The sequence below is a fragment of the uncultured Umboniibacter sp. genome (assembly GCF_947497555.1).
Lineage (GTDB): Bacteria > Pseudomonadota > Gammaproteobacteria > Pseudomonadales > DSM-25080 > Umboniibacter.
The window spans coordinates 115,343-346,028 of the sequence record NZ_CANMGY010000001.1; the positions used below are offsets into that span (position 1 = coordinate 115,343).

Below are 230,686 nucleotides of genomic sequence, written 5' to 3' on the forward strand. Positions count from 1 at the left end.
CCTTGGCTCTGAGCAGATGCAAGGCCTCGGTATCAATACACCGCAAGACGTTGCTGCCTTCACGCCAAGCATGTCTTACCAGGAAGAAGCTGGTGGCGGTGAAGGTAATCGTATCTACCTTCGTGGTATTGGTCGTGAGACGAACTCCCTAGGCACAGAGCCTGGCGTTGGTATTTACAACAACGGCTTCTACACCACTGAATCATCAGTCCTTGCCTCTGCGCCAGATCGTGTAGAACGTATCGAGGTACTTCGCGGACCTCAAGGCACTTTATACGGCCGCAACACCACCGGTGGCGCAATCAATGTTGTTGCCAAGCGTCCTGGTGAAGAATTCGACGCGGCTGTTCGCTTAGAAGCCGGCAGTTATAACAAACAGAAGGCTTCCTTTACCGCTAGCGGCCCAATGACCGATGACTTCGGCTTCTTGGTTCACTATAGTAAGAATACTCAAGATTCCTTCTACACAAACGTTTCTGGTGCCGACCCAATTGGCGCAGACGAAGAGTACTATGAGGCTCAACTTCAGTGGAATATCAGCGATAGCATTGATTGGAATGTCCGCTACTTCGGCGGAAGCGTTGAAAACGAAACTTTGTCAATGCAGCTTCAGGACGAATATCGTAACCTAGCGAATGATCCGCTAGCCCCTCACCGCCTTGGTGCACTGATTGTAAACCCTGAGTTGTTTGCTCCCCTATCAAGCAACCCTTCGCAAGACGATCCGTTTACCATTAGCTCGGACTTCCAAGGTAAAGTCGCTATTGATGACCAGAACGCCTACCAGTCAACACTGACTATGGACTTTGAAGGCGTAACGGTAAAACTTCTAAACGGCTACCAAGAGTTCAGCTGGTACAGCGAGAAGGATGAGGACGGCACCGCCAGCCTAATCTCGACCGTTGAAAAGATTGGTCAAAATGACAAGACTCAGCAACACGAGATTCAGTTCATCTCTAACGGCGAAGGTAGTGTTGAATGGGCTACCGGATTGTTCTACTTTAATTCGGAAAACAGTCAGCCTTATGCTCTTGCTGATGCCAACAACCCATACCTTATTAATGCGTTAAACCCTGCTGCCGGTTATGCGCCAGTGGGCAACCCAGATGGGAACTTCTACTACCAGAACGGTGAGATTGAAACCACTTCGATGGCAGCCTACGGTCAATTAGACTGGCATGCGACTGACGCCTTAACCTTAACTGCTGGTCTTCGATACAGCAAAGATGAGAAAGTTGCCTCGGAACAGCAACAGGTGATCTACGATTCAGGACTGTGTCACGGTTTTGTGGACGCGTTAATTCCGTCATTTGTTTTCGGTGGTAACCCATACGCTGATCCGTGCGCAAACGGCGCTATCAGCCCAGCCATTCCTAACCGTATCGGCCTACTTGTAGGCGGCGGTTCTGCAGAACATGACGCAGAATGGGATGCTATTAACTGGCGCTTTAATGCAGCCTACGACCTAAGCGATAGCGCTATGGTCTACGGTTCGGTTTCAACAGGTTACAAGCCAGGCGGTTTCCGTCTTGGTGGTTTGCAAGACGACCCTACAACGCCAGAAAATGAAACCATTGTTGATAACGAAGAGCTTACTGCCTTCGAAGTTGGCTATAAGGCTCGCTGGGGAGAAAGCTTTGACATTAGCGCCGCCGCTTTCTATTACGACTACACGGACATGCAAGTTGAGCTATTCCAACTCAACCCTGCCACCGGTATCGTTGAAGATAAGTTAACCAACGCTTCTGATGCATCAATCATGGGCCTTGAATTAGAAACTACTTGGGCGGCAACGGACAATCTAACGCTTCTTGCTAACTACTCGTATCTTGAGAGTGAAGTGGGTGATGAGCTGTACATTGACGTGAAAACCAACACGCAACGTGACGTTGGTGGCAACGAACTTAACCGCACGCCAAATAACAAAGCAACAATTGCTGGTTTCTATGTTCAACCGCTCAGCGCTGGTGACATCGTATTGAGTGCTAACTACGCTTATACTGGCAGCCAGTACGTGAGCATCTTCAATGATCCTAGCGAACAGGTTGAATCATACTCAACCGTATCGGCTCGCGTTGCTTGGCAGCCAGCCAGCGACGCTTACGAAGTCAGCCTATTTGGCGCTAACCTAACGGATACCGTTAGTTTCGCCAACGGCTTGGCGGTAAGTGGTGTTGATGATGGCGTACGTACCTACGGCCGTTCAATCGCTCCGCGTACCTACGGCCTAGAGCTAGCCATCTTCTTCTAAGAAAACTCGCTCTAGTAGAACAAAAGGCCAATCAGAAATGATTGGCCTTTTTTGTATTGAGCTGTTTTAAGCTAACCCGACTTACGAAAGCGTAACATCCTACCTAAGGCGTAATCACCACTTTACCCATTGCTTGGCGATTCACTAAAAGATTAAAGGCATCCACCGTATCGGCAAGACTATAGGTATTGGTCACTAACGGCGTTAATTGACCCGCTTCAACCATCGCTAGGAGCTCGAGGTGATTTTGTTTTGCAGCGAGAGGATCTCTTCCTGCCCAAGCACCCCACCAAACACCCATTATTGACGAGCCTTTTACTAAGGTCAGGTTAGCCGCAAATTCAGGAATATCCCCCGATGCAAAACCAATAACTAGATACCGTCCTTCCCACCCCGTGGAACGCAATGCTTGCTGCGCTAAGTCTCCGCCTACCGGGTCGTAAACTACGTCCACACCCTTTCCAGCTGTAAGCGCTTTAACACTATCCTTGAGGTTCTCAGTAGCGTAATTAACAAGATGATCCGCACCAACCGATTTAGCAAAAGCGAGCTTCTCATCGGAGCTTGCGGCCGCAATGACAGTTGCGCCCATCGCCTTCGCTATTTCAATACAGGTCACGCCAACACCCCCAGCAGCTCCTAATACCAATACTGTCTCACCCGGTTGTAACTTGGCACGTTGCTTTAGCGCATAGTAGGACGTGGCGTAGGTGATGGTGAAGCCAGCAGCTTGCTCAAAGCTCATATTGCTAGCCATAGGTTGAACCTCAGTACTCGGCACCACGCAATATTCAGCGAATGCCCCACCAAGAGGCGTCACAATGACACGATCGCCCACTGTCCAGTCGGTTACGCCCTCGCCAATCCCCGCGACGATCCCACTCGCTTCGCCGCCTGGTATATAAGGTGTGGGCGGTTTAATTTGATATTTACCCTGAACCACTAGGGTGTCGGGATAATTGACTCCCGCCGCCTTAATCTCAACCAGAACTTCACCCTTGCCGACATGCGGTGTATCAACCTCTTCTAACTTCAGGTTTTCAATCGGGCCAAGTTCATTACATACAATCGCTTTCATCATTATTTACCTCGTTATTATTGTAATTCCTGGTAGCAAATACGAAAAAAGGCGCCTATCGGCGCCTTTTTCAAACCAAATAGATCGGTTTATAGTACTTCAAATAAGCCTGCTGCGCCCATACCACCACCAACACACATGGTGATGACAACGTATTTAGCTCCGCGACGCTTGCCTTCAATTAGCGAGTGACCCACCATACGAGCACCACTCATACCGTATGGGTGTCCGATTGAGATAGCGCCGCCGTTGACGTTCAGCTTCTCCATTGGAATACCTAGCTTGTCAGCACAGTACAGAACCTGTACAGCAAAAGCTTCGTTCAGTTCGAACAAGCCGATATCATCCACAGTCAGACCATGCTGCTTAAGTAGCTTAGGAACAGCAAATACTGGACCGATACCCATCTCGTCTGGCTCACAACCCGCTACCGTCATACCAACGTAACGGCCTAGCGGAGTTAGACCACGTTGCTCAACCAACTTAGCTTCCATCAATACTGACGCCGAAGCGCCGTCAGACAACTGACTGGCGTTACCCGCAGTGATCACACCACCATCAAGCACGGTACGAAGTGTTGAAAGGCCTTCTAGCGTGGTAGCGCGTAGACCTTCATCGGCTGCACAGGTGACTTCGTGGTAGCTAACTTCTTTAGTTTCGCGATCCATGACAGCTTTAGTGGTTGTCATTGCTGCGATTTCATCCGCATAGGCACCCGCTTCATAGGCCGCTGCAGTGCGCTGTTGGCTCAACAAACCGTATTCGTCTTGGCGCTCGCGTGAAATGCCGTAGCGCTGAGACACAATTTCAGCAGTCTGCAACATAGGCATGTAGATATCTTTATGCATCGCAACCAGATTCTTATCTACAGCCATATGCGTGTTAACGTGCTCGTTCTGAACCAAGGAGATTGACTCAAGGCCGGCACCAATGGTGACATCCATGCCGTCATGAATAATCTGCTTAGCTGCCGTAGCAATAGACATTAAACCAGAAGAACACTGACGGTCTAAAGACATACCACTTACCGAGGTAGGGAGTCCGCCAGCCAACGCAGCTAAGCGACCGATATTTAAACCAGTTGTACCCTGCTGCATTGCACAACCCATGATGACGTCTTCAACTTCAGCACCATCAATACCAGCTCGCTCTACCGCATGCTTAATTGCGTGGCCGCCTAGTGTTGGCGCAGTCGTCATGTTGAACGCACCGCGGTACGCTTTACCAATCGGCGTACGTGCCGTTGAAACAATTAGTGCATCTCTCATGATCGTCTCCTATTAACCTAGCTCAATGCCAAGGCTCTTTGCCGCTTTGGCAACGAATTTGTTAGTTTGCATCCAGCCCGCTTTCAGTTCTTGCTGATTGCTAGCATCGTCAATTTTTTCCCAGTTAGCCAAAACGTTTTCTGGTGTTTGCTCTTCTGGAGTCAGGTAGATACCGTCGGTTTCGTATACAACGGTACGTGCGTAGCCACCCGCTCCCGCGCAGAGAATACTGCGGTTAGGGCCATCTTCAGCGACTAGCGCAACCAAACCAGCGGTTACTGATTCAGGCGTCATGAGATCGAGTACACGCTGATCGGGAATAATATCTTCGGTCATACGTGTTGCAGCAGTTGGCGCCAGGCAGTTGGTCTTGATGCCGTACTTTTCACCTTCGATACAAAGCGTATTCATGAAACCAACGACGGCCATTTTAGCAGCACCGTAGTTAGTCTGGCCGAAGTTGCCGTAAAGGCCAGAAGACGACGAAGTCATGACGATTCGACCGTAGTTTTGCGCCTTCATGATGTCCCAAACAGCCTTGGTGCAGTTTGCAGCGCCCATCAGGTGTACGTCTACGACAAGGTCAAAGTCTTCAATCGGCATCTTGCCGAATGACTTATCGCGAAGGATACCGGCGTTGTTCACTAGGATATCAATTCGACCCCACTTCGCCATAACCTGTTCGACCATTGCTTGGACTTCATCAAACTTAGCAACGTTAGCGCCGTTAGCCATTGCTTCGCCACCAGCGGCTTCGATTTCAGCCACTACAGCAAGTGCTGCATCAGAAGAAGCACCACTTCCGTCGCGTGCGCCACCTAGGTCATTAATTACAACCTTTGCGCCACGAGCAGCTAATGCCAACGCGTGACAACGACCTAAACCGTTACCCGCACCCGTTACAATGGCCACTTGGCCGTCGAATCGAATTGTCATATTCATTATCCTTAAGTCAAAAATAGTGGAATTACTTGGCTGTCTCTACGATGGTCATCGTCAGCCATTCAGCTTTTAGCGCTGGGCGCTCTTCGCCTTCAATTTCTACAGTCACGTCCCAGGTATACAAAAATTGTCCCGGACGCTTCTCAACAACATTCGCCAACACCGTACGACCACGAACTCGGCTACCCACTTTAACGGGCGAGAGGAAACGTACCTTCTCGAAACCGTAATTCAAACCCATCACCATACCTTCAAGAAGAATCCCTGTTTGGTAAGAGATAGCTGAAAGTAGCGAGAGTGATAAAAAACCATGCGCAATCGTGCCCCCAAATGGGGTCTTGGCAGCAGCCTCTGGGTCAACATGAATGAATTGATGATCATGTGTCGCATCAGCAAATTGATCAATTTGCTCCTGAGTCACAGTTATCCATTCGGAAACGCCAGTTTCTTTACCTACGTACTCTGATAGTTTGCTGGGGTGGATTGTAATGGTCATACTGTTTCCTTGTTGTCGACGCAGTGATTCACTGAACCGATTTTAATAGCTTTGAGAGACTAACCCAAATTTCGCACTGCTTATATCGCCTAAGCGACACGAAAATTCACTGCTATCGAATTCCGCTTAACGCGTTGACCTAGGACTTTCGCTGGTACTTTTTCAACTCGGCACGACCTACTACTAAGCGATGAACTTCGTCGGGGCCATCGGCCAAGCGCAAAGTCCGCGCGTGGTGATACATCCCAGCTAAACGGAAGTCCTGGGATATTCCCGCCGCGCCATACATTTGAATCGCCTCGTCGATGATACGACAAGCAATGATCGGCGCGACGACCTTAATCTTATGAATCTCAATACGAGCATCCTTCATATCCATCGTATCCATAGCATGAGCAGCCTTTAGCGTTAACAGCCTAGCCTGATCGATATCCATACGCGCATTAGCAATAATATCGATATTACCGCCTAAGAATGCCAGTGGCTTGCCAAAAGCTTCTCGCGATAGCGCGCGAGTACACAGCATCTCTAATGCTTGCTCAGCCATACCAATAGCTCGCATACAGTGATGGATTCGTCCCGGCCCTAATCGACCCTGAGAGATTTCGAAGCCCCTGCCCTCACCAAGAATAATGTTCTGAGTGGGAACACGGACATTAGTAAAGCGAATATGCATATGTCCGTGCGGCGCATCGTCATCAGAGAACACCTTCATCGGGCGAACAACTTCCACTCCCGCTGCATCCATCGGCACGAGAATCTGCGATTGTTGGAGATGACGATTTGGATTATTAGGATCCGTCTTCACCATCACGATCATTACCTTACAGCGAGGATCACCGGCCCCCGAGATATAGAACTTCTCACCATTGATTACCCACTCATCGCCATCGCGCTCTGCAATGGTGGAAATATTGGTCGCATCAGAAGAAGCCACTTCTGGCTCGGTCATCGCAAACGCTGAGCGGATTGTGCCTGCCATAAGCGGCTCCAACCAAGTCTTCTGTTGGGCGGGCGTACCATATTTATGCAGCACTTCCATATTCCCGGTATCGGGTGCATTGCAATTAAACACTTCGGCCGCGAGGGTACATTTACCCATTTCCTCAGCTAAATAAGCATATTCGACATTGGTCAGACCAGGACCGTGCTCACTGTTAGTGAGGAAGAAATTCCACAAACCTTTACGACGCGCCTTGTCCTTGAGAGTTTCCAAGATTTCGGTCATTCGCGGGGTATGTTCCCAACGCGACGAAGCATTATCCAACTCCTGCCAAAATTCAGCATCAAGCGGCATGATTTCCTGCTGAATGAAGTCTCTAACTTCATCTAATATGGGCTGCAGCTTGCTAGTGATTCCTAGATCCATGGTGTATTCCTCTATGTTTTTTATAGTTAAATTGCGTCTCAGGGCACCAACTCGGCTTTGTTAGCATCAAAGGGTGAACACTGCAGCAAACTCGTTTCCAAGTAACAGATTATTCTTGCACAATTAACAGCCTTTGTTAGTTAGCTGTTCTACTAACGACGGATAAATAATATTTCCGCCATAATAGCGGCAATTTACTCGAAGCAGCACTGTGGTTTCTATCGATTGCAGCCATCACTGACCTAGCGAGGATTAGATTACCAGTCAACTATGATGTAGGCTTTCCTCTTGAAATCTATGTCCCGCAAGCGACATTCGCAGATACCTGAATACGCTAGCCTGTGCAGTAATAAAATCTCCGCTATAATGCTGTTCAATAACAAGGTGGAACCTATGCCAAATATCCAAGCTAATGGGATCTCAATGTATTATGAGACCCACGGAAACCCCAATAATCCTGCGCTTTTGCTCATTCAAGGCCTAAGTATGTCCAGCGCAGCCTGGCCACCAGAAATGATAGCCCAATGGGTAGCCAAGGGCTTTTACGTTATTAGCTTCGACAACCGAGATATTGGTAAATCTCAGCTTATGGACCAACTTGGTAAGCCTAACATTGCTTGGCAGGTGATCAAACTAAAGCTAGGCTTACGCCCCAAGTCAGGCTATTCGTTACTGGATATGGCCAATGACGCCGCAGGGTTACTGGATGCGCTGGAGGTGAACCAAGCGCATGTAGTTGGCGTATCAATGGGCGGCATGATTGGCCAACTATTAAGCGCAGAGCACCCTGACAAGGTACTTAGCTTTACTTCCATCATGTCAACGTCTGGTAAGAAGGGACTTTTGGGCACCAGATCTGATGTCGCAGCGCATTTACGTACCAAACCGGCATCAACAGAGCTCGCCGATATTATCGCATTTCAAAAGAAATCTGCGGCGTTACTAACAACTCCGGAGCACCCTTTAGATGGTGAGGCCTTGGACGCACACATCACTCGCGTACTTACCCACGGTATGACTTCAAGCGGAATCCTACGTCAGATGTGTGCCATTGTAGCAGGCCCAGCTCGGACATCTTGGTTGGAGCGAATTCAAGCACCTACTTTGGTGATTCATGGCGATGTGGACCCGCTGGTAAATGTCGAGGGTGGCATTGATGTGGCTAAGACCGTACCGGGTGCCAAATTGGAAATTATTAAGAACTGGGGGCATGACTTGCCACCAAGCATGTGGACACCGCTGGTTGAACTCACTTCCGAGCATGCGCTTAGCGCAGCGGAATAAAGCAGCTATGCCGCACACTAACAATTAGAGAGTCTAAATCATGAATAGTTTTGAAAACCGAGTATTTGCCATCACTGGCGCAGCGTCCGGTATCGGCCGAGCCCTATCGCTTCAACTTACTCAGCGTGGCGCGAAGATTGCCGCCGCCGATCTTAATGATGCAGGCCTAGCCGAACTACAAAAGGAAATCTCGGCTTTGGGCGGAGAATGTTTCTGCTTTAGCTTAGACGTTTCCCAACAAGCAGACTTCGTCGATTTCGCTAACGCCACGAAGGAACATTTCGGTCAAGTTGATGGCATTATCAATAACGCAGGCGTAACACTCGTCAGTGCAATTCGAGATATGAAACGAAGTGATTTCGAGTGGCTAATGAATATCAATTTCTGGGGCGTGGTGAATGGCGTTGATGCCTTTTTACCGCACCTAAGAGAGTCTGATGATGCGCATATCGTCAACATTTCCAGCTTATTTGGGCTGTTAGCGCTACCACTCCAAAGTGCTTACAATGCGTCGAAATTTGCTGTTCGCGGGTATACCGAGGCGCTTAAGATGGAAATGGCCGGTACGCCTGTCAACGTTTCCTCGGTTCACCCAGGCGGCATTAAGACGTCCATTGCAAAGAATTCTCGCGTAAACGAGGCCTCTGTGAAGAACGGCAAGGCTGGATTGCTCAAGGAATTCGAGAAAGCGGCAATTACTTCTGCCGAAGATGCCGCGAACATCATCATTACTGGCATGCTAAAGAACCAGCGTCGAATTATCGTGGGTAAAGATGCTCGGTGGATGGATCGTTTCGTCCGTTTATTCCCTGCAACGTACGAGAAGATCTTTGGCTTTGAAAAAGGCGTCCTAGCTAAACGCAAGCGTGAGGCCGCTGCCCAAGGTGGCGAATAGCTGAGCTAGCTAAACAAGGTAGCGAAGTGATGAGTAATCTCACCTAGTTAAGCAACTATGGCGACAATACAAAGGGCGATCATCGTAGTGATCGCCCTTTTTTGTTTTTCCGCGCTGAACTCATTGTACAAACGCACCTACGATTACCTAGACGCGCGACAGCTGGCTAACGCCCAAGTACGGAGCGAGCCACAATCTCTTTCATGATTTCAGAGCTGCCCGCATAGATGGTTTGGATGCGTGCATCACGGTAGAAGCGTGAAATCACATACTCATCCGTGTAACCGTAGCCGCCGTGAAGCTGCACACCGGCATCCACCACGCGTAGCTGCATTTCAGTGGCAGCTAGCTTAATCATTGCCGCCTCATCAACTGTCATCTCACCCGCGTAGAACTTGGCTTCGTACTTTTCGAGTAGTGCTCTACACAACTCAAGCTCAGTCTTTAGCTCCGCTAGTTTAAAACGCGTATTTTGGAACTTGGCAATGGGCTGCTTAAAGGCATGGCGTTCTTGAACATATTCGCTAGTGATCTGCAAAGCACCTTCAGCATGACTAATCGCCTGCGTAGCACAGCCAAGGCGCTCACGTGGAAGCTCATCCATAAGATGAACAAAGCCTTTGCCTTCCTCGCCGAGAAGCGCGGCTGCCGGAATTCGCATATCTTCGAAAAACAGCTCTGCGGTATCACTACAATGCTGACCCATCTTCTCAATCTTTTTGCCACGTGCAAAACCTGGTAGGGAAGCATCAACTAAGAACAGCGAAATGCCCTTGGCACCTGCCGCTGAGTCCGTTTTTGCACAGACAATCACAAGATCGGCATGAATACCGTTAGTGATAAAGATTTTCGAACCATTGAGAATGTACTCATCGCCATCGCGAACAGCGGTAGTGCGCATCGCTGCGACGTCACTGCCGGCGCCGGCCTCGGTCATCGCCAAAGCGCCAACGACTTCACCGGTAGTGAGCTTCGGCAGCCATTGATCGCGCTGAGCCTGATTGCCAATGTTGAAGATATACGGCGCCACAATATTGGTGTGAATCCCATAGGCGGTTCCCAGCCCATGATAGCCACGGCGACACATCTCCATCTGAATCAACTGACAGACGTCGAAGGACGCTCCGGCCGCGCCGTACTCCTCAGGCATATCAACACACAGAAGCCCAGCCTCACCCATGGTCATCCAGAACTCGCGCGGCATAATATGGGCGCTTTCCCAAGCCTCATAGTGAGGCTCAACCTCTTGTTCTAGGAAGCGACCAACCATTTCGCGGTATAAACCGAGTTCTTCTATATCTGCACGAAACATTATTACCTCTAGAATTCGCTAGGAGTGCTTAGCTATTCGCTTCGCGCTCTTTAATTTTGTCAGTAATCTCTCTATGCGTTTCCGCATCAAGCCCATACTGATTGGTGATCAATGTGGTACCAATGAAGAGCACCATAAGCACTGGGCCAGCAAACCAAGCTAGCGCCCAAACCGCTTCGATAGGTACTGCCGATGGATCCACTCCCTTTGGAAAACTGATGACTTCCAGAGCGATACCCGCAATAAATGCACCCAAGCCATAACTGGCTTTCGTTGCGAATGCACGCGCGGCGAAAAACAGCCCCTCTTCACGACGGCCTGATTCCAGGTAGTGCTCATCAATGGTGTCGGTCAGCATCGAATCCAACAGAATGACGAAACCGATGAACAACGCCTGAGACAAGCCATTCACCGTAAAGATAAACAGCAGCTTGGAGCCCTCACCCATTGTCTGCAAGACACCAAATAGGAACAGGATAGTTGGGCTAACCGCTAAGACCGCACCTGCGGAAACGCAGATTGCGGCAGCCATCTTTTTATCAAAGCGGCGCGAAAGTAGCTGGGCAACGTTAGATGCGAACAGAATCCCGATCACTAATGACAGCGCTAGGATACCCATGTACTCGGGGCTAAAGCCGAATATGTAGGTACCTAAATAGATGAGAAGTGTCTGAATGGTACCTACCAACGCATTAAAGTAGAGACTGGAGGTAAACAATACACGGAATGATTGCTGCTTGAGGGTTTTGAAAACATTAATCACAGCAAATAGTGCGCTGCTTGCCGTGTTCACTTGGTCATCACTTGGGCGTCGTAACTGGGGAATAAACTTGCGCGTTGACAATACCGACCATAACATCGCTATCGCCCCCAAAACTGCACAGAAAATTCCGAACGATGGGTAGCTCTCGGCATTTAAAAGGCCATTCGTGTATTCAGCCGTTGCCGGGAAGAAGACAGTAAAGCCAATCACTGAAACAACTAGAATACCCGCATAAGTAAACAGTACTCGATAGCCAATTAGCGACGTTCGCGCGTGGTAACCGTCAGTCAATTCCGCACCTAAGGAAAGGTGTGGCACGAAGAAAAGTGTTAGCGCAATGCGGACCCCGATGGCGAAACCACCCATCCATAGGAACAGACCCATTTGATCTAAGCCCGCTGGCGGCGCGAATAGCAGGGCGATGGCGATACCAAAGGGAATAATTGCTGCCACCATGAACGGATGGCGACGACCAAAGCGCGAGCGAATACGGTCAGACCACTGGCCCACCATTGGATCGGTGATCGCATCTATCAAGAGAGCAATGAGTGCTGCGGCACCAGCCAAACTAGCGCTTAAGCCAAGAACTTGGTTGTAGTAAAAGAATAAAAACGTATTAAACGCTGCTTGCTTTACACCGTCGGACAACTGTCCAACACCGTATCCCAGTTTGGTGGTTACTTTCATAATAGAACCTCGTGGCAATTCACTCAGTGATTGCTCTTTATTGTAATAGTGTGACCCGGCGGTTTTAGTCAATTCCGGCAGCCTGTCAATCTAGCAGCGCGGCTTCAGCAAGACTGTCGCCTTCGGGACAATTATCTAACGCTCCGACAGTTCTACTTCTTCGGATAAGCGCTCTAGGCTAGTGATAACATAATGGTCATCTAACATGACAACCAGTGACTGATTTTGCCATTCGCGCAAAATCTTATTTACACGCTGTCGTGAACCCATACACAGGCGAGCCAAATCACTTTGACTCATTTTCTGGGGAATCTGGACACCTTCCGCTACAACTCGACCCGTTTCATCTGCCATCGACAACAACCGCCCTGCCAAACGTGATTTGAGCGGATAAAGCACCATTCCCGCTAATAACTCATAGACCCCTCGCGCGCGATCTACCTGATACTCCGCAACATCGCGATACATCGACGGATACTGTTCGCCAATACGATTCACGACACTACGATGAATCTTTAATACCCAGGCATCTTTCTTAACATGTAAGTCGATCACTCTAGGCTTATCATTAAAGAGCGACGCTTCGCCGGCCCAGCTTTCCGTTTGTAAATCGGTGAGCGCGAACTCATCGCCATCGGCGGAATTCACGGAAACTCGAACCCAACCAGTAAGAATACAGAAAATGGAATCGGTACGCTGCCCCACACCAAATACGTAATCGTTGGTCTTCATCAATTCAAGTTTCGCGCCTTTGGCGAGCTCTTCATGGGCACTAGCGGGTAGGTTTTTAAACCAGGGCGCTCGAGAGATAATCTCGATAACATTAAAACTGTCTTTAGATACGCTCATAGCAGTGCTTGAAACCTTTCTTAGTTAAGCGATCAAATATCATACAGCGCTTAGACAAGAAGGGCGAGACCCAGGGGTCACGCCCTTCAATATTCATCTAAAAGCGCTTAGAACCAAGCTTCTTGCATTTCAAAGGTGGTTGCATTCAAACTCTTCAATAGTTTTGCACTCGCCGAATTTTTAATCAGCTGATACTCAAAGAAGAACTTCATTGCCTGCAGTTTACCTTGGTAGAAATTTTGCTCATCTTCATGAGTTTCAGCTGTCAGCGCAGCCTGTGAAATAACGCCTTGGCGTAGCCAGATCCAAGCAAGAACGACATTACCGAACATTTCAAGATACTCAACGGAATTAGCAAAGACTAAATCAATGGGGTGTTCACCCATCTGCTTTAGCAATGTCATCGTCACTTCATCAAGCTCTTCAATTGCCGCAAGTAAATCTGCTGACTCTTTCGGGAAAGTTGCTTCAACCTCTATTGCTAGTTCGCGCATCACCTGCAAGGTTGCTTGGTATCCCGCCATTTGATTCATTGGCACCTTTCGGCCCAATAAGTCCAATGATTGAATACCCGTAGTACCCTCGTGAATCGGATTCAATCGATTATCACGATAGAACATTTCCACCGGATGCTCGTTCATGTAGCCGTGGCCGCCCATCACCTGAATGGCCAAGTCATTGGCCTTCGGGCCGTACTCTGACGGCCAGGTTTTAATAATCGGCGTCAGGAAGTCCAACAGTAGCGACGCACGGTTACGTTCTTCTTCAGTTTGCGCAGTTTGCGAATCATCGTAGAGGGCGCTGCCGTAGAGGCACAGCGCAAACGCCCCTTCCGAATAGGCTTTTTGAGCTAACAACATGCGTCGTACATCCGGGTGCTGAATGATATTAACCGGCTTCGACAGCGGATCTTTATTCGAAAGTAGACGCCCCTGTGGTCGCTCTTTGGCGTAATCTAAAGAGTACTGGTAACCCGTTAGCGCGGTACATGCGGCGCCTGTGCCAACCAAGATACGTGCTTCGTTCATCATGTGGAACATGTAGCTAAGGCCCTTGTTTTCTTCGCCAACAAGGTAACCTACAGCACCGCCATCTTCACCAAACGCAAGTGTTGTGGAGGTATGACCACGACCACCCATCTTGTGCCACAGGCCGGCCAAGTTGACGTCGTTCTTTTCACCAACCGAACCATCTTCATTCACCATGTACTTCGGTACAATGAACAGCGAGATACCTTTCACACCTGCTGGCGCGCCTTTAACACGGGCAATCACAAGGTGCACAATATTTTCATTGAGCTCGTGGTCACCGCCGGAGATAAAGATTTTATTGCCGGTGATTCGGTACGTTCCGTCTTCATGACGAACGGCACTGGTAGTTAGATCGGCAAGACCTGAACCTGCACTCGGCTCGGTCAACGCCATGGTACCCGCAAAACGGCCCTCACGCATGGGCACTACCCACTTTTCAATCTGTTCGGCAGAGCCGTGCTCGGAGATAAGGTTCGCATTAGCATTCGTTAAGCCGATAAAGCCTAGAGCCGTTGAGCCTGCAGCAGAGAGATATGCATAGGCTGCTGAAGCCACCACGTTAGGCAGCTGCATGCCACCCAGTTCGAAATCCGCGGTAGAAGCGCCCAGACCACTTTCAATCACCGTATCAAGCGCGACCTTCAACTCGGGAATCATGTGAACGCGCTCGCCATCAAAGGTGGGCTGATTCGCGTCCAACTTCATTTGAATGGGTAAAAACTGATCCTCTGCGATGCGTCGAGCGATGTCGATGGTCGCATCGAAGGTTTCACGATTGTGCTCAGCGTAACGCTCGCGCTGGGTTAACTCTTCACACTTGAAGAACTCATACACCATAAACTCTACGTCACGCTGCGAAATAATTGGCGCCATTGGATTCACTCCTCGTTAAATACGGACAACTTTCAATATTGGGCAGTCTGCTCCGCTGTGATAACATAGTCCATGACCTCTGGGGTCAAGCCAGAGCCCTATGTCAATCCAGCACCTCCGTTCTAGCAACAGATTACTTCTGCGTCGAAAAAGGATCTAACGTGTCAAAAGATAGCAACAGTTTCGGTCGATTACTGAAATTCTGGCGCCAGCTACACGGATTCAGCCAAGAAGCTTTAGCGCTAGAATTAGACTCCTCCACGCGCCACATAAGCTGTCTAGAGAACGCGAAAGCTCATCCAAGCCTCCCCATGGTTGAACATCTTGCCCGTACCCTCTCTCTCACAGAGCGCGATCGTTGCTATTTAATGATGTCTGCCGGTTATACGCCTGAAGTCGCTAGCGTGGATTTTAATGATCCGAACTACAAATGGCTTCGCAACGCGATGCATCGCTCCGTGATGGCACTCGACCCACACCCAGCAGCCCTGATAAACCGCTACGGGGAATTATTGATGGTCAATCGGGCTTGGGTAGGTTTGTATCGACAGTTGTTCAATGAAGAGGATCTGAATAAGCAAGTTAACCATTACGACCTCCTCTTCGCCGGCCAAGCTAAAGCTGGGAAATCGACGCTCGGCGACAATGCCATGGCATTAGTTATTATGGCACTTCAACAGGAGGCGTTGATTAGTGACGATCCGCGCTATCAGCCGGTGCTAAAGCGCCTCTACGAGAATGAAAATACGCCGGCAAACTGGGCAGATGTCGCCGCGGGGTTAGAACCGATGGCAAGTTATCGTATTCAACTGCCCGTAGGCACCGAACTCGCTACGTTCTTTGCGGTAAACCAAACCGTAGGGGCCACAGGGCCAGCAAGTTATGTATCCGAACCTCGGCTCACTATCGTCACGCTATATCCAGAGAACATTGAAGTTGATTTATCAAGCTTTGTTCAGCATCAATATCAACACCCTCTTTTGACTTGAAACACTAACATTAATCCCTGCCCAGCCTACCAATCACGCCTACTAACTACGCCACACACGCTAAATTGTCGCCCCAGAGACAAGGTCACACAGTGGCTCTTGTTAAGGTTCGAAAATAAACAATAATAAGGATATCTGTAGGCATTTAGCGCAGCAAGAAATCGCTTCTTCGGCTACTTTCACAGTATCAAATTGGGATTAAGATTCGAATTATGAACAACATCATTCCTTCGTATAGTCAAACACAGCTCGATCTAATCAATACCGAGGGCTATCGCAGCCTGGCAGATGTCTTCGCCTTCGCCACCGCCACTTATCATGATCGCATCGCCTTTAACTGCCACGGTGACGAACTCAGCTTTGCTGAGATCAACACTAAAAGTGCCGCGCTAGGTGCCTACCTGATTAATGAGCTTGGTTTATCTCAGGGCGATCGTGTTGCTATTCAAATGCCAAACATTACGGCCTATCCTGTTGCCGCGTGGGCCGCCCTGAGAACAGGTCTTATTATTGTTAACACCAATCCGCTATACACGGCTCGTGAGCTAGTTCATCAGTTCAACGATTCGGGAGCTAAGGCACTAGTGATTGCGGATAAATTAGCGGAATCTACCGCTTCAATTCTGGATCAGACGAGCATCGAACACGTCGTGGTCGTGGGTGAGACCTCAAACCCTAATTTTCATTGTTTCGACCAAGCACTAGCCTTAGGTGCAGAGCAAGTGATGCCCGAGGCAGAGCTGAGCATGAACTCTACGGCCGTGCTGCAATATACGGGCGGCACCACAGGCCTATCTAAGGGGGCTCTCCTCACCCACGGCAATCTTTTTGCCGCGATGAACATCACTCGTGACATGTTCCCACTGGTTGACGACAAGCAAGAGATTGTCATCGCGCCAATGCCTATCTACCATATCTACGGCTATTTAATGTCGGTGATTGCTACCTTCTTGAACGGTGGTTTGAGCGCTCTGATCCCTAATCCCAGAGATATCGGCAGCATGATTGGTGAGATGAAACGCTATTCGGCCACTGGCCTTGCGGGGGTCAACACACTCTTCCAAGGATTAATGGCTCACCCGGAATTTCAAGAGGTTGATTTCTCTCGCTACAGCTCAATCATCGCCGGTGGTACCGCGCTAATCAAAGAGATCAGTGACGAGTGGACAGAGCGCACAGGCACGCAGATATTTGAGGGCTATGGTCTTTCCGAGACCGCTTCAGCACTTACCGTCAACGCCCCCGGAAAACAAAAGCTGGGGACTGTTGGACAAGCCGTCGACCATTCGGAGGTTAAGGTAATTAACGAGGCGGGTGGTACCCTCACGCAGGGCGAAGCGGGAGAAATCTGTGTTCGCGGCCCGCATGTGATGGTAGGTTATTGGAACCGACCAGAAGCTACCGCGGAAGTCCTCGATAGCGATGGCTGGTTTCGTACCGGTGACATCGGCTTTGTTGACGAGGAAGGTTTCATCAAGATTGTCGATCGCCTCAAAGATATGATTATTGTTTCGGGCTTTAATGTTTACCCGAACGAAGTTGAAGCGGTAGTTTACGGTCACCCAGAGGTAGTTGAGTGCGCTGCTGTAGGTGTCCCAGACGAGAACACGGGCGAAGCAATCCGCCTATACGTAGTGGCTAAAGACTCAACGCTTAACGCCAGCGCATTACAGACATTCTGTCGCGAGAGTTTAACTGCGTATAAGATCCCGAAGCAGATTTGTTTTGAAGATGACCTACCGAAATCTAACGTCGGCAAAATCTTACGTCGAGAATTAAGAGACCGAGCGAGAGCGGAGGTTTCAGGAGAAGCCTAAAATGAAGACAGTATTGAAAGCGCTAGTAGTCGTCATTGTTTTAATTACGGGATTACTCAGCACGCTCTTTGCTGTCTCCCCCGTTCGCCCAGAGGTATTTGAACCGACCCCCATTCCTTCGCTAACGGGTGTCTATGCACCAGAACTAAGCTTGGATGACTCTCAACTTATTAGCCTGAGCGCAGAGGGCCCTGAGGCCGTTGCGATTGATACCGCTGGCAACCTTTATACTGGGCTGGCTAACGGGGATATTGTTAAAGTTTCAGTCGAAGATAATAATCACTCTACCTTAGTCAACACTGGGGGGCGACCACTAGGTCTTAGTTTCGACCAACAGCAGCGGCTTGTGATTGCTGACGCTGTCACGGGCTTACTTCGGCTTGAGTCCAACGGCTCTCTGACTACCTTGATCGACTCACGACACAGCCCACAGTTCGGATTTTTAGATGATTTGGTAGTAACCAAAGACGGCGTCATTTGGGTTACCCAAGCGTCCCAACGCTATCCCTTCGGTGAGCATGTTAGGGACTTCTTTGAAGCCTCAATGACTGGCAGGCTATTGCGCTATGATCCCAATTCTAATGATGTATCCGTGGCGCTAGATGGATTATTCTTTGCCAATGGCGTCACGGCCTCGCTAAATGAAGACTTTCTTCTTATTAATGAAACCGGCAAAGCCCGTATCCTCCGCCACTGGCTTAACGGTGAGCAGGAAGGTGAAACCGATATTTTCATCGATCGCCTCCCCGCGCTACCCGATAACATTCGTGCTGACCCCCAATCCGGTTACTGGGTTGCGCTCGTCAGTCTCAGAACGCCCCAACTCAGTCAGCTTTATGAGAATCCCGTCCTACTGCGGATTCTTGGCGCTCTGCCGCCGAAGTGGGCAGAGCCGTCACAACATTATGGATTGATTGCCAAACTGAGTGAAAATGGCGAAGTGCTGGAAACCCGTCATTCTCAGAGCCGTATTACGCATATTACCAGTGTGATAAGACGCGATCAGCAGCTGATCATTGGCTCGCTAACGGGGAGTGATATTGCGGTAGTGCCTCTGATTGAATGAGAGTTCAGCTTGCTTTTTACTTCGCGGCGCAGCGATCAAGATGGAACAATTCGCTCTTTTTTGAACGTCCTAACGATAACCGTTTCGCCGCGCCCCACCATTTAAACTGCAGTCTTAATCTTTCGGTAAATCGCCTTCGCAGCTGACATCAAAACTACAGCAACCGCGCCAACTAATAGTCCAACTAAGCCCTGCATAAGCACCACACTAATCACTTCCAGCGGCAATGCTAAGCTGTGAATAGCATGTTCAATCATAGGTATGCCATGTGTGATTATTCCGCCACCCACAAGGAACATAGCAATCGTCCCTATTACCGATAAAGATTTCATCAGCCATGGACAGAAAGCCAAGATAGAGAGACCCATTTTCTTTTGTACCCGTCCCCAAATTGATTCACTTGCGTGGTTGACCATATAGAGTGCCATATCGTCTAACTTAACAATGAAGGCGACTAAACCATAAACACCTATCGTCATAGCAAACGCGATGAGCGATAAGACAAGAGCCTTATTTAAGAGTGTTGCACTCGCAACGGTTCCCAGAACAATTACGATGATTTCGGCAGAAAGAATAAAGTCCGTTCGGATCGCACCGCGAATTTTATCGCGTTCGAGTACTGCTAAGTCAATTTCGGGGTGCTGGAGCGCAGATAAGAGTACTGCCTTTTCTTCCACGCGCTCAGTGCGATGCGCGATGTGATGCCAGATTTTCTCCGAGCCTTCATAGCAGAGATAAAGCCCGCCCAGCATAAGAGCTGGGAGAATCAGCTGAGGCAGAATAGCACTGATAACAAGCGCGGCGGGCACAAGGATTAACTTGTTCAACATCGAACCCTTAGCAACTGCCCAGACTACTGGTAACTCACGCTCAGCTCTAACACCGCTAACCTGTTCTGCGTTTAGCGCTAGATCATCACCTAATACCCCAGCGGTTTTCTTCGCTGCTACTTTAGACATCACTGCTACGTCATCGAGAACCGCTGCGATATCGTCGAATAATGCGAATAGACTTGCACCCGCCATAGTTAAGATCTCAACTCAAGTATATGTATTAATTATTTAAGCACGGTCTGACGCCCTGAGCCACTTAAAATAATACTCGAGATTGACATTGGGGAGAGCAAGCTTCAAGACTTACCCGATGGACGAATTACCGCGAGGGAAGCGTTATCGAGGCATAATGAGAATATATTCGTAGACAGTAATAAATTGAAAAACTGTCCCTAGTACTACAAACACGTGGAAGAGTGCGTGATTCAGAGGAAGCCGCCTGATACTGTAAAGTAATGCGCCAACCGTATAGCTGATACCGCCGGCAACTAACCACTGAACTCCAGCTTCAGGCAGTCCTTCAGAGAGTGGCTTAATAGCGAGCACAATTAACCACCCCATGAGTACATAAATTGCCGTTGATACCTTGTGATAACGCCCCGTGAAGAAGATCTTCAGTACAACTCCACAAGCAGCCATTCCCCATACTATTCCGAAGAGCGTCCAACCCACCCAACCACTAAGCACAACGAGCGTGAAGGGTGTGTAACTACCGGCGATTAGTATATAAATGGCGGCATGATCAAAAACCTTTAAGTGTCGTCGAGCTATCGGATTCTTTGCTGAGTGATAGAGTGAAGAAGCGGCATACAGTATGATCATACTGGCGCCATAGACACCAAAACTAACAATGTGTACAACTTCCCCGATACTCACCGCTCTAATTAGCAGGAGCACCGAACCCAGGACGGCGAGCAGCAGACCAATGACATGTGAAAGCACATTTAGGCGCTCTTCAAAAATACTATATTCGCTTACGGAATGTGTGTTTTTGGTCGCCATCTTCATTATCTCCGCCCAGCGAATCAGTTAGATTAGCTAATAGTAGTGGAACATTCCGAATGAAACATGACTCAATGCGCCACGGAAGTCATAGTTAGATGGTGACGATACCCGCAATAATGTAGGCAATGAAGGCCGCTGCGCCACTTGTTAGTGCGTAGGGCATTTGTGTCTCCACGTGCTCAAGTAAGTCACAACCCGATGCCACCGAACTGACTGCCGTCGTGTCAGATATCGGCGACGCATGGTCACCAAAGATGCCGCCACCCAAGATGGCAGACAACACCAACGCAGCGTCAAGATCCAAGTTGATGACCAAGGGCATGCCAATAGGGACTAGAATGGCGAAGGTTCCCCATGAGGTACCTGTTGTGAAGGACATTACGGCGCCCGCGACAAACAACAAAGCCGGAATGATAAACAGTGGCAGGTTAGCCGATATAATACCCGCGATGAATTCCCCCGTTCCTAGCGCTCGAAGGCTAGTACCTAAAGCAAGAGATAGGAGCACAATGATCACCAAGGGCAGCAGATCGGACATACCATCGAAGGCAATCTTTAGTAGCCCCTGATGTCGATAACCGCCGCCGAAGCGCAACAAAGTGTATGCAACGAGTAGAGCTAACAGCGTTGCATAGAGCACTGATTGAGATCCAGAACCCTGGGTAATATCGCCGTTGCCAGTCATCAGCATAAAGCCAATCATACCAAAAACCATCGTTGCCAACGGCAAGAGCATGTAGCGTACTTTGGTGGCTTCAATCTGCTCGACCTGAGTTTCGATTTCAGTACTGAGTTTCCTCTCCGACTTTTTCATTGGGCCATGAACACGACCCGTGATGACGGTATAGAGTACTAGCAACAGTGTGAACCAGGCATAGAAATTGAGAGGGATAGTCCCAATCAGGATCGTTACCGAAGATTCGCCCAGTTCGTAGTTACTCACCAGCCCTAGAATATAGGCACCCCAAGCATTCAACAGAATAAGGATGCAAATTGGTGCGCTCGTACTGTCAATGATATATGCCAATCGCGCTCGGCTCATTTTAAACTTGTCGAACAGACCACGAGAGATAATCCCTGCGGTTAAAACACTGAGGTTAGATTCAATGAAAACAAAGACGCCCGTAAAGAATGTGAGTAATCCTGTTCTGCGCGGGGTAGAAGCAATCCCCTTATTCACCAGAAGACCGACAAAGGCGCTCACGCCACCGGACTGGCGCATAAAAGCTAACAGCGCCCCAACTAAAAGCGAAAATACTAGAATTCGAGCATTGCCAGCAGAACCTAACACTTCGATGGTACTTTCTATCGATCCTATTAGCCCGCCAAAGAGTGACATCAGAGGCGATGAACCAGCAAGTAACAGTGTAATAACTTCTGAACTGATCAACGCTGTGACGAGCGCTAGAATAACTTCACGGCGCCACAGCACAACCAGGATTGCTAACATTGGGGGTATGACACTAAACCAAGACATACTTATTCCACGGGCTCTGCAGCGCGTTAGTTATTACTATAGTTAAACGGCATCACTTAATTTACCATTACTGGATGCCAAGCGGACTTCAGCTTCTTCAGCCGATAGATTACTAAGTATCATCAATATGGCCACTTTAGCACGATAACCGCTTTTAATCAGCGCAGCCTTTGCGGTGTCGTATGGGCATTCTGTCGCCAGCATAACAATCCTGACTGCTCTGGCATACAGTTTTTCATTGGAGGCCGCTACATCCACCATTAGGTTTTGATATACCTTGCCAAGTTTCACCATCGTTGCCGTAGACAGCATGTTCAATGCCAGCTTCTGTGCGGTACCCGCTTTTAAACGGGTTGATCCGGTAAGCACCTCTGGCCCCACACTCAGAGCAATAGCAACCGCTGCATGAGAAAGGATAGCACCATCAGGATTACAACTCATCGCCACGGTTTTTGCGCCTAAGGAGTTAGCGTAGCTTAGGCCGCCGATCACATAGGGGGTCCGTCCGCTCGCAGCGATACCCACCACGCAGTCCTTGGAAGTTAAATCTATCGCCTTCAGATCGTTAGCACCTAATTCAACGCTGTCCTCTGCGCCTTCGACGGCTTTGAACATAGCTCCCTGGCCACCAGCTAATACGCCGACGACCAAACCATGAGGAACTGAAAAGGTGGGTGGGCACTCTACTGCGTCGAGTACACCCAGGCGACCGCTGGTACCCGCCCCAAGATAGATTAGCCTTCCGCCATCCTTAATTGCACTAACTGCTAGTTCAACCGCATCAGCTATCGCAGCCAGGGCCTGTGATACTGCCGACGCAACGGTAGCATCTTCACTATTAATTAACGTAACGAGATCTAAAGTGCTCAATTGGTCTAAGTCGAGAGAATTGGCGTTACGGCTCTCGGAGACCATACTCTCGAGCTGAATAATGAGTTCTTTTTCGCGTTGTTCACTCAATTGAATCATATCGCCTCGCTGACAAGATGGCACCGTTGTGTTGCGAACCCCAACTGCGCTATGGTAGTTCTCATCATAATAACTACTCGCGAGTACGACGCAACATGAAAACTTCGCTATCGCTCACCGCAGCATCATTTTTCATCGCTCTGATTGGTTGTCAATCCGATCAATCTGACACCGCAACAACCATCCCAACGAGTGAGAATTCGTTGGCTCTAGCCCAAGAAATGATTATCGCCGACACGCACGTCGACCTTCCTTATCGGCTTGAGGCGAACTATGAGAACGTGTTAGCACCAACTTCCACCGGTGATTTCGACGTCCCCCGTGCTCGCTCTGGTGGACTCAACGCACCCTTTATGTCGATCTACACCCCCGCCGGACTGGAGTTTGAAGAAGTAGATACCTCTAAGGGAAATGCTGATCAACTTATCGACATGATTGAAGCATTAGTCGCACAGGCACCGGATCAAATGGCAATTGTTCGCTCTTGGTCCGAGCTTGAAATCGCGGTGACTGAGGGTAAACTCGCCCTGCCACTCGGCATGGAAAACGGCTCCCCGATTGAGGGAAATCTTGATAATCTTCAGCACTTCTACGATCGGGGTATTCGCTACATCACACTAGCGCATTCTCGAAGCAACCATATTGCAGATTCCAGCTATGATACGGAGCGACCCGCAGGAGGGCTTACGGAATTTGGCGAGGCCGTGATCCGTGAAATGAATCGACTGGGCATCATGGTTGATATTTCACATGTCTCCGATGAGGCCTTTTACGATGTTCTTGAGGTCACTAGCAAACCCGTGATCGCTAGCCACAGCTCGGCTCGTCATTTCACACCTGGATTCGAACGTAATATGTCGGATGAGATGATCACCGCACTTGGCGAACAGGGTGGCGTTATCTTTATCAATTTCGGCAGTGCCTTCCTAACTGAAGCTGCAAACAACTACGGCCCTCGGCAACGAGAATTTCTTGCTAACGCTGGCGTCACTGACGCGGATTCGGAGGAGGCCATTGCCCTAGTTGAACAGTGGAAATTAGATAATCCCTACCCCTATGCAACGTTAGAGGACGTATTGGATCATATCGATCATGCCGTGGCGCTTGCTGGTATCAACGCGGTTGGTATCGGTTCCGACTACGACGGTGTTGATGACACACTGCCAGTAGGCCTGAAAGACGTTTCAAGCTATCCGAATCTAATCGAGGGTCTTTTAGCACGCGGGTATAGTATTAACGACGTCGAAAAAATCATGAGTGGTAACCTGAAACGGGTTTGGCTTGAGGTTGAACAAGAAGCTTAAGGGCAATGACCTGGTTTATTAGCTGCGCGTTATCGCGCGCTAATAAATTATGGTAATGCTGTATAGAGGGAGTGCAGCACTAAGTAATGGAGAGTGAAAATTACTCACAGCCGCCACTAGTCGCCTAGAACGGCAAATCAATCCCGAAGGTTAATGCCTTTACGCCGCTGCCACGGGTTATACCCAGATAAACTCGGTCGAACTCGGCTCCAAAAACCTCCCAAGGTTCCGCAACACCAAAGCTTAAACCCACTTGATAAAGGTTATCCACGTTAATACCGTTACGATAATCGTTGGTAAATATCAATTGTTTGGGGAAGTGCTGCCACATTACAAAGGTGCTTAAGCCAACCTTTCTATCCCATAACTCAAAGCCCAAGTTTCGACGAAAGTCGAACCCCAACTGAATCATCGATAGGCTCGATGATTCGCCAACGGACTTTTGACTCTCATGAGCATATACAAAGCGTTGGGCGCTGCGAATCTTCCAGTCGTCATTCGGCTGCCATTCATTTTGCAGCTTTACACCTACTTGCCAAAACCTAACTAGATCGTCGGAGCCGAAGTCATAGCCCACTCCAGCGTTGACAAAAGGTCGTATGCGAAAGGTGTCACTGATGGGGTAGACATATTCGATACCGGGAAGCAGACTGAAGGAAGCAAACTCCCGAGGTAACCACTCATTAACTAAGTCGTTACCCAGGCTTTCGTAGCCTACCTGTATGGGGAGAAGTAGACGCCAATGCGGTTGAGAACCTTCCGACTCAGTTAAATCCATCGATACCGGTATATTTAACACTACAACTCGCTCGTCTCGTATTGAGTAAATACCGGAACCTAGGACGGTTGCATAAATATACTTCGCATCAATCTCTACACCTTTGGCAGATTCAGGGTAATTAGCATCCGGAGTCTGAGCGAAAACCAGGGGCGTAGACACGACTAAAAGTAGTCCCGCAGCAAGACGATATAGAAGGTTGATATAATTTAACATATTAACTATTACAAACCATTCAAGTGCGCTTCGCTAGAATTTTTTATCATCGACACCTACCTAGCCTTCATGATAGCTTTGCATTCAAGTTTTTCTGGGAGTTTATACGCTGTGGATTGGCAAATTGCCCTGCTCTTTTTCCCCACCTTTTTCCTTGTTTCTATCACGCCCGGCTTATGTATGACGCTCGCCTTGACGTTGGGGATTCGATACGGGGTTAGGCGAACCCTTTGGATGATGTGGGGAGAGCTACTGGGCGTTGCTTTAGTTGCCATTTCCTCAGTAATGGGTGTTGCAGCACTGCTCTTGAGCGTTCCAATTGCTTTCACTATTCTAAAGATTCTGGGGGGCGGTTATCTCATTTACCTTGGCGTTAAAAGCTGGCGGCAAGCGGTGGGTGAGTTTCATCTAGCCAATACTTCCGTTAGTTCAGCGAAGGCGCTCTTTAGCCAGGGGTTTATTACTGCTATTGCCAACCCTAAGGGATGGGCCTTTATGGTCGCCTTACTTCCGCCGTTTATTAACGAATCCAAACCCTTGGCGCCGCAACTAACTACTCTCGTGTTAGTTATTTTCTGTACCGAATTCATTTCCCTTCTCGCCTACGCTTCAGGTGGTCGTAGTTTACGAAAATTATTGGAGAAGCCAGGCAATGCACAGCTGCTAGAACGAATTTCCGGTACAGTGATGATTGCTCTGGGGATTTGGCTCCTCGCCACCTAGCGATTCACCTTCTTGTTATTCGCTCTATAGTGATAATCGGGAGTTCACACCACGCTAAAAGATGCCTCACTAGGTACTTTTTAGTGCCGAAAACGCCTCGAATTGAGTAAGAAATGTCTGTCCTGATAGTTCATCAATCAGTCCACTTGCGGTGAGCGTATCTAGCACCGGACCTTTTACTTCAGCGAGATGAAGTTTGATTCCCTGATCCAGAAGCGAGTGGTTCAAACTCTCCAACATCTCAAGTCCGCTAAAATCAACTTCGTTCACCGCCGAACAAAATAGAATCACATGATGAATCTCATCGCGCTGATATACCGCATCATGAATCATCTCATCTAAGTAGCTAGCATTAGCAAAGAACAGGCTCTCATCCGGTCGAACTGAGTAAAGCGTAGGATCGGTCAGGACCCGATAACGATTTACATTACGAAAGTGCTCAGTACCCTCAACTAATCCGACTTCGGCCACATGTGGTTTTGAGGTCCGATAAAGATGCAACCCAATGGAGATAATGACGCCACTTGCAACGCCCACCTCAACACCCCATATCAGAGTAATTAAGACCGTACCCAATGCCGCCCAGAAATCACTTCTTGCACAACGCCAAGTCTTACGGAAGATACTAAAATCAATTAAGCCTAGCACTGCAACAATAATAGTCGCCGCGAGCGCAGCCTTAGGTAGGTAATAAAGCGCGGGTGTTAGCAGCAATGAGGCCACCGCAATTCCTGCTGCGGTGTACAGACTTGCTGCTTGAGTTCTTGCACCCGCATCAAAGTTTACTACTGATCGAGCAAATCCACCGGTGACCGGAAACCCAGATGACACAGAGCTGGCGACATTAGCCATCCCCAACCCAATTAGCTCCTGATTAGGAGTGATTTTTTCACGGCGTTTAGCCGCCAGAGTTCGCCCCACTGAGACGGATTCAACGTAGCCGATAATTGAAATGAGCAACGCTGGCAACCAGAGTTGTTGAACCAATTCAAAGGATGGCAGCGCAAAGTTGAGAGGCGGTAAACCACTGGGTATTGAACCGGTGATCGCAACACCCCGTTGATCTAGACCACCCCAGAATACGGCAATAATACTACCTACTACGGCAATAATTGGTGTCGCTCTGGCTATCGCTCCAGCGGTGGCGGAGGAAACGGGTAGATAACGCCGCACGATTGCTGCGGTATAAGCTTTATTCCAGTAGAGAAAGACAATCACACTAAGCCCCAAAGCAGCCGTTAGCCAATTGGTAGCCGGTAGAGAGGCCCATAGTGAGGGCAGAATAGCCGTTAAGCTAGCGCCACTGCCCTCAACCCCAAAGACATGACGCGCCTGACCGAAGGCGATAATCAGCCCCGACGCTGATATGAACCCCGAGATCACCGCATGGGAAAGAAAATGGGTCACCATGCCAAGGCGCATAAGCCCCATCACAAGCAGAAAGAGCCCACTTAGCAGTGCTAAGGTTGCGGCTGCAACGAGATAATGAGCAGAACCCGACACGGCCACTTCACCAAGCGTCGCCGCCGTCATCAAGCTTACTACGGCTACCGGACCTACGCTCAGTGTGCTACTAGTTCCCCAAAGTCCGTAGGCTATCAAAGGAAGTATACTAGCGTATAAACCCACCTCTGGCGGAACGCCAGCCAACATAGCATAGGCTAAGCTCTGAGGAATCAAGAGAATAGTGACAATGACCGCTGCGATCAGGTCACCACTAAAGTCTGCCTTGCTATAGGTGGCGATCCACTGTCTAGCGGGTAACCAATCCATCATTACTAACTACTTTTCCGGATTCGTTCGGGTGAGCCACTCGCGACCCTTGGCCATCAAATTCCAGTATACCCACGGCATGACTCGCTTCTTCAGCAACCAGCCAAAACGCGTCGCCGACGTCGCGCGATTTAACCAAGCTGGAAAGGAAGGAAGCAGTCTTCCACCATAACCAAACTCAGCTAACACCACTCTACCCTGTGCGACAGTTAACGGGCAGGCCCCGTAGCCATCATATAAGTGAGTGCTCGTGGTACCTGCGCGCTTTGCCATTATCTGATTCGCTACCACCACCACTTGTTTCCGAGCCGCGGCCATAGTTTTCGCATTCGCCGCGCTAATCACATCGCCGACACCCCAAATGTTTTCATCTACGGTAGACTGCAGTGTGCCAGCATCAACCGACAACCAACCACCTGGGTCACCCAAGCCGCTCTGCGCTACAAAACTCGGCGCCTTCTGTGGGGGGCAAACGTGAATCATATCGAAGCTTTGTTCACGTATTGATGTACCTTCTGCGCTAACATCTTCAAACCAGGCGATCTTCCTATCACCATCGACTTTAACTAAACGACTTTGTGTGTTCACCTGAGCGCCGTACTGATCACAAAATCCTTTCAATGTCGGGACGAAGTCTGCTACCCCGAACAGGCCGGGTGTGACCGTGTGAAACTGGACTTCCACCTGCGGTAATACGCCATTTCGGCGCCAATGATCCGCCGATAAGTACATCGCCTTTTGCGGCGCGCCGGCACACTTAATGGGCATTGCTGGCTGGGTAAACAGTGCTGTACCCGCTGTGAGCGACGACACCAGCTCCCAGGTATAGGGGGCTAAATCATAGCGGTAGTTTGAGGTAACTCCATTACGTCCCAGCGTTTCAGATAGCCCCTCAATACCATCCCAATCAAGGACTAATCCCGGACAGACAATTAACTGTTGATAGCCAACTCGACTGCCATCATCGAGTTCAACCACCTTTTCATTCACGCTAATGTTTACCGCCGCTTGCTTACGCCAGGTAACTCCCTTGGGAATCATTTTCTTGGTTTCGCGTCGAGTGGACTCAGCGGTCATTTCGCCTGCACCGACCAGCGTCCATCCGGGTTGATAGTAATGTTCGTTAGCAGGATCAATCATCGCAATTCGCAACATCGAGGAACGCTTCAATAGGCTTGCTGCCACTCCCACTCCAGCGGAGCCTGCACCAATAATGACCACATCGTAATGTGGCATCGCGGCGTGCGTTTGCGGCTGATTGGCAGTGCCAGCTTGGGCAATGACACCCAAGGTAGCTTGATACAAGTTTTGACAGCGATTTCCCGTTCGACAATACATATGTAGCGGTTGCTGGCTGGCTAGGATTGGGGCGAAGGCGTCCACATGCTCCTTAGCTAAGCCACTGCCAGAAAACGGGATATGATGAATCGTGATGCCATGGTCCTGAGCAACGGATTCGATTTCTGCAAACGGCGTTTGATCTGAGGATTCGCCATCTGGACGGTTACAGACGATCACTTTAACACCATTAGCCGCCAGCTCGGCAACGTCTGCCGTAGTTATCTGCCCCGATACCGTAATCGAGTCACTTAATTGCTTACCTAGCATATTGTTATTCCTATTCATTAAACGCGTTGATGGGTATCTTTAAGTACACCAAGCCATTGGTATCGGGCTTCGGTAGATCACCTGCTCTCATATTAACCTGCAACGAGGGTAAAATTAAACGTGGCATATCCAGGGTTGCATCGCGAGCTTCTCGCGCAGCCACAAAGTCAGCTTTCTGCTTTCCCTCACCCACGTGAATATTATGAATACGCTCTGCTGCAATGGTGGTTTCAAAACGCAGCTCTCGGCCGTTAGGTCCATAGTCGTGACACATGAATACTCGGTAGTTATCTGGCAGCGCTAGAATCTTTTGAATCGAATCGAATAATATCCCGGCGTCACCACCTGGGAAATCAGCTCTGGCGGTACCTGCATCGGGCATGAATAGCGTATCCCCCACAAACACTGCATCACCCATAACATGGGTAAAGCAGGCAGGAGTATGTCCTGGGGTGTGCATCGCGGTGGCGGTTAGATTACCCACCTGATAATGCTCGCCCTCTGAGAAAAGATGATCAAATTGAGTACCATCCCTCAGAAAGTCCTGCCCCTCATTGAAGATAACACCGAAGGTTTTCTGGACGGTGGTGATATGGGCTCCAATGGCTATTTTTCCACCCAAAGATTCCTTTAGGTAGGGTGCTGCCGACAGATGATCTGCATGAACATGCGTCTCGATGATCCATTCAACCGATAGATTCTTCTCGCGAACGAAGGCAATAATCTCATCCGCGCCTCGATGACTAATCGATCCTGAGGCGTAATCAAAATCAAGGGTTGAATCGATAATTGCACAACTCGAAGAGCTAGGGTCTTGAACAACATAGCTGTAGGTATTTGAGTCTGGCTCAAAGAAATGAGTGACCACTGGTTGTAGTATGTCGCTTGTGTTCATGGAGAATTCCTCTAATCACTACCATATATTAGTTAATTCTAATATAAATATACCGCTTTGCCAAGTTACCCTAAGTGGGAAGCCTGTAGACTAGATTCCCGCTCAGCATAACTAAGAGTATATACCGTAAATGGCTAGGAAATTGCATTAGCCGCCCTAGTTACCAAGTGCCTTTGCAAAGAACTGCTGATCCCGCCTAATCGCTTCATCAAAGAGGCCTCCCCTGAATAGATGGTCGCGATCATCATAGAGATAGAGCTGATAAGCTTTATTCGCCTGGTACAGCTGGGCAGCTAAAACAATACTATTTTCCGCCGCAGTGGTTTGATCGTCCCGTGCATGTTGAATCATCAAGGGGACCGCTATCTCTGAGACAACAGGCGCCACCGCTAAGTCACTGAAACTGTAATCTCCAGCGCGGAGCTCAATCAAAAGCGAATCAAGTACCGACTTAGTCTTGGTATTCGAATCAGTCACCGCTCCGGTTGATAATGCTTCGATCATCCAGTAGCGGAGGAAATCCTCTCCCGCCGTGGACCAGATGGATGCAGCCGCTAAGCGATCTCCTAACGCTATTACAGCTCGTTGCGTGATACCACCACCCATCGAGTGACCTGCCATTACTACTTGATCAGTATTCACATTCTCTAGTTTCATCGCTGCCCAATAGCTGGCAATCACATCGCGCGTATAGTAATGCGCCGCATAAGCTCTGCGGGTATATTCCAGCCCGTCGGAACGATTATGACCGCGATAGTCTGCAGCCACCACCAAATATCCCAACTGCGCATACGCCGTGACGAGTCCACGATAGTAATCACCCGGACGACTCACCGTACCATCCGCCGAAATACCATATTGGGGGGGGGTTAGGATGATAGCCATGATTAAAGATTAAGATTGGCCAACCGGCCTCCGGCGCGACACGATTTGGATGCACTATCAGCGCGAACTGATTCAGACCGTCGGACTGAAAAGCTACCGTCTGATGAACAAGTCCTCCCTGTTCAACTGCAGAATGAGGGAACTCGAACTGACTACCGGTTGATTCACCTACCCACTCCTGAAGTTCGCCGAGAGAGATACCTTCCTTTGCTTGAGCAGTGGCTACCAACATACTCAGCGACACCAGCCAAATTACAAACCATCGAACCATCATGTTATTACTTCTCTTCTATTATCTAGTTATTGGAATACCCGGTATTAATGTATATCCTAGGTCAAATGACTTCGAATGCAAAAGGTGAATTATGAACCGTGAACTTCTCAAAGTTGCCATCCAACCGCTCAGAGACGCTGGCTACAACGGCGGGGTAGCAGAATTACATGGCGCAATAGACGAAGTATTCCATCACTCCGCTCTACTGCAACTTGCTTTCCCATTTGAGACGTTGCCCGACATTGCTGCGTTAAAGCAAGTGTACACTGACCTTTATGCAGCTATTCCGGACCTCGAACGTCGTGACACGATTGTCATGGCTGGCGAGAATAGCGATGGCAGTCAATGGGTGGGTTGCTGCGGATACTATTGCGGCAGCTTTGAAGCGGACTGGTTAGACATCCCCGCCACCGGGCACATGGTGTCCATGCGCTTTCACGAATTCTATCGCATCAGTGAAGGGAAAGTTACCGAGCTTCAGGCGCTGTGGGATATTCCCGAAGTCATGATACAGGCTAACGCTTGGCCGATGTCTCCTAGTTTAGGTCGAGAGTGGCACGTACCTGGCCCAGCAACTCAGGATGGCCTCACTATTACTAACCATTCTGACACGCACGCCGATGAATCTGCCACCTCGGTGCTAAATATGTGCAACGCGCTGGGCAATTACGCTACAGGTGGCGTAGAGGCCATGCGCCTTAATGACTACTGGCATAAGCGCTGTAGCTGGTATGGCCCAGCTGGAATTGGCACCGCGCGGAACATCCAAAATTTCCGTAATTGGCACCAGATTCCCTTCCTTAATGGCTTACCCGATAGAGTTGGCGATGCTGCCAAGGGCTATCTGTTAGGTGATGGTGACTACGTGGGCTTTACGGCCTGGCCGGGGATGTTCATGAGCGTCAGCGGCGATGGCTGGCTTGGTATTGCACCGTCAGGACAAAAAATTACCATGAGAAGTCTGGATTTCTGGCGCTGTGAAGGCGAGCTAATCCGTGAAAATTGGGTCTTAGTGGACATCCTTCACGTTTACCACCAGCTTGGTGTGGACGTGTTCAAACGCCTACGTGAATTCAACAAGGCACGTCGCTAGTTAGACGAGGGGCGGCCTAGCGCTCTTCTCGAGCGCTGACTAGCCCCTTAGCTTAGGTGCCTTCAAGATGAGACACTCTAGCGGCTTCGATTGAGACCGTCCTTCCGGACGTGTCCTTGCTGCGAATCCCTCTATTAGCCACTAAGATCAGCTACTCGAGCTTGGCCTCAACGGCAGAAAGTATCTGATTAATTTGCTCCTCTGATAGCTCCGCTCGCTCAATTAAACGAACAATTAAATCCGCCTCACTACCGTGATTTTCCTCGTCAATCATTACGACCTTGTGCTCAAACACATTGTCGTCAGAGCCCTCTTCGAGCCACACCAATTCACGAACCTCATGGCGCTCGCCGTCGACTTCAATGTTGATATCTAGCTCCAACTTGCCCATCTCCGACGCTAATCTTCCAAGCTCTCTTCCCAGCACCGTTTGCAGCGATGGAGGTAAGTCTGCTATGAGCGCATCGCGTCCCTCTTGCGTCGCCACCATTTCTGGGTTGAAAACCAATTCCGCCGTCTCACCGTTTACCTCTAGATTGAGGTGAATTTCTCTCGTATCGGCCGAGGAGTCGGCACGCTCCTCAACTTCAATGGTTATCTCCTGCGATTGAGACACCTCAGCGTGGCTAGCTAGTGTCAGCGAGATCAATGTCGCCGATAATAATGCTGCTAATTTCATTTTTAACTCCTCTCGGTATTTTTTATTGTTATGGCCGTCAGATTAATCGTACTTGGCCGCTTCACCCTGTGCTGGCAGGGAGTTGATAATGAACTGCCTGAGGTCTTCATTAGATAACTCAAGGTCCTCGCGGCGCAGATACATCATATGGCCACTTTCATAGCCAGCGAAACTCATCCTGTCGCGCATACGACCACTTGGGTCTAATTGCCACATAGTATACTTAGCGTCGAAATAATTCGTTGCACCGTCGTAGTAGCCAGATTGAATTAACACATTAAGATATGGATTCTGCGCCATGGCCTGACGGAGGTCCTCGCCCGCTTGGTTGCCCTCTCGGTTCCAAGGGTGTACTGGGCCAAACATGTTGTATTTAACATCAGTCTTGTAGCCCAATTCCTCGCGGAGATAGTAATTAATTGCCGGCGTGAAAGAATGCAGCCAACTAGTTAGCTCGGCCCAATAGTCCGGTCTATCACCTGCCAAGCGTCGGTCTATACCCTTGTAGCGAGAGTCCAAACGACCAACTGTAAACCCTTCATCTCGAAGTAGTGACTTCCAAAATACGCTATTGGCGATATCTAGGTTATTCTGCTGTACCTCTAGCTCACTTAAACCTGAATAGGCCGCAACCTGAGCCGCGACTTCGTCGCGCTCATCGTCAGCTAAGAAGGCTCCCTTAGCTAGCGCAGGGAGATACTGATTCACGGCATAGGCTTCAACCTCTTCCAGGTAGTCCAGCAGTGCAAGGCTCTGATAACGCTCCTCAAGCTGTTGGTGATACCAAGCCGTGGCGGCAAAATATGGTAGTCGGTTGGCCACTTCAACAGGGCCATTTCGCTCAATACCAATATCCGTTGGTGAAACAAGAATTACGCCATTGAGATACATCCATTCGCTGTTTTGCAGCGCAAGCGCCAATCCGGAAACACGAGTTGTTCCGTAACTCTCTCCAATCAAGAACTTAGGGGAACGCCAACGATCTTTGCGAGTCACAAACGTTTCGACCCATCCCGCAAGATAATTAATGTCCTCATTGACACCAAAGAACATACCTTGCTGTTCTTCTCGACTTGGCATGGAGCCATCGGCTTTCGGCAATACGCGCGAAAATCCAGTGTTAACTGGATTAACAAAAACGATATCGGCCACATCGAGGACTGAGAACGGGTTTTCTTGCACTCCGTAAGGCTGAACTGGATAGCCTTCCTCGTCAATGTTAAGAACCTTCGGTCCGGTATAGGCGACATGCATCCAAACCGAAGCCGAACCAGGCCCACCGTTAAAAGAGATCAATAACGGGCGGTTTGGATCATCACCCACATCAGTGCGCCGGTAGTAAGTGTAAAAGAGTGTTGCCGTCGGATGTCCACTGTCGTCAAAGACTGGCTGAGTTCCAACTTCCGCAGTGTAGCGAATACGTTCGCCATTTATGCGAATTCGGTGCTCCGAGATTGATGAGCTCTCTGCATCGATTAAAGCCGCAGCGGCGACTTCAGCGTGACTCATTGAGACACTAAAAAGCAAAGTAATAACTAACGAAGGTAATAGCTTTAACACGTTTTTTACTCCAATCAACATACTCTAAGCGCCGCGATGGTAGACTCACGACACACCAGCACCGAATTAACCTTTGCTGAAATGAACATCCATCTGCGGAAATGGAATAGTAATATTATTATCATCCAACGCTCGCTTCACTTCCTCGATGACTTCAAAGCGGGCAATCCAATAGTCCGCAGTGTTAACCCATGGACGAACGACAAGATTAACCGAACTATCGGCGAGTTCTGAGACAGCGACTAACGGTTCCGGATCGTCCAGAACATGCTCGTTAGCTTGCAAAGTGTCCATGATAACCGATTTTGCCAGTCGCATATCTGAGTCATAACTAATTCCAATCACAATATCTACTCGTCGCGTTGGCAGCGCCGAATAATTAGTAATCTCACTCGCATAGACGGTCGAGTTAGGTAAGATAATCACTTTATTATCCGTCGTCACGAGTTTAGTGGAAAATAATTCGATGTTCTTGACTACTCCCTCAATACCCGCTGCGCCGATAAAGTCACCGGAACGAAAAGGTTTAAGAACAATAATCATGACACCCGATGAAAAGTTCGAAAGAGAGTCCTTTAGTGCAAGACCAACTGCTAAGCCGGCGGCACCTAGAACCGCTACTAGCGACGTTGTCTCTACACCAATTTTATTCAGGGTTGCGACCATTACCGCACCAATAATAGTAATTTGAATAATTTTAGCGACGAACCCGCTTACCGCAGCATCAACACCGGTCTTCTGCATACGCGTATCTATTTGGCGACGAACGAGGCCGGCAAGATAAATACCAACGCTAAAAATTATCAGCGCAAAGATCGTCTTAAGACTTACCTCCAGAATTAGATCATGATGATCTTGAAACCATGTTGTTACATCCGTTACAACTGCTTCGGCTTCGGTCGTTACTTCGGTTACAACTTCTTCAGCTTTGTCCGTTACTTCGGTGACAACGTCTTCAGCTTTGGTCGTTACTTCCGTCACAACTGCTTCAGCTTTGGTCGTTACTTTCGTCACAACTGCTGCAGCTTTGGTCATGTCCATTATCTCTTCCTCGTTAGTTTTGGTTAATAACGATTCTATCTAGGGATCTAGTATTATTTTAATACAAAAAAGGGGCGGCTCACGCCACCCCTTTAAACCTAGCACAATGTCTTAAAGATCAGCTATTAAAAATCTACCGCCAGAGTGTTGGAACAAACTGAATTACCCACTTGACATATTTGGTAGCTAAACGAGGTTCCGTTAACGCCAGTATCCGTATCTTTGTAGTTGCCGTCGTTGGCTGTTCTCGCCAGAAGATTGCCATCTCGATAGATCTCAACATTCGCTCCAATAGCACCAGACCAATTTAGCTGAACAGCCAATCGACCTCGACGAAGGCTTTGCGACCGGATACTTGCCGAGATTTCACCGCCTCCAGTAGCCTCTGAAACAGTAATCTGCTCAACCGAAGAAGCGGAAGCACCGTCGTTATCTTCGACCATCAAGCTTACGGTATAGTCACCCGCTGACGCATAGCTATGCGAAGGGTTCTGCTGCGAAGACGAGGTGCCATCGCCGAAGTCCCAACTCCAAGTCACAAGGCTACCGTCTGAATCAGAGCTCGTGTCGGTGAAGGACACGTTTAACTGATCAACCGATGAACTGAATCCTGCCACAGGCGAATTGTTACTTGGTGGATTACCCACCAAAGCCATGCGGACGTTATCCACTTCGATGGTTCCGGATTCGGCAATAATATAGCTATAGACCGTCCAAATACCTGCTGCCGAAGTTGAGTAATGGGTATAATCCGTCCATTCCGAAGTCAGCGCAAAGCTAGCTTCTTGGAATGTTGAAGGATCATCATCGTGAGTGTAAATTTCCTGACCCTGGAAATGTGTGGATATCTTGGCAATCGCCCCAGGTGTGACGGCTCTCATAGATAGCGTGAACGAGTAGGTTTCTCCGCCAACAGTCGCTCCAGGTAGTTGATCACCGGTTGCATCGATAGGTTGATGGACTTCCTCTCCCTGCTCTAAACGAAGATAGTAACTACCATCCGCAGCTTGCGATACATCTTGAATACGCTCTACACCGCCATCGAAATAGCGCCAGCCGAAGCCTCCAAAGGGCGCGATATGCTCAAAGCTGCCATTGGCAACATCCCCACCGCGGCCAAAACCATCAATAAAATCATTAGGCTGGATTCGACTCCAAGCGGGGTTGATGGTTTCTAAATGATCCACCAACATGTGAGCTTCGCCCGAGTGCTCCCATTGAGAGCCGTGAAACTGCTCCCAGAGCCAGGAGTATTTCAGCGCTGAAAGATTTCCTCCCACCTCAGCAACCACTTCGTCGACGTAGTTGGCGGGCTCATTTAAATCCCAACCATAGGCATTCATTAGAACAATATGGACAGCGTCACCATAGACTGAACGTAAATTGGAAATAACGGTTTTATAGCGACTTTTAATCTTATTAACCCGAGCACCAACATCATTAGCGCCCGCGTTCACCACAATAATGTGTGGATCAAAGCCGCTGCGATAGTTCGGATCTTGATTGTAGTAGTCTTCGGAGAAGATAAATGAGGTCACATCGTTGTCCTGACCACCATCAAGCTTAGCTCCACCCACCGCGGCTAGATGCATCTCAGCACCCAACATGCGGCTCACCATCGCTGGGAAGGCATAATAGGTACCTGAATCACCTGAATCTCGTTCACTGTAGTTCGAGGTGCCATCCATATTAGAGTCACCGAAGAACTCTATGCGCAGATCGGGACGTGCGGGTGGCGCTAGAATCGTGCCGTCTAAGTCGAAGCCGTAAACGGTTAGGTTAGTGTTGTAGAAGGTTTCCTTAAACAATTCTACCGTATGAATACCAGGGGACAACCCTTCAGCCAACACATACTCTGCGCGCTCTGGATCCATATACAAACGTTGATCTGACGGCACGCCATCAATAATCACACGAAATTGCTCTGTGCCATCTCCAGGGTCGAAGTCACCAGCCAGACGAGTACCGTCGAAGCGAATCTTGATACTAGAGCCTTGCCAACCTACCCATGGCTCAGAAGGATTATCGAAATTCCAGCGCCCGGTATATTGGATGTTGGGATTACTAGGATCAACGAACGCGGCAAGGCTCGGCATCGATAATGCAGCGAGCAATGAACAAGTCCCAATTGTTTTAAGCAGTTTCATATTATATTCCTTATGCGAAATGATGAGCCCGTGGTTATAGTTATTTATGAGGCTCGTGATCGCCAAAAGCTAATGCAAAATACGCCTAGACGATTGATTTATTCTGGGCTGATGTGATCACAATAGGCAAGGAGTTGATCAAAAAACAAACAAGATGGTTTTTCACCTCACCTTGAATTTATTTCAACGGCGAGGAAAATAAAGGGCTGTGCGGTATATTTTAAGTGATCAGCGGTTGCCGGCAAACTACTGTTTTAGCACCTTGCCGGCAATTTTCGGACAGTTAATTAGAAGACTTTTACCCCATTAATGTAAGTGGCGATGACTTCAGTTGTGCAGTAGCTGTCGTCATAATTCCTATCACAGGCATTATAGATTGGCTCTGCTGTTGATTCATCCTCGGCATCGAATGCCTCGGCAAGAGCTAATAGATCATTGTTCACAATAATGAAGTCAGCCTGCTTGCCCACTTCGAGAGAACCGGTTTCCTGCTGGTGCCGCATCGCTTTAGCGCCGTTAATGGTGTACGCATCTAAGATGTCCTTCATTGATAGACGCTCATCCGGATTCATGACCACCCACTGCCATTCGCTATCCTCATTAAGCGAGTTCTTGGCCACCCAATCCGCTCTCAGAAACGCCCCAACCATATTCGTGAACGGCCTAGGCCCCTGAAAGTCGACCGGTGCATCGCTTCCAAAGGACAGCGTGCCCCCTGCGCTGCGAATAGACTCTGCAGGGTAACTATCGCGCATATATTCACTCTCTTCGCGATAGAGATCATTTACATCATAGATATTTTCGACCTGAGAGATGTAGGGGATCACAGACTGATCATACGCCTGCCAAGGTGTGAACCAAGACGGTGTTGGCGTTGCGAAGACGCCAAGCTCTGCGAATCGATTAATATCCTTACTTTGTACAAGCTGCAAGTGGGAGATATTGTGCGGCAGCTGGCTATCGCGCTCTGAACGCGCTAATTCAACTGCATCGAGTGCAATGCTCACCGCTCGATCACCAATGGCATGGAAGTACATCACTAGACCTTCCTCATCCGCACGATTTACCAAACGATTTACTTCCGCAGGTTGGAGCTCAAGGTACCCACGAGCAATATCACTATGATCATCATATTGAGTGTCGCCGTTCGCAGTTATCTCTAGCGATTTATAGGGCTCGAATAGCGCAGCTGTCTGGGTGGGATACTCGATAACACCATCAACAAATAACTTAATCCCTTCAATCTTAAGCCGATCATCTGCGCCGAGTTCGTTCTGAGCGGCTCTGACATCTTGGATAAGCAGATCCAATTCGAGCTCTCCCGCTGCGTTAACATGGACATCTTTCTTGAGCCCGAAGAAAAGGCTAACTCGCGGTGCTAAATTGTGTGCTTCACTAAGTGCCGAATATACCGCAAAATCGCGCTCAGCTGACCAAGCCTCACTGATCGCAGTAATACCATTACTCAACAAGTAATGGTTGATATCGTCACCGCGCGCGATGAACTGTTCCGCTGTGGTAGTCTCATACCTAAAGAGATCCCAAGCCGCCTGGCTACGAAGCTGCCCCTTTGGCTGACCTTGTTCATTCAGTGGAATCAAGCCTTTGTATGCGGCAAGTTCGTTATTAAGGCTCGCCTCACTAATCACAACCGTTTCGCCGCGAAACGTGGCAGCATTGCTTAAGGCATAGTGATTTACCGCAAAGGCGTGGCCGTCATTACCAATAAGAATAATTTTATGCTTGTCGGACACATCATCTAGCCCCGTAGCAATATCTGGATAACCTCCCAAAAACATTGGGCTGTCCGCGCCATAACCATTAAATTGGCTCACCGTAATCCAGTCCCCCTCAGGAGGCACGCTAGGGTGTTCGGCTAAACATGATTGTAGCGTTGTCACCAATCCCGCTAAATCTAATTCATTCTGATCAGGTAGCGTACAAGTAGATTGTTCGAGGGCCAGAAGTGGATGAATATGACTGTCGTGAATACCTGGCATCAAAAATTGATGATTTAAATCAATACGCTCGGTTTGTTCTGAGACAAACGCGCTAACTTCTTCCTCGGTGCCTAACGCAAGAATCTTATCGCTCTTAATGGCCATTGCCGCCACAACGCGCTGGTCTGCATCAGCTGTGTAAATGGTGCCGTTGTAAACGTACTTATCCGCTATGGGTTGTTCTGGTGTGCATCCGGAAGTTAGAACAAGTATCGCTATGGATGACAGTAATCTAGACAGAGTCAGCATAAAATCCTCGCTAAGTCATTATTCTTTAAACAATTTACTATGATTTGAACCGTTTCGTTACTTACCCGCTTTCAGAAACACGAATAAATATCTCACCTACGATACATGTCACGACCACTCCCAAAAGCACCGCCCACTGTATGCCCTCACCGGGGACATACATAAAGAGGACTTTGGTGACTGCAAGCACTAACACACATGCGAGTCCGCAAAGTAACGCTACAGGGTATCCACCGGAGATTTTGAAGGGGCGTTCGCGTTCGCTGTCTACCCGTCGCAGCTTCAAAAATGCCATGAATAACCCCTGATAGGGCAACAAAAATATGACGGCACTAAACGCAAAAAGCGTCCAGAAAAGATCCTCATTATTCCCAGCCATGAAGCCGTAAAGTACCAGCAGGACGGTACTTACCAATCCCATGGCAATGGCTGCGCCAACCGGCGTTCCCTTCGATTTTGAACTAAAGGCAAAGAAGTTAGGCAACTCGCCACCTGCAGCCGCCTCCTGAGCGGCTCGGTTCGATCCCATGCCCCAGGTAACGCCGTTAGAAAAGAAGGTAAAGAGCGCCAGCACGCCTAGCAACATGACCAGTTCCTCGCCGAAAGCTAGGCCGCGGAAGAAGGCATTAAGCGTATCCACCAAGCCTTCTACTAGATTGATCTCACCACTTGGGATAGCGATGAGTACCGCGAGTGTGCCCAAAATATAAAAACCGATAATCAAGATCCCTGAAACGAAAATAGACCAGGGGACATCACGCTTTGGATTCTTCATCTCGGCGCTACTCGCGCTGATCAACTCAAATCCAAGCATGCCGTAGATGATAGCGGGTAAGTACTGCGAGCCTGAATCAATGCTAATTGCAAGACTATCCCAATTGATAGGATTCGCGATGGTGGTACCTTGAGCAAATTGCCAAGCTCCGAGAATCACCGCACTGAAGATCAGAATCTTAAAAATACCGCCGAGGTTTGGCACCCATTTACCGATATTCAGTGCGACACAATTACTCAACATGGCGATCCAGGTGAGCACAATGCCAATAGCTATTTGCCAGGTCAGCGAAAGGTCAGGCATGAAGAGTTGCGAAAATATCCCGGCAAACAGAATATAAATGGCGGGAATCCATACCGCGGTATTCACCCAGTAACACCAGGAGGCCCTTGAGGCCCAACGTTTTCCATACGCATCGCGAATCCAGGCGTAGATCCCACCCTGCTCGGGATAAGCACAGCCCATTTCGGCACAGATCAATGCAAAGGGAAGATAGAAGATTACGCCGAGTAGCACCCACCAAGTGAGACTAGACACCCCTACTGAAGCTGCCGCTGCAAGGGTATCAAGAAGTAGTATCGCAGAAACGGTGAATAGCACCATATCGCGTCGGCCAAGTGTTTTACGATAAACAATCGTTTCTGTCATTTGAGCTCCAAGCTGTATTAGACTAGTCATCAACTTGCTCATAGAGCATGAGTTATTAACTATCAATCTACACGGAGTGGACCATGAGTCATAGTGATAACAACGATTTTTTGACACAAGATTATTCCATGTACGCAAATCAATTCAGCTACCTCGGGTTTCCGATTAGCCGGAATTTAGCTTCTAGCGCAGATACCGTCATTATGGGCGTGCCCTATGACTTAGCCACATCCGGTCGAGCAGGAGCGCGAGGCGGACCTGCGGCAATCCGCCAAGCGAGTGGCAACCTAAAGTGGGAGGGGTTTCGCTGGCCTTGGCAGTTTGCCGTGGATGAGGTGCTCACGCCCATTGATTATGGTGACGTGGAATATTTCTTCGGTGACAGTGAGCACATGTTGGAACAGGTTGAAGCCACTGCCAGTAAGATTGTGAAGGCAGGCAAAACACTCATTTCCTTTGGCGGCGACCACTTTGTTACCCTACCCCTACTCCGTGCTCATGCGAAGCATCACGGCAAAGTCAGCCTCATTCACTTCGACGCCCACACCGACTCCTATAAGGAAGATGAGCGCTACTCGCATGGTTCGATGTTCTATCATGCGCCCAGAGAGGGACTAATCGATACCGAATCCTCTATCCAGATAGGCATTCGTACCAGCTATCATCGAGACGATCATGCCTTTGAAGTGATCGACGCCCATGCAGCGAATAACCTTTCGGTGGAAGAAATTGTCGCGAGAATTAAAGCGCGCGTTGGTGATAATAAGGTTTACCTCACCTTTGACATTGACTGTTTAGATCCCGCTTACGCACCAGGGACCGGCACGCCGGTAATTGGCGGTCTGACCACCAACAAAATCTTGCAGGTTTTGCAGGGATTGAAGGATATTAATCTGATTGGCTGCGACCTTGTTGAAGTATCACCCGCCTATGATCAGGCGGAAATTACCGCTTTAGCAGGGGCTACCATCGCCCTCCAATTCCTCTACATGATTGCCAGCAAGCGCGTTGATAGCCCACTTTGATAGCTTCGGTCTGGGGTATTTGCACTCCAGACTCTTGTCTTAGCCCTATCCCTAGTTCTACCCCTAGTCCAAGCCGACAAACTAGCAATGACGTTTAACGGTACCTGTCTTCACTTTTTCTAAGCACAAAAAAGGTAGCCCATCTCTGAGCTACCTTTCTCACGTTGTGAATACCTCAGCTAAGCTGAGGCGCCGGACAAGCTTAGTTGAACGACATGCCGAAGCTAACACCTATGGTACGTGGCTTTGATGGCCATACATACGCGTTAGGAAGGCCGTAACCGTACTCGTTGTTCGCGTCGGCGTTTTCCCAACCACGTTCGAAGTAAGTTTCGTCAGTAGCGTTCTCAACGAACAACGCAACGTTCCAGTCACTATTGCTATCGTAGCCTAGACGGAAGGCAACTTCTGTCCACGGCTGTACAGCAACTGATTCGAAGTTGTCAGGTCCACCAAACATTTCACTCTGGTAAATTACTTCGGTAGTGAAGAACATATCACCATCAGATAGCGGCTGCAGGTAAGTGACGATTGCCGAAGCACTTAGCTCTGGAGCGAATGGCAGCGAGTTGCCTTCACAACCAGCACAGGCGCCAACGTCTACCATGTCTTCGTCATCGGTAATCTCGGTACTCAAATAAGCACCCGATAGGAAGATATCCCAGTTTTCGCTAGGCAGATAACGTAAGTCCATTTCTAAACCGGCACCCGTCGCTTCACCGACGTTTGATACTTGAGTAGAACCATCGTCGAAGTAGGCGAGCTGAAGGTCATCATAGGTATAGGTAAACAACGCTACGTTGAACTGCATTGAGTTGTCTAGGAGACGAGTCTTCATACCCACTTCATAGCTCATCACTGTCTCAGGATCGAACTGCATTGGCACCGCTTCATCAGGGCGAAGTACGTACGGATTTTGAGTGTTATCAGAAATATCAAATCCGAATGTTGCGAAGCCACCAGACTTATAGCCCTTTGCAGCGTTTGCGTAGAGTGCTACGTCATCACTGATATCATAGTTCATTGCAACACGCGGGGTAAATTCACTCCACTCATCCTCATTGCTAAGCGCACCAAGTGTCATGAATTCGTAGTTGAAGTTGTTATATAAAGCACCGCCACTATCTAGCACCTGGTTACTCATCTTCTTTTTGTCTAGCGTATAGCGAGCACCGGCAGTTACATCAAGACGCTCGGACACTGAATAGGTCAAATCACCATAAACGGCGTAACCTGAGTTTTCGACATCGACATAACTTTGCTCAGCCTTGCCCATTACCTGATCCGCAGGGTCGATTTGCTCTCCCCAATAATCGGCGAAAGCTGGTGATGAACAATCAGTAACAGGACCTAGTGATGAATCAAAGTCACCAGAATCAGTCACCGCAATAGCACGACACAATGCATCTTCATCATAGATGTACTCGAAAAAGCCATCGATGTCTTCTTGGTATGCAGAAACACCCGCGAAACCAGACAGAGGACCATCACCGTCAAAGCTCAAGCGGAATTCTTGGCTGGTGTATTCTACGTCGTTCTTTTGACGGTAGTTGTTAACGAGCTCTGGACCTGCATCATAATCTTCTAGATAATCAAAATCGTAGGTCTTGTACGCAGTGATTGAGCTAAGCGTTAGCTCTTCGCTCAGGGCGAAATCTGCATGCAAGGTAATCAAATCAATTTCAGCTGTATCAAATCCTTCACCGCCTTTCAGGTCAACATTAACCTTGTCAGAAGGGAGACCGGCTTCTGGATCCCAGTATACTGATGGATCCTGGTCGCGACTTTCAGTCTGATACATGAGGGTAGCATCGACAAAGTCCCCTGCGTAACGCATTGCCAATCGAGCTGACTTGTTATCATGGAAACCTAGGTCATCACCGCCCTGCATGTTCTCAAGGTAGCCATCATTCTGCATTCCGTAAACACTGGCACGAAAAAAGAGATTGTCGGTTAACGGCTGGTTGATCGTGGCTGTACCTTCAAGGTGATTGTACTCAGCTAAAGTGAAGTCAACACTGGCTTCAAATTCATCGGTAGGCTTGTTGGTAATGATTTCGACCGCACCCGCGATTGCGTTACGACCGAATAGGGTTCCCTGAGGGCCTTTAACAACTTCGGCACGCGAGATATCGTAAAAAGACATCTGAACACCACCGGTACGACCGGCCCAGACACCATCTTGGAACACTGCAACCGATGGGTCACCACCAATACCGAAATCGTTAGTTACGACTCCACGCATTGCTAGCGCATCAGTAAAACTGTCCTCAGTACGACCGCTGAAACCTGGTGTAAAATCAACAAGACCACGAACATCCGTGATATTTGCCTTCTTCATGAAATCGCCACCAAAGGCTGACACTGCTACAGGAATATCCTGTAGGGTTTGCTCACGCTTTTGTGCCGTTACGAGTACTTCTTCAATTTCAGGCCCTTGTGTTTGCGATTGTGCGCCAGAGCTTAAGGCTACTGACCCAACAACAGCCAATACAGCAGCTGATAACTTATTATAATTAAACGTCATTTTACTTCCCTTCAACATTCAACAAACTAGTTTTCTTTTAATTTTGTGAGTTTGCGGACTCCATTTCACCTCTCCTAAAAGAGGCCTCTCTTTCCATGCCGCACTGTAATCAATGTGATCACAATAAACAGGTCAATCCTTTATAAAGTGCTATGATTTCCCTGTCAACTAGCAGCGCGACTTAGTGAGAAGTACCTACATGAGTAAAGGAACCGTCTTATGTGCGTTAGCAGCGATATTCTCCGCGAGAATTTTTTTTGCAGGCTGGACAAATTACAAACATTTGATCACTATCAGGTGATAATAAAAAGATAATCAACGAGGCCAGACACGATGTCCACAGAACGCCCCCGTTTTAAGACTCAGCAAGAAGCCGTCTATTTCGAACTGCGTGAAGCCATTCTTCGCGGTAAATTTCAGCCTGGAAATAGCGTAACACTTCGCGGTGTAGCCGAAATGCTTGACGTAAGTTTAATGCCCGTACGAGAATCGCTTCGCCGTTTAACCGCTGAACGAGCACTGCAATTATTAGACAATCGACGAATTGCTGTTCCTACAATGAGCGAATCCAGACTCGAAGAGATCTATATAACGCGCTTTACCCTAGAATCCTTCGCCGCGGAAAAAGCGATGGCAAATATTGACGCCGCCGCAATGGGCAGACTTGAAGAAATCAATAGACTTCATAACCGTGCGATCGCAGAGCGCGATGTTGAAAATTATATTTACCTGAACTTCGATTTCCATCGTCAAATATACAGCTATAGCGGGCTAGAAGTTATTTTGCCACTAATAGAAAGCCTATGGTTACAGATTGCCCCGTTCATGCGAATGATCAGCGATCGCTTTGCTCAAGAGGGTGACTTCGATGAATCAGAAGATAAGCACCTCGAGATCTTAGAAGCCATCGGTAAACAAAACGCCACGCGTCTCAAGCATTTAATTCAAGATGATATCCTCGATGGCGTCCGCATACAGCAGGAAATGATGGGCTGGCAAGTATCCAGCTAGCGTAGTTGTGATCACATTCATCGGAATAATCTTGACACTCGCTCCTAGAATGTGATCACATTAATGATTATTGAAATTCGACGCGAAGAATCCAAAGAGATTCTCCACTCAAACTGGGATTAAAAATTATGAACAAGCCGATGAATTCTGCGGAACTAAAAGCAATGGACGGTGAACATCACCTTCACCCATTCACTGACTTCAAGGAATTGAAGGAGCGCGGTACGCGTATTGTTACTAAGGCCGAGAATGTCTATATCTACACCGATGAAGGCCAGAAACTTCTCGACGGTATGTCAGGACTATGGTGCTGCAATCTTGGCTACTCGCAGCCATCTATTGTTGAAGCGGTTGCCAAGCAAATGGCTGAGCTACCGTACTACAACAACTTTTTTCAGTGTTCGCACCCACCTGCCATTCAGCTTTCTAAAGAATTGACTGATCTGGCACCGGCTCATATTAATAATGTGTTCTTCACCAACTCTGGATCGGAAGGCAATGACACCGTTATTCGTCTAGTAAACCGCTACTGGGATCTGAAGGGTCAGCCCGAGAAATGTAATATCATTGCCCGAAACAATGCGTACCACGGCTCAACCGTTGCCGCAGCAAGCCTTGGCGGCATGGGTTACATGCACAAGCAGTTTCATACATTAGGTAACATTCACCACGTAGACCAGCCATACTGGTTCGACGAAGGTGGCAACATGACGCCAGAAGAATTTGGCCTGAAAGCGGCACAATCACTAGAAGAAAAGATTTTAGAACTGGGTCCAGAGACTGTTGGCGCCTTCATTGCCGAGCCGATTCAGGGCGCGGGCGGTGTCATCATCCCGCCATCAACTTATTGGCCAGCGGTTCAAGCTATTCTAAACAAGTACGACATCCTATTCATCTCTGATGAGGTGATCTTCGGTTTCGGTCGTACCGGTAAAATGTTTGGCTGCGACTACTACGGTACAAAGCCTGACATGATCAACTTCGCAAAAGCTGTCACTAATGGCTACCAACCACTCGGTGGCGTACTAGTTGGCGATAAAGTGACTGACGTACTTAAAACACAAGGTGGTGATTTTAACCACGGTTTCACTTATTCAGGTCACCCTGCAGCCGCTGCTGCCGCTTTGGCAACGCTGAAAATCATGCGTGAAGAGAACATCGTCGAGAACGTTGCAAAGGAACTCGGCCCTTACTTAGCAGAGAAGCTAGTCGCCGTTGCTGAGCACCCACTCGTTGGCGAAGTTCGCTCTGTAGGGTTAGTTGGCGCCATTGAACTGGTTAAAGACAAGCGCACACGTGCTCGCTGGGGATCAGACGGAGAAGCTGGCGGTGCCTGTCGTCAAGCCTCACTAGACAATGATCTAGTCATGCGCGCAACGGGTGACATTATGCTGATTGCTCCGCCATTGGTGATTACCAAGGCTCAAATCGATGAACTTATCGAGAAAGCTATGAAGGCGCTCGATCAAGCTCATGAGCAGCTAAAGCGCGATTTCTCCTAAGCTTTTTCAGCTAACAAAAACACCGGCATTTAGCCGGTGTTTTTGTATCTAGCAGCAAAGATCTATCGAGCAATACCGACGATAAAAAGAAAACACTATCTCGTCGAAAACTAGAGGAAAAATAACCTATGACCGAGCACTTTGGCTTTCTTAGCCTCATCCCAACAGCCATTGTACTAATAGTTGCCATCATCACTCGAAGAACCATCGCAGCAGTCATCTGCGGTGTCATTGCAGCCTTTATTCTTATTGACGGTATCAACTTCCTACCCTCCATTTCCACTGCGGTATTGAATGTTATGCAGGCCGAAGACACCGGCTGGGTGCTCCTGGTTTGTGGGCTCTATGGTAGCTTCATTGCGCTACTTGTTCGTGCAGGCGGAGCGCAAGCTTTTGGTAACATGGTTACTAAGCGAGTCACTACGAAGCAGGGGTCGCTGCTGTGGACCTGGCTTTTAGGCCTCGTTATCTTCTTAGATGATTACCTCAACTCGCTAACGGTAAGCTCCTCCATGAAGAAGGTGACCGACAGTCACAGAACTTCACGAGAAATGTTAAGTTATGTGGTTGATTCTACGGCGGCGCCGATCTGTTTAATCATCCCTATCTCTACGTGGGCCGTATACTTCGCAAGCTTATTGGAAAGTAATGGCGTAGCCGCGGACGGCGAAGGAATTAACATCTTTATCCAATCCATCCCCTATATGTTCTACCCATTCGTAGCTGTGATTATGGTGCCCTTGGTCATTACCGGAGTCATTCCTCTTATTGGCAAGATGAAACTCGCCGAGGAACGTGCCGAGAGTACCGGGCAGGTCATTCCACCCGGCAGTGAGCATATTGAACTGGATGACCCCTATGAAGCGGGAGATAATGAGTCACCCAGTATTAGTCTCTTCTTCGTACCCATTCTGGTATTGATCGGCTTTACGATTTGGTTCGATATCGACCTTCTGATTGGCGTCATCGCGGGGATTCTAATCACCTTTATTCAATATTGGCTGATGGGCGTACTCAAGCCCAGCGAGATGTGTGACAGCGTGATGGCCGGACTTAAGACGATGCTACCGGTGCTCACCATTCTTATCTCGGTCTTCACCCTTATCGAGGCCAACAACTCTCTCGGCTTCACTGCCTTCATTATTGAAACCGTGTCCCCGCTAATGAGTGCCAAGATGCTACCCATCGTAACCTTCATTACCATGGCCTTCATCTCTTTCACGACGGGTTCAAACTGGGGCGTATTTGGCTTGGCGATACCGGTTGTCTTTCCGTTAGCAGAGGCCTTAGATGTAAACATTTATCTCATGGCAGGGGCACTGTTCTCTGCGAGTGGCTTCGGTAGTCAGGCTTGCTTCTATAGTGACTCGACTGTGCTAACAGCGCAGGGAGCCGGCTGTAGCAGTTACGACCACGCCATCACCCAGCTCCCCTACGCGCTCATTGCGGCAGGCATCTCTGCGATAGGTTTCCTGATTGTCAGCTAAGTGACGACTGCTCGGTGGCATTCTGAAAGCGACCGAGCAGCACCAACGCCAGCGTGTTTACGGCAAGATAACCCATGATAATGCTAAGGTCCAGGCTCAGCGGTAGTGTCAACACAACGACTGACGACAGACCAATGCGTAACCACTCCACCCTAAAGCTATTCGCTCTTTCCTCCAAAATCCCTGCACAACTCACAAGTGGAACACTAATCAACAACCAGGTCAGCCACAACGTAGGATTATCGTAGCTGAGTGAATTCAGTGCAAAGAAGGTTGAAAAGACACTGCAAGCCGCTAATTGAAACGCCGCATAGGCGATCATTGGCGAAGTTAGCATAGGCTTGTAGCGTGCTAAGGTTCCTCCACGCGCCATGGTCTTTGCTAACGGATAATCATCCTGCATGTGCTGGGCTCGCCAACCGGTTCGGCCAAAAACCAATCGTAAAGCCTCCAACCAATTCTTGGCTCGGGGTATATCTATCGCCATCTGCTTCCAGACCTGAAAGTTGGCCGTTAATGGCGAGAGGCTTCTTACCGGCACGGTTACACCATAATCAATTTTCAGTCCTGGAATTTCTTCTTGGAACGTACCGAAAAGTCTGTCCCAAATAACAAAGACTCCACCATGATTCCGATCGATGTAGACATCGTTTTGGCCGTGATGGACGCGGTGGTTTGATGGCGTTACGAATACCCTATCCAGCCACCCTAGACGATCAACATAGCGCGTATGAACCCAGAATTGATAGACCAAGTTGATGGCTCCCACCGTCGCGATTGTCGCGGGGCTAAAGCCGATTAAATAAAGGGGAAAGTAAAAGATGAAGCCGAAGAGTCCACTACTCGTTTGCCTGAGTGCGGTAGTAAGATTGTATTCTTCACTTTGGTGATGAACCACATGGCTCGCCCAGAAGAAGTTGCATTCATGGCTTATGCGGTGAAACCAGTAATAGCAGAAATCGTAGAGCACAAACGCCACTAGCCAAAGCACCGGCGTCATTTCAATGGCCTCAAATAACGTTACGCCATTTAACAGATCTAAGTACACCCAGCCGCCAATGCTAATCAGTATGACCTTGGTCGAAATGCTCCATACACCCAGAGCTAATGAGCCAAAGGCATCAGCAAACGGCATGTAATGCTTGCCGCTACGGTGGTCTAACCACCATTCAATACCAATCAAAAGAAAGAAGATTGGAATCGCGGCAAACACAATCATACTTGTCATCATTTAACTCCCTGCTGAAACTGACAACGTCATTCTAGTCACATTATCATAGCCATCAGAGCTTACTCAAGCTAACTGTCTTTCCGCTCAGTCGGCGGCATCCCCTAATCAAAGAACCCAGCTAGGCACCCAGCAAGGTGGAGGAAGACGCGTTAGCCAATCTTTTCTCGCGCTTCGTACTCACCCAGCTTGTGCTCTCCGAAGGAATCGAGCGCCCAATACTTGTCTTGAGTAATCACCGCAATTAACCGGTCTCGCCCCCAGCGCTTTGCCTCACCACAGGGAAGCATTTTCGCAAGACGATGTGAAATACGACGCCGTCGCGCTGCATCATCTAACTGCAGGAAGTCCGAACCTAATGGTTGGCGAATTTGGGTCTCAAATAACATTACCCCACGCTGCCACGCTGCTTGAGACGTGCTAAGACTGAGGCTCTCAGACCAGTATAGGTAGGGTTGGAAGGCTTTCGCAATGGGCTTTGCGTTAGTGCTTTGAGAAAAATTGTTGGCGGACATTTATACGCTCCTAAAGTAAATAAGAACGCATCAAGTAAAGTGAACTACAAGGAAACCTGTTTGGTTACGCTATTGCGTCACATCCTCCGGTTGGAGTAACCACCTTGCTCAGGTAAGCAGGTTGGCGAGGGATAACCCTCTCTTGATGCTCTGATCAGTATACGGAAATTCGTTGCTATGTAAATAAACTAGGGAGATTTAACGAAACACGATAATATCAATAGCGATTACTCAAAATAATAAACTTAGAGGGAATCTAATCATGAAGAGATTCGCAAAGTATGTCGGCCTACTACTGGTCGTAATCATTGCTGGCGGCGGTACCTTCGCGGCCTACGAATGGAATGCTGACAAACCATTCAGATTCAGGTCTTTGCTGGATAGAGAAGTCGTAAAGCTAGCATTTGAAGATCCTGAAATACTCACCTCGCTCGGCTTCCTAGAAAGCGTAGGAATTAAGGGCCATAACGCTCACCTGAGTGATGCGAGTTTGGCTAACGATGAAGTCATGATGACGAAAGCCATCGAGATTAAGGGGCTCATTGAAGCCTATCCCGATAGTGAGCTTTCAGAGAATGATTTGCTCTCCAAACGGATCTCCCTCTATTTATTGAATTACTTAGAGGCGGCAGCGCCCTACCAGTACCATAACTACCCTGCAAATCAACTATTTGGTATCCAAAGCGCTTTCCCGAGCTTCATGCAGGCCCAGCATCAGGTTCACGATATTGAAGACGCCGAGAACTATCTTCATCGTATGACGGAACTCCCACGCAAGTTTAATCAGTATATGGAAGGGTTAGTGCTGCGAGAGGAACGTGATATTCTTCCCCCGCGCTTCGTGGTTCAGCGCGTCTTAGACGAGATGAATGCCTTCGTCGCAACGCCGCCAATGGAAAATATTCTCTACACGGCGCTTGAGGAAAAGTTGTCCTCAGCGGCGGAAGTCACTGACGAGCAGAAGCGCGATATCCTCCAGCGAGCCATCGGCCATATTGAGAACGACGTTTACCCTGCGTACGATACGTTTATTGTTTACTTCAATCGCGTCATTGAGAAGACCAACTCAGAAGATGGAATTTGGCACCTCCCACAGGGCGACGAAGTCTACGCGCTCGCGTTGCAGTTCTTTACTACCACCGATTACACCGCCTATGAAATCCATGAGATTGGATTGGCTGAAGTTGATCGAATCCAGGCGGAAATCCTTGATATTTTAGCGGCGGAAGGTTACGACACCAGCGTTGGCTTCACCGCAGCAATGGAAACCCTCAGCGCAAATCCTGACTTCTACTATGAAGATAGTGATGCAGGACGCGCACAGATTTTAGAGGATTACCAAACCATCTTGGATGAGATTGACGCAGGGATAGATAGCGCCTTCAATATTCGCCCCATCGCGGGTATGGAAGTGGTAAGAATTCCTGAGTTTAAGGAAAAGACTTCTCCCGGTGCTTACTATCAGCAGCCAGCCATTGACGGCTCCAGACCTGGTCGCTTCTTCGCAAACCTTTATGACATCAAGGCGACGCCGAAGTTTGGCATGCGCACTTTGGCCTACCACGAAGGTATTCCTGGACACCACTTCCAGATTGCCATCGCGATGGAACTAGAAGGTATGCCACTTATTCGTCGCATGTCGCCATTCACCGCCTACACCGAAGGTTGGGCGCTCTACTCAGAGCAAGTAGCATGGGAGCAAGGCTTCCAGAACGACCCCTACGATAACATTGGCCGTCTGGTTGCAGAACTCTTCCGAGCAGTGCGCTTAGTCGTCGACACCGGTATACACCACCAGCGTTGGACTCGTGAGGAAGCGATCGAATATATGCTAGTTAACACTGGCATGGCTGAGAGCGATGTCATCTCAGAAATCGAGCGCTATATCGTCATGCCCGGTCAAGCAACAGCATACAAGATTGGTATGATGAAGATCCTCGAACTTCGCAGCAAAGCGCAAACAGCGTTGGGTGATCGTTTCGACATTCGTGATTTCCATGATGTCGTGCTGAAAAATGGCGCCGTTCCGTTAGCTATTCTCGAAGAACTCGTGGATCAGTATATTGCCGAGGTTGGCACTCAGTAGCGAATGATACTTGTCATGTTTGGGTTGTAGTTTTTAATCCATAAGACAAAAAAAGGCGACTCATTTGAGTCGCCTTTTTATTTTACTGCAGGCGAGTAGCGCGAGCTACTAACCCATCAACACTGCTTAGAGCGCGAGACTTAGACCCAAGGTGTACATGTCACCTTTACCTAAATTATCGACGTCTTGGTAGCGATACTGACCTGATACGGTAAAGCCATCAATCTTAAAGCCTAAGGTCGCATCAAGTTCGGTAGCAGAACCCGCTCGCTCAATAGAAGGTAGCCAGAAGCTATTTTCCTTGATAGTGCTGATTCCCATGCGGGTCTCTTCACGCCCTTCATTATCAGACTCAAGCTGGCTGGCACGCACATCAAAGAACCAATTTTGACCGCTATACCCTGCGAACAATCCATAACCTGCGGTCGCTTCACTCCAGTCTTGGCTAGCAACAAACATAGCATTAGCATTCATTTGCTTCTCTTCGAAGTTATCAACGCTAGCCTTCTTATAGCTGGTTACAACAAATGGACCCAATTCGAATCCTGAATCAGCAAACAGATTGTAGCCAGCTTCTAAGGTTACACCCGCTGTGGTGTAGTCAGCGCTCGCTGTCTGAATTCTGTCTAAAGAAAGAATGCGGAGGTGACGGGATGTATCCATCGAACCGTAGCTAAATTCCGGCGCAATTTCGCCGTACAGGCCACCAGAAACAAAGTTTAATGATAGCGCTAAGCCAAAGCTATCAGCATCCACTGAGCCACTCTCAACGCCACCACGCATCGTGGTACCCACTGACTGACCGAATGTAAGCTCTGAGCTTGACCCAGTGAAAGCAATACCAACACGCATTGATTCACTCATTGGCGCTTGGTAACCCACCTGAAGCTGCTCAGTGGTACGCTCACCGTTAGTCATAAAGTCTGCATTCCAATCTGTCGTATTGTTCGACATATTAAGCAGCACACTTGCGCCCTCGTCACCAAAACGGAAACGTGACATTTGCGTTCGGAAGCTCGCCATCTGATCACTTGAGCTCGCTAATGCTAATGCTGGCATTGATGAGAAGATATCAGGAGCTGTGAAGATTGACTCTAGGCCTGCACCGAAAATTGCGTGACCCGCGCCCGTTGGGTGAACAAAGTCATTGAACGCAAAGAAATCAGGATTGGCGTTCGGATTCACTGAGCCATCAGGAAGGATAGCTTCGAAGCCACTCCAATATCCCGATGCAGCAGAACAACTACCATCAAAACAGGTAACACCTAATGCGCTACCAGGTAGTGCAAAACCATATGCACCTGGATTTTCGAACAATTCGATCATCGCAGTATTGACGTCTGGCATGATGATATTTGCATCGCTACCACCAACCAATAAAGTTAGTGCGGTATTGAAGCCATCAACACCTGCCTTAGTAATCGCCTTGGTTCCTGGCGCGACCGCTTCCAAGAAATTAATCGCCGGAGATAGATCGAGTGCCACTAAATTGGGCACAACAATGTAGTTAGCGCCCATTGAGTCTAGCGCTGCCGCTGCAGTGAAAACGTTTCCAGCACCAATTGAGATATCACCTGCACCAAACGAACCGTCGCCGTCGTAGTCAGGCTGCTGCAGAAAATCATTACCGCCGGCGCTCACATAGTAAATAGCATTAGGATCAGCCTGACCCATTGAGTCTTGGGCGTACGAAGAAAGCGGCCCGAGAATAGGGTGTGTTTGTCCAACTGGAGATGCCACAGAGGCCAATACTTGAGCAGAGTTGAAACCGCCAACTGCGTAGTTAGTCCCCCCCATCAATTCTGGCTTTGGCGCATCCAGCTTGAGTGCCATAGCAAACAGCTCAACACCTAGGTATTCAAACTCTCCGGTAGTGTAATCTGGGCCGATACGATTAGTGGCTTTACCGCCAAACATTCCCGTGTCACTCAGACTGTCACCAAAGACATAGACTTTAGAGTAAGGAGAATCTGCAATGGCAGCACCGGACATTAGTCCTAGCGCAATACTAGTAGCGATTAGTGATTTTTTCATGACATCCCTTTTTTGTTTTTATGGTTTGTAATACCAGTTTACGCCAAAAAAACCTCACTAGACTAGTGAAAACTCTGCTTTTTTCTCGAATTTTGCTTGTTTTTCATTCATTATCGAGAATTTTAGCAACTAGAGGAAGGTGCTTCTGTGTCACCTAGGTGACTATGCTAACTAATCAGCAGTTGGCTTAGCCGCGCGCAGCTGGCTTAATAGCCGCACAAGTTCTAATTCACGAGGTTCACCACAATGACTATTCTCGCTTTCGGAGCAAGCACTAGCTCCACTTCAATTAACCAACAATTCGCACAATTCGCTGCCGGTGCCATTGCCGATGAATTTAACGCAATTTCACTGCGCGACTTTGAGAGTCCAATCTATAGCAGCGATGAAGAAGCCACTAATGGTATACCCGACAGCGCACTGCAATTACATGGCCTTATTAGCGAAGCGGATGTTCTGGTCATTAGCTTTGCTGAGCATAACGGCACTTATACCGCCGCCTTTAAGAATCTCTTTGACTGGATGTCTCGCCACCAGCAGAAGGTTTTTGCAGACAAACGAGTGATTTTGCTTGCCACCTCACCGGGCCCGGGCGGAGCTAAGAACGTACTAAATCAGGCGGAAACCTCGATGCCATTTTTCGGGGCAAGCGTATTAGGTTCTTTTTCACTCCCAAATTTTAATCAGACTTTCTCTACCGAGTCCCTAATGCTTATTGATAAAGATCAAGTACAACGCTTTGAAGCATTCAAAACCGAGATCATTAGTAAGCTGTAGCTAGCGCTCTGCCGTCAGTTAGACCTAGAGGCTTGAATTTAGGGTTACGGTCGCCGCATAATAAGACTATGTTAAACGCCGTGACCAACCTCATTCTTTGGGATCATTTCTGTAGTACCTCAGCCGCCTGGCAAGACATCAGCAGCGGCGACGATCCCGACCCTGCCCGCTCTTAATTTGTTGTAAATGCCTTACGGCCACGTTATCTAATCACAAATTATGAAGGTACATTTATGCTTCTTAGCTCCCCTAAAGACGTGCGCGAGCACACTGACAGTTACTATGCCGCATCCATCAACAATCAAAGCAACTACCCTAGTGTTGAGGGCGATCTCAACACTGATATCTGCGTCATTGGCGGCGGCTTTAGCGGCGTCAATACCGCGCTGGAGTTAGCGGAGCAAGGCTTTAAAGTGGTACTGCTTGAAGCCAATCGAATTGGCTGGGGTGCAACGGGACGAAATGGTGGACAGATTATTGGCGGCATTGGTCATAAGCTGGAGCAGTTTAAACGGAGTATCGGCGATGACGGCATCAAGACTATTCAACAGGCCGGCTGGGAGTGCTGCGAGATCATCCGCGAACGGGTTGCAAAGTATAATATCGACTGTGACCTTACGTGGGGTTACGCGGATGTTGCGATCAAACCCAGACACATTGACGAGCTAAAGGCCTTTCAGGCAGAGCAGCACGCCGCAGGGTACCCGTATCAATTGGAGTGGGTCGACGCTGAGCAGATGCGAGAGCATCACGTGAACTCCGATAGCTATCTGGGGGCGCTTGTAAACAAAGCGGGATATGGCCATGTCCATCCACTCAACCTCTGTCGTGGTGAGGCTGCCGCCGCTGCGTCACTCGGCGTACATATTTTCGAACAAACCAAGGTTACGCGCGTTATCGAGGGCGATAAACCCAAGGTCGTTACCGAGAAAGGTTCGGTAAGCGCCGATTTCGTGGTGCATTGTGGCAACGCCTACATGGGCGACTTGCAGCCAAAACTTGCGAAGAAAATACTGCCGTCTACCAGCTGTGTAATAGCCACCGAACCGCTAGGCGATCTCGCTGAAAAGATAATGCCCGGTAATTTAGCCGTGTGTGACCCTAATACTGCGCTGGATTACTTTCGTCTCTCAGCTGATGGGCGAATGCTCTTCGGAGGGCTATCGAACTACACCGGACTAGAGCCGAAAGACTTAGTTGGCACCATGCAAGCGAAGATGATTAAAGTGTTTCCTGAACTTACATCCGCCCAGGTAGACTTTGGCTGGTCTGGACAAATGGGTATTGGTATTAACCGGATGCCCCAGCTAGGTAGATTGAGCAAGAATGTGTTTTACATTCAAGCCTACTCTGGCCATGGCGTAGCACCCACTCATCTAACTGCGCGGGTCACTGCAGACATGATTGCTCAACAGGCTGATCGCTTTGATGTATTCGCTAAGATACAACACTGGAACTGGCCAGGCGGAAAATTATTCAGAAGGCCAGGGATGGCACTGGGCATGCTTTGGTTCAAACTGCTTGACGAACTTTAGTCCATAGTAGATTGCCGTCAATGGAGCTGCTGGAATATCAGCTCAGCAGCTCAATTTTCACTAATTATTTTATCAGCTACTTAGCTGACTTCGTTATGGTATTGCTGCACCCGAGGGTTCATAATCCGAAACCACAACGGTGGTACCAACGCAATTAGAATCATGGTGGCGTAGCCCGCTGGCAACTGGGGACTCTCGTCGTGGTGCCTCAAGACTTGATAACGTCGCTGCGGATAAGCGTGATGATCAGAGTGACGCTGCAACTGAAACAACAGGACGTTAGTGAGGAGAAAATTACTATTCCATGAATGCGTGACATTGGTCTTCTCGTAGCGTCCATTCTCTTGCAGACTGCGCGCTAATCCATAATGCTCAATGTAGTTGATTATTTCGAGAACGCCGAAAGCAATTACACTCTGAACTAAGAAGAATCCTAAACCCGGAATACCCCAAACTACCAGCATCACAAAACCCAAGAACGCACTCAGTGTATACCAGCCAATTAGTTCATTCCGCCACCATGGCAGCTGACGGAGACGGAGGCGTTGATTCTCCAGTCGCCAAGCATTCATCGTATTATGCCACACAGCACGAGGCCAAAAGTGATACAAGGACTGACCAAACTTAGAAGATGACGGGTCATTGGGGGTGGATACCCATACATGGTGACCGCGCACGTGCTCAACCTTAAAGCCCGCATAGCAGACCATTGCCAATAGGCAGCCACCGGCGAAGCGCTCGAGTATGGTATTCTTGTGGATCAGTTCATGACCTACGTTAATGGCAACCACCGCACCCGCTGTCCCCATTGAAAATAACCATCCTGACTGGGCCAACCAGCCTTCTAGCTGGAGACTAAACACCCAAGCTGCAAGCACTAATGTCAGACAATATAGCGGCGCGCAGAGAATAATTAGCCAACGGTAGTAGGCCTGACCAGTGAGATCCTCAAACTGAGTCTCCTCATTTATATTATCGCTATCTCGTCCAATAAAGCGCTCTAGAACTGGAACCACCCCAAACACAATAGCGGGAGTTAACCACAGCCAAAGGCTAGCTTGCGTAGCAGCCCACAGGCCATAACTTACCCACATCGAAAGCGGTGTCAGCAGTACCAATAAGTACGCATACTTCTTTACTGCTAAGAAACGATCCGCTTTATCCATTGCCATGCCATTCTCCCTAGAAGCGCCTTCCGATTGCCAAGTTGATGGGCGAGTCCCATCCATCATTAGTGCTTGACCAGCCCGCATTCGAAATATGTTGATAACTTAGTGAAATAATCCAGTCATTTGGCGTCACTACCCCCGCTGCGAGTCGCGCATTGAAAGCGAAATGTCTACTTTGCTGACGATAACCCAGCGAGTTCTCTGAGATCCAGCTGGGACCCAAAGCACGCACTTGAAAGAATGCCTGTCCTAGGGCGAATGATTCTGGGTAGTAGAGCGTCAACTGCGGGTAGATTGAAACCACATTGACGACTTGCGCTCCAGGGCCGGCGTTCGTTCGCCACTGAGCTACGGAGGTGCCAATTGACAAAGTTTGCCTCGGAGAACGCTCCCAAGCCCACCATTCAACATCGAGCGCCACCAAACTATTATCTTGAGAAGCATCAAACTGCTTTCCACCGCCGACGTTTAGCACCAATGAATGCAGCGCGAAGTTATCAGCGTGGACAGACGAAGACGCTATCAATCCAGATAACATCAGCAATGAAAGAATTCGCCTAGGCGTCTTCATAACGCTTAAATATTAGCGAGGTGTTAATACCACCGAAGGCGAAGTTATTGCTCATAATATAGCTGGTATTTACTTCACGAACATCATTGCGAATGTAGTCTAACGGCGCACACTTGGGATCGACTTCATTCAAGTTAACGGTGGGACAGAACCAACCGTCATTCATCATATTGATGGAAAAAATGGCCTCCAACGCGCCACAGGCTCCCAGAGTGTGCCCCATATAACTCTTCAGCGAAGAGATTGGTACCGAGTTACCAAATACATTGAAGGTTGCATGGCTTTCCGCGATGTCTCCTCGGTCGGTAGCCGTACCGTGGGCATTAATGTAGCCAATATCCTGGGGCTTTAACTGCGCGTCAGCTAACGCCATTTCCATAGCTATCTGCATCGTCTCTTGATTTGGCTGGGTTATATGAGAGCCGTCGGAATTGGTACCAAAGCCCACTATCTCAGCATAGATCTTTGCGCCACGGGCCTGTGCCGACTCCAAGGTCTCCAAGATAAGAGATCCTGCGCCTTCTCCAGTGACTAGTCCGTCGCGATTAGCGTCAAAAGGCTTAGGCGTTGTGGCTGGCTCTTCGTTTAAGGTACTGGCAGCGTAAAGCGTATCAAATACGGCCGCATAGCTTGGCGAAATCTCTTCAGCACCCCCTGCAACCATCCAGCGTTGTTTCCCTTCCCGAACCGCCTCGAAGGCATATCCGATACCCTGACTGCCCGAAGTACACGCCGAACTCGTCGTAATCACGCGTCCTTTTAGTTTGAAGAAAACCCCAATATTAACGGGAGCAGTATGCGCCATCATACGGATATATGAACTGGCATTGAGCGTGCCCGTAGACTTAGTCACTAACATATTGCCGAAGTCCATGAGCCCCTGCTCGGCGCCCGCAGAGGACCCAAAGGAAACGCCCATTGAACCATCTTGAATGGCTTCATCATCAGCTAGACCAGCATCCGCCAAGGCTCGTTGCGTCGCTGCAACCGACAGTAACGCCACGCGCCCCATGCCGCGCATTTGCTTTCGGTTGAAGCCGGGATCAGTGAAAATGGCTGGCGCACCCAACTGGGTGTACAACCCCTCGTATTCACTCCAGCCGGGAAAATGCTGAACTGCATTCTCCACCGCTTTCAGCTTAGCGCTGATATCAGCCCAGTCTTCACCTAAGGGTGAAACGCTAGACATACCCGTGATGACAACCCGATGAGCCATTAGCAAAGCCCTCCGTTTACCGAGATAACTTGGCGAGTAATATAACTCGCGTCTTCACTTAAGAGGAATTCAACTGCTGCTGCAACTTCATGTACCTGGCCCACACGCTGAGCTGGCACCATTTGCTTTACTATGTCCTTCGGAACATCCTCAACCATATCAGTCTCAATCATTCCAGGGGCGACACAATTGACGGTAATCTTTCGCTTTGCTAACTCAACCGCGAGTGCCTTGGTAGCACCAATAATTCCCGCCTTGGCGGCGGAATAATTAACTTGACCACGATTACCAATTAGACCTGAGACTGAAGACATGGTAATAATTCGTGCGGGTTTTCGGGTTCTAACCATCGGCATGATGCAAGGCTTCACCACGTTATAAAACCCATCTAGATTGGTATCTAAGACGGCATCCCAATCCTCATCACTCATCGCCGGAAAAGCGTTGTCTCGAGCAATTCCTGCATTAGCTACTACACCGTAGTATGCGCCATACTCTTCCATATCGGCTTCAAGAGCTGCCTGAGTGGCTGCACGATCCGACACATCAAAACAAAGCAGGCGCGCGGTTGATCCTAACTCGTGGATCGCTGCAACAACCGCCTTAGCGGCCGCTGCACTTGCTACATAATGCACAACTACTTCGTAGCCCGCGGTTGCCAATCTCAAGGCTATTCCTTTGCCAATTCCTCGGCTTGATCCTGTCACTAAAACCGTTTTCTTCATTTTATTCGTCGTCACCTGTTGGCTTAAATACATTAATCCGTGCACTACAGATTAGTTTATCAGCAGTGCGAAGTTCACAACAAAAGCTGGAAAGCCCATTCTGCCCAACTAAATCCTCTTGAACCCGAGCATACAACGGTTCATTCTTTGGTAGATAGGTTACTTCAGTGTGATATCGCCGAGTGCCTAATAGAAATCCGACTTTAGGCTTGTTGCCTGCTTGTTGATCCCGATAGCCTGCCCACATTGCAATGGTTTGCGCCATCATCTCCAAACCAATATAAGCTGGGACTCTGCCTTCTACTGCAGCGAGATGATCATCTTCGATTTCAGTACTACTCAGCGCATAGTCATCACCAAATTCAAGACCTCTATCGATAAAAACCATGGGACCTTCATGAGGTAATAGCTTAGCCGTCTCTTCTTTGCTCAACATTAACTCGGCTCGCTTTTCGTCAAGACCACAGAAACATTAGAGCCGCCAAACGCAAAGGAATTCGACATCACGGCTCGAATGTTAGGTTTTGAGGAAGTTTCTCGTAGTAAGCCAATATCTGCAAATTCCTCGGCGATTTCATCGGTTAGATTGACCGGTAACGTACCATGTTCTAGACAGCTGAAACACAGCGCGCATTCAAGGGCGCCGGCGGCACCCAAAGTGTGCCCAAAGATTCCCTTCGTGGAGCTACAATCAACTTGACCAAAGATACTCCGCACGGCCTGAGACTCCATGGCATCATTCTGCTCGGTCGCCGTACCGTGAAGGTTTAAATAATCAATATCTAGCGGCTCAAGTTGGGCGTATTCAAGTGCAAATTGCATTGCGCTTTTGGCACCCAACGCTTCAGGGTGCGGCGCAGAAAAATGATGTGCATCCGATGCTGATCCGACACCAGCAACCTGAACTCCACTGGAATCTCTACTCAATAGGAAGAGGGCACCGCCCTCACCTAGGTTAATACCGTCGCGTTGGGCGGAAAAAGGTAGGCATTGCTCATCACTCATCGCACCCAACGCTTGAAACCCTCTAATGGTTAGATCACATAGCGTGTCGACGCCGCCGGCGATAACGAGATCGCAAATATCGTTTTCTAGCCACCGTTTAGCAGTTCCTAGAGCGTTGGCGCCGGACGAACACGCGGTAGAAATAGAAAGGCAAGGTCCTAACAAGCCGAGATAATTTGCCAAGCTGATAGAGGGTGACGAAATATCCTGTTGATTCAGGTGAAATTGGGTATTCTGTGCGGAGCCATCGCCAGCGGCCAAGGCACGAAAGTAGGGCTCACTCTCAGCGATGCCTGATGTTGATGTACCGATTACAACGCCGATACGCTCAAAGGGTACCTCAGCCCTTAATTGATCAAAGGAAGTCGCTATTTGCTCGAATAGTTCCCAGAGCATTTGGTTGTTTCGAGAGAAATGAGTTACGGGCCAATCTGCTGGAAGTTCGGCATTGATATCTACCTCACCGAAGAAGCTGCTAACCCCCGCTCGAGTCTTAGGTACTAAACCGACATTCCCGACGAGAACGTTTTCGTAACACTGTTTCAAAGTACGACCAGCAGAGGATAGCGCTGCGACAGCCACTATTCGACATTCAGACATTTGATTCCTACTTCTAATTATTGGAGGTCTACAATCCGTTGTTATAATTTAGCTACAGCCTTCGAATTGTGAGCACAGTTTGTGTTGTGCCAATAGCGGCCTTAACCGTAACTAACTGCTCATTTTCATATTGAATGGCTATTGATTGCTCAGGGTGAGTAAACCTTATACCTCGAGAATTCTCAGTTTCTCGATAAGTGCCCCCTAATGCTGCAACTTGCGTTGCTACCTGAGCGCTGTCGCCTCGCGTCCAGCTTATTAAGTTAATAATAGCATGCATCGGTAAATTCTTTTCAGCAAAGCCAGTAAACAACCATCGTTCACCATACCAACTTGCCTCAGCAATGACTTTTCCAAGAGGATCCATAAAAACAACATGCTGCTCCGCTAACCGCCAAGAGGTCGCGACGAGTAAACTCGTGACCTCATCTTCAACATAGACGTCCACGAAGTCTATTCGCTCACCCGACCCCTGCAATAACATGCCTCCAGAAACCGGACCTAAGGAAACAGGCGTCCCGGTACAGGCATTCAACAGTATTGCTATGAACAGGAAATTAACGAGTCGCACGAACAATCTCTGCAGTGGTATTCAGCTTACGCTCCGAATTTTTCACGAAGGGATTATCTAAATCCCACGCATATCCAGCCAATATCGACGAAATCATCGTGGTGATCTTTTGGGCATGTATATGATCATTGCGATAGAAAATAACGTCTTGAAAGCGTCCGTCATACCAACCCATCACATAAGTTTTGAAGGCCTTTACGCCCTGCAGCAGTGATGCTTCAAAATCCTTTTCCCAATCCACGGTCGTTCCTGCTAGCTCGCGTTTGATGGCCGACGCCGCCAGGGATGCAGATTTCATTGCAATGGTAACCCCTGAAGAGAAGACAGGGTCAAGGAATTCACCGGCGTTACCGAGCACACAATAGCCATCGCCATATAACGAAGAAATGTTCGTAGAGTAAGATTCTAACGTTCGAGTGTCACTATCCCACTTAGCGTTCGCTAATAGTTGACTGAGATTTTCAACCTGCCCAACTTGACGGCGAAGAATTTCCGCTGGAGTACCCTCGCCCAGTAGGTGACTCTCGCCTACCACCCCAATGGAAGCGCGACCGTCAGCAAACGGAATTAGCCAAAACCAGACATCGCGGTTATCAGGATGAATGCTCACGAGAATCTTCTCACGATCGAAATGTCCAGCTGTAATATGGTCCTCGACGTGAGTGAAGCAGGCTTTTCGGCTAGGCAGATCGCTGGGCTCATCAAGCGATAGCAAACGCGGGAGCACGCGGCCATAGCCTGAGCCATCGACCACAAATTTGGCGCGCATCGAGCGCTCATTACCTTGGTTATCCGCTGCGCTCAGACGAGTAATCGAACCCGTGCGAGAATATCCAGTAACACGGTGCCCATAGTGAATAGCCACGCCACTTCGTTCTACCTCATCGGCAAGGCATTTATCAAAATCCCCTCTTCGAACTTGCCAAGTTTCCCCATCTCCGTTGCTAAATTTTTCTCTAAAATCGATCTCACTGTACTGACCAGCCCACTCAAAAGCAGCGCCGTTTTTACGCTGGAAACCCAGGGCGTCAGCATTTTTGGCAACTACGTCGTAGAGCCCTGCTTCGCGAAGGATCATATTGCACTGAGGCAGAAGTGACTCACCGATAACAAATCGCGGGAAAGTCGCTGCCTCGACTACCTCAACATTCAGGCCCTGGTCATGCAGTAGCTTGGCGGCCACAGTTCCCGACGGCCCTGCGCCAATCACTACAACATCTAAAAGATCAGTTTCCATTACTTGCTCCCCGTTCGCTCAACGCTAGCGCAGTCAAAAACGCTACCGAAATTCCAACTGCAATGATCAAACCAATACTTGCTAATACCGGCACTGCACTTAACGCCAATAAGCCAAAGGCCAAAATTGACGTGATTGCCGAGCAAACGACTGCATTGGTAGCATAAACTGCCTTCGACGCAACAAATAGGGCAAAATCTATACCCAGCCCTAATACTAATAGCAACGATAACACGCTAAATACGTTCAGCGCCAAGCCCACCGCATAGAGCGCGAACAGTCCCGCTAAAGCTCCCGCAGCAGCGGCGCCTAAGCGAAGTATTCCGGCCCGCAACCCCTGTCGCCAAATCAATAGTCCTGCCAAGACGGCCAAAGCCACCACAAAGAGATAGCTAGCATATTCTCGTCCAACCTTGAGTGAGGCAGAAATTGCATCCGCTCTATCCACCAGTACAACCTCTTTATCCCAATTCGCCGACAGCAGCCGCTTCCAGTCTGCAGCGTTTGACGACACTATTAAGGCTCCGTAATAGGATGGCACCGCCGAATCATCGCCTCTGTCTGGCGTTCCCTCAACAAAGCTGAGTGCCCAAGGCTCCATCAATGGATTAGCGGCTAAGTCACTTAGCGTCAACACACTCAGTTCTGAAATCCTCTGCTGCAGTAGGGCTCGGTCAAGGGTGATACCTAACGTCTGCTCCAAGGCGACCAGCTTTTCCTCTTGCTCAAACCAATGTCTGAGCATATCGATGCGCCGCTGTTGCTCATTCTGCGGAAGAACCACATCGGCAAGATTAGTGACAACGCTGAAATCTTCGCCTTCAGCTAGCGCTTCAGCGCGAATTTGAGTACGGCGCATCGACACCAACAACTCATCTTCAGTTCGCGCACTAACAATAATGGTACGCGGAGCCATATCAACGGCTAGCCACTCAGACAATGCCAACTGCTCCTGTTGAAGCTCGGCATTCAGAGGCTGTAGCTTTCTGACATCGTCGTCTGCCGGGGCTTGAATAACCATGACCACTAGTATCAGAATAGCAGTAATGGCAAACATCTGCGCCACATTAGGCCGAAGTGAAGGAAACTGCTCCCAGTCTAACGAAGGGAAATGTGAGGTGGTATTCGCTACCACACGCGGAAACATAAACACCACTACTAAGACGGCAACCAACAATCCGACGGCCGAAAACACCCCCATCTGTGCCAGCGCTTCATAGGGTGACAAGGCTTGAGCTAAAAACACTAGAATAGAACTTGCTGCGCTCAGTGCCAGCAACCCACGAATACGGCGCTCGCGCTGCTGTGACTTGGCAAATAACCAGTGGAAAGCGTAATCCACGCTCACTCCCATCAGGCAGGCACCAAAGACAGTGGTGAGGAGGTGAATCTGACCGAAAATGAGCTGTGTGATGAGCAGTGCGGCGCCAGTGCCCACTGCCAGCGGATAAAATACGACGACAATTAGGAAGGCGCGGCGAAACACCAGTAATAGTAAACTGATAATCGCGATGAGTGACGCAAGCCCGATGGTACTCACTTCGCCCTTAGCCTGTTCCATCGCCGCATAGGCGTAGCGAGCTGAGCCTACCACTAGGATTTGGTAGTCTTCAGTCTCTGCTCTAGCCTGCTCAGCTTCCAGCCAAAAATTAAAATCTTGCTGCCAAATTATGGAGCCCGCCAAGTTACCTGCATCGAACTGCAGTAAGGTTCCCCATTCGCCATCTCTCTCAAAGTAAGGCGCATCAGCGAAGAGTTGTGCACCACTCATTTGCTTGGCAAAAAATGTATTGATTCCAGCGTCGATTTGAAGCGGATCATGCTGCAACATTGCAGTGGGGGTATCGAAGCCAAACCACTTGGTCATAAGCCAACTACTGTAGTCGTCCTCGGCAAACTGATCCGGAGAAGAAAAATTAAGGGCGAACCGCTGAAGGCTCTCATATTGATCCGCCAACTCCTCAGGATCTCGCTGCCAAAGCGCTCCTGTAAATAAGTTTCGCTGTTGAGCTCGCTGGAATAATTCGCCTGCGGATTGATGAACTTGTTTGCGCTCATCTCCAGAAATGAACACGAAGATAGCTGATGAAAGCTTTCGACTAGGACCCGCCAATAGAGTCCGCACCGATTCGCTCATCGAACTGTCCGGAACCAGTGCCAGCACATCGGTATTAATTTTCGGGGGAAATAGCCACAGGGCTACGATGATAAGCAGCGGTAGAGAGCCCCATTTGAACAACTCTACCGGCGACTTCATGGACAGTTGGCCCAGTCTATATCAGGGCGAACATCCAAAGGCGTCAAGTTAATTTCCGTGGAATGCCCACCCGTTTCTTGGTAGCTAATTCGCTCTACATGTTGGCTACCTGACACCTCCACCGCGGTTAATATAGCTGCCACCGCTTCATTCAAAGGAACCAGCTTGACTCGCCATCCTTCCTGACTCCAGTTAGCGGTAATTTCAAAGAAGGCCGACAACTGCTCAAAGTCACCCGCAAAAATAGCCCTGACCCAATAACTGGCCGAGGCAGTAGCGACTGATTCAGAGGTCCAACATTGCTGCGATAAGAAGGGCGCTTGAGTTAACCATATCACTCCCCGATGCGGTTCAAACAGGAAGCTTCCGGATGATTTAAGAGGCTGTGATAACGAAGATATGATTTTAGTTTGTTGAAACAAACCAGAGCTTTGGGTGTTTTCGGAAAGTCGAGCTTTGACACGATCGAGCGCTTCATCGGCGGTAGCCAGCTGCAGGACAAATGACATCAACACAGCCAATGAAAAAATGACTTTAATAAGCCAGCTAATCAAGATTGCACCCCGCATCGATGAGTCTGTCACGCAACCCTAAAGGGCTGCCAAAGGCCATTTCACCGGTCTTGATATTCACCGGAACCTGAGTAGTAGAAGCCTTTGTCAGCTTTTCACCAGTCTCGGCATCACGAATGATATAACGAATAACTAATCGGCACTCCCATTCCAATATCTCCGCCATAATCGCTAATTTCGAACCGTACCGAGCTGGGCGCACATAGCGCAATTTCATATCCACGATGGGCCAACCAAAACCATCCGCCTCCATGGCATCAATATCGTAATTGATGCTGCGAATGAGCGCTGTACGGGCAATTTCGATGTATTTAACATAGTGACCATGCCAGGCAATGCGCATGATATCGACATCGTGAAACGGCACTTCTACCTGAGTTTCGTGCGCAATCAACGCCGCCTTAGCCATCAGTGAAACCTGTTCTCTCTGATGGCGTCAACCAAATTTCTCAGGTCGAACTCTAACGCACGGTCATCGCTCAACGGCGGAGCAATAGCAAACACTTGGTCCAGTGTTCGTGCAACGGCTATCGGGAGTTCCTTCGTACGATTTCGCAAGTAAACCCCCTGAGCAGCGCCAAAAAGGACTGCTGCAGAAACTTGATCAAGTAATTGCAACACTCGACGGCAGTCGCGTGCTGCAATGGTACCCATACTGACCTTATCCTGATTATGGCACTCAGTGGAACGGCTAAATACACTTGCTGGCATGGTTAGCTTAAGTGCCTCAGCCGTCCAACTTGAGACGCCTATCTGAACCGCTTTTAAACCGTGATTGATGACCGCGCGATCTCCCTCGGCGCCCGATAAATTACTCGGTAAGCCATGATTGAATTTCACATCAACCGCCTGTGCCAACTGCCTGTCTAAGAGGTCCGCTAAATTCGCCAAGTTAGCTTTTAATGAGTCCATCGCATGAGCGATATGCCCGCCATAGAAATGTCCACCATGGAGCACGGATTGAGTTTCAGGGTCAATAATTGGATTGTCGTTTGTGCTATTGAGCTCGGTTTCAATCAGCTGTTCGTAATGGCCCAATGCGTCGGCAAGAACACCAATGACATGAGGCGCACAACGCAGCGAGTAACGATCTTGGAGTCGGCTTGAGTGAGTGGGTGCTGATTGAGCTTCTAGATCCTCACGTAATTGAAGGGCTACGGAATTTTGCCCCGGGTGAGCCTTTACATTAAAGAGTCGCTCGTCATAGTGGAAGTCATTCCCGTCTAAGGCAATCGTATTAAGCGCCGTGATGCGCGTTGATAGAAACTGAGCGTAGCGAGCGCGCTCCAAATTTAAACAGGCCAAGGCGGTCATCACTGCAGTGCCATTCATTAGCGCTAAGCCCTCCTTAGGGCGAAGGCTAAGCGGCGCTAGATCGCATGCGATTAGAGCATCGCTTGCGGCCATAAGCTGCCCATCATAAAAGACCTCTCGCTCCCCACACAACGTAGCCGCCACATACGACAAAGGCGTTAGATCGCCCGATGCGCCCACCGAACCCTCTTCGGGAATACGTGGAGATATGCCGCTGTTGAGGAAGGCAACTAATTGCGTAAGTAAGCCCCAACTAACCCCAGAATATCCTCGTGCCAGCGACACTAGTCTAGCCGCCAGAATTGCTCGACTTTCGGTTATGGAGAAAACATCGCCCATACCACATCCGTGAAAGGTATAGATTTGCCTTGGAAGCTCGTAGGCAAGCGACTTACTCACCGTAACGGTACAGCTATCACCATAACCCGTCGTAACGCCGTAAATGACACCCTCTTTTTCCAGTAACCGATCTAAAAGCTCGGTACCGCTGTCAATCCACTCCCGATATTCGGCGGAGGTATCTAACGCAACCGTTACCCGATTCTGTGCAATGGCAACGATGTCAGCTGCTGTTAAAGCGATTCGACCGATTACTAGGGTCGACTTCTCAGCGGCGTGGTCAAGATACTGTGAATACATTTTAATCCTTACTCGAGCCCCAGAAGGGGTAAAAATTAAACCATTGTTCGGGTGCGCTACGCACATGTTGCTCCAAGCTTAGCGAGTAATGGGCGCAAGCTTCAAGTAAACCTTGCTCTCGATTACCTCGTTCGAGTACCAATCTCGAGTAAGCGTATTCGAAATTAATACGAAAATGATCGCCTTGACGATAGCAAAACATAAAGAAGACTGGACATTTGAGCAGTGCAGCCAGCATAAAAGGGCCTTGCGGAAATTCTGCAGGCTCACCTAAGAAGGGCACTGAAATGGTTCGCCCACCGTTAACCGGTACACGGTCAGCTGTAATGACAACCAAATAACCCTGAGCTATTTTTTCACTCAAAATAAAGGCCGTCTCTACACCTACACTCGTTACCTGAATAAGCTCTATCGAATCATTAGTATAGGCGGAAACCGCTTTATTGAATGTTTCTGCATGTTCGGTATGCACTAGTGCACAGACCTTGCGGTTAGCCTTTCCCGCCATTGCCTTACATGCTTCCACATTGCCATGATGAGAACCAATTAGAAGCGCTCCTTGCCCGCTATCAATGACAGAGCGAAACTCCTTCCTGCCGTGAATGTCTGTGGCAGATAAGTCGTACTGTCGGCTAAGGATAAGTAATCGATACAACATGCTGTTCGCAAACGCCCAGAATTGCTTAAACACACTGAGAGCAAGATGCGGACGGGAGATATTTGGATTTACCCGTAACCAGTAATCGACTGCACCGCGACGAGCCATCGGATTCAGCAGAATTGAAACTAAGACGACAGGGAATAATACGACCCTAAACGGCCAAACACCGAAACGCCGGTGAAGCCACAACATGAAGTGAATACCACGCACCCAGCCGAAGTCTTTGTTATCGGTCCAATGAGCTGCCATTACTTAAACCACCGATAGACAAGCTTTGGACTTCTAATCAGCATGCCGAGAAATAATTTCCAATGAGTGGATGCAATTTCTAGGTTGTCATGTAAGGCACGAAAGTGACTAACGCCGTCCTCAGGGTACGACACGTTGACTGGAACCCATTGCATTCGGACGCCTTGCCAATGTAGTCGTACTAAGATTTCAATATCAAACCCCATACGCCAATGCATCTCACCCTGATCAACCGCTTGAAGCGTTGAAACCAGTGGGTAAACTCGAAAGCCACACATTGAGTCCTTGATCGTAAATGACAGGCTATTCAGCCACACTAGGATATGAGTCACGTATCGACCGTAAAGTCGTCGCTTTGGTATCGAGGCATCAAATTGAGGTAGCCCAGCAATGAGGTCTTCTGGCGCCTCTGTGGCTGACCGCAAAAGTTGAGGAAGTGCTTCTAGGCCATGCTGGCCGTCCGCATCAACTTGTACCACATGACTAAAGCCTAATTGCTCCGCCCAACGCAAACCGGAAACGACGGCGGCTCCTTTGCCGCCATTTTCTTCTCGGTGAAAAACTTGGACGGAATCTAGGGAACCTAACCGCCCCAAGACTGCATCTGAGTCGCTGTTTGAACCATCATTGACTATTAATACGGGGAGGTCACTCGTCCGAAGTTTCGTCACGACAGATTCGATAGCGTTCGGGTGATTGTAATAGGGAATTAATACGGCTAATTTCACAGGGCTACTCATCCACTAACAGCTTTGCCTGAGCAAAAACGGTGTCATTGTTCAAAATTTTAAGGTGATATTGCGCTTTTTCGACGATATATTTTAACCGAATCTGCACATCCGCCCCCGGCTTAATCACGGATTGAAACTTCACCGTAGCGAGGACGCTAATAGACCGAGACTCCTCGAACCAAAGTTGAATATATTGCTCAGCCATCCATACCATCGCAACCCCCGGCAAAACGGGCTGTTCGGGGAAATGTCCCTCAAACCACGCTAGGTCCGCCGAAATTAACACCTCTAATGAAAGTTCATGTGCCGACAACCAGTCGACTGCAATGGGCGTAGGCAACCGTTTGTCTGAGCTGAGTAACTTTAGGCACGAATGGTCCGTCACTTTCGATCTCTCCGTGGTTGGCAAACTCCTCAGGAACCGCCATTTACGCGGTATGGTACTGGCTTCGAGAAACGACGCACAGAAGCGGCGCAGGGAATTCTTCAACTCGAGCACCTCGGAGTGAGTCAACGCCTGAGGGTCTGTAACCACGATAAAAGCCGCTAGCCTAGATTGGCTGTAAGGCACCACCCGAATTGACTTTACTGCGGGGTATTCCAGCAATTTTTGCTCAATGGCGGTTAAGGATATTCGCTTCTCATTGATCTTGGCAATTCGATCCACTCTGCCAGAGAGTTCAAAGGCGCCGTCCATTCCGCTAGGACTTAAATTATCGTCCAGCTGGCACACGGGACACCAAGGCGAGGAGACTTCGTTACTTACGAAGTTAATTGACACACCTTCCAATGGCTTCCACTGATGCTGATCCGCTGACTGCGATCGGGTTGCGATACCTCCGGTCTCAGTACTTCCATAAAGCTCCAAAATAGGAGTTTTAAACCATTCCTTCGCCGTCAACGCTTCAGCAAAAGATAACGGTCCGCCTGAGCTGACTACTAGCCTGGGCGATTTCGTGGGGGCAGAGGTTGAGGACAACCTCGCTAACTGCGATGGTGACGAAATCACCGCTAAATCAATGTCTGTATTAAGGGCATGAGCAACTTCGCTGGGATACACCCAAGTTTCCGGAACTAACTCCAAAGCAAGACTTACTGGAACCACCAATCGAAATAGAAAGCCATAAATGTGTTGATGTGAGACGGTTCCGCCTACTTTTTTCACCCCACGGTAAAATTGCGACAGAATCCTTGCCTCCGCCTCCAGTTGGGAAAGCGTCTTGTAAACAACCTTGGCATCACCACTCGAGCCAGAGGTCAGAAAAGCAATCTCTCCCGAGGTTTCCTTAAGTCGACTGGAGCTTTTAGACTCATAAAAGACACCCTCAACATATGCATCCCTTCCGCTTGCCAAAAAGTGACCCAGTGCTGATTCGCTGACCTGATTCAACAGAATTGGAGTGCAGCCACTTTCCAACAGTCCAAGCAACGCACCGCAACACTCATCAAGGCGTTCACAGAACAACCCGACTTCAGCCGAGGTCACACGCCCTTGAATGGAATGATAGCTTGTTGCTGCGACGTCGTTTCGTTGGCCAACAAAATTCCGTAATCTTGTTAAGAATAAGCTCATAGATAGTTAGCTCCTGCGGTACCAACTACGGAAAATAAATTCCAAAATAAATGTGGCCGCTACGATTACGTAGCTAATCAAACCATTGAACAAAAGCCAGAGGTCGCGATCGCCAAGTGCCACGGTGTAAGCACTTGCAACGGCAGTCAAACCAAATACAAAGCACCACAACTTTGTTACTTGTCGAGTATAGTGAACACCTCTCGGTTCTAAATTAGGCTCCTGCCTCCTTGCTATTTGCTCCACCAAGGGAACTTGCTCTGGACGCAAACTCTGAGCAAACCAAACCAACATCATTAGGTTAATCGCTACCGGGTAGGACAGTGCTGCCATAGTAGGAAACAATACAAACACAGCAACTATTGCACACAGTAAGGCAACCGCGACGACCGCCCTAAATACCGTCAGTCCGAACCGAATAAAATCTAGATTCCTCAAAACTAATAGGACGATGACGGGTATTACAAAGATCGCCCTCGGTACTAAATCCCAAAACAACCAGAGACTGATCGGATAAAGTATGGAAAGTAAAAAAATTAACGCGTTCAAAGGCTTCGTAGAGTATTTATAGCCTCTACCACTTCACCGACCGTGCGAACCGACTTGAATTCGTCTGGCGCAATCTTCTTGCCAGTCATCTCGCGAATTCGAACAATTAAATCCACTGCATCAATCGAGTCAATATCCAAGTCATCGTAAAGTGCCGCGTCCAAAGTGACTTCATCGGGGTCAACATCAAACATCTCTTCAAAAATTGCTTTCAATTCGTTTAGTGTATTTTCATCTGTCATGATATTTTGCTCCACGCATCACCCTCTTGAGGCAGCAACGAATGTTGCCAGTGCAGTAACACTTGAGAAATGTTGTCGAGTTTCTTCTGGGTTCGCTTCAGGATCAATCTTCACGCCGTATTTTTTCTGCAGAGCCAAACCCAATTCCAGAGCGTCAATTGAATCTAAACCTAAACCTTCGACAAATAGCGGTTCATCGGCCTCGATTTCGTTGGCAGAAATATCCTCTAGATCAAGTGCTTCAATAATTAACTCTTTAATTTCCTGTTCTAATTCTTGTCCCATTTGTCACCTCGGTCCGTAAAAAAATTGAGCCAATCTTCAGTGAGTTGTCTAGCAGCCTTCGCTCGCGGTAAAGTTCGATATGGCTCGAGCTCCCACTTACCCTCATACGATAGCAAAAATCCGGGTGCTTCCGAAGGTAAACGATACCAATGCACTTCTTTTGTGAGAAAAGGGGTTGTTCGCTGAATCGTCAACAAAAGCACGGGCACATCAGCCATAATAGCTATATTAGCAGCGCCGCGGGACAACGTCATGGTTTTCGTATCGGAAGTCCGAGATCCTTCCGGATAAATGATGATCACCTCACCCTGAGCAACCGCCTGACGACATTCGTCCAACATTTCGGGGCGTCCGTCGTTCGGAATGAAACCGCACGCTCTGACCAACACGCCTACAAAGGGATTAGTCCAAAGGCTTTTTTTCACGATGCAATTAGCACGCGGCATACGCGCAATCATTATCACAACATCAATAAGACTGGGATGATTAGCAATTAATACACCACCATGCTCCATGTCCTTAGCCAGCGACTTCCAATTATTCCACTGGATATCAACTCTTCCGGCTAGTCGGATATAGGTCACCAGTAGCGCAAAGCCACGACTAACTAGATAGCGGTTCCAGCAAATCCGCGTCTCTCGCTGACGAATTAGCAAGCGCAACAGCAATACACAAACTGAGAGAACCATTGCTCCTAACGCGAAGCTAATAAAACCTATAGCGGTCACCAAGACGAACAGCAGCCGATATAAATAAGTGGATCCTTGATTCAACATTTATCTATATCCGCCCGAAAAAGTGTATTCACTAACAGCCGAAAGATTTCAGTGTAGCCAACACTGTCATCTAAGTGCTTTGCGTCTAGGAGGCTGAATGCCCGACCACTATCCGATATTCGAAGAACTAATGAAGTTGTCGCTACGTTTATCGCAGATACGGGAGCATAAATCTCGGGTACTGATTGATCTGTCATAACAAGCAGAACATCGGTAGCTTGTTCCCTGCGAAGAAGCTCTGCTTCCAAAAGCGCGTTATAGAATCGATGCTTTGCTGCGCTTATCGCCACTATATGCTTATGATTCTTCGTGGCCATAGAAAGAATACCTGGTTCAGCATTTTGTACCGATAGGGAGAAATCCGTCGGCGACATAGGCTCATCGGCGACAATAGATTCCATTAACCGTTGAGTTCTAGCGAGATCGCCATATTGTGAACACCAAACGATAGTCAGTCCTTCGCCATTGAGCAGCTCATTTGCAAGCGCCGCAGCTCGCTTACCAGTCGGACTTAAGCGCCGATTCAACATTGCCGGCAATTTTAGGCCGGCTGTGAAAACCGCTTCAGGTATTCCCGCAGCGATAAGCCGTTCTTGCTCTTCAACCTCAACATCAATGGCAATAGCCTTAATCATTAGTTTATCAATAGTCATTGTGCTACTTTCTCAGCTACTTAATTTCATTATGGGCGAACTAGCCTCGCTACTAAATATGATAAACACGCTGTTCGACTTTCACCGCCTTGACGAAAAACTCTCGGGATCCCGGACAGAGCGACGTCAGGCAATGCGCGCTTGCTCTCGGCTAAGGCTAGCTGGTTTACTATCCCAAGCTGGCGCTAGCAGTATTGCAGTTACTCGCGACCACAAAGGCCTTCATCCCACGGATGATCAATTCTACTGTTCCGTATCGTATACTCAAACTTTAGTTGCTTCGGCAATCTCTCGCCACCCTATTGGTATTGATATCGAAACTATTTCTGCTCGTCGTGACTGGCGTAAGATCGGTAAGTTTCTTTGGCGTGAGACCCCTGAAAGCATCGAAGACTTCTATTTTCGCTTCGGGATCATGGAAGCGTGGGGCAAGCTACAGGGAATTGGAATTCATTCTCATAGCCGAAGAATTCAGGTTTTAGGTTCCACAATTTTATCACCCGACACCCCTAACGAAAGTTGGCGCTTTATCAGTCAACAACACCATGGCTTAAACTTCTGTATCGTTGCACGCGCAGACCATATGCCGTCTGAGCGGGAAACAGCGCTTACTGACCAAATTAACACCAACCTCAACATGCTAGGCCCACCCTCGGTTTAGCCCTCGCAGTCGCTCTGCATTGTCAGACACTAAATGACTAAGTGAATTCAAATCAAAGCCATCGCTAGGTAGCGAACAGCTGTCCTTCTACGTCCGCAAAACCTTTAAATTCAAGTGTGTTGCCACTGGGATCGCGAATAAATAGCGTCCCCTGTTCTCCAGCGGTGTTCGGGAATCGAATATGGGGTTCCACCACAAACTGAACGCCCTGTTGTTCAAGACTAGACCGCAATTCATTCCAAGCGTCCATAGTGAGTACTACACCAAAATGGGGCACAGGTATCCCATGGCCATCGACGATATTTGATACATCAGTTCGCTGCTTATGTTCATCTAAATGCACAACAAATTGATGTCCAAAGAAATTGAAGTCAACCCAACGATCACTACTTCGCCCTTCTGGGCACTCGAGTAGTTGACCATAAAACTCTCTAGCTTTAGCTAGCGAGTCTACCGATACGGCAAGGTGAAACGGTGACAGCATAATGAACTCCTTGATAATTAAGACGCTTCAATTAAAACAAAAGCCAGCTTAACCCATTGCGGATCAAATTGACTCAGCGCTATAACTCGAACATTATCTGAACTCTATAAGAATTAATCTATTAAAATCGTAATAGAAAACGGTGCTTGCTATGTCAAAGAAAAAAGCCGATTTAACACGTCGCTCCTTCCTCGGAGTGGCCTCAGGAACCTTTGCAGGCTTTGGTATCGTTCAAGTGGACATGGACTCGGCGGCGCACTGAATCCTATCAAAGACCCCCAAGACTAGTGCTTATCATAAAAAAGGCCGTTCAATTGTGAACGGCCTTTTCAGTTTATGGGGTATAGAAAATAGGCGAGCCCGGCCCCACCGGAATCCCTGCCACAAATACCCAAAGATAGAAGAATGAACTCCAGATCACTAGGAACACCATGGTGTACGGCAGCATGATTGAGATCAAGGTTCCGATACCAATATTCTTGTAATAGCGTGAGGCGATGGCAAGAATCAAACCAAAGTAGCTCATCATGGGCGTGATCAAATTAGTGGTTGAATCACCAATTCGATAGGCGGCTTGAATGGTCTCAGGAGAGTAACCTACTAGCATTAACATAGGCACGAAAATAGGCGCCGTCACGGCCCATTGAGCCGATGCCGACCCTAAGCTCAGATTAATGAGCCCACAAACTAGAATAAACAGGAAGAATAAACTTGGCCCGGTGAGGCCTGCTGATTCCAGAGCGGTTGCGCCCATTACCGCTAACACCGCACCGAAGTTAGTCCATTTGAAGTAGGCTACAAACTGAGCCGCAAAGAAGACTAGCACCATATAGCCACCCATTGAGCTCATGGCCTTCGACATAGCGTTAATAGCATCTACGTCATTGTTCATTGTCCCCACTACCTTGCCGTAGACAAATCCGGGTACCGCAAAGAAGATAAAGATAAAGGCGACAATACTCTTAAGGAATGGAGAGCCACCTAATTCGCCGGTCTCGGGATTTAATAGCACGCCGCCTAGCGAATCCATCGCGGTGGCAGCAATAACCAAACCCACCAGCACTGCAGCTAAGCCCGCAAAACGAAGGCCTCGACGCTCAATATCGGTCAGCGCAGCGCCACCTTCAACCTCGGTATTTGCTAACGCCTCAGGATCGCCCATTGCTGAATCATAGGTACCGAGTTTGGGTTCAACCACTTTTTCGGTTACCCAGGTTCCCATGACCGTAACCAGGAACGTTGACGCTGCCATAAACCACCAATTGGCCTCAGCACCAACGGTGTAACCACTATCGATCATCTGTGCTGCTTCTTGGGTGATACCGCTCAACAGCGGATCTACGGTTCCCAGCAGTAAGTTAGCTGAGTAGCCACCCGATACACCCGCAAATGCTGCAGCTAAACCCGCTAGGGGATGACGACCTAAGGAATGAAAGATCATTGCCGCTAGCGGAATTAAGACCACATAGCCTAGTTCGGACGCGGTATTAGAAATAATGCCGGCAAAGACGATCACAAAGGTTACTAGTCGAGCTGGTGCGCCATAAACCATCTTACGCATTACCGCAGAGATTAGTCCCGAGTGCTCGGCAATACCGACGCCTAGGATCGCTACCAGTACCGTTCCCAATGGCGTGAAACCAGTGAAATTGGTGACTAACCCAGTCAGAATGCGCTGCAAACCCTCAGCGTTCATCAGGCTCACGACCCGAATCATGCCATCCTCAGCCACATTAGGTGAGCCAGCCGGACGCGGGTCGATGACGGAAAACTCAAAGTAACCGGCTACACCACTTGCCACAATCACCGCGATACAGAAGAAGGCGAATAGCGTAACGGGATGCGGTAGTAAGTTACCGAGAAACTCTACCGAATCGAGAAAGCGGGTAAAGATTGTTTTTTTACTAGGATGGTCCATGAGAAGCCCTAAAAATTCTTATTAGAGCAGTAGTCTACCTTATTTTCCGAGTGAGTTCCCAGCCGCTGATCTGCGTGAGAAAAACCGTTGGTATTCAATGCCAGACCCTTTCACAAAACTTTCTGGACCGTCCCTACAGACCTCGCCCTCAACCCTTTATTTTGACTGCGAATTCAATTAGGCTCATTAGATAAAATGACTATCAGGAAACCGCCATGCCCACGCTGCTCTTAGCTCTTGTTCTTTCGTTGACAGCCACCTTTGTCCTTGCTGACCAAGAAGCGCCGTGTCACACGAATTCAGCGCTATGCTTCGACTCGATCACCGACCTATCCATAGGAGTCCTCCGTGAGCGGCAGTATCGAGCGAGCTATGAACTGCTCTCTTCGCGGAGTCTTGGCGAATTCTCAGGTGCCATGCTGGCCTTTGAAATTGATGAAATTCGTCAATATACCCGCCTTGCCCTTCCGCAGAGTCATCGTCCTAACGATGGTTATCCGGTGATAGTGTTCGCCCACGGCTGGGTTGGCATTAATGACGCACCTAACTTTGAATTTGCCGAGAGTGGCCTATACCGTGAGATGATGGAAGCCTACTTACAGGCCGGCTTTGCAGTGATGATTCCGGGCTTCCGAGGGCATGGAACCGTAGACAACCACCCTGCCCGAGGCATTGAATTCCTGGAGCATTTTGACAACAGTAGCTACCTTTCGCCCACCTTCTACGCCATTGATTTGCTCGGTAGCGTACAGGCCATTCCGTCCCTCAATCGCATCCACCAACTGGGTGCCTCCCACGACACGCCGCTAATAAACCCGAGCGAAGTTAATCTCGTTGCGCACTCACAGGGTGGAGATGTGGCGTTAACCGCATTAGCCATTGCGAACAATAATCGTCTCGTCCGGACTGCGTTTGATGCCTCATCCATTTGGTCCGGCTGCATTCCGGATCGATTCACTCAAGCGGAAACCTATGGGCCGATGTCTAACAGCCGCGAAGCATTCCTATCCGGTGATGGAACTTGGACTGGGAGCGCAATTGGCCGCAACGGCGAAATCAATCCTAATTTTGTTTTTGCCTGGCCGGCCGATTGGATCGGGACGCTGGATGTGACTAGCGCGGATTGGAGTTGGCAGGATGACACCTGGAAGCTCTCCATGCTGGCATCTTTCGATGATCGCTACCAAACCATGTATCAAACGCTCTCAGACCACTTCGGTGATCTAGATGGCGTCAGCTATCGCTTGACTACGTCACCAGCGAAAAAGGTTAGCGCAGAACATCATCCACGCGTTGCGGATCGCTTGCTTGAAATCGGCGGTTTCCATCAGGAGAAGCGCCTCTCAACGCCTATTATCTTTAATATCTCAGATCGAGATTATTATAGTTTAGCTGAGTGGAACTTAGAATTAGCGGAGCGCATCAATGACGCCGGCGGCGATGCCAAGGTAAATATCTACCCTGGCACCACGCATGGTCTGGGAGTTAGCGAACACCAATGGTTTTCGCCAGCTGGGACTGAATCAGCGGTAGCCAAAGCACTGGCAGCCGATATCGCGTTATTCAGAGACTAAAGGCGTGCCGCTGGCACCACTGAACTCAACACGAAAAAAGCGATTGGGGCGTTTGAGTTGATAGACAAATTGCTCGGCAGAGCTCTCGACGGTCCATACATTAACTAATGAAACGGTTAACCCCGTAGCATTAAACACGGCTTTAGTTTGCTCGTCTGCAGGAAAATCGAGCTGACCGTTTACGTCTGTGGGTTCGCCAAAACCGCCGTAGCCAGTCACTTCATCAAAGGAACCATCCGAGTGGCGATGCTCGTGGCGGAATTCAATGGTTTCCCCCTGACGAGTGAATACCCATGTTCGAGACTTATCGTCACCGACCCAAAATGGCACTCTAATTTCGCTAGCGGAACACTGCTCGAATCGAGCCAGCATGTTTGCCCTGGCGAAGTCAGCATCTACCTCATCATCCGATACCATTACGCCTTGATATTGCATACCACAATGTAGTGAGAGTTGCTGCCAAAAAGCCTCTGCCGGGCTAAGCGCTTCAGTAGGCTGATGTTGATTTGGGATTGAACAACCTAGCAAGCTAGTTGTTAGCAGTACGAGTAGAATTGTCTGTCGATTAAACATAGAAAAGGGCCTGTTGCTGTTATTCACCACAGCATAACAGACCCTTCATCAAAGCGAAGCGTTGAATAGCTTAGACTGGATTCACAATAGCGCGAGTTCGCTCAATGATGTCAACGCCCTGCTGAAGTAGCCAGTAGGGAATATCAATTAACACCCAGTTTTCCTTGAGCTTATCGCCTTCACGACGATAGACGTCCACAACTCGCATATCGGCACTGACGTTGCCACCAGGAAGCCCCATAAAGCCACCTGTAGGTTGATTAGAAAGGTTCGGCCAGCCAAAGAAGCAGGCGTAATTACCCTCCGCAAAACGGCTAACGTGGCCATTAAATACCTTACCAGTAAGTCCTTCGCGGAAGGGATATTGGTGCTGCTCTTGGTAGCGTTCAATGGTGTAGGTTGCGCCAATGCCTGCTGGGCCATACCACGTCATATCCTGATGCCAAGTTCGCGCTAGGACTTCAGGAGGACAACGGTCGTTACCCGACATATTCAATGAGGATAAATCGTCAATCATTTGATTAAGAACCGCTAGTGTCTTAACCGCCTCTTCCGGCTGCTGAGCTCCGGCGATAATACCGTCGTGCGCTTGTGGTCCAGGGTAGACGAATGAGGCACCAGTTTGCGGGGGTAGTGGATTGATTCCGCATTGATGCATCACGCCAATGATGTCTATCCAGAGTCCCGTCTGTGTAATTTTGCCATTTTCCACGCAGTTAAACTCGGCGTAGCGAATGTTGATCATCTTGCGGGTAGGTCGGATACCCATCCACTCGCCATCCAATAAACCGGTAAAGTGGCCCATGCTCATTACCCAATTATCGCCAGCGATTTCACTCTCACCCGCCATAAAGACATCTTCCCTACGTTGCATTGCGGTCAGCGCCTTGAACAGTGGCTGCCAAACAATCTCCGCTACCGTGTCGCGGCAGCTTTGCTGGTTGTAAGGGTGAACGCCATAAAAGGTATAATCATCCGCAATATAGTCCTTCATAACGGCTGCAACGGTATTCTCGTCGGCGGCTGACATAGCATTGAAGTAAGCTTTTACAACTTCTTTATTATCTTGATGAACGGACATGGGGCTGCCTTACTCTTAAATTTGATTACCTGAATAACCGCAGTTTATCACCTAAAACCGCAAAATGTACTTCGAAGTCAAAATATTTTTAGCAGAATGCTAATGCCCTCAGTCTAGCACTATTTGTCGCCGAACTTGCACCAATCTACAGAACTGATAGCCTTGATTGAAATAGGGAGATAGTTCTATGAGCAATGGAGACTTAGCTACAGACTCCACGGTGAGCGATAAGCACGCTCATCACCGACATGATGTCAATGAAATCAAGCCGGCCGATCGTGAAACACGAGAGATTATTACGCCGTTTGCCTTCACCATGGAACCATCATTGGTGGGCATCCCGCTCGCCAGTCCTTTTCGGCGCGCTATTGCCATCGCGATTGATGCCATTATCATTGGTTTTACAACTCAGTTAGGCAGCGTTTTCATTGCTCTAATTGCGGCGGTCGCGGCATTCTTCAGCGTCTCGAAAAAGTACTTTCCAACCCAACGGCGTTGGTTGAGGGTGTTGCTCAAAATACTCTCAGGTATCGCGATCTTAACGACCTTCATCGGAGTTTTACTGAATTTCAGTGATCAGTCATTTTTTGACGCGGCCGGAGTGGATAGTTCGAATGTCACGAACGAAGAGCGTATCGCCCTTGAAAGTTATGTCGCGGCAACGAATCCGAGCTCCTGTGACACCCGTTGTGTTCGCGAGCAATTAGTCACGCTTCAAGAGACTCTTCGCACACAGGATGACAGCAAGGACATCTCCGAACTCACTGATGATGAAGTAGCCTTGCTTAGTGGGGTGTACCATATCATGAATGCAGCGTTGGAATCGGACGACGATTCGGCCAGCATCGCCGATGTAGTAGTCGATGCCAGCGAGAATGTCATCCAGGATAACGCCAACGCTACCATCATAGAGGGTGAGTTACCTTCGCCGGAAGAACCCGAAGAGGGTAGCTACAGCCTGCTAAAGTGGGCACAGGGCCTCCTCGAAGACCTTGGCCTAGGCTTCGGTTGGGCTGCTGTTTACTTCACGCTGTTTCCGGTACTTTGGAAAGGTCAGACGCCAGGTAAACGTTTACTAGGAATCCGAGTGCTAGCGCTCAGTGGTAACTATCTCAACATCTGGGATTCATTCGGTCGCTACGGTGGTTATGGTGCTGGTTTTGCTACCGGTCTACTTGGATTTTTTCAGGTTTATTGGGATCCGAACAGGCAGGCTATCCATGACAAGATTAGTGGTACCGTGGTCATTCGTGGGCGCCCTATTCATGACAGCGATACGATTGATTGAATGTTTACTCACTATGAATTCGTCATATCACGATACACAGCCAACTCATGAGATCGCAAAACGTTCAATTTTCGCCTATATTTGAAGAATAAGAAATCATTCGGAGCTGAGCGAACTCATGAATCTAAAACAACCTATATCCACCCTTAAAACTCAATCCCAATTTTCGTCTGGAGCAACCCGACTAACCCCTATATCCAAACGATATTGGCAGGCGATGGTCGCCGTAGCGTTGGTGTTTAGTATTTTGACGGGCTCACATCTGAGAGCTGCTAGCGATAATGCAATAATCCGGATTGAAGTTCGCTTAAGCGAGTTGACCGTTCAGGAATTACGGCAACTGAGTGCCTTTTGTGAGAGTCAAATAGCAAGTTCCGATCAATGTGAAAACATTGACGAACTATTCCGTTATAGTACAACCTCAGAGCTCTCAGAAGACTCCTCCGAAGATGAGATTCGTAACTACCTAGGACAGTGGCTTAATAGCGCTGATTTACGCACCTTAGAGCCCTGTGACTTTAGGTTAGAGCGACTCGATGACGGCTCTATTTCACTAATCACCGTCAATCGAGAGTAGTGCTGCTACAGCGCAGCACTCAACGCTTTAATATCATAATTCAGCGTTTTATCGTTCAGGGTGTAATCCACAGGAACGTCAATGAGATGAACCCCAGGTTGAATTAAGCATTGCTGCAACTGCTCTTGCAGCTGATTAGCGCTGCTAATTCTCCAACCATGGGCGCCATAACTCTCAGCGTACTTTACGAAATCAGGGTTGCCGTAATCCAAGCCAAAGTTGTTGAACTCCATATTGGATTGTTTCCACTTAATCATCCCGTAAGCATCATCTCTAAGAATCAGCACCACAATGTGTAAATTCAGTCGAACCGCAGTTTCCAGCTCCTGACTATTCATCATGAAACCGCCGTCTCCACAGACGGTGATGACGGCACGGTCGGGATAGACCATCTTCGCAGCCATGGCCGACGGTAATCCTGCACCCATTGTAGCGAGTGCATTATCTAGTAATAGTGTATTTCGTGCGGCTGCATAATAATTTCGTGCAAACCAAATCTTATACACACCGTTATCGAGCGTTACGATGCCATCTTTCGGCATCACTGCTCGCACATCTTTCACAAAACGTTCGGGGAGAATTGGAAATCGATCATCGCTAGCTGATTCGGCAGAGTGTTCTCTGCAAGCTTGTTGAATTCGATGAAATTCACTGAATTCCCAGTGCGTGGATGGTGTAATGATTTCCTTAATCTGCCAAATGCTATTGGCGATGTCTCCTATGACTTCAACCTGGGGAAAGTACACTGGATCAATGCCCGCAGGATCGAAATTCACATGAATTACTTGAGCGCCGTCAGGCTTCATGAAGAATGGTGGTTTCTCAACTACGTCGTGGCCCACGTTAATAATTAAATCTGCATGCGCTATCACTCGGTGAACAAAATCGTTGGCTGATAGCGCGGTATTCCCCATAAACAACGGATGCGTTTCATCTAGAACACCCTTACCCATCTGTGTCGTAATGAAGGGTATGCCAGTTTTTTCAACAAACTCACCCAACATTTTTGAAGTAAGTTTACGGTTCGCACCCGCACCAATAAGAATGAGAGGTCGTTGCGATTTTTGAATCATTGAGGTCGCCATATCGATGGCTTTGTTTTCGGCAATAGGGCGTCGTTTAACACTTGCTGGAATCACTACCGCATCGGTTTTCTCTGCGGCGATATCTTCAGGCAGTTCAATATGGACAGCTCCTGGTCGCTCATCTGAAGCTAACCGAAAAGCTTCTCTAACTACCGAAGGGATCCTATCTCCACTAACAATTTGACTTGTGAACTTCGTAATGGGACGCATCATGCCGCACACATCAATAACCTGAAACCGCCCTTGCTTGCTCGTCTTGATCGGTTTTTGACCGGTAATCATTAGAATTGGCATTGCGCCTAGCTGAGCATAAGCCGCTGGAGTCACTAAGTTGGTCGCACCAGGGCCTAAGGTAGAGAGACATACACCTGTCTTACCCGTAAGTCGTCCGTAGGTAGCAGCCATGAATCCAGCACCTTGTTCGTGACGGGTTAGAATCAATTTAATTGAGGAGGTTCGTAGAGACTCTAACAAATCGAGATTTTCTTCTCCGGGAATGCCGAATATATACTCAACTCCTTCTGCCTCTAATGCCTTGACAAACAAATCGGATGCTTTCATAACCTAATCCTCAATTAGTGGTTATCTAAACCTTAAACCCTAGCAACGATGGTTGCTAATATCTATTTTTTAGGTGCTGAATAGTTTTTCGCTATGATCTAAGTGAATGCCGCGACATGCTTTTACAGCACCGATAGCTGCACTCTGTAATCCCAGTTATGACAGCTCAACGGTGCTTTAAATTCCGTTTTGTGTTCGTTAATCATACCGTAGCCGGATATAAGTACTATTTTTTATACAATTACGTTTCATTTTTGCAGCAAACACACGTATAATGCCGCCCCTTGAATACTATCCGAACTACACTTGTTGTTCGGAGAAATTAGCTCTCGATGCCATCCCCCGCAAAGGCGCACGGGTTTCGTAGGCTAGAGCACTTTAACTTGAAGCAGAGTAACGACATGGCAGATCTATCACATTACAGAAACATTGGTATTTTCGCGCACGTCGATGCGGGTAAGACCACAACGACTGAACGTATCCTTAAGCTCACTGGTAAGATCCACAAGACCGGTGAAGTACACGACGGCGCAGCTACAACCGATTTCATGGACCAGGAGCAAGAGCGTGGTATTACCATTCAGTCTGCTGCGACGACATGTTACTGGAAGGATCACCGCCTAAACATCATCGATACCCCTGGGCACGTTGACTTCACTGTTGAAGTATATCGCTCACTAAAGGTTCTTGATGGTGGTGTTGGTGTTTTCTGTGGATCAGGTGGTGTAGAGCCACAATCTGAAACTAACTGGCGTTACGCTAACGAGTCGGAAGTTGCACGAATCATTTTCGTCAACAAGCTTGACCGCGTTGGTGCTGACTTCCTTCGTGTTGTTGACCAGGTGCGCAACGTGTTGGGCGCTAACCCACTCGTTATGACACTGCCAATTGGTCGCGAAGACGACTTCGTTGGTATTGTTGACCTACTATCTCGCACTGCATACAAGTGGGATGATTCAGGTCTTCCTGAGAATTTCGAAATCATCGACATCCCAGCTGATATGGTTGATGACGTTGATATGTACCGCGAACAGCTTATCGAAACAGCTGTTGAGCAGGACGACGACCTAATGATGGCTTACATGGAAGGCGAAGAGCCATCTATGGAAGATATCAAGCGTTGTATCCGTGAAGGTACTCGCAAGCTAGACTTCTTCCCAACTTACTGTGGTTCTGCCTTTAAGAACAAAGGTGTTCAGTTGGTTCTTGATGCGGTAGTTGACTACCTCCCAAGCCCTACTGAAGTTGACGCACAGCCGTTAACTGACGAAGAAGGTAACGACACTGGCGAAAAAGCGTTGGTTTCTGTTGATGAGCCACTTCGCGCACTAGCGTTTAAGATTATGGATGACCGTTTCGGCGCCCTAACCTTCGTGCGTATCTACTCAGGTAAGCTTGAGAAGGGTATGACTATTCTCAACTCGTTCACGGGTAAGACTGAGCGTATCGGCCGTATGGTTGAGATGCACGCAGATGAGCGTAACGAGCTAGATTCAGCACAAGCTGGTGACATTATCGCAATCGTTGGCATGAAGAACGTACAGACTGGTCACACGCTATGTGATCCTAAGCACCCTTGTACGCTTGAGCCTATGATCTTCCCTGAGCCAGTAATCTCGATTGCTGTTTCTCCGAAGGACAAAGCCGGTACTGAAAAGCTAGGTGTTGCACTAGGTAAGATGATCGCAGAAGATCCATCATTCCGTGTTGAAACTGACGAAGACAGTGGCGAGACTATCCTTAAGGGAATGGGTGAGCTTCACCTAGACATTAAGGTTGATATCTTGAAGCGTACTTTCGGTGTTGAGCTTGAAGTAGGGCAGCCTCAGGTTGCTTACCGTGAGACTATCACCATCCCAACTGAAGATTCATACACGCACAAGAAGCAGTCTGGTGGTTCTGGCCAATACGGTAAGATTGACTACCGCATCAAGCCTGGTGAGCCAGGTTCAGGCTTCACGTTCTCGTCGTCGGTTGTTGGCGGTAACGTTCCTAAGGAATTCTGGCCAGCCGTTGAGAAAGGCTTCAAGTCTATGATGGACGAAGGTGTTCTTGCAGGGTTCCCAGTTCTTGACGTTGAAGTTGAGCTTTACGACGGTGCATTCCACGCGGTCGATTCATCGGCAATTGCTTTTGAAATCGCAGCGAAAGGCGCATTCCGTCAGTCAATTCCTAAGGCCGGCGCTCAGTTAATTGAGCCGATCATGAAGGTTGATGTATTCACACCTGAAGATCATGTTGGTGATGTAATTGGTGACTTGAACCGTCGTCGTGGCATGATCAAAGATCAGGAGCCAGGTGCAACAGGCGTTCGTATTAAAGCAGACGTTCCTCTTTCGGAAATGTTCGGCTATATCGGACACCTACGTACTATCACTTCAGGCCGTGGTCAGTTCTCTATGGAGTTCTCTCACTACCTACCTTGCCCTCAGCAGGTTGCTGACAAGGTAATCGCTGAAGTTAAAGAGCGTAAAGCTGCTAAGTAAGCTTTAAACGCCGCGTAGCAAAACGCTTGCTACGGAAAAAAGCCGCAACATCGTAAGGTGTTTGCGGCTTTTTTATTTGTGCCTGCCGACCTTCCCTATATCGATCTATTACGCTCGCCTCCAATACCCTAGTACTGATATCATAAACGAACGCCAGGACCAAACGAGCCGGAAGCTCAACACCTTACGCGAGGCATAGTATGGCCATCGACATAGCACCCACTGTTCTCTACTCCGCTCAGATTGGAGTAGTGATGCTTGCTATCGCTCAACTTCTCAGTAAACCAAAGGGTACACAAACCACCTTTCTTATTGGACTGTTGGGTCTTCTCTTAATTCATATATTTGGTGAGCTTTACATCTACTCTGGCGCCTATCGCTTCGCCCCCTCAATAGCTGGGTTTCAGTTGCCTATTAGAATGATGTTGGGACCTGCTCTCTACTTCTACGCGTATATTGCTATGTCGGAACGACCCGAGATATCCGTAAAAAAATATCTCGCCGCACTACTCGGACCCCTCGTAATCATTATCGCAATGCTGCCCTTTGTGATCCTCATTAGTCCCGAGGAAAAACTCGCGCTGGCGAATCCGGCTACCCGCGACCCTGAATTATGGAAGATTGCCGTCTTCACCTGCCTTTTTTCCGCCGTAGCCTTCGTAGGCTTCACCTTCATCTATTTAGGCGCGGCACTTAGGCTCCATGCGAGGCACCGTCGGAAGCTGATGGACCGGTACGCGGAAATCGAACAGCGCTCTATGGATTGGTTCAAGGTAATTTTGATTCTCTGGGGGCTAGCTTGGCTGATGTACGCCGCGAAGTTCGCGAGCACCTTTGTGGGGATCAACTTACATGTCGTTGGCGCTGTACTGCCAGTAGTTGAAAGCCTTATTTTATTGCTATTTACCCATCTGGCTATCAAACAGACTGAGGTGCAACCTCTTAGTGAGAAGGAAACCGAATTACAGACGGAGAGAGTGTCGGTCCTCACCTCCGATCAAATGCAACAGATTGCAAACAGACTTTCCTCTTCAATGACTAGCGATAAACTCTTCACAGATGAGGAGCTTTCGCTTAATCGCCTGGCAAAGCATGTCGAGGTTAGTGAAAATTATATTTCCGAGACGCTTTCACAATGGTTGAACACGAACTTCTATCACTTCGTGAATAGCTATCGAGTAGAAGCCGCTAAACAAATGCTGATCTCCAGCGACAAACTCGTTTCCACTATCGCCTACGAAGTGGGCTTTAAGTCAAAATCTACTTTTAACTCAGCCTTTAAAAAGCTTGCAGGCACCACCCCGACGGCCTTTAAAAGCGAAACATAACAAGGTAATGATCAACGAAGCAGACTAATAAGTCCGAATGTGCCCATTCGGACGACAGTATCACCTCTCCCTCCGATAATGTGTCCATATCTTTCACATTTTAGGGGACCTTGTTTTGGATAACACATCGACAGGCATTTCGCTTAGCAACGTAGACAACAGCACGAATAGTCAGCAACCCAAAGACTCTAGCAGGCTTGCCAATCTAGGCCTTAAGTATTCCGCTTTGTTTTGGTTCCTCGCCATCATGGCCGGTCAGTGGCTCTTCTTCTACTACCTCATTTCCTTTTACGGTCTATCCGTTATCAATGACAACATGGAAATCTGGAACCGCTGGGAAGCGATGGGAAGCTCACCCTACAAGGCAGGTGATAGCACTGGTAATGCGATGTTTGCCGCTCACACCCTAGGCGCAGGGATTGTTGCTTTCGGTGGCGCATTGCAACTTATTCCAAAACTTCGCAGCATTGTGCCAACTTTCCACAAAGTTAATGGTTATATTTATTTAACCACAGTGATGTGCCTAGCGCTGTCGGGCTTTTATCTATCGTGGATACGCGAGGCCAGCCCCAACGCCATCTCCGCCATTGGCACTAGCATTAATGGCTTTCTGATTATTGGCTTCGCCTACCTGACGGTAAAGACTGCACGAATCAGAAGAATTCAACAACATCGCCGTTGGGCCATCAGACTATTCCTAGTAAGTAATGCTCAATGGTTTCTGCGTGTGGGAGTTTTCAGCTATCTAATAACCGGTACAGTTATGGGCACTGAACCAGCGTTTGGCGACCCGTTCTTCTCGGTTTGGACCTTCGCCTGCTTCCTACTACCCTTGTTAACCGCGGAACTCTATTTCTTCGCTAGCAGGAGCAGCAGCGCTAGCTTAAAGCTTATCACTAGCCTGTTTTTGATTGTCTTAACGATCTTAATGTTGATTGGTGTGTTTGGCCTCACACCCTTTCTGCTTCAGGTGATGAGCGGAGAGCCAATTGCCTTCTAACCCGATTATAGATAGATAGATAGATAGATAGATAGATAGATAGATAGGTAGATAGAGGAAACGCTTCGGGGCCATCCCATTAAGGTGGGCTCGCAGCTTCCTTGAGCAAACGATGAAATGTAATTCTAAAGTCAGTCAGACAAAACTAGCAGACATAAAAAAAGCACGCTAATGCGTGCTCTTTTATCAACAAAGGTCGATTAAGCTGCTGTTACGTTCTCAGCCTGTGGACCTTTCTGACCAGTTGTAACATCAAAAGTTACCGCTTGGCCTTCAGCTAAGGTTTTGAAACCTGTGCCGTTGATTGCAGAGTGGTGAACGAAAACGTCAGGACCAGACTCTTGCTGAATGAAACCGAAACCTTTAGTTTCGTCGAACCACTTAACTACGCCAGTTGTAGACATAATAATATTTCCTAAATGTAAAAATGTTTTCCCCTTTGGGGACGAATCGCTGAGTGTTGCCGATTCATTCATATCTTCGGGGATTTCACATCTAGGCTTTCGCTAAGAGGGGTCTTCTCGGAGGTACAATGAAACTTACAATGTTCAACAGCGACCACTATACAGCAGAATGCGGCGAATGCCAATAAGTTATCGTTAATATTTTATTTCGCCATGAACGGATTTAGGATCAAGCCCTGCAACCCAGAGAAACGGATGGGGGCGTCGAGCACTGCAAAGCAGATACAATCTTCTTCCATTCCCGCCACCGGCTGGTGTTCGGTAGTCTCGTTAGCGACGATGAAGTCACCTTCGTTGTAGCGACCCATTTCATCGGAAAACGAACCTTTCAATACTAAGGTAATTTCATTTCCACGGTGAGAATGCTGGGGCAACTTTGAGCCGGCTAAGATCTTGTAGAAGCGACCAACGTAGCGAGGGTCCCCTGTTTCAACATCAAAGGTTTGTACTGACTTGAACATACCCTTCCAGTTCAACTGATCAAGCCCCTGTGGGACGAGTCGCCAGAGTGGCTTCGGTAAACCTGGCACGGTTGCGGGATCAGCTTCGACATCTCTAACTTGATCCAGAGACGCCATCATTCGATCAAAAAGCTCAGGGCTAACTTGTTCTCCCGAACTCTCCACTACCATTTCTGCCGCTAAAGACTCGTACTGTTTATACGTCTTACAGCAGCTCTCACACATATCGATGTGACACGCCACGATGAGACCCAGTGAATCGGTAAGGAGTCCACTTGCATGCTTTAGAAGCACTTCGTTCGACGGATGATGATTCATACTAATTTACACTCATAAAGTTCTCGAACTTCTTCATCGCCAATCGCAACCTACTTTTCACGGTGCCGAGAGGGACGTCAAGGTCGAGCGCAATCTCACTCTGTGATTTTGCTTCGAAAAACGTTTTGTATACCACCTGACGCTGTTCGATAGTTAGGTGGTCAAGAAGCTTACGTACCGTGGCTAAATTTAGATCACTATCTGGATCTATTTCAGCACTCTCGTCCGGGAGGTCCGGCCACAGCTCACTACTCGTCATGGGCTGCCGGCCTTGCTTGCGGAGCCAATCGATCTTTTTATTACGAGCAATCGTGTAAATCCAAGTCGTAGCAGAGGCTTTCGAGCTATTGAATTGCGAGGCTCTGTCCCACACGGTGAACAGTGATTCTTGAATAATTTCCTCGGCATTCTCGGAGGAAAGACCACCCTTTCGGAGAAACGCCTTGAGCTTTGGGGCGATATTGTTGAACAGCTGGGAAAAGGCCTGACGATCTCGATCGTTGGCAATACGTGTCATCAGCTCGTTTAGATTAGGTTCCATTGAACATACCACAGTTGTCAAGCCAATACAGTAATGGATTCATAAACGGTGGTAAAGCTCGACAATTACGTAAACGCAAAAGGTTGTAATGTGATCCACACTTGTGCAGCGCTCGTAATGCGTCTAAGTCAAATAAAGGATGGTCACGTTATGGATCAAATCATCGAACAGGAGTCCTCTTCAGCGGCCATGTCGCAGACTGGTGTCAACCTGCTTGAAAGAGATCTTTCAAGTTGTTCAGCCCCAGTTAAAGCGGTTTGCGAACTGTTTGCAAACTTGACTTCGCAACAGGTCACGAAAGCAAATTTTTCGCGGGCTTACCGCTCCGATATCGTGTTCACAGACCCGCTGCACGTCATCAACGGCTTAGATGAATTAGTTAATTACAGTGAAAGCCTCTACACCAACGTAGAAAGTTGCCGCTTCGAGTTTGAAAGGATCTTAGAACGCCAGGGTGAGGCTACACTGATCTGGAAGATGCATTTAGTCCACCCGAAGCTCAACGGTGGCAAGCTCGTTTTGGTACCGGGGGTCACCCACGTCCTATTCGAAGATAGAATTTACTACCATCGGGACTATTTTGATGCCGGCGCGATGCTTTATGAACAACTCCCGGTCCTGAAGCAGGTTATTGGTTGGCTAAAGGCTCGACTTAAATGAATCATCGTTATACTAGCGCTTGGGTTACGGGCGGTTCCAAGGGAATCGGCAGATCTCTGGTTGAAGCGCTAAGCAGTCAAAGCAATCAGGTCTTCGTGTCAGCTCGCCAGTCCCAAGAACTGCAAGATGCAACCGCCGAAGACCATGTTCACTCTGTCCCCTTCGACGCCACCGACCAGCAAACTATCGTTGCTGCACAGCGTAGAGTCGCTCAGCAAACCGACTCGCTAGACCTCTTGGTAGTTAATGCTGGAATCTGCGAGTACTTTGACTCTCACAGCCTATCTAGCGAAGTTGCGGAACGTGTGATGCAAGTCAACTACATCGCCTCCGTGCAACTTATCGAAGCAGCGTTGCCGCTTCTTCGAGCTGCCGTGCGAAGAGGAAGAAAACCGGTGATTAGCGTAATCTCCAGCAGCATCGTCTTCTTACCTCTGCCAAAATCCGCAGCCTATGCCGCCTCAAAAGCCGCACTCACTCAATTTTGTGAGGCGTTAAGATACGATCTGGCGAATGAGGGCATCGAACTACAGTTAGTTTTCCCAGGCTTTGTTGAAACGCCACTCACTGATAAAAATGATTTTGATATGCCTTTCAGAATTACCAGTCAGGACGCGGCACGACGAATACTGAGAGGGCTTGTGAAAGGTACCGCCAACCTCCAATTCCCGAAGCGTTTTACCTTTTGGCTAGTAATTATTGATAGTTTGCCCGCCGCACTAAAAAGCTGGCTACTACGCAAGATGTCACCGATAAAAAATTTAAAAAGAGACGACCATGACGAGCAAACTTAAAATCGCCGTAATCGGCGGTGGTATTTCCGGCCTAACCGCAGCACATCTATTATCAGAAAAACATACCGTCAGCCTCTTCGAAGCCGGCGATTATCTTGGCGGTCATACTAACACTGAAGATGTGACAATAGACGGCAAGCGCTATGCGGTGAACACCGGCTTCATTGTGTTTAATGACTGGACCTACCCCAATTTTATTAAGCTGATGGATAGCTTGGATGTTCAATCGGAAGACTCCGATATGAGCTTTTCGGTTCATTGCGAGAACTCCGGCCTCGAATATGCCGGAACCAACATCGCTACGCTGTTCGCCCAAAAGCGCAACCTGTTCAAGCCAAGCTATTGGAAGATGTTGTTGGATATCATTAAGTTCAATAAACAGGCAAAGCTCCTCCTCGAGGCGAATGAGGTCCCCAACGTTACGCTTGGCGAATATATCGACAGCGAAGGGTTTGGGAGGCTATTTCGAGACAAGTACATCATCCCCATGGGGGCGGCTATTTGGTCAGCCTCAGAAGAGGTGATGCTCTCGTTCCCGTTACCGTTCTTTTTAAAGTTTTTTAACAATCACGGTTTACTCAACGTTGAAAACAGGCCGCAGTGGCGGGTGATTAGTGGCGGTTCGCGAAGTTATGTGAAACCCTTAAGCCAGAGATTTTCAGAGCGTGCGGTCACCAACCGCCCCGTGGAATCTGTCACTAGATCAGCGAATGGTGTGCGGATAAATTTTGCCGATGGCGAGCTGGCTCAATTTGATGAAGTGGTCTTCGCCTGTCACAGCGATCAGGCTTTAGCGCTACTAACTGACAGCACGGAGCATGAGAAAGAGATCCTAGGCGCCATCCCCTACCAGCATAACGACGTGGTACTGCATACGGATAAGCGCTTAATGCCAAAACGTCGTGCCGCCTGGGCATCTTGGAATTATCACATTCCGCAGCGCCTGACCGACCAAGCTACGGTCACCTATCACATGAATCGACTCCAAAACTTCGATGATTGCCCTGAAGAGTTGCTAGTCACTTTGAACCGCAGCCAAGATATAGATCCAAGCAAGATCATTAAGTCGTTCAGCTACGCCCACCCTGTTTTCAGTGGTGACGGTGAAATCGCTCAGGGGCGATGGAAAGAAATCAGTGGCCACAACCGAAGTCACTTTTGTGGCGCCTATTGGCGCAATGGTTTCCACGAAGACGGCGTTTTCAGTGCAGTGCGTGTAGCGGAACATTTTGGAATCAGCCTTTGAGTATGCGTTCTGCCATTTATCGGGGAGTTGTGGTGCACACCCGTCACTCTCCCCGCTACCATAGCTTTAATTATCATACTCACATGCTCTACCTTGATCTGGACGAGCTCGAGCAGCTCTCCCGATCAATTACACTATTCAGCGTGAACCGCTTCAATCTGATCGGTTTCCATCGTAAGGATTATCTGCAATCCTACCATGATGATTTAAAAGCAGATGTTATTGAAACCATTCTTCAGGACGAACTAGGGCAGGGGTTGGTGACCGATAGGCCAATCACCCGGGTTAGCCTTTTAACGCAACCAAGATACTTTGGCCTAAGTTTTAATCCACTAAGTCTTTTCTATTGCTATGACGACGCTGAGGAATTAGTTTGTATCGTTGGCGAAGTCCACAATACTCCATGGAACCAACGCCATCGCTATATTATCCCGTGCCTTCCCGGTAAAGAGTGGCAGTACCAACACGCGAAGGACTTCCATGTCTCGCCATTCAACCCAATGAACCTTAATTATCATTGGACATTGTCGTTGGTAGACGAACACCTAAAGGTGGTGATTGACGCGCGAGTTCAACAGCAAGAGGAAGAGCGACACTTCGTTGCTGCGATGCGTTTAAGCCGTACTTCGGTAAACCGTATGCCCTCCCTACTAATCCGCTACCCACTAAGCGCCGTAACAACTGTTATTAGAATTTACGGCCAGGCTTTAAAGCTGTGGCTAAAGAAAGTCCCATTTTACAGTCACCCAGAATCGTGATAAGAATCAGGACTATACTGATCGAGAACGTTAGGCAAGGAATAAGAAATGAAAGCTGCTACTCGCAATGCTGACCAAGCAAACCCCCTAAAATTAACTTGGGCTCAGCGATTGATATTTAATAACCTCAGTTCACTTACCGGCGCTCACCTCACCATTCTCGATAATGGCAACACCCGCAACTTCGGCGACCCACACAGCAGCCTCAAAGCAGTGATTAAAGTGAATCACGCTCGCTTCTACTCGGATCTTGTCCTCGGCGGAACCATTGGTGCTGGCGAATCATTCATGGCCGGTGACTGGGAAACACCTGATCTCACCGCGGTGATTCAAATCATGGCGAAAAATATGGGAGTTACCTCGAAGTTCGATGCAGGTTTAGCTAAGCTCATCAAACCGCTAAATAAATTTTATCACTGGCGCAATCGAAATTCAGAGCGTCAGGCGAGAAACAATATCGCTCGACACTACGATCTAGGGAACGACTTCTTCAAAACCTTCCTCGATCCTACTATGTCCTACTCGGCAGCGCCGTTCGCAAAGGGCGAGAGCACCATGGAACAGGCTTCGCTAGCGAAATTCGCCGCCATGGCAGAGCAACTAGAGCTCAAAGCAGAAGACTCTCTGGTAGAAATCGGCACTGGGTGGGGAGGGTTTGCCATCTATGCCGCCGAAAAGATTGGCTGCCATGTGACGACGACCACCATTTCAGAAGAGCAGCATGCGTACACCAAAGCACTCATAGAAGAACGTGGTTTGGCTGAGAAAATTACCCTCTTGAAAGATGATTACCGAGCGTTACACGGTAGGTTCGATAAGCTAGCTTCCATTGAAATGATTGAGGCGGTTGGCTGGCAATATCTTGACACATACTTCGGCACGCTGAAGCGTCTGCTAAAGCCGGGCGGCAAGGCAGTCATTCAGGCAATCACTATTCCCGAGGATCGTTATGAATCGGCTAAGAATGATGTCGACTTCATCCAGAAATACATCTTTCCAGGTGGTTTTTTGCCTTCCGTCTCGGCTATTTCAACTCACGCGGGGAGTCAAGGTCTCTACTTAAGTAATTACTATGACTTCGGTTTAGGTTATGCCGAAACGCTCGCCTGCTGGCGAAAGCGCTTTGAGGAGAATCTATCACTAATTAAGTCCCAAGGGCTGTCCGATACGTTCATTAACATGTGGCGTTTCTACTTGAGTTACTGCGAGGGCGGATTCCGCGAACAGAAGATTGGCGTCGGCCACTTCACTTTTACTAATTAAACCTAAGGCGTCGATACCAATCACGGCTTAACACTCCTTTTTTAAGGCTCTATACCCTTGCCTCAAATCGCCTTGGCAGCAGCTCTCTACCCTTCAACGGGTTCTTAGCCAAGGCGAGCTTCTTTTAGTTTTGTACCCGTGTTACTTCGAAGCCTGCTTGCTCTAGGCCAATTAAAACTCCGTCTGGCCCCAGAAGATGAGCGACACCCACCAGTACAAGTTCCGTCTCAGGCGTTTTCCCCATTTCAATTAACGCCGGCATCCACGCACGGTTTCGATCAACTAATAACGTCTGATATAGTTCGGGAAATTCGTCCTTCATAGTCGTCACATACAGTGCCTCAAGATAGCTTATCTCACCCTGTCGCCACGCCGCACGCATTGAATCCATTTCATACTCAATCGATTTGAGCTCATCCAAGGCCATTTCCATCAGCTCACTTTCAACGCCCTCGCCATAGGTTTCGAAGAAGGCTAAATGATCGTCGATGCTTTCCAATTCACCTACCGATTTATCATCAACCGCAGCGCGGTTGAAATAATACTGATCAACACCTGGAGCGGAAATTCCTGCTCGCTGCAGCTCGATCATTAACATTTGAATGGTAACGAAGCCCGTCTTATAGCGGTCAAATGCTCGGCTAGGTAATTGCGCTTCACGGAGCCAGTTTTCCAGCGCTTGATACTGCACCGGGTCCAGATAATTTTGTAGCGTTTCCCCTGCCGGCAAACTAACGCGTTGAAGCAAATTCTGCTGCACAGCCACATCGTTAAGAGCGTGCATATCCGTCTCGAAAAATAGCACTTTGGACGCGTTATAGGCGACCTCAAAACTTTCTGGCAGCGGGTAATCCTGTTCGGATAGCACATGAATTGTTCCGCCCACGTAGAAGGTATTATCTCCTTGTGTCACTTGCCAAACTGGTGCGGCTAGTAGCGTTCTTGAAAACAGGACAGCTAGGAGGAGCACGGTTACTTTGAACATATTTTTATTCCTCTATGAGTGGGAAGCCTACTGCTTCACAATCTCTCCGCCTTGCATCACAAAATTAACGTCAAGCAACGCTTCAATATCCGCTAGCGGTGAGCGCTCTAACGCAATAATATCTGCCAACTTGCCAACCTCGAGCGTACCTAAATCATCGGACATGTTGATGAGATCCGCTGCATTGACAGTAGCTGACGTCAGGATATCCGTAGGCGTCATACCAGCTCGTTGCATCAGAACTGCCTCTTGAGCATTCAGCCCATGCTGAGAAACACCACTATCCGTTCCAAAGGCAATCTTCACACCCGCTTGGTAAGCCCCAGCAAAATTCGTCTGCATATCCGCGCCCACACGAATCGCTTTCTCTGCCTGAGCAGGCGTTAACACTGTGGTGTTTTCGGCCATCTGCACTACAGTGTCTCCAGCAAGAAGAGTGGGCACCAAGTAGGCGCCGGTAGATTTGAAGAGTTCATAGGATTCAGGGCCCGCATACGAACCGTGTTCAATACTGTCTACCCCCGCTTCTAATGCGGCGATGATTCCGTCTTCCTGATGGGCGTGCGAGGCAACTTTTCGCCCTAGACGATGTGCCGCTCGAACAATTTCCTGAAGTTCATCCATCTCCATCTGCTGGCCAGTACCCGTTGCTCGATCGGTGAGGACGCCGCCCGTTGAAGTGATTTTGATGAGATCCGCACCATACTTTACCGCATCACGCGTTGCCCTTCGGCAATCGTAGGGACCATCGCACAGCGTTCGCCGCCCCGCTGAAGCGTGCAACATATACTCAGGGCTTAAGCCACTGACGTCATTATGACCGCCGGTGGTAGCAACGCCAGCCGCTGCAATAACGCGCGGCCCCTCTACCCAACCACGAGCTACCGCATCGCGGTAGGCATACATCATTTGCTCATTCGATCCTACGTCGCGAACGGTCGTAAACCCTGCTTCCAGCGTTCGCCTTCCGTAGAGAATGGCTTTCATTCCCGCCAACGCCTCAGAGAGTCGCAATGCGTCACGATCATTGGCTGGCCCCAGTTCACTTTGTAAATGAACGTGCATATCCATCAATCCTGGCATAACGAAGAAGTTACGCAGATCAACCAGCTCAACCTCGGCCGTAAACCCCTCTAGCGATAGATAGCCTGCTTCAACCTGAGTGATTCGATTATCGGTCACCACTAAGGTTCGCGCGCGCAACGGTTCCTGACCGGGAATCAGCAGGAGTTCACCAGCATAGATGACCTTGGTATTAGCGAGTGCGGCAGTGGATAGGAGTGCTGCGAGGACGACGGCAGCGTAGCGAATTATTAACATTGTTATTCTCCACGGTTGACTGATAGACCGACTATAGCGCTTAATTTAAGGCAAATAAATCTACTAGCGCTCAGCCGCAATCAAGGATGTCATCAAATGGAGTTTAATAACGCCGCTATCTCGCCGGAGTCGCTGCCGCAAATCAGTCAGCTTTCATTCACCCCCGTCGAGGCGGATTATATAAAAGTTCGCCGTATTATTACTTCAACCGTCGTAGTAGTTTGCTTAGCCTTACTAGCCGTTGCCTGGCTGATCATTCCGGATTGGGTCTCCGCGGCAGAGATCCCCGCGAAGATTGTTAGCTCGGTATTACTTGGCATTAGTCTTATCATCGCCATTTACTGCTGGCTGGCGGATCCTAAAAAATGCTTTGCATTACGCGATCACGACCTCAGTTATCAGTCGGGGTTAATTGTCCGTAAGACCATTACCCAGCCTATTACGCGCGTACAGCATATTGAAGTTAAACAGGGGCCCATTGAACGCCGCTACAACCTAGCCTGCCTATTGGCTTATAGTGCTGGCGGGCATATGCACACCTTTGTAATTCCTGGCCTACGCTTTGAAGAAGCAAAGCAGATGCGCGCCTTTATCCTTGATCACAAAGAGGCCGTTCGCGATGAGCAATGATCCCATTGCGTATAACGATGGCGAGTGGCACCGAATTTCGCCCATTGCGGTAGTCTTCTTCTTAGCTAAAACCTTAAAGCAGCTGGGTGGTCAGTTTATCTACCTGGTGCCGGCTTTTCTGGTACTAGGGAACAGCATTAAAGAAAACCCTGGCGTGACTATCCCTGGACTGCTGGGGCTATTGCTGCTACTCATTGGCTTCGCGGTGGCGAGCTTTTTGGTTTATCGATATCGGCTCACTGACGACACCATTGAGATTCGTTCGGGTATCTTTAATAAAACACAGACCCATCTACCGTTTACGCGAATTCAGAATATTCGCTTCGAACAGCCTATCTACTACCGCATTTCCGATTACTGCTGTATGCAGCTAGACACTGCGGGTTCTGCCAAAAATGAAGCTAAGCTCATTGCCATTAAAATGGCCCATGCGGTTGCGCTCAAGGAGACGATTCTTGGAGCTCGAGCCGAAGAAGCGACCTTAAAGGATGGAGCTAGCTCAGAGGCCGAAGAGCCTCAGGCTTTAGCGGACGAAGTCGTTCTCAACCGTCGCTCGGTGATGGACCTCGTTATTCACGGCCTGACGAACAATCGTATCTGGATTTTCCTCGGCGCAGCGGCGCCGTTGTTCGATGAATTTGCGGATTCAATCGGCAGCGCGTTCAGCTACATTGGCATCGATTTGCAGCAACTCTTTGATGTGGACTCCCAGGGCTACGCCGTGGTCGCACTCGCTGCGCTGAGCTTCACTATGATAGCGATGATGATTCTTGCGCTGTTCTCCGTTGCCGGTTCCATTCTTACCTATTACGGCTATACGCTTTCACGTGCTGGTCATCGCTATATCCGCCGTTCTGGGCTACTCACTAAGCATGAGGTTGCGCTACCACTGCGCAGGCTTCAATCCATTGAGTTCAAGCAGGATTGGCTGGACTTGGTGTTAAAGCGCGTGAACCTAACGTTCAAGCAGAACCAAACGGGTAACCCCGGCCAACCTGGCGTAGAAAGTAATAGCAAACTCATTGTGCCGTCTGTTTACCCGGATGAGGCCTATGACTTAGCGAATGATGCCATGCCGGGGACGCAGCTAAATCGTGCTGCGTTTAAACCCATCCATAGTCGCTTCATGATTAGTAAAATGCTCTTCCTGTGGATACCAATTAGCCTGTTAGCTAGCGCCGTAGTTTGGCTTAACACCGACTGGCTAAAAGCCATTGAAGTCGGCGCAGCGATTGTTGCTTTCGGTGCGCTAGTGAGCTACTTGCGCTGGCGACGTTGGGGCTTTAGTGGCGATGAGCAATTTGTCTATGTTCGCAAGGGCTTCATTGGGGTGAGCTATAAATGTTTCGAGCGACACAAGCTGCAGCAAATCAGCCAGTCTCAGAGTTGGTTCATGCGCCGTCGTAATCTCTGCAAGATCCAGTTTGTGCTAGCCTCCGGCAGCATCAGCATACCCTATTTGCCGGTCGCTGATGCCGTAGACTTAGTGGATGGCTCGCTGTTCATCACCGAGAGTTCTGGTAAGTCTTGGATGTAAAATTAAAACTACATGGGGTCATGCGTCGGCAACAAAACCTTCCCATGACGCCATGTAATCAATAAACGCAGGGCCTAGTTTTTCGATAGCTAGATACTCCCTAGTCACCGGCAATGACTCACTCACAAAGTTCTTATCCTTGCAGCGTAGCGGGAAGTCATGGTGGAGAATTGCCGCTCTACCGGGGAGGATAAAATCAGCTCCTTTGTCCAAACACCACTGGGCATCTTCGGTACTGTAGATTTTACCTGCGACGCCCAACGGCACACCCGATAGATCTAATGAGGTGAAGCAATCAATAAGTAGTTGGCCTTCATACTCACCCGAAGAGACTACCGCCTTCACGTCCCAGAGCGACATATCTAGATAATCAATCCGGTGATCACGGCAGATCTGTTGAGCCACTTGCTGCATTTCCGTTAGCTCCACGCCGAAGCGCTCTGGGGACAACCGGACACCCACCACAAAATCCTCACCGCAACGCTCGCGTATGCCGTTGATCACCTCGTTAAGCATTTTGCTTCGTCCCTGCAAATCACCACCGAACTCATCGCTGCGTTGGTTGATACTGGCACTCAGGAATTGAGCAATCAAATAGCCGTGCGCGCCGTGTACCTCAACGCCGTCGAAACCGGCTCGCTGACAGCGCTCTGCCGCGCTGGTAAAACATTCAATTTCGTCCCAGACTTCCGCATTCGTCAGCGCACGTGCCTGATATTTTTCTAAGTCTGACGGTGCCACCGCCTGCCCTATAGCGAACTGCGGCGGAGTGCGCATTCCGGCATGGTGCAGCTGGGCAATCGACATCGCTCCGGCAGTGCGAAGCCCATCAGCTAAACGCGTTAGTCCCTCAAGATGCTGCTCATTGTAAAGTCCTAATTGACCATCGAAACCCTTACCTGTCTCGGAGACCTGGGCGGCGCAGGTATGCACCATGGCAAAGCCACCTTCAGCGCGGTATACCAACCAGTTGTACTCATCATCCGTAAGCGTTCCGTCCACGTTACTCTGCAAGTTGGTTAACGCCGCTAGCGAGAAACGATTTGATAAAACTTTTCCTGCTATGGTGAGCGGGGTATTTAGTTCAGCCATAAAAACCTCAACAGTGATTAACGGAAACAACCCAATGCTTCCTTTTTGTCATAATTCCTCAGAATTCATCCCACCACAATAGCTGACCTCCATGCTATATTTGATAGGACAATTACTTAGTGGGTGCCTACGCGATGAAAATCCTTCTCCATCTTAGCCTGTTGTGTTCAGTTTTTGCTTTATTTGGCTGCGACCGCAGCGATAACTCCGAAGCCAATTTCGGCGCTGAAAATTCGGATCAAACAGTGCTGACAGAGGCTGGTGCAGCCACTCGCGACGAACTGGCCAGCCTATTCGCTGACGTCCCGCTGCGCGTCATTGCCATGTCAGAGGTACAGCGTGGCAACGTCAACGTGATTGAGCTCAAGCTAAGTACCCCGCTAGCCGATCAGCGATTGCGCGAACACATTACCCTAACTCCGAACGCCGGCGAAGCCGTTTTAAGCGCCGACGGCATGCGCGTGCAGTTTCGTGATGTGGAACCCGAAACCGACTACCAATACCGTGTTTTAGCATCCTTAGCCGCGGAGAATGGGAGTACTCTGGGTGCGACGCAAAAGGGCGAATTTAGGTCACAACCCATGCCGGCATCGGTTCGTTTTGATGCCAGTGGTGCCATTGTAAACCTGCGCTCAGTAGACAACCTAATTCTTCATAGCACCAATCTTGAGTTTGCCGACATCAATGTATACCGCATTAAGGATGATCAGCTTGGCAGTTTTTTCTCCGATCTAAATGGTTTTTTGGATGGCTCAAGTCGATACCATAGGAATGCTGACAAGCAGGAAGCGATTGAACACCTAAACACCCAGCGAATTGAACTACCGCAGGGCCGGAATACGCGCCACGAAATTGGCCTCGCACTCAATACCTTAGCGGACTTTGATCGCTCTGGAATTTATTTGCTAACGGCGCGTGGTCCGGGCGATTTAGATTTCAGCAGCGCCATGTGGTTGAGCGTTTCTCACATTGGACTACAGCTTCGTAATTTCGCTGACACGGTCGAAATCTTCGCCCAGGAAATTGATGGCGGTAAAGCTATCGAAGGCGCAGAAATAAGTCGCCTCGACTACAACAATGAGCTTCAATCCTCAGCAGTGACTGACCAGTTTGGTCACGCTAGTTTCAGCCGCAGTGAGGGTCGCGGCGGCTTCTTTATCGCCCGCCACAATGGCGCTGTAAGTGTCATTCAGTTGTATCGCAATAGCTATGATCTCAGTGAGCAACTCCAGGGGCTGGACTACCATCAAGCTCAGCTTCAATATCCCTATTTCCCCAGAGATCTGTATCGCCCTGGTGAAACGGTTCAATTCTCCCTGCTCGCGAAGGATCATGACGGTCACTCGCTAACGGGCAAGCAGCTACTAGAAGTCTTCGACGCCCGAGGTAATGAGTTCGCTACCGTTGCCAAACGTCCTAATGAATTCGGCTACCTCGAACTGGATATTCAACTACCTGAGGACGCCTCCACCGGTTACTGGGGTATCCGCATTGATGGCGGCGCGAATACCGCTTACGTCAACTTCCAAGTGGAAGAGTTCCTCCCTGAGACGCTTGAGCTCAGTTGGAACAACGGTCAGGACGCGCCGGTTTGGCCGCTGCAGCAAACCATTGATAGTCCACTGCAAATACCCGTTTCGGGGCAGTTTTTGTATGGCGCCCCAGCTGCCGGTAACCGCCTAACTACTAACGCAATCATTAGGCCTAGCGTTAACCCTTTCCGCTCCCTTGACGACTTCTACTTTGGCAATAACGATGTTCGCTCCCTCTACCTAGATCTCCCCGAGCAAACGCTAAATGATGATGGCGAAGCGGTGACCGAGCTTGGCCTGGCCACATTGCATGCGGCCAATGTGGACCTTGACTCGCTAACGAGTCCAGCCGTGCTCAGCCTCAATTACAGCTTATTTGAAAACAGTGGTCGGAGTATCGATCGTCAACACGACTTAATCCTTTGGCCTAAGCCCTTTTTTGTTGGCGTAGACCCTCAGTTCGATGGCGGCCGTGTGAGCGAGAATAGCATCGCTGAATTCATCCTCGGCCGGTTTAATGCCGCCGGAGAGCAGACTTCAGAGGGCCGCGCAACGGTTCAATTGGTGCGCGAAGAACGCACCGGATTTTGGCGACACACGGCACAGCGAGGTTGGCAATACGTCCGTCAGGACAATGAGTACCTGATGTTTGATGGCCAGTACGACTTTGCCAATAGTGACACGCTGCAACTTCCCGTTGAATGGGGGACCTATCGCCTTGAAGTGACTGATGAAGCCGGCGGCTTAACGCGTATTCGTTTTCAAGCAGGCTCTGACTGGTATAACCGCTGGATGAATCAAGCCAGTATTCAGGATCCCGAATCCATCACGATCAACCTCAACGGTGAGGCCTTTCAAGCTGGCGCTGAGATAAGCGCTCAGATTAGCAGCCCCATTCGAGGCACTGGACTATGGGTACTGGAATCCGATGAGATTTTGGCAAAGGGCCACTTCGACATCACCGACTCACTCAGCGAAATTACGGTCACTATCCCTGAGGACGTAGACCGCCACGATATCTACTTAAGCGCTTTTGTGGTCTCTCCTGAAGGCGATGCAGAGCGCGTTCGCAAGCGTGCCTTCGGCCTCCAACACGTGCCACTAGACCGCAGTGAACAACAGTTAGATATCAGCGTTGAAACCGCCGCCAACTGGCTACCGGATCAACAAAACCGTCTCTCGGTTACCGTACTCAATGGTGACGGTCAGCCCTATAGCGGCGCTGCCCAAGTAACTGTCAGTGCGGTGGATGTGGGCGCGCTATCGCTCACGGATTATCGTATTACAGATCCCTTTACCGAGCTCTATGGACCCAGACGCTACGCGGCCAACGGCATTTCCGATATCTACGGCTGGGTACTTGAACCGAATACACTGGATAATGCCAAAATTCACTGGGGCGGAGATCTCATGTTGGCTACCGCAGCCCCTGCTGACATGCAGGATGACGAAAGTTTGCGCGGAGCAGAGCGAGCTAAATCTTCGCCGACCATTGCCACCTGGTTTAGCGGCCCGGTTGAAGTGGTTAACGGGAGTGCCGAAATCAACGTTGATGTACCGAATTTTAATGGTGCACTGCTCCTGACCGCTCATGGATTTGGCGAGCGTGCAGTGGGGTATGTGCAGCAGCGGGTCACCGTCTCCTCACCGGTCGTCATTGAGTTCGCACAACCGCGATTCCTTGCTCAGGGCGATCAGTTGGCTGGCATCCTCGATATTCGCAATTTGCGCCATGAGGGCGGTGATCTCGAACTGAGTATTCACTCAGAGGGTGCGTTGAACCTAGCGAACACCACGCAGAAAATTTCTCTAGCACAGGGTGAGGCCACGCAAATTCACCTACCTATTGAAGCTGCGGGCACGGGTTCTGACGGCGCTATCATCGTCTCCTTAACTGGCGACAATCTAGCTATTGAGCGACGCTGGCCAATCGCTCTGCGCGGCATTGACAACCCACGTGCTAATTTCGCGCATGCCCTCGTAGCAAGTGGCGAGTCCATTCAATTTCCTACGTCAGTACTCGATGACTTAGCGCCTGTTGGTTTAAGAACATGGTTGCAAATTGGCGCGCAGCCAGATTTTGGCCAGGCCGAGAACTGGTCTTACTTAGCAGACTACGACTACGCCTGTCTTGAGCAAACCACCAGCCGGTTGAGGCCTTGGCTAAATGCTTCCTCGACTCAACTGAGCGAGCTCAACGCTAGCGAAGCTGAGCGCAGTGAAATGATCGAAGCGAGTTTACAGCGCTACCGTGAACTGCAACACCCTAGCGGTGGATTCCAACTCTGGCCTTCGTCGGCCAACGAATCCCCATGGCTAACAGTTTATGTGGTGGACACTCTGCTAGCGTTGCGCGCATCGGGGGCCACTGTCCCAGATACGCTGATGAAACCGAGTATCGAACGACTCCGCAGCTACGTGTTGAATAGAAGTACGTTAGATGACTTGGGTTACAGCCAAAACCCCAATGCCTTAGACGCAAGCGTCAAGAGTTATGCAGCCTACGTGTTAGCCCGAGAGGGATTACTAGCGCTTGGCCCGATTCGTGATATTCGTGATCGGCTTGGGCTGTCACTTCGCACCCCAATGAGTGTCGTTCACCTCGCACTTGCGCTTAAGCTAAGCGGTGACTCAATGGCCGCGAACGAGTTACTGCAACAGAAACTTGTCAGCACCGTTCGACCCCAGAGCTATATGGGTGATTACGGTTCCACGCTGCGGGACAGTGCGGCGGTTTATCAACTGCTGCAGCAACACGATCTCTTAGCTTCGGTTGACGCCGAGGCACTATTCAACGAGGTCTTCGAATCCTTCCGCGATAAGCGATGGCTTAACACTCAGGAGCGAGCTCAATTACTAGCCCTAAGTTTAGGAAGTGACGCTGACAGCGCCTGGGAGGCGCAGATTAATGGTACCCATTTCGATGGCCTGCAGTTGAGTGACGACACTAGACGTTGGCCCCTGACAACGGAAGAGCAAAACCTGCACATCAATAACACCGGTTCGAAACCCATATTCGTGAGTTTCGCGGCCTCTGGCGTAGCCACTCCAGCTGCCATAGCAAAGGATCCCGTGCGAGTTCAGCTTAGCTACTACTTAATTGAAAACGGAGCATATCGCCTGCTCACCGATGAGGACCAAGTAGCCAGCGGTTCGTTGGTCTACGCTCAACTCAAGGCCTGGTCGGGGCAGCGAATTCACGATGCCATGTTGATTTCCCTGCTTCCCGCGGGCTTCGAACTGGTGAATCCTCGATTAGCCAATTCACCTTCACTAACAGAACTCAATGTGGAAGAGCTTGCGTCCGGTAACAATCTATATCCCGAGCACGAAGAGTATCGTGACGACCGCTTTGTTAGCACCTTCGACCTGCGTTCAGACCGAGAAATACAAACTGGGTACCTGTTACGCGCTACCACACCGGGTAACTTCCAAGTTCCGGTAACGCTAATAGAATCCATGTATCAACCGGGCGTGCGCGGCCAAACTAAGCCGCTAGATAGGCTTGTTATTCAGTGAGTAGCGGGAAGCGTCCACGAGTAAGGCGCAGTCTTGGCTCGCTGATCGTTTTAACCACGGGGCTGGTTTTACTCGCCCTACTGGCAGACCAACTGTTCCCTCTCGCTCTGCCCGAGCAGCGAAGCTCCTATAGTAGGGTGGTCCTCGATCGTAATAATCTGCCACTCAGGGCTTTCCCGGATGAAGCAGGAATCTGGCGCCACGAAGTTGAATTAGCTCAGGTGAGCCCGCGCTACGTTGAAGCATTACTCACCTACGAGGATCAATACTTTTACCAGCACCCCGGGGTCAATCCCTTTAGTTTGATTCGTGCGGCCCAACAGTGGTTAGAAGCCGGTGAAATTGTCTCCGGTGGTTCGACCATTACCATGCAGGTTGCCCGCTTACTTCATCCGCACCCTCGAAGTCTGCTAGGTAAAACACAGCAAATCCTTCGGGCGTTACAACTGGAATGGCACCTGAGCAAGGATGAAATTCTCACCCTCTATCTCAATCACGCACCCTTCGGCGGTAATTTCGAGGGCGTGGAGGCGGCAAGTCAACAATACCTCAGAAAATCCAGCGCTGAACTGCGCGATGCCGAGGCGGCATTGCTTGCGGTACTTCCGCAATCGCCCAGTCGCTTTCGACCGGACCGCCATCCCGAAGTGGCGCAGGCCGCTCGCGACAAGGTCATAGACCGTTTAGTGAAGTTTAATATTTGGCGTGTTGATGAGGGCGAAAGGGCTAAGCAGGAAGGTGTTATTAGCTGGCCTCCGGAGAGACAGACTATCGCGCCGCTGTTTAGCCGCAGGCTTAGTAATCGTTACTCGGAAACCGTCATCCCCAGCTTTATTGATGCGGAACTGCAACGCCGAGTGCAAACTTTGGCAGCACAACATGCGAGTCGCTGGGGCCGAGAAACTAATGCTGCAGTGCTGGTTATCAGTAATCAACATAGCGAAGTGATGAGTTACGTCGGCAGTGCTAAATATGCGAATCCCGACAGCGCCGGTTTCGTGGATATGGTGCCAGCCATTCGTTCGCCTGGCTCTACCCTGAAGCCGCTATTGTTTGCATTAGCCCTGGATCAGCAATTGATTCACAGTGAAAGTCTGTTCATTGATGCGCCGCGCCTCAACACCGACTATCAACCGGAGAACTTTAATACCGGTTATTCCGGCCCAGTTAGTGCAGCGAACGCGCTTCGATTATCTCTCAATATCCCCTTCGTCGAGCTCATCGAGGCCTACGGTTCGCAGCGTTTCGTCGATCAGCTGGCTCACGTGCAAGCGCCATTGCTATTAAGCTCTGCTGAGCCGAATCCAGCCATCATCCTCGGCGGCGCCGGGAGCTCACTGGAGTCGCTGGCCACACTGTACGGAGCCATCATGAACCAGGGCTTGGTCACACCGTTGCGTTTTTCTCAGCTTGATACGCCCGCGGCTGCTCGACGTCTACTTTCCCCCAGCGCAGCTTGGATTACCTTCAGCAGTCTCGCGACGCAACCCCTGCCAACGCTAAACGGTCAGCGATCGCAAGATCCCAATAATCCGATCGCCTGGAAATCTGGCACCAGTTGGGGGAATCGGGATGCTTGGGCTATTGGCGGCAATCACGACTTTACCGTCGCCGTGTGGATAGGGAGAGCTGACTCCAGCCCAATTGCCAACCTAATGGGCGCGCAGGCCGCTGGCCCACTAATGACTCAGGTATTCGACCAGTTAGCCAGTACAGAGCAAGCGCTAATAGCACCCAAAACCGTGATAACTCGGACCATCTGCTGGCCCGACGGCCGCGCGGCGGAACTGGCTGAGCACTGCCCGATTGGCCGAGAAGCGCTCACCATTGACGGCGTCACCCCACGCACGTTGGATAGCAATCATCCGGGCGAGTTTTTAATCGCGAATCGCCCCCTTTGGGTAGATGGGCAAGGCACTTCTCGCCTTCTGGCTCACTGCCTAACGAATGACGCACAACGCTTATCTATCCCCATATGGCCTGATAGCGCTGCAGGCTTAGTTCCGCGCGAATTCATCACCGCTATTCCTACCTTAAATGCGCACTGTATTACGCCGCTTCAAGCTGCCAGCAACGATACTTCAGCACTTCGAGTAGAGGGCTTACAGCCCAACGAAACCCTCCGCCTACTTAATGATGAACCCATTGAGATAGTCCTGAACGCTCCAAGTGCAATCGGCCCGGTAGACTGGATTCTGGACGGCGCGCTGTTGAACACTCGAGCCACGTCGCTTTCCCTCAACATCTCGCCTCAGCTCTCAGGTGACCATCGACTCCTCATTATCGATTCAGCAGGTCGATATCGATCAATTCACTTTTCAGTACGCTAGTTGGGGTATGAAACTTAGGTCGCGACTTCGTTTTGCGAACATTGTGATCCCGCGAAAAACGGTTACTATTGTTGGCACTGCTTAGTTAAGTATTTAATTTCTGCCCAAAGCACTATCGGTCAGCGCCTACTCTGCTGCGAAGCGAGTAGTTAACTGCCAACTGCTAGTGAATAACAACGGGCGACAACAAAGGGTTTTCAGTATGAAAAAGACCATTCTAAGTGCCGTGATTGCTGCCGCACTAGTAGGCTGTGGTAACGATGCCACGGTTCAACAAACTAATAGTGCCTCTGCGGATCAAGCGCAAGCCACCGAAACGATCAATACCCCTGACGCGGCATTTTTGCAGCTCGTCGATGACCAGTTCATGGCGATGGTCGCACTCAGCCCCGAGTTTCAAACCTCGCTAGGTATCAAAGACAACTATGGCAAGTGGGATGAAATTTCTGCGGAAGCTGACGCCCAAGCAATGGCGCTAACCCAGAGCAATCTGCAGCAGCTAGAAGCGCTAGACCCTAGTCTACTGAATGAACAGAATCAATTGAGTCTCCGCATGGCGATTGCCCAGTTAACGCAGCAAATTGAGCGAGACCGCTGGCGCAATCATGGTTACCCGGTTAACCAAATGTACGGTGTGCACAGTAAGGTTCCGTCATTCCTTATTAACCAGCACCGAGTCACTAGCGTCAGCGACGCTGAAGCCTACATCGAACGTCTAAACGGTGTACCAACGCTGTTCGAACAGCTAGAAGCTGATATGAAAACACGTCAGGACATGGGCGTGATGCCACCGGCGTTTGTTTACCCAATGGTACTGCAAGATTCACGTAACATTATTGTTGGCGCGCCCTTCGATGATGGCGAGGCTAGCACCTTACTGGCTGATTTCACGGGCAAGGTAAACGCCCTGGACATTGAAGACGATCAAAAAGCAGCGCTCATCGCTGATGCAACTGCCGCGCTGACCGAGCAAGTAGGTCCGGCCTACGAACAGTTGATCAGTGTGCTAGAAGTACAGGCGGCTGAAGCGACCACCGACGACGGCGCTTGGAAGCTCCCAGACGGCGACGAATACTACGCCTCGCAGCTTCAGTTGATGACCACTACGGACCTCACCGCGGATGAGATTCATAATATCGGTGTCGCGGACGTTGCGCGCATTCACGGTGAAATGCGTGACATCATGGCTCAGGTTGGTTTTGAGGGTGATCTGCAGGAGTTCTTCGAATTCATGCGCACCGATCCACAGTTCTATTACCCAACAACGCCAGAGGGAAAACAGCGCTACTTAGATGAAGCTACCGCACTGATCGATATCATGCGTGCTCAGCTTGATGATTATTTTGGCATCCAGCCAAAGGCAGCGCTGGAAGTGAAGGCCGTTGAAGCCTTCCGTGAACAGAGTGCCGGCAAGGCGTTCTATAGTCGTCCTGCTCCAGATGGCAGCCGTCCAGGCGTTTACTACGCGAACCTGTATGATATGAACAGCATGCCAACCTACCAGATGGAAGCACTGGCTTACCACGAAGGCGTACCGGGTCACCACATGCAGCTCGCTATTGCTCAGGAGCTTGACGAGTTGCCAAAGTTCCGTCGTTTCGGCGGTTACACCGCTTATATTGAAGGCTGGGGACTTTACAGTGAGCTGCTTCCAAAGGAGATGGGCTACTATCAGGACCCGTACTCTGACTTTGGCCGTCTGGCAATGGAATTGTGGCGCGCATGTCGTTTAGTTGTGGATACGGGTATGCACGAAAAGCGCTGGACTCGTGAAGAGGCCATTGAATATCTTCAGGTGAACACGCCTAACCCAGATGGCGATATCGTTAAAGCGATTGAGCGGTATATTGTCATGCCGGGTCAGGCTACTGCCTACAAGATTGGTATGATCAAGATTGTCGAGCTTCGTGAAGCTGCGAAAGCTAGCCTTGGCGATAAGTTCGACATCCGCGGCTTCCATGACACCGTGCTAGGCAGTGGAGCTGTACCGCTTGATATCCTAGAGGAGAATGTTGACGCTTGGGTCGCTTCGCAGCGTTAGAGATCAACTTAGTACCCAGAGCGACCTTTACGAATTGCTCGTAAAACGCTCAATAAAAGGCCGCGTTATTACGCGGCCTTTTTCTTTCCCGTGGAAAATACCCATAAACCAAATCTTAGCCAACAACGAAGTACCTGTAGTGGTATTAAATTTAGGCGTTAACCATGAAGCACGAACACACTATTCGTCTCCTCACTACCTTCGGCACGGTACCCTTCATTGCGGCAGCGATTGCCGAGTTTGTTGGTATCTCTCTCTTTGGCCATACCCCAGTGGAGATATTCAGTAGTTATGGAACGGTCATCATTAGTTTCTTAGCGGGGAGTATTTGGGGCGCAGCGCGCTATCAAAACACTACCGATAATCAGGCTGCTGACACCCCCTCTAAGGCGCCCTTTGTTGCCACTAACGTGCTGACTTTGGTGTGCTGGTTCGCGCTGTTGCAGTCGTCATTCGTGTTCGCACTAGGCGTTAACGGTCTGCTGTTTATTGCCCTCTACAGAGTAGAGGCAACACGTGAAAGGGACGGCAGCTATCGCCGTCTTCGCCGCGTGGTAACAACTTTGGTGGTGCTTCTGCACCTGATAATGGTGGTAATACTATGGCTCGTTTAACTGTGTTTTTTGATGGTTCCTGCCCGCTTTGTGCAAAGGAAATGGACACCCTCGCTAGATTTGATATCCATTCACGCATTCACTTCGTTGACCTCAATGACGAAATCTCGCTCCCTCTGGGCATCACCCACTCGGCTGCGGTGGATACGCTGCATGTGATTGATACCCAAGGACAAGTTCGCACTGCGGTAGACGCCAATGTATTGCTGTGGGAAACGGTAGACAGAAAGCCGTGGTTGCGAGTACTGCGCTGGCCCCTAATCCGTAACTTTGCCAATGTTGGCTACCGTGTGTTCTCGACGCATCGAGAATTCTTCAGCCTTCTTCTGACCGGCAAGAAACGTTGCGATAGCCACTGCGAGGTGAAGGTCTCAAAATCAGCGAGCAGCCATGAGTAGTCATCGAATTATCGTTGGCGCTAGCAGTGGTATCGCCCAGGCTTTTTATCATCATATAAGGCAACAGGAGCCCGACACCCTCATAACGCGTATTTCTTCGCGACACTTAGCGGGCGCTATACACTGTGATTACAGTGAGCGCAGCATAGCGGAGGTCTGCAAAAATATTGCTAGCGCTGATGAACTTAGCATTCACATTTTCAATGGCCAGCTGGTCAGCGAAGGAAAACTGCCCGAGAAAAGCTTGAGGGCTTTTGAAGGTGATTACTTCCAGCGCCTAATCCACAGCAATACCATAGTGCCAATGCTGTTTTTGCAGGCTCTCATGCCACTGTTTAAAACTCAAACCCGTGGGGTGATCAGTGTTCTCAGTGCAAGAGTGGGCAGTATTGATGATAATCACCTAGGGGGGTGGTATAGCTACCGCGCATCAAAAAGCGCCCTAAACCAGCTGCTACAGTGTTTTGCTGCAGAACTCCGTTACCGCAGTCCGAAAAGCACAGTGATTGCTTTTCACCCCGGAACCACTGACACTGAACTGTCAAAGCCATTTCAAAAAAACGTGAGCGCCGAGAAACTATTTTCTCCCGAATTTGTCGCATCACGCCTATATTCATTATGTAGCCGTCCAGAACCCACGGGCAGAGCCCTGTTTACGGATTGGCAGCATGAGACTATTGCTTGGTAAACGAGGAAAATTATGTATCGCGATTTCATTCCCAAAACAAAAATTAGACTCGGAATTAGTGCTTGTCTCTTGGGCGAACCGGTTCGCTTCGATGGTGGACATAAGCGTTCGGCTTTTTGCACTGATGCACTGAGCGATTTTGTTGAATACGTTCCCCTCTGTCCGGAAGCGGCAATTGGCTTGGGTGTTCCTCGTCCAACTATTCGGCTTGAGCAACACGATGACAAAATTATTGCGACGTCAGCCAAGGGCAACGACGTCACCGAGGCGCTTGAGGCTTATGGTAAGGAACAGGCGGTAGCGCTAGACCAAAAGATAAGTGGCTACATTTTTTGTGCGAAATCGCCAAGTTGCGGTATGGAGCGGGTCAAGCTCTATCAGGGCGAAAGTAAGATGAGTACCAGTGATGGCATTGGACTGTATGCAAAAGAGATCATGCAGCACAATCCTATTCTTCCCGTTGAAGAAAACGGCCGCATCAACGATGCCCTGTTACGCGAGAACTTCATCACCCGGGTGTATGCCTACAGCCACTGGCAGCACCTCATGGCCGAAGGATTAACCGCGGGCAAGCTGATTGAATTTCACAGTCAGTACAAGTACCTGCTAATGGCTCACAGCATTGCGGCCTACAAATCCTTGGGACAACTGCTAGCGGATGTGAGTGGTGACCTACAGAGCCTGAGCGAATGTTACATCGTGGAGTTCATGCGCTCTATTAGTTCGCCCGTAAGCAGGAAGGCACACACTAACGTTTTGCAGCACCTACAGGGTTATTTCAAAAATCACCTTTCATCGGCGCAACGACAGGAATTCGCTAAAGTGATCACCGATTATCGCGAGGGCCACCTGCCGTTACTGGCACCGCTGACGCTAATTCGTCATTTCCTAGCCGAGTATCCCGATGAATATGTGGCGAAGCAGCGTTACCTCCATCCGTATCCTGATGAGCTCAATCTGCGTTACGCCATTTAACTAGCAAGGTAAACGGTTCCATGTCACAGCTAGTTTGGTTTCGAAATGACCTGCGCACCCATGACAACCCTGCACTCAGCACCGCGCTGGAGACGAATACTCCCGTCTCCGCGGTGTACGTTGAGGTAAGTCAGCAACACGCGGCTTCGCCACATCAGCGAGCGCTGAAAATGCATGTACTCAGGGAGCTGAACCGTGAGCTCGCTGAATTAGGGGTTACTCTCCAAATCTGCTCAGTGGGTACCTTTCAGGAGGCGGCGCAGGCGGTTGTCAGGCTAGCGACCCATCACAACTGCGCTGGCATCTACGCCAACCGAGATTGTGGGGTACATGAATATCAACGCGACCAGTACGTAAGCGATCACTTTTCCGGCAATGTCAGCTTTTACGGTATTGATACCGTCCAGCCTCTGGGGTCCATCACTACAGGTCAGGGCACCATGTTTAAGGTCTTCACGCCGTTCAAGCGGGCTTGGCTTAGCCGTTGGAACGAGTCACTAGTTCAGCCTATTCGCCCCACCAGTCAGCTCCGGCCTATTGCGCCGTCCGCAGACGTTGAAGACTTTACGCTAAATCAGCTAACGCAGCTGCCGGAGGTTGATGTCTGGTTGAATCCTGAACAATCACTTCAGGACTTTGTGCAGTTGGGCGCTAGCCAATACGACAAGCTGCGCGACTTCCCTGCGATAGAAGGCACCAGCAAGCTTTCGCCTCACCTAGCCATTGGGGCTATTTCCATTCAGTCCTGTGTTCGATCCCTACTACAGGGGCGAAGCGTTGCGGACCTCAACGACGGAGAATCCGTGTGGCTGAGTGAACTTATTTGGCGAGATTTTTACCGCCACTTAATGTTTGCCTATCCCGACATTTCCAAAAACCGAGCCTTTCAACCTTATACGGACCTGATTCATTGGGATAATCACGAGGAACATTTTCAAGCCTGGTGCCAGGGCAAGACTGGCTTTCCCATTGTGGATGCCGCCATGCGCTGTCTGAATAGCACTGGTTGGATGCACAATCGTCTGCGAATGGTGGTGGCTAGCTTTCTCTGTAAGGATTTGATGATTGACTGGCGCTGGGGTGAACGTTACTTCATGTCAGTGCTGATAGATGGCGACTTCGCCAGCAATAACGGGGGCTGGCAATGGGCGGCCAGCGCAGGGGCTGATGCGGCCCCGTACTTCAGGATTTTCAATCCTATTAGACAGAGCCAGAGATTCGATGTGCATGGCGAGTTCATTCGCACTTGGATTCCCGAGCTGAGAGAGCTTCCGGATAAGGCTATCCATGAACCCCACGCTTGGTTCGAAAAAAATCAACTCACGGCAAACTATTGCCCGCCAATCATTGATCGCTCGAAGAGCAAAGACAAAGTACTTACTGCCTTTGCTCATGCGAAGGAAAAATCAGTCAGTTAAGACCCCCGAGCGGTAATCACTCATCGCTTGCTCTAGTTCTGCCCGAGTATTCATAACAAACGGGCCGTATTGCGCTATCGGCTCTTTGATGGGCTTACCACTTAACACCAGAAGTGTTGCGCCATTGTTGGTAGCGGATAACTTCAGTGATTCGCCCGCACTATAGAGCCCCATTTCCCACTGCTTTAGTCCCGTTGTTGCTCCTTCAAAGACGTATACAAAGGCTGGCTCCTCGCGATTAAAGCTCAATTCAACCGCCTCATCAGCAGCCAGCTCTATCTCAATCAAATGAGGCTTCGTGGTCATCGCGGGTAATGGTCCTTCTAACTGCTGTTGCGGCTCGGCCCCAAAGCTCACCGCTACGGACCCAGCAATCACTGCTATCTCAGAACCTCTAGCGGATTTTGCTCTAGCCAGTTCACCGGCATTGAAATCATGATAGGCAGCAGGCTTCATCTTCTCTGCGCCGGGTAGATTCAACCAGATCTGAAAACCCTGCATTAAGCCGTCCAACTGTTCGGGTGTCTCCGAGTGAATGACCCCCCGTGCCGCCGTCATCCATTGTACATCGCCTGGACCAATGACACCCTCGTTGCCCATATGATCGCGGTGACGCATCTTGCCCGCCTTCATATAGGTGATGGTTTCAAAACCTCGGTGTGGGTGACTGGGAAAGCCACCCATATAGTCCGCCGACTGGTCACTGTTAAACTCATCAAGCATGAGAAACGGATCCATTCGCTGTTGCATCGCTTGGCCGCCAATACGTCGGATTTTAACTCCATCGCCATCGGCGGTTTCCATGGAGCGTACCTTTTGCTCTAACTTTCGTTCAGTTGTCATTTTAATATCTCCTTATCCGCGCCCATGGGGAAGCGTGTAATCCACGGTTGGGCCCGCAGGGACAATACCCGTAGGGTTGATCATAAGGTGTGACTCATAGTAGTGACCTTTGATGTGCTCGAAGTCCACTGTCTGCGCCACACCACCCACTTGATATAGCTCTCTGAGGTAGCCTGATAAATTCGGGTAACTCTCAATGGTGCGAAGATTGCACTTAAAGTGGCCAACGTAGACGCTGTCAAAGCGAATAAGGGTGGTAAATAGGCGCCAATCCGCTTCAGTTATCTGCTCACCAACTAGATAGCGTTGTGTTCCCAAGCGCTCCTCAAGCTGATCTAAGACATTAAAGAGCTTCTTAACATGACGTTCATACACCGCTTGATGCGTTGCAAATCCGCTGAGGTATACGCCGTTGTTAACCGCGTGATAAACCAGTTCATTGATCTCGTCGATGTCGCCGCGCAACGACTCTGGGTAGTAGTCATCGGCATTGCCGGTCAAGTCATTGAAGGCTGAATTCATCATTCGAATGATTTCGGCAGACTCATTACTGACAATTTGCTCGGTCTGCTTGTCCCAGAGCACCGGAACGGTGACGCGCCCTTCGTACTCGGGCTTTGACTGTAAGTACAATTCATAGAGAAAGGACTTCTGATAAAGGGGATCTTTCAGCGTCCAGCCGTTTTCAAGCATTAGATAGTCAACCACCGCGACGTCAATATGCTCACTCAATGATTTCAGCTCTCTAAAGATTAAGGTGCGGTGCGCCCAAGGGCACGCCAAGCTTACATAGAGGTGATAGCGACCAGACTCAGCTTTGAATCCAGCCTTGCCAGTAGGTCCCGCTTCGCCGGTAGGCGTTATCCAATTTCTAAAGGCGCTGTCCTGACGCTGAAACTCACCATTTGAAGACTTCGTGTCGTACCACTTATCAACCCACTCGCCGTTCTGTAATAAACCCATTTTTAATGCTCCTTATTTTTGATGGGTTTACTATAGCGCTGGCTAATCATTAAAAAAATACTCATAATTTAACCAATTAGTTAAGTAGGGTTTAACAGTTTGAAAAAAGAACTCATTGATGTTCAGCTCTTAATCATTCTCGACGCTATCGATCGTCGAGGTAGCTTCGCCCGTGCTGCTGAAGAATTAGAACGCACAACTGCTGCGTTGTCCTACAGCATCACAAAAGCCGAGGATCAACTTGGGCTGACGTTATTCCAACGTGAGGGCCGTCGTTCGGTGCTCACTGCCGCAGGCGAGCTAATACTCACGGACGGACGAGAAATTTTGCAGCACTTAAGAGGGCTTCAAGATCGTGCCTTCGAGCGCGCTCAGGGTTGGGAACCCCGTATTCGTATTGGCCTGGAAGCCACGCTGGACGAGTCACCGTTCTACGAAGCGCTACGGGATTTTTGCCTGAACCACCCAAACATTGAGATTGAGTTGGTGGAGACCGTGTTGAATGGCGGTTGGGAAGCGCTCTCGGAGGGAACGATTGATCTGTTGGTTGGTGTTCCCGGTCCTATTCCACCGCAGCATAACTTTCGCTGTGTTGCTCTAGATGAACTAGATATGGCGCTTGTAGGAACTTCGGCGAGCCTGCGAAACCTCCCCGCTGAGCGGGGCAAGACGCTACATCCTTCCGCCAGTCTCGCTCAGCTAGATGACGTAAAACGGGTCATCCTTCGCGACACCGTCCAGCTAAATATTGCCCGACAGGCAGGCTTAGCGGACCGACGTTTTGACCTTCTTGTCCAAACCCGCTCACAGAAGAAGGCGGCCATAGTTAATGGCTTAGGTATCGGCCACTTGCCCCGGCATGAGATCACTCATGATCTAGCAAGCGGTAAGTTGGTTGAACTGTCCTCCGCAAATGGGGCGAAGCTAAGCAGCTATGTAGCCTGGCAGCTAAATCATGCCGGGAAAGCTACACAGGCATTGGCGAAGCTAATTACTAACAGTTACGAAGCACAAAAAACTAAATAATTTAAGCAAATTTGTTGCAACATTCGAGCTCTTGAGCTAATTTTGCATTCGAAGTCAAAATTATCTCAAGGATCCCTATGAGCCGACACATTGTCGAGTTATTCTACCAGACTCTTAAGCACTCTCCTGAGCAGCTATCATCACTCGTTAGTGACGATTTTAGCTGGGCTGCTGCACACCCTATTAATGATCTAGCTAGCCTTAGCGAGTGTGTGGAAAGGTTTTGGCAGCCAATTGCCGAAGCGATGCCAGATGTTGAGCGCAAGGTCCTCGTTGACGTTGCCGGCGATGACAATGGTCAACAGTGGGTTATGGCAACCGGATATTTTATTGGCAACTTAGTGTCGCCGTTATTCGGCATCCCTGCTACTGGACGCGCCCTTCATCTTCGTTTCACCGAGATCGTTGGCATTAAAGACGGACTTATCAATCGCGGTGAAGTGATTCTGGACTTCCTTGACGCTATGAATCAGGTGGGTGTAAACCCTATTCGCCCTTCACTGGGTTTTGATGGTTTGATCATGGCGCCAACACGCGCCTCTGACGCTCAGCAAAACAGCAGTTTAAGTACCGTTCAGCTCATCAAAAATATGCTCGCTGAACTCGGCCGTTACGATGGCAAGTCCTTGGAATCAATGAAGCTGGCGGACTACTGGCATGACGATTTCATGTGGTACGGCCCGGCGGGAATTGGTACTACGCGTGGCATTGATGGTTTCCGTAGATTACATCAAGGTCCATTCCTTCGCGGTTTTCCAGATCGAAGTGTGGATGTCTCCACCTGCTATGTGGGCGAAGGCGACTTCGCAGCTACCGGCGGCTGGCCGCACATGTCAGCAACCCATACCGGTCCGCACTGGTTGGGCCTCGCTGCAACAGGGCAGTCCATCACCCTGCGCGTAATGGATATCTGGCGACGCGACGGCGACAAGCTGAAAGAAAACTGGGTGGGGATCGATATTGTCCACATTCTTCTTCAACTTGGACTTAATGTGTTCGAGTTGATGGATGAGCGTTTCTGTCGCACCGCTTAGTCGTTGTAAAAACGACTAAAATGCCCAATGTTTAAGCCGAGATCGCGGACTAATTATCACTATGCAGGTTGTCATTAACTTGCTTTTTGCATTCGAAGTACATTATCATCATTTCAACTCAAACACCTTAAATCAGGGGTGTCATAATTGTTAGAGGCACATCATGTCCCAAGAAAATCTATCCATCGCTCAACGCGTTCTCCGTTATGACGAACTTGTTCCCTGCACCACTGCGTTTATTGACGCACGTACCCCTGGCAGCGACAAGAAGCAGAATTATTGCTTGATTGGTCAAGGCGTCGCTGAGAACCCAGGACAGGTTGTTCACATTAAATACCCGCACCCATTTGATATTGGTGCAGCAAAGCAGCCGAACGGTTGTAAGAACTCACACCATAGCCACGATACCGCCGAAGTCTTCGTTGTCCACAAGGGCAGCTGGAAGTTCACCTGGGGTGAACACGGCACAGACGGTGAAGCCGTCCTAGAGGAAGGTGACACTATCTCTATTCCAACTAACGTTTTCCGCGGTTTTGAAAATGTGGGTAATGACGAAGGCTTCCTGTTCTGTATCTTAGGTCTGAACAAAGATGGTTCGGCAGGACAGGTTCACTGGGCACCCTACGTGTATGAGCAGGCTACAAAGCATGGTCTAGTACTGTTAGATGACGGTCGCCTTCTAGACACCCTTGCCGGTGATGTTGTGCCGGAGGATGCAGTACTTTGCACCCCCACCACCGCAGCAGACGTCCCTAACTTTGATTCAATGACGGTCGAGCAGATGTTGCGTTGCGTAATTACTAATGATCAGTTGGCTGAGCAGCCAGTTGGCGGCCTTAACGGCAATGGCGTTAAAGAGATTGCTGTTGTTGGCGCGGCCAGCACTGACGAAGCACTTCCAGCAGCTAAAATGGCCTGGACCCACGGTTTCTCATCACGTCGTCTTCAGCTTGAGCCTAACGCAAGCACCGCCGCTCATACCCGTGCCGAAGAAGAAGTACTATTTGTTCACAATGGTTGCTTGTCAGTGACTGTTGATGGCGAAGAGTGGGTACTTAACGAAGGTGATCTGATCACCATTCCAGTAGGTTCAACTCGCAGCTTCCGCAACAGTGCTGACGTACTGTGTGATGTCATCGTCGCTCGCGGTGCGGACGTTCCTCAAGCTGCGAGCTTTAGCTAAAGCATTTTCTGGGCATGACTATTTCGCGCTAGTTTACGCCCTTTTCATTTTAACGAGAGTCAGCGCCAACTAGCCTGACCGGAGAAAAACTATGAATCGCCTAGAAAATCACTTCGACTCAGCGCCGTCTGAAACTTCTGAAACTGGCAGTATGGCGGGCTTTGATCCTGAATTTACCGACATCGTGGATTACATCCTCCGCATTACCTACCGTATTTGGGAAGGTAAGCAAGTTGGTCTTTGTTATGACTACTATTCGGACGATTGTCCGGTTTACACCATTGCTGGTGTCAGTGTCGGTGCCGAAGAAGTGACTCAGAATACCCTCAATACCATGGCAGCTTTCCCTGACAGAACGCTCCATGCGGAAGATATTATTTGGGGTGGTGATGCGGAAAACGGTTATCATTCTTCGCACCGTATTCGCACTCATATGACTAACACGGGCCCGAGTGACCTGGGTCCAGCAACCGGTAAACATGCGATCATTCCAGTCATTGCTCACTGCGTGTGCAAGGACAACAAGATTGTTGAGGAATGGCTAGTTCGCGATAACTTCAGCTTGGCCGAGCAGCTTGGCTTCGACCCTATCGAGGTTGCAAAAGATAAGGCAGCATTGCCGTTATCTGATCGCCTAAAAGACTACATTGGCAGCGAACTAGCTCGCCTTGATGCCATTAAACCACTCCGTATCGCCGCAACACCTAGCAGCGATGAAGAGCTTGCGGTCACTGCGCTCAACAATATCTGGAACGCCCGTATGGTTGGCGATGTACAAAAGTACTACGCTGAGAACGCCCGTTTCTACGGAGTGAACAAGCGCCAGCTCAATGGCCATCAGGAAATCATGCAGTTTTACTTGCAGCTTTTAGGCTCGCTAAGTGGCATTCGCTTTAGTGCCGATTATGTGTGTTCAAATGAACATAAAGATGGCGGTTCTGATGTTGCTGTTCGTTGGACACTCAAGGGTGACCATCTGGGCACCGTGCTTTACGGCAGTCCGACAGGCGCACCAATTTTCATTCTCGGCGAGAGCCATTTCCGCATCATCGATGGCCAGATCACCGAAGAGTGGAATATTTTTGATGAGTTATCAGTATGGGTTCAGGTATTCCGTGCTCAGAACGCGCTACTCGCTGCTGAATAATAGGACGTTTCATGACACCAGATCGCATTATTGATTCCCACCATCATTTGTGGGATCTCGCTAAGGTACACTATCCTTGGCTGATACAACGTGGTGTCACCCGTTTTTTCGGCGATCCTACTGCAATCCAACGCGATTACCTCAGCGCGGATTTTCAATCCGACCACGGTAAGCTAAATGTTGTGGACAGTGTTCATATTCAAGTTGGCGCAGAGAATGGCCTGAACGAGGCACAGTGGATTGATGTTCAAGCGAATGACAACCGCTTACCATCGGCGCAAGTTAGTTTTTGCGATCTGGCAGCCGATGACACGGAAGCGCAGATCCATCAGCTTGCGTCGCTAAACTCGCTCAGAGGCATACGCCAAATTGTAGGTCGATCTCCAGCGGAGGATGCCCAAACCGGCACCGACGGCCTTATTTCTTCGAAGGCTTTTAGTAAGGGTTTAGGGCTGCTTGAACAGCAGCAACTCAGCTTTGACCTGCAACTTATTCCTGAGCAGATGCTTCGCATGGCCACGCTATTAGAGGCGCACCCTTCACTGTCGGTATCGCTATGCCACATGGGCTCTCCGTGGTACCAAAGTGGTGCTGGCTTCGAAACCTGGAAGGCGGGAATCACGGAGTTAGCTAAGAATCCCAATATCCACTGTAAGCTATCGGGCTTAGTGATGTTTAATCATAGCTGGAGTCCAGCTGACTTCATGCCATTTATCGAACACGTCCTCAATAACTTCGGTGACAGGCGGATTATGTTCGGTTCGAACTTTCCAGTGGACGGGCTTCATGCAAACTATGAACAACTAGTTCAAGCTTACCTTCAGTGCTGCAATCAGATAGGAAACGTTAATTTAGACGCTATCTTTCATGATAATGCGGCAGCGTTCTACCGGTTAGCTCGCTAACAGTATTAAATAGCGCTGGCATTGAATTAACACAATAATAATGATGAGGTAAATCTATGTACGAATTTGGGGCGCTTAACTGGGGCGTTTTAGCAGTCTACCTGATTGCCAACATTGGTCTAGGCGTATTCTTAAGCACCAAAGTGCAATCTACCAATGATTTTTTCTTGGGCGATAAAAGTATTCCTTGGTGGGCCATTGGGATCTCAGTCGTCGCAACCTATGTGAGCGCCTTATCTTTCCTCGGTGGACCTGCATGGTCCTACAGCGAAGGCATGGCCGTCATTGCCATTCACCTCAACTATCCGCTGGTTATTGTCTTTGTTATCACCTTTTTACTACCGTTTTTCTATAACAGTGGCGTGGCCTCAATCCACGACTACCTTGAGAAGCGATTCGGTTTAAAAGCTCGTACTGTAATGAGCGCCATCTTCTTGACCTCGCAGGGTTTAACCACCGCTGCGGCGGTCTATGCTACCGCGTTAGTGATTAACTTCATCACCGGCTTCGGCGTCACTGAGGCGATTATCATTGTGACCATCATTGCCCTGCTCTACACCATGATGGGCGGTATTGCCGCGGTAATTTGGACCGACGTAGTCCAGGCGGGTATCCTACTCATTGGCGCGTTGATCATCTTCGCGGCATTGTTAGACGCTTTGCCAGATGGACTGATGACCACGTTGGAATCACTTAAGGATAAAGGCATGACAGATGCCTTAGTCACTAAGTTCTCTCTCGCCGAAGTCTCAACAGTCTGGAGTGGCGTAATTGCCATGACGCTTTTCCATATCACCGTATATGGTGCGAACCAAATGATGGTTCAGCGTACACTGACTTCGAAGAACATCGGTGACGCCAAGAAGTCCTACATGATGATGGGCTACGGCGCGATCTTCATTTACTTCCTATTCCTGCTGTTAGGCGTGCTATTCCATAACTACTATGACGGCAAAACCTTCGAGAACGGCAACACGATCATTCTGGACTTTGCCTCCACCTTAGCTATCCCCGGTTTGATGGGGCTAATTGCAGCAGCGGTGGTTGCAGCCTCAATGTCATCGTTGGATTCAGCATTGAACTCAATGTCGACGGTTACCACCATTGATATCTATCAAAAGTTCTTTAAGCCTGAGGCCTCCGATGAGCACTACCTCAAGGCCTCACGTTGGTTTACCGTGTTTTGGGCGGCAATGATCATCGGCCCAGCAATTCTTTATGCTAGCAGTGAAGGCTCAATCCTAGAGACACTATCGAAGGTAGGATCGTTCTTTGTGGGTGCTAAGCTGAGTCTCTTTGGCTTGGGTATCTTCTCCAAGCACACTACCGAGCGTGGCGTGTTAATTGGTGTACTCTTTGGCTTCGCGTCGGTGTGGTATGTAGCAAGCTACACGGACATAGCATGGCCTTGGTTCTGTGCTATCGGCGCCATCACCAATACAATTGTGGCACTCGCAGCCAGCCTCATTCTTGACGGTAAAGCGAAGGAACACTCGCAGTACACGATTGTTGGCCAGCGTAAATGGTTTGCAGAAACGGGCACCCCGACTACCGAGAACGGTTGGTCGTTGCTCCCCGGTAAACTAGACAGAGCTAGCCTCTATCTACTGGGCTTCTTCGTAGCGTCCATCATAGCACTGTGGGCATTTAACGCCTTCATCTAGGGATAGCAACGATATAGAAGGCTGGGCTTTGCCCGGCCTTTTTTTGTTCTATCACTAAAGAAAGCTCTGCGCTATTTCCTCTGTCGACAGAGAAATGGCTACTTTATTTTCAACTAATAAAAAGGCTTCATGCTCAGCTGCCGTCTCAGCAGGTTCGCACGAAGCCTTGTTAAATTTATCGACTGTTAGCCAACAAACAGTGCAACAGTATGTTAAGCGCTCTACCGTAACAAATCAGTTGGAATAATTTCCCCATTGACTAAGAGCTAGAAGTGTTTCGAGACACCTTCAACTAAGGCATTAGCGCCCTGCTTGATGAACGTGTGATCCGACGACATCAGGAATAGACTAATACCGCGCTCAACCCAAAAAGCGACGTCATCCGCTGACGGTACAAAAATCCCAACTGACTTTCCGGTCTTCTTTGCTGCAAGACAAACTCGCTCAGCCAATTCGACAACTGCCGGCGCACGAGGCGTGGTCTCGCCTAGCGCTACCGTCAAATCCATCATGCCAATAAATAGGCAATCAATGCCCTCTACTGCGGCAATGTCTTCAATCTCATCAAATGCAGCTAGGTCTTCTATCTGCGCAATCACGACGGTGTTGCTGGCAGCGTGCTCAAGATTCTGAGTCACGGTATTACCGGCATAGTTCGCGGCGCGCGTTGAGCCTGCATAACCTCTGCCACCGTCACCATACTGGCACGCTTTAGCAATATCCTGAGCCTTAGCCAAACTATCAACATGGGGAACAACTACACCCGTAGCGCCACAGTCTAAGGCATTCAACAACTGTTCGTGCCCAGCCGAGGGAACGCGCACTAGCACTGGCATACCGCCGGCGCGATAGGCAAAGATATTTGAATCAATGTCCTTGCGATCGAAGGGAGAGTGCTCCGCATCGAGACAGACTACATCCATCGTTGTTCGCGACAGAACTTCTGCCAGCATCATTGACGGTGTCTTGATAAACGTCCCTACTAAAGGCTCTTGGTTCGCTAATCGTTGCTTAAGCGTCTTAGTCATTGTTATCGATTCCATAGTTTTTCAAGATAATAATTAACAGCCTGAGGAGCTTCTAAAGTCACCAAATGACCTGCCGAAGGTATCTCCTCTAGGGTTGAATTGGGAATAGCAGCGGCCATTTCCGCATGAATTTCGGGGCTACAGAGTGCGTCTTCGGCACCGCACATCACCAGGGTAGGTACGCTAATCTGAGCAAGCGATGCCGAGCTTTCTGGCCGCGTGGCTAATGCTTGCCATTGCGCATCAAACGCCTCAACGCCAGCGTCCCGCGCCATATCGAGCACACAGCCTTTAATGGCCGTATTGCTCAGGTTCTCCCGCGCGACATACATCGGGAATAATTCGCCTAATAGTAGGTCTTTGATGAACACTTCGCCGCGTTGCGCTGCCAGTTGACGCTGTTGCGCTCGCACATCGAGGCGTTCCGGCCTTTCAGCCCTAGGATTACCGTCCAATATTGCCAACGACTTGACCCGCTCGGGTGCAACTCGAAGGATCTCAAAACTAATAATAGCGCCCATGGAGAGACCCACGAGATGAAACTCACCCGCAATACTGTTTAGCGCTCGTTGCGCCATCGCGCTAATCGAAATATCGCTAGGAGAGTGATTCGCTACCTCACAGTGATAGCGATCTTCAAAGGTGGCTAACTGCGGCGCAAAAAGGCGCTCATCGCACAGCGAGCCAGGAATAAAGAGGATCTTTTCACATTTCATAAATTCAGCCTTTAGGGCTGAACCTATGCGCTCAACCCGACTTTTAATTTTCCGCCAAACTGTCGTTTTTCTGCGGGAACGGACGAATCTTCAATTCGTTCCATCAACATACTAACGGTGGCTTCCACCATGCGTTCAAGCGGTTGAACAATCGTGGTCAGATCATAGGCCTGCCACTTAGATGCCGCAATACCGTCAAAGCCAACTACCGACAAATCCTCGGGGATTCGCAAGCCGTACTTCGCTCTAAGTGTATCAATACAGCCAATCGCCATAATGTCGTTCGCACAGATCACCGCATGGGGTAGCTCACGGTCAGATGACATCATTGCTACAGTACTTGCCGCTGCACTGTCATAGGTGTAGTCACCCTGATAGACATCGTAATGCGCGCCGGCGTATTTCAATTGGCTCATCGCTCCTTGAAGACGCTCCTGCGCGACGGCTGAGTCACTAGGACCACTGAATACAGCAAACCGCTTATGTCCGCGCTTTTGCAAATGATCGACTAAAAGCTTAGCACCTTCAAAATGATCGCAGCCCACCGAAGAGATACTCGAGTCGGAGAACACACGATTATAAAAAACGAGTGGAATCCCTCGCTTACGACACTGCTCAATCTGGTCGTCGGAAAACTGCGAGGCGGCAATAATACCATCCACCTGGTACTGCCAGATTTGGTCAAGCACAACCCGCATATCGCTCGCTGCTCCTACCGTAAACAGCAAGATGTGCACCCCGTGCTCAGACAACTGAGCATTGAGGTGCGACATCATCTCGGGATAATTCAAGTTGGTGAACTCGGTAGTAATCACCGCCACGATATTCGAGCGGCGAGTAATCAGCCCCCTTGCTATCGCATTAGGCTGATAACCGAGTTCATCCGAAGCCTTCATAACTTTCGCCCGTGTCTTAGCTGAGACACTTGCTCCAGGTTTAAAACAACGAGAGACAGCGGACTGAGAAACACCAGCCAAACGCGCCACGTCATAGGACGTCGCGCGATGGTTGGCAGGCTTCGCTACTTTTTGATTATTATTTACCGAGCTTTTTTCCATATCGTTCCACGCGGATATCGGCCTGTGCCTTGTGCCCCGCGAAGCCTTCTACTGCACAAAGACGTGAGCAGTATTCACCAATGTGGTGTGAGGCTTCTTCCGTAAGGCGCTGATAGGTACAGGTCTTGATGAATTTACCAACCCATAATCCACCAGTATAACGCGCTGCTTTATTGGTTGGTAGGGTATGATTTGTACCCACTACCTTATCACCATATGACACATTGGTCTCGGGTCCAACGAACATTGCACCAAAGTTAGTCATATTATCGAGGAAGTAATCAGGATCTTCAGTCATCACCTGAACGTGCTCATAGGCAAGTTCATCGGCAACTTGAAGCATTTCCTCGTAGGTGTCACACAGAACGATCTGACCGTAGTCCGCCCAAGCTTTGCCGGCGATGTCAGCAGTAGGAAGTACCTTCAGCTGACGCTCAATAGCCGCTAGCGTATCGTTAGCAAGCTTCTCTGAGTTGGTGAGTAGAACTGCTGGAGAGTTTGGTCCGTGCTCCGCCTGACCTAATAGATCCGTTGCACACAGTTCGCCATCTACGCTTTCGTCAGCGATAACCAAGGTCTCAGTAGGGCCAGCAAACAAGTCAATACCGACACGCCCGAATAACTGACGTTTGGCTTCGGCAACGAATGCGTTACCTGGACCAACTAGCATATCAACTGGGGCGATAGTTTCAGTACCAATAGCCATCGCACCCACTGCTTGAATACCACCGAAGCAGTAGATTTCGTCTGCGCCCGCCATATCCATTGCCACTACGATGGCTGGGTGTGGTACGCCGTTAAACGGTGGCGCACAGGCAATAACGCGCTTAACGCCCGCCACTTTGGCCGTCACAACGCTCATATGAGCGGAAGCAACGAGTGGGTATTTACCGCCTGGAATGTAACAACCAACACTGTTCATTGGAATGTTTTTGTGGCCAAGAATAACACCTGGCAAGGTCTCTTCTTCAACGTCCTTCATCGAGTTACGCTGGATCTGAGCGAAGTTACGAACCTGTTTTTGCGCAAAGCGAATATCTTCGATGACCTGTTCTGGCAGTTCGTCGTAGGCAGCTTGAATTTCTTCAGCAGACAATCGGAATGGTTTATCAGCCGGCCAACCATCAAATTTTTCAGCGTAGGCATGAACTGCCGCGTCGCCATTCTGTTCAATTTCAGCAAGTACGCCTTCAACCGTTTCGCGAACTACGCGATCATTGTTTTTAGCGACTTCTACGTCAATTCCGTCTTTCAATTTTTTAATCACGGGAGCACCTATATGTACGAATTTTATTGTTCAATATGAGGAGATTAGTTATTTTTGACTTCGAATGCAATATTTGTATTTTATTTTCTGCTAAGGTAAAAGATAATCTCTATCAATATACTAATTTCAGGACAGGCCCTCAGAATGACTTCGAATTCAAAAACTCCCTTCAGCAGCTCCCTTTTGACGGGTCGAACCGCTCTGGTAACTGGTGCAGGAAAAGGGATTGGCAAGGCGTGTGTCGAGTCGCTAGTGAGCGCTGGCGCGACGGTTATTGCGATAGCGCGGACCGCCGCAGATTTAGATCAGCTAGTTGCTGAGCATGGCGAGCAAGTGATTGGCTGGTGCCTGGATGCTACCAGTGACGAACTGCTGACAAAAATTAGTGCGCACCAAAGCATCGATATCCTTGTTAACAATTTGGGAACGAATACACCTCAGCTTATTAGCGAGCTGGATGACGACGTCCTCGACCGCATGCTAGATATGAATGTTCGCTCTTTATTTCGAATCACTCGCTCAGTGGTTCGTAAAATGATCGCTAATGGTCAGGGCGGTTCGATCATCAGTATTGGCTCACAGATGGGCCATGTGGGCTCACCAAAACGCTCTGTTTACTGCGCTACGAAACACGCTGTTGAAGGTTTGACAAAAGCACTCGCTGTGGAGCTTGCCGAGCACAATATCCGTGTGAATAGTGTGGCTCCAACCTTCATTGAAACACCGATGACCGCACCGATGTTCGCCGATCCGGCCTTCCAGGAGTTTGTCATGGAGCGAATCCCATTAGGACGGGTAGGCCAGGTCGACGAAGTCGCCAATGCCGTAACTTTCTTGGCCTCCTCTGCGTCTTCTCTCACTACTGGCTCGTGTATCAAAGTAGACGGTGGTTGGACGGCTCAGTGATCGTTGTTTAGGGCACTCCGTGCCCTTTTGACGCCACCCATATCCGATACCAATCCTCGCGACTAAGGATTATCTGGCTCTTAGCCATCGCACTGGCAAGTCGTTCAATCTTGCCGCTGCCATTAATAACAATGGGTCTACTCGGATGGCGCATGACCCAAGCGTAGATCACCCCTTCTAGTGAGGTGTCATACTTGGTCGCCAATTGGGACAAACACGCTATAACACGATGCGCCTGCTCCGTCTGCGGACGAAAGAATGCGCCGCCAGCTAAGCATGACCATGCCATAGGTCGGACACCAGCCATCTGTAGATGATCAACTGCCCCATTTTCAAACGCGTCAAAGCTAAGCGGATTGAGCTCTACTTGATTGGTCACGAGTTGGTGGTCGAAACCCCGATTCAATAACTCAAACTGACTCGCGCTAAAATTGGATACACCAAACGCGCCAACTTTCCCCTCACTGCGAAGTGCGTTGAAGCAGCTAACCACCTCATCAACATCCATAAGCAGATCGGGACGGTGCAGTAGTAGGGTGTCAATGTGGTCAGTCTGAAGGCGCGCCAACGAGCGTTCCACCGAGCTACGAATATGCTTAGCGCTGGTGTCGTAATGGTTCAGCGACACATCATTACTAGCAGAAATAAGTTGAATGTCGCACTTCGTTACAACATGCAGCTGCTGGCGGATTGCTGGTTGAATTGCCAGGGCGTTGCCAAAGAGCTGCTCACAGCGGTAATCACCGTAAATATCTGCGTGATCTACTAATGATACACCGAGGTCTAAATGCCCTTTGAGGAAACTCAGCGTTTCCTGCGCACTGAAATCCCAAGCCGCTAACCGCCAGTAGCCTTGTGCCCATCCTAGCTCACCAGTATGTTTAAATGGAGATCCTGTTGCTAAAGTCATAGTCCCTCACTCCGAAGCTCACTCTCAACCTTGGTTGTGAGAGTTTCGTCCAATGATAGTAGTTTTGAAACGTTGCTCACCGCGCTGATAGTTGCCTCGACCATTTCCGGGAATAGATGGTTAGCGCCGACCGCTATCAGTTCCTCGATCCCTGTTGCGTCAGGAAGTCTAATCATTAACGGCGTCGTAATGTCAGCGCTGCGAATATGCTCAATAACCTCAGTAGCATGTTCAATGGTATCGAAGCTCAACAGCGCGAGTTGGGCCGATTCAATACCGCAGGTGGATAAAATGCTCAGCTCAGTGCAGTCACCATAGGTGATACGAATCCCTTTTCTTCTAGCCGCGGCAACAACTTCTGGATCGCGCTCAATAACCAAATAAGGCACCTGCTGAACCTGGAGTAACCGCACTACTGCTTTACCTACGCGGCCATAACCACCCACCAGCACGAGTTTTTCTTCACTGCTGAATTCTGGCTCATCATTAGCCTCTAACTTGCTAGGCTTTAACCAGCGCGCAACAACATGATGACCATGGCGAATAAGGAATGGACTTAATGCCATACTCAACACCGCTACGATCATAATGAACGATGCTTGCTCATTGGGCAGTAATCCATAGCTAACGGCAATAGTTAGCAGTGCTAAACCAAACTCTCCGGCCTCGGAGAGAATCAGCCCAGATTGTGCGGCCGGCTTTGCAGGGTAACCTAGGAGACGAATTAAGCCACCTATGATCAGTGCCTTTAAGCCAATCAACGCCAAGGTAAAGAAGATAATACGTGGGGCATACTGCACCAGCAACGATGTATCAACGCTCATCCCTATGGTGACGAAAAATAATCCCAGTAGAATATCTCGAAAGCCACGGATATCACTCTCGATTTGATGTTTATAGTGGCATTCGCCCAGCATCATTCCCGTCACGAAGGCTCCTAATGCCATGGATAAGCCTGCCGCATGAGTAACCCAGGCCGCCACCATGACGATGACCAGCGTGCTGAGAACGAAGATTTCGCTAGACTGAGACTTAGCCACTTCACGGTAAACACTAGGCAGCAACCATCGCCCCACTGCCAGGAGCAGGGCCGCAAGCATTAAGCCTTTCGCCAGCGCTAAGCCTAGCGCTGAGGCTAGATCCTCTCCGCTTGATGCGCCGAGTACTGGCACAACAATTAACAGTACTACCGCTATGAGGTCCTGAAAGAGCAACACCCCGATTGAGAGCCGGCCGTGATCAGTATGCACTTCACCTAACGTAGACAGCTCTTTGGTAACAATCGCCGTTGAAGACAGGGCAAGTGCTCCAGCGATAACGAAGGCCGCCTCAAGTGACACCCCCCAGAAATATGCTGACGAGCCAAAAATCAGCATACATAGGAAGACCTGTGCGCTGCCGACACCAAAGACCGGCCCCTTTAAACGGAGCAACTTGGGAACCGAGAATTCCAATCCCAGGGCAAAGAGCAAAAACACCACGCCAAATTCAGCCAAAAAGCTAAATCTCTCCGGCTCACTAACCCAATCCAATACACTGGGACCAATCACCGCGCCGGCAACCAAAAAGGCGACAATACTCGGCACATAGAGTCGGCGAAAAATTACTGCCGAGGCTAACGCTGCTGCTAAAATTATAAGTAATTGGTCAAAAGATTGAGTGTCTAACATGCGGTTTAGCCTATTATCCCTGTGTGCTACCTCTGAGATTATCACAGTTGTCTTTAGCCGAGACAATCGCTACCTAAAAAAGCGAGTGATACGGACGCTATAGCTCCATTACTCTCCCCGTTTTGGCACCTATCGAAGCGAACACTTAGTTCCTTGTAGCTACTTTCGTCAGTTCGCACGATGCGATCTAAAACAACTGACAAAGCAACAACTCACTTCGTGTCTATACTGCAATTTATGGTGCGATTTTATAACACTCCCAGACGACATTTTGGCCTATCTTTCCTGCGGAAAAACAGGCGGCTTGCCCTCGTAACTACATTCCTAGTTACCTTGATGGCGGTACCGTTCTCGCATGCAGCAGTCCCTTTTAATCAAGGCATTCCCCTAGACCGCAATGAAAGTATGCTGGATTACTGGACAGAGCGCCTGTCACAACAAGCCGTTTTATCGGAGTACGAATTTCGTCAGTTCGACAATGATTTAAACAACAAGATTATTGAGTTTGAGCAACACTTAGCGAACCCGGAAACGACGCTTAAAGAAGTGACTGGGTTGCACCAAAATCTCCTTGCCCTACTCACACTTCGTCGGACGATCTTCGACCAAGCACCATCGGTACTTCGCAGAGAGATCTATGGCCTAGGTGAGTTAGGACTGTTATCGGCTCGAACAGAGATCGCCGTCATCAAACTTTTTACCCATACACAACGCTTCGAATTTCAACGATCTATTTATAATGCCGAATCAGGCTGGCAGCTATCCGCGATGGTTGAAGCGAGACTAGCTGGGCAACTACTGCTACTGATGTTCGTCTTCGGTATCTGGCGGCTGCGGCTCGTCCCAAAGCTAAAGATTGCAGCGCTCAATAGCGAAAAGCAGGTTTCCCGTTGGCGCTCAACCCTTAGCTGGCTATTACTCTCCTTGCGCAGACCTCTTGAACTGCTTTTTTTACTGTCGGCCGTTATGAAAATTGTGACACATGAATTACCTCGTATCGATTTCAGTATTTTACACAGTGCGCTCTTTTGGGCCTTTGGTTCTTTTCTTGCTGCGAGGCTCGTTTACACCATTGGAGCTAACGAGTATCGACGCAACAGCACCCTAGATCGTAACGCCCGAAAACGTTGGCGTGTCATATATAGTGTAGCGGTAATCGGCGCGCTAATTGCGTTCGGCTCCGATGCCGTGCACGTTGTGAATCTGGCCAAGATGACTCTAGAGTCGTGGTATCTGCTGGCCTTAGTTCCAGTATGCCTGCCAATCATCGTTTTTCACTGCGTTGCTTGGAAAGCGCATATCTTTGAAACACTTAGCCGGATTGATTACCAGTCAGTTAGCATCGCTCAGTGGTGTCTCCGCCACCAATCAGGCTTGAGTGTTTGGTACGTTGTCCCTATAGCCGCCAGTTATCTTAGCTGGCAATGGCTAAGCCGCTCCGTTCTGGCGGTCCTCGCCGAGAACCCGACATTCAGAATTCTCCTCTCCTACCTCTTTAAGGTGGAAGTTGCCAAACAGGTGGCTAAGTCTGAAGGAGACAATCCGAAACTCCTCGCTATCAGCCAATCAAAGAAGGATGAAATCCTTCGAGGCCCTGGGCAACACATCCCCGTTGACGCGCTGCTTAGTCAACGTATTCGTAAGCTCATTAATTTGAATAGATCCACAATAAGCCTTGTTCATGGGGCTAGAGCCTCGGGGAAAACAGCACTACTTAAGGGGCTGATGACGCACGATATAAGCCCTAATGGCGAGGCCGTTAATGTACGAGTAGTTGATTGTCCTCGAGGTGATTTTGAGCAATTTCTCGAAGCGATGAAGGCGCAGATATTTAGTCATGCACAAAGCGTTGGTGAAGTTATCTCGTTTCTGCGCGATAGCGAAGAACAGGTTATTTGTATTGATAACGCCCATCGTTTAGTAACGCCTACAATTGGCGGGTTAGCGGAATTTGAACGACTTATCCGTCTGATACGCCGCTCCTCAGGCGCGATTTCATGGGTGCTTACTATTGACACTGCGGCCTGGCGCTTTATTCAGCGAGCTCGAGGCGAGCGTTTCAAATTTGATCTCGAAGATCGGATGCCAATTTGGAGTGCCAAGGAGGTTCAAACACTGATTGACAGCACAAATTCATACCTTTCGCTCAAATTAAATTTTGATCGCCTCAATCTCCCAAGACAGTTTGACGAACTCGTTCAACCTAGCGATAAGGAGTTAGCGAACATTCGCTTTCGCAGGATTCTTAGCGACTACTGCGGTGGCAACCCTGGTATTGCTCTGCAGCTTTGGTCAGAGTCTCTCTTCATTTGCCCTTCCGAACCTTCAACGTTAGTCGTGCAGGTATTCGACATATCTCGAGACGGTAGCATTGATAACCTTTCGGTAAGTTTACATTTGGTATTGCGAGCCATACTTCAACTGGAGCTAGCCGTGCGTTCTGATATCGAAAACGCCACCAAGTGCAGCTCTGAAGAAGTCATCGATGCACTTCGTTTATTAGGTAATCTCAGTATCGTCGAGCGAACCGAACAGGGATTTTATCGAGTCAGTTGGCTCTGGTATCGGGAAATTTGCTCTTTGATGCAACGCAAACACTTACTGGTAATGGGAGAGCTAAAAAAATGAGTCGTCATTTGCAGCGATTGAGCACTCTCGCTATTTCGTCAGTCTTTACCTCAGGCCTTATGGCACAAGAACTCACGGAGGCACCTCAAATTGCATTGGGACAACTTAGCGAACTAATTCGCTGGTCGGGCGTTCTCAGCTCCGTGGTCATCGTGATAGGCGTTATCCTCGCCATGCGCTTTGTTCACAATATTATTCAGCAAATAAGCGAACAATTTGTCCAACGACGATTATTGCTTCACAAGCTCGAAACCATTTTGCAGTTCGCTGTCTACATCGCAACCACCATTGTAGTCTTTAATATTTCGCTCCGTGTCGACGAACGTGTGTTAGCGCTAATTGGCGGGACGTTAGCGGTTGCAGTTGGTTTTGGTTTAAAGGATCTAGTCGCATCCTTTGTTGCGGGGCTTATCATCATGATCGATCGTCCCTTCCAGGTAGGCGATCGATTAAGTTTCGACGAACAGTATGGGGACGTTCTAAGTATTGGACTGCGCTCCGTCCGCTTGAAGACATTGAATGACGACATCGTCACCATTCCTAACAATAAATTCCTATCGGACACCACAGTAAGTGGTAACTTCGGCGAACTAGACATGCACGTTGGGATGGATTTCTACATCGGCTACGATCAGAATGTCGCCGCCGCGCGCGCTGTTATCGAAGAAGCTGCAGCAAGTAGCCGCTATATCCATCTACCCCGTCCGATTGTAGTCTTGGTGGAGCAAACGGTACTCGATAATTATGTAGCGATAAAACTTCGCCTTAAAGCTTACGTTTTAGACACCCGCTACGAAAAACTATTCGAGACCGACGTGAACCTAAGAGTTATAGAGGCCTTTGGTCAAAAGGGTATAAAACCGGCTGCCGTCCTGCATCGCCATCTTAATGCTACAGAAGGTGAAGCTGCCCGTATCGCCGAACCCGTTGCGAGCGAGAGCAACCGCGAATGAAGTCGCTGCGGAGTTTTCTAGCTGTTTCACTGTTCGTCATCACTGCCGCCGTCGCTGCTGCGAATCATGTTTATAGCTGGCTAAAAATCAAAACCTCGATAGAGGACGCTGCTCAGCTTGAGGTTTTACGTGAAACTCAAGCAGCGAAGCTGCTGCTTGAAGAAGCAGTGAATCACTTCGACGATTCATTTGCTCAATACCTCATCGAGATCTTATTACTTGATAAGGAATATTCGTCTTTCTCGTTTCTGACTAACGATCCGCAGTCATTATCAAACTCGCCATTACTGACAGAACCGTCAACTGCTGACTTACGTCACCAACAACTCATTGCAAGCGCAGCGGATGATCAAAACGACTACGTTGACCGCCGACTTGACGCGTATCTCGTCAGTTCGCTTCCCGTGTGTCTAAACTACGAAGCCGAATGCTTTCGAATAAGCTATCAGATTAACCTGGATGAGCGGCTGGAACGAGCTTATGGGCCCGTCATCAAACAGTCACTCTTCAACCTATTATTTGGGGTTTTCGGCGCCAGCATATTATTGATTGCTATTCACAACCGCTTTACTCGTCGTCTAGAGCGGGTGCTTCAGGTTTTGACTCGATGGAAAATGGGCGATCTTGACCTTCGGATCACACTCGACGGGAATGACGAGCTAACAACTATTAGTGATGCCGTGGACGAGTTGGTGAATCAGCTTAATGATGAACAGGAAGCACTTCTTGAGAGCCAACAGCTCAATCAAGCAATCATCGCTAGCGCCGAGTATGCGATCATTACCTTAGATCTAGATGGTATTATTCGGACCATGAACAACGCTGCTGAGGATCTTCTTGAATACCAGCGAAAAGAATTAGTCGGCAGCCATTCACCGCTGGTTTTCGAACCTGTGAACCAAAAGGATCAACAATCTATCACAGCTTTTTTGATGCGCCGCCGGCACTCATCCTCACAGGGTGATACGCAGGCTGTCTTCACGCAATCTACCTTTATAAGCAAATCAGGGACACCGATTCCAGTCCGGCTAGCTCTGTCCTCTTTGTTTGATCAGGATGGCCGCCATAATGGCTTCGTTTGTATCGCTTACAATATCAGTGAGCAGGTAGAGCAAGAGCTCCAGCTTCGTCTCTCTTCGAGTGTATTCAGTCACTCGAGTCAGGCAATCCTCATTGTCAATCGTCAGCAACAAGTGGAAGATTGTAATGCACGATTTTTAGAGACTTTCCAAGCTAGTCGATCAGAGACAGTGGGTCACTCTGCCAGAAATTGGCTTAGTAAAAAACACTCCAGCGCCTTCTTTAATTATATCTGGCGACAAACTATAAAAAGCGGAGAATGGTCAGGTGAGGTAACCCAAGAAACTGCCAATGGGGACAGCTTTCCGAGCGAGTTAATTATGTACTGCGTTAACTCACCAAACGGAGAGATTGAGCACGTTATTATGCTGAGCCAAGACATTACCCAAAAGAAGAATTCAGAGGAGCGCCTAGAGCAAATGGCGTACCTTGATTCACTAACCAATCTACCGAATCGCTTCCTATTCAAGGATCGACTAGAGCGTGCAATGACGGAAGCGATCAGAGAGCATACTGTAGTAGCTTTGATGTTCATCGATCTAGACCGTTTCAAGATAATCAACGATAACTACGGACACGAGATTGGCGATGAACTACTGCAACTTGTCGCGGCTCGTCTGAAGCAGGCTCTCCGTCCGAGCGATACCATATGCCGCCTAGGAGGCGACGAGTTCACAGTTATTCTCAAGCAACTCCCAACTGATTCCGCTCGACAACTCGCTGCTAAAACGGCAGATAGATTGGTCAATGCATTAGAATTGGTGTTCGAGATTGGTGCCCGCAAGATCTATGTGAGTGCGAGCATTGGTATTACGCTGTTTCCCGACAATGGCACTGAGTTTACCGAACTGACTCGTAACGCTGATACCGCCATGTATATAGCGAAAGATTTAGATCAACGCCGCTATGCCTTCTTCGAAGATCAGATGTTGGATATTAACCGACGGCGTTTGAAGCTAGAGACCGCCCTGCGTCGTGATCTCTCCAACAATACACTGCGCGTAGCCTACCAGCCTTTAATCGACTTCGCTGATTCCACAATCATTGGGGTTGAGGCGCTCTGTCGTTGGGAGTGCCCTGAATTTGGTTCGATTTCACCCGATGAGTTTATTCCTATCGCGGAAGATATAGGTATGATCGACGAGCTTGGTAGGTGGGTGATGAATGAGGCAATGAGGGACTTTAAAGAATGGTCATCACTGCTGAAAGCTCCTGGCTACCTCTCAATCAATGCTTCTCCACAACAATTTCGCGCACAGACCTTTTTTACGGAGTTAAACACGGCTCGCTTGGAATTCGGTGTTGAGACCGAGCAAATTCAAATTGAGATAACCGAGTCAGTTCTGCTCGACCATGCTCCGTCTACCACTCGGCAGATTCGCGAGCTTCGGCAAGCAGGCATCCGTATTGCTATCGACGACTTTGGGACTGGATACTCCAGCCTAAGTTATCTCAAACGGTTTCCGATCAATGCACTCAAAATCGATAAAAGTTTTGTTCAACACGCCGTTGATGACCCGACAGATCTTGCCATTATTCGGGCCATTATGGCTATCGCTCTCCAGATGAACGTAACCGTAATCGCTGAGGGTGTGGAGACGAAGTCCGAGCTAAATCTACTTGTTCGCGAAGGTGTTCACTGCGGACAGGGGTTTTTCTATGCCAAACCGCTTTATAAAGACGAGTTAATCGAGTTTATCCGCAAATTTGATCGTCATTAATGACTGCACGGCGCAAGCAGGTACAATAGCGCACAAAATCTTAGAGCGAGTTTTAAAATGTTCATGAAATCCCCAATAAACAATTTAGAATTGGCCCGATTCCCTACTAATCATGACTCATCGCTGCGAGCCTGGGATGCTGCGGATGAACTTGTCTTAACCTGGCTTAACGACCACTTCGCCGAACATGCTCCCGCATTAATAATCAATGATAGCTTCGGTGCAATTTCGCTGGGGTGTCACGGCACGACGAGCGTGTCAGATTCTAAATTGAGTATTATCGCAACTGAACTGAATGCGAAAAAGAATAACCTCCCCGGCCCAAAACTCATTGATGCTGTCAGTCCTCTCGTCGCCGCCACTGGTCCCGTCGTGGTCAAGATCCCCAAGTCCATGGACTTACTTGCCTACCAACTACGGCTCTTGCGAGCGATACTGACCGAAGGACAAATCGTAGTCGGCACCGCAATGGTAAAGCATTTACCCCAGCGCGCCATTGAACTGTTCGAACAGATTATTGGCCCGACTACCCGGTCGCTAGCAAAGAAAAAAGCGCGGTTAGTTTTCAGTCATTTCGACAGTTCACTCGAAGTACCGCCGCTACCGAACAATCAATTCAGCTATGAAGGGCGTGAATATCGATCTCATGCCAACGTTTTTTCGAGTAAAAGTATTGATATCGGCACCCGCTTCTTACTTCAACATCTTCCTCCTTTACCTGAACGAGCTCAGATTGCCGATCTAGGCTGTGGCAACGGTATTATCGGCATCGAGTGCGCTCTGCGTTCGCCGTCTAGCGAGATTCATTTTTTTGACGAGTCATCGATGGCTATCGATAGCGCTCGTAGTAATTGGAGTCGTTTGATTGGCGAGCCGAATGCAGCGAACTTTAATTGGGTAGATACCCTAGGTGAGAGCATGGCTAATCGCTTCGACCTAGTGATTAACAACCCTCCGTTTCACCAAGGACAAGTCATCGGCGACTTCCTTGCGTGGAATATGTTCACCGCTTCACTACGTTGTTTGAAAGTTCGAGGCCAACTGGTTATTGTTGGCAATAGGCACCTTAACTATCATGGAAAACTAAAAAAACTATTTGGCCATTGCGAAACTATCGCCAGTAATGCCAAATTCGTTGTATTGAGGGCCACCAAACTCCGTTAATCGCGCGGTTGAGATATGATTCTCAGAAGCGCCTGACTTCCAAGGATACCTATATGTCATCAACTGCGTTCGACTTTATTATCGTAGGAGCCGGTTCAGCCGGTTGTGTATTAGCCTCGCGACTCAGTGAAGACCCTAACGTCTCCGTGTTACTTATCGAAGCAGGAAAAAAAGACACCAACCCATTCATTCATGCGCCGGCAGGCGTTGCGGGCCTAGCCGTATTGGGGCAGTCGAACTGGAAATATAATACGACACCACAAAGCGAGCTCAATACCCGGAGAGGATACCAGCCTCGAGGTAAGGTGTTAGGCGGCTCGTCTTCCATTAACGCGATGCTTTACGTTCGTGGCCAAGCTGAGGACTATGACCAGTGGGCGGCATTGGGTAACGATGGTTGGGATTATCAAAGTGTATTGCCCTTCTTTATTAAAGCCGAACGCAATGACACCTTCCACAATGAACTCCACGGAACTGAGGGTCCGCTAGGCGTTAGTAGTCCATCTCATGCAAGCGAACTCAATGATCGCTTTATTGCGGCCTGTGAGGCCAATGGTATCGCTAGGAATGATGACTATAACGGCGCAACGCAGCGTGGCGCTCATATTCTACAACGGACTATTTGGGACGGGGAGCGATGCAGCGCCGCCAAAGCCTACCTAAGCCCCGTCCTGCAGCGAGATAACCTTACAGTACTCACCAACACCCTGACTCATCGAGTCACCCTGGTAGACGGAGTAGCGACAGGAGTCGTGGTAAGCACTCAGGGAAAGGAACGGGTTATTAAAGCCACTCGCGAGGTGTTACTCGCTGCGGGTGCTTTCGGATCGCCACAAATACTTCAACTCTCTGGCATAGGTGAGTTTGATGAGTTAGCCGCACATGGTATTAGCCCTCAAATTGAGTTGCCTGGTGTGGGCAAAAATCTTCAAGATCATATTGATTATGTTGTGGATTATCGCTGCAATGAAACCCACTCAAGTTTTGGTATTTCCTTCAAAGGTGCTCTCCAGCTAATAGGAGATAGCATTCAATGGGTACGTAAACGAGAGGGGCGAATCACAAGCTCAATCGCAGAGTCCGGCGCCTTTTTCTCAACGACTACCAGTACTGATCGACCCGACATCCAGTTAATTTTTGTAACCGGCATGGTGGACGATCATGGGCGAAAGCTCCATCTAGGGCATGGATTTAGTTGTCACGCTACGGTACTAAGACCTTATAGCCGAGGAACTGTCTCTCTCGCCAGCCCCGACCCAAAGGATTCGCCGCTTATTGACCCCCAGTTCTTAGCCGATCCGCGAGATCGTCAGACGATGCTGGATGGCGCTCGAAAAATGCATGAAATTCTCACCTCTGAAGCACTGCTTCCAGTGAGAGAACAGCTTTTATACCCGGTGGATTATCGAAACGACACTGAGCTTATGGCAGATATCCGTGCCCGCGCGGATACGCAATACCATCCTGTTGGTAGTTGCAAAATGGGTCCAAGCACTGACTCGATGGCAGTCGTCGACAACCAATGCCGCGTTTATGGCGTATCAGGATTGCGAGTTGTTGATGCCTCGATAATGCCCACCCTAGTGAGCGGCAATACCAACGCCCCAACTATCATGATTGCTGAGAAAATCGCTCATGAAATGAAACTCGCTTAGATCGCGTAACGGAATAGAGCTATGTACTATCATGTAAGTATCGGCAGTAACATCCGCCCGGAGAAGAATATCGGTTCTGCCGTTGCCGAATTAACCCTGCGCATGGGTAGCATTACACTATTCCCAAGAGTCGTTACTGCTGCGGTGGATATGATAGAAGTCAATGACTTCATCAATACCGCCGCGATTTTTGAGAGCTCTCTGAGCCCTTCACAAGTCAAAGCTATTTTGAACGAGATAGAACGCGACCTTGGCAGAGATCGTGACGACCCACTCTGCAGTGTGAAAAATAGGTGCTGCGATATCGACATCTTTCAAGTCTTGGATACTCCTCAGCCGAAGAGTTTCCTGGCAAGCGACGAAAGCTACGTTAAGGCGGTCTTCACCTCAAATCGGTACGCCGCCATTCACTGCGACCACTTTGATCTAAGCGATGGATCTTCCACCGTCAACCTTCAAACTACAACCGGTAACAAACTGGTTATCAACTAAGTAGTCTAAAGCCTTCAGCAGTGGTTCAAATCCTGCCTCATAACCAAGGGGCGTTTCAGCAAGCACTCGAGCTTTATCTGCTTCAGAATGCGATGGCAGAAACTTAACCGGCCCGGGTTGAATGCTATTCACTCGTATACCGGGAGCCCACTTTAAAGCCAACGACTTAGTTAGGTTTTCTAATGCCGCCTTACTGGAGCAGTAACGAGCATGAGCCGCTCGAGGACGATCAGCGAAGATGTCGCTTAGATGAACAATCAACCCAGGTTGATCGAGGTTGGTAAGTAGTGGTTGGAGCTGATAGTTCATTAGCGCGGGAGCCTGCACATGCACACGATTAAAACGTTCAAGTTGATCCCAAGCATCAAAATCTGTGGAGTCTACTGCAAAATACGACGCATTATGTACCAATAGCTGAATGGACTTGACTCGCTGCTCAATCTGCCCCAGAGCCTTCAAAACCGAGCCCTTATCTTCGTAGTCGCACGCTATCCATAGCACTCCTTGTGCTACCAACGTATCCAACTCCGCGCTCGACTGCCTCGATAGTGCGATGACCTGCCAGCCAAGTTTTAAGTAGCGCTCGGCGACCATTAATCCGAAACGCCTACTTGCACCTGAAACCACTATTGTATTCATTTGTATCTCCGCCAGCCGCTCTATACAAGAGATCTTATCCTAAAATGCTAAAGCTGTGAAAAACATCCGTAATTCACTCAGGTCAGCATAGGATATAAGTCCTGGCTCCTATTGTGGATAAGTTATTTTTACAAAAACTGTACGGCCATCTAGCGCAAACCTTTATAGTTTCTGGGCTAGCGGAAAATCAAGCTTTTTTTTAAGAAAAATACGAATAAATTTGAATTTAACTTTTAGCAAAGACAATGACGAGTTATCTACCTCTATACTCTAGATTAATAATCTAAAAACTCTATATTTATCAATAGCTTAAGCGAATATCGAATTGAGCATGACGGCCACTAATAGATTACATAAAAACAGCTAAAGACCACTATTTACAAGGCCTAGAACGTACTTTACTCATAATTGGCCACAGCACATACTGTACAAAAATACATAATCAAAATGTAACCAAAACCCATAAAGTTATTCTATGAAAGCTGTGCATAAGAGTGTGGATAGACTTAACAGGCGGGGCGCAAAAACCCTTAACTAAGGGTTTTTACACATCTGTACGTTTTTTGTACAATTTAACTTATTTCGGAGAGCTGTTCCGGCTTACCTTTACATGCGGAAATAACAATATCTGCATGCTGAGCCAACAATAAGCCAATCTTTTCGGCATCTTTTTCATTTAAGCTTTTTGCCTGTGCTTCAAAGAGATCCGTAAAGCCGGCAGCAAGTTCCAACATTTTGTCATGCTTTTCTGCTTCTTTTTTGTCGTCAAACATCTTCCCATCCCTATCGCACTTCCACATCGCTATTACGGCCATGAATTTCTCCTAGTTGTCACTGCCCATCAAAGCTAGGAGTGTACCAGTATTTACTAGATAATGGTGAAGCGGTTCGATTGCGCTATTTCGCAAAAAATACGACAATAGAGAAAACAGAGTGAGTAAGTAAAATGCCCAAACCAACCGATGCCTTCGAACAAAAACTCGCTGAGCTAGAAACGTTAGTGAATGAACTCGAAGCGGGTGAACTGTCGCTGGAAGATGCTATGACTAAGTTTGAACGAGGTATCGTTCTAACTCGCGAATGCCAACAATCGCTTAGCGCAGCCGAACAGAAGGTTTCACAGTTGATAGCACAGAACTCTGCTGACGAAACTCTTCCCTTTAATCCGGAGCAATAAGCGTCGTGACATTCAAGTCTTTCGCCGCTGCTAGCCAAGCGCGAATAGAGTCTTACCTCGATCAGCAACTCGCCAACGAAACCTTACTTGACGAGGCTATCCGCTACAGTGTCTTTAATGGCGGCAAACGAGTTCGCCCCGCACTCGTTTATGCCACAGCCAAGGCTGTTGGTCTAAATCAAGATTTCGCTGACCCTATTGCAGCAGCCATTGAGTTAATTCACGCCTATTCACTCGTTCACGATGATCTTCCTGCTATGGACGACGATGACCTCCGGCGTGGTCTACCTACCTGTCACAAAAAGTATGATGAGGCCACAGCGATTTTAGTGGGCGACGGACTCCAAAGCCTAGGATTCCAGCAGCTAAGCCTTATGCCGCCTCAAACTATCAGCGCATCATTAACAGCGCTTTGCGAAGCGGCAGGCCCGCAGGGCATGGTACTCGGCCAGGCAATCGATGTTTCTTCGGCCGGCTCGGCGTTGTGCTATGAAGAACTTCAGGCAATGCATCGCGCCAAAACGGGCGCAATGATTGTTGCCAGCTGTGTGCTTCCAGGTTTGGCATCAGAGGCTAATGCATCTGAACTGTCTGCGCTTAGGCGTTATGCCGATGCGATTGGTCTCGCCTTCCAGATCCAAGACGACATTCTTGACGTGACCGCCGACACCACTACGCTTGGCAAGCCTCAAGGGTCTGACGCTCGCAACGAAAAACCTACTTACGTCAGCCTCCTAGGCCTTGATGGCGCAAGGTCAGAATTAGCGAAGATGCATGCCGAAGCCGTCGCTGCATTAGGTGAGCTAAAAGGCGACATCAACGCGTTGCGCGGAATGGCTGACTATATTGTCAGTCGAGCGCTCTAGCCCATTCAAACGCAGTAACCTGACGTTCGCACTCAAGGGCAGTTTCATTGCTAGGAAAGCAAGGCAAATGGCCTTACAATAGCTGATTACACCCCCGAGAAAAGTAGTTTTTAATGTACGAAGAGATCCCCCAAAATAGACCTTCCACCCCGCTACTCGACTCAATAGAGTCAACGAGTGACTTGCGGGCGCTGGATGAACGTCAGTTGATTATTTTAGCGGATGAGCTTCGTCATTATCTTTTGTACAGCGTTGGACAAACTGGCGGCCATTTCGGGGCTGGCCTGGGTGTTGTTGAACTAACGATCGCTTTACACTTTCTTTACGATACACCCTACGATCGTTTAGTTTGGGATGTTGGTCATCAAGCCTATCCACACAAAATTCTTACTGGTCGCCGCGAGGCAATGCTGAGTATGCGTCAAGAGGGGGGATTGTCAGGCTTCCCTAAGCGCTCAGAGAGTGAGTACGACACCTTCGGTGTAGGTCACTCCTCCACCTCGATAGGCGCTGCTCAGGGAATGGCCATGGCGGCAAGACTCAAGGGCGAATGTCGCCGTGCTGTAGCGGTAATCGGCGACGGGGCAATGACGGCTGGTATGGCTTTTGAGGCGCTAGCCCATGCTGCTCATACCAAAGAAAATATGATGGTTGTCCTCAATGACAATAATATGTCGATCTCCAAGAACGTAGGAGGTCTCGCGAACTATTTCGCCAAGGTGTGGAGTTCAAAGACCTATATTGCTCTTCGAGCAGGTTCTCGCAAGGTTCTATCTAAGATACCACAGGCGTGGGAGCTTGCGCGTAAAACTGAGGAACACGTGAAGGGGATGATTAGTCCCGGAACTTTATTTGAGGAACTCGGTTTCAATTACGTAGGCCCGCTTGACGGACACGACCTACCAAGTCTTATTTCTACTATCCGCAATATGCGTGACTTAGAAGGTCCACAGCTTCTTCATATTATCACTCGCAAAGGTAAGGGTTTTGGCCCAGCAGAACGGGATCCTATTGGCTATCATGCGCTAACAAAAATCGAACCAAAGCGAACGAGCACTGAACTTAAAGTTAAGAAATTAAAATTCCAAGACATTTTTGGGCAGTGGCTCTGTGACAGTGCCGCGCAAAACGAGAAGCTCGTCGCCATTACCCCTGCGATGTCGGAAGGCTCAGGTATGCTAAAGTATGCTGAGCAATTCCCAGACCGTTTTTTTGATGTGGCGATTGCCGAACAACATTCGGTGACCCTAGCGGCCGGTTTAGCCTGCGAGTCTCTAAAACCTGTCGTCGCCATTTATTCAACATTCCTGCAACGCGGCTACGACCAACTCATTCATGATGTAGCGATCCAAAATCTAGATGTCACCTTTGCCATCGATCGCGCCGGCTTAGTCGGTGAGGATGGCGCAACTCACGCCGGGGCATACGATCTTAGTTACCTGCGCTGCATACCCAACATGGTTATCGCCGTGCCCAGTGACGAAGCGGAAACACGACTATTGCTCGAGACCGCATTCCAATATCAGGGGCCCGCGGCGGTTCGCTATCCTCGTGGCTCGGGCACCGGCATGACGCCAGCGGACAAGCTTGATGTCATTCCTATAGGTAAGTCGAATCGAGTACGAACAGGTAGTGATGTCGCGATTCTCTGCTTCGGTACGCTGCTGAGTGAATGTCTCATCGTCGCCGAATCACTGAATGCAACACTGATCGATATGCGCTGGGTTAAGCCTCTAGATACCGAAGCCATTGATGCGCTCGTAGGCTCTCATGAGCTACTCGTTACGGTTGAGGTCAATGCTATCGCGGGTGGTGCGGGTAGTGCGGTGAGTGAGTACCTGAATCACCAACGCCTCGCTATGGAGGTATTGCAGTTAGGGCTTCCAGACCGCTGTGAAGATCATGCTCCGCAGAATATTCAGCTACAGAAGGTTGGTTTGGATAGCTCGGGTATTCTTGCAGCCATCGAAAATCGTCTACAAAGATAATTTGCTTGTCGACTTGTTTGTAGTCTTTCAATAGCGGGTTTTAAACTTGTGATGACAGCAGCCGCTATCGATCACAGGCACCCCGACAAAAACATCCTAGTTAACTGACACTACGCATCGTCACTAAACATATGACCGAGTTTTGTACCCTTCGTGGCAATATAGCCCTCGTTGTGGACGTTGTGCCCTACTTTAATCTCTTCTCGGCCTTCCACGTGGATACCATATTTCGCCAATGCATCAAGCTTGCGTGGGTTATTAGTCATCAACTTAAGCTTAGTCACTCCGAAGTGCTGTAGCATCTGTTCACACATGGAGTACTCGCGCTGGTCGGCACCAAAGCCTAACGCCTCGTTGGCCTCCACCGTGTCAGCTCCCTCGTCCTGTAGATGATAGGCGCGAATCTTATTCATCAAGCCAATACCTCTGCCTTCCTGACGAAGATACATGATCATACCACTGCCGTGCTCAGCGATACGTCGCATCGCTTCCTGCAGTTGTGGACCACAATCACAACGAGCGCTGAACAATGCATCGCCTGTCAGACACTCAGAATGAACGCGAGCCAATACAGCCTCGCTAGTATTTAGCTCTCCAAACGTCAACACCACATGCTCCTTCATGGTCTGCGGGTCCTGGAAACCGTGAATGAGGAACTCGCCAAATTGTGTTGGCAGCTTAGAAGAATCGACGTATTGGACGCTCAAGGGAAAATCTCCAAATAAACAGGCGACGATTTTTACAGAGGAATCGATCGCGATAAATAGGTAATTAAAGCAACGGCGAACAAAGATAGGCCAATTGTTGCAGTAATTTAGTAGCCAGACCCCGCTTACGCCAACGAGCTAAACTTAGCGCACGCGTATCGTTCTGATATTGATCAATGAGTTGATGTAGCTGATGAACGGTATCGGTATGGTAAATGGCCACCGTCAGCTCGAAGTTTAGCCAGAAGCTTCGCATATCAAGATTAACGGAGCCGTAGAGGGCTAGATCGTCATCGATAACCACCAGCTTGGCATGAAGCAAGCCGCCGTCAAACACTTCAATGCGTACGCCAGCAGCGAGTAACTCCTCATAGTAGGAACTGCTTGCTAGACCTACCAATCGTGAATCATTCCGCTTCGGTACAATTAATGTCACCTCAACACCACGGTGGACCGCGGCCTTCAAAGCGGTTACTAAGCCTTCACCGGGAACAAAATAGGGGGTGGTCATACGGACGCAGCTTTGGGCCGCGTAGATTGCCGTCAAAAGCACCTCTTCAATACTATCATCAGGACTGGCAGGGCCGCTTGGAGCAACTTGACACAACACGCTCCCTGAAGGGTTCGGAAGCTCGGCCTCTCGTAGCCTTGGAAGTAAATTACGCCCAGTCTCAAGCTGCCAATCGTTGACGACAACACTTTTGAGGAATAGCGCCGCGGGGCCTTCAATGCGGAGCATTGTATCCACCCACTCACCCACACCAGCACCTTCGTTGAACAGTATTGGATCAACTAAATTCATACTACCGGTCCAACCTAATCGACCATCAACCACAACAGCTTTGCGGTGGACTCGAAGGTCCTGTCGCTCTAACCAAAGACGCCAGGGGAGGACCGGAAGTAACTCCAACACCTTCACGCCATTGCGTTCCAGCTGCAGTTGACGCTCACTACCGATGAAGTCCGATGAGCCTGCAGAATCTACCGCAATAAATACCTGTACACCACGCCTTGCGGCCTGTTCGAGAGACTGCAAGACGGGCTCTACCCTACCGTGCTCCTCTAGAATATAAAACTCCATCCAGATGCTATGCTCGGCATGATCAAAATCGACAATCAAGCCATCGAAAACGGGGCCTGCCTCAGTGAAGAGTTCGGTCGCATTCCCCGGTAGCAGGGGCATTCCTTCGCGACTAAAAATAAGTTTGGCAACGCCCTGCTGCTTAAGATTAAGTATCTGTTCCGTCGGCGGGATAAGCTCAACCATTGAATCAAGCCAAGCTCGGTACTTTTTGTTAAGACGCCTAGCGCGTTTTGCTCTAAAACGGCCTAGTTCTAGCTCACCAAAAACTAGGTAGGCAACCACGCCTAAGATGGGCACGGCGAAGATTACGCCGATCCAAGCCAAGGTTACGCCAACCTTTCGGCGCTTAAGAATTAATCGAAACAGGATAAGAAGAACGGTAACAAAATACCCAAGCATGAGTGCCGAGGTTAACCACCCCGAAAAATCGTTCATAGCCAACCCAAGGCCACTGCGACGAGCAACAAACCGGCACTGAAGACACCAGCAACCACATCATCAATCATGATGCCGATGCCGCCGGAGACATGTCGGTCAATCCAGCCAATCGGCCACGGCTTAGCTATGTCAAATATACGAAACAGAATGAAGCCAATGACTAAATTGATTAAGGTTGGCTCTACGACTGCTAGCGTAATCCAAATACCTACCCATTCATCAATGACGATGCCGCCGTAATCGTGCACGCCCATTTTTATAGCACTGCGATGGGCACACCAAGTACCATACACCGATAAGACAACCATGATGGCGGCGGCCATTACTGGCGATAGAGATGAAACAAGCAGAATGAATACCAACAGCCCTGAAACGGTGCCCCAGGTGCCTGGAGCGGGACGAATCAAACCTGATCCCATACCAAAGGCTATGAAGTGATCGAGATCGGTAAAAACCTGCTTAGCATTAATTGGTTGTTCTTTAGCCATAATTAGAAGTGACCATAACCTAAATCAGTGCAAATGGTTGCATGACCATCGTCAACTAATAGAAGTATTTCTGAGTTGGAATTTAATCGCCCTATTCGCGTCACTGGCGTATTCGTTTCGCTTCCTAATGCAATAATTTGTTCGCGTTTTGCAACCGGTGCTGTGAACAGAAGTTCATAATCATCCCCGCCCTGAAAGGCCAGCTCGAAGGACGCTTCTCGGCCAAAACGCGCAATCGTAAGCGGATTTATCGGTAATAACTGAACATCGAGTTCGGCACCTAAGTCAGAGGACTTCAGAATGTGGCGAATATCACCAGCAACTCCGTCCGATAGATCGAGACAACTGGTTGCGATACCCTTTGCTAGGCCTTGGCCAAAGGCCAATCTACAGGGCGGCTGCCAATACACGGAATGTAGCTCAGAGAGTTCGCCCACTAGCGAAGATTCTATATCTTCTAATGCTGCTGCACTGCCACCCAAGCTACCCGTCACCCAAAGGTCATCATCGTCTTTCGCGCCACTTCGGCGAAGTGCACGACCCTTTTGTACCCGTCCCATAGCAGTCACCGAGAAACTTCGCGGACCCTGAACGGTGTCGCCACCGATAATAGGGGTCTGATAACGATCGATACCCGCTGCGACACCCTTGGCAAGCCTGCGAGCCACTTCCACATCGAGACTAGGCGTGGTGACGGAGAGCGTAAAACCTAGAGGCTGAGCACCCATAGCCGCTAGATCACTCACCGCGCAGCCAATGGCTCGGGAAACTACCAGCGCGTCATCGGCACCAACAGGAAAGTGTCTAGATTCCACTTGGGTATCCGTGGAGACAACAAGCTCTTCATTTGAATCCAAACAAAGAACCGCTGCGTCGTCACCGATGCCTAGCGTGATACGCTCATCAGTCCGACCCAGCGGCTTCATGAATTCCTCTATGAAAGAGAACTCTCTCATAGATTATTTAGCCCGAACCTCCGCCATTCGAAACTTGGCGGCAGCTTTATCGAGAACACCATTCACGTATTTAAACGAGTCCGTTGCTCCGAAGGTTTTGGCTAAGTTAACCGATTCATTGATAACAACCTTGTAGGGCACATCAATGCAGTGCTGCAATTCAAAGAAGCCCATGCGCAGCACCGAAATCGCAACGGGGTCGAGCTCTGAAAAAGCACGATCCAGATACGGTTCGATTGCAGCCTGTAAGGCGATCTTTTCGCGCGCCACACCATTAAGTACTTTCGAAAAGAACTCGGTGTCCACGGGAGTCATATCATTATCGACATGAAACTGAGCTTCAATTTCAGTTGAAGGTGTACCAGTAAGTTGCCACTGGTACAGTGCTTGAACTAAAAGTTTGCGCGCCTTGCGACGCGCTGAGGGAGTTGTTGCCATAATATTTTTACAACTGTTTAAGTAGAGAAACCATTTCAAGAGCCGTTACTGCCGCCTCTTCACCTTTATTACCAGCTTTGGTGCCAGCACGTTCGATTGCTTGTTCGATAGTGTCTACGGTGAGGACACCGAAAGTCACAGGCAACGTTGCATCCAAACTAACCGTAGATAAGCCCTTCACACATTCGCCGGAAACGTATTCAAAGTGTGGCGTACCGCCACGAATTACCGCACCCAATGCAATGATTGCATCGTACTTACCCGCTGCAGCAACCTTCTTAACGACCACCGGCAATTCAAAGGCACCCGGTACTCGGATAATAGTAATATCATCTTCGGTAACGCCGTGACGACGCAGACAACCCATAGCACCTTCAAGTAGCGATTCAACAACAAACTCATTCCAACGTGCTACCACGATGGCGAACTTTCCGCCGCTTACTAAATTACCTTCTATTGTTTTCATAGACTTGCTTCCCCTCAGTTTAGTCGGCTTGGCATGGAATGTACTCGGTGACTTCAAGCCCCCATCCCGACAATGCGTTAAATTTGATTGGCGCGCTCATTAAGCGCATCTGTGAAATCCCTAAATCCTTAAGGATTTGCGAGCCCGTGCCTACTTCGCGGTACCCTTTGATGTTATCAGCGGCCAGTGCTGAAGGCGCTTTGCCTTCGGCCACTAGGTCAATATCAAGATCCAGTTCATTGAAGGCTTCATCATGGCAAAGCACAACTAAGACACCCTGACCTTCCTTGGCGATACGGCGCATGGCTCGTTTCACGGTCCAATGGCGATAGGGATCGCTCTCATGCTGAATGCCGAACATATCGCGAACACGAGTAGTGACGTGTACACGAACTAAATTAGGTTCGTCTTCGTTGACTTCACCTTTGATGAACACCAAGTGGTTTTCGTCACGAGCGCTATCACGATACGTCTTCAGTTCGAAATCACCATACTGTGTCATTACTCGGCGTGACTGAACACACTCTACCGTCTGCTCCGTTGAAGCGCGGTAGTGAATGAGGTCAGCAATCGTACCCATTTTAATATTGTGTTCTTTGGCAAAGATCTCAAGATCATCACGGCGAGCCATAGTACCGTCTTCGTTCATGATTTCAACAATCACTGATGACGGCTCATAGCCTGCTAAACGCGCTAAGTCAGAACCCGCTTCAGTGTGACCTGCTCGGCTTAAAACACCACCTGGCTGCGCTCGCAGCGGAAAAATATGTCCCGGTTGGACAATGTCTTTGGCAATCGCATTACGCGCCACTGCAGCACGAACTGTGTGGGCGCGATCTGCAGCTGAAATACCCGTAGTAACGCCTTCAGCCGCCTCAATCGAGACGGTAAAGTTGGTGGTGTGCTGAGCGCGATTGTCCGAAACCATTAATGGCAAATTCAGTAACTCGCAGCGCTCATTGGTTAAGGTCATACAAATTAACCCACGCGCATGCGTTGCCATGAAGTTAATGTCCTCAGGACGAATTTGCTCACTCGCAATAATTAGATCGCCTTCATTTTCGCGATCTTCGTCATCCATAAGAATAACCATTTTCCCCTGACGAATATCTTCAATCAGTTCAGGTACAGTGCTCATTGGCATGTTAGTCACAACCTCAATTTTTAATAAAGCCAGCGTGGCGTAAGCTATCTAGCGTGACACCACTACTACGATTTTGTTCCTGCGGGCTTAATAATAGACGCTCTAAATAGCGTGCAATCATATCTACCTCAATATTTACCAGATCACCCACTTGATAGCTGGCGATCTGGGTTTTCTCAGCAGTGTGCGGCACGATGGTTAACCGACATTGATACTCGGAGACATCGTTAACCGTCAGGCTTACACCGTCTACACAAATGGAACCCTTGTGGGCAACGTATCGAACAAGCTCAGCCGGCAAACTCAAGTGATAATCCCAAGCCCGACCATCGCGATTGATATCGACGATCTTAGCCGTGCCATCGACGTGCCCAGATACGATGTGACCACCGAATCGAGTGGTGGGTAACATGGCTTTTTCTAGGTTCACTTTAGTTCCGATTGCCAACTTAGCTAGGGTACTTAGCGCCAGTGTTTCGTTCGACACATCCGCGCTAAAGTAGTCACTTCCGAAATCAACGACTGTCAGACAAACACCATTCGTTGCAATGCTGTCACCTAAGCTTACGTCAGAGAAATCTAGTGTACTCGAACGAATTCTTAGACGAGCATCACCGCCGCGACTTTGACGTTGTTCAATTACTCCATCTGCTTCTACTAGACCGGTAAACATACGGCTCCCTCGGCAAGTTGGATTCCAAAACGCAGATCATCCCCTATTGTGCGCACTTCCGCTATATCGAGATTTACTGACTCCGACATTTTTTCGAACGGCAAACGCAACAGCGGGTTGGCGCTGGAGCCCATTAACTTAGGGGCCATGTACAGATACCAATAGTCCACCAAACCGGCTGCAAGGAACGCCCCTGACAGAGTCGGACCTGCTTCCACCAGTACTTGATTACACTGACGGCCAGCTAATAGTTGCAATACCTCTACTAACGGCAAGCGACCATTTTCTAGCGGCAAACGAATATGTTCGATATTGGGGATAGTTCGGTCCACGTCTGCTCCGGTAACCCAAAGCGTGGGCGCTTCACTGCGGCAAATCGCTGCATCCGCCGACAAACGACCGTGTGAATCCAAAACAACACGCAATGGTGGGTTGGCCATTAACCAATCTAAGCTGCGGGCATCAACCGCTAATTCCTCTGCCCGTAAGGTGAGACGGGAATCATCCTGAAGAACCGAATCTACTCCGGTAATGATCGCGGAGCTTAAGGCGCGAATCTTTTGCACATCACCGCGGGCAGCGGGTCCAGTAATCCATTTTGATTCCCCTGAAGCCATGGCAGTACGACCATCAACCGAGGAAGCCGACTTCATGACCACATAGGGTAACTGACAGCGTGCACGCTTCAGAAAGCCTGGATTGATTGCCTCGGCTTGAGCTTGCATCAGCGGCCCATCCACTTGAACCCCCGCCGCTCGAAGCTTATCTAGCCCAGCTCCAGCCACCTTTGCATAGGGATCAACACCGGCAAATACCACTCGACTGACGCCAGCATCAATGAGCGCATCGGCGCAGGGCGAGGTTCTACCAGTATGACTACAGGGCTCAAGACTTACGTAGGCGGTAGCTCCGCGAGCTCGATAGCCGGCTTCAGCTAAGGCCATGCGTTCTGCATGGAATCCGCCTGCGGGTTGAGTGTGACCTTCAGCAACCACTTCGTCATCACGCACCAGCACACAACCCACGGAAGGGTTTGGTCGAGTAATGAAACGCCCTTGACGTGCCACCTGAATCGCACGCGACATAAAGTTATGATCTGCGGTATTCATCACTACTTGACCAGTTCTGCTCGTTTAAGCTCGTCGAGCTCAGCCTGGAACTCGTCAATATTCTGGAAGCTTAAATAAACCGATGCGTAGCGGATATAGGCCACCTTATCCAGCTTTTTGAGCTCATGCATCACACGCTCGCCAATACGGATAGATTGCAATTCACGCTCACCAGTAGCCTGAAGAAAGTGTTTGATATTATTGATGGCGGTTTCAATATCTTCGGTCGCGACGGGTCTTTTCTCTAGCGCCCGCATCATTCCAGCACGAAGTTTTAGCTCATCAAAGGGCTGACGAGAACCATCTTGTTTCACCACGCTAGGCATAAGCAGCTCAGCGGTTTCGTAGGAAGTAAATCGATCATGGCACGACATGCATTCGCGACGACGGCGAACTTGATCACCCTCGGCAACTAAGCGCGAATCAACAACTTTTGTTTCCTCTGCTTTGCAAAATGGACAACGCATGTGTGTACCCTAACGATTTATAAAGAACAGCGCGCATTGTAGCACAGATTTTAATCAGGCAAAGCCCCGTGAACACTGGCTCCAGAAACAACAAACCCCATCATTTATGACGGGGTTTGTTAGCAGCGCCAAGCACTCGAAGGCAGCGCAGTACTGCCTGAACCGAATCGTTAGTCAGCGTAAACTGGGAATCGCGCGCAAAGCGCCTTCACCTTTTCGCGAACTTCAGGAATAACGGATTCGGAGGTACCTTGCTCTAGTGAGTCCAGTACATCAACAATCCAGTTACTCAGCTCAGCCGTTTCCTGCTCCTTGAAACCACGCGTAGTAATTGCTGGCGTACCAAGACGAAGTCCCGAGGTCACAAACGGTGAACGCGGATCATTCGGTACCGAGTTCTTATTTACCGTGATGAAGGCTTCACCCAATGCAGCATCGGCATCTTTACCGGTGTACTCTTTGCCAATAAGGTCAACCAGCAGAAGATGGTTTTGGGTGCCACCCGACACAATCTTAATGCCGCGTTCTTGAATCGTCTCCGCCATCACTTTGGCATTGATCATCACTTGTTTTTGGTAAGCTTTGTAGTCGTCACCCATTGCCTCTTTAAAGCAAATAGCTTTGGCTGCAATCACGTGCATTAATGGGCCACCCTGTCCGCCTGGGAAAACCGCTGAGTTAAACTTCTTCTCAAGTTCAGCGTTAGCACGTGCGAGAATCAACCCACCACGAGGGCCCCGCAACGTTTTGTGGGTCGTTGTGGTAACAACATCGGCAAACGGAACTGGGTTAGGGTAAACGCCTGCGGCGATGAGACCAGCAACATGTGCCATATCAACGAAGAGGTACGCGCCAACTTTATCAGCGATTTCACGGAATTTCGCCCAGTCAACCACACCAGAGTAAGCTGAGAAACCAGCGATAATCATCTTCGGTTTGTGCTCTATTGCCAAAGCCTCAACCTCAGCGTAATCTATTTCTCCAGAGGTTGGACTTAGACCGTACTGAACGGCGTTGTAGATTTTGCCTGAAAAGTTAACGCTCGAACCGTGAGTCAGGTGGCCGCCATGAGCCAAACTCATTCCTAGAACAGTATCTCCGGCGTTGAGTAATGCTTGAAATACTGCCGAATTTGCCTGGGAACCCGAGTGCGGCTGCACGTTCGCGTAATCGGCGCCGAATAATTGCTTGGCACGTTCAATCGCGAGATCCTCAGCAATATCAACAAATTCACAACCGCCGTAGTAACGTTTATGCGGGTAACCTTCAGCATACTTGTTGGTAAGCACAGAACCCTGAGCTTCCATTACACGTGGACTGGTGTAGTTTTCCGACGCGATCAATTCAATGTGATGTTCTTGACGCTCACGCTCTGACTCCATTGAGGCAAAGAGATCAGGATCGAAGTCGGCGATAGACATGGACTTTTTAAACATAATGTTTCCTCGTGTTTCGTATCGTAAACAAACTATCACATAGTCTACGTATAGTGAAGGTTGGCGTTAGTCTAAACTGAAGAAATTAAATGAACAAAGTAGGAGTGAATATGACCACAAAAAAAATACCCTCCACCATTGTCAGCCCAGAGGGCACACTGGAACATCTCTCTGCTATGGAGGTCGACGAGCTAACTAAAACGAAATTCGACCATCCTATCTATACCCTGTTTCGCCAGTGCGCCCTTGCGGTGCTTAACGCCGGTGCGCAAACGGATTCCGTCGAGGATCTTATGGCAGAGTTTGCGGACTTTGAGATCCACTTCGTTCGCCAAGATCGAGGGATTCGCCTCCATCTCATCAATGCACCAGGGGATGCCTTCGTGGACGGCAAAATGATCCACGGCGTAAGGAAGTTGCTGTTTTCCGTGTTGCGGGATGTCCTCTATGTACGCCACCAATTTGATCTCGAAGAACGCGCAGACAATATGGGCGAACTATTGAGCGACGGCGTTTACCGAGTCGTTCGTAACGCTGGGGTGCTTCGCACTGGAATGCAAGATGGACTTGTTGTTTGCTGGGGCGGTCACTCGATTGGCACCGAGGAATATAAGTTCTGTAAGCGAGTAGGCTACCAACTGGGGCTGCGCGATCTTGGGATTATCACCGGCTGTGGGCCCGGCGCGATGAAAGCGCCCATGAAGGGAGCGGCAATTGGCCATGCCAAGCAGCAACATGAACCTCGACGCTATATTGGCTTAACTGAAAACTCAATTATTGCGGCAGAACCACCGAATGCGATCGTGAATGAACTCGTGATCATGCCGGACATCGAGAAGCGCCTCGAGGCTTTTGTTCGAGTAGGCCACGGTTTGATTGTTTTCCCGGGAGGACCGGGAACCGCAGAGGAAATTCTTTATGCGCTGGCACTCAAGCTACACCCGAAAAATAAAGCATTACACCTCCCACTGATCTTTGCCGCCGGTGAGTCAAGTCGTGGCTACTTTGATGCCATGGATATTTTTCTTCGCAAGGCGCTCGGAGAGGATATTGCCCAGCACTATCGGCTGATTGTGGGTGACCCTGAAGCCATCGCTCGCGAGATGCGTGAAGCAGTAACGCAGGTGATGGATTACCGGTGTGAGCAAAACGACAGCTTCTCCTACAATTGGGGCCTGCATATTCCAGAGGACTTGCAAACTCCATTCATTGCCACCCACGACTCCATGGCACAGTTAGATTTACACCTGAGTCGCGAGCCCTACGAACTCGCCGTTGAGCTACGCCGAGTATTTTCCGGCGTCGTCTCGGGTAATATCAAAGAGGCTGGAATTCGTGCGGTACGAGATCACGGCCCATTCCAACTCAGTGGCGACCAAGCGCTAATGGACACTATTGATGAATTGTTACAGAGTATGGTTTCCGAGGGCCGTATGAAGATAGCGGGCGACTATATTCCCTGCTATGAAATTCGTAGCTAGTGATCCTAGGCTTTACCTGAGTATTGAATGACTCGTACAATCAACAGTCACTAAATTCGAGGACAGGCACTTGCTTGAAGAACTCAGTCAGCAGTTTGGCATGATGCAGGGGGCGGAGATTGTCGCCCTTATTTTGGCGATAGCCTATGTGATATTGGCAGCGCGAAAGAATCAGTGGTGCTGGCCCGCCGCAGCGATCTCAACGGCCATTTACACGGCGCTATTTTGGCATGTATCGCTGGTCTCTGAGTCGCTGTTAAACGGCTATTATTTGGTGATGGCTGCTTGGGGATGGTGGAATTGGCGCAGTGAAGAGGACCTCAGCTTCGTCTCGGAGCAGCGCTCGCTCAACTGGCATGGGGTCGCCATCTTAGTTTGCACAATTATAGCGCTAGCATGGGGCTATACCGCTGAGCGCTGGCTTGGTGCCGACTTAGCTTACTTCGATTCGGCCACCACAACCTTTGCGGTATTTGCTACGTGGATGTTAACCCAGAAGATTCGCGCTAATTGGCTCTATTGGATAGTGATTAACCTTGCCAGTATTGCACTCTACCAGGCCAAGGGGCTCTATATCACTAGTATTCTTATGATGATCTATACCGTCATGGCGGTTGTGGGTTGGTATAGTTGGAAACAGGACGATGACCGACACATCTCTGCAGCAAACGCTTAGGGCACTGCACCCCTCGCTGGCGAACTGCATCGTAGCGTTCACTCTGAGTGGCACTGCCAATAACGTTGCTAAGGTTCGTTCGGGGCGTCAGTCTCTGGCCGTCCGACGGATGTCACCCGTGCGTGATGCGGCTACCCCGCGTTCGGTGGAGCGGGAAATTTGGTTAACCCTACACCAGCAGAGCATTGCCCCAGAATTATTGCATTGGGATAGTGTCCATCAATTCTGTATTTCCAAGTGGATTGATGCAGATGGGGCACCGTCGTCGGCACAACTCGTGCCGTTGCTGGTGACGCTTCATACTTCGCCCGCACCGGATAGCTGCCCGCAGATTGATATACTACAAGGCATCAGGTTTTATTTAGACGAGTTAGCAATCCCTGTCAGCGACTTCTTACCGCATTTCCAACAGCTCTTGGCCACGCTTGAACTAAGCCAATTAAACACGGGACTTTGTCATAACGACCTAGTTGCTGGCAACCTCATCAACGATGGAAGTCAGCTATGGCTTATCGACTTTGAATACAGCGGGATCAATCACCCCTACTTCGACGTCTGTAGCGCCTGGATGACTTTTGTTGACCCGAAGGAAAGCCTAAACGACTTCGCGAAAGCGTATTTAACGGCGATTGAGAGGGAATTTAATGAGACTGAACACCAGGCTTTAGCATCCGCGTACGAGCTCAGCTTATGGCTTGGTTTGCTATGGGCGGCAGCGAAGCAGCCCGATTGGCGCAGTCAGTATGAGCAGCGGTTGAACAAGATTGACCACCCCGTAACTCAGTGGCTACTTGTTCAACTCGGCCAATAATTATCTAGTCTTCTGACGAAGCAGCTCTACCGCTAAAATGGCGCACTATTCCTGAAAAATCATCCGACATGGCCGTTTCGTTTTCAGCAACAAACTCCGCATACACGTCTTGGGCTCTTTGCCCCATTGGCGTAGTGGAATTCGACTGCTCAGCCAAAGCCAATGCCAATCCTAGATCCTTTTGCATTAGCGCAGTACCAAAGCCCCCTTGATAACCGTTTGCTGCAGGCACACCATCCATGACTCCCGGCCACGGATTGTATTTCTCTAATACCCAGCTATTACCTGAACTAGCCTTCATAATTTCAGAAAGCACTGCCGGATCTAAGCCATTGTCCACGCCAAAACTTAGCGCCTCAGAGGTCCCTGTCATCAGGACTGCCAGTAACATGTTATTGGCGATCTTAGCAATTTGACCAGCGCCAGCGGCTCCAGCGTGAAACACGTTAGCTCCCATCACTTGAAGCAGAGGTGTTGCACGCTTAAGCGCATCCTCATTACCGCCACAAATAAAACTCAACGTACCCGCTTTCGCTCCTGCAGTGCCTCCAGAAACCGGCGCATCTACCACGCTGACACCGAGTGCATCGCCGGCACTATGAAGATTTTTCGCCGCCTCCGCGCTAATGGTTGAGCAATCGATGACAAGCGTGTCCTTGGCCAGCGACTCCAGCAAACCTGAATCTAGATAAACTGATTGTACAGCGGCGTCGCTGGGCAACATGGTAATAATGGCATCGCAACCATCCAACGCCGCAAGCGCCGACGACGCCGTCTCTAGCCCCTGATTAGCTGCGCTCTCCAGTAACTCCTTACTCATATCCACCGCTACGACCTGCTGCCCAGATTTGTGCAGGTTAATCGCCATGGGAAGGCCCATGTTACCAATACCAATAAACAATACTTTCATGCTTTGAATACCCTTGCGTTAACTATTGGTCCACTGAGGTGCGCGTTTTTCAAGGAATGCGTTAACCCCCTCCGTGGTATCGGCCGAATCAAAAAGCTCTACGAAGGCTTCGCGCTCTTGGTAGAGGGCATCGCGCATTGAAGTATGTCGCGTAGCCTGAATTAGGGCTTTACTTGCGGCAACTGAAGTGGGACTTTGATTCGCAACTTGATCCGCGAGGTTCAACGCGGTCTCTAGCGCCGCGCCCTGGGCGACAACCTCTTCAACCAAGCCGATTTCAAGTGCCTTGTCCGCCTTGAGCCGTTCACCACAGAGAATCATACGTTTGGCCCAAGCCTCGCCCACAATCCGGGTCAGTGTTTGCGTGCCTAGTCCGCAAGGTAAAAGGCCAACTTTAGCTTCAGGCAAAGCAAGCTGAGCCTGTGCTTCAGCAATACGAATATCGCAGGCCATCGCTGCCTCGAGACCACCGCCCATGGCGTAGCCATTGATTGCCGCAATGGATACACCGCGGAAATTTGCCAAGGCCGTGAAGGCTCTGCCGAAACACGTTGCGAGTGTTGCGGCGATCCCTTTATCCCCGGATGCGAACATATTAAGGTCGGCCCCGGCCGAGAAGAATTTTTCGCCCTCACCTGTTAGTACTAAGGCATAGATGTCGCGATCATTATTTAACCCCTCAACTAACTCAGCCAGCAAATTCAAACTGGTCTCGGTCCAGGTATTTGCCGGCGGATTAGTAATGGTAAGTAGTGCGGTTGAACCGCGCTTTTCTAGGGTGATTCCACTCATAGCTGAAGTCCCTCACAGACTTGATCCATAAATAGGCGACGCGAGACAATGACACGCATCACCTCGTTAGTGCCTTCTAAAATCTGATGCACCCGCGTATCACGAACCATGCGCTCTAACGGGTATTCTTTAATATAGCCATAACCGCCGTGAAGCTGAAGCGCCTGATTACACACTTCAAAGCCCACATCGGTTGCGAACCGCTTCGCCATGGCGCAGTGCATAGCGGCATTTGCGTCGCCTGCATCAAGCTTAGCCGCAGCGTAGCGTACCAGTTGTCTGGCGGCGAGTAACTCCGTGGCCATATCGGCTAGACGAAATTGTAACGCCTGATTGGCAGCAATCGGCTTGCCAAACTGTTCACGCTCCTGGAGATATTGCTGACTTATTTCCAATGCCGCCTGAGCGGTACCGAGTGAACAGGTCGCAATGTTAATTCGCCCGCCATCTAAGCCCTTCATAGCGAACTTAAAACCATCACCTTCGTTACCCAAAAGGTGATCGGCTGGCACAAACACCTGGTCAAAAGTAATCATTCGGGTGGGCTGGCAATTCCACCCCATTTTCTCTTCTTTTTTGCCGTAGCTGATTCCTTCGCTTCGAGCTGGCACTACAAAGGCGCTCACACCGCCCGCACCTTTATCGCCCGTTCGCGCCATGACAATTAACACGTCAGTACTGCCTGCCCCCGAGATAAATACCTTGGCGCCTGAGAGTTGGTAGCCACCGGCCACTTTTTCGGCTTTAGTACGAAGTGAAGCCGCATCACTCCCGGCCCCCGGTTCAGTCAAACAATAGGAACCCAATAGCTCACCTTGCGTCATCGCTTCCCCGTAGGTTGTCTTGACGAGATCCGTACCCCAGGTTCCCAACATCCAAGCAGCCATGTTGTGAATCGTTAGATAGGCCGTGGTGGCAGTACAACCCTTAGAAAGCTGTTCGAAGATAAGGTGCGAATCAAGGCGGGACAGTGCTAAGCCACCTATATCCTCCGGCGCGTACAGACCACAAAAGCCTAACGCCGCTGCTTTGCGAATAGTTTCTACCGGAAAGTGAGAATCGCGATCCCACTCTGCCGCGAAGGGCGCCAGTTCGTCATTAGCGAAGTTATTCGCCAACTCCATAAATGCGCGCTGGTCATCTGATAAGCTAAAATCCATGATTCCTCCTTACTTCAGTGCAATCGTCATATTTGCGTCAATATGTTCACCGGCCTCAAACCAGCGAGAGGTTACTGTCTTGGTTTCGGTATAGAATCTAACGGCCTGTTTGCCATAGGCGTGTTGATCACCATAGAACGAACCTCGCCAACCTGTAAACGAAAAGAATGGCAATGGCACCGGAATCGGCACGTTTACGCCCACTTGACCAACTTTAATACGATGCTGGAAGTCACGCGCTGCATAGCCGCTGGCAGTAAAGATAGAAGTACCATTACCAAACGGATTACCGTTGATCATCGCCACTGCCTCATTGAGATCTTTCGCCTCGACTAAGCAAAGGACTGGGCCAAAGATCTCCTGCTGATATACCGCCATATCCGGGGTCACATTGGCAAAGACAGTGGAACCCACCCAGTTACCCTCAGGATAGCCTGCTACTTCAACTTTCGTTCCGTCTACCAAGCAAGTAGCACCGTCAGCCTTAGCCTGGTCGATAATGCTGGCTACTCGGTCTCGTGCTTGCGGAGAAATGAGCGGGCCGAAATCGGCATTTTCATCGGTAAATGGACCCGGCTTTAATGTCGCCAGCTCCGCGGCAATATCATCCGCCCAGTTAGCCGCCTCGCCAACCAAAACCGCCACCGAAATTGCCATACAGCGCTGCCCTGCCGCGCCGCAAGCCGCTCCCTTGAGCGCGTTAATCACCTGTTGTTTATCCGCATCCGGCATCACGACCATATGATTCTTCGCGCCCGCAAAGGCTTGGCAGCGTTTCAGGTTATCAGTAGCAGTCCGATAGACATGCTGACCGACTGGTACCGAGCCGACGAAAGACACCCCAACAATATCAGGATGATGAAGCAGGAAATCTACCTGCTCCTTAGCACCGTGAACCACCTGAAGAACATCCTTGGGGAAGCCCGCCTCGAGGAATAATTCCGCCAGACGGTTAGGGGTTAGCGGATCCTGCTCGGACGGCTTCAAAATGAAGGTGTTACCACAGGCGATAGCCATCGGGAACATCCATAGCGGGATCATTGCCGGGAAGTTAAATGGCGTAATACCGGCAAACACACCCATAGGTTGAATCCAAGACGAGCAGTCAATGTTGCGGGCGACATTACCCACGGTCTCACCCATCATCAATGAGCTAATATTGCAGGCATGTTCCGCCACTTCAATGCCGCGCCAAACATCTCCCTTAGCATCCTCAAAGGTTTTACCGGTTTCCATCGCTAGTAAGGTAGCGAGCTCATCATGGTGTTCTTTTAATAGCGCTTGGTATTTCAACATCATACGGGCACGCTGTGGGACGGGTACATCCTTCCAGGATTCAAAAGCCTGCTGAGCTGAAGTTACCGCCGCCGTCATCTCGTCATGGGTTGCACAGGGGGTTGAGGTCAACACTTCCTGAGTGGCCGGATTCGTCACTGGAATCGAAACAAGTGCCGCTGACTTTGCCCAACTACCATCAATGAGCTGTGGAACTTGGTTTGGGATAAAGCCCGAAACCTGAGACACGCGTTCCTGTATAGATATCGCCATTAAAACTTCCTTTATTCTTATAGATTGGTTTATTTGGATATTAAATATAGAATAGCGCGAATTTATCGCATATTTATTTCTAATTCATTCAGTAAGTTTCATTATTAAACCATGTAAAATGATTTTTAGGGCCATTTTAGCTTGAGATATGCCATGAATTGAATAATCCTGTGAATAGTCTATTCAAACGCCCTCTGCGCAAGTTGCTCAGAGGTCTCGGTCGAGAGGTTTTTGCAGGAAGAAAAAAAGCCTGAGATTGGAGATGTGAGTTTAGGATCAGAAATTAAAGCTCTGCAAAGCGCAACTTAGCTCCCGCTGCTCGAGGACTTGGCGTCACGTTAGTGGCCACGATCCCCCGGCGAATATTAGGAGGGATAATTAGCGCTTTCGATTGGTAAGAAGTGTTGCTAACGAAGCTGAGACAGACTCAACGAAAGGAAACCGCTGCGCCTGCCAAAGTGGGAGATGTTGAGTTTTGCAGCGTTCTAAGCAGCTACGAGTCGATTTTTGCGCTGACTATAATCTGCGACTAGTTCATCAATACTCGTTTGTTCATAAGCTCTTAGACCGCTTAACACCATCTGTTTTTCGCCACGACCGACTACTCGTTGACCGTCAACAAATTCAAATTTCAAGCGCACATTGCCACGCTTGCCCATTACGTCTAATTCAGAGCCACTCATGCGAAGAGCGAGTGAATTAAAGTTCAGATCGTCAAAGCGAATCTTCATGTCAGTATACATCACGATGGGGCGATCAGGATTAATCATCACCTGATGCTCAGCCATAAGTGGCACGAGAATATGCGGAAAGCTCTCACCGGAAAAAGCGACATATGCTGCAGTAAGCTGGTCAATCAGCTTAGGGCTGGTCAAGCCGTCATTTGAGTGTTCTATATTCAAACAGGGTTTACCATTTTCATCTACTAAGGATGATTTTCGGACACACTCAGTCGCCACCGTTAGGCGTGTTTGATCAGTGACCATACCTGCGAAATTCACATCAAGCTCGCGACAAATACCCACTTGGGACAGCAATACCGAAAACAGTAGATCCCCAGGAATGCAAAAACGCTTAGCATCAACATCATGAATAGGATTGAAATCATTCGCTATGTCTTTAGCAAATTCACTTCCTTGCTCACGGGTGAAGCTTAATACGCCATTAGATGACTGGAAAAAAGGTGTAACCAACATAAAACGATTCTCGGAAAGTCATAATACAAAAAGATGCCCAGCAAAACTGGGCAGTCACATTCTACGTTTATAGCCGTGACTTGCAAGTCATATCCGTATAACTCACCAGTCACTAGGCACTACTACTATTAATCCGAGGCGTTTAGATTCCCTCTAGAAACGCGATATCGACGACTTAATTCCGTCGCTGTTGGCGTGGTAACGTGGGTACCCGAGATTACAACCTGCTCAAGGTTACCGTCAATTTCCACAATACCGGGTACGGGCGATGGTAGGAGTCCGCCACCTGGGACATACTCAAAACGGTCATTGCCGGGAATGAAGTCGTTATTGCTCACTCCGTTACCATCAGAGATGCGAACTGCGTAAGAACGTGCAGTACCAAGCGAATCACAGGAACCGGCTCCAGCTGGCTCATGGGTGTTAAAGTAAGTGACCCCTGACAGCGTAACAGCATTACTAATCACTTTTTCTCCGGCAGCCATATCGAAATACCAGCCCTCCATCGATTCATTCACGGTTGAGGCTGTCGAGGTAATATCTGATAAATCCGACTTAAAGATCGCCCCATCGAAGGACGTGTCGTCACCAGTTTGATTTGGAATCGCCCCTGAACCGCCTCCTGGGCTGGATGGAGACTCATCTGAATCTTCGAACATGTAGAACGAGTAAGTAGCGCTAGTGTCGAACGGGTCCTCTCGGTCCCCTGAGCCAATTAATACTGAATCGTAGCCCATCTGCAATGGATTCGCGGCATTAGGATCATCCACTGCATCCACAACATCTGGTGGATATAGAAACTTCTGATCGTGCCCTACCGTGCCTAATACACTGACTTCCCAAGGCGTAGTACTGCCTACACCTTGGCTAACTCCTCCATCAATTAAATCTGCTAGATTCACTCGCCAAACATGACCACCCGTATCGCCTACATAAATCCTATCAGCCGAGCCGTTGCGATCACGGTCAATGATCGTTAGATCCGATGGAATACTCCATTTCATATGGTTGTGTTGAATAAAGGTGGCCGAAGCAGGGAAATCAGCAGGCTCATTGCTGCCTATAAATGCCACGATTTCTCCTGTCAGAGCGTCTAATGCATAAATTCCCGCTCCCATGCTGTAGCCTGGGTTATCATCGTTGCGACTGACGCCACTGTCATCAACCGCAGATTCATAACCCGCTCCGAAGAAGATCAGGAGTTTTTCCTCTTCACGATAGCCGGCGGTAACACTCGCATCGGTAATACGATTAGTCACAACTGCTGGAATGGGTTTCGACCAGGTTTCGCCTAGCTCGCTAAAACCGTCATCCTTAGTTACGGAGCGGTCATCGTAAGAACGTTTCCAGAGTAGTCGAGGGGAGTCTGGGTTATTAACGTCAAGCGCGTACAAGAATCTTCCGCCTCGTCGCATGCCTAAATATAGGTTAACCGTATCGCCAATATTTCCCAATGAGCCGAAACCTGATTCACCGCTGACTTGGGCATCATTGGTATATACCCCAATGCCACCATCTACGAAATAGGGCTTATCGGCACCAATCTTTCCGAACGAAGACGTAACATGTCCTTCTTCTGCGGCAGCGTCACTCGCGTCGTATTTAAGCTGAGCAAGTTCACCTAAATGCTCAGGCAAGGTTAATCCCCAAAGTTCGTTGCCTCGATGATCCCCCGCATCGTTTCCAGGACCACCCTGAGCAGCTCTGAAAAGTCCATCATTTGAACCGTAAAACACCACGATAGTGTCATCATTGCCATAGCTGTTGAAGTTTACAATTGCCGGCTGCGAGTGGATTACATCACCGTGGACGTATGGGCGCATGTCAGAATTTGAGCCATTATCATTTTCATCATAAACATCGTTGCCCGACAGCCAACTATAGAGTGACGCATCAATTTCAGCACTGAGTGCGGTGCCTAGAGTACCGCTGGTATCACTCGTAAAGGTCACTAAATCTCTCACTGCAGCGGAAGCGCTACGGATACGTTGCGCCACTCCGCCCTTTTCAACAACCTCTCCATCCGGGGCATCAGAACCAGACGGTATAGTCCCGCGAGGATCATAATCCCAATAAGTTGAATCAACACTCCAAAAGCTATTAGCTGTGGCATTAATAAACCCAGATGCAGTATTCTCCGCTGCTAGGCCGTTCTTGTCCTCGAGTTGAACTTCGTTAGTGTTTGGATCAACGCCCAAGGTATACATCTTGAGATTACCCGGCCATAGAGGCCGGTTGTAGGTATCAGGACGAAAAACCCCAATGTAGACCTGATTCAAGTTTGTGCCACGAACGTTTACCGAAACCGGCAGCGCCGTCGCCGCAAAGGCCGTGTTAATCGCCAAGATCTCGTTGAGAATATCTTTAATGGCCTCAGTCAGCTCGTTGGCGTTTTCGGCTGTGTAATATCCAGCCTGCCCAACACTTTCAAGAAAACCTCGCTCATCGGCAGTTGTTGGGTCTTGACCCTTTGCGTCCGGGTTGTAGACATCGATAACAAAGGTTTCGACGTTCTGATTTCCGTCTTGCGTGGCATCCGTATCGATATTCGCCAAATATCTAGACCACTCATCAGCCCAGCTAGACTCATACTTATTGTTATCTAAATCAATGATAGAGGTATCACCGCCAGCGCTAGCCAAAGCGAGCTCGGCACTTGTGTTCTCCCCTGAATCGGGGGAGCCGTTGCCAATTAACACAACATAGCTGTTACCGCAGTCACCGGCGGCCACCGGTGAGATATAATTGCCGCTACCATCTACGGCAGCAGTATCATGATTACCATCCTCTAAACCCGAATACGCTGACAACCCCATGTAGTAGCGATAGGCTTCATGGAGAGCCATCCCGTAAGGGGCGTTATTGGTCTTATCCAACAGGTAGTCATTATCATTACCGCTCGAATTCAGATAAAATAAATCACTGATAGCCAGCTGACTACCGGTTTTACTGTCAGCCTCTTTACGAACCAAATAGTCCTGCCATTCTATTCTTTGTGACGCAGTAAATTCTTCGACCGCACGCATAACCTTACCGCCACGCGGTGAGTTAGAATCTGAATAGAGCATTAAGCCTAAATTCATCGCATAGGTAGAGTCATTAGAATCTGCGGGGCAGTTTGGATCAGTCACTGCTCCGGAAGCGACACCATCGTCAGGAACAGCTAAACACGTTACCATGTTAAACAACGCATCATGTATGAGCATGTTCTTCGTTGGTGTCCGGGTGGCCACTCCGTTGGATTCGTCTCCCATCGAGGCATTCCAGTTCGCCGAATTATCAATCACGAATAAGACATTGGGCACACCGGCTGCACCAGCACCTGCCAAGAAAATATCGGTATCATGGGCAGCAGAAGAGCCAGCTACGGCTAAACCAACCGCAGCGGTTAGTTGAGATATTGTGACTGATAGTCGCTTAATTTTCATGAAATACTCCTAGGTACAACTGCCCGCTGTGAAGTTAAATTTTACCACTTGGCGATAACCTGATACGGCCGATGTAATAGTATCTACCACCGATACATCCACTTCCCAATAAACCGTTTCTGGGACAATGCTCTGCGTCAATGAATAACCTGCGGCGGCTTGTGCATGAACGCATACCGGAGTACCAACCGTTACGGTATAACCCGCCGTTAACTCCGCCGGGATGGTTAACGTGGTCGACGCTGAATTGACCAAATTATCGACATCACTTAACACGTACTCAATCACATTACGCGCAACCTGCTCAGTACTGAGTCGATCCTGGTGAGCAGTAATTAGCTGTGCGGAAGTCGTTGTCCGATATAAGAGCGAAACGGAAAGAAACGCCAACAGCACTACAATTACGAGTGCAGTAATTAACACCGCGCCACGTTGATTATTCATTGTCGCCTCATTGCAATATTCGTTAATTTAACGTTACCAACCACTAAGCGGCGCTTAAACTGATCAGAATAGGGTCCGAAATAACCGGCCTTGCCCATGAAGTAGCGCCGGGTGTCCGTTTGCTTTGCAACAGCCTCCTCTGAACGCAGTAACACATAAGCCTGGATGGCGGTGACATCTTGCCAGTCGGCCACCGTTGCTAATATTGAGACATATGCATCATCCGCACCGACCGAGGTATCACTGGGGGCCCCGTCGTTAGAGCGATCTACCCCGTAGTCAACTTCGAAGGCCTCAATATTTTCTACTAGCGGCTCAAGGACAAAGTTTGCACCTTCAAGCCGTAAACGTTTAAGTATTGAGTCGCTGGCGTCAACAAGGTAGATATTCACCAAGAAGGCACCTAAAGCCAACGGAGAGCCCGTGGCATAATCGTTTAGGTCGAAGTTGCTAGCATTGGCCCCACTATCTAGCACATAGTTGATGGGACTAGCCTGAAGATAGAAGGTATTGGAATCCAAAGTCACAGCATCTTCGGTTGAGCGGCGTGCGACGACAACGACATCGGTACCAGCTAAAACAGTGACACCCTGACAGGAAAAACCACTTGCGACATCGTTATAGCCGGAAATTGGGACGGCCATTTTCTGCTCTAAAGTCGCCACTGATGCAACCCAACTACTACTACACACGTCCGGCACAGCAGCAGGAGTCGCCGCCATATAGTCATCCAAACGAGCGAAATAGCCCGCCATTTCAAACTCTTCAGTAAACTGAGACGTTACAAATACACTATCTTCCAGTAATCGAGAACTTTCTCTGAGTTGCGCGTTAGTACTCAACCCTGAGATATAGACAGATACCACGGTGGTCATCAAGATAGCACCCAATGCCAAGGTGATTAACACTTCCACTAAGGTCAGACCTAACTGTTTTATTTTCATCCATCTAACTCCGCAAGGCGCACATAGAGGCGAACTGCTCGACGAAAGGTATCCGTGCCGTATAAACCATCACCGCAAGTTGCACTTGGGACGATGGTTGCCGAAGCACCTTGGTAAGCCACAACAATTTCATAAAAATCAGTAGATGAGACTAAGTTCCCACTCGCGTCGTAGGTCTCTGATGGGCCATAAACACAACCGCGAGCATCAACTAAACTTCCCACTGCTGTCGTACCATCTAGCTCCAACTGACCCTTTAAAGCGTTACTCCAACTTACCAAATCTCGTTCCGGCTGAGCTCGACTTGAAATGGTTCCAAAGGCGCCGCAAGTGATGGTTCCGCTATAGCCTGTTCCGACATATGCGGTCCCATTTGATGAAAACGCGTAACATCCAGCCACCTCGGCGTTACCTTGAATATACTCGGCCATGTTCTGCGCCAATCGAAGTGCCTCGTCACGTTGCAATACCTCAAGAGCTGCTAACTGACTTCTCCCCTGAAGGGCTACGAAGCCAAAAATAGCAACTGCGGTAACAAAAAGTGCCACGACAAATTCAATTAAGCTAAAGCCCCGTACATTTCTCATGTGCAAGAGTCTCCTGTACTTAACTCGACACCACCCGACAACTTCAAGGCAACGTGACTTGAGTTCAAACCGCTTGCGCTCGTAGAACAAATTTTAAAACTATCATTAGTCGCGCTCGCGTCACTCGCAACGTCACTTCTTCCATCACGTCCATAGACAACTTCTGTGACCGAAGCGGTGATAGTCACATTGCTGAATGCTTCACTTACAAAGAGACAGCTTGCTGCGGCAGTGGCTGCACTGCAGTCCGCGTAGCTGGTAGAATCGCTCGTTGCCACAAAGAAGCCTTTTCCCCAGTCGGAGCTCGCGCTCCCATTAGGCTTAATCCAAACATTTGCTCTGCGTTTAACCGCCTCTTGGCGAGCTATAGAAATACCGCTCTGAAGTTGTAGCGCTACGGTACGCTGCTGTGATTGAGCTGCCCATGATTGAAAATTAGGCAACGCGATAGATGCTACTATCCCTATAATTACGAGGATTATGAGCAATTCTACCAAAGTAAAACCACGATAAGAGGTCATGGGTACACCTACCACTTTGCCGTTGGAGTTTTAACGCCAAGCTGATTAAGAGTGAGATCGCCATCACCAGCTTGCGTTGAACCAGCAACGGGCGTGGCGGTTATGACGAAGCCTGGTGGAGCCGAGCTGACGGCAATAGTTACCGTATAGACTCCGCTAACCGATGATGGTTCCGTAACGCCTAGATTAGCAATGGTTGCGGTATAGCTTCGACTATCCAAAAGGTATTGTTGCTCCGCCGAAGCCAGCTCTAACATGTACTGTTGAGCGGCCGTGCGATTTGCGCGAGTTACATAATCATCGTATTGAGGTATCGCGATCGCCGCCAAGATACCTATAATCAATATCACTATCATCAACTCGATAAGTGTAAAACCTTTCGCGTGTCTCTTCATCTCAATCAAACTCTTGTTTGTTAGCTCTTATTATCGTCACCGGCTGAGCTAGCGCCAGATTATTCTAGCTAGCTTGTGCGGTTAGTAGACATTTTATTGACTAAATTTGAAACAGGTCACGTATTCCAAGGCCTGTTCTATTTAGTTTTCGATGTTTAGTCAGCTTAATCATGACCTAAGCTGCGCCTTTATAATGACTACCTTACCTACTAACGATAATGGACTCCACTCATAATGGTCTTAAATAAGGTTCGCCACGGTTTACAGCCCTCAAATCTGAACGTAATGTAGTGCTTACCAAGACATAAAAGGAACATTATAATGAAGCCACTCCTAACGCTCGCGCTTAGTCTCGTAGCGCTAAGCCCAATGGCCTCTGCCGACAACATTAAAGAACAAGTGGCCAGCATTGAACCGCAGGTTATTGAATGGCGACACCACCTCCATCAAAACCCAGAGCTTTCTAACCGCGAATTTCAGACCGCCATCTACATTACCGAGCACTTAGAATCTCTTGGCATCGAAGTAGAAACGGGCGTTGCACATACCGGTGTTGTAGGAATTCTGGATTCCGGCAAGCCGGGCCCGGTTATTGGCCTGCGCGCTGATATGGATGCACTCCCTGTGTTAGAGCAAACGGGTTTAGACTTTGCCTCAACCGCTATGGGGGAGTACAACGGTGAAGCCGTTCCGGTGATGCATGCCTGCGGCCATGACACCCACGTCGCGATGCTAATGGGTGCGGCAGAATTACTGGCCGCCAATACAGACGCCTTCACGGGCAAGGTTATCTTCCTTTTTCAACCCGCTGAAGAGGGCGCTCCTCGCGGTGAAGAGGGCGGCGCTGAACTAATGGTCAAGGAAGGCGTGCTCGATCGTCATAATATTGATAGCGTCTTTGGGATTCACATCAGCTCGGGCGAATTGATGGGTGCTATTGGTTACCGCGAGCGCGGCATTATGGCATCAGTGCAAGATTTCAAAATCATCGTTAAGGGCCAACAGGTCCACGGTGCCTACCCTTGGGGCGGTATTGATCCGATTGTCGCCTCGGCCCAGCTCATTAACCAGTTACAAACCATCGTGAGTCGAGAGGCCGAACTCATTAACGCCGGCGCGGTAGTCACCGTTGGCGCTATTCACGGCGGCGTTCGCAGCAACATTATCCCCGAAGAGGTGGAAATGCTTGGCACAATTCGAACCCTTGATCCGGATATGCGCGATCAAATTTGGGCTGCTATGCATCGTAAAGTTGCCGGTGTCGCCATGGCAACGCGCACTGATATTGAGCTAATCCTGCCCTATAGTAGTAATTACCCGGTGACCTTTAATGATCCAGAGCTAACCCGCTCCGTACTGCCTATCGCACGCCGAACGGCAGGCGATGATAAGGTATTTGAGCGAAATGCCGTCACGGGTGCCGAAGACTTCAGCTTCTTCCAGGAAAAGGTTCCTGGCGTCTACTTTTTCCTCGGCGGCCGCAATCCTGATACAGCCCCCGAAGATGCACCCGCCCACCATACGCCCTACTTTGTCGTTGAAGATGGCGCGATGAAAACCGGCGTCGAGCTGTTCTACCGGCTCATTATTGAATATCCGAATCAGTAATCGCCTCAACGTACGCGACTGCCAATAGCGCAGTCGCGTACGTGACTCATCAGCCACAAATCGTTACAGACTAAAACCCTTAGCTAAGCTAATCTAAGCCCCATATACGTGCGTATAACACAGCACAACGGGGGCAATATGTCAGAAGAAATTACACTTTTTAAAGATATGGTTCTGCGCTTTTTCGAACAGGAAGTGGCGCCACACTACGAGCAGTGGGAACACGACCACAGCATGCCACGCGATTTTTGGCGCACGATGGGCGAAGCGGGGTTATTGCTAGTAGATATGCCGGAAGAATTCGGCGGCTCGGAAACCAGCGTTGATGTAGCGCTAATGATTATGGAGGAGCTATCACGCTGTGGTTATTTTAGCCTAGCTACGGGTTACAACATCCATGCGAATATCGTCGCGCCTTATGTCATGAATATTGGCAACGATGCGCAACGTGCACGCTGGATCCCAGGGATGGCGAGTGGCGACATCGTTACGGCTCTGGGGATGACCGAACCTGGTGCAGGTAGCGACGTGGCGGGTATGCGTAGCACTGCCATTCGCGAGGGCGACCACTACCGCCTTAATGGCTCAAAAATCTTTATCACTAATGGCATCCACGCCGATATGGTCATTGTCTGTGCCAAGACTGATCCCGCCGCAGGGGCGAAAGGCATTTCACTGTTCTTAGTTGACACCTCGCTACCAGGGTTTTACAAGGGTAAAAGACTAGAGAAAATGGGCCAGCACAGCAGTGATACTGCCGAACTCTTCTTCGAAGATGTCATGGTGCCAGCAGAATGTTTGCTGGGTGAAGAAGGCAAGGGCTTCATGTACCTTATGCAGGAACTGCCTCGTGAACGTTTGGGCTGTGCAATTCAAGCTATCGGCCACGCTCAGGGCGCGCTTGATATGACCTGTGAATACGTCACGGACCGCAAAGCATTCGGCCAGAGCATAGCTCAGTTCCAGAATACCCGCTTCAAGCTCGCTGAGCTGAAGACGGAACTCGAGATGAGCCGCGCTCTCTACGAAAAATTAAAAGCCAAGTTCGCTGAAGATCAAATGACCGTTGATGACGGTGCGATGATCAAATTGGCGTCGACTGAAATGGAACTGAAAATGGTAGATACCTGCCTACAGCTTCACGGTGGTTATGGCTACACGGACGAATACGAAATCTCTCGTTTCTACCGTGACGCGCGAGTACAAACTATCTATGCAGGAAGTTCTGAGATCATGAAAGAAGTGGTAGCGCGAAGCATTCTTGGGCGCTAACTCCTTTTCAGTAGATTTTGGAGCAATAACTTCATTCTAGAGCTTCCCAATGCTCCGTTTTCTAAGGTAAAACTAAAAAAGGCGACTGAGAGTTCAGTCGCCTTTTTCATCTTTGCTGCTGAGCAGCTTGGTATTCGAACTCAGTTTGTCTAAGTCTCGCCTAGGCGAAACTAGTCTTTCAACTTAGTATACTTGATGCGCGATGGTTCATAGTTAGGACCATGGCGAGCAATCAAATCCTCGTGGTAGTCCGCGTAAGAACCTTCCATAAAGACGACTTTTGAGTCACCTTCAAACGCCAAGATGTGAGTGGCAACACGATCCAGGAACCAACGATCGTGCGAGATAACCATGGCACAACCCGGATAATTCAACAACGCCTCTTCCAATGCTCGGAGCGTTTCTACGTCTAAGTCGTTAGTTGGCTCATCCAACAGAAGTACGTTAGCACCTTGTTTGAGAATATTCGCCAAATGTAGACGACCGCGTTCACCACCCGAAAGATCACCCACGCGCTTCTGCTGGTCCATTCCCTTAAAATTAAAACGCCCCACATAGGCACGGCTTGAGGTGGTGTAATTGCCAATAGTGATATTGTCTAAGCCGCCCGAGACTTCTTCCCAAACGCTTTTGTCATTATCGAGCGCATCACGGCTCTGATCAACGAATGCCAATTTTACGCTTTCGCCAATCTCGATATTACCACCGTCCGGTTGCTCTTGACCGTTGATCAACTTGAATAGTGTAGATTTACCGGCACCGTTACCGCCAACAATCCCCACAATAGCACCCTTCGGAATGGAGAAACTGAGATCCTCGTAGAGCACCTTGTCATCGAAACGCTTGGTAACGTTGTTAAACTCGATAACCTTGTCACCCAAACGCTCACCGGGCGGAATGTAGATTTCGTTAGTCTCATTACGCTTCTGAAATTCACGACCGCTCATTTCCTCTACGCGCGCCAAACGAGCCTTATTCTTCGCTCTACGACCCTTCGGATTCTGGCGAGCCCACTCCAATTCATGCTTCATAGTTTTTGCATGAGCGGCCTCCTGTTTCGCTTCCATCGCCAAACGCGCTTCCTTTTGCTCTAACCAAGTGGTGTAGTTCCCTTCGTAGGGAATACCTTCGCCACGGTCTAATTCAAGAATCCAGCCGGCACAGTTATCAAGGAAGTAGCGATCGTGAGTAATGGCCACAACAGTCCCATCAAAGTCTAAGAGGAAGCGTTCTAACCAAGCTACTGATTCGGCATCTAGGTGGTTAGTCGGCTCATCCAGTAGCAGCATATCAGGGCGCGACATAAGCAGGCGGCATAGCGCTACGCGACGACGTTCACCACCCGACAAATTAGTGACATCCGCATCCCAAGCAGGCAAACGTAGCGCATTTGCGGCGACTTCAAATCGGTTGTCTAGATTGTGCGCATCCCACGCCTGAATAATATCCTCAAAGCGCGCCTGTTTTTTAGCCAGCGCGTCAAAGTCGGCGTCTGGCTCTGCATAGTCGGCATAAACCTGATCGAGGCCAGCTAAGGCATCAACAGCTTCGCGAACGCCATCTTCAACATTACCGCGAACATCCTTTTCAGGGTCCAGATGTGGTTCCTGCTCGAGGTAACCCACCTTGATACCCGGCATGGGCCGAGCTTCACCCTCATAATCTTTATCTACTCCAGCCATAATACGAAGCAAGGTAGATTTACCCGCCCCGTTTAAGCCTAAAACGCCAATCTTGGCGCCAGGAAAAAATGACAGAGAGATATTCTTCAGGATATGACGTTTCGGCGGAACGATTTTGCCCACACGATTCATTGAAAAAACGTATTCAGCCATGGTGTTCTTGAGCCCTTATGAAAAACTGGTTGAGATCGTTATATACTAGCCACTAATTGTAACACTGCGTTCTGCGATGATAAGCGTAAATCGCGGTGAGCCACCAAAAAGGGCAATTTTTGTGCAAAATGACGAACTAAATTGGTCCGTTTACCTCATTGAGACCGTGGATAACACGCTCTACTGCGGCGTCAGCAATGACGTTGAAGCTCGATACCAAGCCCACTGTGCTGGCAAAGGCGCCAAGTACACTCGCGCACATCGCCCCAAAGAGCTAGTCTGGACCGAGACGGGCCACTCCTATTCGTCGGCCCTGAAACGCGAGTACGCGATTAAAAAACTATCACGTAAACGGAAACTCTCTCTTATTGCAGGAACTAGCTCATGATCCAACGAATTTGTGTTTATTGTGGTTCGTCAGGCCAGGTGTCCCCGAGTTATCTAACCGAGGCCGCGGCGCTAGGAAGACTCTTTGCCGAACAACAGATCACCCTCGTCTATGGCGGTGCTAATGTGGGTTCCATGGGGGCTATGGCCGATGCCTGCTTGGCAGCAGGGGGAGAGGTCATTGGGGTGATGCCTAAAGGTTTGGAAGAGAAGGAAGTCGCCCATCAGGGCTTGACCGAACTGCATATCGTAGCAGACATGCATCAGCGCAAGGCGATGATGGCCGACCTAGCCGATGCATTCATCGCTCTGCCGGGTGGAATGGGCACGCTTGAGGAATTGTTTGAGGCGCTCACCTGGGCGCAGCTAGAATTTCACGGTAAAGCCATTGGCGTGTTAAATAGTCAGGGCTATTTTAGTCAACTTCTTGCATTCCTCAGCCACGCTGCAGCGGAAGGGTTCATGCATGAAAGACACGTTGGACTATTGCTGGAAGATTCCTCAGCCCCGGGATTGCTAGAGAAGCTGCGAAACTACCAACCACAGCAACAAAGCAAATGGTGGTAATTAACGCGCAGAGATCGAGGAAGCGAATACTCTCTCGCAGAGACTTCCCCGCTAATACGCTGTCGCGGACATTGATGAGGCAGATTTAGCGGACAAGCTTACCAGCCTACTTAAGCCTCTAGGCGCGCGAAATGTAGCGCGCTTCGTCCACATTCACACGAATCTTTTCACCTGTAGCTAAATATTCCGGAACTTGAACCACTAAACCAGTATTACAGGTTGCTGGCTTGGTTCGCGCCGCCGCGCTGGCGCCTTTGATCACTGGCGTGGTATCCACTACGGTCAACTCAATGGTTGAAGGAAGCTCCAGAGCCACCACATTTCCGTCTACCAAAAGCGCTAGCGCGCCCTGAAGGTCCTCACTGATATAGAGCACCTGATCGCCCAATGCATCTCGACTCACGGGAAACTGGCTGTAGTCTTCAGTATCCATGAACACCATAAATTCGCCATCGTCATAGGAGTAAGTCACTTCGCGGCGAATCAAATCGACATCGGGCAGCTGATCGTCCCCCTTGAAGCGATCTTCCAACTTTGCTCCCTCTGGGATAGTGGAAAATCTAACTTTGTAAAGGGTGGCCGCACCGCGAGCAGAGGGGTTTTGTACATCAATGATACGCACGATGCACATTTGATCCTTGTAACGAACTACCTGGCCTTTCTTAAGTTCTGCAGCGCGTGGCATAGCAGCAATCTCCACAATAGGTTGATGAATATAGGGCTATTTTAGCGAAAGCTTGATGCAACTTACAGTTTAAAGCGTCAACAGGATCGTAATTTGAAGAACAAGACGCCCGCATTAACGAATGCTATGCTTTGAAAACTCACGAGGAAACGTAGCATTAGCAGCAGGAATGCGATGAAAGTCTTAATTTTCGGTAATTCAGGTTCAGGGAAATCAACCTTAGCTAAACGCTTGAGTCAGCAACATGATTCATTTCATTTAGACCTCGACAACTTCGCGTGGGAGAGTACTTTACCGCCAACTCGAAAGTCACTTGAAGACTCCCTCGCTTTAATTGAGGCCGCCGTTGCAGGTCATGATCAGTGGGTGATTGAGGGTTGCTATAGTGACTTACTCGAACCACTTTCGACTCAGGCCGATCAACTAATTTTCTTAAATCTGTCAGTAGATGATTGCATTCGCAATGCTAAGAGTCGCCCCTGGGAACCGCACAAATATGCCACGCAAGCGGAACAAGACGCCAACCTACCCATGCTGCTGAACTGGATTACGGACTACGAGTCGCGAAACGACACCTTCTCTAAAGCTCATCATAAAGCACTCTATGACGCGTTTTCGGGCGAAAAAATTGAGCTAACTCAAAATCAATAAGCTATCAAAAAATGCGGTCTACTCGCTTTCACAGTTTGCTATACCTTCGAATAAAAACTTAGGTTGAGACGGTTAAACGGTAATATTGAACGCCAATTAGCTTTACACCTCGTTCCGCCCATCCCTATAATGCGACCACCTGAAAGGTTTTTGGTTTCCTTCGGAATTAATAGGGAATTCAGCGCTTCGGCGCGTTAATTGAAGCTGTCCCCGCAACTGTAGCTAACGAGATATCATCACTTGTGTACCACCATGTATTTGGGAAGGTCTGATGCGATTGCTGACTTAGTAGCCAGGAGACCTGCCAAGAACCCGTTGTCCCTCGTTCATCGGGTGAATGATCGAAGCGGATTGCCGTCTGACAACGCGGGTTGGCGGGCTAGCGATGCTAGGCCGAATCATCTCAATTATTACGGCAGAAACCATGACCTACAAAACACTTTGGTCCGCGGGCGCTATCAGCGTTGCGGCCACTCTTAGCACCTCCCTTTACGCCAGCGATCAACACCTCGAAGAAGTTAATGTGACCGCGCATCGGATGCCTGTGGCAGCCGATCAGTTGGGCTCCACCAGCATTAGCCTATTAGGTAGTGAACTCCGAGAGCAGGGAATTTACTTCGTCAGCGAAGCGCTTCAGCGAGCGCCGGGCGTTTCACTGGCTAGTAATGGCGGTACCGGAGCCCTTACCCAAATTCGCTTACGCGGCCAAGAGGCCAACCACACCTTAGTGCTGCTAGACGGCATGCGCATTAATGATCCTGTCACGGGTTTCGTGGACTTAGCCAACCTTCGCCTCACCGGTGTAGCTCGCATTGAGATCCTGTACGGTCCGCAGAGTGTGCTATATGGCACTGACGCTTCCGGCGGCGTGATCCATATCATCACCAACAGTGGTGAAGAGCAGAGCCTTGGATTGAGTGCTGAAGTTGGCAGCAATCAAACCGCACGCGTGTCCATCGCGGGAAGCTTCGATACCGATTCCGTTTATGGCGGGCTCCAATACAGTCACTATCAAACCGATGGCATTTCAGCGGCAAGCGAAGCGCGAGGAAGTAGCGAGAAGGATGGCTATGAATCCGATGCTGCCAATATACAGGTAGGTGCTCGCGTAAACGGCTTTGATGTCAATCTTGTGGGCTACGATAGTAAAAACACCGTTGGCTTTGATGCCGATGATTTAACTACAGGTCTCCCCATTGATGAGGCTATCGGGTTTGAAAATCGCCAAGATCGGCACTCCCAGTATGTTCGTGCTAGTGCCAGTTTTGCTTCGAGTACTGACGCATTCAGAGTGATGATTGCGTATACGCAGGGTAAGGACACCAATGACACCAGCAGTTATTCACCTGGCTACCCCAGCTACGGCATCCCCGCCGGCATGCAGGAGTACATTGCCGAGGGCGAACGAGACTACACGGAAGCGACAGCTAGCTACCGATTTAACGAAGCCGTTCAACTGCTTGTGGGTGCGGATCTACTTGATGAAGAAGTTGGTACCACCTTTTTTCCGACTCAGGCCATCAGCAGCCATAGCGTTTTCGCGCAACTCATGGGTGAATCAACGGGTATTAGTTATTCAGTTGGCTTGCGTAATGACGACCATGATCGTTTTGGCACCGAACTGAGCTATCGTGGCACTCTGCGCTATCAACTGTCGTCGGACTTAAGCATTCGTGGTAGCTACGGCACGGGCTTTAAGGCGCCGTCGCTATTCGAACTATACGACTTTGGCGGCAACCCCGACCTCCAACCAGAAACATCAAAAGGTGCAGACCTAGGAGTGGACTGGCAGCTTAATAACATCAGCATTTCCGCCACGCTATTCCAACAGGAAACTGAACAACTGATTCGTTCGGTGGGCAACTTCCCTAATTCACGGATGGAAAACGTTGACTCAAGTAAAGCCAAGGGGCTTGAGCTACAGTATGACCAGCAGCTCTCTTCAACTTGGCAGTTAAATGCCAACTACACCTTCACCGATGCTAAGGAGTACAATCCACAGACTCAGCCAGCGTTGCGCGTACCTAAGCATCAAGCCTATGCTATGGTGAATTGGCAAATGGTTGAACAGGCGGCTATTTGGACACAACTTCGTTATACCGGTGAGCGCACCGACTACAACTGGTTGTTCGCCAACTACCCCACTCTGGACAGCTATATCACGTTAGATGTCGGTGCTCGTTATCAAGTAACGGATGCACTAGCGCTTAACCTTGGTGTTAATAACCTCCTGGACGAAGATTATGAGAGCGTTACCGGTTTTGGCCAGTTGGGTCGCACTGCTTCTCTCATCATTAGCTACAGCCTCTGATCGGCCCGAGCGAGTCATCTCGCTCGACCTCTGTAGCGACTGGCTGCTGGCTCACTATGCTGAGCCCGGCCAGGTTCTTGCTCTCAGTCCGCTGAGCGCTAGCTATCAGGGGCCAATTGATACCTCTCGGTTTGCGCTTCACGACGGCTCGCTTGAGCAGTTAATCAGCCTTAATCCAGACCTGATCGTAGTTGGGCAATACAACGCTTGGCTGCTTCGTGAGCGCCTAACAGCGCTGGGCTATCCAGTGAAAACCTTGGCACTGCCACAAACCTTGCCAGCCGTAGATGATCAAAATGCAACGCTGTTGTCATGGCTGGCTCCCACGCAACAGTATGAATCGCAATTCCGGCCGGCACCCCCGCTCACGGAAGATGCGCCAAAGTTACTTAAGTTAGGTTCCAACGGTATTGCTACTGGCCTGGATACCTTCGAGAATCAGCTCCTTGAACAGGTGGGATTTCGGAATTACTCGGCTCACTCTGGTTATCAAGCCATCGATCTTGAAGCTATTATCGCTTCGCCGCCCGAACGGTTGTTGATTGCGGCACCTCAGAGCCCGGCCTTGGCAAATTTAGTCTTTGAGCACCCTCTCTGGGAGCAACTTCTTAGTCCAAAGCAAATATACACCTCCGACGATTGGCGCTGGCAGTGTCCAGGGCCTTGGACTTTCGAATTAATTGAGGAATTACGCGCATGGCATTAAATCTTCGGCTGATGCTACTGCTAGCCGTTTTACTCCTAACCTCGCTATCACTCGGCAGTGTTTGGGTATCGCCATTGGCGGGCCTCATTGACTTCCTGAGCCAGCAAACCACCTTAGCGGGGATGGTAATTGGTGACATCCGCTTACCACGAACCCTGCTAGCCGCTCTTTGCGGAGCCTCATTAGGGCTTGCCGGTGCCGCACTTCAGGGGCTACTTCGTAACCCCTTGGCTGACCCCGGCTTAGTTGGCGCGTCACAGGGTGCCGCACTTGGCGCTGCAGCAGCCTTCTATTTTGGTGTCGGTGGTCTGGCAGCAAGCTATGTCATTCCGGGAGCTGCCCTCATTGGCGCTGCTCTCTGCCTGATGGGAGTACTCGCGTTAGCGGGCTCAAGTAGGCCGGCGTTACTTATTCTTTCCGGTCTTGCCATTGCCACGGTAGCTTCGGCTCTATTGGCCATGGTGTTGAATTTCGCTCCGAATCCCTATGCCATGCAAGAACTCGTATTTTGGTTACTGGGCTCGGTCGCTAATCGTGACTTTAGCCACGTCGCAATTGCGCTAATGGGGTTGACGGCCGCTATTGTCCTTATCCTCCCGCAGCGCCGATTTCTGTTTGCGTTAACTCTGGGCGAAGAGGTGGCCGAAACCTCTGGTTTCAATGCTAAGTTAAATGCTCGACTCATTATTATTGGCAGTGCCATTGCGGTGGGTAGCTGTGTCGCAGTCGCCGGAAATATTGGTTTCGTAGGTTTAATTGTGCCGCATCTCATCCGCCCATTGGTAGGGCATCGACCCGATCGCAGCCTAGTCCCAGCAATGATTGGCGGTGCCGCTCTGGTGGTTGCTGCCGATCTGTTTGTCCGAGTCGTCCCCTCGGGTCAGGAGCTCAAGTTAGGTATCGTGACCTCACTGCTTGGTGCGCCGCTGTTTATTAAGCTGATTATTTCGGAGCGCAAGAAATGGCTGTAGTCACTCTCAATGATGTCAGTTTGGATCAGCGCCTGAGCAATATCTCGTTCAGCATCAACGAGGGCGAAGTAATTGGCATCATCGGCCCTAATGGTGCGGGTAAATCTACCCTCATTAAATTGCTCACAGGTCTATTAACACCAGATAGTGGCAGCATAGACTTTCTTGCCAAGCCGCTCACCTCCTATTCCGTTAAGGAACGCGGGCGGAGAATTAGCTGGATTCCTCAACATATCGAAACCAACTGGCCTATTTCGGTGCGTGACGCAGTAGAACTTGGCACGTTAATTCATGGTAATCACCAAGCCATCGATGCCGCAATAGCGAAGGCTGATCTAGCGCCACTTGCCAGCAGGCAATTGGACTCTCTTTCCGGCGGGGAGCTGGCTAGAGTTTGGTTTGCCAGAACGCTTTCCAGTGATGCGACACTGTTACTCGCCGATGAGCCCGTTGCCGCCTTAGACCCTCGTTATCAGCTTGAGCTACTGTCTCGAATCTGCGCAGAGGCTACTGCCACCAAGGCAGTGGTATTGGTACTACATGACCTCCAACTCGCTGCCCATTACTGTGATCGACTGCTACTTATTCATGAGGGTCAGTTAGTTGCAAGTGGAACACCCAAGTTGGTAATCCAGTCCACTGCGCTCGAAGCCTGTTTTGGGGTTGGCTTTCAGGTGGACTTTAATCAGTCGCCGCCGCTGGTTAGAGCGGTTGCTGCCAACGAAGAGCACCATCATGACGCTTAAGCACCGCGGTTCAATCAACGAGCTGGTCTATCCCTTCATCTATGAACCTTCGCCGCTATGTGACTTCGAGGTCTTGACTGACGAACTGGCAGCACGCCTAGGTGGCATCGCACAGCACCTCGAAGCTAGTTGTGAAGATATCCGAACGGATATTGCTACCTTGGTTGAGTGGGCCTTTCACCTCAACGGCTCAATTCGCGGTCGGCAGGCTATTCATGAAGAGCACATCAGCTGGTTAACCAAGCGCTACAAACACTATCAGGCCGAACTGGGCGATACGGTGACGAGTTTTGTACTACCAGAAGGCGCTGCGCCGGTTAGTGAGCTCAATCTCGCTAAGTGCAACTGCAAGAAAGTAATTCGTCAAATGGTAGTCATTGATGCAGCGGGCATTGAAATTCCGCCGGAACTCGTGCGTTTTACCAACCTACTCGCCAATTGGCTATTTTGCGTTAGTATGGTCATTAATAAGCGCAGGGGCTTCCCTATTCGCACTTTTGTATCGCAGTCCTACTAACACGGAGTTGATCTATGCCCATCGCCAAACGTATTGCTCTCGTTGCTCACGACAACATGAAACCAGCGTTGCTAGCTTGGATTGAAACGCACCAAGACCGACTACGAGATCAGCAGTTATTCGCAACGGGAACCACTGGTAAACTCATAGCTAGTGCCCTGGAGGCACCTGTACATTGCTTTGAAAGCGGACCTCTGGGCGGCGACCAACAGATTGGCGCACTCATTTGCGAAGGCGGTTTGGATATGATGATTTTCTTTTGGGACCCGCTAGAAGCCCAACCCCATGACCCCGACGTAAAAGCCCTGCTTCGCTTAGCGGCGGTATGGAACGTACCGATGGCCTGTAATGAAGCCACGGCAGATTATCTTATTCAATCACCACTGTTCAGCGAAGACTATTGCCCTAAAGCACCGGATTTTAGCGTGTATCGTGCACGCAAAGTCGGCGCTTAAAGCCTCGTCGAAGGGTTGCTGCTTAGAACAAAGCCTCTAACGCTTCGGCAAGCGTAGCGACCGCAACCACTTCCACACCCGGAATTTTTCCCGACGGCGCGTTAGACTTCGGTAACACGATACGGGTGAAGCCGTGTTTAACCGCCTCTCGTAGACGTTCCTGACCCGATGGGACGGGACGAATCTCACCACTCAGACCAACTTCACCGAATACCAACAGATCTCGCGGTAACGCGTTATCGCGTAAACTCGACACGATTGCGCACAATAGCGCCAAATCTGCCGACGTTTCCAACACTTTAACGCCACCCACCACATTAACAAAGACATCTTGGTCGCCCACCATAATGCCCCCGTGGCGATGTAAGACAGCCAACAGCATGGACAATCGATTAGCGTCTAAGCCCACCGCTACCCGTTTGGGATGTCCAGTGTGCGAGTCGTCAACTAAGGCCTGAAGTTCAACTAACAGCGGACGTGTTCCTTCCCATACTGCCATAATGGCCGAGCCTGAGCTCACCGCCTGATCCTTCTGCAGGAAAATAGCCGAAGGATTCGCAACGGCTTTGAGTCCCTTGTCCGTCATAGCGAACACGCCTAGCTCGTTGACCGCCCCGAAACGATTCTTCTGTCCTCGCAGAGTTCGGAACCGTGAGTCATGAGTTCCCTCAAGAAGCAACGAGGCGTCTATCATATGTTCAAGGACTTTGGGGCCAGCCAAACTGCCATCTTTGGTTACGTGCCCCACTAATAGGAGTACGGTACCCGTTTGCTTCGCATAGCGAGTGAGAAACGCCGCTGACTCGCGCACTTGCGAAACGGAGCCCGGCGCAGAGCTAATATCTTCCATGTGAACAACTTGGATAGAGTCAATAACCATCACCTTCGGCCGCTCGCTCTCGGCCACCCGACAAATTGACTCCACACTGGTTTCGGACAGCATTTTCAATTTATCGACTGGTAGGCCCAATCTATTGGCTCGCATCGCAACCTGTTGCAGTGACTCCTCGCCAGTGACATACAAACAGCTATTTTGCTGTGCGAGGAAGCACAGTGTTTCCAGTAGCAAGGTTGATTTGCCTGCCCCAGGGTGACCACCCATCAGAATGGCGGACCCCGGCACCATGCCACCGCCTAGAACACGATCGAACTCCGCGCTACCACTACTAAAGCGTGGTAAGTCCGCCAAATTAATATCGGCGAGTGTTTGAACCGTTTGACCGCCGGCTGAGCCCGCGTAACCCCCACGAGCAGCGGCCACCGGTTTGGCGCCAGAAGAGGATCCCAAACGGACTTCCGAGAGCGTATTCCATGCCCCGCAGTCATTACACTGCCCTTGCCAACGTGGGTAATCTGAACCGCAATCATTACAGACAAAGGCTGACTTGGTTTTTGCCACAGGGCTGCTCTCCGACGGATATAAAGGAAGTCTTTGATGTTACAGGATGCTGTCAATGGGCGCCAACATCGAATCGTGACGACATCGAATCGTGACGACATCGAATTGTGACAACATTACACAGTGACGCCCGCAAGCCCTATTAAGCTTTTATCGCTGTAGGCGTTGGCTCAATTCAATACGGGCAAGAATGCACGAGCGACTTAGAAGCCAACGAAGTGATAATTTTGGAATAGATGATCTGATGAGATTGATACTAAGACTTTATTAAGTACATGAAGTAGCACGTCCATGTGCATAAATGCCCGCTCGAAATACTGTGGAGCAAATCGCTATTCAAAGAACAACGAGCCTCCCCCAAAGCGCTCAACACAGTAATCTGTTTGAACGATGCTACTCCATGTAGCACTACATTACGTCAGCATTGAATATGATTCAATACCTAAAAGGACACGCGCACAAACCTTGGGAGACAAAATAAGAGCTTCCTCTTAAATTACTGCGGCTTTAGCATAGATTTGATCACATTTAAGATTTCGCTATTTGACGGATGAATTTAGCTGAAGTGCTGTGTTATGCTATTTGCCCAATCGTAGAGAGTTACACATGACTGCGTTATTAACCAATAGCACCATCAGCGTTGCCCGCGAACTAGCCGTTAACTATGGGCTAGAGGAAGCTGTGCTGCTGAGCCATTTGAATGAAGCAGTCATCATTCGTGGTGTGAAAGGCAAGGATGGTCATGCGTGGGTTAAACTAGAAGGCCCGCGCCTATTAAAGTTATTTCCCTTCTGGAACACTCAGGACCTGCAGCGCATCATCCAAAGCCTGAATAGCCAGTCCGCTATTATTGTTGCTTCACCACCGGTAACCGAGAGTAACGAACTTATTTATCGAATGGTTTCGCAACAAGCTTCAACCACTGTTGAACAGCGCATGGCGCCAGTCACTCAACCCATAGCACGACCTACTCCTACCCAGTTTAATGCTGCATCGCCCATGGCTCCGAATTGGCAACCTAGCGAAGACGATATGCGTACGTTAACGCAATTCGGAGTCAGCCGAGAATTCGCTATCGGACAACTCACTGAATTTGTGAACTATTGGCGCGAGCGTGGCACTGCCCATAATGCTTGGGGCAGTAAATTTGCAGCACAGGTTCGTCGTAAATGGCGCGAACATCAACAGGAAGAGGCTGAGTCCGCTCGCAAACAACCCCTCAATGAGGGCTGGACCCCCGGAGCAGATGTCTCCAGTATCCTATTGCGTGATGGCGTACCACAGACGTTTATCGACGACTGCGTCCCTGAGTTTAAGCTCTACTGGCGTGAACGTGGCGACAGTTCATCCACCTGGGATTCTAAATTCCTGCAGCATATTCGTCGCCAATGGCAGTCGTACTCTCATAACATTAAACATGACACCAACCCACAGACCATTGCAGCAAACTGGCAGCCTGACCGAGATGTCATCGACATCCTAGCCATGGCCAACATTCCAGCTGATTTTGCGGCCAGCGTGGTGGGTGAGTTTGTACTCTATTGGCGCGAAAGTCAGCAGCTCCACCGTTCGTGGAATAGTAAATTTCTTCAGCATGTAAAACACCGCTGGGCACAACGCCATCAACAGGGTGCTGTGTCGACAACAGGAGATAATCATGGCAACAGAGCCACGCGTGACCTATCAACAGGGGACCTCGTCCAAGATCGCAGCTGGGCAAACTAAAGCGGTTTTCTCGGAAACCCATATTGATGCCATTAATCAGGTAGTCGGAATCCTGCGTCTGAATTATCACAACCAATTCTTGGCTGCATTCAAGGATGATCAAACGCTAACGCATATGCGTAGACTGTGGGCGGAATCGTTGCAGTGTTTCGAAGCCGATATTATTTTGAAGGCGGTAAAGAAGCTCATCAACAACAGTGAATACTTACCAACACTATTCAAAATGCAGCAATTTTGCCGCCGTGAGCTATTTGTTGCTCACGATTTGCCCGATGTTCGCGCAGCCTATGTCGAGGCCTGTAATGCACCAACTCCACGCGCTGCGTTTAAGTGGAGCAACCCCATTGTCTACCATGCGGGCAGCGCAACAGGCTGGCATTTAATTGCCTCCGAAACGGAACAAAAGGTATTACCTATCTTCACTCAACATTATGAGAATTGGTGTCAAAAGGTTGTCGACGGCGAGTTTATTCCCGCTCCGGAAGTTAAAGAGTTACCCAGTGAAGTCTCACAGCCGCTTTCAAAGGAAGAGCAACTCGCCAACATGAAAGCACTAAAGAAGAAGCTTAATATGGGCTAGGAAGAAAGTCTCTAGCCCATCGTTTTACCTAGGCCACGCCACCAGTTTGAACCTGCCATAGCTGTTGATAAATTCCGGTTTCGCCCACCAACTCGGCATGCGTCCCCTGTTGAACAATTCTGCCCTTGTCCAGTACCACAATCTGATCCGCATCCACAATCGTCGATAATCGATGAGCAATCATAATTAACGTCCTGCCCTCGCGTATCTGCGTGAGCGAGCGCTGAATAGCGGCCTCCGTTTCATTATCAACTGCCGAAGTAGCCTCATCTAAAATCAGCACTCTAGGGTCCTTTAGCAGCGCACGGGCAATGGATAGTCGTTGGCGCTGACCTCCTGATAACTTTTGTCCGCGCTCGCCGACTATGGAGTCATAACCCTCTGGGAGTTCACTGATAAATTCGTGTGCTTCGGCCAACTTAGCAGCTTGTTCCACTGCCTCAATACTAGCGTTGGGCTCGCCGAAGGCGATATTCTCCCGAACCGTCCCGTGAAAAAGAAAAACGTCCTGACTCACCAAGCCAATCGTATCGCGAAGGGATTGCGTATCCCAGTCAGTAAGGCTTACTCCATCAAGTTTCACGGAGCCTGAGTACGGATCGTAAAAACGAAGTAGTAACTTGGTAATGGTACTTTTCCCCGCTCCGGTAGCCCCAACAAACGCAACCGTAGTACCGGGTTTTATATCAAGTGACAGGTGGTTAATCACTGGACGGTTTGGCTGATAGCCAAACGAAATATCATCGATCGAAATTTCGCCATTAACCGTCTTAGCATCCATCGTGTGAGCGCCGTTCGCAATATCTGACTTAACCGAGAGAACGTCCAAGATGCGACGCGTCGACGCCATGGCGCGCTCGTACAGATCAATCGTGCTCGCCAACTGCGTCAGAGGCCATAGTAAGCGCTGAGTTAGAAAGACCAATAAGCCATAGGCACCCACCTCGAGGCTACCCTGTAAGCTCATGTAGCCACCCACACAGAAGGTCAATAAAAAGCCGGTCAAAATAGCCATACGAATCACAGGAATAAACGCAGAACTGACCGCAATCGCTTCGCGGTTGGCGGTGACATAGTCCGAACTTTCCTGCTCCAATCGTGTTTTTTCGCGGGCTTCGGCTGTAAAACTCTTAATTGTGGTGACGCCGCTCAAATTATTACTCAAACGCGAACTGAGCAATGACACCTTTTCACGAACCTTGTTGTAACGCGGTTCAGCGCGTTTTTGAAACCAAAAAGCGCCATAGATGATTACTGGGATTGGCAAAAACGCCAGCATCGCAATAGTAGGATTAATGATGAAGAAGACCGTTCCGACACCAATCACCGCGGTTAATACCTGAAGCATCGCGTTAGCGCCGCCATCAAGAAAGCGCTCTAACTGATTCACATCGTCATTCAAAATAGCAACAAAATGGCCAGTATTATGCTGCTCCAGATAGCTATGATCCTGCTTTTGAAGGTGATCATAAGCGTCAATTCTTAGGCGATGCTGAAGTCGTTGAGCAAGATTGCGCCAGGCGACCAAGTGGAAATATTCAAACAGCGATTCGCCCGCCCAAATTAGAAAAGTCAGTACACCCAACAACATAATTTGGTGCACCGGATCGGCAATACCCATACTGGCGAGGAATGACTCCTCCTGTCGCACCACCACATCAATCGCAACACCAATCAAAATCTCAGGTGCAATATCGAATAACTTGTTAACGACCGAGCAGAAGCTCGCCCAATAAATCTGCGGTCGATCGGAATCGGCATAGCGTATTAGTCGACGAAGTGATGATACTTTTTCTGACATTGGGGCCTACTCTTTCAGCATATATTAGATGCGAGACATCGCTATGGGCGCTACCTTAACCGTCCTCTAAACGTACTTCAAGCTGTGGAAAGTCTCGTCGAAGGTGATCCTGCACAAATTCTAGCTTAGACTCATTAAGGTATATTCGCACCCGCAGACAGGACCCATACTCGACGGTTATTTCCGCTTCGGCCTGATCCACGATGTAGCGAATTTGTGCCTCGTGCTCGAAGCCCGCGTCGAAGCTTACATAGACTTTAGGTGAATACGTCTCGGTCTGAAGTGTCTGAAGGCCATGCTTAGTCGCTTCGCCATAGGCCCTAGCCAGCCCCCCAGTACCCAGTTTGGTACCACCGAAGTAGCGAATAACCACGGCGGCAACATTGCTGATCTCAGCATACTGAAGCACGGTTAAGATAGGACGACCCGCAGTCCCCTTGGGTTCGCCGTCGTCGCCCTGGCCTTCATGACGGCCGTTAAAACTAGAAAAAGCCCAACAGTGATGACTTGCCGAAGGGTGTGCTTGGCGTGCGTCAGCAAGGAGTTGCTGCAAATCCTCTCTCCCCTCTGCATAGTCGAGCCAGCAAATAAATCGAGACTTTTTCACCTCGATTTCGGTAATCTGACGACCTATTGGCACTTGATAAGATGGATCAAGCAATTTACTCTCCTGCTCAAAGCTGGATAAATCATATGGGCGCTAGCATATCACCTTGTAAGGCGGCTTTTTAGCAATGTGTCGTTTATGGTTTAAACTTCAACGATCGAGCGGTTAATCACGCGCCTACTCGTGCAACCAGTTTGCTGTCATTAATGGTAAAAGGAAATAGCTCAATGAATTCGAAACAATCTTTGCTGGTTTTATTTCTAACCGTCGCAGTAGCAGTGGGCTGGCTGGTTTTGCGGGACACGTCTGAAGATTCCGAGTCAACAAGCCCTGCGGCAACGTCTCCAGAGGCTGACAGTACCTCTGGCGCTAACGACTCGTCAGCGGCTCGAGTCGACCGAGTACCAACACCGGCCGAAGACTTGCCCGACTTTAGTAGCATCTCCGACACCAAAGCTAAGAAGCAGGCTTTCTTCGATTACTTCCGCCCTATCGTAGCCGCTGAAAATGAGCGGATGTTGGCTGAGCGAGAAATCATCAGTGCCACCTCTAATCCTCGTGAGCTTCAACCTTGGTGCGACAAGTATCGTGCCGATCCATGCTCTCAAGAGGAACTCCTCACTCACGTGGACGCCATTCCAATGAGTATGGCATTAGCCCAAGCTGCTGTAGAGTCTGCATGGGGCACCTCGCGTTTCGCCGTTAATGCTTATAATTTCTTTGGCCAGTGGTGCTTCACGGAAGGTTGCGGGTTGGTGCCATCAAAGCGCTCCGCCGGAGCTCACCATGAAGTCCAGGTCTTCGACCACCCGAAAGATGCTGTAAGAGCATACTTCCGCAACATCAACAGCCATCCAGCCTATGAACCAGCCAGGGATATTCGTCTTGAGGCTCGGGAGCGCGGGCAATCTGTTTCGGGTTCGGCCATGGTAGGCGGGTTGCTTAGTTATTCGGGAATTGGCGAGCATTATATTGACGAACTCCGCAGTGTCATTCGCGTTAATAAGCTCACTGATTAAGGAGAGCGAGAATTAAGAGCGATGAGCACGCTTTGGCAGCGGATTGTTCAGTCTATATTCTTGAAACCACTACCGAGTTGATAGTGGTTCCAAGCCATTAGCGTCAGTGCTTTAACGAAGCCTTGCAGCGCCGTTAGTGGTTTGAACGTACCAATCAATCTACCCAGCTACCCTCTGCACTCAGTTGCACCACCGGTACTGAAAACCAGTAGAACCGATGTCGCTGATTACTTCCAGCGGTACAGTTATAGCGGCTACGTCCTACTTGCAACGCTCCATCTGCCAAGACACTAAAGCTATGCTCTCCATCGGACGTGACAGCTTGTACACCTAAGCCAGACGCAAAACAGTTGATTCCCGAAATGTCTACGCCACTACCTTCCTGCAACGTCAGATGTGCCTGTGGCCATGCGCTACCATATTCCAGAATATGACTCGTTAGGACTTCACCCTTATTTTTCAAAACCACCGATTCAACTGGCATCGCCAATGTTCGTACCTTGGTATGAAAATCCTCCACTGTTCCATAAGGTCCACCAAAGGGGAAGCGAGGCAAGTGCCCCAGCTCCGAAAGCTCTCCAACTGCGCCCGATTGCTGCCCCACCGCAGCGAAACCCTCTTCCGATAGCACCTCAAGCATTTGAGGCGAAAACTCGCCATAGGGGTAAGCGAGTATCCTATTGGATTCTCCCGTCATTTCCTCAATGCGAGCCTCTGCTTTTAACAGGTCTTCGCGAAATCGAGTCAACCAAGCTTCGTCGGATTCGTTGGGCAGTTTAGCCGCAAGATGATTATGTTCCCAGCTATGATTGGAGAGCTCACCACCAAGGCGCTTTAACTCGTTGAGCTCATCCCAACTCATATAACCATGGAGACGTTGATCAATGAGAAGTGGGGGGACAAATATAGTAAAGGGCCAGTCGCGCGGAACGATCTCGCTTTTGATAGCGGCCATATTATCGGCATAGCCATCATCGAAGGTGATCGCCACCACATCATCAGCAATAGCGTTACCGTTCCGCAAGCTAACTACTAACTCACTTAGCGGCACTACCTCATAACCTAATTCTTCTACATAGGCCATATGTGCGGCGAACATTTCAGGCGAAATACTCGTAGAAGCTGGCGTGTCATTCGAAACATGATGGTATTGCAAAATAACCGCTGAATTGACCGTAGTACTTAACAAGGTTCCAACGATTATCATTAACAGCCTTAGCATTAGCCTCTCCTCGCTTGTTGCGTCATAATGGTGCACAATAAATCTTTCACGACTAGGGCGCTATAGCTACAATACTATGGTTAAGTTATCGCAAAAACTTCGCAAACACCGCTATCGGCTATCTGCCGATCTGCGCTTTCTGCTGCGATCGTTACTAGCCATACTATTAGTACAGCAACTCCTCCGTATCTGCCTCATGTTAGCCTATCCGTCGGATACGCTCTACCTACCGTTCCCAGTCCTCGCCGAGGCACTATTTTTCGGTTTCCGATTCGACCTCATGCTGAGCACGTGGATCTGTATTCCTATGATTATAGCCTGCGCTTTCCCTTCGGGGCTTCGAGTTCGAAGCCTCTGGCGAGCATGGCTCAGTTTTATGGGGCTAGCATCTATTATTACCGGCGTGGTCGCGATCTCTTTTTATCAAATTGTCGGCACGCAACAGGGCAGTTCGTTCTATCAATGGCTTGCTAATGGAGAAGAATTACCCTGGCTTGCGCTTTCCCAACAATGGGAATCTGTGATTTGGCTAATGGTAGCCATTCTATTTAGCGGACTGTTACATGAACTAATTCGCGCCTCGGACTTAAGCTGTCGAAATATCGGTCGTGAAAACAACTTCAAGCGCTTAGGGGTTTTTTCTCTATTGATTGTAATTTCTGCAATAGCAATGCGCGGCACCATATACTGGGGTGCACCGCTGAAACCAAACGAGGCGCAGTTTAGTAGCTATCAACACGCTAATCATCTTGCTGCAAACAGCTCGTTTACCGTAATTCGTACTCGAATGCGGATGCCAGACAACACTAATCCGCCACAATAAACTAGAATTAGCGCTAATGGCGTTAATTCGGATCCCACAAGGCTTCACCTACTCATGAGTTTTGATTCATTATTCCTGCGCACTGAGCTACTCAGCGCGATAGCCCAGAGCGGCTATACCCAACCTACGGCGATTCAAGCGGCTGTCATCCCTGGTGTACAGCGTGGGCGAGATGTTCTTGCGTCGGCGCAAACGGGTTCGGGGAAAACCGCTAGCTTCGCCCTGCCGATCCTCAATCTCTTCGATGAAGCCCCGCCACTTGAAAAGAATCAGGTTCAAAATCTTGTTTTAGTCCCTACTAGAGAGTTGGCTCAGCAGGTTTTCGATCAGTTCAAACACTATGGCCAGGATCTTCGCGTTCGCTGTGCAGTGGTCTACGGAGGGGTGAGCATTAATCCACAATTGATGCAGCTTCGCCGTGGTGCCCATATACTTATCGCTACCCCAGGCCGTTTACTAGACCTTATGAGTCAGAATGCGGTGAGATATGATCAATTTAGTACCTTAGTGCTAGATGAGGCTGATCGAATGCTCGACCTAGGATTCCGCGATGACCTTGATCGAATTTGTGACAAGCTACCAACAAGCCGGCAAAATCTACTATTCTCGGCTACCTTTTCTCCCTCTATTCGTGACTTCGCTCGCACTCGCCTTCGCGACCCTCTAGAAGTCGATACGGCACCTAAGGTTGGTGCGGCTAGCTCCGTTAAACACTGGCTTCATCCCGTCGATAAGAAACTCAAGCCTGAACTCTTACTCGAACTCGTCGAAACGAATGGCTGGGTGCAACTATTAGTATTCTGCAAAACAAAACGTGGCGTAGATAAACTTGTTAAGCTCCTTCAACAGAAACGTTTCAAGGCGGTTGGCATTCATGGGGATAAATCACAGCGCCAACGCACCGAAGCGCTTAGCACCTTTAAACGTGGCCAGGCCGATATCCTCGTCGCTACCGATGTTGCAGCGAGAGGATTAGATATTGAGGATATGCCAGTAGTTGTTAACTTCGATCTGCCGCGTAACCCTGAGGACTACGTCCACCGCATTGGTCGAACAGGCAGAGCTGGAAAGACTGGTAATGCTGTATCGCTCGTTGCAGCCGACGAAATTGAAGAACTGAAAGGTATTGAACGCCTATTGCAGAAGCAGCTTGAGCGACGTTTAGTGGATGGATTCGAACCGGACCATGACCTACCTTCCAGCCCCCCTATTCGCCCTGCCCGGGCAGCGAAGAAGCCTAAAAAGCCTAAATCTCGATCCAGTGACGGTGCCCAAAATACCGATCGGGCACCACGAAGTAATAATCGACGAAAGCCAACGCGCGGGGGGAAGCCCGGCTCAAAAGCTGCAAAACCAGGTGCCAAGCCGAGTCATCGGTCCAGCGCTAAAGCAGGCGCAAAGACCAGCATTAGCAGAGCCAAGCCAAGTAGCGGTGACAATACTCGGTCTCGCGATAGTGGTAAGCCCGCAGTGAAAGGCGGTGTGCCAACCCCTCGCCGAAGGGCGAGTTCGGGAACGCCAGCACCTGCAGGGACTAGACAGCCGCGGCGCCGCTAGTAGTTAAGGTGTTACTGCCGTGGGGTTAGCATGTGGCTTTCCACTAAATGCGGTTTGCACATATAGCAGATAACCTCTGGAAGCTCTTTAATTAGCCCAGAGGTACTAATTATGTCTACACAACGTTATTCGCTATCGGAATTGTGCACGATGTCGTCGCAGCCGATTTCGAAAATTAGAGAGCTTACCAAGGCTGGGCTGTTGCCTTGCGAACAGTCTGGGATGTACACCCAAGATGCGCTCCTAATGTTAAATCGAATGAGTCATATGGAACGCTTAGGGTGCAGCAAAGAACAGATTCAAAAATTCCTCAGCAAGTCTATTCTTTAGTTTGTTGAACCCGTCTCGCGTCACGTTGACGCCGAGTAAGAAAGAGAAAAACATTCAAACCTACCAATGAACCCATCACTGCGCCGGCCGAAGCACCTAATAGAAAATGTCCAAAGAGCAGTCCAGTAAAAGCCCCTGTAAAGAAAAAACCTAGGGTTAAGAATAATCCCACATTGCTAGGTCGAACTTCGTGACCACTCATTGCATTCCACCTCATTGTCGAGCGTCGACGTTGACTCAGGTCAGAAACTTGCTAACTGAAACCCAATTCCGAATCTTTCGATTTTATAATTGTAATCAATAAGGCTTTCGCCATAACCATTGGCATATTGCACTAAGATATCAAAACGATCAGTTAACGGGTATGCCGCATTTAACTCGTAGTACCCTTTGTTAGCGGATGTGGATAGGTTATTTCGCATCGTCAGTGACAGCTCTAGATCCTTCACACGCGTACCGACGATGAATTCAAAGTTCCCCATGTAATCAATAATGTCTGGGTTATCGTCGCCAACCGGGTCACTCGAATTCTCCTTCTCATCTTCCGGTAATCGATACCATAATTTAGCGATGTAAAAGAAATTATCTGTTTCCGCTATCATCCTACCCACTACACGATTCCAGCTGCGTGAAAGAGGATTAGTTCGTCCGTTTGACTGATGATTGATGCCCACCTCCAGCCCGGCGACCTTCAACCCACCAAGATCATAGTTGGGCGTCCAGTGATAGAATAATTCAGGTTCGTAATTAGTTTCTCGAAACGGCGCGGATATATCCGAATTGTATACCTGCCACCAGCTCTTCAACGTAAACGCAAGATACAGCCCCTCACTGGAAGCATTACTGGGATTATACAACGGCACTTTGATCGAAAGCTGATACTTCGCCTCTTCGTTGTCCACGAGTTCATCACCAAAAAGGGTATAATTTTCTTGATTTGGATCTGTGGAGTAAGTGAAGGGAAGGATGTAGTTGGCTCGATGCTGCGAAATGATAAATGGATTTTCTTGAGAACTACGTTCTGCTTCAATGCGCTTATTGAGCACTTCTTCAGCGGCAGCGAGTGGTATGGTTAATATTATTGCCAGCACTAACAACTGGATAGATCTGAGGCTCGCGCCAAACTTTGTTGGTATTAATCGCTTCATAGTCGTTACTATCTCACCCCGCTAAGTATTTCTATATTAGCTCTATGATAATCTATTCTCATCCTACTATAACCTTTTAACAAATAAGTTAGTACCGACAGAAGCTTCCGGCTCGCATCTCGAGACTTAACGATTTAAAATCGTAGTTCATGATTTGTCATAGTAGCGAATGAAAGCGAATTATTCTTGGAGAAAGACCTACCGATGACCCCACGTAAAGTGCTCGTTCTTTTCGCCCATCCAGCCCTGGATGCTTCCGTTACTAATGCGCCGCTTTTTAAAACGGCACAACAAACGGAGGGAGTAACCGCCGTTGACCTCTATGCTGAATATCCAAAGCATCACATAGACGTGGAGCGCGAACAGCAGCGATTACTTGAGCATGACGTGGTGATTTTTCAATTTCCTATGTTCTGGTACTCCACGCCAGCCATGCTAAAGGAATGGCAGGATTTAGTCTTAGAATATGGTTTTGCCTATGGCTCAGATGGCACGGCGTTGAAAGGTAAAATTTTACTATGTAGCCTCACCGCGGGTGGGGCCGAAAGCGACTACTGTAGTGAGGGACAAAATCAATATACGATCCCGCAACTATTGAGGCCAGTCCAACAAATGGCGTCGCTTTGCCAAATGCATTTTTTGCCTCCTCTGGTTCTCTTTGGTAGCCGTACGGCCAAGCAGGAATCGCGTCTAAGTTCACACAATCAACTTTGGAAACAAGTTCTGAGTAGCCTGCAGCATAGTCCGATTCAGCTGACCGGACCGCAAACGAGCGATCTTATGAATGACGCTTATACCTCACTGTTCACTGCCAAGGGAAATCACTCATGACTGGCTATTTTTTAGAGGCGCTAATTTACCTCTCCGCCGCAGTGGTAATGGTCCCACTTGCAAAGAAGCTGGGCTTAGGGTCAGTACTAGGATATCTTTTAGCGGGCGTCATTATTGGCCCAGTAACAGGCTTAGTAGGTCAAGAGACTGCAACGATTCAGCACTTTGCGGAGTTCGGCGTGGTGATGATGCTTTTCTTGGTGGGTTTAGAGTTGGAGCCACGGGCGCTTTGGGAGATGCGCAATCGGCTAATCGGCCTCGGCGGCTTGCAAATATCGCTGACCGCCGGCGGGGTGATCGGACTGACTTACGCATTAGGATTGGACTATCGAGTGTGTATCGCTCTAGGACTCATTGCGGCAATGTCCTCCACCGCCATTGTACTGCAGACTTTTCAGGAAAAAGCGCTAACCAAGACCGAGGGCGGCCAAAATGCTTTTTCCGTTCTGCTGACTCAAGATATCGCAGTCATTCCCATGTTAGCTGTTATTCCGCTGCTTGCGCTGCCCGAGCTGGCAGGAATAAGCAGCGAAGTAGCCAGTGATCATCACGCTAGCTACAGCTTAGTTGAGGGGCTCCCAGGCTGGGCGAAAACACTCGTCACACTTGGCAGTATTGGTTTGGTGATCTTTGCCGGGCATTTTCTAACTCGTCCGCTGTTCACCTTTATCGCCCAAAGTGAGCTTCGCGAGATGTTTGTCGCGACAACGCTCTTCTTAGTGGTGGGGATTGCTGCGCTAATGAGTTTGGTTGGCCTGTCTCCCGCACTCGGTACTTTTCTAGCTGGCGTGTTATTAGCCAACAGTGAATTTAAGCATGAGTTAGAATCCAACATAGAACCGTTCAAAGGGCTACTTCTAGGCCTCTTCTTTATTACCGTAGGCGCGGGTGTTAACTTCGCGACCCTGGCGGATAACACGCCCCTTATTTTGGGCGCGGCACTGGGCATCATTGCACTCAAGGCGGCAGTCTTAGTTTTCATTGCCTGGCTGTTCAAAATACGCCGTAGCGCTGGATGGCTATTTGCACTCAGCTTATCCCAGGTAGGGGAGTTTGGCTTTGTACTCGCCAACTACTCCTTTCAACAAAACGTCCTTAGCGGAGAGGCAATGGGATTGGTTCAGATGATCATTGCGACTTCGATGTTCTTCACACCTTTATTATTCATCTTTTATGACCGTGTTGTACTCCCACGCTACCAACTTAAGTCCAACGAACAAGAAGCGGACACAATCACCGAAAAGGGGAGTGTAATTATCGCCGGCGCAGGTCGATTTGGCCAGATCGTAAACCGTATGTTAGTAAACTCTGACGTCACAACCGTTGTCCTCGACCGTAAAGCGAGTCACGTTGAGGACCTGCGAAGTGTGGGAATCCAAAGCTATTTCGGTGATGCGTCTAAACCTGACCTCTTGCACACCGCTGGGCTGGATGATGCAGCACTGGTAGTCATCGCGTTTGATGATCAACTTCAAGCCGTGGAGCTTACTCGCTATCTCAAACACTCTCACCCTAAGCTCCCAATTTTAGCGAGAGCTTACGATCGCCCGCATAGTTACATGCTTCGCGAAGCTGGAGCCGATTACATCATAATGGAAACGTTTGAATCGGCCTTGGAGACTGCCGCTGAAGCATTACGTCGGCTTGGCACTCATCCATTTCGAGCCGAGCTGAAAAAGCAAGCGTATTTGCGTTCCTCGGCTAAAGCATCGGGCACGCTGTATCGTGAATGGCATGAACTAAAAGACGCGCCCGATCTAACCCTTCGGCTACGAAATGTCTTCTTGCAAATGGAAGAGAATATGCGCGCCGAACTCAAACGAGAGCGCCATGAGAAGCATTCATTGGATGAACGTGGCTGGGCACGTCAACCTGCGGACTTCAAGTTGACGGATGAGTAGCCAATTTCCTGCGTAAAGAGGCCCATTAAGCCTCACTAGGGGCTAGCCTCTGGCTTTTAGCCCCCAAAACTTGATGCGCACTACCCAATAAATCGTCATTATCAATACTAAGAGTACAGGTCCTACCAAGACAGGTAGGATCCGTATTGCCTCAGGGATAACCTGAGCCTGCCCAAGAAAAAATGAAGCGGCAGCAAGAAACAGCGCAATACCCATGCGCCACGCATGACGAATGAGCTTTGGCTTAGCCTTCAAGGGGCCATTAATTAATGGGCGAAGGTCTGACAAGGCTGCAGCGAGGGCAATACTGCTGAACACAGCAAGGACGGCAACTGGGCGACCATCAATACTGCTCACCTCTGAGCTCAGAAAGCCATAGCTTAACCACCAGCCCAGCGCGCCCGTTGTCAGGCCAAATAGACATGCACTCAGTAAATAGCCGTGGTTGAAACGAGTGAAAACGTTCACGCTAAGGTAAGCAGTGACAACCAAATACAGCGTCAGCGCACCAGCAATAACATTAAGCCATTCGCTATTAAGGAAAGCCAACAGCGCGCCGGACGCTGCCATCCATGACATGGATATCACAAAGACCAAGCCGCTTTTACGATGCGAAGAACCGCCCTTCTGCACCGCAAGCGCTAAGAATCCCGCTATTAGCGCAATGATACCCATTGCGATGTGCGTAACTGCCAACATATTACTACTCCACCTTAGTCTCGTCAGGGTTATCCAAGAGCTTTTCAAACTCAATCGGTGCGTCTTCAAATACAGTTAGACGCCCCAATTCTTCGTCGAAGAACATCGCCAACGTGATCGTACTGTCCGGAGCCAGAGTCTCAAAGTCATAACGAACACGAATATTCATGCTGGTATCTTCGTCATCGGGGTCCGTTTGTTGCGCCAACGCAAATGAAGCGAGGCCTGTCTCGCTGAGCTTAAACACATAGCTATGCTTTTCTGGGTCTGGAAACCAACCCTCGGTTTCGGCAGGAATCATTTCGTAAGATTCTAAAGTTAGGCTATTGGCGAAAAGCTTGTCGCCATGATAATCACTGATGGTAATGTCCAAGTTAACAGAGTTGGTATCCAGAACACTTGCGCCCTCAATATCGATGTAATAGCGGACTTGCTGGGGGTCAACCTTATAAAGACGAGCCGAATCGTAAGTGGCCATTTTATACATCGTAGCAACGGGGACATGCATGCAAGACGCGCAGAGAAGTAAACAGCCGAGCAATAGATAGCGCATTATCAATCCTTGAAATAAAGGGGAGTTATTAATCGGACAACTTATCGAGATGACCTAAACTATCAATGATAGGGCAATACTCACCATAATAATACCCACCAAAAACTCCAATACCTTCCAAGCTTTGGGCTGACTAAACAAGGGAGCCAAAAAACGCGATCCATAACCCAGAGCATAGAAGAACGTAAAGGATGCACTCATAGCCCCCAGCGCAAAGGCCAGCTGATTGGGTTGGTACTGCGTTGAAATGGAGCCCAGTAGGATAACGGTATCTAGATACACATGAGGGTTGAGCCAGGTGAATGCCAAGCACATCAAAATGGCTTTGCTTAGCGAGGCGTTCACATTCTGCGCCGTATCTAGCGCATGACTCTGAGTGAATGCAGATTTAAAGCTCAAGCCACCGTAGATCAGGAGAAAGGCAGCGCCACCGTAGCGGGCAAACTGTTCGATGCTTGGGAACTGCGCAACAACTACGCCAAAACCGGCTACACCGAGCCCTATTAGGATAGCATCTGAGATAGCACAGACAGTGCATACTGCCAGAACATGCTGACGCTTAATCCCCTGTTTCAGCACAAAAGCATTCTGCGATCCGATGGCAAGAATCAACGATAAACCTAGCGAAAAACCCGCAGCAAATGTAGACATCATGGTGAAGCTTTTCCCGAAGAAGTCATTGGGGAGCGAAAATCGATAACTCGATTCACTAATTGTGTAATTACACCACTATCATTACTTTTAACCTACAAATCTAGTATTTTAGATGATATGCAACCACTGGTTGACAAGAAAACAAGCTCACTTGGTAGTTTGCAACCGCCCAGATTCCTAAGCTAGAGGCTCAATTTAACACCAGGGGATGGACCCATGATACTTGCCGCAAAAATTATACAACTTCGCAAACAAGCTAATTGGTCGCAGGAAGAATTGGCCGACAAAATTAACGTCTCGAGACAGTCAGTCTCCAAATGGGAGAGCACCAACAGCATCCCTGACCTCAACAAGATTATCAAGCTTGCCGACTTATTTGAGGTGTCTACCGATTACCTTTTACGGGACGAACTGGAAGCTCCAGCGGCTGCCGATGAGCGAATAGAAACTAACAACATCGAAGTCAATCTTGACCATGCTGGCAAATATGTCCAAAGCAAGATTGAAGCGGCCGCACTGACCACTAAGGGCGTCATCCTATGTGTCTGCTCAGTTATACCGCTATTCTTTCTTATGGCCATGGAGGATACCGGCCGACTGAATATCAACGGAGACATCGCCACTGCCGGTGGCATTATGAGCATACTAGTTATGGTCTCATTAGGCGTCAGCTACTTTATCAAGATGAATCAATACGAAGCCGATTTCGATACGATAGATAACGAAAAGTTCGAGCTGTCCTATGGGGTACACAGTGTATTCCAGGAGAAGCTGAAGCAGTTTAGGCCCATCTACAACAGACGCCTATCCCTTGGAATATTCCTATTTATTAGCAGCTTCGCGCCACTCATGCTAACGGCCATTCTTAACGGAAGTGACGAGTTAGTTAAGCTAATGCTGATTGTGCTGATGTTGATGATTGCTGCCGGTCTGTATTTAGTTATTCCCGCTTCAACCGAATATGAAGCCTATAGCAACATTCTCAAAGAGAACCACGTGGAGACGGTTAAGAGCAGGAGAGCTAAGCGAGCCGAGAAACTAGCCGCTTTCTACTGGCCGCTACTGGTCGCAGTTTTTCTGGGTTGGAGCCTTTGGACAATGGACTGGGGGGTTACCTGGATCATCTGGCCCGTTGGTGCCGTGTTGTTTGGAGCGCTGATAGGATTGATGGAGCTGTTCGCCAAGGATGACAACTAATTAAACTAAGCGGCATTTGGGAGGAGAACTCATGATTCGAATATTTAGTGTACTAGCCATCACTTTATTTCTCGACTCGAATGCCGTTGCATCAGGTGAGCAAGAACTGGAGCTCACCTAATGCGTTAATAAGTTTCGAGAGCGAATGCCGAAGCAACTTATGATTATTAAATATCCAGCTTTATGGGCAAACCTACAAAATCTAAACCTCAGCCAGATTACCCTTATCTTCCAACCAAGTCTTACGATCCCCAGCGCGTTTCTTTGCCAAGAGCATATCCATGGTTCCCATAGTGTCATCGCCTGGTTCAACATAGAGCTGAATTAACCGGCGGGTATCTGGGTTCATGACCGTTTCGCGCAACTGCGACGGATTCATTTCACCCAAACCTTTGAATCGTAATACATGTGGCGTGCCGCGTTTCTTTTCTACGCGGAATTTTTCCAAAATATGCTCTTTCTCTTGCTCATCAAGGGCGTAGTAAACCTCTTTGCCCAAATCAATTCGAAATAGCGGTGGCATGGATACGTATACGTGCCCAGCGGTCACCAGCGGTTTGAAGTGGCGAACGAAGAGTGCACAGAGAAGCGTCGCGATGTGAAGTCCATCGGAGTCCGCGTCAGCCAAAATACAGATTTTGCCGTAGCGTAAACCCTCTAGGTTATCTGAGCCGGGCTCAACACCTATGGCGATGGCGACGTCATGAACAGTTTGCGATGCGAGTACATCCACGGCGTCGACTTCCCAAGTATTAAGGATCTTACCGCGCAGTGGCAAAATAGCTTGGAAGATACGATCACGCGCCTGCTTAGCAGAACCTCCCGCCGAATCACCCTCTACGAGGAATAGTTCGCCGCGTTCGGTCTCCGCACTAGAACAATCTGCTAATTTTCCTGGCAGCGCCGGACCGCTAGTCACCTTTTTACGCGTAACTTTTTTGGCTTTACGGAGACGGGACTGAGCATTGTTAATACACATTTCCGCGATGGCTTCCGCTTCCGCGGTATGTTGGTTTAGCCACAGACCAAAGGCATCCTTCGCCACGCCGCTAATAAAGCTTGCCGCTTCGCGTGATGACAATCGCTCCTTGGTTTGCCCAGAAAACTGCGGATCGGCCAATTTGGCTGACAACACGTAGGAGCATTTATCCCAGATATCCTCAGGACTTAGCTTAATACCGCGAGGCATTAGGCTACGGAATTCACAGAACTCACGAATTGCTTCTAGCAGACCGGTTCGTAACCCATTTACATGGGTACCGCCCTGAGCTGTGGGAATCAAGTTAACATAGCTTTCAGTGGTGAGCTCACCACCTTCCGGCAGCCACTGTACCGCCCATTCAGCCGCTTCGCTGGAACCGGAGAATGTACCCACAAACGGTGCTGCGGGCAGCACCTCCCAACCGTTAGTTCGGCCGGAGAGATAATCCTTCAGTCCGTCTTTGTAAAACCATTGATCTTTCTCGCCGGAAGCTTCGTCATGGAAGTTCACCGTAAGACCCGGGCAGAGTACGGCTTTCGCTCGCAGCACATGGCGCAGCCGGCTAAGAGAGAATTTAGGGGAATCGAAATACTTGGCGTCCGGCATGAAGCGAACCTGGGTTCCGGTATTCCGTTGTCCACAGCTATCAATAACGCTCAGTTCGCTAGCTTTATTACCGTCTCGGAAGCTCATACGATGGACTTCACCACCGCGGCGAATGGTTACTTCAAGACCTAAACTCAAGGCGTTCACTACCGATACACCAACCCCGTGCAAACCGCCCGAAAACTGATAGTTGTCATTGGTGAATTTACCACCGGAGTGCAATGTGGTGAGAATAACTTCGACGCCCGGCTTACCTTGCTCCGGGTGCATATCCACTGGCATACCACGACCGTTATCGGTGACCGACATCGAGCCGTCCTTAAACAGCACCACGTCAATTTTATTACAGTGTCCTGCTAACGCCTCGTCCACCGAGTTATCGATGATCTCCTGCGCCAAGTGGTTTGGCCGGGTGGTTTCGGTATACATACCCGGGCGTTTACGGACTGGATCCAGACCGGTTAATACTTCAATCGATTCTGAGGTGTAGTTCGACATAGCTTCCGTCACATAAATCGTGATAAAAATCGGTGAATAGCGGGGAGGTAACGCGGGTAGTCCACAAAGCTGTGATCACCGCCATACTCAATAGAGCATTTTGCGCTCGCGTAGCGCTCCGTCGCCTGTTTAAAATCTAGTGTCGCATCATGCGTCTGAACCATCAACCACAAAGATTGCGGCGCGCCAATCTCATCACTCGTTAGGCCTTCCAAAAAGTCCACATCGGCTTGGCTAAACTCAAAGTAACGATCCGTGTGCCAAAACTTATTGGTGCCTATGTGATCGCGCAGCGCATTCGCTGGTGTTACTGCGGGATTAATCATAACTGCCGGAATCTTAAGGTATCGATGCACCGCGTTGGCATAAAAACCGCCCAGAGATGAGCCTAAGACACCACTCGGCTGGGTGCTTTCCACCAGCTGTTGAATCTGCTGCCAGGCTTGCTCTGGCGAAATAGCTAACTGCGGCGCGTGCACCGTAACCTCCGGATGGTGTTCCGCATACCAGTTGAGGGTTTGCTGAGCCTTTAGAGATTGCGGGGAACTCGCAAAGCCGTGCAAATACAACAGGTCTTTCAATCAACTACTCCAACGCGGCGCACTTCGGTGTGATAGCTGCCATCAACATTAAGACTAAAACGTCTATAGCCTGGGGCGAGGGTCTTATCTAGCGCGAAATCCACTGCCCCCGCCTTAAACTGGCGGCTTGTAGCGGGCGTGCAATACCAATCAACACCGGCAAAACTGGCGCTTTTCTCCTGATGGACATGGCCATTAGCTAGCCATTGTACCTGCTGATTTGCTGAGACTATTTCCGCTAGGTCATCGCCGTCGCGCAGGCACTGTGGGTCAATCCACTCAGTACCCACTGGTTCAGGTGGATGATGAACAAATATACCCACATAATCCGCTGTCTTAGTTAACCAGTGGCTAAAGTTGTTCAGTTGCTGCTCACCAATACGACCCCATACCTTGCGCGGTACCGCGGAGTTTAAAAATGCCAACTTCCAGCCAGGAAGCGTCCATTCGCGTACTAACGACTGACCTAGTTCAACTTCCATGACCGCTGGATCATCATGGTTGCCGGGCACCCAAACAACCGGCGTATTGGGTAGAATTTGTTTTACTAACACGCCAATTTGCCGATAGGCTTCCGCGCAGCCATCGTCGGCGATATCTCCGCTAACCACCAATAAATCAACCGGATTTGCAGCGATATCCTGTAAAACAGCCGTACAGCCTGTTACGAATTTTGGCTTAGTGGTTGCGCTAAAATGACAATCGCTAATCTGCGCGATCGTCGCAACTATTCCTTCCATGGCCACTCCCAGTTCATCGGACTCTTGCCAAATTTATCACAATGCGCCAGCCATTCGCGAACAAAACGATGCAACTGCGCCTTTTCATCGGGATGTAGCATTCGATCATTGGGATAGGGGTACTTCGGCAATAATTGATGGAGGTGATCACAGCGAACAATATCGGCAATGCTGGCATCATGATAAGCACGAATTTGCATCGCAAAGCCGCGAGTGAAGGTGGAGTCCGACTTGGGCGTTAATTGAATTACCGCGGTGTAGGGAGTCACCTCTACCACCTCCAGATGCACATCGTTCTGGTAATCTTCGTCACCCATTACCAGCGTTCGGCTTGCGTGCAGCGACATCTTGCCCAAAAAACGCGATAGCAGCAGGTAAATCAGTTCGCCGTCGCGTTGCAGCGCAGCTAAGTCTACGGAATATTTCACTTCACACTCAAGCTCGTATAGTTGAGTAGCAGCCACTGCAAACAGATGATCGTCGCGGAGTTATCCACCGCACCTGTCTGCATGAGTTGCTGCGCTTCAGGAATAGAGTAGGTGGCTAAGCGAATATCTTCGTTCTCAGACTCCAGGCCAAAAACCCCGCCAACATTTTCTAGATCCACTAAAGCGCAATACAGGTAAAAACGTTCGTCCACACCGCCCGGACTTACTAGGTAGTCGCAGATAGGCAACAACTGATCCACCGTTACCGTGACGCCCGCTTCCTCAAAGGACTCTCGAGCGGCCACTTGCTTTGGACTTTCATCGGTATCAATCATTCCGGCCACAACTTCGTGCAACCAGGGCGACCCATCTCTAGCTAGCGCCCCAATACGAAACTGCTCTACCAAAGCAACCCTATAAAAATGTGGGTCATAGAGTAACACTCCCACCGCGTTACCACGCTGAAAGAGCTCACGAGATAACCACGGGGTCATCTCACCATCGAATTTGCGATGACGCAGGGTAAGTTTAGATATCTTAAAGAACCCGTCATAACATACGTCGGTAGACGAGACTTCTACATCATCCTTACCAAGTTGCTTAGTCATATTCAGTCCTGATTGGATAATTTAAAATTGGCGCGCTCAGTTGATTCGCTAACAATCGTTGCTTTCCCCATGACATTAAACACCACGGCTTATTTTTCTGGCTAATTCCCTTATACTAGACGCTACAGCACCTCAATAACAGATGAGTAAAGTAGCGCACTATGAAGTTGGCCTCTCAAACCACGACCATTGGAACTTGGGCGCTCGCCATTAAGCGAACGCTAGACGCTCGTGGGGTTAACGGTGACAAACTGCTGCGCGAAGCGGGCATTGATGTCAGTCAATGTGGCGACCCTAACACCCGCCTCCCTAGCCAGAAACTCAACCGACTATGGGAGTTAGCGGAAGTAGCCACCGGCGACCCCCGCTTTGGGCTTAGCGTACCGATGTTCGTGCACGCCACCACGCTCCATGCTATGACCATGGCTAACTTTGCCGCCACCAGTTTGTACGACGCATTTTCCCGTTCGGCGCGCTTTTCGCGCATCATTACCACCACCATGCAGTTCGCCCTCAACAAACAGGATGGCGTCTATGAAATTGAATACCTGCTCACGGAACCTAACTCACTCAGTCAGCATGGTGTAGAAGCCAGTATGTTGCTATGTGTCCGCATGGCTCGTGAAATAGATCTAAACCCTGAAAATAAGCCCATAGCCGTTCACCTAAAGCGTCGTGAAAATAATGATCGAGCTTTCTTTGAACAGGCTTTTGGCTGCCCTGTTCATTTTGAATCTCAGCGCTGGTTTATTGAAATGGATGCCGCTCAGGTGGAAGCACCATTACCCACTGCAAACCCAGAAATTTTACAAAGCTGTGAGCGTATCATGGCCGAGTATTTGGCGCGGATGGACAAGGCGGATATTAGCCATCGTGTTTATCAGCTAATCTTAGAATATCTCTCCACCGGCGAGCCATCTCAGGAGCGGGTTGCCGATGCTCTCCATATGAGCACCCGTAGCTTGCACCGGAAGCTGACCGCTGTAGGCACCAATTTTAAATCACTTTTGGATAACACTCGCCGAGAATTGGCAATGCAATACATTCGCCAAAGTAATCTCTCTATTGCCGACATAACGTATAACTTAGGCTTCTATGACGCGAGTAGTTTCTCGCGCGCTTTTAAGCGCTGGACGGGTGTGTCACCGGCTAAGTATCGTCGTGACGTTGCCTTGAACTCACCGGCACAACAGGAATAATTCCCTTAATTTTGCGATCCCTTTCAGGTTAGAATGATCGTACAGCTGACTAAGGTTAAAGCATGAGCAAGCAAGATAAGACCCACTTTGGTTACTCCGAAGTTCCCGTTGAAGAAAAAGTCGAAAAAGTTGCCGGTGTTTTCCACTCGGTAGCCGCTAAATACGACATCATGAATGATTTGATGTCCGGTGGCGTGCATCGCCTTTGGAAGAAGTACACCATTGAGTGTTCAGCGGTTCGCCCAGGCTCCAAGGTACTCGACATTGCCGGCGGTACGGGTGATCTTACTCTGGCCTTCTCAAAGCTCGTTGGCAGTGAAGGGCAAGTGGTTCTCGCAGACATCAATAGCTCTATGCTCAACGTCGGTCGTGACCGCCTCATCGATAAGGGCGTTGGCGCACAGGTTCAATACTGTCAGGCCAATGCGGAATGTCTGCCCTTTCCCGACGACTACTTTGACTGTATTACCATTGCCTTTGGCCTGAGAAACGTGACCGATAAGGACGCAGCGCTTCGCTCCTTCCATCGCGTGCTGAAGCCCGGCGGCAGGGTATTAGTTCTTGAATTCTCGAAGCCAAGCAACCCATTGCTATCCAAAGTCTATGATACCTACAGCTTCAAGGCACTCCCATTTATGGGTAAGTTAATCACCGACGATGCCGACTCCTACCGCTATCTAGCTGAATCTATTCGCATGCATCCAGACCAGGAAACGCTGCGCAGCATGATGGACGATGCGGGCTTCGCTAATACCAAATATGACAATCTTACCGGCGGCATTGTAGCGCTACATCGAGGTGTTAAGCCTTGATCGAGGTCGCTGCCACCGCATCTTTAGAACAGGCTGTGAACGGAGCGCTGTCGCTAGACCCTGGTGCCAAGCATGTGTTGGCGCCACTCAATGGCTGCGTACTAAAGCTGAGTATTAGCTCGCCCACCATAACCCTATTCGCCATATTTTCCGGTGCCGAGATAAACCTCTATCAGCAGTACGCCGGTGATGTGCATTTAGAGCTAAGTGGCAGCGCGACTGAATTCGTCGCTATGGCTCGCAATCCAAAGAGTAATGCGTTAATTGATAGTGGTGTTAAAGCGCATGGGCAAACGGGAGTGTTGATCAAACTCAATGAGGCACTCCCCAAGCTAGATCTAGATCCCGAAGGAAAACTCGCCGAATGGGTGGGCCCTATTGCAGCCCACCAAATTGGCAGTGGGGCTCGCAAGCTCTGGTCAGGGCTGAAGCAAGCTAAAGTTTCCTTTGACCGCCTCGCCGGCGAGTCTATTCACTATGAAGCGAGACTGGCACCATCAAGTGACGAGTTAGCTCAATTTTCTGCGGATGTCCGCGATGTCCAACGTCGCTTCGAGCGTCTTGAAGCACGCTTCAATCAATGGAAATCTCGCTAATGTTTCGCGCACTCAAACGTGCCTTTGTGGTACTCCGACAACTTAAACGCTTTGGTGTCCATGAACTTGTAGCGCATCGCTTACCTATTGGAGCCAAATTAGTACTACTCCTTTTGGGGCCAACGGATAGCTCCTGGCAGAACAAACCAATGGGCGAACGCATTCGCGCCTGTTTGGAGTCACTGGGCCCAATCTTCGTTAAGTTTGGCCAGTTACTGTCCACCCGCCCAGACTTAATCCCGCACGATATTGCCCAACAACTCGCCTACCTCCAAGACAAAGTCACGCCCTATCCGAGTGAACTGTTCATGGAACGTGTTGAACAGAGTTTACAACGGCCGCTAGATGAAATGTTCGCGTCCGTTGAGCCACAGCCATTGGCTTCGGCCAGTGTCGCACAGGTTCACCGAGCCACGCTATTGGATGGATCTGAAGTCGTCATAAAGTGTCTTCGCCCCGATCTAGGGTCCGTCATTGACGACGATATTGCCCTCATGCACTGGCTTGCTCGCAAGGCACTTCAGTGGCTTCCCGATGCCAAACGCCTGCGACCTACCGAGGTGGTTAGCGAGTACCAACTTACGATAGAGCGCGAACTAGATCTGCGTATTGAAGCAGGCAACGCCTCGCTTTTCCGCCGTAACGCTCATAATAAGGGGCACCTATATCTGCCCGAAGTTTACTGGGACTACTGCACCCAAGATGTCATGGTGTCTGAATACATTGACGGCATCCCCGTCAACGATATGGCGCAGATCAAAGCTCAAGATACAAACCTCAAGATCCTTGCTGAACGCGGTGTGGAGATCTTCTTCACTCAAGTGTTTGAAGAGAACTTCTTTCACGCCGACATGCACCCCGGCAATATCTTCGTGAGCAGAAAGAATCCTAGCAACCCTACCTACATGGCCGTTGATTGTGCCATTGCCGGGTCGCTTAGCCGAGAGGATCAATACTATTTAGCCCGCAACCTATTGGCGATTTTCCGTCGCGACTACCGTCAAGTGGCGGAGCTACATATCGATTCCGGTTGGGTACCCGCTGCCACTCGCGTCGGTGATTTTGAAACCACAATCCGCTCCGTGTGCGAACCGATCTTCGAGAAGCCCCTAGGCGAGATTTCCTTTGGTAACGTGCTAGTCAACCTATTCCAAACGGCAAGACAGTTTGATATGCAGGTTCAGCCGCAACTAGTGCTATTGCAAAAGACGCTACTCAACATTGAAGGAATGGGTCGCCAGCTTTATCCGCAGCTGGATATTTGGGCTACCGCTCACCCCTTCTTGGAAAACTGGCTGAAGCATCGCTTTAAACCAACCACGTTGTGGGAGGAGCTAAAGCGCTATGGTCCCGACTGGTTAGAGAAGTTCCCGCAAGTTCCTAATTTGTTATTTGATGCCATCCAGCAGGCGGCTAAGCCAAACACGGAAAAGGTTGAAGTCCCTGCAAAGACCAAGACTTCGCGCACCCGCGCCTTAGGTTCGGTAACGCTGGTGATGGGTATTGTGGCAGGCGTCAGTGCAGGCCTGGTCTGGCCGGAACTACTTAACCGTGACACCGCGCTAGTCTGTGGTGCTCTCGCGGTGGGTTGGGTAATAGCTCGGTTAAGCCGTACTTAAATCGCCACCCAACTTGAATCTGGATAATTAAGTGAATGAGAACGCTATGAATAAGCTACTGAGTGACATCAAGTTCAATGATCAAGGGCTGGTCGCGGTCATTGCTCAGTGCGTTCACACCAAAGACGTTTTAATGATGGCATGGATGAATGCAGAGGCCGTGACCTTAACGCTTAAAGAAGAGCGTGCCGTTTACTATTCCCGCTCGAGGCAGTCGCTATGGCGGAAGGGTGAGCAGAGTGGCAATGTACAGAAACTGCACCGTTTCGACCTAGATTGCGACGGCGATACCATCCTGTTAACCGTTGAACAGATAGGCGGAATTGCCTGCCATACCGGTCGTGGCAACTGTTTTTACAAAACAGCGAGTGACAATGGTTGGCAGATCAACCAGAATGTGATCAAAAGTCCGAAGGCAATGTATAATGAATGACATAATTGCGCAGCTTGAAACAACTATTCAAGCGCGAATCGATAGTGCTGATGAAAACAGCTCGTACGTATCTCAGCTACACAACAAAGGTCTGAATAAGATCTTAGAGAAAGTTGGCGAAGAGTGTACCGAGCTAGTGTTAGCGGCCAAGGATTATGAGAACGGCAGTGATGTTGAATCACTCCCTAAGGAAGCAGCCGACGTGCTGTTTCACATGATGGTTATGCTCAACCACTTGGGTTTAAGCATCAACGACGTTACACAGGTGCTTGCCTCGCGCACGCAGCAATCCGGACTAGAAGAAAAGGCCTCAAGAGGCTAAAAGGAGTTAATTATGGCGCCGAGCATTTGGCAAATCCTCATCATCTTACTCATCGTAGTGCTATTGTTCGGCACGAAACGTTTGGGTGGATTGGGTTCTGACCTTGGTAAAATGATCAAAGGTTTCAAGTCATCCATGGGTGATGAAGACAACGCAAAGAAGGACGACGAAAACAGCGTCGCTCCTGCCGAAAAGATCAGCAGTGACGAGCGTAGCAAAACGACTACCACGGAAACCACTGAAAAGACCAAGCAGGACTAATCGCCGCGCATGGACATCGGTTTTCTAGAGTTTCTCTTAGTGATGATTGTGGGGCTGTTAGTACTCGGCCCCGAGCGCATGCCCGAGGTTGCCCGTAAAGGTATTTACTGGTGGGGCCGCGCAAAACGCACCATCAATGATACGCGAGAGGAAATCGAACGGGAAATCGGTGCCGACGATATTCGCCGCCAGCTGCACAATGAAAACATCATGAAGTCGCTGGGCGAAAGTAAGGCGGCGATTGAAGCTACCGTCAAAGAAACCACCGATAATATTCAGCGTTTTAAGACCATTGGCGAGAAAAAACCGCGCCATGGCAGCAGTGCAGCTAACGAAGGCTCCTTGGAGACCAGTGGTTCAACTGACAGCTTAGAGACTGTAAATGGCAGCAGTAATGCAGTCGATGGTCCGTCCCAACTTCAATCCAACGAAAGCACAGAGCGAAACGAGGCCCTGGCACCAAGCGAGGCTGTTAGCGAGTCCGTGATCGCGGCTAAACAACGCCGAGCGGATGAACTTGCGGTGATCAAAGCGAAAAAGGAGTTAGCCGCAATCCGCCAAGCGGAGGCGGAGCTAGCCGAACACATGGCAGTTAATGCAAGCAGCGCGGAGAAAGCAGATGCTCCAGCTGCTAGCGATATGAGTTCAGACGCAGAGACTAGCTCAGGTAGTCAGCATGCTAACGGCGCTTCCAGCTTAAGCAGCGAATCGGACCAAAAGGACAACCCGTGAGCGAGAATACGGCTAAAAAATCGACGTTTGTGGGCCACCTTATAGAGCTGCGTAGTCGACTACTAAAAATGTTCGCCGCGGTGTTTGTGGTATTCGCCTGTCTCTTCCCGTTCGCCAACGAACTCTACCAAATTGTCTCCGAGCCACTGCGTCGCTATTTGCCAGAGGGTTCATCGATGATTGCCACGGAAGTGGCTTCCCCATTCTTAACGCCGTTTAAGTTAACGCTGATGCTGGCATTTGTAACCGCCATCCCCATTGTGTTGGGGCAAATCTGGGCGTTTATCGCACCAGGACTGTATAAGCGCGAACGCCATATTGTGGCACCACTCCTGTTCTCATCAGTAGCCCTGTTCTATGGCGGCATGGCGTTCTGTTACTTTGTAGTCTTCCCGCTCGTCTTTGGGTTCTTTACTTCAGTGGGCCCTGAAGGGGTAGCGGTGATGACTGATATCAACCTCTACCTTAATTTCGTCATTAAGCTAATGCTCGCCTTTGGCATCGCCTTTGAGATCCCCGTCGCAGTTTTCATCTTGGCCTGGGTAGGTGCTATCGACGCTAATAAGCTAGCGCAAAAGCGTCCGTACATCATCGTCGGCTGCTTTGTGGTAGGAATGCTGCTAACGCCTCCCGATATCATTTCACAAACTCTGTTAGCGGTACCTATGTGGATGCTATTTGAAGTGGGCAGCTTCTTCGCCAAGATGATCCAGCGTTCTAAGGCGAATAATAGGGACCAAGAAGACACAGCTAATGACAGCCCTGAGCAGGATGCTAACTAGGCGATGAACTACTGGCTAGTGAAGTCCGAACCGGACGACTTTTCGCTTAAGGATTTAGAAGCCCTCGGCAGTGACGGCGAGGGTTGGAATGGTGTCCGAAATTATCAAGCTCGCAACTTTATGCGCGATGATATGGCACTGGGTGACCTCGTACTGTTTTATCACTCAAGCTGCAAACAGGTTGGCGTTGTCGGTATTGCTAAGGTCGTTAAGACAGCGTACCCAGATCCGTCTCAGTTTGACCCAGATAGCAAATATTTTGACAGTAAAGCCACAGTGGATACGCCCAGATGGTTTCAGGTAGATATTGCCTTCGAACGTGCTCTGAGACGTGTACCTCTGTCAGCAATGAAAGCCAATGCAAAACTGGCTGGACTTGCACTGATCAAAGCCAGTCGGCTATCCGTAATGCCAGTGTCAACAGAACACTTTGCTGAAATCCTAAAGATGGGCGAAGTAACCTAATTAAGCTGATGCCCATTGAGCAGAACTTGAGCGGAACTTAAGCTTATTTAAAACCAGCGCCCTGAATTCCAAACACCCGTCTCAACCGCGACGTATATCGCTAAAGTGCCGAAGGCAATCAATACCACACTCAATATGCCCATCAGCCGCCATAACTTAAATTCGCCCCGGTCAGCTCGGTGAATAGTGGAATTGAGGTACTCCTCAACACGAGCCAAATCTTCTGGACTCAAGTCTTCTTTATCACGCATTTTAACGCCCGTTTATCGTTATTATTTTTAACTCAGAGTAACGTGAACCCTGAGCTAAAAACAAGTATTTCCTACAGGACTAAATCTACGCTTAAACCCGCTTTGATTGAGCTGAGCAAAGCGTTGAATCGCGGCATAATTCGCATTTCAAAGAACTGCATACGCTGTTGTCGCACCGCCACATCATCACCCGTAGCCGCTGCCACCATTCGTAGCAGGAAGTGATGATAGCTCAGGTAACCTAACGCATGCAGATAGTCCACACTAATCGCACCTTCGCGCTGTGGATGCTCCGTTAATACTGCAACCATCTCCTCACTCAGCGTCAGGAATTGCTGGCTAGCTGATACGAAGGTACTATCTGGAGTAAGGCTGGAAAAGTCATCTAACATCGCCTTGAGTGCACTACCACCGTCCACACAGACCTTACGCTTCACTAAGTCCTGCGCTTGAATACCATTGGTACCCTCGTATATCTGGGCAATTCGCGCATCGCGGACCCACTGCTCTTGACCCCATTCGCGGACATAGCCGTGACCACCGAAGACTTGTTGGCCTATGACACAGCTTTCAAAACCCTGGTCGGTCAGGAAGGCCTTCACTACCGGTGTTAGTAGGGCCGCACGTTGCGCCATTGCTGCACTGTTTTCGCTCTTAGAGCAATCCAGACAGTGTGCTGCGTAGACAGCCAAAGCTCGACCCGCATCCGCCATCACGCGCATTGTTAATAGCATTCGCTTCACATCAGCATGACGATTAATCGCTGTCAGCTCGCCCGCGACACTACCTTGCTTGCGCTCAGCGGCATAGGTCATTGCGGAATCATAGGAGGCCACGCCCGATGCGAGACCCTGCACACCGATAGACAAGCGCTCGTAGTTCATCATGGTAAACATGGCCTGTAAGCCGCGGTTAGCTTCACCCACCAAGTAGCCCTTGGCGCCGTCGAAGTTTACTACGCAGGTTGCCGAGGCATTGATCCCCATTTTGTGTTCAATAGAGCCCACGATCACGGCATTCTGCTCACCCAAGCTGCCGTCGTCATTGACATGAAACTTCGGTACTAGAAATAACGAGATACCGCGATATCCTGCCGGTGCACCCTCAAGACGAGCGAGCACAAGGTGAATCACATTTTCGGTCATATCTTGATCACCGCCGGTAATAAACATCTTATTACCTTCGATGGCATATTCACCGTTGCCTAAATCCTGTGCTTTGGTGCGCAGTAAGCCAAGATCCGAACCCGCATGCGGCTCAGTGAGATCCATCACACCCGCCCAGCGACCTTCATACAATGCCGGGAGGTAAGTTTTCTTTAGGCTCTCGCTGGCATGTGCGTCAATACACAGCGCCGCACCAACGCTCAAGGTTGAATACAGCATGAAACTAGAATTCGCTGAGTAAAACAGCTCATCCGCCATCACTGACAATGCCTTAGGCATCCCCTGGCCACCCCAAACCGGATCACCCGCCATCGAAGGCCAACCGCCTTCGGAGAATGCAGCCCACGCCTCAACAAACCCAGACGGCGTATGCACACCATCGGCTTCTAATCGACAGCCCTCTTCATCGCCAGAGCGATTAATAGGAGCCAATGCTTCACGAGCAAACTTTTCGGCTTCACTTAGGATTGCGTCGCCGAGCTCAGCCGTATAGTCCGCAAAGAGTTCACTACCCTGCCAGCTGTTTTCTAGCTGGAAGACATCACGAAGGAGAAATTGCATTTCATTGAGTGCAGACATAGGGGCCTCAACTGGAGAAAAGTAGGGGTGTTAAAAAAGGCCGCTGGGATGATCCAGCGGCCTTGAGGTCTTATACGATGACGAACTGTTCTTCGTCCATATCCATGAGCGTATCAAGCGGCGCTTTCATGGTTGCTGCCAACGTAATAGTACGTGGCAAGATACGCGCGAAGTAGAACTTAGCCGTGTGCAACTTAGCTTCGTAGAAGGCGGTTTCTGACGTGCCAGCAGCAAGCTTTTCTGCTGCAGTCTTAGCCATCTGAGCCCAGTAGTAGGCCATGCAAACGTAACCCGCGTACATGAGGTAATCAACCGAGGCTGCACCCACTTCTTCCGGGTTTTCCATGGCTAGCATACCAATGTGCATAGTTAGCTCGCCCCACTCTTTGGTGAGTTCCTGCAGCTTCACTGAGTAACCACCAATCGCTTCATTCTCTAGGTTCTCTTTCGCGAACACGTAGATTTCTTTGGTCAGTGGTTTCAATAGTTCGCCGCCTGAGCCCAATACTTTACGACCTAGAAGATCAAGACCCTGAATACCGGTAGTCCCTTCATAGATCGTGGAGATACGACAGTCACGCATGTTCTGCTCTGCTGGCCATTCTGCAGTGTAACCGTGGCCACCGAATACCTGAACGCCCAAGCTTGCAGCTTCACAACCTACTTCCGTCATGAACGCCTTACCAATTGGAGTAAGGATAGATAGCAAGTCATCCGCAACCTTACGTTCTTCTTCATCTTTGCCATCGCTAACGATGTCAGCATTGTAAGCCATGTGGTAACCCATCATGCGCATACCTTCAGTCAACGACTTAATGGTTAGCAACATCCGACGAACGTCTGGGTGAACAATAATTGGATCGGCTGGACCGTCAGGGTTTTTCTTGCCTGAAAGCGAACGCATCTGCAAGCGGTCACGGGCATAATCAGTAGCGTGCTGAATAGCTAGCTCTGAGTGAGCCAAACCTTGGAACGCCGTACCGATACGAGCAGAGTTCATCATGGTGAACATGTAGTTCAGACCTTTGTTCTGCTCGCCAATTAGGAAGCCTTTGGCGCCGTCGAAGTTCATCACACAGGTCGCGTTACCGTGGATACCCATCTTGTGCTCAAGCGCGCCACAGCTTACTGCATTACGCTCGGCAACGTTGCCGCTGTCATCAAGATTGTTCTTAGGTACTACGAAAATTGAGATACCTTTGGTGCCCGCTGGAGATCCTGGAACACGAGCCAACACCAAGTGAATGATGTTTTCAGCCAGGTCGTGATCACCCGCTGAGATAAAGATCTTAGTACCGGTAAGCGAGTAGCTACCATCGGCATTCGCTTCCGCTTTGGTGCGAAGTAGGCCAAGGTCAGAACCACAGTGGGGCTCGGTTAGACACATCGTGCCGGTCCACTCACCTGAAACCATGCGTGGCAGGAAAGTGTCCTTCTGCTCATTTGAGCCGTGAGCCTCAAGCAAGTGCTTAGCACCGTGCGAAAGACCTGGGTACATACCCCAAGACCAGTTTGCCTGACCAACGATTTCAGAAACCGTCATGCCGAGTGAAACCGGAAGGCCTTGGCCGCCGAATTCTGGATCAGCAGAAAGTGAAGGCCAACCGCCTTCAACAAACTTTTGGTAAACTTCTTTGAAGCCACTTGGCGCGATCACACCATCTTCGCCAAGCTTACACCCTTCACGGTCACCCGTTACATTCGTCGGAGCAATTTCCTGCTCTGCGAAACGACCAATCTCATCAAGAATGGCATCAACCATATCTGGTGTTGCGTCTTCGCCACCATTGATCTTGGTGTAAAGCGTGTTGAAGTCGAAAATTTCATCGCGAACGAAACGAATATCACGAAGTGGGGCTTTATAATCTGCCATGTGGAGAACCTCTTAATTATACCAATGCGGGCGCCAAAACGAGGGCGCAGACCGAGCTACTATTCAAACACTTGTTTGAAACATACGTTTAAGGTCATAACGTGTCAAGATTTGGACAACACCTTGTTGCCGCGATGCCCTTAAATTTAGTCGAATCTGAACAGTTTGCGCGATTGAAACTCGCATTGCCGTCTCCCATGTGACTTGCTTGAAGCCCTTATTTAACAGGACTTCTAACAGATCAACGAAAGACGGCTTGGCGGTTTCAGCAAAACAGGCAATTTGTGACTAGATAGTCGCAAATAGTTACCGTATTTACCCAATCAACGTCTGTATGTCTATATACGAGGCAGCGGCGTGAGCAGATTGCTCAGTTAGGAAAGGCACCACTCCAAGACACGGAGCGGGGAGGCGTTGCTTAAGCGTTTCAAGATTCTCCTCAAAGCGAGGCATTGATCCGGTAGCGCTGTTAGCCACCCAACCAACAAATGGCAAACCGTCGCGGCGAATCGCCTCAACCGTCAGCATGGCATGACTTAGACAACCTAACGTCATATCTATTACCAGAATCACACCGAACCCGAGCTCGCGGGCGATCTCCGAAACGTACTCGCGATCATTTAGGGGAACGCGCCAACCACCAGCACCTTCAACCAGCGCAAAATCCACCGGGGTCATTAACGCCCCGCGGATCTTTCCGGTGATACCGGTGGCATTCAGACGTTTACCCTCATCCACTGCCGCAATGTGTGGCGCAATAGCCGCTTCTAAACACACCGGATTGACCAGCTGGTAGGGGAGTTGAACCGTAGAGGCCCGCATCAGATTGAGCGCATCTTCATTGCGTAGCTTGCCATCGTGAAGTTCCGAGCCCGCCGCGATGGGCTTTAACCCAAGCGTACTCAAGGACTGCTGTTGAGCGGCCCAAAGGATTGCCTCAGCAATAAAGGTTTTTCCAACATCGGTATTCGTACCGGCAATAAAATAGCGGTGTTTTTTCATTATCTATCCTAATTCAACTTATTCAGCGTAAGCTGTACCACATCGTAATGGGTGCGGTAGTTTCCGCCTCCGGCTTGCAACGCAGCGTCACCCCAGCTCTTCAAATCTGACCTTGTGAGGGCCTTGCGCGACCCATTGAGAACACAGTTAGCGCCCACCCCACGAAGATGCTTAAGTAACTCCGAGAAGTTACTCGCCTCAACAGGCGTTTGGTAGCGCTGCAACTCACTAGCTAGTTGAGAGTCGTTCGCATGTTCCAACCAATCCGTATGGGCGGGAAATTGATTCACTCGATTACCTAAACCTGCCTCAACCGCTGACTCTCTCAGCTCCGCTAAACTTAGCTCGCCCAGCGTTGCCACCCAGGCTTTACCGTTAGGTTTCAACACTCGAGCGATTTCAGCAAAAACCTTCGCCGGGTTCGAGCACCACTGAATGGCTAGGCTACTGACTAGCACTTCCACAGAGTTGTCCTCCAGCGGTAACGCTTGCGCATCACCTACCATGGAGTTAAACCCAAGGCTACGGGTATGCGCTACCATCTCTGGACTGAGATCGATACATAGCAACTCGCCGCCAAAGCGTGAATGAAGTTGTTTTGCGCAATAGCCGGTGCCACTGCCTAAATCCACCAGCAGACCTTTCGTTGGCAGCTGAATTCCTGCCATGAGACTATCTGCCACTCGCTGCTGCAGGTTCGATGATTCCGCATAGCTATCCACAGCGCGCGAGAAACTCCGAGCAACTTTGCGCTGTCTCTCGCGAAACCAATACTGCTCAATGAGCGCTGCCAAACGCTCGGGTGCAGCTAACGGCAAGTCATGTGACTGGCCCGCCAACACTTCAACCTCTGCCTCCACTTCTGGGCGAGGCGCCACCAGCGCATCCTGCTCCCCCAACACGTAAAACGCCCCTTTGGGGACGGGTACATACGCCGCTAAATCAGCCAAGCTAAGCGTGTAGTTGTTGAGTTCTGCCTGCAAATAATGCGTTATCTGGGTAACATCCGCGGCCAATGGTCCACCGTGCGAAATCAGCGCCGCGAAATAGGCTCGCGCTCGCTCTCCACCCTTGGCGACTCGCTTTTGAAACTTGGCCAGATCATTTGCCTTAAGGCCATGACCCGACTCCACGACAAAGGAAGCGCGTCCCGCAATGGCGACGATGGATTCGAATATCACTCCGCGTTGCTGGAGTCGGGCGACGACTTGGACTCCTAGCGACCAAGCTATGACTCGAGGTCGTTCATTCTCCAACTGCTTGTACAGTGCTTCAAACCAACTCTCGTAATCGCTATCCGCCGGCTGATCCACAACCTGTAAAGGCATGCTTAGCTGATCACTTAGGGCTTGCCATACAGACGCCTTAAAGCCCCAGCCATTAAGCACCAGGACTGACGACGGGTTAAAGCTGCCCTGAACATCGCCGTGAGACTGCTGAGCAATCGGCATTGATTCAGCCGACAGAGGATAAAGCGTGTTAAATAAGGTCACTACTTCTGACCTCCGATATAAGTTGTTCAATCTGCTCACTCGTGTGCGCAGCTGATAGTGAAATACGGAGCCGCTCCGAACCTTTTGCGACAGTCGGTGCGCGAATTGCTCCCACTAGGAAGCCCTTAGCCTCTAACTGCTCCGAGAGCGCCATTAGTCGAGCATTATCGCCAACGAGGATAGGCTGAATAGCACTATGGCTGTCACTCAAAGGCAAGCCAGCTTGCTGAGCACAGCGACGAAAGTGAGCAATATTCCGCTGAAGCCGTGCAATGGCTTCGTCATTTTCCTGAATGAGCTGCAACGCAGCAGAAGTCACTGCGGCCTGAGCGGGAGGCAATGCGGTGGTGTACACATAGGTTCGAGCGAAATTACTTAAGCCATCAACGAGCGACTTCGATCCACACACTAATGCGCCATAGGATCCCAAGGCCTTACCGCAAGCTACCATCAGAATATCGGGTTTAATTGCGGTGCTGGCGCCGCCGCCATGATGACCAATTACCCCTACACCATGGGCGTCGTCAACGAGGAGGGTGGCGCCGTACTCACGACACACTGCCTCAATTCCTATGAGATCAGCCAGGTCACCATCCATTGAATAGACACTCTCAATAGCCACTAGGGTGGGCTCATTGGAGCGACTGAGAAAATCGCGCAGCTGGGCCACATCGTTGTGACGGAAACGGCGAAAATTTGCCCCACTCAGGGAGCCACCATCTAGCAAGCTGGCATGATTTAGGCGGTCATGCAGTACCCGATCTCCCTTGGCTAGCAACGCAGCCATGATACCCAGGTTGGCAGCGTAGCCGGAGGAGAACACCATGGCTGCCTCATAACCAAAAAACTGCGCAGCGCGCTGCTCAAGCTCATCGTGGTGTTGGCTGTGGCCCATGACTAGGTGGGAGGCTCGACCGCCCACACCGTGGCTGGCAATTGCATCATGCGCTGCCTGCTTGAGTTCATCCCGCTGACTGAAATCCAGATAATCATTACTGGCAAAGTCCACACCCTGGCGCACGCGCACGTATCGCTTGGCATTTTCCTGCTCAGCGATAGCTAATCGGGCGCTTAGGCGATCAATTAGCACGCAGCATCCATGGCGTCGTAGAAGGTTTTTGCTGCGGGTTTCGCCGGCTGCTCCTTCAATTCCTCGCGATTGATCCCCAAGCGTGCGAACAGCTTAAGATCATCATTGGCTTCTGGGTTTGGTGTTGTTAATAACTTCTCACCATAGAAAATAGAGTTCGCGCCGGCAAAAAACGCCATAGCTTGCATCTCATCGGACATTTCTTCACGGCCGGCTGACAAACGAACATAGCTAGTGGGCATGATGATTCGCGCTACCGCGATGGTGCGAATAAACTCGATAGGGTCTAATACCTCTTGCCCCTCAAGTGGCGTGCCAGCGCAGGCAACCAACTGGTTAATAGGTACTGATTCTGGGTGCATCGGTAAGTTTGCCAACTGTACCAGCAAGCCCACGCGGTCACGCTGCTCTTCGCCTAAACCTACGATTCCACCAGCACAGACTTTCATGCCCGAATCGCGAACGTTCTGCAACGTTTCCAACCTATCTGAGTAGGTACGCGTGGTGATAATTTCGCCATAATACTCAGGCGAAGTGTCGAGGTTATGGTTGTAATAATCTAAGCCAGCATCAGCTAAAGCCTGAGCTTTATCGTCGGATAACATACCCAAAGTCATGCAGGTTTCTAGGCCAAGCGCTTTAACTTCCTTAACCATCTCGATGACGTAGGGCATGTCCTTTGCCTTGGGGCTACGCCATGCGGCACCCATGCAGAAACGTGTTGCCCCAGTTGCTTTGGCGTCTTTCGCCTCTTCGACAACGCGCTGGAGTTCCATCAAACGTTCACGCTCAAGACCGGTATCATAGCGAGCACTCTGAGGGCAGTAGGTACAGTCTTCTGGGCAGGCACCGGTTTTAATCGATAGCAAACGGCTCACCTGAACTTGATTGGGGTCAAAGTTCTGACGATGAATAGTCTGCGCAGCGAACAACAGATCATTTAACGGACGATTAAATAACTCGGATACTTCGGCCACCGACCAATCATGGCGGGTAACAGGAGAGGATGCTGTCATAATAGGTTCTCGCTATTCATTATATTTAGGGCGCAAAGGCGTAATGTCACTGCTGTCAGCCCTGCGCAAAGGTTCTCTATGGAAGACATCCTGCGAAAGCTCAGATTGATTGTCAACCAAATTTCGCTAAATGGTTTACATTGGCGACAAAGTACCCAGAAACTGATGGCCGAACTCCCATTTGAATGTCCGCTGTGCCGCTGTGGCTGTGTCTGGCCGGATCGTTGCTGTGGGCCATGTGCAAACGAATTACCGTGGAATTTGCAGGCCTGTCGAGTTTGTGCGCACCCCTTACAACGGAGCAAAGATCGATGCTTGGTGTGCCCGCCCCACAACTGGGATCTCGCCTTCTCGGCATTCTCCTATCGTGCGGAAGTTCGCTGGGCACTAGCACGCCTTAAACTATCCGAAGCTATCGATCTAGGCGCGATGTTAGGCCAACTCCTAGAACAGTATCTCAATACTCGCCGCTTGGCCTCACTCCCCGATGCGATTATCCCGATTCCAATTAGCCGACAACGTTTCCGCGAGCGAGGCTTTAATCAGGTAGAGGCGCTGCTCAAGGGTATGAGTTGGCGGTATCGTAACCGCGTTCATCCACTACTCGACGTGTCGTCCAGCGCTAACGTAAAGGCTCGCAATGCCACCCAGCGTTGGCGGCGCAACAATCCCTTTCAAGTCACTCAAGAGGTACCCGAACGTATTGCGATATTGGATGACATCTACACCACTGGTTCCACCCTCAGCAGGGCCACTGAGATACTGCAGCAAGCGGGTGCAAAATATGTGGAAGTCTGGACCATAGCGCGAACCCCACGACCGGGCTACGGAGACTGTTATTGGCTTCCGGATACGACATCTTATTCAACCACAGATTAGTCAGGCCGATTATTAACGCCGCCACCTAAAAGGGAGTACACTAGCGAGATACTTTTGGGATATCGCTCACTATGCAACATATATGGTACGAACTGGATCAGGACGCGGTGATTGAAGCCGTTGAGTCGCTGGGCTATTTGAGTGACTTGCGTCTATTTCCCTTGAACAGTTATGAGAATCGAGTGTGGCAGGTAGGCATTGAAGACAGCGTGCCGCTGATTGCAAAATTCTATCGCCCCAATCGCTGGAGCAACGAACAGATTATCGCTGAGCATCAGTTTACCCGCCATCTCGCCGACGCCGAAATGTCCGTCGTGCCGCCCATTGCGATAGATAGACAAACCCTTTTCAGCCATAAGGACTTTCGCTTCAGTATCTTTAAGCGCCAAGGTGGTCACGCTCCGGAGTTAGATAACTTCGATCACCTCGAAAAACTCGGTAGAGCTCTGGGTGAAATTCACCAATTAGGTCAGCAGGTTGATCTGAGTTTGCGCGATTCGATGTGCGACGCTCGAATGGCTAAGGTCGCGAGAGACTTCATCATTGCGGGGGAATGGGTGGGCGAAGCATACCGTACCCAATGGATTGATTTGAGTGGCGACATGATCGAACAAATCGACACCGCCTTTAAGCAGGTGAATCCTAAGCTGATTGCGCTTCATGGCGACTGCCATCCTGGTAACATACTCTGGCGAGATGACCGACCGCACTTTGTAGACTTTGATGATTGCATTCGCGGGCCTGCCATGGCAGACCTGTGGATGTTTTTATCGGGCGACCGGGCGGATAAGACAGCACAGCTCGATGCGATTATTGAAAACTACGAGCTTTTCACCCACTTCGACCAAGCCGAACTCGCACTTATCGAACCGCTCAGAGCAATGCGCCTGCTACATTACACCGGTTGGCTAGCTCGCCGCTGGGAAGATCCAGCGTTTCCCATGCACTTCCCCTGGTTTAATAGTGAACGATATTGGGGAGAGCAAATTCTTGCGTTACGCGAGCAGTTAGCGGCGCTGAACGAAGCGCCGTTGAGCTTGGTGCCTTATTAGTCAGAGCTGACATGCGATTGAGCATGGTACTCAAAACCAAGCAAAGGCCTTTAAACGCTAGAGTGCTAAGAAAGCCAAGCAATTCCGTAACTAGGCGCGGCAGAAACTAAGCGCTGTAGAAACTGTGATCCATGGTTTGGGCTGGTTCAATACAGGTTGATTCACCACGAACCGTAGCTGGTACACCGGCTACTACGGTACGCGGTTCAACATCCTGAAGCACGACACTACCTGCGGCAATCTGCGCGCACGCACCCACTTCGATGTTGCCGAGCACTTTCGCACCCGCGCCCACTAAAACACCGTAACGAATTTTTGGATGACGGTCATCGGATTCCTTCCCTGTACCGCCCAACGTCACCGAGTGAAGAATAGAAACCATATCTTCGATAACGGCAGTTTCGCCAATCACAATTCCCGTAGCATGGTCAAACATTACACCCATACCAATCTCCGCGGCAGGATGAATATCTACGCCTAAGCGATGAGATATTTGGCTCTGGAAAAACAACGCCATAGGATGACGATTATTGACCCAAAGATAATGCGCAACGCGGTAGCTCTGTAGTGCCAAAAAGCCTTTGAAATATAAGAAGGCAGTAGCTTTCGAGTCACAGGCTGGGTCCCTGCCATGGACCGCTGCTAAGTCTAAGCGAATGCAATCTACTTGGTCGGCTAGCGCCTCTTCGGCAAGTTCGCGAATTGCTAACGCCGGTAAAGCCGTGCAGTCTAGTTTCGAAGCAATGTGATAGCTCAACGCCGAGAGCAAGCTGTTATGCTTCAAAATGGTAGCGTGCAGATAAGACGCTAGCGAGGGTTCTTCGCTTGCCCAAGCATTGGCGCTAAATTGAATTTCAGCCCATACTGAATCGATGACGTTTGCTGTTGCCACTTCTGCTTTCATTTCATTAAACCTCGTCTGCGCATCCGCGGAACCAAGAATAGCTCAATCACTACGATAGCCAAAATTACTCCCACTCCATCTGCAACCAAGTCTAGCATTTCCGCTGATCGCCATGGAATTACGGCTTGTAACAGTTCCACCGCTAAGCCAAGCAGGAAACTGCCGATATACACTAAAAAACGCCAATTGGGATAGGCGAAGAAAAACAAACCGCAGATACCGCCGAAGGCGATAGCATGCTCTAGCTTATCGATATGCTGAATATCCAAGACTTGGGGTGTTGGAAGGCTGCAGACAATAATGACAACGATTGCCGAGAACCACGCCAGCCCTTTCCAGTAACGCTTTATGAAACTCATTCTTCATCCCTGTCTAATACAGCTCGCGTGAAGTAGTGAAATCCCGGCACTGTTTTGTGTGGTGCGGGACGTGAATACTGATGCACAAATCCTAAATGCTGATACTTGGCTATAGCTGCGGTGTTAGTCTTCGCTACGTCCAAGCTCAACATTGAACATTCAAGCTCATAGGCCTTTTGATCGGCAAAATCTATAATTCGTCGAAGAATACTCTGCCCTCGGAACAGCGGGTCAACTGCGACACCGCTAATATGAAGGCAGTCGGGCTTCGGCGCTGGCAAGCTCCGTTCTAACCGAATTGCGCGCCAACTGCAGGTTAACGCAGAACTAAAACCGTAGTAGCGAAAAACTTGAGTAATCCCCGGTCCCGATAACGCCTCAGCCGCAGCCACGTTGGCTAGGATAAATGTCGCAACCACATTATCATCTGCCGTGACACACCAAATGTTGTTATGGCTCAAAGCGGTGTCATCTCGGGTAAAACTATTGGCCAAAAACGCCATCGCTCGGGATGAATCGCCATTCCCATATAACCATGTGAAGGCCTCTGACCCAGAGCTAAAAAGAAGCGAGACGGCCTGCTCATACTCAGCGGCATAGGTGCGGCGAATATGAAAATCAGGCATTTTTGTCGTCAAAACTAATTACCTCGGAAAGGGTCTGAGTGTTTGCGTCTAACATACAGAGTCGATCAACGCCCATCGCCACACCAGCGCAGCCAGGCATTGAAGTATTAAGTGCATCGATCAAATTCTGATCCAACGCAACCGTGGGCTTATTCTGCTGTGTTCTTAGCCTTAATTCGCGAGTAAATCGCTGGTATTGCTCTGCGCCATCCGTCAACTCAAAGTACCCATTGGCCAACTCTAGTCCGCCGTAAACAAGCTCGAAGCGCCGTGCTACTTGGCCGTAATCACGGCTACAAAGCTGCGCCAGCGCCGATTGACTAGCCGGAAAGTCAAAGATAAATACTGGATTCGCTAATTTGGGTTCAATGGCATGACTAAAAATAATATCTAGCCAACCGTCTCTGTCCAGCGCCAAAGGTTCGAGTCCAGTAAGCTCAGCACCTAACTTCGCCAATTCATCATCCGAGGCAACAAAGGGGTCTACGTTTATAGCGTCAACGAATAGCGATCGATAACTCACTCGAGAAGCCGGAGGCATTCTCAGAATACGCTGACATAACGCCTCAACCTCATCCATCAACTGGAATTCATCAAAGCCAACGCGATACCACTCGAGCATGGTGAATTCACTATTATGTCGTCGTCCGCTTTCACCTTTGCGAAAAACCTTCTGCAACGCATACACATCACCATAACCGGCCGCGACCAAACGCTTTAACGGAAACTCAGGGGAACTCGCTAGCCAGCGATCCTCACCCTCAATCTTCAGAAGCTCGATGTTAAGATCCGTGCCACCCGCTGCGCTGAGCAACGGTACTTCTACCTCGAGGACTTCCCGTTCGGCGAAGAATTTGCGAAGGCCCGACAATATTTTCGCGCGCTGTTGGAGCGATTGTAATGAAGCCGTGGGGCGCCAGGATGTCATAGTGTTCCTACCTGCGATACGCTGCGTTTAAGCAGCGTAATCGGTGGCTGGCAATCAGTCTTTCGAACGACCGAGGTATTCGCCAGTCCGGGTATCAATTTTAAGCTTGTCGCCGATTTCAACGAATAGCGGTACTTTAATCGTTGCCCCGGTAGTCATCTCCGCAGGTTTAGTTGCGCCCTGTGCCGTATCGCCTTTAAGGCCAGGATCAGTGTGAGCAACCTCTAGCACGACATGATTGGGTGGTGTTACCGTTAACGGCGAGCCGTTATAAAGCGTTACGGTGATCACATCCTGTTCGCGTAACCAGTTTTTCTGATCAGCAACCGCCGACTCTTCGGCTTGATACTGATCAAAGGTGTTTGGATCCATGAAGTGCCAGAATTCTCCGTCGTTGTACAAGTATTCTAACTCAACATCCATCACATCAGCCGCTTCAAGGCTTTCACCGGACTTAAAAGTACGCTCCCAAACTCGACCCGTACGCAAGTTCTTCAAACGAACACGGTTAAAGGCCTGACCTTTCCCAGGCTTAACATATTCGTTTTCAACAATTGAGCATGGATCGCCATCTAACATGACCTTCAGGCCACCTTTGAATTCGTTAGTAGAAAAATTAGCCACTTTAATTTGCCTCACAGGTTCGGAGCGCAGCGCTCCTTAAAATAAAATATCTGAACATTGTACACCAGCTAGTAGGTTTCGTCAGCGTTTACAAACAGCAAACTAAGTAGCTTTCAGGACTTATTTTGAATCGCCGAGACGCGTACAATAGCTAAAAATCTTGGGCATCCTATGAGTATCATTCTTCAAGCAACTGAACCACTTAGCTGGCAGCAACAACTACAGCAGGCCTACACCAGCCGCAAGACATTGTTAGCGGCCGTTGACGTTGACGACGATCAGCTCGAAGAGCATGCCATTAGCTTCCAACTGCTGGTGCCTAAAGCCTTTGCGAATAGAATCGTCAAAGGTGACGCCAAGGATCCTATTCTCGCTCAAATTCTAACTGTGGGCGAGGAATTAATTGAACATCCCGATTACTCCGCCGACCCGCTCGCCGAAGCCGATTTCACGGTTGCACCTGGCATTATTCACAAGTATCGTTCGCGTATTTTATTGGTCCTTAGTGGGAAATGTGCCGTTAACTGTCGCTACTGTTTCCGCCGACATTTTCCCTACGAAGATAATCGCTTATCAACTACACAATGGCAGAGTTCGTTGGCCTACCTAAACAACCACCCCGAGGTAAACGAAGTAATTTTAAGTGGCGGCGACCCACTGATGCAGAACGACAAAAGCCTCTGCTCTTTAATTGAGGCCATTGAAGCTTACCCACAAATTAAGCGAGTCCGAATCCATACTCGGCTACCCCTGGTGATTCCCGCCCGAGTGACCGACGAACTTTGCACCCTATTACAGCAGACCCGCCTCAATACGCAGCTTGTCTGGCATATTAATCACGCCAACGAGATCGATACTGAGGTTGGTAACGCCGCCGCTAAGCTCCAACAGGCTGGCGTTAGACAATTCAACCAGAGTGTTTTACTAAAAGGTGTCAACGACAATGCACAGACTCTCGCTGATCTTAGCGAAAAGCTCGACGACATTAACATTCAGCCCTACTACCTCCACCTTCTAGATCGAGTTCAAGGCGCAGCGCATTTTCAAATTAGCGCCAAGAGAGCTGCTGAAATTTATCAGCAGCTCTGTGCCACGCTACCCGGAACATTAACGCCAAAACTCAGCAAAGAAGAGTCGGGCGGTAGCGCGAAAACTGTTTTTGGCAACGGTATTTAACAGACACCTAATAATGTGATCCATCGCCAAAAAAACTACTACTTAACAACTCGTTTATTCGCTACCATAGAATTAACTGACAGTTAGGTAGGCTATGGACACTTCAAATAGAATTCGCCTCTTGGTAGCGAACCAAGATGAACATGAATCCACTCGTTTGATTTCTATGCTGGAAAGCGCCGGAATTAACCTGCGCCCTCAGCATGTAAACTCTCCAGAACTACTAGAGAAACTAACTTCCGATCAAACCTGGGATCTCTGTATTGTTGACGCCGACAATGAAGCTTTGAGTTATCGAGAAGTACTCCAAGGCTTTCGTAAGCAGCGGCTAGACATTCCTACCTTAGTTCTGTGCCATGAAGAGGATCACGCCACCACCATCATTCAGGCACTCAAATTGGGGGCTGTTGACACCATCAAACATGATCATGACCAGCACCTAATCGCCGTGGTGAAGCGAGAATTTGACAACCGTCAGCATCGTCAATTACGCCGTCAAGCTGAGCTCAAACAACAACTATCGGATGCCAAGGCTGCCAACTTACTCGACGACCTCCGAACGCCCACTGCCTATCTTCAGGATGGTATGTTTCTCTACTCGAATAACGCTTTTCTTGAACTATTCAGCTTCGAAGACGAGGACGACCTCATTGTCACACCCATCGCCGAATTGGTTCCGGATGTTAAGCATCTAAAACAACTTTCCAAGTTAGCCACGGGCGAAGACGCTGCTGAGCAAAAGCAAATAAACACTCAAGTAACGACAAGTGCGGGCGAGAGCTTCGAGGCCGTAATACTTGTTCGCACCACTGAATATGACGGTGAAGCCTGTAACGAAATCGTTATCCCTAGCCATCGATTGAATTTCGGTGAGCAGGTTGTTGCCGCGACAGAATTCGAAATGCCAACACTAATGGAACGACGACAGTTCGTTGAACGCACACAGCAAGCGATGACGGACACTCAAGATGGTAAACGCCATCAGTTATGTTATTTCGAAGCTCCGGATTATAGCGAGGCTACAAGCCCCTTTGATTTAGGTGAACGCGAGCAATTATTAGAAGAGATGGCTTCGTACCTGAAGGCTAACTACGATAACATCGGTATTTGGGGTAATCTTGGTGATGGTAAATTCTGCCTCATCAGCCAATACCCAAATGAAACAGCCTGTCTCGCGGAACTCGAAGTGGTCATAGCTGGGCTTGATAAGCAAGTCTGGGAGTGCGGCAGCAAATCGACTCGCCTGCATCTTCGTGCCGGAATTTGTCAAATTAGCAACATCCACGAAACGGTTGACGATTTACTTTCCGCCGCTCGCGAAGCTCAGTCAGTCGCCGTAAAGCTCAGTGATAGAGCCTCAATATTTGAATTTGCTGACGATGCGCAACCGGAACTTACTACTGAGGACATCGTCGCTCGTGTTCAGAGTGCCTTGGCTGATGATCGCTTCAAATTACTCTTTCAGCCAATCATCAACATTCATGGCAACACTCAGGAGCTCTATGAGGTGTTGCTACGACTGATTGACGAGGACGGTAACGAAGTAAGCCCCGCCGAGTGGCGCGAGCAAGTGGCGAAGAGTGGGCTAGGCGCGCTCATCGATCGCTGGGTTATTCGTGAATCGGCAAAGAAACTTGCCCTTCATCTGCGCGATGGTCACGACACTAAGCTGTTGATTAACCTTTCGGAGGCAGCACTTCAGGATGACGGACTACCTGCATTTCTAGGTAGTCTATTCAATGCGGCCGGCTTGCCGCGTGAAAGCCTGGTTATGCAGCTAAGTGAGAAGGAAGTTAATCGCAACCTTAAGAGCGCTGCAAAGTTGACGGAATCCCTTGCTGGCCTTCAGTGTCAAGCAGCACTAACCCATTTTGGTTCGTCGTTGAACCCGTTCGAAACCTTGAACCATCTAATTATCGACTGGGTTAAAGTCGACGCCTCTTATACCAAAGAACTTCAGGAGGGTGGTGATACCAAAGTACTGCAATCACTCCTCACTCGCCTCCACGAAGAAGAACGTGAATCAATTATTCCAATGGTTGAAAACGCCGCCATTATTAACAAATTGTGGCAGTCTGGCGCCAAGCACATCCAGGGCTATTACGTTCAGTCCCCGAGCAATGAAATGGTCCACGACTTCGAACTTTACTAACTTTCAAAATGATTGATGAATGGCCAGAAGCTCCCAGCATTTTGCGAGGCTGCAGCGGCCGGCGCCCATTGATTAATATTAACCCATAATACTCATCCACCTAAGCAACCCTTCACTGTCAATCACTTGCAGAGAATCCGGCTCTCAACTACGATGAGTTCTAGGTTATTAACGCAGTACACTTAACGAGTATAAGTGTGGTATAACAAACAAATAAAATATCAACTGCATCTATTTTACCTGTGTAGCGTCTAAACTAGGACGATAATTACAGAAAGGACCAACAAACATGGCACTGAAGCGAAAAGCTCTTGCGACTGCACTACTTGTATCACTTAGCCCCCTAAGCATAGCTGATGACCTAATTGAAGTTTACCAACGCGCTCTAGAAAACGATCCAACCCTGCGTGCCGCTCAAGCTACCTACCGCGCTAACATTGAGCAGGAAAATATTAGTTTCTCTAGCTTACTACCTCAGGTAAGTGCTTCCGCGAATTACACGATGATTGATCGCGAGCGAGAAGAAGGCACTATAACCACTCAATCCCAGTCAGATAATTATGGTTGGAGCGTTAGTGCTTCACAGACGGTTTTCGATGCCAACCGTTGGTTTAGCTTTCGCTCTTCCGAATTTCTCACTGTCTCGGCAGAAGCTCAATTTGCCGCTGACCAACAGGACTTAATCGTTC

Annotated in this window: 212 protein-coding genes and 2 riboswitches (2 of these 214 cut by a window edge); of the genes, 92 read left to right on the forward strand and 120 right to left on the reverse strand. The window is 49.4% G+C overall.

Features of this window, described 5'->3' with window-relative positions:
- Positions 1-2,251, forward strand: the 3' portion of a protein-coding gene (locus Q0698_RS00475) for a TonB-dependent receptor (protein ID WP_298632667.1). It extends 191 nt beyond the left edge of the window; the window shows 2,251 of its 2,442 coding nt (coding positions 192-2,442); the start codon falls outside the window, past its left edge; it ends in the stop codon at positions 2,249-2,251.
- A 103-nt stretch (positions 2,252-2,354) separates the two neighbouring features.
- On the opposite strand, the gene Q0698_RS00480 is transcribed toward Q0698_RS00475, so the two are convergent.
- The 5 genes from Q0698_RS00480 to Q0698_RS00500 form a co-directional block, all read right to left on the reverse strand.
- Positions 2,355-3,329 (reverse strand): NADPH:quinone oxidoreductase family protein, encoded by a 975-nt coding sequence (locus tag Q0698_RS00480; RefSeq protein ID WP_298633480.1) that lies wholly within the window; start codon positions 3,327-3,329, stop codon positions 2,355-2,357.
- An 89-nt stretch (positions 3,330-3,418) separates the two neighbouring features.
- Positions 3,419-4,597 carry an acetyl-CoA C-acyltransferase gene (locus tag Q0698_RS00485; RefSeq protein ID WP_298632669.1) on the reverse strand — a complete coding sequence of 393 codons (1,179 nt, stop codon included), beginning with the start codon at positions 4,595-4,597 and terminating at the stop codon, positions 3,419-3,421.
- 12 nt (positions 4,598-4,609) lie between these two features.
- On the reverse strand, positions 4,610-5,533 hold the full coding sequence (locus Q0698_RS00490) for an SDR family NAD(P)-dependent oxidoreductase (RefSeq protein WP_298632670.1): 924 nt from the start codon (positions 5,531-5,533) through the stop codon (positions 4,610-4,612).
- A 31-nt stretch (positions 5,534-5,564) separates the two neighbouring features.
- Positions 5,565-6,035, reverse strand: coding sequence for a MaoC family dehydratase (locus Q0698_RS00495; protein WP_298632672.1), 471 nt, complete (start codon positions 6,033-6,035; stop codon positions 5,565-5,567).
- Positions 6,036-6,174: 139 nt separating this feature from the next.
- Positions 6,175-7,404: an acyl-CoA dehydrogenase family protein gene (locus Q0698_RS00500; RefSeq protein WP_298632674.1), complete on the reverse strand. Its 1,230-nt coding sequence runs from the start codon at positions 7,402-7,404 to the stop codon at positions 6,175-6,177.
- A gap of 393 nt (positions 7,405-7,797) precedes the next feature.
- Between Q0698_RS00500 and Q0698_RS00505 the strand changes: the two genes are divergently transcribed.
- Together Q0698_RS00505 and Q0698_RS00510 are read left to right on the forward strand one after the other, a co-directional pair.
- Positions 7,798-8,688 (forward strand): alpha/beta hydrolase, encoded by an 891-nt coding sequence (locus tag Q0698_RS00505; RefSeq protein ID WP_298632676.1) that lies wholly within the window; start codon positions 7,798-7,800, stop codon positions 8,686-8,688.
- 40 nt (positions 8,689-8,728) lie between these two features.
- Positions 8,729-9,583 (forward strand): SDR family NAD(P)-dependent oxidoreductase, encoded by an 855-nt coding sequence (locus tag Q0698_RS00510; protein WP_298632678.1) that lies wholly within the window; start codon positions 8,729-8,731, stop codon positions 9,581-9,583.
- 166 nt (positions 9,584-9,749) lie between these two features.
- On the opposite strand, the gene Q0698_RS00515 is transcribed toward Q0698_RS00510, so the two are convergent.
- The 4 genes from Q0698_RS00515 to Q0698_RS00530 all read right to left on the reverse strand — a co-directional run bounded on the left by Q0698_RS00515 (position 9,750) and on the right by Q0698_RS00530 (position 15,098).
- A complete protein-coding gene (locus Q0698_RS00515; RefSeq protein WP_298632680.1) occupies positions 9,750-10,895 on the reverse strand; it encodes an acyl-CoA dehydrogenase family protein in 1,146 nt (381 codons plus the stop codon).
- 28 nt (positions 10,896-10,923) lie between these two features.
- Entirely contained in the window at positions 10,924-12,345 is a 1,422-nt protein-coding gene (locus tag Q0698_RS00520; RefSeq protein WP_298632681.1) for an MFS transporter, read from the reverse strand.
- Between the two features lie 135 nt (positions 12,346-12,480).
- A complete protein-coding gene (locus Q0698_RS00525) occupies positions 12,481-13,194 on the reverse strand; it encodes a Crp/Fnr family transcriptional regulator (protein ID WP_298632683.1) in 714 nt (237 codons plus the stop codon).
- 107 nt (positions 13,195-13,301) lie between these two features.
- Positions 13,302-15,098 (reverse strand): acyl-CoA dehydrogenase, encoded by a 1,797-nt coding sequence (locus tag Q0698_RS00530; RefSeq protein ID WP_298632684.1) that lies wholly within the window; start codon positions 15,096-15,098, stop codon positions 13,302-13,304.
- Positions 15,099-15,259: 161 nt separating this feature from the next.
- On the opposite strand from Q0698_RS00530, the gene Q0698_RS00535 reads away from it, so the two are divergent.
- The 3 genes from Q0698_RS00535 (at position 15,260) to Q0698_RS00545 (ending at position 18,970) form a co-directional block, all read left to right on the forward strand.
- Positions 15,260-16,087: a helix-turn-helix transcriptional regulator gene (locus tag Q0698_RS00535; RefSeq protein WP_298632686.1), complete on the forward strand. Its 828-nt coding sequence runs from the start codon at positions 15,260-15,262 to the stop codon at positions 16,085-16,087.
- A 212-nt stretch (positions 16,088-16,299) separates the two neighbouring features.
- Positions 16,300-17,904, forward strand: coding sequence for an AMP-binding protein (locus Q0698_RS00540; RefSeq protein ID WP_298632688.1), 1,605 nt, complete (start codon positions 16,300-16,302; stop codon positions 17,902-17,904).
- A gap of 1 nt (position 17,905) precedes the next feature.
- Positions 17,906-18,970, forward strand: a complete 1,065-nt coding sequence (locus Q0698_RS00545) for an SMP-30/gluconolactonase/LRE family protein (RefSeq protein ID WP_298632690.1) — start codon at positions 17,906-17,908, stop codon at positions 18,968-18,970.
- Positions 18,971-19,071: 101 nt separating this feature from the next.
- On the opposite strand, the gene Q0698_RS00550 is transcribed toward Q0698_RS00545, so the two are convergent.
- The 4 genes from Q0698_RS00550 to murQ all read right to left on the reverse strand — a co-directional run bounded on the left by Q0698_RS00550 (position 19,072) and on the right by murQ (position 23,254).
- Entirely contained in the window at positions 19,072-19,995 is a 924-nt protein-coding gene (locus Q0698_RS00550) for a DUF808 domain-containing protein (RefSeq protein WP_298632692.1), read from the reverse strand.
- 144 nt (positions 19,996-20,139) lie between these two features.
- Positions 20,140-20,805, reverse strand: coding sequence for a hemolysin III family protein (locus tag Q0698_RS00555; protein ID WP_298632694.1), 666 nt, complete (start codon positions 20,803-20,805; stop codon positions 20,140-20,142).
- A 94-nt stretch (positions 20,806-20,899) separates the two neighbouring features.
- A complete protein-coding gene (locus Q0698_RS00560; RefSeq protein ID WP_298632696.1) occupies positions 20,900-22,285 on the reverse strand; it encodes a Na+/H+ antiporter NhaC family protein in 1,386 nt (461 codons plus the stop codon).
- Positions 22,286-22,327: 42 nt separating this feature from the next.
- Entirely contained in the window at positions 22,328-23,254 is a 927-nt protein-coding gene (murQ, locus tag Q0698_RS00565) for an N-acetylmuramic acid 6-phosphate etherase (RefSeq protein ID WP_298632698.1), read from the reverse strand.
- Between the two features lie 95 nt (positions 23,255-23,349).
- On the opposite strand from murQ, the gene Q0698_RS00570 reads away from it, so the two are divergent.
- The gene (locus tag Q0698_RS00570) at positions 23,350-24,558 is read left to right on the forward strand and encodes a dipeptidase (protein ID WP_298632700.1); all 1,209 of its coding nucleotides are present in this window, start codon (positions 23,350-23,352) and stop codon (positions 24,556-24,558) included.
- Positions 24,559-24,682: 124 nt separating this feature from the next.
- Here Q0698_RS00570 and Q0698_RS00575 read toward each other — a convergent pair whose 3' ends face one another.
- A complete protein-coding gene (locus tag Q0698_RS00575) occupies positions 24,683-25,552 on the reverse strand; it encodes a hypothetical protein (protein WP_298632702.1) in 870 nt (289 codons plus the stop codon).
- Between the two features lie 111 nt (positions 25,553-25,663).
- Between Q0698_RS00575 and Q0698_RS00580 the strand changes: the two genes are divergently transcribed.
- A complete protein-coding gene (locus Q0698_RS00580) occupies positions 25,664-26,275 on the forward strand; it encodes a LysE family translocator (protein WP_298632704.1) in 612 nt (203 codons plus the stop codon).
- Positions 26,276-26,344: 69 nt separating this feature from the next.
- On the opposite strand, the gene sulP is transcribed toward Q0698_RS00580, so the two are convergent.
- From sulP to Q0698_RS00605, 5 genes are all read right to left on the reverse strand, one after another.
- Positions 26,345-28,051, reverse strand: a complete 1,707-nt coding sequence (gene sulP, locus Q0698_RS00585; RefSeq protein ID WP_298632706.1) for a sulfate permease — start codon at positions 28,049-28,051, stop codon at positions 26,345-26,347.
- A gap of 6 nt (positions 28,052-28,057) precedes the next feature.
- Complete coding sequence (locus Q0698_RS00590; RefSeq protein WP_298632708.1) at positions 28,058-29,656, reverse strand: bifunctional protein tyrosine phosphatase family protein/NAD(P)/FAD-dependent oxidoreductase; 1,599 nt, start codon at positions 29,654-29,656, stop codon at positions 28,058-28,060.
- A 10-nt stretch (positions 29,657-29,666) separates the two neighbouring features.
- Positions 29,667-30,551 carry an MBL fold metallo-hydrolase gene (locus tag Q0698_RS00595; protein WP_298632709.1) on the reverse strand — a complete coding sequence of 295 codons (885 nt, stop codon included), beginning with the start codon at positions 30,549-30,551 and terminating at the stop codon, positions 29,667-29,669.
- A gap of 156 nt (positions 30,552-30,707) precedes the next feature.
- Positions 30,708-31,385: an alpha/beta fold hydrolase gene (locus Q0698_RS00600; RefSeq protein WP_298632711.1), complete on the reverse strand. Its 678-nt coding sequence runs from the start codon at positions 31,383-31,385 to the stop codon at positions 30,708-30,710.
- Positions 31,369-31,710, reverse strand: a complete 342-nt coding sequence (locus Q0698_RS00605; RefSeq protein ID WP_298632713.1) for a hypothetical protein — start codon at positions 31,708-31,710, stop codon at positions 31,369-31,371. Before Q0698_RS00605 ends, Q0698_RS00600 begins: the two co-directional genes overlap by 17 nt.
- Positions 31,711-31,801: 91 nt before the next feature.
- Here Q0698_RS00605 and Q0698_RS00610 point away from each other — a divergent pair, with 91 nt between their 5' ends.
- Positions 31,802-32,803, forward strand: coding sequence for an ester cyclase (locus Q0698_RS00610; RefSeq protein ID WP_298632715.1), 1,002 nt, complete (start codon positions 31,802-31,804; stop codon positions 32,801-32,803).
- A 151-nt stretch (positions 32,804-32,954) separates the two neighbouring features.
- Here Q0698_RS00610 and Q0698_RS00615 read toward each other — a convergent pair whose 3' ends face one another.
- The 6 genes from Q0698_RS00615 to Q0698_RS00640 form a co-directional block, all read right to left on the reverse strand.
- Complete coding sequence (locus tag Q0698_RS00615; RefSeq protein ID WP_298632717.1) at positions 32,955-33,482, reverse strand: hypothetical protein; 528 nt, start codon at positions 33,480-33,482, stop codon at positions 32,955-32,957.
- Between the two features lie 42 nt (positions 33,483-33,524).
- Positions 33,525-35,042: a hypothetical protein gene (locus Q0698_RS00620; protein WP_298632719.1), complete on the reverse strand. Its 1,518-nt coding sequence runs from the start codon at positions 35,040-35,042 to the stop codon at positions 33,525-33,527.
- Between the two features lie 66 nt (positions 35,043-35,108).
- Complete coding sequence (locus tag Q0698_RS00625) at positions 35,109-36,083, reverse strand: mechanosensitive ion channel domain-containing protein (protein ID WP_298632721.1); 975 nt, start codon at positions 36,081-36,083, stop codon at positions 35,109-35,111.
- 125 nt (positions 36,084-36,208) lie between these two features.
- A complete protein-coding gene (locus Q0698_RS00630) occupies positions 36,209-38,230 on the reverse strand; it encodes a PKD domain-containing protein (RefSeq protein WP_298632723.1) in 2,022 nt (673 codons plus the stop codon).
- A 287-nt stretch (positions 38,231-38,517) separates the two neighbouring features.
- Positions 38,518-40,479 carry an amidohydrolase family protein gene (locus Q0698_RS00635; protein ID WP_298632724.1) on the reverse strand — a complete coding sequence of 654 codons (1,962 nt, stop codon included), beginning with the start codon at positions 40,477-40,479 and terminating at the stop codon, positions 38,518-38,520.
- Between the two features lie 61 nt (positions 40,480-40,540).
- Positions 40,541-41,902: an APC family permease gene (locus Q0698_RS00640; protein WP_298632726.1), complete on the reverse strand. Its 1,362-nt coding sequence runs from the start codon at positions 41,900-41,902 to the stop codon at positions 40,541-40,543.
- A gap of 83 nt (positions 41,903-41,985) precedes the next feature.
- Here Q0698_RS00640 and speB point away from each other — a divergent pair, with 83 nt between their 5' ends.
- Positions 41,986-42,927 (forward strand): agmatinase, encoded by a 942-nt coding sequence (gene speB, locus Q0698_RS00645; RefSeq protein ID WP_298632727.1) that lies wholly within the window; start codon positions 41,986-41,988, stop codon positions 42,925-42,927.
- A 202-nt stretch (positions 42,928-43,129) separates the two neighbouring features.
- Here speB and Q0698_RS00650 read toward each other — a convergent pair whose 3' ends face one another.
- Entirely contained in the window at positions 43,130-45,454 is a 2,325-nt protein-coding gene (locus Q0698_RS00650; RefSeq protein WP_298632728.1) for a TonB-dependent receptor, read from the reverse strand.
- Between the two features lie 333 nt (positions 45,455-45,787).
- Here Q0698_RS00650 and Q0698_RS00655 point away from each other — a divergent pair, with 333 nt between their 5' ends.
- From Q0698_RS00655 to Q0698_RS00665, 3 genes are all read left to right on the forward strand, one after another.
- On the forward strand, positions 45,788-46,465 hold the full coding sequence (locus Q0698_RS00655; protein ID WP_298632729.1) for a GntR family transcriptional regulator: 678 nt from the start codon (positions 45,788-45,790) through the stop codon (positions 46,463-46,465).
- A 128-nt stretch (positions 46,466-46,593) separates the two neighbouring features.
- A complete protein-coding gene (locus Q0698_RS00660) occupies positions 46,594-47,967 on the forward strand; it encodes an aspartate aminotransferase family protein (protein ID WP_298632730.1) in 1,374 nt (457 codons plus the stop codon).
- Positions 47,968-48,095: 128 nt separating this feature from the next.
- Positions 48,096-49,454, forward strand: coding sequence for a Na+/H+ antiporter NhaC family protein (locus Q0698_RS00665; RefSeq protein ID WP_298632732.1), 1,359 nt, complete (start codon positions 48,096-48,098; stop codon positions 49,452-49,454).
- On the opposite strand, the gene Q0698_RS00670 is transcribed toward Q0698_RS00665, so the two are convergent.
- Both Q0698_RS00670 and Q0698_RS00675 read right to left on the reverse strand, forming a co-directional pair.
- Positions 49,447-50,685, reverse strand: coding sequence for a sterol desaturase family protein (locus Q0698_RS00670; RefSeq protein WP_298632733.1), 1,239 nt, complete (start codon positions 50,683-50,685; stop codon positions 49,447-49,449). The genes Q0698_RS00665 and Q0698_RS00670 overlap by 8 nt on opposite strands.
- Positions 50,686-50,834: 149 nt before the next feature.
- Positions 50,835-51,197: a hypothetical protein gene (locus Q0698_RS00675; RefSeq protein WP_298632735.1), complete on the reverse strand. Its 363-nt coding sequence runs from the start codon at positions 51,195-51,197 to the stop codon at positions 50,835-50,837.
- Between the two features lie 50 nt (positions 51,198-51,247).
- Positions 51,248-51,351, reverse strand: a riboswitch (SAM-I-IV-variant riboswitch).
- Positions 51,352-51,459: 108 nt separating this feature from the next.
- Here Q0698_RS00675 and Q0698_RS00680 point away from each other — a divergent pair.
- Complete coding sequence (locus Q0698_RS00680) at positions 51,460-53,283, forward strand: DUF885 domain-containing protein (RefSeq protein ID WP_298632737.1); 1,824 nt, start codon at positions 51,460-51,462, stop codon at positions 53,281-53,283.
- Positions 53,284-53,409: 126 nt separating this feature from the next.
- Here the strand turns inward: Q0698_RS00680 and Q0698_RS00685 are convergent, their stop codons facing one another.
- On the reverse strand, positions 53,410-55,317 hold the full coding sequence (locus Q0698_RS00685; protein ID WP_298632739.1) for an autotransporter domain-containing protein: 1,908 nt from the start codon (positions 55,315-55,317) through the stop codon (positions 53,410-53,412).
- A 246-nt stretch (positions 55,318-55,563) separates the two neighbouring features.
- On the opposite strand from Q0698_RS00685, the gene Q0698_RS00690 reads away from it, so the two are divergent.
- A complete protein-coding gene (locus tag Q0698_RS00690; RefSeq protein WP_298632741.1) occupies positions 55,564-56,094 on the forward strand; it encodes an NAD(P)H-dependent oxidoreductase in 531 nt (176 codons plus the stop codon).
- A gap of 233 nt (positions 56,095-56,327) precedes the next feature.
- Positions 56,328-57,629, forward strand: a complete 1,302-nt coding sequence (locus Q0698_RS00695; protein WP_298632742.1) for an FAD-binding oxidoreductase — start codon at positions 56,328-56,330, stop codon at positions 57,627-57,629.
- An 80-nt stretch (positions 57,630-57,709) separates the two neighbouring features.
- Here the strand turns inward: Q0698_RS00695 and Q0698_RS00700 are convergent, their stop codons facing one another.
- The 20 genes from Q0698_RS00700 to Q0698_RS00795 all read right to left on the reverse strand — a co-directional run bounded on the left by Q0698_RS00700 (position 57,710) and on the right by Q0698_RS00795 (position 75,224).
- Positions 57,710-58,801, reverse strand: coding sequence for an alkane 1-monooxygenase (locus Q0698_RS00700; protein ID WP_298632743.1), 1,092 nt, complete (start codon positions 58,799-58,801; stop codon positions 57,710-57,712).
- Positions 58,802-58,811: 10 nt separating this feature from the next.
- Positions 58,812-59,369 carry an acyloxyacyl hydrolase gene (locus Q0698_RS00705; RefSeq protein WP_298632745.1) on the reverse strand — a complete coding sequence of 186 codons (558 nt, stop codon included), beginning with the start codon at positions 59,367-59,369 and terminating at the stop codon, positions 58,812-58,814.
- Positions 59,356-60,585, reverse strand: coding sequence for a beta-ketoacyl-ACP synthase (locus Q0698_RS00710; protein WP_298632746.1), 1,230 nt, complete (start codon positions 60,583-60,585; stop codon positions 59,356-59,358). Before Q0698_RS00710 ends, Q0698_RS00705 begins: the two co-directional genes overlap by 14 nt.
- On the reverse strand, positions 60,585-61,343 hold the full coding sequence (locus Q0698_RS00715; protein WP_366140236.1) for a 3-ketoacyl-ACP reductase FabG2: 759 nt from the start codon (positions 61,341-61,343) through the stop codon (positions 60,585-60,587). The genes Q0698_RS00710 and Q0698_RS00715 overlap by 1 nt, the downstream gene beginning before the upstream one ends.
- Positions 61,312-61,746 carry a hypothetical protein gene (locus Q0698_RS00720; protein WP_298632752.1) on the reverse strand — a complete coding sequence of 145 codons (435 nt, stop codon included), beginning with the start codon at positions 61,744-61,746 and terminating at the stop codon, positions 61,312-61,314. Before Q0698_RS00720 ends, Q0698_RS00715 begins: the two co-directional genes overlap by 32 nt.
- Positions 61,746-62,915: a beta-ketoacyl-ACP synthase gene (locus Q0698_RS00725; RefSeq protein WP_298632753.1), complete on the reverse strand. Its 1,170-nt coding sequence runs from the start codon at positions 62,913-62,915 to the stop codon at positions 61,746-61,748. Before Q0698_RS00725 ends, Q0698_RS00720 begins: the two co-directional genes overlap by 1 nt.
- 52 nt (positions 62,916-62,967) lie before the next feature.
- Positions 62,968-63,486, reverse strand: coding sequence for a hypothetical protein (locus Q0698_RS00730; protein WP_298632755.1), 519 nt, complete (start codon positions 63,484-63,486; stop codon positions 62,968-62,970).
- Positions 63,473-64,723, reverse strand: coding sequence for an NAD(P)/FAD-dependent oxidoreductase (locus Q0698_RS00735; protein ID WP_298632757.1), 1,251 nt, complete (start codon positions 64,721-64,723; stop codon positions 63,473-63,475). The genes Q0698_RS00730 and Q0698_RS00735 overlap by 14 nt, the downstream gene beginning before the upstream one ends.
- Entirely contained in the window at positions 64,713-66,980 is a 2,268-nt protein-coding gene (locus Q0698_RS00740) for a hypothetical protein (protein ID WP_298632758.1), read from the reverse strand. Before Q0698_RS00740 ends, Q0698_RS00735 begins: the two co-directional genes overlap by 11 nt.
- A complete protein-coding gene (locus Q0698_RS00745) occupies positions 66,977-67,534 on the reverse strand; it encodes an outer membrane lipoprotein carrier protein LolA (RefSeq protein ID WP_298632760.1) in 558 nt (185 codons plus the stop codon). Before Q0698_RS00745 ends, Q0698_RS00740 begins: the two co-directional genes overlap by 4 nt.
- The gene (locus Q0698_RS00750; protein WP_298632762.1) at positions 67,527-67,961 is read right to left on the reverse strand and encodes an acyl-CoA thioesterase; all 435 of its coding nucleotides are present in this window, start codon (positions 67,959-67,961) and stop codon (positions 67,527-67,529) included. The genes Q0698_RS00745 and Q0698_RS00750 overlap by 8 nt, the downstream gene beginning before the upstream one ends.
- Complete coding sequence (locus tag Q0698_RS00755) at positions 67,961-69,505, reverse strand: aromatic amino acid ammonia-lyase (RefSeq protein ID WP_298632764.1); 1,545 nt, start codon at positions 69,503-69,505, stop codon at positions 67,961-67,963. Before Q0698_RS00755 ends, Q0698_RS00750 begins: the two co-directional genes overlap by 1 nt.
- 1 nt (position 69,506) lies before the next feature.
- On the reverse strand, positions 69,507-70,415 hold the full coding sequence (locus tag Q0698_RS00760) for a hypothetical protein (protein WP_298632765.1): 909 nt from the start codon (positions 70,413-70,415) through the stop codon (positions 69,507-69,509).
- Positions 70,415-71,143, reverse strand: coding sequence for a glycosyltransferase family 2 protein (locus Q0698_RS00765; RefSeq protein WP_298632766.1), 729 nt, complete (start codon positions 71,141-71,143; stop codon positions 70,415-70,417). The genes Q0698_RS00760 and Q0698_RS00765 overlap by 1 nt, the downstream gene beginning before the upstream one ends.
- 4 nt (positions 71,144-71,147) lie before the next feature.
- Complete coding sequence (locus tag Q0698_RS00770; RefSeq protein WP_298632768.1) at positions 71,148-72,719, reverse strand: AMP-binding protein; 1,572 nt, start codon at positions 72,717-72,719, stop codon at positions 71,148-71,150.
- A 6-nt stretch (positions 72,720-72,725) separates the two neighbouring features.
- Positions 72,726-73,052 (reverse strand): hypothetical protein, encoded by a 327-nt coding sequence (locus Q0698_RS00775; RefSeq protein ID WP_298632770.1) that lies wholly within the window; start codon positions 73,050-73,052, stop codon positions 72,726-72,728.
- A gap of 212 nt (positions 73,053-73,264) precedes the next feature.
- Complete coding sequence (locus Q0698_RS00780) at positions 73,265-73,510, reverse strand: acyl carrier protein (RefSeq protein ID WP_298632772.1); 246 nt, start codon at positions 73,508-73,510, stop codon at positions 73,265-73,267.
- 18 nt (positions 73,511-73,528) lie between these two features.
- Positions 73,529-73,795 carry a phosphopantetheine-binding protein gene (locus tag Q0698_RS00785; RefSeq protein WP_298632774.1) on the reverse strand — a complete coding sequence of 89 codons (267 nt, stop codon included), beginning with the start codon at positions 73,793-73,795 and terminating at the stop codon, positions 73,529-73,531.
- Entirely contained in the window at positions 73,780-74,571 is a 792-nt protein-coding gene (locus Q0698_RS00790) for a lysophospholipid acyltransferase family protein (protein ID WP_298632775.1), read from the reverse strand. Before Q0698_RS00790 ends, Q0698_RS00785 begins: the two co-directional genes overlap by 16 nt.
- Positions 74,565-75,224 carry a beta-ketoacyl synthase chain length factor gene (locus Q0698_RS00795; RefSeq protein ID WP_298632777.1) on the reverse strand — a complete coding sequence of 220 codons (660 nt, stop codon included), beginning with the start codon at positions 75,222-75,224 and terminating at the stop codon, positions 74,565-74,567. The genes Q0698_RS00790 and Q0698_RS00795 overlap by 7 nt, the downstream gene beginning before the upstream one ends.
- Positions 75,225-75,282: 58 nt before the next feature.
- Here Q0698_RS00795 and Q0698_RS00800 point away from each other — a divergent pair, with 58 nt between their 5' ends.
- Entirely contained in the window at positions 75,283-75,885 is a 603-nt protein-coding gene (locus tag Q0698_RS00800) for a hypothetical protein (protein WP_298632778.1), read from the forward strand.
- 64 nt (positions 75,886-75,949) lie between these two features.
- Here the strand turns inward: Q0698_RS00800 and Q0698_RS00805 are convergent, their stop codons facing one another.
- Together Q0698_RS00805 and Q0698_RS00810 are read right to left on the reverse strand one after the other, a co-directional pair.
- Positions 75,950-76,369, reverse strand: a complete 420-nt coding sequence (locus Q0698_RS00805) for a VOC family protein (protein WP_298632779.1) — start codon at positions 76,367-76,369, stop codon at positions 75,950-75,952.
- Positions 76,370-76,703: 334 nt separating this feature from the next.
- Positions 76,704-78,287 (reverse strand): AbgT family transporter, encoded by a 1,584-nt coding sequence (locus Q0698_RS00810; RefSeq protein ID WP_298632780.1) that lies wholly within the window; start codon positions 78,285-78,287, stop codon positions 76,704-76,706.
- Between the two features lie 215 nt (positions 78,288-78,502).
- Between Q0698_RS00810 and Q0698_RS00815 the strand changes: the two genes are divergently transcribed.
- Positions 78,503-79,861 carry a hypothetical protein gene (locus tag Q0698_RS00815; RefSeq protein WP_298632782.1) on the forward strand — a complete coding sequence of 453 codons (1,359 nt, stop codon included), beginning with the start codon at positions 78,503-78,505 and terminating at the stop codon, positions 79,859-79,861.
- On the opposite strand, the gene Q0698_RS00820 is transcribed toward Q0698_RS00815, so the two are convergent.
- Complete coding sequence (locus Q0698_RS00820; protein ID WP_298632783.1) at positions 79,847-80,434, reverse strand: hypothetical protein; 588 nt, start codon at positions 80,432-80,434, stop codon at positions 79,847-79,849. The two genes, Q0698_RS00815 and Q0698_RS00820, sit on opposite strands and share 15 nt — an antisense overlap.
- 70 nt (positions 80,435-80,504) lie before the next feature.
- The gene (locus tag Q0698_RS00825) at positions 80,505-81,515 is read right to left on the reverse strand and encodes an ester cyclase (protein WP_298632785.1); all 1,011 of its coding nucleotides are present in this window, start codon (positions 81,513-81,515) and stop codon (positions 80,505-80,507) included.
- Positions 81,516-81,702: 187 nt separating this feature from the next.
- Between Q0698_RS00825 and Q0698_RS00830 the strand changes: the two genes are divergently transcribed.
- Both Q0698_RS00830 and Q0698_RS00835 read left to right on the forward strand, forming a co-directional pair.
- Positions 81,703-82,803: an RDD family protein gene (locus tag Q0698_RS00830; RefSeq protein WP_298632787.1), complete on the forward strand. Its 1,101-nt coding sequence runs from the start codon at positions 81,703-81,705 to the stop codon at positions 82,801-82,803.
- 118 nt (positions 82,804-82,921) lie between these two features.
- Positions 82,922-83,380 carry a hypothetical protein gene (locus tag Q0698_RS00835; RefSeq protein WP_298632789.1) on the forward strand — a complete coding sequence of 153 codons (459 nt, stop codon included), beginning with the start codon at positions 82,922-82,924 and terminating at the stop codon, positions 83,378-83,380.
- Positions 83,381-83,385: 5 nt separating this feature from the next.
- Here the strand turns inward: Q0698_RS00835 and Q0698_RS00840 are convergent, their stop codons facing one another.
- Positions 83,386-85,026 carry an acetolactate synthase large subunit gene (locus Q0698_RS00840; RefSeq protein ID WP_298632790.1) on the reverse strand — a complete coding sequence of 547 codons (1,641 nt, stop codon included), beginning with the start codon at positions 85,024-85,026 and terminating at the stop codon, positions 83,386-83,388.
- A gap of 401 nt (positions 85,027-85,427) precedes the next feature.
- Here Q0698_RS00840 and fusA point away from each other — a divergent pair, with 401 nt between their 5' ends.
- From fusA to Q0698_RS00855, 3 genes are all read left to right on the forward strand, one after another.
- The gene (gene fusA / locus Q0698_RS00845) at positions 85,428-87,512 is read left to right on the forward strand and encodes an elongation factor G (protein ID WP_298632792.1); all 2,085 of its coding nucleotides are present in this window, start codon (positions 85,428-85,430) and stop codon (positions 87,510-87,512) included.
- A 200-nt stretch (positions 87,513-87,712) separates the two neighbouring features.
- Positions 87,713-88,840 (forward strand): helix-turn-helix transcriptional regulator, encoded by a 1,128-nt coding sequence (locus tag Q0698_RS00850; RefSeq protein WP_298632794.1) that lies wholly within the window; start codon positions 87,713-87,715, stop codon positions 88,838-88,840.
- 115 nt (positions 88,841-88,955) lie between these two features.
- Positions 88,956-89,840: a DUF2306 domain-containing protein gene (locus Q0698_RS00855; protein WP_298632796.1), complete on the forward strand. Its 885-nt coding sequence runs from the start codon at positions 88,956-88,958 to the stop codon at positions 89,838-89,840.
- A gap of 200 nt (positions 89,841-90,040) precedes the next feature.
- Here Q0698_RS00855 and Q0698_RS00860 read toward each other — a convergent pair whose 3' ends face one another.
- The 3 genes from Q0698_RS00860 to Q0698_RS00870 form a co-directional block, all read right to left on the reverse strand.
- A complete protein-coding gene (locus Q0698_RS00860) occupies positions 90,041-90,247 on the reverse strand; it encodes a cold-shock protein (protein ID WP_281269006.1) in 207 nt (68 codons plus the stop codon).
- Positions 90,248-90,447: 200 nt separating this feature from the next.
- Entirely contained in the window at positions 90,448-91,083 is a 636-nt protein-coding gene (locus Q0698_RS00865) for a ChrR family anti-sigma-E factor (protein WP_298632797.1), read from the reverse strand.
- 1 nt (position 91,084) lies between these two features.
- A complete protein-coding gene (locus Q0698_RS00870; protein WP_298632798.1) occupies positions 91,085-91,624 on the reverse strand; it encodes a sigma-70 family RNA polymerase sigma factor in 540 nt (179 codons plus the stop codon).
- A 150-nt stretch (positions 91,625-91,774) separates the two neighbouring features.
- Here Q0698_RS00870 and Q0698_RS00875 point away from each other — a divergent pair, with 150 nt between their 5' ends.
- Genes Q0698_RS00875 through Q0698_RS00895 form a run of 5 tightly spaced genes read left to right on the forward strand, consistent with a single transcriptional unit; the run spans position 91,775 to position 96,345 of the window.
- Positions 91,775-92,284, forward strand: a complete 510-nt coding sequence (locus tag Q0698_RS00875; protein ID WP_298632800.1) for a nuclear transport factor 2 family protein — start codon at positions 91,775-91,777, stop codon at positions 92,282-92,284.
- Positions 92,281-93,078, forward strand: coding sequence for an SDR family NAD(P)-dependent oxidoreductase (locus Q0698_RS00880; RefSeq protein ID WP_298632802.1), 798 nt, complete (start codon positions 92,281-92,283; stop codon positions 93,076-93,078). The genes Q0698_RS00875 and Q0698_RS00880 overlap by 4 nt, the downstream gene beginning before the upstream one ends.
- Positions 93,062-94,324: an FAD-dependent oxidoreductase gene (locus Q0698_RS00885; RefSeq protein WP_298632804.1), complete on the forward strand. Its 1,263-nt coding sequence runs from the start codon at positions 93,062-93,064 to the stop codon at positions 94,322-94,324. Before Q0698_RS00880 ends, Q0698_RS00885 begins: the two co-directional genes overlap by 17 nt.
- A gap of 2 nt (positions 94,325-94,326) precedes the next feature.
- Positions 94,327-95,082 carry a DUF1365 domain-containing protein gene (locus Q0698_RS00890; protein ID WP_298632806.1) on the forward strand — a complete coding sequence of 252 codons (756 nt, stop codon included), beginning with the start codon at positions 94,327-94,329 and terminating at the stop codon, positions 95,080-95,082.
- 48 nt (positions 95,083-95,130) lie between these two features.
- Positions 95,131-96,345, forward strand: coding sequence for a cyclopropane-fatty-acyl-phospholipid synthase family protein (locus Q0698_RS00895; RefSeq protein ID WP_298632808.1), 1,215 nt, complete (start codon positions 95,131-95,133; stop codon positions 96,343-96,345).
- Between the two features lie 124 nt (positions 96,346-96,469).
- Here Q0698_RS00895 and Q0698_RS00900 read toward each other — a convergent pair whose 3' ends face one another.
- Together Q0698_RS00900 and Q0698_RS00905 are read right to left on the reverse strand one after the other, a co-directional pair.
- On the reverse strand, positions 96,470-97,330 hold the full coding sequence (locus Q0698_RS00900) for a TraB/GumN family protein (protein ID WP_298632810.1): 861 nt from the start codon (positions 97,328-97,330) through the stop codon (positions 96,470-96,472).
- 27 nt (positions 97,331-97,357) lie between these two features.
- Positions 97,358-98,650 carry an amidohydrolase family protein gene (locus Q0698_RS00905; protein ID WP_298632812.1) on the reverse strand — a complete coding sequence of 431 codons (1,293 nt, stop codon included), beginning with the start codon at positions 98,648-98,650 and terminating at the stop codon, positions 97,358-97,360.
- 96 nt (positions 98,651-98,746) lie between these two features.
- Here Q0698_RS00905 and Q0698_RS00910 point away from each other — a divergent pair, with 96 nt between their 5' ends.
- Positions 98,747-99,280: a PH domain-containing protein gene (locus tag Q0698_RS00910; protein WP_298632814.1), complete on the forward strand. Its 534-nt coding sequence runs from the start codon at positions 98,747-98,749 to the stop codon at positions 99,278-99,280.
- On the forward strand, positions 99,270-100,817 hold the full coding sequence (locus tag Q0698_RS00915) for a PH domain-containing protein (protein ID WP_298632816.1): 1,548 nt from the start codon (positions 99,270-99,272) through the stop codon (positions 100,815-100,817). The genes Q0698_RS00910 and Q0698_RS00915 overlap by 11 nt, the downstream gene beginning before the upstream one ends.
- A gap of 18 nt (positions 100,818-100,835) precedes the next feature.
- Here Q0698_RS00915 and Q0698_RS00920 read toward each other — a convergent pair whose 3' ends face one another.
- Positions 100,836-101,909: an NADH:flavin oxidoreductase gene (locus Q0698_RS00920; protein ID WP_298632818.1), complete on the reverse strand. Its 1,074-nt coding sequence runs from the start codon at positions 101,907-101,909 to the stop codon at positions 100,836-100,838.
- A gap of 134 nt (positions 101,910-102,043) precedes the next feature.
- Between Q0698_RS00920 and Q0698_RS00925 the strand changes: the two genes are divergently transcribed.
- The 8 genes from Q0698_RS00925 to phrB all read left to right on the forward strand — a co-directional run bounded on the left by Q0698_RS00925 (position 102,044) and on the right by phrB (position 115,424).
- On the forward strand, positions 102,044-106,960 hold the full coding sequence (locus Q0698_RS00925) for an MG2 domain-containing protein (RefSeq protein WP_298632819.1): 4,917 nt from the start codon (positions 102,044-102,046) through the stop codon (positions 106,958-106,960).
- Entirely contained in the window at positions 106,957-109,290 is a 2,334-nt protein-coding gene (gene pbpC / locus Q0698_RS00930; RefSeq protein WP_298632821.1) for a penicillin-binding protein 1C, read from the forward strand. Before Q0698_RS00925 ends, pbpC begins: the two co-directional genes overlap by 4 nt.
- Before the next feature lie 202 nt (positions 109,291-109,492).
- On the forward strand, positions 109,493-111,331 hold the full coding sequence (locus Q0698_RS00935; RefSeq protein ID WP_298632823.1) for a DUF885 domain-containing protein: 1,839 nt from the start codon (positions 109,493-109,495) through the stop codon (positions 111,329-111,331).
- Between the two features lie 164 nt (positions 111,332-111,495).
- Positions 111,496-111,945, forward strand: coding sequence for a DUF3429 domain-containing protein (locus Q0698_RS00940; protein WP_298632825.1), 450 nt, complete (start codon positions 111,496-111,498; stop codon positions 111,943-111,945).
- Entirely contained in the window at positions 111,933-112,343 is a 411-nt protein-coding gene (locus Q0698_RS00945; RefSeq protein ID WP_298632827.1) for a DUF393 domain-containing protein, read from the forward strand. Before Q0698_RS00940 ends, Q0698_RS00945 begins: the two co-directional genes overlap by 13 nt.
- Positions 112,336-113,031 (forward strand): SDR family NAD(P)-dependent oxidoreductase, encoded by a 696-nt coding sequence (locus Q0698_RS00950; RefSeq protein WP_298632828.1) that lies wholly within the window; start codon positions 112,336-112,338, stop codon positions 113,029-113,031. The genes Q0698_RS00945 and Q0698_RS00950 overlap by 8 nt, the downstream gene beginning before the upstream one ends.
- A gap of 12 nt (positions 113,032-113,043) precedes the next feature.
- Positions 113,044-114,006 (forward strand): DUF523 and DUF1722 domain-containing protein, encoded by a 963-nt coding sequence (locus Q0698_RS00955; RefSeq protein ID WP_298632829.1) that lies wholly within the window; start codon positions 113,044-113,046, stop codon positions 114,004-114,006.
- Between the two features lie 20 nt (positions 114,007-114,026).
- Positions 114,027-115,424 carry a deoxyribodipyrimidine photo-lyase gene (gene phrB / locus Q0698_RS00960; protein WP_298632831.1) on the forward strand — a complete coding sequence of 466 codons (1,398 nt, stop codon included), beginning with the start codon at positions 114,027-114,029 and terminating at the stop codon, positions 115,422-115,424.
- Here the strand turns inward: phrB and Q0698_RS00965 are convergent.
- Together Q0698_RS00965 and Q0698_RS00970 are read right to left on the reverse strand one after the other, a co-directional pair.
- On the reverse strand, positions 115,413-116,267 hold the full coding sequence (locus Q0698_RS00965; protein ID WP_298632834.1) for a pirin family protein: 855 nt from the start codon (positions 116,265-116,267) through the stop codon (positions 115,413-115,415). The genes phrB and Q0698_RS00965 overlap by 12 nt on opposite strands.
- 12 nt (positions 116,268-116,279) lie before the next feature.
- On the reverse strand, positions 116,280-117,230 hold the full coding sequence (locus Q0698_RS00970; protein WP_298632836.1) for a glutathione S-transferase family protein: 951 nt from the start codon (positions 117,228-117,230) through the stop codon (positions 116,280-116,282).
- Positions 117,231-117,329: 99 nt separating this feature from the next.
- Between Q0698_RS00970 and Q0698_RS00975 the strand changes: the two genes are divergently transcribed.
- The 6 genes from Q0698_RS00975 to Q0698_RS01000 all read left to right on the forward strand — a co-directional run bounded on the left by Q0698_RS00975 (position 117,330) and on the right by Q0698_RS01000 (position 124,189).
- Positions 117,330-118,256: a LysR substrate-binding domain-containing protein gene (locus Q0698_RS00975; protein WP_298632838.1), complete on the forward strand. Its 927-nt coding sequence runs from the start codon at positions 117,330-117,332 to the stop codon at positions 118,254-118,256.
- 77 nt (positions 118,257-118,333) lie between these two features.
- Complete coding sequence (locus tag Q0698_RS00980) at positions 118,334-119,290, forward strand: ester cyclase (RefSeq protein WP_298632840.1); 957 nt, start codon at positions 118,334-118,336, stop codon at positions 119,288-119,290.
- 163 nt (positions 119,291-119,453) lie between these two features.
- A complete protein-coding gene (locus Q0698_RS00985; protein ID WP_298632842.1) occupies positions 119,454-120,473 on the forward strand; it encodes a cupin domain-containing protein in 1,020 nt (339 codons plus the stop codon).
- Positions 120,474-120,564: 91 nt separating this feature from the next.
- Positions 120,565-121,620, forward strand: coding sequence for an ester cyclase (locus Q0698_RS00990; protein ID WP_298632843.1), 1,056 nt, complete (start codon positions 120,565-120,567; stop codon positions 121,618-121,620).
- A gap of 11 nt (positions 121,621-121,631) precedes the next feature.
- Positions 121,632-122,525, forward strand: a complete 894-nt coding sequence (locus Q0698_RS00995) for an amidohydrolase family protein (RefSeq protein WP_298632844.1) — start codon at positions 121,632-121,634, stop codon at positions 122,523-122,525.
- A 56-nt stretch (positions 122,526-122,581) separates the two neighbouring features.
- Positions 122,582-124,189 carry a sodium/solute symporter gene (locus Q0698_RS01000; RefSeq protein WP_298632846.1) on the forward strand — a complete coding sequence of 536 codons (1,608 nt, stop codon included), beginning with the start codon at positions 122,582-122,584 and terminating at the stop codon, positions 124,187-124,189.
- A 266-nt stretch (positions 124,190-124,455) separates the two neighbouring features.
- Here the strand turns inward: Q0698_RS01000 and Q0698_RS01005 are convergent, their stop codons facing one another.
- The 4 genes from Q0698_RS01005 to hisD are packed head-to-tail and all read right to left on the reverse strand — an operon-like array spanning position 124,456 to position 128,258.
- Complete coding sequence (locus tag Q0698_RS01005) at positions 124,456-125,217, reverse strand: aldolase/citrate lyase family protein (RefSeq protein ID WP_298632848.1); 762 nt, start codon at positions 125,215-125,217, stop codon at positions 124,456-124,458.
- A 2-nt stretch (positions 125,218-125,219) separates the two neighbouring features.
- Positions 125,220-125,933: an alpha/beta hydrolase gene (locus Q0698_RS01010; protein ID WP_298632850.1), complete on the reverse strand. Its 714-nt coding sequence runs from the start codon at positions 125,931-125,933 to the stop codon at positions 125,220-125,222.
- Positions 125,934-125,956: 23 nt separating this feature from the next.
- Complete coding sequence (locus Q0698_RS01015; RefSeq protein ID WP_298632851.1) at positions 125,957-126,991, reverse strand: LacI family DNA-binding transcriptional regulator; 1,035 nt, start codon at positions 126,989-126,991, stop codon at positions 125,957-125,959.
- Positions 126,969-128,258, reverse strand: a complete 1,290-nt coding sequence (hisD, locus tag Q0698_RS01020) for a histidinol dehydrogenase (RefSeq protein WP_298632853.1) — start codon at positions 128,256-128,258, stop codon at positions 126,969-126,971. The genes Q0698_RS01015 and hisD overlap by 23 nt, the downstream gene beginning before the upstream one ends.
- A 144-nt stretch (positions 128,259-128,402) precedes the next feature.
- Between hisD and Q0698_RS01025 the strand changes: the two genes are divergently transcribed.
- A complete protein-coding gene (locus Q0698_RS01025) occupies positions 128,403-129,164 on the forward strand; it encodes an SDR family oxidoreductase (protein WP_298632855.1) in 762 nt (253 codons plus the stop codon).
- A gap of 7 nt (positions 129,165-129,171) precedes the next feature.
- On the opposite strand, the gene Q0698_RS01030 is transcribed toward Q0698_RS01025, so the two are convergent.
- Both Q0698_RS01030 and Q0698_RS01035 read right to left on the reverse strand, forming a co-directional pair.
- Positions 129,172-130,074 carry an aldo/keto reductase gene (locus Q0698_RS01030; protein ID WP_298632857.1) on the reverse strand — a complete coding sequence of 301 codons (903 nt, stop codon included), beginning with the start codon at positions 130,072-130,074 and terminating at the stop codon, positions 129,172-129,174.
- Positions 130,071-131,744 (reverse strand): cation:proton antiporter, encoded by a 1,674-nt coding sequence (locus tag Q0698_RS01035; RefSeq protein ID WP_298632859.1) that lies wholly within the window; start codon positions 131,742-131,744, stop codon positions 130,071-130,073. Before Q0698_RS01035 ends, Q0698_RS01030 begins: the two co-directional genes overlap by 4 nt.
- 336 nt (positions 131,745-132,080) lie before the next feature.
- Between Q0698_RS01035 and Q0698_RS01040 the strand changes: the two genes are divergently transcribed.
- The 6 genes from Q0698_RS01040 (at position 132,081) to Q0698_RS01065 (ending at position 141,437) form a co-directional block, all read left to right on the forward strand.
- Positions 132,081-134,372, forward strand: a complete 2,292-nt coding sequence (locus Q0698_RS01040) for a hypothetical protein (RefSeq protein WP_298632861.1) — start codon at positions 132,081-132,083, stop codon at positions 134,370-134,372.
- Positions 134,369-135,325 carry a mechanosensitive ion channel domain-containing protein gene (locus Q0698_RS01045; protein ID WP_298632863.1) on the forward strand — a complete coding sequence of 319 codons (957 nt, stop codon included), beginning with the start codon at positions 134,369-134,371 and terminating at the stop codon, positions 135,323-135,325. Before Q0698_RS01040 ends, Q0698_RS01045 begins: the two co-directional genes overlap by 4 nt.
- Positions 135,322-138,126 carry an EAL domain-containing protein gene (locus tag Q0698_RS01050; protein WP_298632864.1) on the forward strand — a complete coding sequence of 935 codons (2,805 nt, stop codon included), beginning with the start codon at positions 135,322-135,324 and terminating at the stop codon, positions 138,124-138,126. Before Q0698_RS01045 ends, Q0698_RS01050 begins: the two co-directional genes overlap by 4 nt.
- Before the next feature lie 63 nt (positions 138,127-138,189).
- Positions 138,190-139,290, forward strand: a complete 1,101-nt coding sequence (locus Q0698_RS01055; RefSeq protein ID WP_298632866.1) for a methyltransferase — start codon at positions 138,190-138,192, stop codon at positions 139,288-139,290.
- Positions 139,291-139,343: 53 nt separating this feature from the next.
- Complete coding sequence (locus tag Q0698_RS01060; RefSeq protein ID WP_298632867.1) at positions 139,344-140,945, forward strand: GMC family oxidoreductase N-terminal domain-containing protein; 1,602 nt, start codon at positions 139,344-139,346, stop codon at positions 140,943-140,945.
- A 21-nt stretch (positions 140,946-140,966) separates the two neighbouring features.
- Positions 140,967-141,437 carry a 2-amino-4-hydroxy-6-hydroxymethyldihydropteridine diphosphokinase gene (locus Q0698_RS01065; RefSeq protein ID WP_298632869.1) on the forward strand — a complete coding sequence of 157 codons (471 nt, stop codon included), beginning with the start codon at positions 140,967-140,969 and terminating at the stop codon, positions 141,435-141,437.
- Here the strand turns inward: Q0698_RS01065 and Q0698_RS01070 are convergent.
- Positions 141,372-142,076, reverse strand: coding sequence for an SDR family oxidoreductase (locus tag Q0698_RS01070; RefSeq protein WP_298632871.1), 705 nt, complete (start codon positions 142,074-142,076; stop codon positions 141,372-141,374). The genes Q0698_RS01065 and Q0698_RS01070 overlap by 66 nt on opposite strands.
- 572 nt (positions 142,077-142,648) lie before the next feature.
- Positions 142,649-142,891, reverse strand: coding sequence for a YebG family protein (locus tag Q0698_RS01075; RefSeq protein ID WP_298632873.1), 243 nt, complete (start codon positions 142,889-142,891; stop codon positions 142,649-142,651).
- Between the two features lie 131 nt (positions 142,892-143,022).
- Here Q0698_RS01075 and Q0698_RS01080 point away from each other — a divergent pair, with 131 nt between their 5' ends.
- The 3 genes from Q0698_RS01080 to dxs all read left to right on the forward strand — a co-directional run bounded on the left by Q0698_RS01080 (position 143,023) and on the right by dxs (position 146,107).
- Positions 143,023-143,253, forward strand: a complete 231-nt coding sequence (locus Q0698_RS01080) for an exodeoxyribonuclease VII small subunit (protein WP_298632874.1) — start codon at positions 143,023-143,025, stop codon at positions 143,251-143,253.
- A gap of 5 nt (positions 143,254-143,258) precedes the next feature.
- Entirely contained in the window at positions 143,259-144,119 is an 861-nt protein-coding gene (locus Q0698_RS01085) for a polyprenyl synthetase family protein (RefSeq protein ID WP_298632875.1), read from the forward strand.
- A gap of 113 nt (positions 144,120-144,232) precedes the next feature.
- Entirely contained in the window at positions 144,233-146,107 is a 1,875-nt protein-coding gene (gene dxs / locus Q0698_RS01090; protein ID WP_298632877.1) for a 1-deoxy-D-xylulose-5-phosphate synthase, read from the forward strand.
- A 110-nt stretch (positions 146,108-146,217) separates the two neighbouring features.
- Here dxs and ribA read toward each other — a convergent pair whose 3' ends face one another.
- From ribA to glyA, 11 genes are all read right to left on the reverse strand, one after another.
- Entirely contained in the window at positions 146,218-146,814 is a 597-nt protein-coding gene (gene ribA / locus Q0698_RS01095; protein ID WP_298632879.1) for a GTP cyclohydrolase II, read from the reverse strand.
- 64 nt (positions 146,815-146,878) lie between these two features.
- Positions 146,879-148,333, reverse strand: coding sequence for a cardiolipin synthase (gene cls / locus Q0698_RS01100; RefSeq protein ID WP_298632880.1), 1,455 nt, complete (start codon positions 148,331-148,333; stop codon positions 146,879-146,881).
- Complete coding sequence (locus tag Q0698_RS01105; protein ID WP_298632882.1) at positions 148,330-148,824, reverse strand: phosphatidylglycerophosphatase A; 495 nt, start codon at positions 148,822-148,824, stop codon at positions 148,330-148,332. The genes cls and Q0698_RS01105 overlap by 4 nt, the downstream gene beginning before the upstream one ends.
- A gap of 2 nt (positions 148,825-148,826) precedes the next feature.
- Positions 148,827-149,780, reverse strand: a complete 954-nt coding sequence (gene thiL, locus Q0698_RS01110; protein WP_298632884.1) for a thiamine-phosphate kinase — start codon at positions 149,778-149,780, stop codon at positions 148,827-148,829.
- 3 nt (positions 149,781-149,783) lie between these two features.
- The gene (gene nusB, locus Q0698_RS01115) at positions 149,784-150,218 is read right to left on the reverse strand and encodes a transcription antitermination factor NusB (protein ID WP_298632886.1); all 435 of its coding nucleotides are present in this window, start codon (positions 150,216-150,218) and stop codon (positions 149,784-149,786) included.
- 7 nt (positions 150,219-150,225) lie between these two features.
- Positions 150,226-150,684, reverse strand: a complete 459-nt coding sequence (gene ribE / locus Q0698_RS01120) for a 6,7-dimethyl-8-ribityllumazine synthase (RefSeq protein WP_298632888.1) — start codon at positions 150,682-150,684, stop codon at positions 150,226-150,228.
- A 19-nt stretch (positions 150,685-150,703) separates the two neighbouring features.
- The gene (ribBA, locus tag Q0698_RS01125; RefSeq protein ID WP_298632890.1) at positions 150,704-151,828 is read right to left on the reverse strand and encodes a bifunctional 3,4-dihydroxy-2-butanone-4-phosphate synthase/GTP cyclohydrolase II; all 1,125 of its coding nucleotides are present in this window, start codon (positions 151,826-151,828) and stop codon (positions 150,704-150,706) included.
- Positions 151,829-151,841: 13 nt separating this feature from the next.
- A complete protein-coding gene (locus Q0698_RS01130; RefSeq protein WP_298632892.1) occupies positions 151,842-152,501 on the reverse strand; it encodes a riboflavin synthase in 660 nt (219 codons plus the stop codon).
- The gene (ribD, locus tag Q0698_RS01135; RefSeq protein WP_366140241.1) at positions 152,486-153,610 is read right to left on the reverse strand and encodes a bifunctional diaminohydroxyphosphoribosylaminopyrimidine deaminase/5-amino-6-(5-phosphoribosylamino)uracil reductase RibD; all 1,125 of its coding nucleotides are present in this window, start codon (positions 153,608-153,610) and stop codon (positions 152,486-152,488) included. The genes Q0698_RS01130 and ribD overlap by 16 nt, the downstream gene beginning before the upstream one ends.
- A 2-nt stretch (positions 153,611-153,612) precedes the next feature.
- Positions 153,613-154,077 carry a transcriptional regulator NrdR gene (gene nrdR, locus Q0698_RS01140; protein WP_298632895.1) on the reverse strand — a complete coding sequence of 155 codons (465 nt, stop codon included), beginning with the start codon at positions 154,075-154,077 and terminating at the stop codon, positions 153,613-153,615.
- Positions 154,078-154,247: 170 nt separating this feature from the next.
- Positions 154,248-155,513 carry a serine hydroxymethyltransferase gene (glyA, locus tag Q0698_RS01145; protein WP_298632897.1) on the reverse strand — a complete coding sequence of 422 codons (1,266 nt, stop codon included), beginning with the start codon at positions 155,511-155,513 and terminating at the stop codon, positions 154,248-154,250.
- Between the two features lie 110 nt (positions 155,514-155,623).
- Here glyA and ppnN point away from each other — a divergent pair, with 110 nt between their 5' ends.
- From ppnN to Q0698_RS01160, 3 genes are all read left to right on the forward strand, one after another.
- A complete protein-coding gene (gene ppnN, locus Q0698_RS01150; protein WP_298632898.1) occupies positions 155,624-156,994 on the forward strand; it encodes a nucleotide 5'-monophosphate nucleosidase PpnN in 1,371 nt (456 codons plus the stop codon).
- Between the two features lie 70 nt (positions 156,995-157,064).
- Entirely contained in the window at positions 157,065-157,670 is a 606-nt protein-coding gene (gene pnuC / locus Q0698_RS01155) for a nicotinamide riboside transporter PnuC (protein ID WP_298632900.1), read from the forward strand.
- Positions 157,639-158,481 carry a phosphotransferase gene (locus tag Q0698_RS01160; RefSeq protein ID WP_298632902.1) on the forward strand — a complete coding sequence of 281 codons (843 nt, stop codon included), beginning with the start codon at positions 157,639-157,641 and terminating at the stop codon, positions 158,479-158,481. The genes pnuC and Q0698_RS01160 overlap by 32 nt, the downstream gene beginning before the upstream one ends.
- Before the next feature lie 4 nt (positions 158,482-158,485).
- On the opposite strand, the gene mmsB is transcribed toward Q0698_RS01160, so the two are convergent.
- The 11 genes from mmsB to Q0698_RS01215 form a co-directional block, all read right to left on the reverse strand.
- Positions 158,486-159,391: a 3-hydroxyisobutyrate dehydrogenase gene (mmsB, locus tag Q0698_RS01165; protein ID WP_298632904.1), complete on the reverse strand. Its 906-nt coding sequence runs from the start codon at positions 159,389-159,391 to the stop codon at positions 158,486-158,488.
- An 18-nt stretch (positions 159,392-159,409) separates the two neighbouring features.
- Positions 159,410-160,183, reverse strand: a complete 774-nt coding sequence (locus Q0698_RS01170; protein ID WP_298632905.1) for an enoyl-CoA hydratase — start codon at positions 160,181-160,183, stop codon at positions 159,410-159,412.
- A complete protein-coding gene (locus Q0698_RS01175; RefSeq protein ID WP_298632907.1) occupies positions 160,180-161,343 on the reverse strand; it encodes an acyl-CoA dehydrogenase family protein in 1,164 nt (387 codons plus the stop codon). The genes Q0698_RS01170 and Q0698_RS01175 overlap by 4 nt, the downstream gene beginning before the upstream one ends.
- A 9-nt stretch (positions 161,344-161,352) precedes the next feature.
- Positions 161,353-162,891: a CoA-acylating methylmalonate-semialdehyde dehydrogenase gene (locus tag Q0698_RS01180; protein ID WP_298632909.1), complete on the reverse strand. Its 1,539-nt coding sequence runs from the start codon at positions 162,889-162,891 to the stop codon at positions 161,353-161,355.
- Between the two features lie 485 nt (positions 162,892-163,376).
- Complete coding sequence (locus Q0698_RS01185; protein ID WP_298632911.1) at positions 163,377-164,087, reverse strand: DUF3581 family protein; 711 nt, start codon at positions 164,085-164,087, stop codon at positions 163,377-163,379.
- 128 nt (positions 164,088-164,215) lie between these two features.
- Positions 164,216-167,515 carry a hypothetical protein gene (locus Q0698_RS01190; protein WP_298632913.1) on the reverse strand — a complete coding sequence of 1,100 codons (3,300 nt, stop codon included), beginning with the start codon at positions 167,513-167,515 and terminating at the stop codon, positions 164,216-164,218.
- Positions 167,516-167,524: 9 nt separating this feature from the next.
- Positions 167,525-167,959, reverse strand: coding sequence for a hypothetical protein (locus Q0698_RS01195; protein ID WP_298632914.1), 435 nt, complete (start codon positions 167,957-167,959; stop codon positions 167,525-167,527).
- A complete protein-coding gene (locus tag Q0698_RS01200; RefSeq protein ID WP_298632915.1) occupies positions 167,956-168,903 on the reverse strand; it encodes a PilW family protein in 948 nt (315 codons plus the stop codon). The genes Q0698_RS01195 and Q0698_RS01200 overlap by 4 nt, the downstream gene beginning before the upstream one ends.
- On the reverse strand, positions 168,900-169,490 hold the full coding sequence (pilV, locus tag Q0698_RS01205; protein ID WP_298632917.1) for a type IV pilus modification protein PilV: 591 nt from the start codon (positions 169,488-169,490) through the stop codon (positions 168,900-168,902). Before pilV ends, Q0698_RS01200 begins: the two co-directional genes overlap by 4 nt.
- Positions 169,487-170,011 carry a GspH/FimT family pseudopilin gene (locus tag Q0698_RS01210; RefSeq protein ID WP_298632919.1) on the reverse strand — a complete coding sequence of 175 codons (525 nt, stop codon included), beginning with the start codon at positions 170,009-170,011 and terminating at the stop codon, positions 169,487-169,489. Before Q0698_RS01210 ends, pilV begins: the two co-directional genes overlap by 4 nt.
- An 8-nt stretch (positions 170,012-170,019) precedes the next feature.
- Complete coding sequence (locus Q0698_RS01215) at positions 170,020-170,406, reverse strand: type IV pilin protein (protein ID WP_298632921.1); 387 nt, start codon at positions 170,404-170,406, stop codon at positions 170,020-170,022.
- Positions 170,407-170,727: 321 nt separating this feature from the next.
- On the opposite strand from Q0698_RS01215, the gene Q0698_RS01220 reads away from it, so the two are divergent.
- Together Q0698_RS01220 and Q0698_RS01225 are read left to right on the forward strand one after the other, a co-directional pair.
- Positions 170,728-172,014, forward strand: coding sequence for an amidohydrolase (locus tag Q0698_RS01220; RefSeq protein ID WP_298632923.1), 1,287 nt, complete (start codon positions 170,728-170,730; stop codon positions 172,012-172,014).
- A gap of 138 nt (positions 172,015-172,152) precedes the next feature.
- Entirely contained in the window at positions 172,153-173,286 is a 1,134-nt protein-coding gene (locus tag Q0698_RS01225) for an acyl-CoA dehydrogenase family protein (RefSeq protein ID WP_298632925.1), read from the forward strand.
- 170 nt (positions 173,287-173,456) lie between these two features.
- Here the strand turns inward: Q0698_RS01225 and ettA are convergent, their stop codons facing one another.
- Positions 173,457-175,121 carry an energy-dependent translational throttle protein EttA gene (gene ettA / locus Q0698_RS01230; protein WP_298632927.1) on the reverse strand — a complete coding sequence of 555 codons (1,665 nt, stop codon included), beginning with the start codon at positions 175,119-175,121 and terminating at the stop codon, positions 173,457-173,459.
- 121 nt (positions 175,122-175,242) lie between these two features.
- Between ettA and Q0698_RS01235 the strand changes: the two genes are divergently transcribed.
- Together Q0698_RS01235 and Q0698_RS01240 are read left to right on the forward strand one after the other, a co-directional pair.
- Positions 175,243-175,509, forward strand: a complete 267-nt coding sequence (locus Q0698_RS01235) for a GIY-YIG nuclease family protein (RefSeq protein WP_298632929.1) — start codon at positions 175,243-175,245, stop codon at positions 175,507-175,509.
- Positions 175,506-176,075 (forward strand): TIGR00730 family Rossman fold protein, encoded by a 570-nt coding sequence (locus Q0698_RS01240; protein WP_298632930.1) that lies wholly within the window; start codon positions 175,506-175,508, stop codon positions 176,073-176,075. The genes Q0698_RS01235 and Q0698_RS01240 overlap by 4 nt, the downstream gene beginning before the upstream one ends.
- 118 nt (positions 176,076-176,193) lie before the next feature.
- Here the strand turns inward: Q0698_RS01240 and yeiP are convergent, their stop codons facing one another.
- A complete protein-coding gene (gene yeiP / locus Q0698_RS01245) occupies positions 176,194-176,760 on the reverse strand; it encodes an elongation factor P-like protein YeiP (protein ID WP_298632932.1) in 567 nt (188 codons plus the stop codon).
- Between the two features lie 174 nt (positions 176,761-176,934).
- Here yeiP and Q0698_RS01250 point away from each other — a divergent pair, with 174 nt between their 5' ends.
- The 7 genes from Q0698_RS01250 (at position 176,935) to Q0698_RS01280 (ending at position 183,117) form a co-directional block, all read left to right on the forward strand.
- Positions 176,935-177,411: an AAA family ATPase gene (locus tag Q0698_RS01250; RefSeq protein WP_298632934.1), complete on the forward strand. Its 477-nt coding sequence runs from the start codon at positions 176,935-176,937 to the stop codon at positions 177,409-177,411.
- Between the two features lie 134 nt (positions 177,412-177,545).
- Positions 177,546-177,735, forward strand: a riboswitch (cobalamin riboswitch).
- Between the two features lie 13 nt (positions 177,736-177,748).
- Entirely contained in the window at positions 177,749-179,722 is a 1,974-nt protein-coding gene (locus Q0698_RS01255) for a TonB-dependent receptor (RefSeq protein ID WP_298632935.1), read from the forward strand.
- On the forward strand, positions 179,655-180,428 hold the full coding sequence (locus tag Q0698_RS01260) for a hypothetical protein (RefSeq protein ID WP_298632936.1): 774 nt from the start codon (positions 179,655-179,657) through the stop codon (positions 180,426-180,428). Before Q0698_RS01255 ends, Q0698_RS01260 begins: the two co-directional genes overlap by 68 nt.
- Complete coding sequence (locus Q0698_RS01265) at positions 180,419-181,399, forward strand: iron ABC transporter permease (protein ID WP_298632937.1); 981 nt, start codon at positions 180,419-180,421, stop codon at positions 181,397-181,399. Before Q0698_RS01260 ends, Q0698_RS01265 begins: the two co-directional genes overlap by 10 nt.
- Positions 181,390-182,145 (forward strand): ABC transporter ATP-binding protein, encoded by a 756-nt coding sequence (locus Q0698_RS01270; protein WP_298632938.1) that lies wholly within the window; start codon positions 181,390-181,392, stop codon positions 182,143-182,145. The genes Q0698_RS01265 and Q0698_RS01270 overlap by 10 nt, the downstream gene beginning before the upstream one ends.
- Positions 182,135-182,662, forward strand: coding sequence for a hypothetical protein (locus Q0698_RS01275; protein ID WP_298632940.1), 528 nt, complete (start codon positions 182,135-182,137; stop codon positions 182,660-182,662). Before Q0698_RS01270 ends, Q0698_RS01275 begins: the two co-directional genes overlap by 11 nt.
- A gap of 14 nt (positions 182,663-182,676) precedes the next feature.
- Positions 182,677-183,117 carry a methylglyoxal synthase gene (locus Q0698_RS01280; RefSeq protein WP_298632942.1) on the forward strand — a complete coding sequence of 147 codons (441 nt, stop codon included), beginning with the start codon at positions 182,677-182,679 and terminating at the stop codon, positions 183,115-183,117.
- Positions 183,118-183,139: 22 nt separating this feature from the next.
- On the opposite strand, the gene radA is transcribed toward Q0698_RS01280, so the two are convergent.
- Entirely contained in the window at positions 183,140-184,516 is a 1,377-nt protein-coding gene (gene radA, locus Q0698_RS01285) for a DNA repair protein RadA (RefSeq protein WP_298632944.1), read from the reverse strand.
- A gap of 606 nt (positions 184,517-185,122) precedes the next feature.
- On the opposite strand from radA, the gene Q0698_RS01290 reads away from it, so the two are divergent.
- Positions 185,123-186,241 (forward strand): DnaT-like ssDNA-binding domain-containing protein, encoded by a 1,119-nt coding sequence (locus Q0698_RS01290; RefSeq protein WP_298632946.1) that lies wholly within the window; start codon positions 185,123-185,125, stop codon positions 186,239-186,241.
- Positions 186,174-186,821 (forward strand): replication protein P, encoded by a 648-nt coding sequence (locus Q0698_RS01295; RefSeq protein ID WP_298632948.1) that lies wholly within the window; start codon positions 186,174-186,176, stop codon positions 186,819-186,821. Before Q0698_RS01290 ends, Q0698_RS01295 begins: the two co-directional genes overlap by 68 nt.
- A gap of 28 nt (positions 186,822-186,849) precedes the next feature.
- Here Q0698_RS01295 and Q0698_RS01300 read toward each other — a convergent pair whose 3' ends face one another.
- On the reverse strand, positions 186,850-188,622 hold the full coding sequence (locus Q0698_RS01300) for an ABC transporter ATP-binding protein (protein ID WP_298632950.1): 1,773 nt from the start codon (positions 188,620-188,622) through the stop codon (positions 186,850-186,852).
- Positions 188,623-188,677: 55 nt separating this feature from the next.
- A complete protein-coding gene (locus Q0698_RS01305; RefSeq protein WP_298632952.1) occupies positions 188,678-189,283 on the reverse strand; it encodes a YigZ family protein in 606 nt (201 codons plus the stop codon).
- A gap of 173 nt (positions 189,284-189,456) precedes the next feature.
- On the opposite strand from Q0698_RS01305, the gene Q0698_RS01310 reads away from it, so the two are divergent.
- Positions 189,457-190,248 (forward strand): glucosaminidase domain-containing protein, encoded by a 792-nt coding sequence (locus Q0698_RS01310; protein ID WP_298632954.1) that lies wholly within the window; start codon positions 189,457-189,459, stop codon positions 190,246-190,248.
- Between the two features lie 154 nt (positions 190,249-190,402).
- On the opposite strand, the gene Q0698_RS01315 is transcribed toward Q0698_RS01310, so the two are convergent.
- Positions 190,403-191,470: a polysaccharide deacetylase family protein gene (locus Q0698_RS01315; RefSeq protein ID WP_298632956.1), complete on the reverse strand. Its 1,068-nt coding sequence runs from the start codon at positions 191,468-191,470 to the stop codon at positions 190,403-190,405.
- A gap of 76 nt (positions 191,471-191,546) precedes the next feature.
- Here Q0698_RS01315 and Q0698_RS01320 point away from each other — a divergent pair, with 76 nt between their 5' ends.
- The 3 genes from Q0698_RS01320 (at position 191,547) to Q0698_RS01330 (ending at position 194,180) form a co-directional block, all read left to right on the forward strand.
- On the forward strand, positions 191,547-192,293 hold the full coding sequence (locus Q0698_RS01320; protein WP_298632958.1) for a hypothetical protein: 747 nt from the start codon (positions 191,547-191,549) through the stop codon (positions 192,291-192,293).
- 54 nt (positions 192,294-192,347) lie between these two features.
- Positions 192,348-193,850: a DEAD/DEAH box helicase gene (locus Q0698_RS01325; RefSeq protein WP_298632960.1), complete on the forward strand. Its 1,503-nt coding sequence runs from the start codon at positions 192,348-192,350 to the stop codon at positions 193,848-193,850.
- A 111-nt stretch (positions 193,851-193,961) separates the two neighbouring features.
- Positions 193,962-194,180, forward strand: coding sequence for a MerR family transcriptional regulator (locus Q0698_RS01330; RefSeq protein WP_298632962.1), 219 nt, complete (start codon positions 193,962-193,964; stop codon positions 194,178-194,180).
- Here Q0698_RS01330 and Q0698_RS01335 read toward each other — a convergent pair.
- Together Q0698_RS01335 and Q0698_RS01340 are read right to left on the reverse strand one after the other, a co-directional pair.
- Positions 194,170-194,382 (reverse strand): hypothetical protein, encoded by a 213-nt coding sequence (locus tag Q0698_RS01335; protein ID WP_298632964.1) that lies wholly within the window; start codon positions 194,380-194,382, stop codon positions 194,170-194,172. The genes Q0698_RS01330 and Q0698_RS01335 overlap by 11 nt on opposite strands.
- Positions 194,383-194,422: 40 nt before the next feature.
- Positions 194,423-195,328: a phospholipase A gene (locus Q0698_RS01340; RefSeq protein WP_298632966.1), complete on the reverse strand. Its 906-nt coding sequence runs from the start codon at positions 195,326-195,328 to the stop codon at positions 194,423-194,425.
- Between the two features lie 204 nt (positions 195,329-195,532).
- Here Q0698_RS01340 and Q0698_RS01345 point away from each other — a divergent pair, with 204 nt between their 5' ends.
- Both Q0698_RS01345 and Q0698_RS01350 read left to right on the forward strand, forming a co-directional pair.
- Positions 195,533-196,159, forward strand: a complete 627-nt coding sequence (locus Q0698_RS01345; RefSeq protein ID WP_298632969.1) for an NAD(P)H-dependent oxidoreductase — start codon at positions 195,533-195,535, stop codon at positions 196,157-196,159.
- The gene (locus tag Q0698_RS01350) at positions 196,156-198,060 is read left to right on the forward strand and encodes a cation:proton antiporter (protein WP_298632971.1); all 1,905 of its coding nucleotides are present in this window, start codon (positions 196,156-196,158) and stop codon (positions 198,058-198,060) included. The genes Q0698_RS01345 and Q0698_RS01350 overlap by 4 nt, the downstream gene beginning before the upstream one ends.
- Positions 198,061-198,102: 42 nt before the next feature.
- Here Q0698_RS01350 and Q0698_RS01355 read toward each other — a convergent pair whose 3' ends face one another.
- Genes Q0698_RS01355 through Q0698_RS01365 form a run of 3 tightly spaced genes read right to left on the reverse strand, consistent with a single transcriptional unit; the run spans position 198,103 to position 199,966 of the window.
- Positions 198,103-198,759 (reverse strand): hypothetical protein, encoded by a 657-nt coding sequence (locus Q0698_RS01355; protein WP_298632973.1) that lies wholly within the window; start codon positions 198,757-198,759, stop codon positions 198,103-198,105.
- A gap of 4 nt (positions 198,760-198,763) precedes the next feature.
- A complete protein-coding gene (locus tag Q0698_RS01360; RefSeq protein ID WP_298632975.1) occupies positions 198,764-199,312 on the reverse strand; it encodes a hypothetical protein in 549 nt (182 codons plus the stop codon).
- 54 nt (positions 199,313-199,366) lie between these two features.
- Positions 199,367-199,966, reverse strand: a complete 600-nt coding sequence (locus Q0698_RS01365) for a LysE/ArgO family amino acid transporter (protein ID WP_298632977.1) — start codon at positions 199,964-199,966, stop codon at positions 199,367-199,369.
- A 216-nt stretch (positions 199,967-200,182) separates the two neighbouring features.
- Here Q0698_RS01365 and Q0698_RS01370 point away from each other — a divergent pair, with 216 nt between their 5' ends.
- Positions 200,183-201,163 carry a helix-turn-helix transcriptional regulator gene (locus tag Q0698_RS01370; RefSeq protein WP_298632979.1) on the forward strand — a complete coding sequence of 327 codons (981 nt, stop codon included), beginning with the start codon at positions 200,183-200,185 and terminating at the stop codon, positions 201,161-201,163.
- 202 nt (positions 201,164-201,365) lie between these two features.
- On the opposite strand, the gene parE is transcribed toward Q0698_RS01370, so the two are convergent.
- From parE to Q0698_RS01395, 5 genes are read right to left on the reverse strand one after another with little or no spacing between them, the layout of a single operon-like run.
- A complete protein-coding gene (gene parE, locus Q0698_RS01375) occupies positions 201,366-203,249 on the reverse strand; it encodes a DNA topoisomerase IV subunit B (protein ID WP_298632981.1) in 1,884 nt (627 codons plus the stop codon).
- 8 nt (positions 203,250-203,257) lie between these two features.
- Positions 203,258-203,830, reverse strand: a complete 573-nt coding sequence (locus tag Q0698_RS01380) for a YqiA/YcfP family alpha/beta fold hydrolase (RefSeq protein ID WP_298632983.1) — start codon at positions 203,828-203,830, stop codon at positions 203,258-203,260.
- Complete coding sequence (locus Q0698_RS01385; protein ID WP_298632985.1) at positions 203,827-204,570, reverse strand: metallophosphoesterase; 744 nt, start codon at positions 204,568-204,570, stop codon at positions 203,827-203,829. The genes Q0698_RS01380 and Q0698_RS01385 overlap by 4 nt, the downstream gene beginning before the upstream one ends.
- Positions 204,558-204,998, reverse strand: coding sequence for a DUF1249 domain-containing protein (locus tag Q0698_RS01390; protein ID WP_298632987.1), 441 nt, complete (start codon positions 204,996-204,998; stop codon positions 204,558-204,560). The genes Q0698_RS01385 and Q0698_RS01390 overlap by 13 nt, the downstream gene beginning before the upstream one ends.
- On the reverse strand, positions 204,995-205,606 hold the full coding sequence (locus Q0698_RS01395; protein ID WP_298632988.1) for an NUDIX domain-containing protein: 612 nt from the start codon (positions 205,604-205,606) through the stop codon (positions 204,995-204,997). The genes Q0698_RS01390 and Q0698_RS01395 overlap by 4 nt, the downstream gene beginning before the upstream one ends.
- A gap of 161 nt (positions 205,607-205,767) precedes the next feature.
- Between Q0698_RS01395 and Q0698_RS01400 the strand changes: the two genes are divergently transcribed.
- The 10 genes from Q0698_RS01400 to Q0698_RS01445 all read left to right on the forward strand — a co-directional run bounded on the left by Q0698_RS01400 (position 205,768) and on the right by Q0698_RS01445 (position 212,827).
- A complete protein-coding gene (locus Q0698_RS01400; RefSeq protein ID WP_298632990.1) occupies positions 205,768-206,805 on the forward strand; it encodes an AraC family transcriptional regulator in 1,038 nt (345 codons plus the stop codon).
- Positions 206,806-206,867: 62 nt separating this feature from the next.
- Positions 206,868-207,617 carry a bifunctional demethylmenaquinone methyltransferase/2-methoxy-6-polyprenyl-1,4-benzoquinol methylase UbiE gene (ubiE, locus tag Q0698_RS01405; RefSeq protein ID WP_298632992.1) on the forward strand — a complete coding sequence of 250 codons (750 nt, stop codon included), beginning with the start codon at positions 206,868-206,870 and terminating at the stop codon, positions 207,615-207,617.
- Positions 207,614-208,213 (forward strand): SCP2 sterol-binding domain-containing protein, encoded by a 600-nt coding sequence (locus Q0698_RS01410; RefSeq protein WP_298632993.1) that lies wholly within the window; start codon positions 207,614-207,616, stop codon positions 208,211-208,213. Before ubiE ends, Q0698_RS01410 begins: the two co-directional genes overlap by 4 nt.
- Positions 208,213-209,832: a ubiquinone biosynthesis regulatory protein kinase UbiB gene (gene ubiB, locus Q0698_RS01415; RefSeq protein WP_298632995.1), complete on the forward strand. Its 1,620-nt coding sequence runs from the start codon at positions 208,213-208,215 to the stop codon at positions 209,830-209,832. The genes Q0698_RS01410 and ubiB overlap by 1 nt, the downstream gene beginning before the upstream one ends.
- A 46-nt stretch (positions 209,833-209,878) precedes the next feature.
- Entirely contained in the window at positions 209,879-210,265 is a 387-nt protein-coding gene (hisI, locus tag Q0698_RS01420) for a phosphoribosyl-AMP cyclohydrolase (RefSeq protein WP_298632997.1), read from the forward strand.
- Positions 210,258-210,587 carry a phosphoribosyl-ATP diphosphatase gene (locus Q0698_RS01425; protein ID WP_298632999.1) on the forward strand — a complete coding sequence of 110 codons (330 nt, stop codon included), beginning with the start codon at positions 210,258-210,260 and terminating at the stop codon, positions 210,585-210,587. The genes hisI and Q0698_RS01425 overlap by 8 nt, the downstream gene beginning before the upstream one ends.
- Positions 210,588-210,599: 12 nt before the next feature.
- Entirely contained in the window at positions 210,600-210,848 is a 249-nt protein-coding gene (gene tatA / locus Q0698_RS01430; RefSeq protein ID WP_298633001.1) for a twin-arginine translocase TatA/TatE family subunit, read from the forward strand.
- A gap of 9 nt (positions 210,849-210,857) precedes the next feature.
- Entirely contained in the window at positions 210,858-211,580 is a 723-nt protein-coding gene (tatB, locus tag Q0698_RS01435; protein WP_298633003.1) for a Sec-independent protein translocase protein TatB, read from the forward strand.
- Entirely contained in the window at positions 211,577-212,362 is a 786-nt protein-coding gene (gene tatC / locus Q0698_RS01440; RefSeq protein ID WP_298633005.1) for a twin-arginine translocase subunit TatC, read from the forward strand. The genes tatB and tatC overlap by 4 nt, the downstream gene beginning before the upstream one ends.
- A 3-nt stretch (positions 212,363-212,365) precedes the next feature.
- Positions 212,366-212,827 (forward strand): EVE domain-containing protein, encoded by a 462-nt coding sequence (locus Q0698_RS01445; protein ID WP_298633007.1) that lies wholly within the window; start codon positions 212,366-212,368, stop codon positions 212,825-212,827.
- Between the two features lie 47 nt (positions 212,828-212,874).
- Here Q0698_RS01445 and Q0698_RS01450 read toward each other — a convergent pair whose 3' ends face one another.
- The 7 genes from Q0698_RS01450 to bioB all read right to left on the reverse strand — a co-directional run bounded on the left by Q0698_RS01450 (position 212,875) and on the right by bioB (position 221,297).
- Positions 212,875-213,078 (reverse strand): DUF3094 family protein, encoded by a 204-nt coding sequence (locus Q0698_RS01450; RefSeq protein ID WP_298633008.1) that lies wholly within the window; start codon positions 213,076-213,078, stop codon positions 212,875-212,877.
- A 71-nt stretch (positions 213,079-213,149) separates the two neighbouring features.
- Complete coding sequence (locus Q0698_RS01455) at positions 213,150-214,823, reverse strand: acyl-CoA dehydrogenase (protein WP_298633009.1); 1,674 nt, start codon at positions 214,821-214,823, stop codon at positions 213,150-213,152.
- A 70-nt stretch (positions 214,824-214,893) separates the two neighbouring features.
- Positions 214,894-216,696 (reverse strand): acyl-CoA dehydrogenase C-terminal domain-containing protein, encoded by a 1,803-nt coding sequence (locus Q0698_RS01460; protein WP_298633011.1) that lies wholly within the window; start codon positions 216,694-216,696, stop codon positions 214,894-214,896.
- Between the two features lie 315 nt (positions 216,697-217,011).
- Positions 217,012-217,698 carry a dethiobiotin synthase gene (gene bioD / locus Q0698_RS01465; protein WP_298633013.1) on the reverse strand — a complete coding sequence of 229 codons (687 nt, stop codon included), beginning with the start codon at positions 217,696-217,698 and terminating at the stop codon, positions 217,012-217,014.
- 8 nt (positions 217,699-217,706) lie between these two features.
- Positions 217,707-219,191, reverse strand: a complete 1,485-nt coding sequence (locus tag Q0698_RS01470; RefSeq protein ID WP_298633015.1) for a methyltransferase domain-containing protein — start codon at positions 219,189-219,191, stop codon at positions 217,707-217,709.
- A complete protein-coding gene (locus tag Q0698_RS01475; protein WP_298633016.1) occupies positions 219,178-220,281 on the reverse strand; it encodes an 8-amino-7-oxononanoate synthase in 1,104 nt (367 codons plus the stop codon). The genes Q0698_RS01470 and Q0698_RS01475 overlap by 14 nt, the downstream gene beginning before the upstream one ends.
- Positions 220,275-221,297 (reverse strand): biotin synthase BioB, encoded by a 1,023-nt coding sequence (gene bioB / locus Q0698_RS01480; protein ID WP_298633017.1) that lies wholly within the window; start codon positions 221,295-221,297, stop codon positions 220,275-220,277. The genes Q0698_RS01475 and bioB overlap by 7 nt, the downstream gene beginning before the upstream one ends.
- Positions 221,298-221,375: 78 nt before the next feature.
- On the opposite strand from bioB, the gene Q0698_RS01485 reads away from it, so the two are divergent.
- Together Q0698_RS01485 and Q0698_RS01490 are read left to right on the forward strand one after the other, a co-directional pair.
- Positions 221,376-222,176: a ComF family protein gene (locus Q0698_RS01485; RefSeq protein ID WP_298633018.1), complete on the forward strand. Its 801-nt coding sequence runs from the start codon at positions 221,376-221,378 to the stop codon at positions 222,174-222,176.
- Positions 222,177-222,247: 71 nt separating this feature from the next.
- Positions 222,248-223,228, forward strand: coding sequence for a serine/threonine protein kinase (locus Q0698_RS01490; protein ID WP_298633020.1), 981 nt, complete (start codon positions 222,248-222,250; stop codon positions 223,226-223,228).
- Between the two features lie 106 nt (positions 223,229-223,334).
- Here Q0698_RS01490 and cysE read toward each other — a convergent pair whose 3' ends face one another.
- The 5 genes from cysE to efp are packed head-to-tail and all read right to left on the reverse strand — an operon-like array spanning position 223,335 to position 226,669.
- The gene (gene cysE / locus Q0698_RS01495; protein ID WP_298633022.1) at positions 223,335-224,132 is read right to left on the reverse strand and encodes a serine O-acetyltransferase; all 798 of its coding nucleotides are present in this window, start codon (positions 224,130-224,132) and stop codon (positions 223,335-223,337) included.
- Positions 224,129-224,491, reverse strand: a complete 363-nt coding sequence (locus tag Q0698_RS01500) for a VanZ family protein (protein WP_298633024.1) — start codon at positions 224,489-224,491, stop codon at positions 224,129-224,131. The genes cysE and Q0698_RS01500 overlap by 4 nt, the downstream gene beginning before the upstream one ends.
- Positions 224,488-225,129, reverse strand: a complete 642-nt coding sequence (locus tag Q0698_RS01505; RefSeq protein ID WP_298633026.1) for a GNAT family N-acetyltransferase — start codon at positions 225,127-225,129, stop codon at positions 224,488-224,490. The genes Q0698_RS01500 and Q0698_RS01505 overlap by 4 nt, the downstream gene beginning before the upstream one ends.
- The gene (gene epmA, locus Q0698_RS01510) at positions 225,110-226,045 is read right to left on the reverse strand and encodes an EF-P lysine aminoacylase EpmA (protein WP_298633028.1); all 936 of its coding nucleotides are present in this window, start codon (positions 226,043-226,045) and stop codon (positions 225,110-225,112) included. The genes Q0698_RS01505 and epmA overlap by 20 nt, the downstream gene beginning before the upstream one ends.
- A 54-nt stretch (positions 226,046-226,099) precedes the next feature.
- Positions 226,100-226,669 (reverse strand): elongation factor P, encoded by a 570-nt coding sequence (efp, locus tag Q0698_RS01515; protein WP_298633030.1) that lies wholly within the window; start codon positions 226,667-226,669, stop codon positions 226,100-226,102.
- Positions 226,670-226,840: 171 nt separating this feature from the next.
- Here efp and epmB point away from each other — a divergent pair, with 171 nt between their 5' ends.
- The 3 genes from epmB to Q0698_RS01530 all read left to right on the forward strand — a co-directional run.
- Complete coding sequence (gene epmB / locus Q0698_RS01520) at positions 226,841-227,845, forward strand: EF-P beta-lysylation protein EpmB (protein ID WP_298633032.1); 1,005 nt, start codon at positions 226,841-226,843, stop codon at positions 227,843-227,845.
- A 94-nt stretch (positions 227,846-227,939) separates the two neighbouring features.
- On the forward strand, positions 227,940-229,997 hold the full coding sequence (locus Q0698_RS01525) for an EAL domain-containing protein (RefSeq protein WP_298633034.1): 2,058 nt from the start codon (positions 227,940-227,942) through the stop codon (positions 229,995-229,997).
- Positions 229,998-230,286: 289 nt separating this feature from the next.
- Positions 230,287-230,686, forward strand: the 5' portion of a protein-coding gene (locus tag Q0698_RS01530) for a TolC family outer membrane protein (RefSeq protein ID WP_298633035.1). Its footprint extends 959 nt past the window's final position; only the first 400 of its 1,359 coding nucleotides appear in the window; it begins with the start codon at positions 230,287-230,289; the stop codon falls past the right edge of the window.

Bases quoted from the DNA above. Each gene is read 5' to 3' on its own strand.
- Q0698_RS00480 (WP_298633480.1), bottom strand. From the start codon at position 3,329: ATGAAAGCGATTGTATGTAATGAACTTGGCCCGATTGAAAACCTGAAG.
- Q0698_RS00485 (WP_298632669.1), bottom strand. From the start codon at position 4,597: ATGAGAGATGCACTAATTGTTTCAACGGCACGTACGCCGATTGGTAAA.
- Q0698_RS00490 (WP_298632670.1), bottom strand. From the start codon at position 5,533: ATGACAATTCGATTCGACGGCCAAGTGGCCATTGTAACGGGTGCGGGT.
- Q0698_RS00495 (WP_298632672.1), bottom strand. From the start codon at position 6,035: ATGACCATTACAATCCACCCCAGCAAACTATCAGAGTACGTAGGTAAA.
- Q0698_RS00500 (WP_298632674.1), bottom strand. From the start codon at position 7,404: ATGGATCTAGGAATCACTAGCAAGCTGCAGCCCATATTAGATGAAGTT.
- Q0698_RS00505 (WP_298632676.1), top strand. From the start codon at position 7,798: ATGCCAAATATCCAAGCTAATGGGATCTCAATGTATTATGAGACCCAC.
- Q0698_RS00510 (WP_298632678.1), top strand. From the start codon at position 8,729: ATGAATAGTTTTGAAAACCGAGTATTTGCCATCACTGGCGCAGCGTCC.
- Q0698_RS00515 (WP_298632680.1), bottom strand. From the start codon at position 10,895: ATGTTTCGTGCAGATATAGAAGAACTCGGTTTATACCGCGAAATGGTT.
- Q0698_RS00520 (WP_298632681.1), bottom strand. From the start codon at position 12,345: ATGAAAGTAACCACCAAACTGGGATACGGTGTTGGACAGTTGTCCGAC.
- Q0698_RS00525 (WP_298632683.1), bottom strand. From the start codon at position 13,194: ATGAGCGTATCTAAAGACAGTTTTAATGTTATCGAGATTATCTCTCGA.
- Q0698_RS00530 (WP_298632684.1), bottom strand. From the start codon at position 15,098: ATGGCGCCAATTATTTCGCAGCGTGACGTAGAGTTTATGGTGTATGAG.
- Q0698_RS00540 (WP_298632688.1), top strand. From the start codon at position 16,300: ATGAACAACATCATTCCTTCGTATAGTCAAACACAGCTCGATCTAATC.
- Q0698_RS00545 (WP_298632690.1), top strand. From the start codon at position 17,906: ATGAAGACAGTATTGAAAGCGCTAGTAGTCGTCATTGTTTTAATTACG.
- Q0698_RS00550 (WP_298632692.1), bottom strand. From the start codon at position 19,995: ATGGCGGGTGCAAGTCTATTCGCATTATTCGACGATATCGCAGCGGTT.
- Q0698_RS00555 (WP_298632694.1), bottom strand. From the start codon at position 20,805: ATGGCGACCAAAAACACACATTCCGTAAGCGAATATAGTATTTTTGAA.
- Q0698_RS00560 (WP_298632696.1), bottom strand. From the start codon at position 22,285: ATGTCTTGGTTTAGTGTCATACCCCCAATGTTAGCAATCCTGGTTGTG.
- murQ (WP_298632698.1), bottom strand. From the start codon at position 23,254: ATGATTCAATTGAGTGAACAACGCGAAAAAGAACTCATTATTCAGCTC.
- Q0698_RS00570 (WP_298632700.1), top strand. From the start codon at position 23,350: ATGAAAACTTCGCTATCGCTCACCGCAGCATCATTTTTCATCGCTCTG.
- Q0698_RS00575 (WP_298632702.1), bottom strand. From the start codon at position 25,552: ATGTTAAATTATATCAACCTTCTATATCGTCTTGCTGCGGGACTACTT.
- sulP (WP_298632706.1), bottom strand. From the start codon at position 28,051: ATGATGGATTGGTTACCCGCTAGACAGTGGATCGCCACCTATAGCAAG.
- Q0698_RS00590 (WP_298632708.1), bottom strand. From the start codon at position 29,656: ATGCTAGGTAAGCAATTAAGTGACTCGATTACGGTATCGGGGCAGATA.
- Q0698_RS00595 (WP_298632709.1), bottom strand. From the start codon at position 30,551: ATGAACACAAGCGACATACTACAACCAGTGGTCACTCATTTCTTTGAG.
- Q0698_RS00605 (WP_298632713.1), bottom strand. From the start codon at position 31,710: ATGATGGTTCGATGGTTTGTAATTTGGCTGGTGTCGCTGAGTATGTTG.
- Q0698_RS00610 (WP_298632715.1), top strand. From the start codon at position 31,802: ATGAACCGTGAACTTCTCAAAGTTGCCATCCAACCGCTCAGAGACGCT.
- Q0698_RS00615 (WP_298632717.1), bottom strand. From the start codon at position 33,482: ATGAAATTAGCAGCATTATTATCGGCGACATTGATCTCGCTGACACTA.
- Q0698_RS00625 (WP_298632721.1), bottom strand. From the start codon at position 36,083: ATGGACATGACCAAAGCTGCAGCAGTTGTGACGAAAGTAACGACCAAA.
- Q0698_RS00630 (WP_298632723.1), bottom strand. From the start codon at position 38,230: ATGAAACTGCTTAAAACAATTGGGACTTGTTCATTGCTCGCTGCATTA.
- Q0698_RS00635 (WP_298632724.1), bottom strand. From the start codon at position 40,479: ATGCTGACTCTGTCTAGATTACTGTCATCCATAGCGATACTTGTTCTA.
- Q0698_RS00640 (WP_298632726.1), bottom strand. From the start codon at position 41,902: ATGACAGAAACGATTGTTTATCGTAAAACACTTGGCCGACGCGATATG.
- speB (WP_298632727.1), top strand. From the start codon at position 41,986: ATGAGTCATAGTGATAACAACGATTTTTTGACACAAGATTATTCCATG.
- Q0698_RS00650 (WP_298632728.1), bottom strand. From the start codon at position 45,454: ATGACGTTTAATTATAATAAGTTATCAGCTGCTGTATTGGCTGTTGTT.
- Q0698_RS00655 (WP_298632729.1), top strand. From the start codon at position 45,788: ATGTCCACAGAACGCCCCCGTTTTAAGACTCAGCAAGAAGCCGTCTAT.
- Q0698_RS00660 (WP_298632730.1), top strand. From the start codon at position 46,594: ATGAACAAGCCGATGAATTCTGCGGAACTAAAAGCAATGGACGGTGAA.
- Q0698_RS00665 (WP_298632732.1), top strand. From the start codon at position 48,096: ATGACCGAGCACTTTGGCTTTCTTAGCCTCATCCCAACAGCCATTGTA.
- Q0698_RS00670 (WP_298632733.1), bottom strand. From the start codon at position 50,685: ATGATGACAAGTATGATTGTGTTTGCCGCGATTCCAATCTTCTTTCTT.
- Q0698_RS00675 (WP_298632735.1), bottom strand. From the start codon at position 51,197: ATGTCCGCCAACAATTTTTCTCAAAGCACTAACGCAAAGCCCATTGCG.
- Q0698_RS00680 (WP_298632737.1), top strand. From the start codon at position 51,460: ATGAAGAGATTCGCAAAGTATGTCGGCCTACTACTGGTCGTAATCATT.
- Q0698_RS00685 (WP_298632739.1), bottom strand. From the start codon at position 55,317: ATGAAAAAATCACTAATCGCTACTAGTATTGCGCTAGGACTAATGTCC.
- Q0698_RS00690 (WP_298632741.1), top strand. From the start codon at position 55,564: ATGACTATTCTCGCTTTCGGAGCAAGCACTAGCTCCACTTCAATTAAC.
- Q0698_RS00695 (WP_298632742.1), top strand. From the start codon at position 56,328: ATGCTTCTTAGCTCCCCTAAAGACGTGCGCGAGCACACTGACAGTTAC.
- Q0698_RS00700 (WP_298632743.1), bottom strand. From the start codon at position 58,801: ATGGCAATGGATAAAGCGGATCGTTTCTTAGCAGTAAAGAAGTATGCG.
- Q0698_RS00705 (WP_298632745.1), bottom strand. From the start codon at position 59,369: ATGAAGACGCCTAGGCGAATTCTTTCATTGCTGATGTTATCTGGATTG.
- Q0698_RS00710 (WP_298632746.1), bottom strand. From the start codon at position 60,585: ATGGCTCATCGGGTTGTCATCACGGGTATGTCTAGCGTTTCACCCTTA.
- Q0698_RS00715 (WP_366140236.1), bottom strand. From the start codon at position 61,343: ATGTATTTAAGCCAACAGGTGACGACGAATAAAATGAAGAAAACGGTT.
- Q0698_RS00720 (WP_298632752.1), bottom strand. From the start codon at position 61,746: ATGTTGAGCAAAGAAGAGACGGCTAAGCTATTACCTCATGAAGGTCCC.
- Q0698_RS00725 (WP_298632753.1), bottom strand. From the start codon at position 62,915: ATGTCTGAATGTCGAATAGTGGCTGTCGCAGCGCTATCCTCTGCTGGT.
- Q0698_RS00735 (WP_298632757.1), bottom strand. From the start codon at position 64,723: ATGGAAACTGATCTTTTAGATGTTGTAGTGATTGGCGCAGGGCCGTCG.
- Q0698_RS00740 (WP_298632758.1), bottom strand. From the start codon at position 66,980: ATGAAGTCGCCGGTAGAGTTGTTCAAATGGGGCTCTCTACCGCTGCTT.
- Q0698_RS00750 (WP_298632762.1), bottom strand. From the start codon at position 67,961: ATGGCTAAGGCGGCGTTGATTGCGCACGAAACTCAGGTAGAAGTGCCG.
- Q0698_RS00755 (WP_298632764.1), bottom strand. From the start codon at position 69,505: ATGTATTCACAGTATCTTGACCACGCCGCTGAGAAGTCGACCCTAGTA.
- Q0698_RS00760 (WP_298632765.1), bottom strand. From the start codon at position 70,415: ATGGCAGCTCATTGGACCGATAACAAAGACTTCGGCTGGGTGCGTGGT.
- Q0698_RS00770 (WP_298632768.1), bottom strand. From the start codon at position 72,719: ATGAGCTTATTCTTAACAAGATTACGGAATTTTGTTGGCCAACGAAAC.
- Q0698_RS00775 (WP_298632770.1), bottom strand. From the start codon at position 73,052: ATGGCAGCACTGTCCTACCCGGTAGCGATTAACCTAATGATGTTGGTT.
- Q0698_RS00780 (WP_298632772.1), bottom strand. From the start codon at position 73,510: ATGACAGATGAAAATACACTAAACGAATTGAAAGCAATTTTTGAAGAG.
- Q0698_RS00785 (WP_298632774.1), bottom strand. From the start codon at position 73,795: ATGGGACAAGAATTAGAACAGGAAATTAAAGAGTTAATTATTGAAGCA.
- Q0698_RS00790 (WP_298632775.1), bottom strand. From the start codon at position 74,571: ATGTTGAATCAAGGATCCACTTATTTATATCGGCTGCTGTTCGTCTTG.
- Q0698_RS00795 (WP_298632777.1), bottom strand. From the start codon at position 75,224: ATGACTATTGATAAACTAATGATTAAGGCTATTGCCATTGATGTTGAG.
- Q0698_RS00800 (WP_298632778.1), top strand. From the start codon at position 75,283: ATGATAAACACGCTGTTCGACTTTCACCGCCTTGACGAAAAACTCTCG.
- Q0698_RS00805 (WP_298632779.1), bottom strand. From the start codon at position 76,369: ATGCTGTCACCGTTTCACCTTGCCGTATCGGTAGACTCGCTAGCTAAA.
- Q0698_RS00810 (WP_298632780.1), bottom strand. From the start codon at position 78,287: ATGGACCATCCTAGTAAAAAAACAATCTTTACCCGCTTTCTCGATTCG.
- Q0698_RS00815 (WP_298632782.1), top strand. From the start codon at position 78,503: ATGCCCACGCTGCTCTTAGCTCTTGTTCTTTCGTTGACAGCCACCTTT.
- Q0698_RS00820 (WP_298632783.1), bottom strand. From the start codon at position 80,434: ATGTTTAATCGACAGACAATTCTACTCGTACTGCTAACAACTAGCTTG.
- Q0698_RS00825 (WP_298632785.1), bottom strand. From the start codon at position 81,515: ATGTCCGTTCATCAAGATAATAAAGAAGTTGTAAAAGCTTACTTCAAT.
- Q0698_RS00830 (WP_298632787.1), top strand. From the start codon at position 81,703: ATGAGCAATGGAGACTTAGCTACAGACTCCACGGTGAGCGATAAGCAC.
- Q0698_RS00835 (WP_298632789.1), top strand. From the start codon at position 82,922: ATGAATCTAAAACAACCTATATCCACCCTTAAAACTCAATCCCAATTT.
- Q0698_RS00840 (WP_298632790.1), bottom strand. From the start codon at position 85,026: ATGAAAGCATCCGATTTGTTTGTCAAGGCATTAGAGGCAGAAGGAGTT.
- fusA (WP_298632792.1), top strand. From the start codon at position 85,428: ATGGCAGATCTATCACATTACAGAAACATTGGTATTTTCGCGCACGTC.
- Q0698_RS00850 (WP_298632794.1), top strand. From the start codon at position 87,713: ATGGCCATCGACATAGCACCCACTGTTCTCTACTCCGCTCAGATTGGA.
- Q0698_RS00865 (WP_298632797.1), bottom strand. From the start codon at position 91,083: ATGAATCATCATCCGTCGAACGAAGTGCTTCTAAAGCATGCAAGTGGA.
- Q0698_RS00870 (WP_298632798.1), bottom strand. From the start codon at position 91,624: ATGGAACCTAATCTAAACGAGCTGATGACACGTATTGCCAACGATCGA.
- Q0698_RS00875 (WP_298632800.1), top strand. From the start codon at position 91,775: ATGGATCAAATCATCGAACAGGAGTCCTCTTCAGCGGCCATGTCGCAG.
- Q0698_RS00880 (WP_298632802.1), top strand. From the start codon at position 92,281: ATGAATCATCGTTATACTAGCGCTTGGGTTACGGGCGGTTCCAAGGGA.
- Q0698_RS00885 (WP_298632804.1), top strand. From the start codon at position 93,062: ATGACGAGCAAACTTAAAATCGCCGTAATCGGCGGTGGTATTTCCGGC.
- Q0698_RS00890 (WP_298632806.1), top strand. From the start codon at position 94,327: ATGCGTTCTGCCATTTATCGGGGAGTTGTGGTGCACACCCGTCACTCT.
- Q0698_RS00895 (WP_298632808.1), top strand. From the start codon at position 95,131: ATGAAAGCTGCTACTCGCAATGCTGACCAAGCAAACCCCCTAAAATTA.
- Q0698_RS00900 (WP_298632810.1), bottom strand. From the start codon at position 97,330: ATGTTCAAAGTAACCGTGCTCCTCCTAGCTGTCCTGTTTTCAAGAACG.
- Q0698_RS00905 (WP_298632812.1), bottom strand. From the start codon at position 98,650: ATGTTAATAATTCGCTACGCTGCCGTCGTCCTCGCAGCACTCCTATCC.
- Q0698_RS00910 (WP_298632814.1), top strand. From the start codon at position 98,747: ATGGAGTTTAATAACGCCGCTATCTCGCCGGAGTCGCTGCCGCAAATC.
- Q0698_RS00915 (WP_298632816.1), top strand. From the start codon at position 99,270: ATGAGCAATGATCCCATTGCGTATAACGATGGCGAGTGGCACCGAATT.
- Q0698_RS00920 (WP_298632818.1), bottom strand. From the start codon at position 101,909: ATGGCTGAACTAAATACCCCGCTCACCATAGCAGGAAAAGTTTTATCA.
- Q0698_RS00925 (WP_298632819.1), top strand. From the start codon at position 102,044: ATGAAAATCCTTCTCCATCTTAGCCTGTTGTGTTCAGTTTTTGCTTTA.
- Q0698_RS00935 (WP_298632823.1), top strand. From the start codon at position 109,493: ATGAAAAAGACCATTCTAAGTGCCGTGATTGCTGCCGCACTAGTAGGC.
- Q0698_RS00940 (WP_298632825.1), top strand. From the start codon at position 111,496: ATGAAGCACGAACACACTATTCGTCTCCTCACTACCTTCGGCACGGTA.
- Q0698_RS00945 (WP_298632827.1), top strand. From the start codon at position 111,933: ATGGCTCGTTTAACTGTGTTTTTTGATGGTTCCTGCCCGCTTTGTGCA.
- Q0698_RS00950 (WP_298632828.1), top strand. From the start codon at position 112,336: ATGAGTAGTCATCGAATTATCGTTGGCGCTAGCAGTGGTATCGCCCAG.
- Q0698_RS00955 (WP_298632829.1), top strand. From the start codon at position 113,044: ATGTATCGCGATTTCATTCCCAAAACAAAAATTAGACTCGGAATTAGT.
- phrB (WP_298632831.1), top strand. From the start codon at position 114,027: ATGTCACAGCTAGTTTGGTTTCGAAATGACCTGCGCACCCATGACAAC.
- Q0698_RS00965 (WP_298632834.1), bottom strand. From the start codon at position 116,267: ATGACAACTGAACGAAAGTTAGAGCAAAAGGTACGCTCCATGGAAACC.
- Q0698_RS00970 (WP_298632836.1), bottom strand. From the start codon at position 117,230: ATGGGTTTATTACAGAACGGCGAGTGGGTTGATAAGTGGTACGACACG.
- Q0698_RS00980 (WP_298632840.1), top strand. From the start codon at position 118,334: ATGAGCCGACACATTGTCGAGTTATTCTACCAGACTCTTAAGCACTCT.
- Q0698_RS00985 (WP_298632842.1), top strand. From the start codon at position 119,454: ATGTCCCAAGAAAATCTATCCATCGCTCAACGCGTTCTCCGTTATGAC.
- Q0698_RS00990 (WP_298632843.1), top strand. From the start codon at position 120,565: ATGAATCGCCTAGAAAATCACTTCGACTCAGCGCCGTCTGAAACTTCT.
- Q0698_RS00995 (WP_298632844.1), top strand. From the start codon at position 121,632: ATGACACCAGATCGCATTATTGATTCCCACCATCATTTGTGGGATCTC.
- Q0698_RS01000 (WP_298632846.1), top strand. From the start codon at position 122,582: ATGTACGAATTTGGGGCGCTTAACTGGGGCGTTTTAGCAGTCTACCTG.
- Q0698_RS01005 (WP_298632848.1), bottom strand. From the start codon at position 125,217: ATGACTAAGACGCTTAAGCAACGATTAGCGAACCAAGAGCCTTTAGTA.
- Q0698_RS01010 (WP_298632850.1), bottom strand. From the start codon at position 125,933: ATGAAATGTGAAAAGATCCTCTTTATTCCTGGCTCGCTGTGCGATGAG.
- Q0698_RS01015 (WP_298632851.1), bottom strand. From the start codon at position 126,991: ATGGAAAAAAGCTCGGTAAATAATAATCAAAAAGTAGCGAAGCCTGCC.
- Q0698_RS01025 (WP_298632855.1), top strand. From the start codon at position 128,403: ATGACTTCGAATTCAAAAACTCCCTTCAGCAGCTCCCTTTTGACGGGT.
- Q0698_RS01030 (WP_298632857.1), bottom strand. From the start codon at position 130,074: ATGACTTTAGCAACAGGATCTCCATTTAAACATACTGGTGAGCTAGGA.
- Q0698_RS01035 (WP_298632859.1), bottom strand. From the start codon at position 131,744: ATGTTAGACACTCAATCTTTTGACCAATTACTTATAATTTTAGCAGCA.
- Q0698_RS01040 (WP_298632861.1), top strand. From the start codon at position 132,081: ATGGCGGTACCGTTCTCGCATGCAGCAGTCCCTTTTAATCAAGGCATT.
- Q0698_RS01045 (WP_298632863.1), top strand. From the start codon at position 134,369: ATGAGTCGTCATTTGCAGCGATTGAGCACTCTCGCTATTTCGTCAGTC.
- Q0698_RS01050 (WP_298632864.1), top strand. From the start codon at position 135,322: ATGAAGTCGCTGCGGAGTTTTCTAGCTGTTTCACTGTTCGTCATCACT.
- Q0698_RS01055 (WP_298632866.1), top strand. From the start codon at position 138,190: ATGAAATCCCCAATAAACAATTTAGAATTGGCCCGATTCCCTACTAAT.
- Q0698_RS01060 (WP_298632867.1), top strand. From the start codon at position 139,344: ATGTCATCAACTGCGTTCGACTTTATTATCGTAGGAGCCGGTTCAGCC.
- Q0698_RS01065 (WP_298632869.1), top strand. From the start codon at position 140,967: ATGTACTATCATGTAAGTATCGGCAGTAACATCCGCCCGGAGAAGAAT.
- Q0698_RS01070 (WP_298632871.1), bottom strand. From the start codon at position 142,076: ATGAATACAATAGTGGTTTCAGGTGCAAGTAGGCGTTTCGGATTAATG.
- Q0698_RS01075 (WP_298632873.1), bottom strand. From the start codon at position 142,891: ATGGCCGTAATAGCGATGTGGAAGTGCGATAGGGATGGGAAGATGTTT.
- Q0698_RS01080 (WP_298632874.1), top strand. From the start codon at position 143,023: ATGCCCAAACCAACCGATGCCTTCGAACAAAAACTCGCTGAGCTAGAA.
- dxs (WP_298632877.1), top strand. From the start codon at position 144,233: ATGTACGAAGAGATCCCCCAAAATAGACCTTCCACCCCGCTACTCGAC.
- cls (WP_298632880.1), bottom strand. From the start codon at position 148,333: ATGAACGATTTTTCGGGGTGGTTAACCTCGGCACTCATGCTTGGGTAT.
- Q0698_RS01105 (WP_298632882.1), bottom strand. From the start codon at position 148,824: ATGGCTAAAGAACAACCAATTAATGCTAAGCAGGTTTTTACCGATCTC.
- thiL (WP_298632884.1), bottom strand. From the start codon at position 149,780: ATGAGAGAGTTCTCTTTCATAGAGGAATTCATGAAGCCGCTGGGTCGG.
- nusB (WP_298632886.1), bottom strand. From the start codon at position 150,218: ATGGCAACAACTCCCTCAGCGCGTCGCAAGGCGCGCAAACTTTTAGTT.
- ribE (WP_298632888.1), bottom strand. From the start codon at position 150,684: ATGAAAACAATAGAAGGTAATTTAGTAAGCGGCGGAAAGTTCGCCATC.
- ribBA (WP_298632890.1), bottom strand. From the start codon at position 151,828: ATGCCAATGAGCACTGTACCTGAACTGATTGAAGATATTCGTCAGGGG.
- Q0698_RS01130 (WP_298632892.1), bottom strand. From the start codon at position 152,501: ATGTTTACCGGTCTAGTAGAAGCAGATGGAGTAATTGAACAACGTCAA.
- ribD (WP_366140241.1), bottom strand. From the start codon at position 153,610: ATGAATACCGCAGATCATAACTTTATGTCGCGTGCGATTCAGGTGGCA.
- nrdR (WP_298632895.1), bottom strand. From the start codon at position 154,077: ATGCGTTGTCCATTTTGCAAAGCAGAGGAAACAAAAGTTGTTGATTCG.
- glyA (WP_298632897.1), bottom strand. From the start codon at position 155,513: ATGTTTAAAAAGTCCATGTCTATCGCCGACTTCGATCCTGATCTCTTT.
- ppnN (WP_298632898.1), top strand. From the start codon at position 155,624: ATGACCACAAAAAAAATACCCTCCACCATTGTCAGCCCAGAGGGCACA.
- Q0698_RS01160 (WP_298632902.1), top strand. From the start codon at position 157,639: ATGACCGACACATCTCTGCAGCAAACGCTTAGGGCACTGCACCCCTCG.
- mmsB (WP_298632904.1), bottom strand. From the start codon at position 159,391: ATGAAAGTATTGTTTATTGGTATTGGTAACATGGGCCTTCCCATGGCG.
- Q0698_RS01170 (WP_298632905.1), bottom strand. From the start codon at position 160,183: ATGAGTGGAATCACCCTAGAAAAGCGCGGTTCAACCGCACTACTTACC.
- Q0698_RS01175 (WP_298632907.1), bottom strand. From the start codon at position 161,343: ATGGATTTTAGCTTATCAGATGACCAGCGCGCATTTATGGAGTTGGCG.
- Q0698_RS01180 (WP_298632909.1), bottom strand. From the start codon at position 162,891: ATGGCGATATCTATACAGGAACGCGTGTCTCAGGTTTCGGGCTTTATC.
- Q0698_RS01185 (WP_298632911.1), bottom strand. From the start codon at position 164,087: ATGTTGGTTACACCTTTTTTCCAGTCATCTAATGGCGTATTAAGCTTC.
- Q0698_RS01190 (WP_298632913.1), bottom strand. From the start codon at position 167,515: ATGAAAATTAAGCGACTATCAGTCACAATATCTCAACTAACCGCTGCG.
- Q0698_RS01195 (WP_298632914.1), bottom strand. From the start codon at position 167,959: ATGAATAATCAACGTGGCGCGGTGTTAATTACTGCACTCGTAATTGTA.
- Q0698_RS01200 (WP_298632915.1), bottom strand. From the start codon at position 168,903: ATGAAAATAAAACAGTTAGGTCTGACCTTAGTGGAAGTGTTAATCACC.
- pilV (WP_298632917.1), bottom strand. From the start codon at position 169,490: ATGAGAAATGTACGGGGCTTTAGCTTAATTGAATTTGTCGTGGCACTT.
- Q0698_RS01210 (WP_298632919.1), bottom strand. From the start codon at position 170,011: ATGACCTCTTATCGTGGTTTTACTTTGGTAGAATTGCTCATAATCCTC.
- Q0698_RS01215 (WP_298632921.1), bottom strand. From the start codon at position 170,406: ATGAAGAGACACGCGAAAGGTTTTACACTTATCGAGTTGATGATAGTG.
- Q0698_RS01220 (WP_298632923.1), top strand. From the start codon at position 170,728: ATGAAGCCACTCCTAACGCTCGCGCTTAGTCTCGTAGCGCTAAGCCCA.
- Q0698_RS01225 (WP_298632925.1), top strand. From the start codon at position 172,153: ATGTCAGAAGAAATTACACTTTTTAAAGATATGGTTCTGCGCTTTTTC.
- ettA (WP_298632927.1), bottom strand. From the start codon at position 175,121: ATGGCTGAATACGTTTTTTCAATGAATCGTGTGGGCAAAATCGTTCCG.
- Q0698_RS01240 (WP_298632930.1), top strand. From the start codon at position 175,506: ATGATCCAACGAATTTGTGTTTATTGTGGTTCGTCAGGCCAGGTGTCC.
- yeiP (WP_298632932.1), bottom strand. From the start codon at position 176,760: ATGCCACGCGCTGCAGAACTTAAGAAAGGCCAGGTAGTTCGTTACAAG.
- Q0698_RS01250 (WP_298632934.1), top strand. From the start codon at position 176,935: ATGAAAGTCTTAATTTTCGGTAATTCAGGTTCAGGGAAATCAACCTTA.
- Q0698_RS01255 (WP_298632935.1), top strand. From the start codon at position 177,749: ATGATCGAAGCGGATTGCCGTCTGACAACGCGGGTTGGCGGGCTAGCG.
- Q0698_RS01260 (WP_298632936.1), top strand. From the start codon at position 179,655: ATGAGAGCGTTACCGGTTTTGGCCAGTTGGGTCGCACTGCTTCTCTCA.
- Q0698_RS01265 (WP_298632937.1), top strand. From the start codon at position 180,419: ATGGCATTAAATCTTCGGCTGATGCTACTGCTAGCCGTTTTACTCCTA.
- Q0698_RS01270 (WP_298632938.1), top strand. From the start codon at position 181,390: ATGGCTGTAGTCACTCTCAATGATGTCAGTTTGGATCAGCGCCTGAGC.
- Q0698_RS01275 (WP_298632940.1), top strand. From the start codon at position 182,135: ATGACGCTTAAGCACCGCGGTTCAATCAACGAGCTGGTCTATCCCTTC.
- Q0698_RS01280 (WP_298632942.1), top strand. From the start codon at position 182,677: ATGCCCATCGCCAAACGTATTGCTCTCGTTGCTCACGACAACATGAAA.
- Q0698_RS01290 (WP_298632946.1), top strand. From the start codon at position 185,123: ATGACTGCGTTATTAACCAATAGCACCATCAGCGTTGCCCGCGAACTA.
- Q0698_RS01295 (WP_298632948.1), top strand. From the start codon at position 186,174: ATGGCAACAGAGCCACGCGTGACCTATCAACAGGGGACCTCGTCCAAG.
- Q0698_RS01300 (WP_298632950.1), bottom strand. From the start codon at position 188,622: ATGTCAGAAAAAGTATCATCACTTCGTCGACTAATACGCTATGCCGAT.
- Q0698_RS01310 (WP_298632954.1), top strand. From the start codon at position 189,457: ATGAATTCGAAACAATCTTTGCTGGTTTTATTTCTAACCGTCGCAGTA.
- Q0698_RS01315 (WP_298632956.1), bottom strand. From the start codon at position 191,470: ATGCTAAGGCTGTTAATGATAATCGTTGGAACCTTGTTAAGTACTACG.
- Q0698_RS01320 (WP_298632958.1), top strand. From the start codon at position 191,547: ATGGTTAAGTTATCGCAAAAACTTCGCAAACACCGCTATCGGCTATCT.
- Q0698_RS01325 (WP_298632960.1), top strand. From the start codon at position 192,348: ATGAGTTTTGATTCATTATTCCTGCGCACTGAGCTACTCAGCGCGATA.
- Q0698_RS01330 (WP_298632962.1), top strand. From the start codon at position 193,962: ATGTCTACACAACGTTATTCGCTATCGGAATTGTGCACGATGTCGTCG.
- Q0698_RS01335 (WP_298632964.1), bottom strand. From the start codon at position 194,382: ATGAGTGGTCACGAAGTTCGACCTAGCAATGTGGGATTATTCTTAACC.
- Q0698_RS01340 (WP_298632966.1), bottom strand. From the start codon at position 195,328: ATGAAGCGATTAATACCAACAAAGTTTGGCGCGAGCCTCAGATCTATC.
- Q0698_RS01345 (WP_298632969.1), top strand. From the start codon at position 195,533: ATGACCCCACGTAAAGTGCTCGTTCTTTTCGCCCATCCAGCCCTGGAT.
- Q0698_RS01350 (WP_298632971.1), top strand. From the start codon at position 196,156: ATGACTGGCTATTTTTTAGAGGCGCTAATTTACCTCTCCGCCGCAGTG.
- Q0698_RS01355 (WP_298632973.1), bottom strand. From the start codon at position 198,759: ATGTTGGCAGTTACGCACATCGCAATGGGTATCATTGCGCTAATAGCG.
- Q0698_RS01360 (WP_298632975.1), bottom strand. From the start codon at position 199,312: ATGCGCTATCTATTGCTCGGCTGTTTACTTCTCTGCGCGTCTTGCATG.
- Q0698_RS01365 (WP_298632977.1), bottom strand. From the start codon at position 199,966: ATGATGTCTACATTTGCTGCGGGTTTTTCGCTAGGTTTATCGTTGATT.
- Q0698_RS01370 (WP_298632979.1), top strand. From the start codon at position 200,183: ATGATACTTGCCGCAAAAATTATACAACTTCGCAAACAAGCTAATTGG.
- parE (WP_298632981.1), bottom strand. From the start codon at position 203,249: ATGTCGAACTACACCTCAGAATCGATTGAAGTATTAACCGGTCTGGAT.
- Q0698_RS01385 (WP_298632985.1), bottom strand. From the start codon at position 204,570: ATGGAAGGAATAGTTGCGACGATCGCGCAGATTAGCGATTGTCATTTT.
- Q0698_RS01395 (WP_298632988.1), bottom strand. From the start codon at position 205,606: ATGACTAAGCAACTTGGTAAGGATGATGTAGAAGTCTCGTCTACCGAC.
- Q0698_RS01400 (WP_298632990.1), top strand. From the start codon at position 205,768: ATGAAGTTGGCCTCTCAAACCACGACCATTGGAACTTGGGCGCTCGCC.
- ubiE (WP_298632992.1), top strand. From the start codon at position 206,868: ATGAGCAAGCAAGATAAGACCCACTTTGGTTACTCCGAAGTTCCCGTT.
- ubiB (WP_298632995.1), top strand. From the start codon at position 208,213: ATGTTTCGCGCACTCAAACGTGCCTTTGTGGTACTCCGACAACTTAAA.
- hisI (WP_298632997.1), top strand. From the start codon at position 209,879: ATGAATAAGCTACTGAGTGACATCAAGTTCAATGATCAAGGGCTGGTC.
- Q0698_RS01425 (WP_298632999.1), top strand. From the start codon at position 210,258: ATGAATGACATAATTGCGCAGCTTGAAACAACTATTCAAGCGCGAATC.
- tatA (WP_298633001.1), top strand. From the start codon at position 210,600: ATGGCGCCGAGCATTTGGCAAATCCTCATCATCTTACTCATCGTAGTG.
- tatB (WP_298633003.1), top strand. From the start codon at position 210,858: ATGGACATCGGTTTTCTAGAGTTTCTCTTAGTGATGATTGTGGGGCTG.
- Q0698_RS01445 (WP_298633007.1), top strand. From the start codon at position 212,366: ATGAACTACTGGCTAGTGAAGTCCGAACCGGACGACTTTTCGCTTAAG.
- Q0698_RS01450 (WP_298633008.1), bottom strand. From the start codon at position 213,078: ATGCGTGATAAAGAAGACTTGAGTCCAGAAGATTTGGCTCGTGTTGAG.
- Q0698_RS01455 (WP_298633009.1), bottom strand. From the start codon at position 214,823: ATGTCTGCACTCAATGAAATGCAATTTCTCCTTCGTGATGTCTTCCAG.
- Q0698_RS01460 (WP_298633011.1), bottom strand. From the start codon at position 216,696: ATGGCAGATTATAAAGCCCCACTTCGTGATATTCGTTTCGTTCGCGAT.
- bioD (WP_298633013.1), bottom strand. From the start codon at position 217,698: ATGAAAAAACACCGCTATTTTATTGCCGGTACGAATACCGATGTTGGA.
- bioB (WP_298633017.1), bottom strand. From the start codon at position 221,297: ATGACAGCATCCTCTCCTGTTACCCGCCATGATTGGTCGGTGGCCGAA.
- Q0698_RS01485 (WP_298633018.1), top strand. From the start codon at position 221,376: ATGGAAGACATCCTGCGAAAGCTCAGATTGATTGTCAACCAAATTTCG.
- Q0698_RS01490 (WP_298633020.1), top strand. From the start codon at position 222,248: ATGCAACATATATGGTACGAACTGGATCAGGACGCGGTGATTGAAGCC.
- cysE (WP_298633022.1), bottom strand. From the start codon at position 224,132: ATGAAAGCAGAAGTGGCAACAGCAAACGTCATCGATTCAGTATGGGCT.
- Q0698_RS01500 (WP_298633024.1), bottom strand. From the start codon at position 224,491: ATGAGTTTCATAAAGCGTTACTGGAAAGGGCTGGCGTGGTTCTCGGCA.
- epmA (WP_298633028.1), bottom strand. From the start codon at position 226,045: ATGACATCCTGGCGCCCCACGGCTTCATTACAATCGCTCCAACAGCGC.
- epmB (WP_298633032.1), top strand. From the start codon at position 226,841: ATGAGTATCATTCTTCAAGCAACTGAACCACTTAGCTGGCAGCAACAA.
- Q0698_RS01525 (WP_298633034.1), top strand. From the start codon at position 227,940: ATGGACACTTCAAATAGAATTCGCCTCTTGGTAGCGAACCAAGATGAA.